Annotated in this window: 197 protein-coding genes, 2 tRNA genes and 2 riboswitches (2 of these 201 only partly in view); of the genes, 90 read left to right on the forward strand and 109 right to left on the reverse strand. The window is 56.2% G+C overall.

Annotated elements, in window-relative coordinates:
- Positions 1-531 carry the 3' portion of a hypothetical protein gene (locus tag NBV64_RS16385; protein WP_009458742.1) on the forward strand. It extends 108 nt beyond the left edge of the window, so the window shows 531 of its 639 coding nt (coding positions 109-639); its start codon lies off the left edge, out of view; the stop codon is at positions 529-531.
- A gap of 1 nt (position 532) precedes the next feature.
- On the opposite strand, the gene NBV64_RS16390 is transcribed toward NBV64_RS16385, so the two are convergent.
- From NBV64_RS16390 to NBV64_RS16405, 4 genes are all read right to left on the reverse strand, one after another.
- Positions 533-808: a response regulator transcription factor gene (locus NBV64_RS16390; RefSeq protein WP_035270375.1), complete on the reverse strand. Its 276-nt coding sequence runs from the start codon at positions 806-808 to the stop codon at positions 533-535.
- Between the two features lie 786 nt (positions 809-1,594).
- Positions 1,595-2,443 carry a pantoate--beta-alanine ligase gene (gene panC / locus NBV64_RS16395; RefSeq protein WP_009458740.1) on the reverse strand — a complete coding sequence of 283 codons (849 nt, stop codon included), beginning with the start codon at positions 2,441-2,443 and terminating at the stop codon, positions 1,595-1,597.
- 11 nt (positions 2,444-2,454) lie between these two features.
- Positions 2,455-3,297: a segregation and condensation protein A gene (locus NBV64_RS16400; protein WP_009458739.1), complete on the reverse strand. Its 843-nt coding sequence runs from the start codon at positions 3,295-3,297 to the stop codon at positions 2,455-2,457.
- Positions 3,298-3,342: 45 nt separating this feature from the next.
- Positions 3,343-3,534, reverse strand: coding sequence for a DUF3460 family protein (locus tag NBV64_RS16405; protein ID WP_009458738.1), 192 nt, complete (start codon positions 3,532-3,534; stop codon positions 3,343-3,345).
- A gap of 76 nt (positions 3,535-3,610) precedes the next feature.
- On the opposite strand from NBV64_RS16405, the gene NBV64_RS16410 reads away from it, so the two are divergent.
- Positions 3,611-5,044 (forward strand): DHA2 family efflux MFS transporter permease subunit, encoded by a 1,434-nt coding sequence (locus tag NBV64_RS16410; RefSeq protein ID WP_035270372.1) that lies wholly within the window; start codon positions 3,611-3,613, stop codon positions 5,042-5,044.
- Between the two features lie 63 nt (positions 5,045-5,107).
- On the opposite strand, the gene NBV64_RS16415 is transcribed toward NBV64_RS16410, so the two are convergent.
- Together NBV64_RS16415 and metH are read right to left on the reverse strand one after the other, a co-directional pair.
- Positions 5,108-5,947, reverse strand: a complete 840-nt coding sequence (locus NBV64_RS16415; protein ID WP_239054688.1) for a helix-turn-helix transcriptional regulator — start codon at positions 5,945-5,947, stop codon at positions 5,108-5,110.
- Position 5,948: 1 nt separating this feature from the next.
- Positions 5,949-9,722: a methionine synthase gene (gene metH / locus NBV64_RS16420; RefSeq protein WP_022983630.1), complete on the reverse strand. Its 3,774-nt coding sequence runs from the start codon at positions 9,720-9,722 to the stop codon at positions 5,949-5,951.
- A 142-nt stretch (positions 9,723-9,864) separates the two neighbouring features.
- Positions 9,865-10,029: riboswitch (cobalamin riboswitch) on the forward strand.
- 70 nt (positions 10,030-10,099) lie between these two features.
- On the opposite strand from metH, the gene NBV64_RS16425 reads away from it, so the two are divergent.
- Together NBV64_RS16425 and NBV64_RS16430 are read left to right on the forward strand one after the other, a co-directional pair.
- The gene (locus tag NBV64_RS16425) at positions 10,100-11,965 is read left to right on the forward strand and encodes a TonB-dependent receptor domain-containing protein (RefSeq protein ID WP_239054690.1); all 1,866 of its coding nucleotides are present in this window, start codon (positions 10,100-10,102) and stop codon (positions 11,963-11,965) included.
- 187 nt (positions 11,966-12,152) lie between these two features.
- A complete protein-coding gene (locus NBV64_RS16430) occupies positions 12,153-13,124 on the forward strand; it encodes an ABC transporter substrate-binding protein (RefSeq protein WP_250756157.1) in 972 nt (323 codons plus the stop codon).
- Positions 13,125-13,142: 18 nt separating this feature from the next.
- Here NBV64_RS16430 and NBV64_RS16435 read toward each other — a convergent pair whose 3' ends face one another.
- The 11 genes from NBV64_RS16435 to NBV64_RS16485 form a co-directional block, all read right to left on the reverse strand.
- Entirely contained in the window at positions 13,143-15,566 is a 2,424-nt protein-coding gene (locus NBV64_RS16435; RefSeq protein ID WP_250756158.1) for a TonB-dependent siderophore receptor, read from the reverse strand.
- Positions 15,567-15,629: 63 nt separating this feature from the next.
- The gene (locus NBV64_RS16440; protein ID WP_250756159.1) at positions 15,630-16,607 is read right to left on the reverse strand and encodes a FecR family protein; all 978 of its coding nucleotides are present in this window, start codon (positions 16,605-16,607) and stop codon (positions 15,630-15,632) included.
- 5 nt (positions 16,608-16,612) lie between these two features.
- Positions 16,613-17,125: a sigma-70 family RNA polymerase sigma factor gene (locus NBV64_RS16445; RefSeq protein ID WP_250756160.1), complete on the reverse strand. Its 513-nt coding sequence runs from the start codon at positions 17,123-17,125 to the stop codon at positions 16,613-16,615.
- Positions 17,126-17,405: 280 nt separating this feature from the next.
- Positions 17,406-17,723, reverse strand: a complete 318-nt coding sequence (locus tag NBV64_RS16450; RefSeq protein WP_009458715.1) for a hypothetical protein — start codon at positions 17,721-17,723, stop codon at positions 17,406-17,408.
- A gap of 388 nt (positions 17,724-18,111) precedes the next feature.
- Positions 18,112-19,830 carry a porin gene (locus NBV64_RS16455; protein ID WP_250756161.1) on the reverse strand — a complete coding sequence of 573 codons (1,719 nt, stop codon included), beginning with the start codon at positions 19,828-19,830 and terminating at the stop codon, positions 18,112-18,114.
- Positions 19,831-19,975: 145 nt separating this feature from the next.
- Positions 19,976-20,878, reverse strand: a complete 903-nt coding sequence (locus tag NBV64_RS16460) for a CorA family divalent cation transporter (protein WP_250756162.1) — start codon at positions 20,876-20,878, stop codon at positions 19,976-19,978.
- On the reverse strand, positions 20,875-21,828 hold the full coding sequence (locus tag NBV64_RS16465; RefSeq protein ID WP_250756163.1) for a magnesium transporter CorA family protein: 954 nt from the start codon (positions 21,826-21,828) through the stop codon (positions 20,875-20,877). Before NBV64_RS16465 ends, NBV64_RS16460 begins: the two co-directional genes overlap by 4 nt.
- 3 nt (positions 21,829-21,831) lie before the next feature.
- On the reverse strand, positions 21,832-22,131 hold the full coding sequence (locus NBV64_RS16470; protein WP_009458709.1) for a hypothetical protein: 300 nt from the start codon (positions 22,129-22,131) through the stop codon (positions 21,832-21,834).
- Between the two features lie 43 nt (positions 22,132-22,174).
- A complete protein-coding gene (locus NBV64_RS16475) occupies positions 22,175-23,113 on the reverse strand; it encodes a CorA family divalent cation transporter (protein ID WP_009458707.1) in 939 nt (312 codons plus the stop codon).
- Positions 23,110-23,448: a hypothetical protein gene (locus tag NBV64_RS16480; RefSeq protein ID WP_179136473.1), complete on the reverse strand. Its 339-nt coding sequence runs from the start codon at positions 23,446-23,448 to the stop codon at positions 23,110-23,112. Before NBV64_RS16480 ends, NBV64_RS16475 begins: the two co-directional genes overlap by 4 nt.
- A 110-nt stretch (positions 23,449-23,558) precedes the next feature.
- Entirely contained in the window at positions 23,559-23,900 is a 342-nt protein-coding gene (locus NBV64_RS16485; protein ID WP_009458705.1) for a hypothetical protein, read from the reverse strand.
- Between the two features lie 595 nt (positions 23,901-24,495).
- Here NBV64_RS16485 and NBV64_RS16490 point away from each other — a divergent pair.
- From NBV64_RS16490 to NBV64_RS16510, 5 genes are all read left to right on the forward strand, one after another.
- Positions 24,496-25,302, forward strand: a complete 807-nt coding sequence (locus NBV64_RS16490; RefSeq protein ID WP_009458704.1) for a thiazole synthase — start codon at positions 24,496-24,498, stop codon at positions 25,300-25,302.
- A gap of 7 nt (positions 25,303-25,309) precedes the next feature.
- Complete coding sequence (gene thiD / locus NBV64_RS16495) at positions 25,310-26,128, forward strand: bifunctional hydroxymethylpyrimidine kinase/phosphomethylpyrimidine kinase (protein WP_022983636.1); 819 nt, start codon at positions 25,310-25,312, stop codon at positions 26,126-26,128.
- Between the two features lie 40 nt (positions 26,129-26,168).
- Entirely contained in the window at positions 26,169-26,864 is a 696-nt protein-coding gene (locus NBV64_RS16500; protein ID WP_250756164.1) for a 5'-methylthioadenosine/adenosylhomocysteine nucleosidase, read from the forward strand.
- A 74-nt stretch (positions 26,865-26,938) separates the two neighbouring features.
- Positions 26,939-27,619, forward strand: coding sequence for a protein-L-isoaspartate O-methyltransferase family protein (locus NBV64_RS16505; RefSeq protein WP_009458702.1), 681 nt, complete (start codon positions 26,939-26,941; stop codon positions 27,617-27,619).
- A 15-nt stretch (positions 27,620-27,634) separates the two neighbouring features.
- A complete protein-coding gene (locus tag NBV64_RS16510; protein ID WP_088452020.1) occupies positions 27,635-28,957 on the forward strand; it encodes a TolC family outer membrane protein in 1,323 nt (440 codons plus the stop codon).
- Positions 28,958-29,090: 133 nt separating this feature from the next.
- Here the strand turns inward: NBV64_RS16510 and rfaE2 are convergent, their stop codons facing one another.
- From rfaE2 to ubiE, 6 genes are all read right to left on the reverse strand, one after another.
- Positions 29,091-29,573, reverse strand: a complete 483-nt coding sequence (gene rfaE2 / locus NBV64_RS16515) for a D-glycero-beta-D-manno-heptose 1-phosphate adenylyltransferase (RefSeq protein WP_250756165.1) — start codon at positions 29,571-29,573, stop codon at positions 29,091-29,093.
- A 1-nt stretch (position 29,574) separates the two neighbouring features.
- A complete protein-coding gene (locus NBV64_RS16520) occupies positions 29,575-30,444 on the reverse strand; it encodes a ferritin (RefSeq protein ID WP_026484472.1) in 870 nt (289 codons plus the stop codon).
- Positions 30,445-30,618: 174 nt separating this feature from the next.
- Complete coding sequence (gene ubiB / locus NBV64_RS16525; protein ID WP_022983639.1) at positions 30,619-32,175, reverse strand: ubiquinone biosynthesis regulatory protein kinase UbiB; 1,557 nt, start codon at positions 32,173-32,175, stop codon at positions 30,619-30,621.
- A 2-nt stretch (positions 32,176-32,177) separates the two neighbouring features.
- Positions 32,178-32,807 (reverse strand): ubiquinone biosynthesis accessory factor UbiJ, encoded by a 630-nt coding sequence (locus NBV64_RS16530; RefSeq protein WP_009458697.1) that lies wholly within the window; start codon positions 32,805-32,807, stop codon positions 32,178-32,180.
- Between the two features lie 180 nt (positions 32,808-32,987).
- Entirely contained in the window at positions 32,988-33,980 is a 993-nt protein-coding gene (locus tag NBV64_RS16535) for a Tim44 domain-containing protein (RefSeq protein ID WP_009458696.1), read from the reverse strand.
- 213 nt (positions 33,981-34,193) lie between these two features.
- Positions 34,194-34,964 carry a bifunctional demethylmenaquinone methyltransferase/2-methoxy-6-polyprenyl-1,4-benzoquinol methylase UbiE gene (gene ubiE / locus NBV64_RS16540; protein WP_026484476.1) on the reverse strand — a complete coding sequence of 257 codons (771 nt, stop codon included), beginning with the start codon at positions 34,962-34,964 and terminating at the stop codon, positions 34,194-34,196.
- Between the two features lie 257 nt (positions 34,965-35,221).
- On the opposite strand from ubiE, the gene phoB reads away from it, so the two are divergent.
- From phoB to NBV64_RS16565, 5 genes are all read left to right on the forward strand, one after another.
- On the forward strand, positions 35,222-35,932 hold the full coding sequence (phoB, locus tag NBV64_RS16545; RefSeq protein ID WP_250756166.1) for a phosphate regulon transcriptional regulator PhoB: 711 nt from the start codon (positions 35,222-35,224) through the stop codon (positions 35,930-35,932).
- A gap of 4 nt (positions 35,933-35,936) precedes the next feature.
- Positions 35,937-37,235, forward strand: a complete 1,299-nt coding sequence (phoR, locus tag NBV64_RS16550; protein ID WP_009458690.1) for a phosphate regulon sensor histidine kinase PhoR — start codon at positions 35,937-35,939, stop codon at positions 37,233-37,235.
- 80 nt (positions 37,236-37,315) lie between these two features.
- Complete coding sequence (locus NBV64_RS16555) at positions 37,316-37,747, forward strand: VOC family protein (protein WP_022983640.1); 432 nt, start codon at positions 37,316-37,318, stop codon at positions 37,745-37,747.
- A gap of 2 nt (positions 37,748-37,749) precedes the next feature.
- Positions 37,750-38,448 (forward strand): 5-oxoprolinase subunit PxpB, encoded by a 699-nt coding sequence (gene pxpB, locus NBV64_RS16560; protein ID WP_250756167.1) that lies wholly within the window; start codon positions 37,750-37,752, stop codon positions 38,446-38,448.
- A complete protein-coding gene (locus NBV64_RS16565) occupies positions 38,445-39,458 on the forward strand; it encodes a 5-oxoprolinase subunit C family protein (protein ID WP_009458684.1) in 1,014 nt (337 codons plus the stop codon). The genes pxpB and NBV64_RS16565 overlap by 4 nt, the downstream gene beginning before the upstream one ends.
- A gap of 280 nt (positions 39,459-39,738) precedes the next feature.
- Here the strand turns inward: NBV64_RS16565 and ilvA are convergent, their stop codons facing one another.
- Complete coding sequence (gene ilvA / locus NBV64_RS16570; RefSeq protein ID WP_009458682.1) at positions 39,739-41,247, reverse strand: threonine ammonia-lyase, biosynthetic; 1,509 nt, start codon at positions 41,245-41,247, stop codon at positions 39,739-39,741.
- Positions 41,248-41,397: 150 nt separating this feature from the next.
- Between ilvA and NBV64_RS16575 the strand changes: the two genes are divergently transcribed.
- From NBV64_RS16575 to NBV64_RS16595, 5 genes are all read left to right on the forward strand, one after another.
- Positions 41,398-41,940: a YqaA family protein gene (locus NBV64_RS16575; protein ID WP_022983641.1), complete on the forward strand. Its 543-nt coding sequence runs from the start codon at positions 41,398-41,400 to the stop codon at positions 41,938-41,940.
- Between the two features lie 146 nt (positions 41,941-42,086).
- Positions 42,087-46,028: a DUF3683 domain-containing protein gene (locus NBV64_RS16580; RefSeq protein WP_250756168.1), complete on the forward strand. Its 3,942-nt coding sequence runs from the start codon at positions 42,087-42,089 to the stop codon at positions 46,026-46,028.
- 294 nt (positions 46,029-46,322) lie between these two features.
- The gene (locus tag NBV64_RS16585; protein WP_238441735.1) at positions 46,323-46,817 is read left to right on the forward strand and encodes a HugZ family pyridoxamine 5'-phosphate oxidase; all 495 of its coding nucleotides are present in this window, start codon (positions 46,323-46,325) and stop codon (positions 46,815-46,817) included.
- A gap of 419 nt (positions 46,818-47,236) precedes the next feature.
- Positions 47,237-50,041, forward strand: coding sequence for an autotransporter domain-containing protein (locus tag NBV64_RS16590; protein ID WP_250756169.1), 2,805 nt, complete (start codon positions 47,237-47,239; stop codon positions 50,039-50,041).
- Positions 50,042-50,286: 245 nt separating this feature from the next.
- On the forward strand, positions 50,287-53,097 hold the full coding sequence (locus NBV64_RS16595; protein ID WP_250756170.1) for an autotransporter domain-containing protein: 2,811 nt from the start codon (positions 50,287-50,289) through the stop codon (positions 53,095-53,097).
- 138 nt (positions 53,098-53,235) lie between these two features.
- Here the strand turns inward: NBV64_RS16595 and NBV64_RS16600 are convergent, their stop codons facing one another.
- From NBV64_RS16600 to NBV64_RS16630, 7 genes are all read right to left on the reverse strand, one after another.
- On the reverse strand, positions 53,236-53,787 hold the full coding sequence (locus NBV64_RS16600) for an adenine phosphoribosyltransferase (protein ID WP_009458676.1): 552 nt from the start codon (positions 53,785-53,787) through the stop codon (positions 53,236-53,238).
- A gap of 170 nt (positions 53,788-53,957) precedes the next feature.
- Positions 53,958-55,652, reverse strand: a complete 1,695-nt coding sequence (gene cydC / locus NBV64_RS16605; RefSeq protein WP_250756171.1) for a thiol reductant ABC exporter subunit CydC — start codon at positions 55,650-55,652, stop codon at positions 53,958-53,960.
- Positions 55,649-57,349 carry a thiol reductant ABC exporter subunit CydD gene (gene cydD, locus NBV64_RS16610; protein ID WP_021447170.1) on the reverse strand — a complete coding sequence of 567 codons (1,701 nt, stop codon included), beginning with the start codon at positions 57,347-57,349 and terminating at the stop codon, positions 55,649-55,651. The genes cydC and cydD overlap by 4 nt, the downstream gene beginning before the upstream one ends.
- The gene (cydX, locus tag NBV64_RS16615; RefSeq protein ID WP_009458674.1) at positions 57,350-57,490 is read right to left on the reverse strand and encodes a cytochrome bd-I oxidase subunit CydX; all 141 of its coding nucleotides are present in this window, start codon (positions 57,488-57,490) and stop codon (positions 57,350-57,352) included. It lies immediately after the preceding gene.
- 14 nt (positions 57,491-57,504) lie between these two features.
- Complete coding sequence (cydB, locus tag NBV64_RS16620) at positions 57,505-58,656, reverse strand: cytochrome d ubiquinol oxidase subunit II (RefSeq protein WP_021447171.1); 1,152 nt, start codon at positions 58,654-58,656, stop codon at positions 57,505-57,507.
- A 15-nt stretch (positions 58,657-58,671) separates the two neighbouring features.
- Positions 58,672-60,255 carry a cytochrome ubiquinol oxidase subunit I gene (locus NBV64_RS16625; protein ID WP_250756172.1) on the reverse strand — a complete coding sequence of 528 codons (1,584 nt, stop codon included), beginning with the start codon at positions 60,253-60,255 and terminating at the stop codon, positions 58,672-58,674.
- Positions 60,248-60,814, reverse strand: a complete 567-nt coding sequence (locus NBV64_RS16630; protein ID WP_026483763.1) for a GbsR/MarR family transcriptional regulator — start codon at positions 60,812-60,814, stop codon at positions 60,248-60,250. Before NBV64_RS16630 ends, NBV64_RS16625 begins: the two co-directional genes overlap by 8 nt.
- A 157-nt stretch (positions 60,815-60,971) precedes the next feature.
- Between NBV64_RS16630 and NBV64_RS16635 the strand changes: the two genes are divergently transcribed.
- The 10 genes from NBV64_RS16635 (at position 60,972) to NBV64_RS16680 (ending at position 68,777) form a co-directional block, all read left to right on the forward strand.
- On the forward strand, positions 60,972-61,961 hold the full coding sequence (locus NBV64_RS16635) for a KpsF/GutQ family sugar-phosphate isomerase (RefSeq protein WP_250756173.1): 990 nt from the start codon (positions 60,972-60,974) through the stop codon (positions 61,959-61,961).
- Between the two features lie 2 nt (positions 61,962-61,963).
- Positions 61,964-62,569, forward strand: coding sequence for a KdsC family phosphatase (locus NBV64_RS16640; protein ID WP_250756174.1), 606 nt, complete (start codon positions 61,964-61,966; stop codon positions 62,567-62,569).
- A 2-nt stretch (positions 62,570-62,571) separates the two neighbouring features.
- Positions 62,572-63,192: an LPS export ABC transporter periplasmic protein LptC gene (lptC, locus tag NBV64_RS16645; protein ID WP_009458655.1), complete on the forward strand. Its 621-nt coding sequence runs from the start codon at positions 62,572-62,574 to the stop codon at positions 63,190-63,192.
- Positions 63,189-63,839: a lipopolysaccharide transport periplasmic protein LptA gene (gene lptA / locus NBV64_RS16650; RefSeq protein WP_021447173.1), complete on the forward strand. Its 651-nt coding sequence runs from the start codon at positions 63,189-63,191 to the stop codon at positions 63,837-63,839. The genes lptC and lptA overlap by 4 nt, the downstream gene beginning before the upstream one ends.
- An 18-nt stretch (positions 63,840-63,857) precedes the next feature.
- Positions 63,858-64,649, forward strand: a complete 792-nt coding sequence (lptB, locus tag NBV64_RS16655; protein ID WP_009458653.1) for an LPS export ABC transporter ATP-binding protein — start codon at positions 63,858-63,860, stop codon at positions 64,647-64,649.
- Positions 64,650-64,838: 189 nt separating this feature from the next.
- Positions 64,839-65,165, forward strand: a complete 327-nt coding sequence (gene hpf, locus NBV64_RS16660; RefSeq protein ID WP_009458652.1) for a ribosome hibernation-promoting factor, HPF/YfiA family — start codon at positions 64,839-64,841, stop codon at positions 65,163-65,165.
- Between the two features lie 154 nt (positions 65,166-65,319).
- On the forward strand, positions 65,320-65,820 hold the full coding sequence (locus tag NBV64_RS16665) for a PTS sugar transporter subunit IIA (protein ID WP_051316301.1): 501 nt from the start codon (positions 65,320-65,322) through the stop codon (positions 65,818-65,820).
- Positions 65,792-66,718 (forward strand): HPr(Ser) kinase/phosphatase, encoded by a 927-nt coding sequence (hprK, locus tag NBV64_RS16670; protein ID WP_009458650.1) that lies wholly within the window; start codon positions 65,792-65,794, stop codon positions 66,716-66,718. Before NBV64_RS16665 ends, hprK begins: the two co-directional genes overlap by 29 nt.
- A gap of 98 nt (positions 66,719-66,816) precedes the next feature.
- A complete protein-coding gene (gene rapZ / locus NBV64_RS16675; protein WP_009458649.1) occupies positions 66,817-67,692 on the forward strand; it encodes an RNase adapter RapZ in 876 nt (291 codons plus the stop codon).
- Complete coding sequence (locus tag NBV64_RS16680; protein ID WP_009458648.1) at positions 67,689-68,777, forward strand: septal ring lytic transglycosylase RlpA family protein; 1,089 nt, start codon at positions 67,689-67,691, stop codon at positions 68,775-68,777. Before rapZ ends, NBV64_RS16680 begins: the two co-directional genes overlap by 4 nt.
- A gap of 11 nt (positions 68,778-68,788) precedes the next feature.
- Here the strand turns inward: NBV64_RS16680 and rsmI are convergent, their stop codons facing one another.
- The gene (rsmI, locus tag NBV64_RS16685; protein WP_250756175.1) at positions 68,789-69,727 is read right to left on the reverse strand and encodes a 16S rRNA (cytidine(1402)-2'-O)-methyltransferase; all 939 of its coding nucleotides are present in this window, start codon (positions 69,725-69,727) and stop codon (positions 68,789-68,791) included.
- 34 nt (positions 69,728-69,761) lie between these two features.
- Here rsmI and NBV64_RS16690 point away from each other — a divergent pair, with 34 nt between their 5' ends.
- The 6 genes from NBV64_RS16690 to NBV64_RS16715 all read left to right on the forward strand — a co-directional run bounded on the left by NBV64_RS16690 (position 69,762) and on the right by NBV64_RS16715 (position 73,885).
- Positions 69,762-70,220, forward strand: coding sequence for a YraN family protein (locus NBV64_RS16690; protein ID WP_009458646.1), 459 nt, complete (start codon positions 69,762-69,764; stop codon positions 70,218-70,220).
- Positions 70,221-70,406: 186 nt separating this feature from the next.
- Positions 70,407-71,000, forward strand: a complete 594-nt coding sequence (locus NBV64_RS16695; protein WP_009458645.1) for a phosphoheptose isomerase — start codon at positions 70,407-70,409, stop codon at positions 70,998-71,000.
- Positions 70,997-71,686, forward strand: a complete 690-nt coding sequence (locus NBV64_RS16700; protein ID WP_009458644.1) for a BON domain-containing protein — start codon at positions 70,997-70,999, stop codon at positions 71,684-71,686. Before NBV64_RS16695 ends, NBV64_RS16700 begins: the two co-directional genes overlap by 4 nt.
- Complete coding sequence (locus tag NBV64_RS16705) at positions 71,683-72,183, forward strand: peroxiredoxin family protein (RefSeq protein ID WP_021447175.1); 501 nt, start codon at positions 71,683-71,685, stop codon at positions 72,181-72,183. Before NBV64_RS16700 ends, NBV64_RS16705 begins: the two co-directional genes overlap by 4 nt.
- A gap of 76 nt (positions 72,184-72,259) precedes the next feature.
- On the forward strand, positions 72,260-73,156 hold the full coding sequence (gene argB, locus NBV64_RS16710; protein ID WP_009458643.1) for an acetylglutamate kinase: 897 nt from the start codon (positions 72,260-72,262) through the stop codon (positions 73,154-73,156).
- 3 nt (positions 73,157-73,159) lie between these two features.
- A complete protein-coding gene (locus NBV64_RS16715) occupies positions 73,160-73,885 on the forward strand; it encodes a pyrimidine 5'-nucleotidase (protein WP_035270278.1) in 726 nt (241 codons plus the stop codon).
- Positions 73,886-73,891: 6 nt separating this feature from the next.
- On the opposite strand, the gene NBV64_RS16720 is transcribed toward NBV64_RS16715, so the two are convergent.
- Positions 73,892-75,346 carry an aldehyde dehydrogenase family protein gene (locus tag NBV64_RS16720; RefSeq protein WP_021447176.1) on the reverse strand — a complete coding sequence of 485 codons (1,455 nt, stop codon included), beginning with the start codon at positions 75,344-75,346 and terminating at the stop codon, positions 73,892-73,894.
- Between the two features lie 195 nt (positions 75,347-75,541).
- Between NBV64_RS16720 and NBV64_RS16725 the strand changes: the two genes are divergently transcribed.
- Positions 75,542-76,471, forward strand: a complete 930-nt coding sequence (locus NBV64_RS16725) for an AraC family transcriptional regulator (protein WP_152978324.1) — start codon at positions 75,542-75,544, stop codon at positions 76,469-76,471.
- A gap of 19 nt (positions 76,472-76,490) precedes the next feature.
- On the opposite strand, the gene NBV64_RS16730 is transcribed toward NBV64_RS16725, so the two are convergent.
- From NBV64_RS16730 to gpmA, 4 genes are all read right to left on the reverse strand, one after another.
- On the reverse strand, positions 76,491-77,261 hold the full coding sequence (locus NBV64_RS16730) for a HesA/MoeB/ThiF family protein (protein ID WP_009458628.1): 771 nt from the start codon (positions 77,259-77,261) through the stop codon (positions 76,491-76,493).
- Between the two features lie 15 nt (positions 77,262-77,276).
- On the reverse strand, positions 77,277-78,788 hold the full coding sequence (locus NBV64_RS16735; protein ID WP_021447177.1) for a S41 family peptidase: 1,512 nt from the start codon (positions 78,786-78,788) through the stop codon (positions 77,277-77,279).
- 164 nt (positions 78,789-78,952) lie between these two features.
- Entirely contained in the window at positions 78,953-80,527 is a 1,575-nt protein-coding gene (locus tag NBV64_RS16740) for a murein hydrolase activator EnvC family protein (RefSeq protein ID WP_250756176.1), read from the reverse strand.
- 3 nt (positions 80,528-80,530) lie between these two features.
- Complete coding sequence (gene gpmA / locus NBV64_RS16745) at positions 80,531-81,277, reverse strand: 2,3-diphosphoglycerate-dependent phosphoglycerate mutase (RefSeq protein ID WP_009458620.1); 747 nt, start codon at positions 81,275-81,277, stop codon at positions 80,531-80,533.
- A gap of 161 nt (positions 81,278-81,438) precedes the next feature.
- On the opposite strand from gpmA, the gene NBV64_RS16750 reads away from it, so the two are divergent.
- The 5 genes from NBV64_RS16750 (at position 81,439) to NBV64_RS16770 (ending at position 84,724) form a co-directional block, all read left to right on the forward strand.
- Positions 81,439-81,786, forward strand: coding sequence for a rhodanese-like domain-containing protein (locus NBV64_RS16750; RefSeq protein WP_226349166.1), 348 nt, complete (start codon positions 81,439-81,441; stop codon positions 81,784-81,786).
- Positions 81,787-81,809: 23 nt separating this feature from the next.
- The gene (gene grxC, locus NBV64_RS16755; protein ID WP_009458616.1) at positions 81,810-82,067 is read left to right on the forward strand and encodes a glutaredoxin 3; all 258 of its coding nucleotides are present in this window, start codon (positions 81,810-81,812) and stop codon (positions 82,065-82,067) included.
- A gap of 39 nt (positions 82,068-82,106) precedes the next feature.
- Entirely contained in the window at positions 82,107-82,595 is a 489-nt protein-coding gene (gene secB / locus NBV64_RS16760; RefSeq protein WP_009458614.1) for a protein-export chaperone SecB, read from the forward strand.
- Positions 82,595-83,647: an NAD(P)H-dependent glycerol-3-phosphate dehydrogenase gene (locus NBV64_RS16765; protein WP_021447182.1), complete on the forward strand. Its 1,053-nt coding sequence runs from the start codon at positions 82,595-82,597 to the stop codon at positions 83,645-83,647. Before secB ends, NBV64_RS16765 begins: the two co-directional genes overlap by 1 nt.
- Before the next feature lie 78 nt (positions 83,648-83,725).
- Positions 83,726-84,724: a Bug family tripartite tricarboxylate transporter substrate binding protein gene (locus NBV64_RS16770; RefSeq protein ID WP_250756177.1), complete on the forward strand. Its 999-nt coding sequence runs from the start codon at positions 83,726-83,728 to the stop codon at positions 84,722-84,724.
- Between the two features lie 149 nt (positions 84,725-84,873).
- Here NBV64_RS16770 and NBV64_RS16775 read toward each other — a convergent pair whose 3' ends face one another.
- Together NBV64_RS16775 and NBV64_RS16780 are read right to left on the reverse strand one after the other, a co-directional pair.
- A complete protein-coding gene (locus NBV64_RS16775) occupies positions 84,874-85,344 on the reverse strand; it encodes a tRNA (cytidine(34)-2'-O)-methyltransferase (protein ID WP_009458610.1) in 471 nt (156 codons plus the stop codon).
- A gap of 54 nt (positions 85,345-85,398) precedes the next feature.
- On the reverse strand, positions 85,399-86,148 hold the full coding sequence (locus NBV64_RS16780) for a ComF family protein (protein ID WP_250756178.1): 750 nt from the start codon (positions 86,146-86,148) through the stop codon (positions 85,399-85,401).
- 81 nt (positions 86,149-86,229) lie between these two features.
- On the opposite strand from NBV64_RS16780, the gene NBV64_RS16785 reads away from it, so the two are divergent.
- The gene (locus NBV64_RS16785; RefSeq protein WP_031232879.1) at positions 86,230-87,144 is read left to right on the forward strand and encodes a methyltransferase domain-containing protein; all 915 of its coding nucleotides are present in this window, start codon (positions 86,230-86,232) and stop codon (positions 87,142-87,144) included.
- Positions 87,145-87,151: 7 nt separating this feature from the next.
- On the opposite strand, the gene NBV64_RS16790 is transcribed toward NBV64_RS16785, so the two are convergent.
- Positions 87,152-89,173, reverse strand: a complete 2,022-nt coding sequence (locus NBV64_RS16790) for a TonB-dependent receptor domain-containing protein (RefSeq protein WP_250756179.1) — start codon at positions 89,171-89,173, stop codon at positions 87,152-87,154.
- Positions 89,174-89,256: 83 nt separating this feature from the next.
- Here NBV64_RS16790 and NBV64_RS16795 point away from each other — a divergent pair, with 83 nt between their 5' ends.
- The 3 genes from NBV64_RS16795 (at position 89,257) to NBV64_RS16805 (ending at position 92,042) form a co-directional block, all read left to right on the forward strand.
- The gene (locus NBV64_RS16795; RefSeq protein WP_250756180.1) at positions 89,257-89,937 is read left to right on the forward strand and encodes a response regulator transcription factor; all 681 of its coding nucleotides are present in this window, start codon (positions 89,257-89,259) and stop codon (positions 89,935-89,937) included.
- Entirely contained in the window at positions 89,934-91,274 is a 1,341-nt protein-coding gene (locus tag NBV64_RS16800) for a HAMP domain-containing sensor histidine kinase (protein ID WP_250756181.1), read from the forward strand. Before NBV64_RS16795 ends, NBV64_RS16800 begins: the two co-directional genes overlap by 4 nt.
- Before the next feature lie 33 nt (positions 91,275-91,307).
- Positions 91,308-91,450: riboswitch (FMN riboswitch) on the forward strand.
- A gap of 97 nt (positions 91,451-91,547) precedes the next feature.
- Complete coding sequence (locus NBV64_RS16805) at positions 91,548-92,042, forward strand: 6,7-dimethyl-8-ribityllumazine synthase (RefSeq protein ID WP_009458595.1); 495 nt, start codon at positions 91,548-91,550, stop codon at positions 92,040-92,042.
- Between the two features lie 112 nt (positions 92,043-92,154).
- On the opposite strand, the gene NBV64_RS16810 is transcribed toward NBV64_RS16805, so the two are convergent.
- The 4 genes from NBV64_RS16810 to rsmB are packed head-to-tail and all read right to left on the reverse strand — an operon-like array spanning position 92,155 to position 97,145.
- The gene (locus NBV64_RS16810) at positions 92,155-92,850 is read right to left on the reverse strand and encodes a response regulator (RefSeq protein ID WP_009458594.1); all 696 of its coding nucleotides are present in this window, start codon (positions 92,848-92,850) and stop codon (positions 92,155-92,157) included.
- A 21-nt stretch (positions 92,851-92,871) separates the two neighbouring features.
- Positions 92,872-95,208, reverse strand: a complete 2,337-nt coding sequence (locus tag NBV64_RS16815) for a sensor histidine kinase (RefSeq protein ID WP_250757259.1) — start codon at positions 95,206-95,208, stop codon at positions 92,872-92,874.
- On the reverse strand, positions 95,208-95,792 hold the full coding sequence (locus NBV64_RS16820) for a DUF4390 domain-containing protein (RefSeq protein ID WP_026483737.1): 585 nt from the start codon (positions 95,790-95,792) through the stop codon (positions 95,208-95,210). The genes NBV64_RS16815 and NBV64_RS16820 overlap by 1 nt, the downstream gene beginning before the upstream one ends.
- Positions 95,793-95,840: 48 nt before the next feature.
- On the reverse strand, positions 95,841-97,145 hold the full coding sequence (gene rsmB / locus NBV64_RS16825) for a 16S rRNA (cytosine(967)-C(5))-methyltransferase RsmB (RefSeq protein ID WP_250757260.1): 1,305 nt from the start codon (positions 97,143-97,145) through the stop codon (positions 95,841-95,843).
- A 204-nt stretch (positions 97,146-97,349) separates the two neighbouring features.
- On the opposite strand from rsmB, the gene rimO reads away from it, so the two are divergent.
- The 5 genes from rimO to NBV64_RS16850 all read left to right on the forward strand — a co-directional run bounded on the left by rimO (position 97,350) and on the right by NBV64_RS16850 (position 103,138).
- Positions 97,350-98,669 carry a 30S ribosomal protein S12 methylthiotransferase RimO gene (gene rimO / locus NBV64_RS16830; protein ID WP_250756182.1) on the forward strand — a complete coding sequence of 440 codons (1,320 nt, stop codon included), beginning with the start codon at positions 97,350-97,352 and terminating at the stop codon, positions 98,667-98,669.
- Positions 98,670-98,734: 65 nt separating this feature from the next.
- Positions 98,735-100,408, forward strand: a complete 1,674-nt coding sequence (locus NBV64_RS16835; RefSeq protein WP_250756183.1) for a sulfatase-like hydrolase/transferase — start codon at positions 98,735-98,737, stop codon at positions 100,406-100,408.
- A 15-nt stretch (positions 100,409-100,423) separates the two neighbouring features.
- Positions 100,424-100,948, forward strand: a complete 525-nt coding sequence (locus NBV64_RS16840) for a gamma carbonic anhydrase family protein (protein ID WP_250756184.1) — start codon at positions 100,424-100,426, stop codon at positions 100,946-100,948.
- A 240-nt stretch (positions 100,949-101,188) separates the two neighbouring features.
- Positions 101,189-101,950: a maleate cis-trans isomerase family protein gene (locus tag NBV64_RS16845; protein ID WP_042486802.1), complete on the forward strand. Its 762-nt coding sequence runs from the start codon at positions 101,189-101,191 to the stop codon at positions 101,948-101,950.
- 300 nt (positions 101,951-102,250) lie between these two features.
- Positions 102,251-103,138, forward strand: a complete 888-nt coding sequence (locus tag NBV64_RS16850; protein ID WP_250756185.1) for a LysR family transcriptional regulator — start codon at positions 102,251-102,253, stop codon at positions 103,136-103,138.
- 120 nt (positions 103,139-103,258) lie between these two features.
- Here the strand turns inward: NBV64_RS16850 and hpaI are convergent, their stop codons facing one another.
- From hpaI to wecB (NBV64_RS16895), 9 genes are all read right to left on the reverse strand, one after another.
- Positions 103,259-104,065: a 4-hydroxy-2-oxoheptanedioate aldolase gene (hpaI, locus tag NBV64_RS16855; protein WP_250756186.1), complete on the reverse strand. Its 807-nt coding sequence runs from the start codon at positions 104,063-104,065 to the stop codon at positions 103,259-103,261.
- A gap of 181 nt (positions 104,066-104,246) precedes the next feature.
- Entirely contained in the window at positions 104,247-104,990 is a 744-nt protein-coding gene (locus NBV64_RS16860) for an ABC transporter ATP-binding protein (protein WP_250756187.1), read from the reverse strand.
- Positions 104,966-105,793, reverse strand: coding sequence for an ABC transporter permease (locus NBV64_RS16865; protein WP_238441731.1), 828 nt, complete (start codon positions 105,791-105,793; stop codon positions 104,966-104,968). The genes NBV64_RS16860 and NBV64_RS16865 overlap by 25 nt, the downstream gene beginning before the upstream one ends.
- Positions 105,793-106,806 carry an ABC transporter substrate-binding protein gene (locus tag NBV64_RS16870; RefSeq protein WP_250756188.1) on the reverse strand — a complete coding sequence of 338 codons (1,014 nt, stop codon included), beginning with the start codon at positions 106,804-106,806 and terminating at the stop codon, positions 105,793-105,795. The genes NBV64_RS16865 and NBV64_RS16870 overlap by 1 nt, the downstream gene beginning before the upstream one ends.
- A gap of 175 nt (positions 106,807-106,981) precedes the next feature.
- Positions 106,982-109,177: a methyltransferase domain-containing protein gene (locus NBV64_RS16875; RefSeq protein ID WP_250756189.1), complete on the reverse strand. Its 2,196-nt coding sequence runs from the start codon at positions 109,175-109,177 to the stop codon at positions 106,982-106,984.
- Positions 109,167-110,420 (reverse strand): ABC transporter ATP-binding protein, encoded by a 1,254-nt coding sequence (locus NBV64_RS16880; RefSeq protein WP_250756190.1) that lies wholly within the window; start codon positions 110,418-110,420, stop codon positions 109,167-109,169. The genes NBV64_RS16875 and NBV64_RS16880 overlap by 11 nt, the downstream gene beginning before the upstream one ends.
- Before the next feature lies 1 nt (position 110,421).
- Entirely contained in the window at positions 110,422-111,213 is a 792-nt protein-coding gene (locus NBV64_RS16885; protein ID WP_250756191.1) for an ABC transporter permease, read from the reverse strand.
- A gap of 122 nt (positions 111,214-111,335) precedes the next feature.
- Complete coding sequence (locus NBV64_RS16890; RefSeq protein ID WP_250756192.1) at positions 111,336-112,574, reverse strand: glycosyltransferase; 1,239 nt, start codon at positions 112,572-112,574, stop codon at positions 111,336-111,338.
- A gap of 37 nt (positions 112,575-112,611) precedes the next feature.
- Entirely contained in the window at positions 112,612-113,733 is a 1,122-nt protein-coding gene (wecB, locus tag NBV64_RS16895) for a non-hydrolyzing UDP-N-acetylglucosamine 2-epimerase (protein WP_250756193.1), read from the reverse strand.
- Between the two features lie 453 nt (positions 113,734-114,186).
- Here wecB (NBV64_RS16895) and NBV64_RS16900 point away from each other — a divergent pair, with 453 nt between their 5' ends.
- Both NBV64_RS16900 and NBV64_RS16905 read left to right on the forward strand, forming a co-directional pair.
- Complete coding sequence (locus NBV64_RS16900; RefSeq protein ID WP_250756194.1) at positions 114,187-114,942, forward strand: glycosyltransferase family 2 protein; 756 nt, start codon at positions 114,187-114,189, stop codon at positions 114,940-114,942.
- A 6-nt stretch (positions 114,943-114,948) separates the two neighbouring features.
- Positions 114,949-115,830 carry a glycosyltransferase family 2 protein gene (locus NBV64_RS16905; protein WP_250756195.1) on the forward strand — a complete coding sequence of 294 codons (882 nt, stop codon included), beginning with the start codon at positions 114,949-114,951 and terminating at the stop codon, positions 115,828-115,830.
- Here the strand turns inward: NBV64_RS16905 and NBV64_RS16910 are convergent.
- A complete protein-coding gene (locus tag NBV64_RS16910) occupies positions 115,808-117,031 on the reverse strand; it encodes an exopolysaccharide biosynthesis polyprenyl glycosylphosphotransferase (protein ID WP_250756196.1) in 1,224 nt (407 codons plus the stop codon). The two genes, NBV64_RS16905 and NBV64_RS16910, sit on opposite strands and share 23 nt — an antisense overlap.
- A 226-nt stretch (positions 117,032-117,257) precedes the next feature.
- On the opposite strand from NBV64_RS16910, the gene NBV64_RS16915 reads away from it, so the two are divergent.
- Genes NBV64_RS16915 through rfbA form a run of 4 tightly spaced genes read left to right on the forward strand, consistent with a single transcriptional unit; the run spans position 117,258 to position 121,752 of the window.
- Entirely contained in the window at positions 117,258-118,523 is a 1,266-nt protein-coding gene (locus tag NBV64_RS16915; protein ID WP_250756197.1) for an O-antigen ligase family protein, read from the forward strand.
- 3 nt (positions 118,524-118,526) lie between these two features.
- Positions 118,527-119,771, forward strand: coding sequence for a flippase (locus tag NBV64_RS16920; RefSeq protein WP_250756198.1), 1,245 nt, complete (start codon positions 118,527-118,529; stop codon positions 119,769-119,771).
- Positions 119,772-119,797: 26 nt separating this feature from the next.
- Positions 119,798-120,862, forward strand: coding sequence for a dTDP-glucose 4,6-dehydratase (gene rfbB, locus NBV64_RS16925; protein ID WP_250756199.1), 1,065 nt, complete (start codon positions 119,798-119,800; stop codon positions 120,860-120,862).
- Complete coding sequence (rfbA, locus tag NBV64_RS16930) at positions 120,862-121,752, forward strand: glucose-1-phosphate thymidylyltransferase RfbA (RefSeq protein ID WP_250756200.1); 891 nt, start codon at positions 120,862-120,864, stop codon at positions 121,750-121,752. The genes rfbB and rfbA overlap by 1 nt, the downstream gene beginning before the upstream one ends.
- Here rfbA and NBV64_RS16935 read toward each other — a convergent pair.
- Positions 121,749-122,858, reverse strand: coding sequence for a glycosyltransferase family protein (locus NBV64_RS16935; RefSeq protein ID WP_250756201.1), 1,110 nt, complete (start codon positions 122,856-122,858; stop codon positions 121,749-121,751). The genes rfbA and NBV64_RS16935 overlap by 4 nt on opposite strands.
- Positions 122,859-123,045: 187 nt before the next feature.
- On the opposite strand from NBV64_RS16935, the gene rfbC reads away from it, so the two are divergent.
- Together rfbC and rfbD are read left to right on the forward strand one after the other, a co-directional pair.
- The gene (gene rfbC / locus NBV64_RS16940) at positions 123,046-123,594 is read left to right on the forward strand and encodes a dTDP-4-dehydrorhamnose 3,5-epimerase (protein WP_250756202.1); all 549 of its coding nucleotides are present in this window, start codon (positions 123,046-123,048) and stop codon (positions 123,592-123,594) included.
- A gap of 4 nt (positions 123,595-123,598) precedes the next feature.
- The gene (gene rfbD, locus NBV64_RS16945; protein WP_250756203.1) at positions 123,599-124,531 is read left to right on the forward strand and encodes a dTDP-4-dehydrorhamnose reductase; all 933 of its coding nucleotides are present in this window, start codon (positions 123,599-123,601) and stop codon (positions 124,529-124,531) included.
- Between the two features lie 302 nt (positions 124,532-124,833).
- Here the strand turns inward: rfbD and NBV64_RS16950 are convergent, their stop codons facing one another.
- The 10 genes from NBV64_RS16950 to NBV64_RS16995 all read right to left on the reverse strand — a co-directional run bounded on the left by NBV64_RS16950 (position 124,834) and on the right by NBV64_RS16995 (position 133,323).
- The gene (locus tag NBV64_RS16950) at positions 124,834-125,256 is read right to left on the reverse strand and encodes a F0F1 ATP synthase subunit epsilon (protein WP_009464130.1); all 423 of its coding nucleotides are present in this window, start codon (positions 125,254-125,256) and stop codon (positions 124,834-124,836) included.
- A gap of 12 nt (positions 125,257-125,268) precedes the next feature.
- Entirely contained in the window at positions 125,269-126,690 is a 1,422-nt protein-coding gene (gene atpD, locus NBV64_RS16955) for a F0F1 ATP synthase subunit beta (protein WP_003805012.1), read from the reverse strand.
- 44 nt (positions 126,691-126,734) lie between these two features.
- Complete coding sequence (atpG, locus tag NBV64_RS16960; protein ID WP_003805009.1) at positions 126,735-127,643, reverse strand: F0F1 ATP synthase subunit gamma; 909 nt, start codon at positions 127,641-127,643, stop codon at positions 126,735-126,737.
- A gap of 94 nt (positions 127,644-127,737) precedes the next feature.
- Complete coding sequence (gene atpA, locus NBV64_RS16965) at positions 127,738-129,279, reverse strand: F0F1 ATP synthase subunit alpha (RefSeq protein WP_003805007.1); 1,542 nt, start codon at positions 129,277-129,279, stop codon at positions 127,738-127,740.
- Positions 129,280-129,314: 35 nt separating this feature from the next.
- The gene (locus NBV64_RS16970; RefSeq protein ID WP_003805005.1) at positions 129,315-129,854 is read right to left on the reverse strand and encodes a F0F1 ATP synthase subunit delta; all 540 of its coding nucleotides are present in this window, start codon (positions 129,852-129,854) and stop codon (positions 129,315-129,317) included.
- A 14-nt stretch (positions 129,855-129,868) separates the two neighbouring features.
- A complete protein-coding gene (locus NBV64_RS16975; RefSeq protein WP_009464119.1) occupies positions 129,869-130,339 on the reverse strand; it encodes a F0F1 ATP synthase subunit B in 471 nt (156 codons plus the stop codon).
- A 154-nt stretch (positions 130,340-130,493) separates the two neighbouring features.
- The gene (gene atpE / locus NBV64_RS16980) at positions 130,494-130,736 is read right to left on the reverse strand and encodes a F0F1 ATP synthase subunit C (protein WP_009464117.1); all 243 of its coding nucleotides are present in this window, start codon (positions 130,734-130,736) and stop codon (positions 130,494-130,496) included.
- 104 nt (positions 130,737-130,840) lie between these two features.
- Positions 130,841-131,722, reverse strand: a complete 882-nt coding sequence (atpB, locus tag NBV64_RS16985) for a F0F1 ATP synthase subunit A (RefSeq protein ID WP_009464115.1) — start codon at positions 131,720-131,722, stop codon at positions 130,841-130,843.
- A gap of 56 nt (positions 131,723-131,778) precedes the next feature.
- Entirely contained in the window at positions 131,779-132,264 is a 486-nt protein-coding gene (locus NBV64_RS16990; protein WP_250756204.1) for an ATP synthase subunit I, read from the reverse strand.
- A gap of 282 nt (positions 132,265-132,546) precedes the next feature.
- Positions 132,547-133,323: an enoyl-CoA hydratase gene (locus NBV64_RS16995; RefSeq protein WP_009464111.1), complete on the reverse strand. Its 777-nt coding sequence runs from the start codon at positions 133,321-133,323 to the stop codon at positions 132,547-132,549.
- 34 nt (positions 133,324-133,357) lie between these two features.
- Here NBV64_RS16995 and NBV64_RS17000 point away from each other — a divergent pair, with 34 nt between their 5' ends.
- The 3 genes from NBV64_RS17000 to ttcA are packed head-to-tail and all read left to right on the forward strand — an operon-like array spanning position 133,358 to position 136,657.
- Complete coding sequence (locus tag NBV64_RS17000) at positions 133,358-135,133, forward strand: M61 family metallopeptidase (RefSeq protein ID WP_250756205.1); 1,776 nt, start codon at positions 133,358-133,360, stop codon at positions 135,131-135,133.
- A 51-nt stretch (positions 135,134-135,184) separates the two neighbouring features.
- Positions 135,185-135,544 carry a dihydroneopterin aldolase gene (gene folB, locus NBV64_RS17005; RefSeq protein ID WP_009464109.1) on the forward strand — a complete coding sequence of 120 codons (360 nt, stop codon included), beginning with the start codon at positions 135,185-135,187 and terminating at the stop codon, positions 135,542-135,544.
- 57 nt (positions 135,545-135,601) lie between these two features.
- Positions 135,602-136,657: a tRNA 2-thiocytidine(32) synthetase TtcA gene (gene ttcA, locus NBV64_RS17010; RefSeq protein WP_009464107.1), complete on the forward strand. Its 1,056-nt coding sequence runs from the start codon at positions 135,602-135,604 to the stop codon at positions 136,655-136,657.
- Positions 136,658-136,815: 158 nt separating this feature from the next.
- Here ttcA and NBV64_RS17015 read toward each other — a convergent pair whose 3' ends face one another.
- The 5 genes from NBV64_RS17015 to hemA all read right to left on the reverse strand — a co-directional run bounded on the left by NBV64_RS17015 (position 136,816) and on the right by hemA (position 141,063).
- Positions 136,816-137,397 (reverse strand): UbiX family flavin prenyltransferase, encoded by a 582-nt coding sequence (locus NBV64_RS17015; RefSeq protein ID WP_009464105.1) that lies wholly within the window; start codon positions 137,395-137,397, stop codon positions 136,816-136,818.
- Positions 137,394-137,720: a Grx4 family monothiol glutaredoxin gene (gene grxD, locus NBV64_RS17020; protein ID WP_003804985.1), complete on the reverse strand. Its 327-nt coding sequence runs from the start codon at positions 137,718-137,720 to the stop codon at positions 137,394-137,396. The genes NBV64_RS17015 and grxD overlap by 4 nt, the downstream gene beginning before the upstream one ends.
- A 21-nt stretch (positions 137,721-137,741) precedes the next feature.
- Positions 137,742-138,575, reverse strand: coding sequence for a peptide chain release factor N(5)-glutamine methyltransferase (gene prmC, locus NBV64_RS17025; RefSeq protein WP_031232905.1), 834 nt, complete (start codon positions 138,573-138,575; stop codon positions 137,742-137,744).
- A gap of 35 nt (positions 138,576-138,610) precedes the next feature.
- On the reverse strand, positions 138,611-139,690 hold the full coding sequence (prfA, locus tag NBV64_RS17030) for a peptide chain release factor 1 (RefSeq protein WP_009464100.1): 1,080 nt from the start codon (positions 139,688-139,690) through the stop codon (positions 138,611-138,613).
- A 98-nt stretch (positions 139,691-139,788) separates the two neighbouring features.
- Positions 139,789-141,063 (reverse strand): glutamyl-tRNA reductase, encoded by a 1,275-nt coding sequence (gene hemA, locus NBV64_RS17035; protein ID WP_021447198.1) that lies wholly within the window; start codon positions 141,061-141,063, stop codon positions 139,789-139,791.
- A 295-nt stretch (positions 141,064-141,358) separates the two neighbouring features.
- Between hemA and NBV64_RS17040 the strand changes: the two genes are divergently transcribed.
- Positions 141,359-141,434, forward strand: a tRNA-Phe gene (locus NBV64_RS17040).
- A gap of 202 nt (positions 141,435-141,636) precedes the next feature.
- Here NBV64_RS17040 and NBV64_RS17045 read toward each other — a convergent pair.
- From NBV64_RS17045 to NBV64_RS17110, 14 genes are all read right to left on the reverse strand, one after another.
- Positions 141,637-142,287 carry an RNA polymerase sigma factor gene (locus NBV64_RS17045; protein WP_143241239.1) on the reverse strand — a complete coding sequence of 217 codons (651 nt, stop codon included), beginning with the start codon at positions 142,285-142,287 and terminating at the stop codon, positions 141,637-141,639.
- Between the two features lie 22 nt (positions 142,288-142,309).
- Entirely contained in the window at positions 142,310-155,917 is a 13,608-nt protein-coding gene (locus NBV64_RS17050) for a filamentous hemagglutinin family protein (protein ID WP_250756206.1), read from the reverse strand.
- 102 nt (positions 155,918-156,019) lie between these two features.
- On the reverse strand, positions 156,020-156,997 hold the full coding sequence (locus NBV64_RS17055) for a FecR family protein (RefSeq protein ID WP_250756207.1): 978 nt from the start codon (positions 156,995-156,997) through the stop codon (positions 156,020-156,022).
- A gap of 10 nt (positions 156,998-157,007) precedes the next feature.
- On the reverse strand, positions 157,008-157,562 hold the full coding sequence (locus NBV64_RS17060) for an RNA polymerase sigma factor (protein WP_009461859.1): 555 nt from the start codon (positions 157,560-157,562) through the stop codon (positions 157,008-157,010).
- A gap of 3 nt (positions 157,563-157,565) precedes the next feature.
- Positions 157,566-158,297 (reverse strand): STN domain-containing protein, encoded by a 732-nt coding sequence (locus tag NBV64_RS17065; RefSeq protein WP_250756208.1) that lies wholly within the window; start codon positions 158,295-158,297, stop codon positions 157,566-157,568.
- Between the two features lie 126 nt (positions 158,298-158,423).
- Positions 158,424-158,894 (reverse strand): hypothetical protein, encoded by a 471-nt coding sequence (locus NBV64_RS17070; protein WP_250756209.1) that lies wholly within the window; start codon positions 158,892-158,894, stop codon positions 158,424-158,426.
- Positions 158,895-158,985: 91 nt separating this feature from the next.
- Positions 158,986-159,966 carry a peptidylprolyl isomerase gene (locus NBV64_RS17075; RefSeq protein WP_137430600.1) on the reverse strand — a complete coding sequence of 327 codons (981 nt, stop codon included), beginning with the start codon at positions 159,964-159,966 and terminating at the stop codon, positions 158,986-158,988.
- A 14-nt stretch (positions 159,967-159,980) separates the two neighbouring features.
- The gene (locus tag NBV64_RS17080; RefSeq protein ID WP_115634478.1) at positions 159,981-160,514 is read right to left on the reverse strand and encodes a YbjN domain-containing protein; all 534 of its coding nucleotides are present in this window, start codon (positions 160,512-160,514) and stop codon (positions 159,981-159,983) included.
- A 32-nt stretch (positions 160,515-160,546) separates the two neighbouring features.
- Positions 160,547-161,197 (reverse strand): hypothetical protein, encoded by a 651-nt coding sequence (locus tag NBV64_RS17085; protein ID WP_021447203.1) that lies wholly within the window; start codon positions 161,195-161,197, stop codon positions 160,547-160,549.
- A 66-nt stretch (positions 161,198-161,263) separates the two neighbouring features.
- Positions 161,264-162,982 (reverse strand): putative porin, encoded by a 1,719-nt coding sequence (locus NBV64_RS17090; protein WP_009461847.1) that lies wholly within the window; start codon positions 162,980-162,982, stop codon positions 161,264-161,266.
- A 42-nt stretch (positions 162,983-163,024) separates the two neighbouring features.
- Complete coding sequence (locus tag NBV64_RS17095) at positions 163,025-163,744, reverse strand: TonB family protein (protein ID WP_035270206.1); 720 nt, start codon at positions 163,742-163,744, stop codon at positions 163,025-163,027.
- A 19-nt stretch (positions 163,745-163,763) separates the two neighbouring features.
- Positions 163,764-164,177 (reverse strand): ExbD/TolR family protein, encoded by a 414-nt coding sequence (locus tag NBV64_RS17100; protein WP_009461843.1) that lies wholly within the window; start codon positions 164,175-164,177, stop codon positions 163,764-163,766.
- Positions 164,178-164,186: 9 nt separating this feature from the next.
- Positions 164,187-166,139 (reverse strand): DUF2341 domain-containing protein, encoded by a 1,953-nt coding sequence (locus NBV64_RS17105; protein WP_250756210.1) that lies wholly within the window; start codon positions 166,137-166,139, stop codon positions 164,187-164,189.
- 51 nt (positions 166,140-166,190) lie between these two features.
- Positions 166,191-167,717, reverse strand: coding sequence for a ShlB/FhaC/HecB family hemolysin secretion/activation protein (locus tag NBV64_RS17110; RefSeq protein ID WP_250756211.1), 1,527 nt, complete (start codon positions 167,715-167,717; stop codon positions 166,191-166,193).
- A 457-nt stretch (positions 167,718-168,174) separates the two neighbouring features.
- On the opposite strand from NBV64_RS17110, the gene NBV64_RS17115 reads away from it, so the two are divergent.
- Complete coding sequence (locus tag NBV64_RS17115; protein ID WP_250756212.1) at positions 168,175-168,498, forward strand: hypothetical protein; 324 nt, start codon at positions 168,175-168,177, stop codon at positions 168,496-168,498.
- A gap of 144 nt (positions 168,499-168,642) precedes the next feature.
- On the opposite strand, the gene NBV64_RS17120 is transcribed toward NBV64_RS17115, so the two are convergent.
- Positions 168,643-169,272, reverse strand: a complete 630-nt coding sequence (locus tag NBV64_RS17120) for a class I SAM-dependent methyltransferase (protein ID WP_021447206.1) — start codon at positions 169,270-169,272, stop codon at positions 168,643-168,645.
- A 234-nt stretch (positions 169,273-169,506) separates the two neighbouring features.
- Between NBV64_RS17120 and NBV64_RS17125 the strand changes: the two genes are divergently transcribed.
- From NBV64_RS17125 to NBV64_RS17135, 3 genes are all read left to right on the forward strand, one after another.
- Positions 169,507-170,271 (forward strand): class I SAM-dependent methyltransferase, encoded by a 765-nt coding sequence (locus tag NBV64_RS17125; protein WP_250756213.1) that lies wholly within the window; start codon positions 169,507-169,509, stop codon positions 170,269-170,271.
- Positions 170,272-170,546: 275 nt separating this feature from the next.
- Positions 170,547-171,095, forward strand: a complete 549-nt coding sequence (gene sodC, locus NBV64_RS17130) for a superoxide dismutase family protein (protein WP_009463437.1) — start codon at positions 170,547-170,549, stop codon at positions 171,093-171,095.
- A 36-nt stretch (positions 171,096-171,131) separates the two neighbouring features.
- Positions 171,132-171,659: a pyridoxamine 5'-phosphate oxidase family protein gene (locus tag NBV64_RS17135; RefSeq protein WP_026483698.1), complete on the forward strand. Its 528-nt coding sequence runs from the start codon at positions 171,132-171,134 to the stop codon at positions 171,657-171,659.
- Positions 171,660-171,746: 87 nt separating this feature from the next.
- Here NBV64_RS17135 and NBV64_RS17140 read toward each other — a convergent pair whose 3' ends face one another.
- The 7 genes from NBV64_RS17140 to NBV64_RS17170 form a co-directional block, all read right to left on the reverse strand.
- Positions 171,747-172,787 (reverse strand): AbrB family transcriptional regulator, encoded by a 1,041-nt coding sequence (locus NBV64_RS17140; RefSeq protein ID WP_021447207.1) that lies wholly within the window; start codon positions 172,785-172,787, stop codon positions 171,747-171,749.
- Between the two features lie 79 nt (positions 172,788-172,866).
- Positions 172,867-174,390 (reverse strand): tripartite tricarboxylate transporter permease, encoded by a 1,524-nt coding sequence (locus tag NBV64_RS17145; protein ID WP_009463441.1) that lies wholly within the window; start codon positions 174,388-174,390, stop codon positions 172,867-172,869.
- Positions 174,387-174,824: a tripartite tricarboxylate transporter TctB family protein gene (locus NBV64_RS17150; RefSeq protein WP_031232925.1), complete on the reverse strand. Its 438-nt coding sequence runs from the start codon at positions 174,822-174,824 to the stop codon at positions 174,387-174,389. The genes NBV64_RS17145 and NBV64_RS17150 overlap by 4 nt, the downstream gene beginning before the upstream one ends.
- 94 nt (positions 174,825-174,918) lie before the next feature.
- Positions 174,919-175,911 (reverse strand): Bug family tripartite tricarboxylate transporter substrate binding protein, encoded by a 993-nt coding sequence (locus NBV64_RS17155; RefSeq protein ID WP_021447208.1) that lies wholly within the window; start codon positions 175,909-175,911, stop codon positions 174,919-174,921.
- A gap of 123 nt (positions 175,912-176,034) precedes the next feature.
- Positions 176,035-177,441: a sensor histidine kinase gene (locus tag NBV64_RS17160; RefSeq protein WP_250756214.1), complete on the reverse strand. Its 1,407-nt coding sequence runs from the start codon at positions 177,439-177,441 to the stop codon at positions 176,035-176,037.
- Between the two features lie 24 nt (positions 177,442-177,465).
- Positions 177,466-178,149, reverse strand: a complete 684-nt coding sequence (locus tag NBV64_RS17165) for a response regulator (protein WP_031232927.1) — start codon at positions 178,147-178,149, stop codon at positions 177,466-177,468.
- 66 nt (positions 178,150-178,215) lie between these two features.
- Positions 178,216-179,115, reverse strand: coding sequence for a LysR family transcriptional regulator (locus tag NBV64_RS17170; RefSeq protein WP_230940563.1), 900 nt, complete (start codon positions 179,113-179,115; stop codon positions 178,216-178,218).
- A gap of 136 nt (positions 179,116-179,251) precedes the next feature.
- Between NBV64_RS17170 and NBV64_RS17175 the strand changes: the two genes are divergently transcribed.
- Positions 179,252-180,574, forward strand: coding sequence for an MFS transporter (locus NBV64_RS17175; protein ID WP_009463449.1), 1,323 nt, complete (start codon positions 179,252-179,254; stop codon positions 180,572-180,574).
- A 20-nt stretch (positions 180,575-180,594) separates the two neighbouring features.
- Positions 180,595-181,545, forward strand: coding sequence for a carbon-nitrogen hydrolase family protein (locus tag NBV64_RS17180; protein WP_021447211.1), 951 nt, complete (start codon positions 180,595-180,597; stop codon positions 181,543-181,545).
- A gap of 140 nt (positions 181,546-181,685) precedes the next feature.
- Here NBV64_RS17180 and NBV64_RS17185 read toward each other — a convergent pair whose 3' ends face one another.
- Positions 181,686-182,105: a helix-turn-helix domain-containing protein gene (locus NBV64_RS17185; protein WP_009463451.1), complete on the reverse strand. Its 420-nt coding sequence runs from the start codon at positions 182,103-182,105 to the stop codon at positions 181,686-181,688.
- Positions 182,106-182,665: 560 nt separating this feature from the next.
- Here NBV64_RS17185 and fdnG point away from each other — a divergent pair.
- The 7 genes from fdnG to NBV64_RS17220 all read left to right on the forward strand — a co-directional run bounded on the left by fdnG (position 182,666) and on the right by NBV64_RS17220 (position 191,916).
- Positions 182,666-185,740, forward strand: coding sequence for a formate dehydrogenase-N subunit alpha (fdnG, locus tag NBV64_RS17190; protein ID WP_250756215.1), 3,075 nt, complete (start codon positions 182,666-182,668; stop codon positions 185,738-185,740).
- A 3-nt stretch (positions 185,741-185,743) separates the two neighbouring features.
- Positions 185,744-186,661 carry a formate dehydrogenase subunit beta gene (gene fdxH / locus NBV64_RS17195; protein ID WP_021447214.1) on the forward strand — a complete coding sequence of 306 codons (918 nt, stop codon included), beginning with the start codon at positions 185,744-185,746 and terminating at the stop codon, positions 186,659-186,661.
- Positions 186,654-187,307 (forward strand): formate dehydrogenase subunit gamma, encoded by a 654-nt coding sequence (locus tag NBV64_RS17200; RefSeq protein ID WP_009463457.1) that lies wholly within the window; start codon positions 186,654-186,656, stop codon positions 187,305-187,307. The genes fdxH and NBV64_RS17200 overlap by 8 nt, the downstream gene beginning before the upstream one ends.
- A gap of 77 nt (positions 187,308-187,384) precedes the next feature.
- Entirely contained in the window at positions 187,385-188,311 is a 927-nt protein-coding gene (fdhE, locus tag NBV64_RS17205) for a formate dehydrogenase accessory protein FdhE (RefSeq protein WP_250756216.1), read from the forward strand.
- 87 nt (positions 188,312-188,398) lie between these two features.
- Complete coding sequence (selA, locus tag NBV64_RS17210; RefSeq protein WP_250757262.1) at positions 188,399-189,817, forward strand: L-seryl-tRNA(Sec) selenium transferase; 1,419 nt, start codon at positions 188,399-188,401, stop codon at positions 189,815-189,817.
- Positions 189,814-191,733, forward strand: coding sequence for a selenocysteine-specific translation elongation factor (gene selB / locus NBV64_RS17215; protein ID WP_250756217.1), 1,920 nt, complete (start codon positions 189,814-189,816; stop codon positions 191,731-191,733). Before selA ends, selB begins: the two co-directional genes overlap by 4 nt.
- A gap of 87 nt (positions 191,734-191,820) precedes the next feature.
- A tRNA-Sec gene (locus NBV64_RS17220) sits at positions 191,821-191,916 on the forward strand.
- A gap of 53 nt (positions 191,917-191,969) precedes the next feature.
- Here the strand turns inward: NBV64_RS17220 and NBV64_RS17225 are convergent.
- The 4 genes from NBV64_RS17225 to NBV64_RS17240 form a co-directional block, all read right to left on the reverse strand.
- Positions 191,970-192,569 carry a helix-turn-helix domain-containing protein gene (locus NBV64_RS17225; protein ID WP_009463463.1) on the reverse strand — a complete coding sequence of 200 codons (600 nt, stop codon included), beginning with the start codon at positions 192,567-192,569 and terminating at the stop codon, positions 191,970-191,972.
- A gap of 67 nt (positions 192,570-192,636) precedes the next feature.
- On the reverse strand, positions 192,637-193,419 hold the full coding sequence (locus NBV64_RS17230; RefSeq protein WP_045929518.1) for an aldolase: 783 nt from the start codon (positions 193,417-193,419) through the stop codon (positions 192,637-192,639).
- A gap of 30 nt (positions 193,420-193,449) precedes the next feature.
- Positions 193,450-194,061 carry a glutathione S-transferase family protein gene (locus NBV64_RS17235; RefSeq protein ID WP_009463467.1) on the reverse strand — a complete coding sequence of 204 codons (612 nt, stop codon included), beginning with the start codon at positions 194,059-194,061 and terminating at the stop codon, positions 193,450-193,452.
- A gap of 10 nt (positions 194,062-194,071) precedes the next feature.
- Entirely contained in the window at positions 194,072-195,043 is a 972-nt protein-coding gene (locus NBV64_RS17240; protein ID WP_342467175.1) for a Bug family tripartite tricarboxylate transporter substrate binding protein, read from the reverse strand.
- Positions 195,044-195,402: 359 nt separating this feature from the next.
- Between NBV64_RS17240 and NBV64_RS17245 the strand changes: the two genes are divergently transcribed.
- The 15 genes from NBV64_RS17245 (at position 195,403) to NBV64_RS17315 (ending at position 214,846) form a co-directional block, all read left to right on the forward strand.
- Positions 195,403-197,661 (forward strand): FepA family TonB-dependent siderophore receptor, encoded by a 2,259-nt coding sequence (locus tag NBV64_RS17245; RefSeq protein ID WP_250756218.1) that lies wholly within the window; start codon positions 195,403-195,405, stop codon positions 197,659-197,661.
- A gap of 234 nt (positions 197,662-197,895) precedes the next feature.
- The gene (locus NBV64_RS17250; protein ID WP_009463473.1) at positions 197,896-199,878 is read left to right on the forward strand and encodes a ligand-gated channel protein; all 1,983 of its coding nucleotides are present in this window, start codon (positions 197,896-197,898) and stop codon (positions 199,876-199,878) included.
- Positions 199,879-200,053: 175 nt separating this feature from the next.
- Positions 200,054-201,142 carry a hypothetical protein gene (locus NBV64_RS17255; protein ID WP_250756219.1) on the forward strand — a complete coding sequence of 363 codons (1,089 nt, stop codon included), beginning with the start codon at positions 200,054-200,056 and terminating at the stop codon, positions 201,140-201,142.
- A gap of 69 nt (positions 201,143-201,211) precedes the next feature.
- Positions 201,212-202,246 (forward strand): selenide, water dikinase SelD, encoded by a 1,035-nt coding sequence (selD, locus tag NBV64_RS17260; protein ID WP_009463477.1) that lies wholly within the window; start codon positions 201,212-201,214, stop codon positions 202,244-202,246.
- Entirely contained in the window at positions 202,246-203,340 is a 1,095-nt protein-coding gene (gene mnmH / locus NBV64_RS17265) for a tRNA 2-selenouridine(34) synthase MnmH (protein WP_250756220.1), read from the forward strand. The genes selD and mnmH overlap by 1 nt, the downstream gene beginning before the upstream one ends.
- Positions 203,341-203,511: 171 nt before the next feature.
- A complete protein-coding gene (locus NBV64_RS17270) occupies positions 203,512-205,773 on the forward strand; it encodes a NosR/NirI family protein (RefSeq protein WP_250756221.1) in 2,262 nt (753 codons plus the stop codon).
- Between the two features lie 62 nt (positions 205,774-205,835).
- On the forward strand, positions 205,836-207,740 hold the full coding sequence (gene nosZ / locus NBV64_RS17275) for a TAT-dependent nitrous-oxide reductase (RefSeq protein ID WP_021447219.1): 1,905 nt from the start codon (positions 205,836-205,838) through the stop codon (positions 207,738-207,740).
- Positions 207,741-207,747: 7 nt separating this feature from the next.
- Positions 207,748-209,088, forward strand: a complete 1,341-nt coding sequence (locus NBV64_RS17280) for a nitrous oxide reductase family maturation protein NosD (RefSeq protein WP_250756222.1) — start codon at positions 207,748-207,750, stop codon at positions 209,086-209,088.
- Complete coding sequence (locus NBV64_RS17285) at positions 209,072-209,983, forward strand: ABC transporter ATP-binding protein (protein ID WP_250756223.1); 912 nt, start codon at positions 209,072-209,074, stop codon at positions 209,981-209,983. The genes NBV64_RS17280 and NBV64_RS17285 overlap by 17 nt, the downstream gene beginning before the upstream one ends.
- A gap of 3 nt (positions 209,984-209,986) precedes the next feature.
- The gene (locus tag NBV64_RS17290; RefSeq protein ID WP_009463485.1) at positions 209,987-210,817 is read left to right on the forward strand and encodes an ABC transporter permease; all 831 of its coding nucleotides are present in this window, start codon (positions 209,987-209,989) and stop codon (positions 210,815-210,817) included.
- Complete coding sequence (locus NBV64_RS17295; RefSeq protein WP_250756224.1) at positions 210,814-211,329, forward strand: nitrous oxide reductase accessory protein NosL; 516 nt, start codon at positions 210,814-210,816, stop codon at positions 211,327-211,329. The genes NBV64_RS17290 and NBV64_RS17295 overlap by 4 nt, the downstream gene beginning before the upstream one ends.
- Positions 211,330-211,361: 32 nt before the next feature.
- A complete protein-coding gene (locus NBV64_RS17300) occupies positions 211,362-212,369 on the forward strand; it encodes an FAD:protein FMN transferase (protein WP_250756225.1) in 1,008 nt (335 codons plus the stop codon).
- Between the two features lie 89 nt (positions 212,370-212,458).
- Positions 212,459-214,030: a glucose-6-phosphate isomerase gene (gene pgi / locus NBV64_RS17305; RefSeq protein ID WP_250756226.1), complete on the forward strand. Its 1,572-nt coding sequence runs from the start codon at positions 212,459-212,461 to the stop codon at positions 214,028-214,030.
- 118 nt (positions 214,031-214,148) lie between these two features.
- Positions 214,149-214,460, forward strand: coding sequence for an antitoxin (locus NBV64_RS17310; protein WP_060185429.1), 312 nt, complete (start codon positions 214,149-214,151; stop codon positions 214,458-214,460).
- A gap of 5 nt (positions 214,461-214,465) precedes the next feature.
- Positions 214,466-214,846 (forward strand): PIN domain-containing protein, encoded by a 381-nt coding sequence (locus NBV64_RS17315; protein WP_181900204.1) that lies wholly within the window; start codon positions 214,466-214,468, stop codon positions 214,844-214,846.
- A 20-nt stretch (positions 214,847-214,866) separates the two neighbouring features.
- Here NBV64_RS17315 and NBV64_RS17320 read toward each other — a convergent pair whose 3' ends face one another.
- The 12 genes from NBV64_RS17320 to NBV64_RS17375 all read right to left on the reverse strand — a co-directional run.
- The gene (locus tag NBV64_RS17320; RefSeq protein WP_250756227.1) at positions 214,867-216,414 is read right to left on the reverse strand and encodes an LTA synthase family protein; all 1,548 of its coding nucleotides are present in this window, start codon (positions 216,412-216,414) and stop codon (positions 214,867-214,869) included.
- A complete protein-coding gene (locus NBV64_RS17325) occupies positions 216,404-217,177 on the reverse strand; it encodes an SDR family NAD(P)-dependent oxidoreductase (RefSeq protein WP_250756228.1) in 774 nt (257 codons plus the stop codon). The genes NBV64_RS17320 and NBV64_RS17325 overlap by 11 nt, the downstream gene beginning before the upstream one ends.
- Complete coding sequence (locus NBV64_RS17330; protein ID WP_250756229.1) at positions 217,164-218,642, reverse strand: glycosyltransferase; 1,479 nt, start codon at positions 218,640-218,642, stop codon at positions 217,164-217,166. Before NBV64_RS17330 ends, NBV64_RS17325 begins: the two co-directional genes overlap by 14 nt.
- A 15-nt stretch (positions 218,643-218,657) precedes the next feature.
- The gene (locus NBV64_RS17335) at positions 218,658-219,743 is read right to left on the reverse strand and encodes a CgeB family protein (protein ID WP_021447224.1); all 1,086 of its coding nucleotides are present in this window, start codon (positions 219,741-219,743) and stop codon (positions 218,658-218,660) included.
- Complete coding sequence (locus NBV64_RS17340; protein ID WP_250756230.1) at positions 219,740-221,056, reverse strand: glycosyltransferase; 1,317 nt, start codon at positions 221,054-221,056, stop codon at positions 219,740-219,742. Before NBV64_RS17340 ends, NBV64_RS17335 begins: the two co-directional genes overlap by 4 nt.
- Positions 221,057-221,061: 5 nt before the next feature.
- Positions 221,062-221,919 (reverse strand): polysaccharide deacetylase family protein, encoded by an 858-nt coding sequence (locus tag NBV64_RS17345; RefSeq protein ID WP_250756231.1) that lies wholly within the window; start codon positions 221,917-221,919, stop codon positions 221,062-221,064.
- Positions 221,920-222,038: 119 nt separating this feature from the next.
- Positions 222,039-222,935: a polysaccharide deacetylase family protein gene (locus NBV64_RS17350; RefSeq protein ID WP_342467182.1), complete on the reverse strand. Its 897-nt coding sequence runs from the start codon at positions 222,933-222,935 to the stop codon at positions 222,039-222,041.
- A 146-nt stretch (positions 222,936-223,081) separates the two neighbouring features.
- Positions 223,082-224,794 carry an asparagine synthetase B family protein gene (locus NBV64_RS17355; RefSeq protein WP_250756232.1) on the reverse strand — a complete coding sequence of 571 codons (1,713 nt, stop codon included), beginning with the start codon at positions 224,792-224,794 and terminating at the stop codon, positions 223,082-223,084.
- 32 nt (positions 224,795-224,826) lie between these two features.
- The gene (locus NBV64_RS17360) at positions 224,827-228,180 is read right to left on the reverse strand and encodes a glycosyltransferase family protein (protein ID WP_250756233.1); all 3,354 of its coding nucleotides are present in this window, start codon (positions 228,178-228,180) and stop codon (positions 224,827-224,829) included.
- A 26-nt stretch (positions 228,181-228,206) separates the two neighbouring features.
- Positions 228,207-229,472, reverse strand: a complete 1,266-nt coding sequence (gene wecC, locus NBV64_RS17365) for a UDP-N-acetyl-D-mannosamine dehydrogenase (protein WP_250756234.1) — start codon at positions 229,470-229,472, stop codon at positions 228,207-228,209.
- A gap of 14 nt (positions 229,473-229,486) precedes the next feature.
- Entirely contained in the window at positions 229,487-230,608 is a 1,122-nt protein-coding gene (wecB, locus tag NBV64_RS17370) for a non-hydrolyzing UDP-N-acetylglucosamine 2-epimerase (protein ID WP_137430565.1), read from the reverse strand.
- 4 nt (positions 230,609-230,612) lie between these two features.
- Positions 230,613-230,686, reverse strand: partial view of a coiled-coil domain-containing protein gene (locus NBV64_RS17375; protein WP_250756235.1) — the end only. 2,644 nt of this gene lie beyond the right edge of the window; the window shows 74 of its 2,718 coding nt (coding positions 2,645-2,718); the start codon falls outside the window, past its right edge; the stop codon is at positions 230,613-230,615.

Genomic DNA, 230,686 nt, shown 5'->3' on the forward strand with positions numbered 1-230,686 from the left:
GACTCCACCCAGAAAGACGCCCTGCGCCAAGCGCAAGGTAGCGGCACCGCCCGTGCCCCCTCGCAAATCAATTTAGGCTTCGGTAACCAGGAAGGCCTGCACGCCATCACACCGGCCCGCGCCCAGCAGCCTGCCGCCATGGTCGACCGTAGCGTTCCAGAGCTGGCCGAGCCCAAAACCTTTCTGGGCACCCTGTCCTGCCCACCACAAGGCGGCGCATGTGAGCCCTACAAAATCAGCGTAACCCTGGCTCCTGCTGGCCAATGGCGCTTGCGTGCCACCCCGCTGGGTGCTGGCGAAGAACACCGCATGAGCGGCTGCTGGGTACCTATCGGCACACAGCCTACCCGCATCGCTTTGCTGGCCAACAACGACTCGACCTTGGCCGATCTGAGCTTTGTGAACAACAACGTACTGCGCATTCACACCTTTAACCAGCAACGCCCTACGCTGGAGAGCCACCTGACTCGCCAAGCCGACATCGACCCGATCAGCGAGCTGGACGGCCAGGCCACTCCCGCCTGCCGCTAATCTAAGGCATAGACAGGCTGCCCACCAGGCTGGGCGGCAGCACATCGCGCAAGCCCGGCTCGCTAAATACAAAGCGGGTCAATTCAACCGCATTGCGCACGCGTAACTTCTGAAAAACGCGTGCCCGATGCGCCTCCACCGTACGCTGGGAAATCGCCAATTCAGCCGCAATCACCTTGTTCGCCTTGCCGATGGCGATATAAGACAGCACGTCGCGCTCGCGCGGAGTCAGACTTTCAAACAGCACAGAGGCGGGCAAATGACTATTCAATACCATGTCAGTCTCGTATATCTGTACCAGGCGAACAGGCCGCCTGCGATGTGAAAAATCAACCATAGACAGAGTTTGTCATTTTAGGCAGGGACTACGCGACTGTTAACTTGTACGGGATGTTTTTGTCACAGGACTAATATAGATACACAGTTTTCAATGCGTCGGAAAACAATCTTTTTACGCCTCAAATTGGGGATAAACGCAGACAAAGCTACAGCCTCATCCCCCCCAAGAAACACAACAATCACCTGGGTCCCCCCCCCGGATCGGTCAAACACCCCACCTCACCACAGCACAACACAACGCAACACAACAAACCCGGCCCCATAAACTGCCAGCAGAGATGAGCATTCACGGCCATGAGCCACTCTGACGCGCAGCTCTGGGGGGCGGCGATTCAGACTGCTTGCCGCCGGCGGGAGATAGCGCAGGGATGCAAGCACCCTGCTGTTTGAACCCGACGCTTGTACTTGGTCCGGGGGACCAAGTACCGGGTGAGTTCAGGGTGCGCCCGTAGCTATCTCTCGACAAGGGCACCGGTGCGCAGCACCGGCAAGTAGTCAGCCGCCCCCCAGAGCTGCGCGCCAGAGTGGCGTCTTACTGAGTCCCTCCCTGGCATGAGGGGGCCTGAACTGCCACCACCCCAACCAAAGCACCAGACAAAGACAAAGACAAAGACAAAGACAAAGACAAAGACAAAGACAAAGACAAAGACTGCAAAAATAAACCACGCAGATATAAAAAAAGCACAGTAAAAACTGTGCTTTTCTCACCAAACAACACAAGAAATCAGGCTTTAACCATTTCCAGGTTGTCGATCAAACGCGTCGCGCCCAATTTGGCAGCGGCCAATGCCACCAACGGTTCGCCAGCTGCAATTTGCTCTGGCGTCGGTTCCAGCAAATCCGACTGACGACGCAAGGCCATATAGTCCACCTTCCAGCCCAGATCCGTCATCTTCTTGGTCGCATAAGCCTCAATCTCCTCGCGGCTTTGACCTTGCTGCAAACGCTCATTCATTTCCTGCAGTGCGTAATAAATCTGCGGAGCCTGAGCGCGTTCCTCGGGACTCAAATAGCGATTACGCGAAGACATGGCCAAACCATCCTCTTCCCGCACCGTCTCGTGAGCCAGAATCTCTACCGGCAGCTGGAACTGGCGTACCATCTGACGCACCACCATCAACTGCTGATAATCCTTCTTCCCAAACACAGCCACACGCGGCTGCACACAGGAAAACAGCTTCAACACAACCGTACACACGCCTTCAAAGAAGTCAGGACGGAAATGACCTTCCAGGATACGGCCCAAATGATCAGGCGGGCTGACGCGAAAACTCTGTGGCTCGGGGTACATCTCGCGCTCCGAAGGAGCAAACAAGACATACACATCGCGCTCCTGCTCCATCTTGGCCGCATCTTCCTGCAAAGTGCGCGGGTAACGATCAAAATCCTCGTTAGGGCCAAACTGCAGGCGGTTCACAAAAATACTGGCCACCACCGGATCGCCATGCTGACGAGCCAACTTCATCAAGTCCAGGTGAGCTCGATGCAGATTCCCCATGGTTGGAACAAATGCCACGCGTGTCTGGCCCTGGAGCTGATCGCGCAGTTCTTGGATGTTATGGACGACTTTCAAAAAATTCTCCGCTACGGAATAAGATCAGGCCCATCGGCCTGCGCTCGAATATAAGTCAGGCGCAAATAAATAGGAGCGTAGGGCTCGGCCTGTGTAATTTCAAGCAGTGACTCTCGTGCCAATTCCAGCATCGCCAGAAAATGCACGACAAGCACCGCCGCCGGATCACCCTGATCCAGGCGTTCATTAAACAGCTCTGTAAACTCCATGAAGCGCACATGCTGCAAACGTCGCAGAATCTGGCTCATGTGATCGCGCACCGACAACTGCTCACGCGTAATCTTGTGACTGGCATTGAGCTTGGCACGCTTCAAGATGCCCAGCCAGGCCTCGCGCAAATCATCCGCATTCACTTCCGGTGGAATGGCCTCAATAACCAGTTCGGCCTGGGCATTGGCCAGCAGATAGTCGCGCCCCATCAAGGGTAGCTCGTCCAGACGACGCGCGCCTTCCTTCATGCGCTCGTATTCCAGCAGCCGGCGTACCAGCTCGGCACGCGGATCATCCACCTCTTCTCCCGTGTCAGCGCGCCGCACTGGCAGCAACATGCGGGATTTAATCTCGATCAGCAGCGCGGCCATCAAGAGATACTCCCCCGCCAGCTCCAGATTGGTGGCGCGGATCTGCTCCACATAGGCCAGATACTGCCCGGTGACCTGGGCCATCGGAATATCCAGCACATTGAAGTTTTGCTTGCGGATCAGATACAGCAACAGATCCAGCGGCCCTTCAAAGGCGTCCAGAAATACTTCCAGCGCATCAGGCGGAATATACAGATCCTGAGGGATCGCAAACAGCGGCTCACCATAAAGACGCGCCAGCACATCCTCGGGCTGAGGAGCTGGCGTATCCACAACAGTCTGCTGTGCGATCTCAGTCACAGGCGCAGGTGTACAGATTTAGTTGTTTTCGTAGTACACGTAAGGTTTCTGAGGCGTGCGAGCAGCCTTGTAACCGTCTTGCAGTTCCTGGTCAATCTGCTTGTCCCACAGACGATAACGGCCTTCACGCTGCCGTGCTTCGGTATCCGCGTTCTGCTCTTTATACTGTTTAAGAAACTGGGTAATTTCGGATTCGAAATTCTTTGCCATAATACCTGTACGCCTAAATAAATTGGATAACAGAAAAGTTTGAGTTTACTGCACCGCACACCAGAGAGTTCGCCGCATGGCATCTGAACAGACCGAAGCCGCCAAACCGGCGACCATGTCCCCTCAAGAGCGTCGAGCCATACGCATTATTCCCTACATTGTGGGATGTGCATTATTCATGCAAATGCTGGACTCTACGGTTGTAGCCACTGCCCTGCCCACGATGGCCTTGTCGCTGGATACCAGCGTCATCCGCATGAATACCATCATTACCAGCTACCTGCTGGCCGTGGCGGTATTCGTTCCAATCAGTGGATGGGCTGCAGACCGCTTTGGTGCTCGCAAGGTGTTCCTGGCCGCCATTCTACTCTTTACCGCCAGTTCTGTTGCATGTGCCCTGTCCCAGACCCTGTCACAACTGATCATTTCCCGCGTGATACAAGGCATGGCCGGAGCCATGATGGTGCCGGTGGGACGCATTATCTTACTGCGGCGCGTCCCTAAAGATGAGCTTTTAAGCGCCATGGCGGTGCTGACCTTGCCTGCCTTGCTGGGCCCCATCATCGGCCCGCCCGTGGGTGGTTTTTTAGTCACGTACGCCAGCTGGCACTGGATTTTCCTGATCAACATCCCCGTTGGCATACTGGGCATTGCCCTGGTGCTGCGCTATATCCGCGAAGACTACCCCACAGAGCGCCCGCCCCTGGACTGGCTGGGCTTTATCTTGAGCGCCATCTGTCTGGCCACTCTGGTAACCAGCTTCGAGAACGTAGGCCATGGCACCCTGGGCTGGGATACCTTGGGCTGGCTGACACTGGCCGGTCTGGTCGCTGGCGCATGGTACGTCTGGCACTCCCGGCAAGTTGCCTACCCAATCATTGATTTGTCACTGCTGCGCACCAAAACCTTTGCCATTTCCGTGCTGGGCGGCAATCTGTGTCGTTTCTCACTAGGCGCTGCGCCCTTCCTTTTGGCCATCATGCTGCAAACCAACTTTGGCATGAGCGCATTATCAGCAGGCCTGATTACCTTCACCGGTGCCATTGGTGCCTTGGGCATGAAACTGGTGGCCCCACCCATCATCCGGCGTTACGGTTTTCGCAAAGTCCTGATCGTCAACGCCTGGCTGACGGGCCTGTTCATCGCCCTGTGCGCCATGTTCCAGGCCACCACGCCCATGTGGCTCATGATTGCCGTCCTGACCGCAGGCGGTTTTTTCCGCTCCCTGCAGTTCACCGCAGTCAACACCCTGACCTACGCCGACCTGGATTCTGAGGCCATGAGCCAGGCCAGCAGTTTTGCTGCCATGGCGCAGCAACTGGCTATCAGTCTGGGCGTAGCATGTGCGGCGGTAACGCTGAATGTCAGCATGGCATTGCGCGGAGCCAGCAGCGTGGAGACCCAGGATACGATCTGGGCCTTTCTGATTCTGGGTGCTATTACGGCCATCTCCAGCCTGTCTTTTGCCCGACTGTCAGCCAGCGATGGTGAGTCTTTGCAGAAGAAGTAGGCCAGCAAGACTGAAGGAGCAAGGCACGCAGCGGCTCAAGCTGCTGTCTTGCTCAAGCTGCGCTTACGCCGGCTTATCCTCATCCTCCAGCAACATCACCAGCTTGCAATCCGGCCGTATCGCCAGGCGAAAGGTAAATTGCTGAAAGCGGCGCACTCCCTGGCTGGGGTGCCGGAAATCCCGCAAGCCGCCCTCCCGCTCCACCACGGTCTGGCGTCCCCACCAGAAAGCGAATACCTGGCTTTGCTGCGCCAACTCCTGGATCAAAGCCTGTATATCGGCCTCGTCCGCATGGGCGCCTACGTCAGCGCGGAACTCGGCCACGACGCGGCTAGCGCGCTGCTCCCAGTCCACCACCAGCTCACGCGCTGCCGGGTCCAGGAAGATATAACGCAGCAGATTGGGCTGCTCGCTACGGTCGGGCCAGCCATCGAACAAACCCAACAAGGCTTCGTTTCGAGCCAGTACGTTCCAGCTGCGGTCCAGAATGTAGGCCGGGGCGGAGATGCTATCGACACATGCGCTCAAGCCTTGCGGCAAGGGTTGAATATCACCCTGCCAATGCTCGGGATCGGCGCAGTCAGCCAGTTCAAACAGATAGTGGCGCTCGGCCCGGGCCAGTTTCAGGACCGTTGCCAGGCGGGCGCAGACCGTGGGGGACACGGTAACGTCGCGACCCTGCTCGATCCAGGTGTACCAGGTGGTGCTGATATCGCACAGCTGCGCCACTTCTTCGCGACGCAAACCAGGAGTGCGACGGCGCACACCGGGGGCCAGCCCCAGGTCTACAGGCTGGATACGCTCGCGTGCATTACGCAAAAATCGTCCCAAAGCCTGACGCCGGGTTTGAGAGGCGCTCTCGGCGCCGCCCGGATTAGCCCCTGCTGGCCCCGTCGTTCCCATATCAGCCTAATACGCCCGACAAGCTGCGGCGTACGTCTTCTTCCGTACGACCACTGCGCTGGATATAGTCTTGCAACTGGTCTTCACCAATATTGCCCACGTTGAAGTACTTGGACTGCGGATGGCTGAAGTAGAAGCCCGACACACTGGAAGCCGGAATCATGGCGTAGCTGTCGGTGATGAACATCTCGATGTCTTCACACTGCAGGACACGGAACATATCGTGCTTGACCACGTGTTCCGGGCAGGCCGGATAGCCGGGTGCAGGACGAATGCCCTGGTATTTCTCGTCGATCAGCTCTTCGTTGGACAGGCGCTCGTCGGTGACATAGCCCCACAAGTCGGTACGTACGCGAGCATGCAGACATTCGGCAAAGCCCTCGGCAAAACGGTCGCCCAGTGCCTTGATCATCAAGTCCGAGTAATCGTCGCCGGCAGCCTGGAAGCGCTCGGACAGTTTGTCTACGCCAATCCCGCCAGTAACCGCAAACATGCCGATGTAATCGGCCACGCCGCTTTCTTTCGGAGCAATGTAGTCAGCCAGACACTTGCTATCCACGCCTTCACGCTTGACGCCTTGCTGGCGCAGGTTGCGCCAGGTGAACAGGACTTCGCTGCGTGATTCGTCCGAGTAGACCTCGATATCTTCGCCGTTGACGGTATTGGCAGGGTAGAACGCAATCACACCGTTTGCCGTCAACCAGCGTCCTTCAATGACTTTCTTCAACATGGCCTGCCCTTCGGCAAACAGCGTCTTGGCCTGCTCGCCCACCACCTTGTCTTCCAGAATGGCCGGATACTTGCCGAACAAGCTCCAAGTCTGGAAAAACGGCGTCCAATCGATGAACTGGGCAATATCGGCCAAGTCGTAGTTTTTGAAGGTGCGGCGGCCAATGAATTTAGGGCGTGGCGGCACGTAGGTGGACCAGTCGATGGCAGGCTTGTCTTCGCGCGCTTTTTCCAGCGAGATCAAAGGCGTGGCTTTACGATTGGCATGGCGCTGGCGCACTTGCTCGTATTCCTCGCGCACTTCAGCCAAAAACTCTTCCACATTGTCCGACACCAGTTGGGTAGCCACACCCACGCAGCGGCTGGCGTCCGGAGTATAGATAACCGGGCCGTCGTAATGCGGGGCGATCTTCACCGCCGTATGCACGCGGCTGGTGGTTGCGCCGCCAATCATCAGAGGAATATTGCGCTCACGGAAGTACGGGTCGCGCTGCATCTCGGAAGCGACATAGGCCATTTCCTCCAGGCTGGGAGTGATCAGGCCGGACAAACCCACAATATCGGCCTCCACTTCTTTGGCCTTGGCGAGGATCTCGGCACAAGGCACCATCACGCCCATATTGACCACTTCAAAGTTATTGCACTGCATCACCACGGACACAATGTTCTTGCCAATGTCATGGACGTCGCCCTTCACCGTGGCAATCACCATGCGGCCTTTGGAGCGCACATCACCACCTGCGGCCTCGATCTGGCGCTTTTCTTCTTCGATAAAGGGAATCAGGTGGGCCACGGCCTGTTTCATTACACGCGCGGATTTCACCACCTGCGGCAGGAACATCTTGCCCTGACCGAACAGGTCGCCCACCACGTTCATGCCGTCCATCAAAGGACCTTCAATCACGCTGATGGGGCGACCACCCTGGGCATCAATCTTCTGACGAACTTCTTCCGTATCTTCCACGATGAAGCTGGTAATGCCATGCACCAAAGAGTGGATCAGACGCTGCTCAACCGTAGTTTCGCGCCAGCTCAGGTCTTCCTCTTTCTTGGCGCCGGAGCCTTTGACGCTCTCGGCCATTTCCACCAGGCGTTCAGTGGGGGTGCGTTCGTCCGCCGGATCGGTTTTCCCTTTGGGCTCGGCCCGATTCAGGATCACGTCTTCGATCAAGTCGCGCAGATGCGGTTCAATATCGGCGTACACACCCAACTGACCGGCATTCACAATACCCATGGTCAGACCTTCCTGAATAGCGTAGTACAGGAAGACGGTGTGGATGGCCTCGCGCATGGCTTCGTTGCCACGGAAGGAGAAACTGACGTTGGAAATACCACCGGACAAACGTGCATGCGGCAGATTCTTGTGAATCCAGCCTACCCCGCGGATAAAGTCCAGACCGTAAGTCGCATGTTCGTCCATGCCGGTTGCAACAGCAAAGACGTTGGGGTCGAAAATAATATCCTCTGGCGGGAAGCCAACCTCATCAACCAGCAAGCGGTAGGCGCGTTCGCAAATTTCTACCCGACGCTCGTAACTATCGGCCTGACCTTGCTCGTCAAACGCCATCACAACAATGGCGGCACCGTATTTACGACACAGACGGGCATGTTCCAGGAAAGGCTCAATGCCCTCTTTCATGGAAATGGAGTTCACGATGGCCTTGCCTTGAACGCAACGCAAACCGGTTTCGATCACATCCCACTTGGAGCTGTCGATCATGATGGGCACGCGGGCAATATCCGGCTCGGAGGCAATCATGTTCAGGAAACGATGCATACAGGCTGCCGAGTCCAGCATGCCTTCGTCCATATTGATGTCGATAATCTGTGCACCGTTTTCCACCTGCTGACGGGCCACCGACAAGGCTTCTTCGTAGTTTTCTTGCTGAATCAGGCGCAAGAAAGCCTTGCTGCCCGTGACGTTGGTACGTTCACCCACGTTCACAAACAGGGTTTCTTCGTCAATATTCAGTGGTTCCAGACCCGACAAACGGGTTTTGACAGGAACTTCAGGAACAATGCGGGGAGGCAGCTTGCGGCACAGCTCGGCAATGGCGGCAATGTGCTCTGGCGTCGTGCCACAGCAGCCCCCCACCATATTCACCAAACCGGCTTGCGTGAACTCTTGCAGCAGGCTGGACGTATCGGCAGGTGTTTCATCAAAGCCGGTCTCCGCCATGGGGTTGGGCAAACCGGCGTTGGGGTAGACACACACATAGGTGTCACAAATCTTGGACAGCTCGGCCACGTAAGGGCGCATCAAGGCAGCGCCCAAGGCACAGTTCAGGCCAATCGTAATAGGACGGGCATGACGCATGGAGTTCCAGAAGGCCTCCACGGTCTGGCCAGACAAGATACGGCCCGAGGCATCCGTGACCGTGCCCGACACCATCACCGGAACGCGTTCACCGCGTTCATCAAAGACCGTTTCCAGAGCAAAAACAGCCGCCTTGGCATTCAACGTGTCAAAGACGGTTTCAATCAACAGAATATCGACGCCACCATCCAGCAAGGCTCGAACCTGCTCCGTATACGCTACACGCAGCTGCTCAAAGGTGACGTTACGAGCGGCCGGGTCATTCACATCCGGCGAAATAGAAGCCGTCTTGGGCTGCGGGCCCAAGGCACCAGCCACAAAACGCGGCCATTCAGGTGTACTGAAGGCATCGCGCGCCTGACAGGCCAGTTGGGCAGAAGCCAGGTTCAGGTCATAGCTGATGCCCTGCAAATCGTAGTCACCCTGGGCAATATCCGTCGCACCAAACGTGTTGGTGCTGATGACGTCGGCGCCGGCGGACAGATATTTCTCGTGAATTTCACGAATGATGTCAGGGCGTACCAGCGACAGCAATTCGTTATTGCCTTTGACGTCCTTATGGTGATTCGCGAAGCGCTCGCCCCGGAAATCGGCCTCGCCCAATTTGTAACGCTGAATCATGGTGCCCATTGCACCATCCAGAATCAGAATTTGCTGCCCCAAACGGCGCGCAAACTCGGTACCACGCGTATAGGCAGAGATCGGATAAGGCAAAGCAGGATAGGACACTAAAAGCTCCGTAACACGAAACGGGACGTTGACGGCATCTGACAGCAAGAGCCGCGAGAATGGTGGATTGGCGCCACAATTGTAGCGCTTTGTACAGCGAATCCACCCTAAACACTTAACCTTTGCCCCAGCGGCATGTAACATTTTCCGCTCGGAAAGAGGTGCTTTCCGGCCCATGTAGCCCTGGGCCTGGGAAAGTCAAATGGGAAACGTGAGCGGTTCCGCCCTGGAACTGCCAAACGTGCTGCCCCCGCAACGGTACCTGCTACGCGCAAAGCCCGACACCAGCCTGCTTCTCGACCCTGAATTCATGGCCGTCCCACGGTGGGCGGCTTCGCTTACTGATGTGCGGGGACGCACATCTCACAGGAATCTCCATGACACTACTGTCCATCAGACCTTTGATGGTCGCCCTGGCGGGCGCCCTGCCTTTGATCGCCACGGCCCAAACTGCCCCTGTCGCCAAACTGGATCAAATTGTTGTTACCCCTAGCCGCATGGCTCAGCCACTGAAAAACGTGGTGGGTGACGTGACGGTGATTGATCAGGAAACCTTGCAGAAAGCAGGTCAAAGCAGTGTGGCTGAAATTTTGCAGCGTCAGCCTGGGGTGGAGATTTACACCGAGGGCGGCCCTCAAACCGTTAGTGGGGTCTATTTACGCGGCACCAACCCACAACATACGCGCGTCATGATAGACGGTATGCGCATCAATAGTTCCACCAGTGGTTCGGTGAACTGGCAAGCCTTGGACCCAGCGTTAATCGAACGTATTGAAATTGTGCGTGGAGCAGGTAGCAGCCTGTATGGCGCAGATGCTATTGGTGGTGTCATTAACATCATCACCAAAAAAGGTGGCGGTGACCGTGCCTTGAGCGCCTGGGGGAATGTTGGCATTGGGTCGCAAGACACCTTCAAAGCGAGCGCCGGGTTTTCGGGTGCGTCTCAAGGTTGGGACTACAGCCTGGCCTCCAGCTACGGCACAAGCGATGGCTTTAATGCTACTAACCCACTTGCAGGTATTTACACCTACAACCCAGACAAAAACGGCTACACCCAACACGGGCTCAGCGGTTCCTTGGGTTACGAGTGGGCACAAGGCCAGCATCTGGGCCTAACCGCTATCAACAGCTACATGGACGGCCAGTTTGACAACGGGACGTTCACTTCCCGCACCCCTAGCACCCAAACACGTCAGCAAGCCTACGGCCTGACTAGCACGAACAAATTGACTGAACTGTGGACCAGCCGTCTAAGCGCCTCACTGAGCAAAGAGACGGTAGAAAACCGCGCCTATGCTGCTCGCTACTCCACACTGCAACGCCAATACAGCTGGCAGAATGACCTAATGTTTGCGCAAGGTCACACTGTCTCCTTGCTGGCCGAGCGTCTGGAAGAGCGCATGACACACACCTCCGTACACAATAATGACCAGCGCAACACCAACGCGTTTGCTCTGATTTACCGTGGAGATATTAATCAACACCACCTGCAAGCTAGCGTACGTAATGACAATATCAGCGGATATGGCCATAAAGTAACAGGTGGTCTGGGCTACGACCTGGATGTCACCAACAACTGGACAGTGGGTCTGGCCGCTAACACAGGTTTTCGTGCACCAACTTTTGCAGACCTCTACACCCCTTACGCGGCATATACGGTCGGTAGTTTTTCGGGCAACCCCAACCTCAAACCGGAAAAATCCCGCAACGTGGAAGGTCATATCCGCTACACGGATGACACCACTGAACTGGGTTTGGTGGTCTACCAAAACCGCATCAACGACCTGATCAATACCTATGCCTGTGATGCCAATTTCGACTGCACGACGACAAACACTGAAAAAGCACGTATCACTGGCCTGACCTTAACGGCTATGACACAACTGGGCGATACCACACTGAGCGCCAGTGCTGACTTCACTAACCCAAAAGATAGAAACACCGACAAGCAATTGGTGCGCCGTGCCAAGCAAAACTACAAAGTGGCCGTGGAGCAAAAGTTTGGAGCGCTGAAAACTGGGGCGGAATATTTATTCGCCTCACACCGCTTTGCAAACAGCGACAACACTGAACGCTTGGGCAGTTACGGCCTGTTGAACCTGACCGCCAGCTACCCGCTGACCTCCAGCTTGGAAGCCCAACTGCGTTGGAACAACGTGCTGGACAAGGACTACACCCTGGCTCGTCTGGGCTATAACAACGCCGGCTCCAGCGTGTTCCTGAACTTTGCCTGGCGCATGTAATCAGTAAAATCAGCTTTGCTTGATTTTGGCGCGGATCTGCACAAGAGCCGCGCCATTTACTTAAAGGCGCACGATGCCCTCTTTGCCTGCGACTTGTCGTCTTCAGCACTCAAAGCGCTCTGTCTGGAGCGGATTGGGGCTATGGGGTTTGCTTTGCCTGTTCGCCCTGCTTTTGGGATTGCCCATCTTGACGCAAGCGCAAGAGCAAGACCCGCTGCTGTCACAGGCGCAGTCTCAAGCACAGCCCGAGACACAGACACAGACACAGACACAGACACGCACAGAGCAAAGAACAAAGCAAAGCACTCAAGAAGTACAGAGCAAGCAGCAAGATAAAACGGTACAAAAAGCCGCGACAGGGCAAGCAGTCCAACCCCCACAAACTGTCGCTCCAGCCCGCGCGATTAGTCTGGCCCCTCACATCACTGAAATTCTGTTTGCCGCCGGTGCCCAAGAGCACTTGATCGCCGTAGACAGTTCCAGTGACTACCCGCCTGCCGCCAAGGATTTGCCCCGCATTGGGGACGCCTTGCGCGTAAACCCGGAACGGCTGCTGGAGCTAAAGCCTGATCAGGTCTGGGCCTGGCAAGCCAACCAGATCGGCCCTGAATTACAGCGCCAGCTACAGCAAACCCATATCAGCCTGATCTTTGCCGCCCCTGAAAAACTGGACGATATTCCCGCCTTTGTCCGTCTGGCTGGAGACAGCCTGGACACGGCGGAGGTCGCCGTGCCGATGGCTGCTTTGCTGGACAATCAGATTGCCGCCCTGCGCCAGAACAGCCGCTTGGGCGAGACGGTCAGCGTGTTTCTGGAAATCGGCTCCGAGCCGTTGTACACCTTGGCGCGCGATCCCTTGATTCAAGATGTGCTGACCACCTGCAAAGCGCAAAACATCTACGCTCGCCATGCTGCCGTCGCCCCCACCATCAGCCTGGAAGACGTGCTGCACAAGCGCCCGCAAGTGGTCATCATGGCCTACCGTGATCCGGCCCAACTACGCGCCCGCCACCTGTTCTGGGAAAAGCATCTGGGGCTAAGTCCCCACGCCTTGCTGAACCTGAACCCGGATGCGCTGTACCGCCCCGGCCCCAGGCTGATAGAGGCGACTCGCGAACTGTGCGAGCAACTGGATCGCTATCGAGCCCAGGTATCCTGAGCGGTTTTCTACTTCGGCTTAGAACTGATACTTCACCGCCAGCATCATGTTGCGCGGTTCGCCCCAGGTATAGGTGCTGTACCAGGAGAACATGGAGTAATAGCGCTTGTCGAACAAGTTATTGACGGTAAAAGTGGCCGACAAATTTTTGTTGAAGCGATAGCGCGCCATCGCATCTACCAGCCAGTACCCCGAGACAGTATGCCGCACCTTACCCGGCGATCCGGGTCGACTGACATCGCCCCAGGTCTTGCTTTGCCAACGTGCACCGCCGCCCAAGGTCAGGCCATTCAAGTCGCCCTCGAAATCGTAGGTGGTATAGATGTTGAACTGGTGTTCAGGCGATAGGGTCGACACCTTTTCACCATCGCGGCGCGACAGCTTGTAGGCATAGCCTGCATGCATCTGCCATTGCGGCGTTAGCTGACCGGCCACTTCCAGCTCTACGCCATGAGTACGCACACCTTGAGTGGCCTCATAAGCGATACCCCCCGACGGTGTGCGCCCCCCCGTTTCCTTGCCAAAGTTATCCTGACGCAGCTGGAAGTAAGCCAGGCTGGACGTCAAACGGCCGCCCATGAATTCGCCTTTGACACCGACCTCGTAGTTATCGCCTCGCAAGGGATCCAGAGTACGACCGCCCTCGTCTTGCAAATCTTGGGGCTGAAAGATATTGGTGTAGCTGGCATACACCGAGAAGTTGTCGTTCAGGTCATACACAGCGCCAAAGTAAGGCACCCATACACCCGTTTCACGCATATCCAGCTTGTTGTAGTTGGCATAGCGTGTACCCAGCAGCAGCTTCAAGTCATCGCGCAGGTTCAGGCGCGTGCTGACGTACAAACCATTTTCTCGTGTCACTTCACGATCATCGCCCAGATGCTTCCAGTTCATGCGCGGCCAGCGACCGTCCCATTCGTAGTAATTCGAGACATCGGTATTACTGTTTTCACCGTAAGACGCATTGGTCCAGCGACGGCGCGATACGCCGCCCCCAACCACCAACTCGTGCTCGCGTCCGAACAGTTCAAAGGGGCCGGTCGCATAGAAGTCAGCCGTGTTCGAGACCGTCTTGCCCACGTAGCGCCCGGACCATAGCGACACACCTTTTCCGGTCAAAGGATCAGGGTTACCAGCGGCCGCAGCCGCCAGCTCAGAGTCATAACCATTGACCAAGCGATTGAGCTGCACCTTGGCCATCCAGCCACTGTCGAACTCATGCTCCAAAGTGGCAAAGGCCGAACGGGTGTACTGGTTCCAGCGACTCCAGCGCGTACCGTTATTAAAGGAACGGTCCATCTCGTTGAAGTGGCCCTGCGCGTCATAAATCGGGATGCCCCCCCAGGTTGATCCTTTGGGATCGTTGTCCTGCAAATCTGCACCCAGGGTCAAGCGGGTATCCGGTGTCAGGTCTGCTTCAACGATGCCGTATAACACCAAAGTCTGACGCTGGTAGTGGTCCAAATGGCTCTTTTTGTCCTGATAGGCACCAACCAGACGGCCACGTAGCGAACCTGACTCGTTCAAAGGGCCGGAGAAATCCGCTTCACTGCGGTAATTGTTCCAGGAGCCCAAGCCCGCACTGGCATATCCCTGAAACTCGTGCGTCGGCTTTTTACGAATCATATTAATAGTCGCGCCTGGGGTCCCACTGCCAGTGAGCAAACCGGAGGCGCCTTTCAATACCTCGACACGATCGTAAATCGCTGTGTCCGTGAGCGAATGGCCTGCCGAGTATGGTGAATCGCGCAAGGTAGGGATGCCATCATATTGGAAGTTCTGGACACCAAAACCGCGTGCTTCGTAAACGGTACGCTCGCTGTCATAAGTAATGATGCTCAGGCCGGGTGTATGGCGCACAACGTCATCAATACTGGTCAGGTTGAAGTCGTCCATCTTCTTGCGTGTAGTCACGCTGATGGCCTGCGGCGTCTGACGCGGAGTCAGACGCAAACGGGTTGCCGTGGCAATCGTGCCCGCTGCATACGTGCCTGAACCTTCGGTAATGTCGCCCAGCGCATTGCGACGTACTTCAATACTGGCCAAAGACTGCACACTGGCGTCATCCGCCAAGGTGTCGCCATCGGGCAAGGCAATCAAGACATAGCCATGATCCCGGCTTTGCACCTGAAACGGCTGCCCAGCCAGCAAGGCGGCAAAGCCATCCTGCACGGAATACTGTCCCTGCAAGCGCGGAGCGCGCAAACCCTGCAATCGGGAGGAATCCATCACCAGCGCTACCCCGGCCTGTTGAGCGAACTGGCTCAAGCGGCTGGCCAGATCCCCGGCTTCCAGCGCGTAGGCTTGGGTTGTCTGGGCCGAGGCCGGCGCCACGCTCAGCATCAAGGCCCCTACAAAGGCTAAGCCCAGCAGGCGGCGGCAGGTATTGGGCATGAACGGCGTCTTCACAAGCGCCAAAGGCGGCGCATTCTTCGGGACCATGAAATCTCTCCTTCTTTGGCAAGGTCTATCTGTTAAAGACGCACGAGCTCAAAAAAGCGGCAATCAAGGCCTGAAATTAATCATCAATCCTTGGTCTGACATGTTCTGCACCTGCAATCGGGGATACAAGTCCTTTAGCAAAGCCAGAGCCGACAAGGGCTTGTCTGCAGGCAAGACAGCGCTGACCGTCAAACCTTCCATACCTTGCGGATTGATCTGTGTTTTGCCGGAGTACTGGCGGGTGATCTGCTCCAGAGCCTGCGTCAAAGGCACATGTTCCAGAAGCAACTGCCGCTGATCCCAAGTGCGCATGACACGGCTTACATCGGTCTGGCGGTTCGCCCCCAGGCCTTGCGCATTAATTTGTACCTGATCGCCGGGCCCCAACTCGCGAGCGGCTTGCGGGCCCTGGGGGCGCGGATAAGCCAGCACCCGAGACGACAGTACCGTCAACAGCGTGCCTTGCGGCTGTTCCTGCACAATAAATTCAGTTCCCAAGGCTTGCGATACCGCCTGGCTGCTCAAGACCCGCAAGGGTCGATCCGGCTGCTTGATCACCACCACCCGGACCTGCCCTTCCAGCAGCTCAATATCCCGGTACTGCTTGCTATACAAAATCTTGACCTGTGATGCTCCGGCCAACTCCAAACGAGTGCCATCCTCCAGCACCACAATGCGCCATTCTCCGGCAGCGGTCTGTACGGACTGATTGGACCAGGGCAATACAAAGACCAGAATCGGCAAAATAAACACCACAGCCCAGAGCAGCAGCATCATGCCCTGACGCCAATCACGCAACAGCTTGGGACGCGCCGACAATCCTGCATCCAGCGCACTACGGCCAGGGGTGGTATTGGCCTGTACCGCCAGTTTTCTGACTCTGCCCAAGACCGCTTCCATACCTGCGGCCGCCGCTTCGTGACGCGGGTCCTGCGCACGCCAGGCCATGAATTCGGCTTGGGCCTGTTCGGTGAATTGTTCGGGATCAGACAAGAGCACAACCCATTGGGCGGCCTGTCGCTCTATCTCCTCGTTGGACATGGGGCTCAAGCTGGAATCAAGGTCTGAACATGGAGCAAAGCCTGCACCAGATCATTACGCACAGTGCGTTCGCTAACCCCCAAGCTCTTGGCCACGCTTGATTGCGTTTCCCCATCCAGATAGCAGCTCAGGAACACCATGCGAGCCCGCGCGGGCAACTCGTCCAAAGCCTGAGCCAACAAGGCCAGCGCCTCCAGGGTTTGGGCGCACTGCTCTGCCGAGGGTGCTTGCGCCCCTTCGGCCAAGGTCGCCTCCAAGGCTTCCAGATAGGCTTGCTCAACCGCCATGCGTCGGCTGCGATCAATTAACAGCCTTCTGGCCGTGGCAGCCAAAAACGCACGAGGATGACGTAAATGATGAACGGTAGAGGGGGCCAACAGCAGACGCACAAAGGTGTCCTGAACCAGATCTTCCGCCGTAAAGCTGCAATGCAGACGCGCGCGCAACCACCGCAACAACCAGCTACGGTGATCTTGATAGAAATCTCCCATCCCTATGGGCGCTGACGGATAGTCCATAGACCCTGATTAAACTAATCAATAATCATTCTCATTCCAAAATTATGACATGAAAAGACGGGGATTCTGATTGCGAGCGTCGCAAGCGTCGTCTGCTCACGACAGATCATCGATGAAAACAACTGTTCGCCCTGCAGGGCCGTAAAAAAAAGAAGTGCGTTCAGGCTGCAATCAAAAAGGCGGGCATAGCTATAAAGCCATGCCCGCCCAACGATCTCTGCACAGATCATTGCCGCGGCGCCGGGTTACGCCCCGAATGTCAGGGGCATCTGCCAAGCTCTTACATCACAAAAGAAGGCAGTGTCAGCACGGCATGAGTGGGTTGGTAGCGAAAGCCTTCTACATCGTTCAGACGGGCTTTGGCACGACGGGACAGATGCTTGAGGACTTGGCTGCGCTCCACGGTAGGCAGTGTGGACAGTGCATTTTCAATGGTGCGACCGGACAGGTCATTAAGTGCGTAAGCAAACTCGCGAGCGCCGTGGGTTTGCAGCAGCTCCAGCAGGTAGCCTTGACGCTGGCGGGATGCGGCCAGGCGCAGAGCGTCTTGCAGAGCGTTGTTGTGTGGGGCGGAACGAAACAGGTTGAGGCGGAACATAGCATTCTCCTTCGGACACAGGGGTCCAGAAAGAGTGCTCACCTCATCAGAGGGAGCCGCTTTGTGGTCCAGTGTCCAATTGACTGGTCATTAAGGAGGCTTGTCCTTTACAGGAACAAAGCCATAAAGAAGGATCAGGGTCCATTTACTTTTAAACGTGAGTAGTTAAAAAAGAAGGTGCAACGGTTTTTGCACCAACAGTATTTTCGCATCTGAGTGTGGGCTTGTCTGCCAGGCATTGGCACACTTTCCATCGCCTTGCAGACATCAAATTTATACTTAGGGATATGTCTCCTGAGCCGTCCTCACAAGCACTCAGCCCTGCCCGACCTTCCTGCGCCAGGGCCAGTAAGAACACGGACTCAGGTGCAGGAAACCGGCCATTTCATTAGAAGTGATGCGTCACACCCAAAGCCACACGGCTGCTACGCGGTTCGCTGGCACTGGCTGCCGTTTCCATATCAAAGCGACGTCCTTGAGCCGCAAAGGCATAGACGCTGGTGCGGGGCGACAAGGCATGCACGTAGCCCACAGACATCACCTGAATGCGACGTGCGCGCTCATCGGTATCCTCCCAGGTCCAGTTCGGACGGCCCAAAGACCATTGCAGCTGGAACTCGCCCTTGCCTACAGGAATCGCCGTGCCCACATACCAGGTGTCCAGTCGGCCACCGTTGATGAACTCCGCCGGGCCCAAGCCTTCCAAGCCCTTGTCTTGCAGATGGGCAGGACCATCATCACCATTCAGGCCCACAAAGCCATTGCTCTGACGGCTCCAGCCAGCTGCAAGACGGGCTACCTCAAAGTCATAGCTCGCACCCAATTGCCAGGCCGTAGGACGATGGGACTCGACACGACTCAAGCTCTCGTAACTGGCCCCCAACAGCCAGGGGCCGTCCTCGTAGCGCAAAGCGAGGCTATAGAGTTTGCTGCGAGACCCTCCCAGGCCCTGCTCGCCCACATCCGCGCTATAGCTGGCGCCTAACTGCATACCCGCCCATTCCGGGCTGCGCCAGCTGAACTGATTGGAGATCTGGTAGTTGTCCGAGGCACGCATCAAAGCGCCCATACCAAAGTCTTTCCAGGAACCCACTTCAATGGCAGAGACAAATTCCTGGCCCACGGTGTACTGGCGCCCAAAACGCAGCTCACCCCAGTTATCACTGCCCAGACCCAGCCAGGCCTGATAGTTGAACAGACGCTCGGAATCCTCGGCCCGGCCTGTAGCCAGATCAATACCGCTTTCCAGATTGAAGGTGGCACGCAGCCCATCGCCCAGATCCTCATGGCCGCGAATCCCCCACAGCGAGTCCGTCTGCCCACCGCTTAACACGTCGCGCTGCGAGCCTTCGCCGCTCACGCGAGTCCAACCCAAACCGGCATCCAAAGTGCCATAGAGCTGCACCGAGGTTTCAGCATGGCTGTGGCTGGGCATCATCAGCGCTCCTGCAAGACCAAACAGGGCCACGCCAGCTGCCAAAGAAGCGGCTTTGCCCAATTGAAAAGGACTGCACTCCAGCACACGACGCCAGCCGCAGGCCACAGGAACAGGTTCACGCATCAGAACTCCTAACAAGGTTTGATTACCCGTCGCCACCACCACACCTTGTGCGGTCCCGGCCACAACCCGGTCGCCCATGGCGCAAGTATCGGGTGCGGCCTGCAAAATGGCGCGGTTCAGAATCAGGTGATCCTGATGGATCAAGCGCAGATCCGCCGGCACGTAATCACCGGCAGACAACAGCACGATATCGCCAGTCACGAGCATACGAGCCGGCACGCGGGACTGGTGATCCCGTGCCAGATCGTACATGGTCAAATCGCGGCGCACCTGACAGGTTTGTTTTTTCATGGTCTGGACCACTTGGGTCAGATCAGCGGGGCTGGAACGCAGTACCCGTACTTGATTGGGGCCGTTCTGTATCAGACGGCGCAACACTTCATCAAAGGCCAGGCCATGGCGCTGGGTATTCAAGGCTTGCAGCACCTGTGGCACGCTGCGGGTGGCGTAGTAGCTCAGCGCACAGTGGGCGCGGCGTACCAGACGCACCGGGCTCTGGTGTACGACGGCGCTGTGATCGGGATGGAAAAACCGGCTTGCATTCATGGGTACCTCTACACATTGGTGCAGGGACGGCCACCCCGCTCTGAAAGGTTAGGGATGTGTTTACCGTCGCAGTGGAAAGACAAAAATCGCGAATTGATTCGGGTAGGAGTTAGCGCCTAACCGGGCCAGCACACAGCACTCCCCCTTAACGCAACGCGCCCGATTTCTTGATTGTCCAGATCGGTACCGCCGTCAACACCAACACGGTCACCAACTGCACCCACATGGTGCCCTCCCAAGATAACTCGGGCATGACATGGAAGTTCTGACCGTACCAGTTGATCAGGGCTGTACCGGGCACCAGCAAGGCCCACAGCACCGTAAAGACCTTGGTCACGTTCAGGTCGCTCATGGCCACGGACTCTCCGGCGGCACGCCAATGAAAACGCTGGCGTTCAATGGCGAAATGAGCACGGCGCTGCATGCCTTCAATGGCGGCAATCAGCTCGTCCACTCGGCTCAACTCCAGGCTTTTTTCCTGATACACCCAGCGGCGCAAGCGTTGTGCGGCCTGCTCCAGATCGTCAATGGAATGCATCACATGAGACAGCGGTTTGTGCAGGGTTGCCATATGACTGTCCAGAGCAATCATGTCCTCGGCACCGCGCGAATAGTCCGTGCCGACATTGGACAGAAAGCCGCGCAAGGACAGGGTCGAGACACTCAGGCCCTGATCAATACGGTCCAGCACTTGCGAGGTCTGCGCCAGCAATTGATACAGCAAAGTCAAAGCCAGGGCATGGGAGCTGGCCAAGGACATTTCCTGGGCACTCAAGCGCTCCAGAGCCTGGCCGGGACGCAGCAGACGATGGCCAGTTTCCACGGTATACAAAGGCTGATCGTCCTGCCCCAAACACCAGATCAGGTCAGACACCTGCATCTGTTCGTCACTCACACGCACACAGCGTATGCGTGTGGCCATCCCCAGGCTAGCCTGGGCTTGTGGCAGCAAATCCACGCGATACAACTTGCCCAGATCTTCCAGCGCCTGACGGTCAGGGGCCTGCAAGCGCCGCCAGGAAGCCATATCCTTGAAACGGGCCGTCATCGCATCCACCCTTTACGCTTTACATAGGCCAAGGGAGCCAAGGCAAATACGGCGGTCATGCCCATGACCAGCCACTCGCCACCGATAATTTCCAGCTCGGGCATATTGGCAAAGTTCTGGCCGTAAAACGCCGCGATCAGCGTAGGCGGCAAGAACACTGCAGTAACCACTGTAAAGACCTTGATCACCTGGTTCTGCTTCAAATCCAGCGTGGTCATCAAGGACTGCTGCAAGTTGCGGATCTTGTTGTGCTGAAAGCGGGCATAACGACGCAAGCTTTGAATGTCGGAGAGCAACATGGACAGGTTCTCTGCGCTTTCGCCACCGGGCGTACGACGCAGCCAACGGCCTGCGCGAGCCAGCATCAATTGCCCTTCCACGGTTTTGGCGACCAACTCCTCGGCCTCTCCCAGACCGATGGCGGTACTGGCAATATCCGCCACCCCGGCCTGACGGCCGGAGGTATCAAAGCCGCCACTGGCTGCCGCCACCGTATCGCTGCGTTCGTCCAGACGCCCGGCAATATCGGAAATCGTGGCACGAGCCTGGTCGTTCAGAGCCTGCAGGATCATGAACAGAATTGAAGCGGGACTGGGCACGGCGTGCCCGGCCTCTACCCTGGCGTTCAACTGCTGGCTGACACGCTCCAAGGTATCAACCCGCACGTCCTGCTCCACGCTGATCAGGCGGTCCTTGCTCAAGACGAACAGCAGGCTGGTTTCGCGGTACTGCTGGCCCTGACGTATCACCATCTCCACGGGAATCAGAATAAAGCCCGCTTCTTCCGCGGCAGCACGGCCCCGTTTGACGCTCAGGTCCAGGCCCAGTTTGGCTTGCGCCTCGGCCAGTTCATCGTGCCGGCTGGCCGACAGCTGCAACCATGCCGTTTTTTGCCCGCGCTTGTCGCTCAGGCTGGACACCACCGCGCCCCCCTGTTTTTTTTCAGTCATGGCTTAGTCCTCGCTTTGTACCTGTTCCGCTTCCGGGGAAACCATGTAGTGGCCATACAAATGCAGACCGGCAAAACTGCCCAGAATCAGGATGTACAGCACCACCACCGCAATCATGATTTCGCGCTCGATATGCGCGGTGCGTGGGCGGTTGGCACGCGCCCGGTCAATGGCCTGACGGCGCTGCTGGACGGCCGCGTTGGAGTCCGACTGCAGGCTCAAGTCTTCATTCCAGACCAGTCCGCGTAATTTATCCGAGCCTGCCGTTGCCACCTCGGTACTGCTTTTCAGTGTGTTCAACATACGAAATTCTTCCCATTCATTTAAGTATCAAAGGCAGCGCGCTCTAGCGCAGCCAGCCCCGGTGTTTCACATAGATCAGCGGCAACATGGAGAACAAGGCGGTGGAAATAATCCCCACTATCTCGGCGTGCTCCCATTGCAGAATCGGCATATAGGCAAAGTTCATGCTGTAGTAGGTTGAAATCAGCATGGCGGGCAGGAACACGGCGGTCACCACCGAGAACACTTTCACAATCTGGTTCTGCTTCACGTTCAGCGCCATATTGTTGGTGGTCTGCAAAAGGCGGACGCGGTCGTGCACAAAGTTCACCTGCTTTTCCACGGCCTCGATGTCGTCGATCAGGGTATGAAAAACAGGCTTCAGTTTTTCCTGATCTGCGGGTAAACGCGCCAGGGCATGACGAGCAGCCATGGCCAGCTGCAATTGGCTTTCCAGGCAGTCGGACAAGAGTTCTTCTACTTCGCTCAAATCCATCTGGGTGGAGACCACATCACTGACGCCAAAGTCCCGGTCCTTGGTTTCCAGGCTGTTGAGCACGGCGTTGGTCTGAGTCAGCACCTTGCCCAGATCGTGGCTCAGGGAGTCCAGCAGTTCATCGGTGGCATCGTTAATGGATTGCAAAATCACCGCAAAGCTTTCAAAGGCGTCGTTCTCCCGACCATCACGCTGCAAGCGCTGCAGGGCCTGGGCCAGTGGCTTGGGGCTGGGATCAGGTTCAATGGACACCAAGGCTTCGCGGCTCAGGATGAACACCACACGGCTGGCTTTCTTCTGACCCTTGTCCACGTTCAGAAACGTCACAGGCACAAAGCTGAAGGGGCCTTCCTGTGTGGGACTGTTCTGCAAGGTCTGTGGAATTTCCACGCCCAGCTTTTTACGAAGGCCACTGATCTGCTCGGTGGCATGGATGCTGATGCGCATCCAGTTATTGGGCTGGCCGTCGTTGCCAAAGAGCGGCGGCGTTTTACCTTGGTCCGTCATTGTTGATCTCCATCAGAACGGGTCTCTTGGGTGCTGGACGCATCGGGCGACGGCGTCGTGGTACCCATGTAAAAGCTGGAATGCGAGCCGGAGGTAGAACTGGTCCGGGTTTCCAGGTGCGAGTTGCTGAAAAACAGCCAGCTCACCACCACAATCAAAATGCCCCACGAAGACAGCAGCATGGAAAAGGACAGACGCTCGTAGCGCGACCAACGCTTGCGACCCTTGAGCGGTGCAACACTGGGGCGACGCGCCGAGCGGGTCCAGACCTGGGCGGCCAGCGAGTTGTCCTGATACGGTTTGCTGCTCAAGGAAGAGGGAATGGTTTGCGGCATAGCACTCTTTTGGGTTGATGAAAGCCACAGCAGCCGTCCATGACGGTGCGAACCCCGCATGGGCTGGTCTGCTGTGACAGGTTGAACAGAAAAAGGGTAGGGTCCAGTGCTCAAGAGCGCTGGGGCTGGCGATACTCACGCAGCCAGTCCTGCGTGCCGTAGCGGTGCGGGAACAGGGTGAACAGGCTGGGCGACGGGCCATGAGTGCGGCGGCGACCCAAATGCCCTACTCGCACGCCGGTATGCATGGCGTTGTAGACCTGACTGCGATCAAACTCGGGAAGCATGGCCAGAACATCGGCGCGGACACGAGCCGAAAGCTCGGGCAAGGCCTGGGCAAAAGCCAGGGTGCCGTGCGAGGCCAGCAAGTCGCACACGGCGACAGGGCGGTAAGTGGCGACAGCCATACGCAAAGCGCGCTGCAAGCTATCGTGAGGGCGGGAAAACAGCATGAGATTCTCCTGGGCACACGGCCACAGAAGCGCCCCACACGTCTTAGACCGTGAAGAACCTGGAGCCGGTGCTCAATTCGCAATGGGGTTTCATGCGGACATGAAACGCGGGGCGCAACGCAAATGTGCGTCTTTCAGATTCAGGGTCAGGGCCCAAGAACGTGCTCCTTTAACAATCAAACAATGCCAATCGAACTCAAGCCCCAGGTACATCAGCACCTGAGGCTTGTGTCCGAGCGATAAAACAGAAAGAACGGATGAAATCTACGGATCCCTCAATAAAAATCCCGTTCTTGAGGAACAACAGAATTTTCGCATCGCAACCCTGGCAGGGCCAGCCTGCATTGGGGCCTTGCGCATGGCCTTAAACATAAGGCGAATATGCCAAGGTATATATTTGCCACAGCCACAGGCCAATCGCGCTCGCATCCGTGGCCAGCCCCCTGCCCGAGCCAAATCCCTATCGCACACCAGCAAGCCGGCATACGGGTTTTCCTGCGGGCACCGGCCAAATGGATTATTCTTGCAGTGTTTGCCCTGCAAAAAACCAATTCTTTATCCGTCAACAAAGACGGATGCGCAACAAAGCACCACCATGACCCAAACAGTGAACAACGATCCCTTTATCCTGGCCGGAACCAGCTACCAATCCCGGCTATTGGTAGGCACCGGTAAATACAAAGATTTTGATGAAACTCGTCAGGCTATTGAAGCCAGCGGCGCTGAAATTGTGACGGTGGCCATTCGCCGCACCAATATCGGCCAGAACGCCAACGAGCCCAATCTGCTCGATTACCTGCCCCCCTCCAAATACACCCTGCTGCCCAACACCGCGGGTTGCTATACCGCCGAGGACGCCGTGCGTACCTTGCGTCTGGCCCGCGAACTGCTGGACGGCCACAAACTGGTCAAACTGGAAGTGCTGGGCGACTCCGGCAATCTGTTCCCCAATATGCCCGAAACCTTGAAAGCCGCCAAAACCCTGGTGGATGAAGGCTTTGATGTGATGGTGTATTGCGCCGACGACCCTATCCAGGCTCGTATGCTGGAAGACATTGGCTGTGTCGCCATCATGCCCCTGGCCTCCCTGATCGGTTCGGGCATGGGCATCATCAACCCCTGGAACCTGCGCCTGATCATCGATCAGAGCAAGGTGCCTGTGCTGGTCGATGCCGGTGTCGGTACAGCCTCGGATGCGGCCATTGCCATGGAACTGGGCTGTGATGGTGTCCTGATGAACACCGCCATTGCCGGTGCCCGCCAGCCTGTGATGATGGCCAGCGCCATGAACCTGGCTGTACAAGCCGGTCGTCAGGCTTATCTGGCTGGCCGTGTGCCCCGCAAATACTACGATGCCGACCCCAGCTCCCCCACCGAAGGGCTGATTCACTCCCGTACCTGATTGAGACATGATTCCCAACACGCTGACCATTGCCGGGGTTGACCCCTCCGGCGGCGCCGGTATTCTGGCTGATGTCAAAGCCATGAGCGCCCTGGGTGCTTATGCCACCGCTGTGATTGCCGCTTTGACGGCACAAAATACTCAAGGGGTAACCGGTATCAGCCCGGTTCCTGCCGACTTTGTGCGCCAGCAGATTGATACGCTGTTTGCCGATGTGCGCATTGATGGTGTCAAGATCGGCATGTTGGGCCAGGAGGCCGTCACCACCGTGGTGGCCGAGCGCATGGCTCACTTCAAACCCAGGCATCTGGTGCTGGACCCGGTAATGATCGCCAAAAGCGGCGATCATCTGCTGGAAAAATCGGCCGTCCATGCCCTGCGTGAACAGTTAGTGCCCCAGTGCACCATGATCACGCCCAATCTGCCCGAAGCCGGTGTCCTGCTGGACGCCCGCCCGGTAGAAACCGTCAAGGAAATGCGTCAGGCTGCCGAGCGTCTGCGTCGCCTGATGAATCACAGCGATCAACGCTGGGTCTTCCTGAAAGGCGGTCACCTGCCCGGTTCGGACTGCATAGACCTGCTGCACGATGGCGACAAGATGATCGAAATGCCCGCCAAACGTATTGATACTGCCAATACGCACGGCACCGGCTGCACCTTGTCGGCTGCGCTGGCCGCCCTGCTACCCCAATACAGCAATGTGCCTGACGCTGCTCTGGCTGCCAAAAAGTACTTGTACGAAGCCATTGCCCGTTCGGGTGAACTGACAGTGGGCAGCGGACATGGTCCGGTGCATCACTTCCATAAACTGTGGCCATCGTCCTGATACGTGCCGTTTGATCGGGCCGCTTGGAGGCCCTTGTCTTATGTCTACACTTGGAATTATTGTCGCCATGCGCGAAGAGCTGGAGATTGTGCTGGAGCGCTTGCAAGAGCCCCAGACCATCCAGCGCGCCGGCATGGATTTTCATCGCGGCAGCTATCTGGGCAAGCCCGTTGTGGCCGTGGTTTGCGGCGTGGGCAAGGTCAACGCCGCCGCCTGCACCCAGATGCTGATCTCGGAATTTGCCGTGGGCAGCATTATCAATATCGGCATTGCGGGTGCGGTTGAGCCCAGCATCCGGCCGGGCGATATCGTCATTGCCGATACCCTGGTCCAGCACGATGTGGAACTGAAAGCCCTGGGTCTGGCGCCGGGACAGGTTTTCCGTCTGGATGCCTTCGATTTCCCCGCCGATCCCGCCCTGCTGACCGTGGCTCAAACCGCCGCCCAGCAGATCGAAGGCCATCAGGTCCACACGGGCCGAATTGTTACCGGCGACCAATTTATCGCATGTAACGATAAAATACAGTGGTTAAGCGCCACCTTCAACGCTTTAGCCTGCGAAATGGAAAGTGGCGCCATTGCCCAGGTGTGCTATCTGAACAAGGTACCTTTTGTCTGCATACGCAGTATTTCAGACAATGCCAACAGTGAAGCGCACATGGATTTTGATACCTTCTTGCCCATTGCCGTCAACAACGCCAGCACCTTGCTCCATGCAATGGTGCCGTCCTGCTAAGCCCAACTGCGCATCTTTATCGATGTGCTGGCTTATAATCGGCTCTTTGCCAAGCCTTTAGTTTTCTGGAAGCTATGAACCATTTTGCGCTGTCTGAACTCGAACGTGCCCGTTACTACATGGTGGAACAACAAATCCGTCCCTGGAACGTATCCGACGAAAAAGTGCTGCAAGCATTGGTCGAGGTCCAGCGCGAACGCTTTGTTCCCTCGTCCTTGCGCCCTTCGGCCTTTTCGGACACCGAGCTGCCACTGATCATCAATGCCGTGGACACGCATGAGACCATGCTCTCGCCCAAAGTCGAAGCCCGTCTGACTCAAGAGCTGCTGCTGCAGCCTAGCGACGGTGTGCTCGAAATTGGTACCGGCTCGGGCTACCAGGCTGCTTTGCTGGCTCACCTGTCCCAACAAGTTACCTCCATCGAAATTGACAGCAAACTGGCCGCTTTCGCCCAGGAAAACCTGCAGCGCAACAATGTGCGCAACGTCAAGGTTGAAGTGGGTGACGCGCACGCAGGCTGGGGCACCACCGAGTACGACGCCATTCTGGTCACCGGCTCCGTGCCCACCATTCCTGATGCTTTGAAGTACCAGCTCTGTATCGGCGGTCGTCTGGTTGTAGTGGTCGGTCAAAACCCGGTCATGACGGCTGTACGTATTACTCGCACCAGCGCGGCCAGCTTCGAGACTACACCCCTGTTCGACACCTGGATCAAACCGTTGCGCGGCACCGCCGTTTCGCAATTCCGCTTTTAAGCACATATGCGGTTCATGACTCCCTTGCGCCTGGCATTGCTTTCGCTGCTTGCCTTAAGTAGCACCGCCCAGTCGCAAGATCTGCTGCAGGCCTGGAACCAGGCCCTGGCACATGAACCGCAGTTTGGCGCTGCGCAAGCTGCGCATCAAGCCGATCAGGAACAAGTACCCCAAAGCCGGGCACAACTGTTGCCGCAGATAAGCGCCATCGGCACAGCCGAACTACAAGAGCGGCGTCAAACCAGCAAGCTGTCCAATCAGCATTCCAGTGACCGAGCTGCCTGGACCTTGACGCTGAGCCAACCCGTGTACAACCGTAATGCCTGGGCCCGTTACGAACGTGCCCAATTACTGGCGCAGGGTGCGGATATTCAGCTGACGCTGGATCGGCAAGATTTGATGCTGCGCGTCAGCCAAAGCTATTTTGATGTGCTGGCTGCGCAAGATACGCTGTCTACCCTGAAAGCCCAGCAAGCCGCCATTGACGAGCAATTACGTGCTGCTGATCAGAACTTTCAGCTGGGTGGCACCACGATTACCGATACCTACGAAGCCAAATCGCGCCTGGACCTGACCCGGGCTGGCGTCTTGCAGGCTGAAAATGCCCTGCAAGTGGCTCAGGACAAGCTGGCTGCGCTGACGCTGGAGCGTTATGACACGCTGGCGCGCCTGCGCGAGCCTTTGCGTCTTCCCGCCCCGCAGCCTGCGAATTTGCAAGACTGGCTGGATCAGTCCAGCCAATCCGGCTTGACCGTGGCACTGGCTGATATCAAGGCCCGTGCTGCCGAAGAGCAGTTGAAAAGCACCCAGGCCCTGCACGAGCCCACCCTGGCCCTGAAAGCCCAAACCGGCAGCGGTAGCGACCAGACTCTGTTTGGCCAAGCGGGCGGTGGCCCACGTTCGCTGAACAGCGCTTTAGGTCTGGAGTTAAGCATCCCGATTTTCCGTGGTGGTGAAACCAGCTCGCAAGTACGCGAACAAAGCTCGCGCCTGCAACAGGCCCGCTACGATCATCAGTTCGCTATTCAGCAATCCATCCAGCAGACGCGCCAGTACTTCTCTGGCGTCACCACAGGTCTGGTCCGTGTGCAGGCACTGGAAGCAGCCACCAAATCCAGTCAGGACGCCCTGGAGGCCAACAAGCTGGCTTACGAGGTCGGTGTACGTGTAAACATCGATGTACTCAATGCCCAACAGCAGTTGTATGAAGCGCAACGCAGCTTGGCCCAAGCGCGTTACGAAGTTCTGATGAACAGCCTGCGCCTGAAAGCAGCCAGCGGCACCTTGAACGAAAACGATCTGCGTGCTGTCAACGATCTGCTTGAACCGGCGTCCTGAAGCCTGCGCTGGCAAAAAATACAGGCTAGGCACCGCAATCTGGCCTTTAAAAGCAGAACCTCGAGCTCACTACTTAGAAGCAAAAAAATCCCGGACCAAGCCGGGATTCAACACATCAATTTGTCCTGCGCTTTTAGTCGCGCAGCTTCTTGACCAGTGCTGTCGTGGAACGCTGGAACTCGAAGGGAATCGCGACTGCATCGCCACCCCAGCTACGCACTAAAGCCGTTTCAGGCAAGGCTTCCATATCGTAGTCGCCGCCCTTCACGATCAAGTCCGGACGCAGCGCCGCGATCAAGGCTTCGGGCGTGTCCTCGTCAAACAAGACCACCGCATCCACGCAGGCCAGCGCAGCCAGCAAGGCAGCGCGATCCTGCTCGGGATTGATGGGGCGCTCCGGCCCCTTGTTCAGACGGCGCACCGAGGCATCGGTATTCACACCGACAATCAGCGAGGCACCCAATTGGGCAGCCTCGTCCAGGTAGCTGACATGCCCACGATGCAAAATATCAAACACACCGTTAGTAAAGACCAGCGGGCGCTCCAGGCGCCCCTGCTCCACCGCTTCACGCAAGGCATCCAGACCCATCACCTTGGCCTCGAAACGTGCGCTCATATCAAGCCTGCACCAGCGTCGAATCAGAGCCGACCTGACGTGCCAGATCCTTGCGGTAGCGGTTCAATTCCTGCACGGTCTCGAACGAGCTACCCATCAGCAGCGACATATTGTGCAAGATGCGCGAGCTGACCTTGTGCTCCCATTCCTTGTCGAAACGAATCTGCGTATCCAGCCAGTTTTCCAACCAGCCAGGCGATGGCAGCTTGGACTGCACGGTGTCTTCCGGGAACATGGCTTTGTTCACGTGCAAGTTGGTGGGGTGCAACGCCTGTGCTGTGCGATGAGCAGAAGCCATCAGAACACCAATCTTGGAGAAAGCCAGACGGGCTTGCAGGCCAAATTCCTGGCCCTTGTGCACCAGGGCACGCTTCATGTAGCGCAAGTAAGCACCGGCGTGACGGGCTTCATCCTGAGCCACGATCTTGTAGATGGCCTTGATCACAGGCTCGGTGTGCCAGTCGGCAGCACGGCGATACCAGTGGTTCAGGCGCACTTCACCGCAAAAGTGCAGCATCAACGTTTCCATGGCCGGGGCCGGATCGAAGTCAAAACGCACTTTGTGCAGTTCTTCCTCGGTAGGCATCAGCTCGGGGCGGAAACGGCGCAGGTATTCGATCAGAACCAGCGAGTGCTTTTGTTCTTCAAAGAACCACACGGACATAAAGGCGCAAAAATCGCTGTCATCTTTATTGTCACGCAGGAACATTTCGGTAGCAGGCAAGGCTGCCCACTCGGTAATGGCGTTCATTTTGATGGTGTAGGCTTGCTCGTCTGTGAGCTTGCTGCCATCAAAGTCATCCCACGGTATGTCATGCGCAAAATTCCAGCGCACCGCTTCCATGGATTTAAATAAGTCATGGTAAAGCATAACGATTCCTAAAAAGAATCAAGCGGTTCCTTGAGGGCGGCCATTCACCGTCCGGAAGGCGCCGGAAAGCGCCAGCTTAGCAATCAGCTGGCGGACCTGCGTCTATCGTAGAACCTGCAGTTATCAGAAATATGTCAGCCACAAAAAAACTGACGCGTTGCGGGGTCGTCACACTTATCGCCCCACCAAAGCCCAGATGGCCACCCCGACCGCAACCGCCAATACAGCGCATAAGGCAGTCAATAATCGGTTGGTCTGCTGCTGCGACTGGCGCAGCAGCTTGAGTTCCTGGTTCAACGCCTGCCCTGTCTCTGGCCTATTCAAAGCGGAATACACCAGACGCGGAAGCTGCGGCATGATCTGGGCCCACTGCCCTGCTTCCTGTTTCAAACGCGAATAAAAGCCCGATGGACCAATACGCTGGTACATCCACTTTTCCAGATAAGGTTTGGCGGTATCCCACAGATCCAGCTCCGGATCCAGATCCCGCCCCATCCCTTCCACATTCAGAAGGGTTTTCTGCAGCAGCACCAGCTGCGGCTGAATTTCTACATTGAACCGGCGCGAGGTCTGGAACAGGCGCAACAGCACTTGCCCCAGGGAGATCTCGGACAAGGGCCGATCAAAATACGGTTCACATACCGCGCGTACCGAGCCTTCCAGCTCCTCTTCACGGGTTTCAGGTGGCACCCAGCCGGACTCGATGTGCAATTGAGCCACCCGGCGGTAATCGCGCCGGAAAAAAGCCAGGAAGTTTTGCGCCAGATAGTTTTTGTCGAACTCGGACAGCGAACCCACAATGCCAAAGTCCAGGGCAATATAACGGCCCAAGCTCTCCGGTGCATCCGAGACATAAATATTGCCGGGGTGCATGTCGGCATGGAAAAAACCGTCGGTAAACACCTGGGTGAAGAAAATTTCTACCCCTTTGCGGGCCAGATCCTTCAAATCCACATTGGCGGCGCGCAGGCGATCAATCTGGTTGACCGGGATGCCCTTCATGCGGTCCATGGTGAACACGGTCGAGGCGCAATAGTCCCAATGCACTTCAGGCACGATCAAAAGCTGGGTACGCTCTACATCTTTGGTGAAGTTGCGGCGTAGCTGACTGCAGTTGGAGGCTTCGCGTATCAGGTCCAGCTCGTCGTTCAGGTACTTGTCGAACTCGGCCACCACTTCGCGCGGTTTCAGACGACGGGCATCCGGGCCCAGCCGTTCCATGAACGCAGCCAGCACGCGCATCAGACGCAAGTCTTTATGGATGACTTCACGCATACCGGGACGCAATACCTTCACCGCCACTTCGCGGCCATTATGCAGCTCGGCAAAGTGAACCTGCGCAATCGACGCCGAAGCGATGGGTTCGCGATCAAACTTCTGGAACAGTTCGTAAGGCGAAGCACCCAGGGCCTTCTGAATTGTGGCTTCCGCCACCTCCGAAGGGAATGGCGGCACCCGGTCCTGCAGCAAAGCCAGTTGCTCGGCAATATCCAGCGGGATCAAATCCCGGCGAGTGGAGAGCACCTGGCCGAATTTAACGAAGATGGGCCCCAGACTTTCCAGGGCCAGCCGTAAACGTACGCCACGTGGCAGCTTGGGTTTGCGACCCAGGCGCACAATGCGCAACATACGTGATGCCCAAGGGTGGCGGATGCTCGATAGCACCAGCTCGTCCAGGCGATAACGGAATACAACCAGCAAAATGGTCAGCAGACGACACAAGGAGAACATGCTCAGGACTCCCGCCGACGCGCGTCAAGACGCTTCAAACGCTGGTCCAGTTCGTCCAGACGTTGGACCAAACCAGCCGATTGCTCGCGCATCCGTTCCAGTTCGGGGCGGGTAACCAGTAAAGCACTTTCTTCAGTCAAGTATTCGCTGGCATTGCCTGCCAAACGCTGGCCCAGATCCCGCAAACCGGAAACGGCCCGGCGCGCCCCGCTGAACAGACGCACCGCCATGACATCACCCACAATTTTGGCCAGATCATGCTCGGCATCCCAGCGCAGATTGGCCGCCAGGTCCGACACCAGATTGGCCAGCCCAGCCTCGCCTTGCACATGCATTAACTGGGCGACACGGCTGAAATCACCGTCTTGAAGAATTTGTGGCAGTTCAGGTAGCTTGTCCTGAGGCAGTGTCAACGTGACATCCGGCACGACGGCAGGATGGCCCTGCTCCAGCTTTCCTTGAGAGCTGATGGTGTAGACCAGTTGCAAACGGCCCACAATCAGCGACACGGTTTTACCTGCATGGCTGCGCAAACGCTCACGCGCCCAATCCTCGCGATCAAGCAAGGCATTGAGCAAACGCACGCCCACGGCGCCAGGTTCTAGGAATGAAGGGATACCAAGCATGTCCATGCAAGTCTACTGCCGGGGCAAGTAAACCAGTCCAATTAAAACAGCCAGTTTAACCCGACACAGACACGGCCGGATGTACAGGGCGACAGGAACACGGGCAGATGGGATCACAGCGAAACGGGAGCGCTCATAACAGAACAGCCGCCTGGGTAAGAAGGCGGCTGTCTGTATAGGTAAAGATCAAGCGTTGGGGTCAACCGGGATCTGCTGAATACCAGCCAGCAGCCAGCCTGCGCCGTCGGCCTTGAACAGATTCCAGACTTCCTCAAAGCGGAAAGCCTCTGCACCCACTTCTTCACGCAGCATACCGGAGTAGCGCACGCTGGCCAGGTGGCCGTCGGCTACTTTTTCAATACCCAGCAGCTCTGCATTGAGCAGTACCACTTGAGTCACGTTCTCGCCTTGGCGCTGAGCGATTTGAGGAGCGGCTTCCTTGAGCAGGTCGTCGGTCAGGAAGGTACGCAGTTGCTCCACGTCGCCCTTGTCCCACAGCTTCTGGATTTCCACGAACTGGGTCTTGGCATTGGCCAGGAACGTAGGCGTGTCGAAATCACCGGGGATGAACCAGCTCTCGTCTACTGGCGGCGCTGGAACAGCGGCGGCAGCAGCGGGCTGAGCAGCTGGAGCGGCAGCAGGCATAGGTGCTGGCGCAGCTTGGGGCTGCTTCCATGGGCTGGGAGCAGGATCAGCATTGCGCATCATGGACTGACCACCGGCTTGTTGCATGGCAGGACGAGCAGCCGAGCCACGCAGACGACGCACGATGAACAGAACGGCGAAGACCACCAGACCGATCAACAAGAGGCTGGACATCATTTCCAGGAAAGCACCGCCCAGACCCATGCTGGACAGCAAGGCGGCAATACCCAGACCAGCGGCGATACCGGCGATCGGGCCCAGGAAGCGGGACATGCCCGACTTGGCAGCGGTACCAGCCGCAGCCGTACCGGCAGCAGCGGCACCCGCAGCAGGCGTAGCCGAGCGAGTCGCGTTATTCGCTGCAGCAGGAGGCGTCGCTGCCGAGCGGTTGCTGGTAATGTTGGAGGATTGGCGGCCAAAACTGGAGCCACCACCCATGCGTCGTGCTTCCGCATCATAAGAAACGGTCAGCAAGGCGCCGGTGCTAAAAGCCAATACAGCGGCCATGAAATAACGAGAAAGCCGTCCAGACATAGTCACAAACTCCTGACCAGAACAAGCGCTTAACACACAGGGTTTTGACGCCCCCGGCCATGCCATCCCAGTCGATTATTCAAGAAAACTTACGATAAGCTGAACATTAACATGACAAGTTCTCATGCACCATGTTTTTTTTACCGTTCATTACAGACAAAAAACGAACGGCACCAGAAGGTGCCGCTGTATATAGAGAGGGAACGCCTGGCATCAATCCAGGCGGATGCCTTCGTGCAGCGCGGCTACGCCGGCTGTCAGATTGAAATACTGCACGCGCTCCAGACCCACTTCGCGCATCATGTCGGCCAGAGTTTCCTGATCGGGGTGCATGCGAATGGATTCAGCCAGATAGCGGTAGCTTTCCTCGTCCTTGGCAACAAACTTGCCAATACGGGGCAGGATATTGAAGGAATACCAGTCATACGGGGCCTGCAAAGGCTTGGCCACGCGGGAAAACTCCAGCACCAGCAATTTGCCGCCCGGACGCAACACCCGCTTCATTTCAGCCAGTGCGCGATCCTTGTGCGTCATGTTGCGCAAGCCAAAGGCCACCGAGACGCGATCAAAATAGCCGTCAGGGAAAGGCAGGTGCTCGGCATCACAGACCGTAACGGGCGTGATGATGCCCTTGTCCTGCAAGCGATCACGACCCACGCGCAGCATGGAGCTATTGATATCGGTATGCCAGACCTCGCCGTCCGCACCGGCCTGACGCGCAAAAGTCTTGGTCAAATCACCCGTACCCGCGGCAATATCCAGCACTTTCATGCCGGGACGCACTGCTGCGCGACCAATCGTGAAGGCTTTCCAGATACGGTGCAGGCCGCCCGACATCAGATCGTTCATAATGTCGTAGTTGTTAGCCACCGAATGAAAAACCTGGGCTACTTTGCCCGCTTTTTCGTTTTCGGCCACGGTTTGAAAACCGAAGTGCGTATCGGCGTTCTGGGCGGAGGAGGTTTGAGGACGCTGTTTTTCCATAGTGCATAATCGTAACGCAGATTTCCCGGTACAGAAACGAAAATCCGGCTCGCTGAGTGCTCCCCTTTTTTACACGTTCACAAACCTGAAACATTAACGCCATATGATGGCGCTATTACGTGCAGTCAGGGATTTGAAGCGCCTGCCGTATTGCCCTTGAGCCGCCTGATGGCAACAGCAGGCCCCGCGCCCAAGCACAATACAGACAGCCAGCCTGACCCTCTATTATTTTTTATCGGACCAGTCTGAAGCTAACAATGAGTACAAGCATATTAGTCGTGGAAGATGAGCCTGCGATCCAGGAACTGATCTCTGTCAATCTGTCTTTTGCCGGCCATAAAGTGCTGCGCGCCTTCGATGCCGAACAAGCCCAGATCCTCATTCGCGCGGAACTGCCTGATTTGATTCTGGTGGACTGGATGCTGCCCGGCTCCTCGGGCATCAATCTGGCCCGCAAACTGCGCTCGGACGAACGTACCCGTCATATTCCGGTCATCATGCTGACCGCCAAAGGCTCGGAACAGGACAAGGTCGATGGCCTGGAAGCCGGTGCGGACGATTACATCACCAAGCCTTTCTCGCCCAAAGAACTGATTGCCCGCATCAAGGCCGTATTGCGCCGCCGCGCTCCCCAGCTAACTGACGATGTGATCTCCATCGGCACCCTGCAGCTGGACCCCAGCACGCACCGTCTGTCCAGCCAGGGCATGGCGCTGACCATCGGGCCTACCGAGTTCCGTCTGCTGCATTTTTTCATGACACACACCGAGCGCGTATTCACCCGCTCCCAGTTGCTGGACCAGGTGTGGGGCGACCATGTATTTGTAGAAGAACGTACGGTAGACGTGCACATTCGTCGCTTGCGCAAGGCGCTGGAGCCTAGCGGACACGACAAACATATTGAAACGATTCGTGGCTCGGGCTATCGTTTTGCCCTTTCCCCACTGGAAAAGGCGCCGACCGCCTGATCCCATGTTCAGCATATTTACGTCTATTGTTATCTGGGCCCTGTTGGGCAGCTTGATCGGCTGGTGGCTAGGGCCATTCACCGGTCTGGCCTTGTTTTGTGGTGGCCTGTTATTGCTGGTTGTCATCAGCACCCTGCAGCTTTCCCGCGTTGAACGCTGGACCCGCAACCTGAATGATCCTCCGCCCCCCGCAGTTGGCCCCTGGGACGCCATTCTGGCTCCCATCTACCGCCAACTGCGCCGTGATCGCCAGGAAATTCAGGATCTGAATCGTTACGTAGACGGCATCATGATGGCCGCCGAGGCCCTGCCCGACGGTGCCATTACCCTGAATGGGGAGATGGAACTGCAATGGTGCAACCAGACCGCCTGTGAGCACATAGGCCTGAATCTGGCCACGGACCGCCATCACAGCATCTTCAATATCCTGCGCGAACCCGAGTTTTCTCGTTACGCCCGTCAGCCTCAATGGGATGGCCCTTTGCTGCTGCATCTGAGCAAAGACGGACGTGAGCGCTCCTTGCTGCTGCAATTAACCCCTTATGGCCTGGGCCAGTTCCTGATCGTGACGCGTGATGTCACCCAGGTGGAAATGCTGGAGACTACCCGCAAGGACTTTGTGGCCAATGTCTCCCATGAACTGCGCACACCGCTTACCGTCTTGCTGGGTTTTCTGGAAACCCTGCAGGACATGCCGCCCGAAAGCTTGCCTTTGGAACAGCGTCAACGCTACGAGCAGATGATGCTGGAGCAGACTCGCCACATGCAGTCGATTGTGTCCGACTTGCTGACCTTATCCACGCTGGAATCCTCACCCACAGTGGAAGGGGAGACGGTACAGGTCAGCCAGTTGATTGAAAGCGCGCTGAAACAAGGCGAGGCTATTTCTGGCGGCCAGCACAGCTTTGTCACAGATCTGGACCCTCGCATTGCCATTCAGGGCATGGAAACCGAACTGAGCTCGGCTGTCTCCAACCTGATTACCAACGCGGTGCGCTATACCCCCAAGGATGGCACCATCACCGTGCGCTGGTATCTGAATGACAATGGCGAGGCCTGTTATTCGGTGCAAGACACGGGCATCGGTATTGCCGCCCAGGATATTCCCCGCCTGACCGAACGCTTTTACCGCGTAGACAAGGGCCGTTCCCGCTCCACCGGCGGTACGGGTCTGGGCCTGGCCATCACCAAACACATCATCGTGCGACATAACGCCGACCTGCAAATCCAGAGCCGTCTGGGTGTGGGCAGCGTATTTATGTTGCGTTTCCCCAAGAGCCGGGTTCGACTCCAGGACAGCTAGAACATGTGGGGCCATATTGGCCCTACAATAAACGGCTCTGAAGACCACGTTGGCGGCCTTATGCCGCACAGGAGCCAAGCATGTCCCATACCAACGAGCTGCGCCCTTTCCACCTGGCTTTTCCGGTCCATGATCTGGCCGTTGCACGCCAGTTCTACGGACAGACACTGGGCTGTCCCGAAGGCCGATCCTCGGACCAGTGGATTGACTTCAACTTCTACGGCCACCAGATCGTGGCTCATCTGGCCCCTTCAGAGTGTGGCAGCAACGCCACCAGCGCGGTGGATGCCCATAATGTGCCCGTGCGCCACTTTGGCGTCGTGCTGGACATGCCCACCTGGCAGACCCTGGCTGACAAGCTGGTGGCCGCTGGCACCAAATTCGTTATCGAACCTTATATCCGTTTCAAGGGCGAGCCCGGCGAACAGGCCACCATGTTCTTCATGGACCCTTCGGGCAACGCCCTGGAGTTCAAGGCCTTCAACAGCCTGGATTCGCTTTTCGCCAAATAAAGATGCACAAATCCTGGCAACTTAACGAGCAAGGCGACCGCTGTTTGCTAGTACAGTTCAGCGGCCCGCTTTCTCTGGACACCGGCTTGCGCTGTACCCGCGCCGCCCGCTTGCTGCGCGATCAGGCGCCCGCCTGTGTCCGTGATCTAGTCCCCAGCTTTACCGCAGTCGCCATCCACTTTTACCCGGATGGCAGCAGCGACCAGCTTGCTCGTTTGCACGACTATGTTCACCAAGCCCTGGTCGAGCTGGATGCCAGCCAGGACCAGGCCGCTCCCGGCGCACTGGTAGATGTTCCCGTGTGCTACGGCGGCCTCTTCGGTCCGGACCTGCCTGCCATTGCCGAGCAATTGGGGCTAAGCCAGGAACAAGTCATCGAACTGCACAGCAGCCAGGTGCAACTGGTATTCATGGTGGGCTTTGCCCCCGGCGCTCCCTATATGGGCATCTTGCCCGAGCAACTGAATGTGCCGCGCCGCGCCACACCACGCACTGTGCTGCCCAAAGGCTCGGTCGCCATTGCGAACCAGCAAACCATTATTTACCCCAACGAATCCCCCGGCGGTTGGCATCTTATTGGCCGCTCGCCAGTTAATTTGTTTGATGCCCGGCGCTCGCCCGCCGCCCTGCTCGCCCCCGGCGACCAAGTGCGCTTTGTGCCTCTGCCTCACGAGCAGTTTGATCACTGGACACCCGCATGACGGTGCATATCCTCAAACCAGGCATGATGAGCAGCCTGCAAGACCGAGGCCGTTATGGACACCAGCACCTGGGGGTTTCGCCCAGCGGTGCCATGGATGAACGCGCCCACAGACTGGCCCATTTGCTAGCAGGCAATACCACCGACCAGGATCTGGCCAGCCTGGAAATTACCGTACAAGGCCCCAGCCTGCGCTTTGACGAAGCTGCCCTGTTTGTCCTGACCGGCGCAGATATGAATGCCAGCCTGGACGGCCAACCCGTAGCAGTCCTGCGCCCTACTCTGGCACGTGCCGGACAAGCCCTGACGATGCAGTCCGCCAAACCCGGCCAAGGTGCCCGTAGCTACCTGTCTGTTTACGGCGGTTTTCAGGTCGAATCCCTGCTGGGCAGTCAAAGCACCCACATGCGCGTTGGCCTGGGTGGTTTTGAAGGCCGCGCCTTGAAGAAAGGCGACCAGATCGCATTGGCTCGACCACTACCCAATGACGAAACGACCTTGAACAGTCTGCAAGCCGAGCTGGATGAGCTGCGCATTTACATGCCCGCCGCCCTGGCCCTGGCTCCACGGGAACGCCTGCGCGTCATGCTGGATCAGGCCGATTTGTTTACCGACGAATCGCTGGAATTGTTCCAAGGCCAAAGCTACCGCATCAGCCCGGCCTCAGAGCGCATGGGCTATCGCCTGGAAGGCCAGCCCTTGCAGCGCAAGTCGCCAAAAGAACTGCTGTCCGCCCCCACCTGCTTTGGCACGATTCAAGTCCCCAACGATGGCCAGCCCATTGTGTTGATGGCAGACCGGCAAACTACAGGCGGCTATCCACGCATCGGACAAGTCATCAGCGTGGATCTGGCTCAAGTTGCCCAGCGTTTGCCCGGTCAGAATCTGGGCTTTGAAGTGGTGACGGTAGAACAGGCCCATGCACTGGCTGCCCGTCAGGAACAGGCTTTCGCACGTCTGAATGACAGCCTGGAGCCGTTGCGGCAGGCTCTAAAACAGTGTGTGACATAGAGCTTGTTAAGTCGCCACCGTACTAACGGGCATCTGGCCTTATCGCACATTCGTATGGCCAAACGGCCCATCAGGCCGCAAAGGCAGTAAGGCGGCTTGAACCAATCCCCCATGACGAACTCAGGAGCAGACACCCACTGCTCCTGGCTCCCAGGCTCAATACGGCTCCAACGACAGCCACCACATTCAAGCCCCAATAAAAAAACACCTCGCTTTTCCAAGCGAGGTGTTTTCATTTGGTCTGAGGCAAGACAGCGAATGCCGTGCGCCCTCCATAGACTTACAAAAACAGCTTGTAAGCCGGGTTATCCGTTTCGTCCCAGTGCGGGTAGCCCAGATTGCCCAGGAAAGCCTTGAATTCCTTTTTATCGGAAGACGGGACCTGGATACCGATCAGAATGCGACCGTAGTCATCACCCTGATTACGGTAATGGAACAAGCTGATATTCCAGTCCTGATTCATGCTGGACAGGAATTTACGCAAAGCACCAGGACGCTCTGGAAACTCGAACCGCAGCAGGACTTCGTCCGTAGCCTGACTGGACACCCCACCCACCATATGACGCACATGGGTCTTGGCCAGCTCGTTACCCGTCAGATTCAAAGTGCCAAAGCCTTTCTTTACGAAACGCTCTTCCAGCTTTTCGATCTCCGCTTCGGAGGAAATCGACATACCCACAAAGACGTGCGCCTTTTCAGGATTGGACATGCGGTAGTTGAACTCCGTCACCGAGCGGGTGCCCAGGGCATCGCACAGGCGGCGGAAGCTGCCTTTTGCCTCGGGGATCGTCAAGGCAAACAAAGCTTCACGAGCCTGGCCCACATCTGCACGGTCCGCCACCATGCGCATACGGTCAAAGTTCATGTTCGCGCCGGACGTGACCGCAATCAGGGTCTTGTTCTTGAGCTTGTTTTGAGCAGCGTAGCGCTTGGCACCCGCCAAAGCCAAGGCACCAGCCGGTTCCAGCACGCTACGCGAGTCCTGAAACACATCTTTGATAGCCGCACAAATCGCATCCGTATCCACGATGACAAAATCATCCACATACTGACGCACCAGACGGAAAGTTTCGGAGCCCACCTGCTTGACGGCAGTCCCGTCAGAGAACAGGCCCACGTCCGACAAATTCACACGACGACCGGCCTTGATACTGCGCACCATGGCACAGGAGTCTTCGGTCTGCACGCCGATTACTTTGATTTCAGGACGCAAGGACTTGATGTAAGTGGCGACGCCCGCCGCCAGACCGCCGCCGCCAATCGCGACAAAGACCGCTTCAATCGGGCCGGGGTGCTGTTGCAGAATTTCCATGGCCACCGTGCCCTGCCCGGCGATCACATCAGGATCGTCAAAAGGGTGCACAAAGGTCAGGCCTTCGTTCTTTTGCAGTTCCAGAGCGTGCTGGTAGGAATCCGAATAGCTCTCGCCCACCAGGACCACTTCGCCGCCCAGATTACGTACACCATCAATTTTTACTTGCGGGGTGGTGGTTGGCATGACGATAACGGCACGGCAACCCAGCTTGCGCGCTGCCATGGCCACGCCTTGCGCGTGGTTACCCGCCGAAGCGGCCAATACACCCCGTTTTAATTCTGCGGCCGACAGATTGGCCATCTTGTTATAGGCACCGCGCAGCTTGAAGCTAAAAACAGGCTGATAGTCTTCGCGCTTGAGCAGGACCGTGTTACTAATTCGTGCCGATACCTGGGGAGCGGGTTCAAGTGGTGTTTCGATGGCAACATCGTACACTTTCGAGGTCAGAATGCGCTTTAGGTAATCGTTCGACATGACTCAGCTTTTAGTAACAACCGGTTTTGCCACCAAGGCCAGCCGCAGGCCCCTGCCTGAGACCGCTCACCGGAAAAGAAAAACAGAATACCATAGGCGGATGCCCTAACTGGCGTCCATTACTCCCTACAAAACCCGTCCACATTACTTATGCAAGCCTGGATCTCTGATCTTATTTCGTGGCTCTTGGCCGCCCTATCTCTGCCCGAAGTGGGCTTGAGCGCCATTTTCATCATCAGCCTGGTCTCGGCTACCCTGCTCCCCCTGGGTTCGGAACCCGCCGTATTCGCCTATATCAATCTGGCTCCACATATGTTCTGGCCCGCCGTGCTGGTTGCCACTGTGGGTAATACGGCAGGTGGGGCCATCAGCTATGCCATGGGTCTGGGCGCCGAGAAAGCCTACGAAGCCTGGCGCGAGAAGCACCCGCAACACACAGAAGACGGCGCAACTCCCAAGAACAAGGCCGCAGGCCGCTGGCACGAGCTGGGGCGGCGCTGGCTGACCCGCATGGGACCGCCCGCCCTGCTCTTGTCCTGGCTACCCGTGGTAGGCGACCCCCTGTGTGCCGTAGCCGGTTGGCTACGCCTGCCATTTTGGCCCAGCGTGTTTTACATGGCGGTGGGAAAACTGGCGCGCTATACCACCATGACCGCTGGTCTGCTGTGGATTTTCCCCAAATTGGGTTGGTAATTTGCAGCAAACTGGCCGCAAACACCCCCTTAACCCTGACTTGGCCCTGTAGTAAGGGGGCAGCCCGGCTACGATTCGTATACACTTGTCTTTTGCCTATCTGCTCCTCGCTGAGCCGCCCTTGACGGGCCTTGCCAACTATCGCCATGAACGCCCCCATTGCAAGCAAGCACCTGGCTGCCCAGGCACGCAACAACGACACGCCGCGCCTGCGTGAAATCCCCTACAACTACACTTCGTACTCAGACCGGGAAATTATCCTGCGACTGCTGGGTGAAGAGGCCTGGGAAAAGCTGTCCGAGCTCCGCTCCGAACGCCGCACCGGCCGCTCCGCACGCATGTTGTTTGAAGTGCTGGGTGATATCTGGGTCGTCAAGCGCAACCCCTATCTGCAGGACGATCTGCTGGACAATCCCAAGCGCCAGCATCAACTGATCGAGGCCCTGAACCATCGCTTGAACGAGATTGACCAGCGCCGCGACAGCGCCGTGCCCGATCGCGATGCCAAGGTTCTGCGCCTGTTGCACGCTGCTCGGGGTGCAGTAGCCGCGTTTGAACAAGAATTTACCGATACCCGCGAGCTGCGCCAGAAAATTGTGCGCTCCCTGTCGCGCCTGACCGCCAAGGACAACATCAAGTTTGATGGCCTGTCGCGCGTCTCGCACGTCACTGACGCCACCGACTGGCGTGTGGAATATCCCTTTGTCGTGCTCACCCCCGATCACGAAAACGAGATGGCCGCCCTGGTGCGCGCCTGTATCGAACTGAAGCTGACCATCATCCCGCGTGGGGGTGGTACCGGTTACACCGGCGGTGCCATTCCACTTAGCTGGCGCTCGGTTGTCATCAACACCGAAAAGCTGGATGCCATTGGCAAGCCTGAACAAACCACGTTGCCCGGCATGTCCGAGCCCGTCACCACCATTCTGACCGGTGCTGGCGTGGTGACCCGTCGTGTGGCTGACGCTGCCGAAGCCGCCGGTGCCGTGTTTGCGGTAGACCCGACCTCGGCCGATGCCTCCTGTGTGGGCGGCAATATCGCCATGAACGCGGGCGGCAAGAAAGCCGTGCTGTGGGGTACTGCGCTGGATAACCTCGCCTGGTGGCGCATGGTCGATGCCCAGGGAAACTGGCTGGAAGTGACCCGTCTTGAACACAATATGGGCAAGATCCACGACGTGGAAATGGCCCACTTTGAAGTCAAATGGTTTGATGGCCGTTACGCCCCTGGTGCCCAGTTGCTGCGCAGCGAAACCCTGCACATTGAGGGTCGGCGCTTTCGCAAGGAAGGCCTGGGTAAAGACGTTACCGACAAATTCCTTGCAGGTTTGCCCGGTATCCAGAAAGAAGGCTGTGACGGCCTGATCACGCAGGCCCGCTGGGTGCTGCACCGCATGCCGGCGCATACACGCACCGTCTGTATGGAGTTTTTCGGCCAGGCCAAGCAGGCCGTGCCCTCCATTGTGGAAGTCATTGACTACCTGAACGGCGAAGGCAAGCGCATCGGCGCCATTCTGGCCGGTCTGGAACACTTGGACGAACGCTATCTGCGCGCGGTGGGCTATGCCACCAAGAGCAAGCGCGATGGTCTGCCCAAGATGGTCCTGATTGGCGACATCGTGGGCGACGACCCCGATGCCGTGGCAACGGCCGCTTCAGAAGTCGTACGTCTGGCCAATGGCCGCTCCGGTGAAGGCTTTGTAGCCGTCAGCGCCGAAGCCCGCAAGAAGTTCTGGGCCGACCGTGCCCGTACCGCTGCCATTGCCCGCCATACCAACGCCTTCAAGATCAACGAAGACGTGGTGATCCCCCTGCGCCGCATGGGTGAGTACACCGAAGAAATCGAACGCATCAATATTGAACTGTCCACGGACAACAAGCTGCGCTTGACCCGTGAACTGGAAAACTTCCTGCAAGGCGATCTGCCCGTGGGCAAGATCGAAGATCACAACGACGCCGAGCACACCCGCGAAGAGATTCTGGACGAGCGCCGTCACGACGCCCTGCAAATCGTGCGCGATGTGCGCCAGCGCTGGCAGTGGCTGCAGGACAATCTGGACAAGCCGCTGAAAGACTCGCAGGCTGAGCTGGCCGAGATTGGTGTGCCGCTGGACAGCGCCGCGATCGAGGCCCGTCTGCAAGAAGACCCGAACACCTCGATTTTCCAGCTGCTGCAAGATCACACGATCCGCACCTCCTGGAAGAGCGAGATCCGCGAAAACCTGGAACATATTTTCCCCGGCGCCGACTGCGCGGCCGTACTGACCGAACTGCAAGCCATTCACGACCGCGTGCTGAAAAGCCGTGTGTTTGTGGCGCTGCACATGCACGCCGGTGATGGTAACGTACACACCAACATCCCCGTGAACTCGGACGACTACGGCATGCTGCAGCAAGCCAATGTCACCGTGGCCCGCATCATGCAAATTGCGCGCGGTCTGGACGGCGTGATTTCCGGTGAGCACGGAATTGGTTTGACCAAGTACGAGTTCCTGACTCAAGAAGAGCTGGAGCCTTTCCAGAACTACAAGCGCGAAGTGGACCCGAACAACCACTTCAACGCTGGCAAGCTGATGCCCGGTGCGGACTTGAGCCGCGCCTGGACCCCCAGCTTCAACCTGCTGGGTCACGAATCGCTGATCATGCAACGCAGCGAAATCGGCTCCATCTCCCATGCCATCAAGGATTGCTTGCGTTGCGGCAAGTGCAAACCGGTCTGTGCCACCCACGTGCCACGCGCCAACCTGCTGTACTCGCCCCGCAACAAGATTCTGGCTACTTCCCTGCTGATCGAAGCCTTCCTGTACGAAGAGCAAACACGTCGCGGGATCAGCCTGAAGCATTGGGAAGAGTTTGAAGACGTAGGCGACCACTGCACCCTGTGCCACAAGTGCTACAACCCCTGTCCGGTGGACATCGACTTTGGCGATGTGTCCATGGAAATGCGCTCCTTACTGAACCGCATGGGCAAGAAGTCCTTCAATCCGGGCTCGGCTGCGGCCATGTTCTTCCTGAACGCCAAGGACCCGCGCGTCATCAAGGCCACTCGTACCGCCATGATTGAAGTGGGCTATAAGGCCCAGCGTGCGGTGCACAATCTGCTGGCTGCCCCTGCTCGCAAACAGGTCAGCGCTCCCCCTGCCACCATCGGCAAGGCACCAATCCGCGAACAGGTCATCCACTTCATCAACCGCAAGATGCCCGGCGGCCTGCCCAAGCAGACTGCCCGTAAATTGCTGGATATCGAGAACTCGGATTACGTACCTATCATCCGTAACCCTGAAGCCACCTCCGTGGATTCGGAAGCCGTGTTCTACTTCCCCGGCTGTGGTTCGGAGCGTCTGTTCTCGCAAGTGGGTCTGGCTACTCAAGCCATGCTCTGGCATGTCGGCGTGCAGACGGTTCTGCCTCCTGGCTACCTGTGCTGTGGCTACCCGCAGCGCGGCAGCGGTCAAAGCGACAAGGCCGAGAAGATCATCACCGACAACCGCGTGCTTTTCCACCGCATGGCCACCACCTTGAACTACCTGGATATCAAAACCGTGGTGGTCAGCTGTGGTACCTGTTACGACCAGCTGGCAGGCTATGAATTCGACAAGATCTTCCCTGGCTGCCGCCTGATCGACATCCACGAATACCTGCTGGAAAAAGGCTTGAAGCTGGAAGACGTGCAAGGCGTGCGCTACATGTACCACGACCCTTGCCACAGCCCCATGAAGCTGCAAGACCCCATGAAAACGGTCAAATCCCTGGTGGGCGACAGCACCATCAAGGCCGACCGCTGCTGTGGCGAGTCGGGCACGCTGGCGGTGTCGCGTCCGGATATTTCCACGCAAATCCGTTTCCGCAAGCACGAAGAACTGCAAAAGAACCAGGACACCGTCCGTGCCGATGGTTTCCAGGGCGAAGTCAAAGTGCTGACCTCCTGTCCGTCCTGCCTGCAAGGTTTGTCCCGCTACGAGGACGAAACCAAGATGGATGCGGATTACATCGTGGTGGAAATGGCCAAGCACATGCTGGGCGAGAACTGGATGGCGGACTACGTACGCCGTGCCAACGACGGTGGTATTGAGCGCGTTCTGGTGTAAACCAAACGCATCACTCCCCCTGAACAGGCCGGCTTTATGTCGGCCTGTTTTGTAAGGGGTGAGCAAGTATCTTTTACCGCTGGACTGCTCCAGGATAAAAATGCCCCTTGGTGGGGAGAAAGCTCAGCGTGATCGCTATTCATCGCCAGGCCCTCCCCCAGAAGCGCCACTCGGATAGCAATAAAGCAAAGGGGCTGCGCGGAGATTTTTCTGCGGAGCAGCCCAAGGAAACTCCCTTAGGGACGAATGAAGTCCCAACCGCAGTATGGAAGCTTTTTCAGAATAGGTGTCTTTATGTCTGTTGATGATCCATTGCTAAACAGCCTGCAGGCCCTGCTCCGCAGCGAACGCACTGCGTCTTTGGGCACACTCAGCAATCAGGGCTTGCCGGTGGTCTCTCGCGTCCCTTTTGCGATCTGCCCCGAACAAGCCAGCATCATCATCCACATCAGCGAAATGGCGGCTCACACCCGTTATTTGCTGCAACGTCCCGATGCCAGCCTGATGGTCAGCCAAAGCGAGCATGGCCAGGATGCTGTCCATGACTTGCCCCGCGTCACCTTCCAAATGAAGGCCCGCAAACTGGAGCGCGAGCAGCCCGACTGGGAACAGGCCAAACGAGCCTATACCGCCCGTTTTCCCGATATGGAATTTCTAAGCAGCTTTACGGACTTTCATTTCTTCGCTCTGGATCTGGTCAGGGTGCGCCATATTGCCGGGTTTGCGGCGGCACGAACCTTGAAACCTGAGCTAGTGCGTGCCTTGCTGGCAGAGCCTGTGGCCGGTTGAAGTCCCCGAGTTCGCAATCGCAGCAAGCCTTGGAAGCGCTGGATCTGTGCTCCAGCCTTCACCACGTCAAAGCACCTTAATACCACGACAAACAGGTAAGCCTTCGCCCCTTACAAGCCCCGGCCTGCACCCAAAATGTTGCAGACTCTGCAACAAAGGCGTCACCAACTGATTTCCAGACAAAGAAAACAGATCACTCATTAAACGCCTTTCTGACCAGAGAAATCGCCACTCCTTCTCCTTGCCCTTCCGGTGCACTCGTCCGTTTTCGTGTGTTTCAAACGCCAAGCATGACAAAACGTAAATTTGGCCGCTATAAGATTCAACAGCTACGACGTTAAATGGCACGCAAGGACTCGACAACACGACCTCGCAACACGTTGCCGCCACACAGAGAAAAACACCCAGGAGAGGAAGAGATGTCGAACAAGAAACGCAGCACCTATGTGCTGGTGCAGATGGCCTTGCTAAGTCTGACTTTGCCTGGCCTTACCCATGCGCAAGCAGACAGCTCATTGGAGCAATGGCGTACTAAAGAATACAAACGCCAGCCTGGCCTGGACATGATCAATGCGGCCAAAGCCTACTCACTGGGCTTTACAGGCAAAGGCGTGACGGTCGGCTATCTGGATTCGGGAATTGAAGCCAAACACCCGGAGTTTGCGGGTGCCATTGCGGGTGGCTTTGACTTCAACACGGATACCCCCTATGCCAACGGCCAAGGCATAGATGCCGATCCTCCAGCAGGTCATGGCAGCCACGTTGCGGGCATTATTGGCGCACGTCGCGACGGCAAAGGCATGCACGGTGTCGCCTTCAACAGTCAGCTCTTTGCGGTCGCCTACGATGCGAGAGAAGACGATGATGATGACATGCTTGGCAACGATCCTTATGAACCGGACCCACGCGAACAAGCCGCCGCATTTGACCGCGTTGCCTCCCGAGGCTGGAACTATCTGGCACAGTTCAAACTGCCCATCATCAACAGCAGCCTGGGCGTCAATGGTTGCAACGATGCCAGTTCCCCACCACCTTGCAATGTCTTGGACTATGGCTCGCCTGAAGGCGTACTGGATTGGCAGCCACTGGCGATCGAGGCTTTCCATAACAGCGTAGACGCAGGCTCCCTGATGGTCTTTGCCACCGGCAATGAATCACAGGACCACCCTGACCTGCTGGCAGGCTCCCCCTACTGGTTTCCTGAACTGAAAGATAACTGGCTGGCCGTGACGGCTCTGGGCGAGGATGGATCTTTAGCCTCCTATGCGAACAAGTGCGGCGTAGCAGCCGAGTGGTGTCTGGCCGCCCCCGGTGGTGACGACAATCCAGGGATTAATTCGGTCCAATCCTCTGGCGGCTATGTCGCCTTTAGCGGCACCTCCATGGCCTCCCCCCACGTCGCGGGCGGTGCGGCGCTAGTAAAGGAAGCGTTCCCCTACTTCACGGCATATCACCTGCAACAAACCCTGCTGACCACCGCCACCCCTCTGGGAGACCCCAGCATTTACGGCTGGGGTCTGATGAATGTAGGCAAGGCCGTACAAGGACCCGGGCAATTCACCCGCCTGTTCGATGTAGACACGCTAGGCTACAACTCCACCTTCGCCAATGACATCAGTGGCACCGGCGGCCTGCACAAGCGCGGTTCCGGCTCCCTGGAGCTGACGGGCAATAACAGCTATACCGGTGACACCACCGTCAGCGGGGGCCGTCTGGCCGTCAATGGCACGCTGGCGTCTGCGGTCACAGTGGAACGCGAAGGCACCTTGGGGGGGGCCGGTACAGTCGCTCAAGTCGATAACTACGGCACCCTGGCTCCAGGTAATTCGGTTGGCACCTTGACCGTCAGCGGCGACTACACCGCCCATGCCGGTTCGGTGCATGAACTGGAAGTGGGCCCCGCAGGCGCAACAGATCGTCTGGTGGTTGGCGGTGCAGCCCATATCGACGGCACGCTGAAACTGGCCGGTGGCCCCTACCGCCAGAATGTGGCTTATTCCTTTCTGGATGCAGCTAATGGTGTGACAGGTCAGTACAGTCACATCACTTACGAGATGGCCTTCCTGTCGCCAACGCTGCTCTACGGCCCCAGCCTGTCCTTGATGATCAAGCGCAATGACACGCCGTTTGCCACCTTTGCCAATACGGGGAACCAGAAAGCCGTGGCCAACGCGCTGGATACCGGCTCGGATCAACCGCCGGTCACCATGGCCGAACTGTACGACACGGTCCTCAATGCTCAGTCCGGACAGGTCGCAGGCTACATGGAGCAATTGCAAGGCCAAATCCATGCGGGTACGACCTCCGCCCTGCTAAGCAACGGGGATCTTTTGCCCCGCACTTTAGGCAAACAAGCCTCAAGCGCTCGCAATGCAACGGGTAAAGACACTGTATTGTGGGCCGAAGTGATTCACCAACAACGCGATCTGGACGGTGACGACAACAGCCAGGATGTTCGTCATAAAGTGGGCGGCCTGTTCCTGGGTGGCGATACCGCCATCGGCGAACAAGGCTGGCGCATGGGTGCCTCTCTGGGCTACCTGGAAAACCGCATCAAGCTGGATGACCGCCGTCAGACCTCACGCAGCAACAGCTACAGCGCCGCCCTGTACGGAACGCAAGCTTGGGAAATGGGTTCGGGTAGTCTGAGTCTGCTGGCAGGTGGTGCTTATACCCGCCACAGCCTGGACAGCGAGCGTTCCATCTCTGTTCACCAATACGAAACACTGAAGGCTGATTACAAAGCGCACAGCATCCAGGCCTTTGCCCAACTGGGTTACCGCATGCCCGTCAGCCCCCGCTCCAGCGTAGAACCATACGCCAGCGTGAACTGGCACCAGTTGCGTCACGGCTCCTTTAGCGAATCGGGTGGTCAGGCAGCCTTGCGCGGAGACTCGCAACGCCAGAACCTGAGCACCGTGACGCTGGGTCTGCGTGGCACCACGGAACTGGACTTGTCCAAAACCACGCTGTCCTTGAGCGCCGGTTTAGGCTGGCGTCATGCCCTGGGTGACACCACACCCGAGCGTGAACTGGCCTTTGCCGCCTTGCCCGGTAGCAACTTCCGCATCAGCGGCGCGCCGATTGCCAAGAACGCCGCTGTGGCCGAATTGGGCGCTGAACTGAAAGCCGGCAAGAGCACATCCTTCGGTCTGAACTACCAGGGTCAGTTTGGCCGCAATCAGGACCATGCTGGCTCGCTATTCATGAAGGTACGTTTCTGATTTAAGGCCCCGAGGCGGGCTTGGCGTTCCGCCAATCCCGCGGCAGGCATAACAGACGGCCATCAAAAATCCCTGCGATGCGCGTGCATGGCAGGGGCCCACAAGAACACGACCTCAACAATACAGCAGCCCATAACTGCCGGTTTAAACGGCTATGCCGTTAAATTAAAGATGCCTTGAGAACCTCCAAGGCAGGTTTTCACAACGAGTGGCCACCCTCCTTAGAAGATCCAAGTAGATAAGACATGTCGAACAAGAAACGCAACACCTCTATGCTGGTGCAGATGGCTTTGTTAAGCCTGACTTTACCTGGCATCGTCCATGCCGATTCCGAGAGCTCACTGGAGCAATGGCACACCAAAGAATATAAGCGTCAACCCGGCCTGGACATGATCAATGCAGCCAAAGCCTATTCGCTGGGCTTTACCGGCAAAGGCGTCACGGTCGGTTATCTGGACTCGGGCATTCAGGCAAATCACCCTGAGTTTGCCGGCGCCATTGCTGGGGGCTTTGACTTTGCCAACAATACCCCCTACGCCAATGGCCAAGGAGTCGATACTCAGCCCCCTGCCGGACACGGGAGCCATGTTGCCGGAATCATTGGTGCGAGACGCGACGAAGCAGGCATGCACGGCGTCGCCTTCAATAGCCAGCTTTTTGCGGTTGCCTACGGCATCAATACTGATGACGATGACGATGACGACGATGATGATGGTGGTGACGACACTACCCCGACTCCAGACGATATAAGGGCCTTTCAAGATCGAATGCTTTCTAATGGCTGGAACTATCTCGCCCAGTTCAAGCTGCCCATTATCAATAGCAGTCTGGGGCTCAATGACTGCTCAAGGTCCTATAACCCACCCTGCCATATTGTGGACTATGGCTCAGCTCAAAGCGCCCTAGAGGCTCAACCTCTGATCATTGAGTCCTTCAAGAACAGTGCGCAGGCTGGCTCCCTGATGGTATTTGCTACCGGCAATGAGTCTCAAGACCACCCTGATTTTCTGGCCGGCTCTCCCTACTGGTTTCCCGAACTGAAAGACAACTGGCTGGCCGTGACGGCAGTCGGGGAAGATGGTTCCTTGGCCGTCTACGCCAATAAATGTGGTGTTTCCGCCGAGTGGTGTTTGACCGCACCAGGGGGGCAGTGGGCCCCTGGCATTAACTCCGTCAACTCGGATGGAGGCTATATTTATAAAAGTGGCACCTCCATGGCATCGCCACACGTCGCGGGCGGTGCGGCGCTGGTGAAGGAAGCGTTCCCCTACTTCACCGCCTATCATCTGCAACAAACCCTGCTGACCACCGCCACCCCTCTGGGAGACCCCAGCATTTACGGCTGGGGTCTGATGAATGTAGGCAAGGCCGTACAAGGACCCGGGCAATTCACCCGCCTGTTCGATGTAGACACGCTAGGCTACAACTCCACCTTCGCCAATGACATCAGTGGCACCGGCGGCCTGCACAAGCGCGGTTCCGGCTCCCTGGAGCTGACGGGCAATAACAGCTATACCGGTGACACCACCATCAGCGGCGGTCGCCTGGCCGTTAATGGCACGCTGGCTTCTGCGGTCACAGTGGAACGCGAAGGCACCTTGGGGGGGGCCGGTACAGTCGCTCAAGTCGATAACTACGGCACCCTGGCTCCAGGCAACTCGGTTGGCACCTTGACCGTCAGCGGCGACTACACCGCCCATGCCGGTTCGGTGCATGAACTGGAAGTGGGCCCCGCAGGCGCAACAGATCGTCTGGTGGTTGGCGGTGCAGCCCATATCGACGGCACGCTGAAACTGGCCGGTGGCCCCTACCGCCAGAATGTGGCTTATTCCTTTCTGGGTGCAGCTAATGGTGTGACAGGTCAGTACAGTCACATCACTTACGAGATGGCCTTCCTGTCGCCAACGCTGCTCTACGGCCCCAGCCTGTCCTTGATGATCAAGCGCAATGACACGCCGTTTGCCACCTTTGCCAATACGGGGAACCAGAAAGCCGTGGCCAACGCGCTGGATACCGGCTCGGATCAACCGCCGGTCACCATGGCCGAACTGTACGACACGGTCCTCAATGCTCAGTCCGGACAGGTCGCAGGCTACATGGAGCAATTGCAAGGCCAAATCCATGCGGGTACGACCTCCGCCCTGCTAAGCAACGGGGATCTTTTGCCCCGCACTTTAGGCAAACAAGCCTCAAGCGCTCGCAATGCAACGGGTAAAGACACTGTATTGTGGGCCGAAGTGATTCACCAACAACGCGATCTGGACGGTGACGACAACAGCCAGGATGTTCGTCATAAAGTGGGCGGCCTGTTCCTGGGTGGCGATACCGCCATCGGCGAACAAGGCTGGCGCATGGGTGCCTCTCTGGGCTATCTGGAAAACCGTATCAAGCTGGACGACCGCCGTCAGACCTCACGCAGCAACAGCTACAGCGCCGCCCTGTACGGAACGCAAGCTTGGGAAATGGGTTCGGGTAGTCTGAGTCTGCTGGCAGGTGGTGCTTATACCCGCCACAGCCTGGACAGCGAGCGTTCCATCTCTGTTCACCAATACGAAACACTGAAGGCTGATTACAAAGCGCACAGCATCCAGGCCTTTGCCCAACTGGGTTACCGCATGCCCGTCAGCCCCCGCTCCAGCGTAGAACCATACGCCAGCGTGAACTGGCACCAGTTGCGTCACGGCTCCTTTAGCGAATCGGGTGGTCAGGCAGCCTTGCGCGGAGACTCGCAACGCCAGAACCTGAGCACCGTGACGCTGGGTCTGCGTGGCACCACGGAACTGGATCTGTCCAAAACCACGCTGTCCTTGAGTGCCGGTTTAGGCTGGCGTCATGCCCTGGGCGACACCACCCCCGAACGTGAACTGGCCTTTGCCGCACTGCCCGGCAACAACTTCCGCATCAGCGGCGCGCCTATCGCCAAAAATGCTGCTGTCGCCGAATTGGGCGCTGAACTGAAAGCCGGCAAAAGCACCTCCTTTGGCTTGAACTACCAGGGTCAGTTTGGTCGTAATCAGGACCATGCTGGCTCCCTGTTCATGAAGGTCCGTTTCTAAGCACTACGACCACGCGCGGGGCTGGCAGTACCCCAGTCCCGCTCTCCAGCAGACAGACATGAAAAATCCCTGCGATGCTCCGGGCATGGCAGGGATTCAGGCTACAAAGCCGAACCGGCAATACGCCGGTTCTGGCAATTAGCGGTCAGATTCGTTAAAGCTACATACGGTGTAAACCGACAAGCCGGAATCTGTCACGGCCTTGGATCCACCCAGTTCAGGCAGATCAATAATCGCGGCGGCTTCCACCACGTTGGCACCCAGGCGCTGCAGCAAACGAGCCGCCGCCAGCAAAGTACCGCCAGTAGCGATCAGGTCGTCAATCAGCAGGACACGCTGGCCGGGGCGCACGGAGTCCGTGTGCATCTCGACGCTGGCATTGCCATATTCCAGGGAGTACTCTTCGGCCACGGTATTGAAAGGCAGCTTGCCTTTCTTGCGCACAGGCACAAAACCCAGGTTCAGCTCGTAAGCCAGAACCGAGCCCACGATAAAGCCACGCGCATCCACACCCGCCACCAGATCCAGCTTTTGTCCCATGTAACGGTAGACAAAAAGGTCAATCAGAACGCGGAAGGAGCGTGGGTCCTGCAAAACGGTGGTGATATCGCGGAAAGTCACCCCTGGCTTGGGCCAGTCCGGCACATTGCGAATGATTTGACGGATGTACTGGGTGGGATCAATTTGCATGTCAAAGCTTCTACAACAGAAAATCCGGGCGCGAAGGGCGCACTTGGATACGTTGCAAGTGTACACAATTGGGCAGCAGCAACAAGGGCTCGTCCGGCTTGTGCCCGTAAGTTGTACTAATACGACGCGGCTGGGTAAAAAACGCTACAGACTTGACCCGAAGTGTCCTTTTAGTTTGGTCCTAAAGTATCTATTGCTGCGCCGGATTTACACTGCAAACGCCCCGCCTCAAACTGATAAACGCTATCGACCAAAGGCAGCAAACGGGTATCGTGGGTCGCCATAATCACAGTTTTCCCCCGCGCTGCGGCCAGAATATCCTGCATCAAGGCCTGACTGGTCGGGCCATCCAGACTGGCCGTAGGTTCGTCCAGAAACCAGATATGGGCAGACGACAACAGTACACGCGCCAGACACAGGCGACGCTGCTGCCCCAGGGACAATTGCTGCCCGCCCTCGCCCAGCCAGGTATCCAGCCCTTGGGGCAAATCGCGTACCACACTGTCCAGCTGGGCATCGTGAAGAGCCTGCCAGATTTGTTGCTCTGAAGCTGTCGGTTCTGCCAGCAAAAGGTTATCTCGCACCGAACCCAGAAACAGCGGCGAGTCCTGTGCCAGCAAGGCGCAATGATCAAACCAGCTGGCGCGGCTCCAATGCTGGGCTGCTTTACCCTCAACCAGATACTGCTTTCCCGAAACAGGCAACAAGCGCATCAGCACACCCAGCAAGGTGGACTTGCCGGAACCACTGGGGCCAAAAATAGCAATGTGCTCGCCAGCTTGGACTTGCAGCGACAACTGCTCCAATACGGGCTGTGAACCGTAGGAAAAATTCAGATCTTTGATTTCCAGGCAGGCTGGCTTGTCCAACGCAATCGCCTGCCCTTGCGCCTGAGCGGTTTCCTCGGGCTCGTCCAGAATGGTCAGCAAACGATTACTGGCGGCCTGAACCTCTCCCAGGCGGGACGCACCGCGCATCATGGGTGCCATGATCTCGAACAAGCCCAGCAAAGCCAACACCAGCCCCACCCACAAGGGGCCGCTCATGGCTTGCAGATTGACCTGTTGCGCTCCAACCAGCAGGCAGGTCATCAAGGCCACGCCCATCAAGACCTGCTGGGAAAACTGCCCGACAATGCCCCAGCCATTACTGCGCAAACGGGCTTTCCCCAGTTCCAGACCCAGCTTGTCCACTTGTTCCTGCACGGCATCCGCAGCGGCAAACACCTGAATATCAGCATAGGCGCGGATGGCCTGATGCACCAGAACACGCTGGCGGTTTTCCAGTTGATGGACTTGCTGGGCTGCACGGCTGGCGCCACGGGCGCAAATATACGGAATCAGACAAGCGGCAATCAGCAAACAAGCCAGAATCAGCCAGGCCCACCAGGACAGCCAGGTTTGCAGCACAGCGCTAAACACCAGACCAGCCACCACAGCCGTAGTCAGCGGCACCAAAATCAGCAAAAGCACCAAATCCAGCACAGCCACGTCAGAGGTCAGACTGGAAGCCAGCTCCCCATCTCGGAACTGGGCCAAGCGAGACTGACTGAATCGGCTCAAGCGTCCGAAAACCAGGCTGCGAATACGTACTTGCAGATCCAGCGTCAGGGCATGGCCGACGACGCGTTCCAGATACCGGGAGGCGATACGCCAAAAAGACAGGCCACGAATCATGGCCGAAGGGCCAAACAGATTGAACACGATGCCCAAAGTAGCCAGGAAAGCACTACTTAGAAACCAACCAGCCACACCCAAAAGGCCGACACCGGCGGCCACCGTGCTGATCGCCAGCAGAACCGTAAACAATACGGCCCCACGTCGTGCGCGCAGGCTGGAACCTAAAAGACGAAACCACGCTTTCATGCCGTCAGAACTCCTTGGGCAATGTGCAGTTGGTTCGAGCACATGGCCGCCAGCTCCTGGTCATGCGTGGCCACGACCAGACAACGCCCCTGACAGAAGCGAAGAATATTGCGCATGACACGATTCCGGGTCGCCGCATCCAGGCGGGAGCTGGGTTCGTCCAGCAAGACCACATGCGGGTCTGTCAAAAACAGGCGGGCCAGTGCCAAACGCTGAATCTGGCCACCGGAAAGCCCAAAACCACCCTCGCCCAGCGCCGTTTGCAAACCATCGGGCAAGGCCCGTACAAATTCGGCTGCACAGGCTTGTTCCAAGGCTTGCCACAGCTGTTCATCACTGGCTTGTGGGGCTGCCAGACGCAAGCCATCGGCAATGGTCCCCATGGCTAAAAAGGCCTGCTGGGAAATCAGTACGACGCCATCATGGCGCGTCAGCAAACGCCCGGCAGTATCGCTGTTGCGCAGCAAAATTTCACCCTGCGCCAAGGGGCGCAAACCAATCAGGCTTTCCAGCAGACTGGTCTTGCCGGAGCCGCTGGCCCCCAGCAAGGCGTATGACTGATCTATATAAAGTTGCAGGCCGGGCACTTCCAGCAAGGTCCCCTGCCCGCCCAACTGCGGCAAATGCAGATGACGCAATACCAGTACCGGTAAGTTGGGAAAAACCGCTTCATTGTCGGCGCTGGTGGGAGCCGCAGGAATCAAATCCTGGCCCAAGTTTGCCCACAGTCTGTCGACTTCCACCGCAGCCGCACGCGCCGCTGCCCGATCATGATAATTAGCGGCCAATTGGCGCAAGGGCTGGTAGGCCTCGGGGGCCAGGAGCAAACAGAACAAGCCTTGTTGCAGGCTAATGCCCGAGAAGGACTCGCCCAGATAGCCCAGGTAACCCAAGCCAATGTAGACGGCTATCCCGGCCACACCCAATGCCGCGAAGAACTCCAGCACAGCCGACGATAAAAATGCGATTCGCAGCACTTTCATGGTACGTGTGCGCAGCTCCTGACTGGCCAATTCCACACGCTGCAACTCGTCCTGCCCACGCCCCATCAGGCTCAGGGTAAAAATGCCGCGCAGCCGGTCGGCGAAAAAGCCGGACAGTCGCAGCGTTGTTTGTTGTTGTTCACGGCTGGCCGCTTCCGCCCCCCAGCCCACCAAGGCCATAAACAGGGGAATCAAAGGTGTGCTCAACAAGAGAATCAAGGAAACAATGCCATCCACCGGCAAGACCGCCAGCACTAGCGCCAAAGGAACCAGGGCTGCCGCTGCCATGCAAGGGATATAGCGAGTCACAAAGCCATCCAGGGCTTCAATTTGCGTGATCAAGCTGGTGGACAGTTCGCCGCTATTGCTGGCCCGCAAACGCGGCATCGTACTGCGGAAGAGTCGGGCAAACAGCTCGGAGCGCAGTCCTTGTTTCAGATGTTCTGAAACCTTTTGCGCACGGCGCTCGCCAAAAGCGGAAATAGCGGCACGCAGCAACAAAAGTGCGGCCACCATCAGGATAGAGAAAAGCTGCCCTGTCCAGGGCAAGCCATCGACCACAATTGCTTGCACAATCTTTGCCAGCAACCAGGCCTGGGGAATCAGTAAAGCGCCGGCCAGCACGGGGGCCAGCATGGAAGCCCGCAAAGCCGTGCGGGCGCGGCTGGAGAATTGCCCCAGCCATTGTTGCGCCGTTGGACTTTGCGGTGTCAATCAGACCTCGATATCTGCTTTAGCCTTGGAGGCGGCTGCGCTCTGCAAAGCGGTGTTTTCACGAAGCTCGAACCACATCGCATTCAGGATGGAGAATGCGCAGGCCAGACCCAAACCTAGAACCCAAGAGAAGTACCACATATGCGCTGGCCTCCTTAGTAAGAATGAGAAGAATCTTTCATGCTGGCAACCGACACCTTGCCACGCATTACGCTATATACCCAGGAGGTATAGAGCACGATGATGGGCAAGAACACCAGTGTCACCAAAAGCATGATCCACAAGGTCAGATGACTGGCTGAGGCATCAAACAGGGTCAGGCTGGAACCGGGGTTCAAGGACGAAGGCAGCAGGAATGGGAAGACGGCAAAACCAAAAGTCAGGATGATGCCAGCCAGTGCCAAGGACGAGAACAGCAGAGCCAACAAGCCGCGACCACGACCAGCCAGCAAGGCACCGAACAGCAAGCCCGCAAAACCGACAATGGGGGCTGCCCACAAGGCAGGCCAGGTACGATAGTTAGCCAACCAGGCACCTTCAACCATATCGACCGTCTTGCCAATCGGGTTGGACATGGCGTGGGCCGCCTCGGGCCAAGGCATGCTATAGCCATTCATGGCACTGATCCACCAGCCGCCGGCAGCAAAAGCCACAATGGACAGCAGGCCCAACGGCAGGGCCCAGGCACGCGCACGACGAGCCACATGATCACTGCCCTTCCAGGCAACCACCACCGCACCTTGGAAAGCCAGCATCAGGACGCTGAGCAAGCCACACAGAACGGCAAAGGGCTGGAATAGACCGAAGAAGTTGCCTTGGTACATGGGGCGCAGCGTTGTCTCGTCAAAGCCGAAAGGTACGCCCAGCATGACGTTCCCAATGGCCACACCAAACACCAGAGCACAAACCAGGCCGGAGGCGGTCCAGATCGCGTCCCAGTTACGACGCCAGCGCGACGAGCTGAGCTTGCTGCGATACTTGATGGCCACCGGGCGAACAATCAAGGCGACCAAAAGCAGCATCATGGCCAGGTAAAAGCCCGAGAAAGCCATGGCATACAGCAAAGGCCAGGCTGCAAAGGCCACACCACCGGCCACGATCAACCAAACCTGGTTACCTTCCCAGACCGGGCCAATCACGTTGTACAACGTACGCCGCTCATCATCAGTGCGAGCAACCAGCGGCAACACCATAGCCACACCCAGGTCGGCCCCGTCCATGATGGCAAATGCCGCCAACAAAACGCCCAGCAGCAACCACCAGATGATGCGCAAGGTGTCGTAATCGAGAAGAATCAAATTTTCCATGATGGTTCCCCCTCCTTAACCGCGCAGCAACGGAGCGTTGCGCGAACCATAAGACAAAGCGGAAGGTGTGGCGGTCTCGCCAGCCTCGTCCGGACCTTTACGCACCGAGTGCAGCATGACCTTGATGCCAATCACCGCCAAAGTGGTATAGAGCAACAGGAAAATGGTCATACTGATCATCAAGTCCACAAAGGACAGACCAGAGGCCGCATAGTAGGTAGGCAAGACACCTTCAATCGCCCAGGGCTGACGTCCGAACTCGGCCACAAACCAGCCACATTCGATCGCAATCCAAGGCAGGGGAATGCTCCAGACCGCTACTTTAAGCAAGCGCGGGTGACGTTGCAGACGGTCACGCGATGCCAGCACAAAAGCCACGCCAAAGAACAGGATGAAGTACAGCCCCAGCGCCACCATCACACGGAAGCTCCAGAACAGGGGCGCAACCTGTGGCACCGTATCCCAGGCAGCCTGGGCGATGGTCTCGGTATCGGCTTTGGTAATGTCGTCCGTATAACGCTTGAGCAGCAAGGCATAGCCCAGGTCTTTCCAGTTATTGTCAAAGACGCGGCGGGCCTCGATATTGCTGTCATCAGCGCGCACCAGCTGCAGTGCCTCGTAAGCACGCAAGCCATTGGCAATACGAATCTTGGCATGTTCGACCAGTTCATTAATGCCCAGCATGGGGGTACTGACTGAGCGTGTACCGATCAAACCCATCACCCATGGAATTTCCACGGCAAAGCGGTTTTCACGGGCCTCCTGATCAGGCCAGGCCAAGAGATTGAAACTGGCAGGGGCTTCCTCGGTTTCCCACATGGATTCCATGGCTGCGATCTTCATTTGCTGGTGTTCAGTAGTCAGGTAACCACTTTCATCACCCAGCACCACCACGGACAGGGACGCTGCCAAGCCGAAACTGGCCGCTACCGTCATCGAGCGCTTGGCCAGATCGATATGGCGACCACGCAGCAAGTACCAGGCACTGATACCCATCACGAACATGGCACCCAGGACATAGCCGGCACTGACGGTATGAACAACTTTGGCTTGCGCAACGGGATTGAGAATGACCTCGGCAAAATCGGTCATTTCCATACGCATGGTGTGGGGGTTGAAGATGGCACCGACCGGATTCTGCATCCAGCCGTTAGCGACCAGAATCCACAGAGCCGACAGGTTGGTACCGATGGCAACCAGCCAGGTAACAATCAGGTGTCCCAGTTTGGAGAGGCGATCCCAGCCGAAAAAGAACAGGCCGACAAAGGTTGCTTCCAGGAAAAAAGCCATCAAACCTTCAATGGCTAGCGGTGCTCCGAAAATATCGCCTACATAGTGACTGTAATAGGCCCAGTTCATGCCGAACTGAAACTCCATCACAATCCCGGTTGCGACACCCAGGGCAAAGTTAATGCCAAAGAGTACGCCCCAGAACTTGGTCATGCGGCGCCAGATGGCCTTGCCCGTCATGACATAGACGCTTTCCATAATGGCCAGCAAAAAAGACAGGCCCAGCGTCAAGGGAACAAATAAAAAGTGGAACATCGCGGTGGAAGCAAATTGCAACCGCGACAAGGTAACAACATCCAGATCAATCATGACGATCCCCAGTTTGATCAGCTTTGCGAATCTTCCCGGCGAACCCCAGCACTTTCTGAACTTTGCTACCTAAACGCATCAGATTTTGCAGGGTCTCGGGCGGTAAGTGATGAACCTCGTCAAACCAACCACAAGCCAACTCGATCAATTCCAGCATTTCATTAATGCGCTGCTGCCCATATGCCTCTTCGTCATTGACGGGCGCTTCCATTAGGATACTTCGCAATAAGGTCAATGTGGGATCAATCTCGCGCTTACGCTTTTCCTCCACCAAAGTACGGAAAATATCCCATACATCCTTGGGAGATTCAAAGTATTCGCGGCGCTCGCCAATCTTGTGCGTCATGTTGACCAGTCTCCAGGACTGCAACTCGCGCAAGCTCATACTGACATTGGAGCGGGAGATGCCTAGCGTTTCAGCGATCTCGTCGGCGTGGAGGGCTTCGGGGGCAATGAACAGCAGCGCATAGATCTGGCCCACCGTCCGGTTGACCCCCCAGCGCCCGCCCATCTCCCCAAAATGCAGAATAAAACGCTCTGCCTGTGGTCCTAGATTCATGGCTTCCTGAATTTTCAGTAATTACTGAAATTACAAAACAAGACGTATCTTAACCCTAAACTATTCGGCTTGCCACTGGTCCAAGGCCATCTGTCCTTACAATTTGCCTCCTGCAAATCTACATGCCAAGCAGACACTTCACGTTTACAATTTCGCCATGAATACACCGGCACTTTTAGACCCCGCACATATCCTGTCCTCGGCACAACGCACCTTCGCCATTGAAGTTGACGCGTTACAAGCGCTGGGCGGGCGTCTGGACCAAAGTTTTGTAGAAGCCACCAAGCTGCTCGTGCACTGTCAGGGCCGTGTGGTGGTGACCGGCATAGGCAAGTCCGGCCACGTGGCGCGCAAGATCGCGGCTACCTTGGCCTCGACCGGCACTCCCGCTTTTTTCATGCACGCTGCTGAAGCCTTGCACGGCGACCTGGGCATGATTACCAAGCAGGACGTGGTCATTGCCATTTCCTACTCTGGACAGGCCCAGGAACTGGTCACGGTGCTGACTGTGCTGCGCCGCATGGGTGCCAAACTGATTGCGATCACCGGCAATGCCCAGTCCGAACTGGCCCAAAATGCCGACCTGCATCTGGATGCCCATGTAGAGCATGAGGCCTGCCCACTCAACCTGGCTCCCACGGCCAGCACCACGGCCGCCTTGGTATTAGGTGATGCGCTGGCCGTTGCCTGCCTGGAAGCTCGAGGCTTTAGCCGCGAAGACTTCGCCCGCTCCCACCCCGGTGGTGCACTGGGCCGTCAACTACTGACGTTTGTGCGCGACATCATGCGCAGCGGCGAACAACTGCCTATCGTCTCCCCCGAGACCCTGATTCCCGATGCACTGATGGAAATGTCCAGCAAAGGCATGGGCATGACTATTGTCACGGACGCACAAGGCCACCCCGTTGGAATGTTCACCGACGGCGACCTGCGCCGCCTGATCGCTCGTGCCGGCGATATACGCAATCTGCCAGTATCTGAGGGCATGTCGCGCGAACCACGCAGCATTGCCGCCGAAGCCCTGGCCATCGAAGCAGCCGAGCAAATGGATGCCCTGCGTATCAGCCAAATACTGGTATTGGACACAAACGGGCTACTATTGGGAGCTCTGCACATGCACGACCTGTTGGCTGCAAAGGTAATCTGATCATGATGAATACGCCCACCATCCCGCTCCATCCCGCTGAAGCTCAAATTCTGGCCAAGCTGCCCGAGAACGTGCGCACCCAATTACGTCAGTTGCGCATGATGGTGTTTGACGTGGACGGCGTGCTGACCGACGGACGCCTGTGGTACAGCGCGAACGGCGAGGAGTTCAAGAGCTTTCACGCTCTGGACGGCCACGGTTTACGCATGCTGGGCGAAAGCGGCATTCATGTCGCCCTGATTACCGGACGCGAAAGCGGCATCGTATCGCGTCGCGCTGCCGAACTGGGCATTCCTTTTGTTTACCAGGGCGTACGCGACAAAATTGCCATCCTGACCCACCTGGCTCAGGAAAACGGCCTGTCCCTAAGTGAAGTTGGTTATATGGGCGACGATCTGATCGACCTGCCCGCCATGCAGCGCGTCGGTTTTTCCGCCAGCGTGCCTGGTGCCCCCTTCTATATCAGTCAAATTGCCAGCTGGGTAGCCACACAGCCGGCCGGCCACGGCGCAGTGCGCGAATGCTGTGATGCCATCCTGGCCTCCCAGGGTCGCCTTGCGCCCTTTATTACAGGTGGTCCTTTGAAGACCACGGGAGTCATTCAGTAATCATGCGTGACCGTCTACCCACCGTCATTTCCCTGTTGTTGCTGACCTTGCTGGTGCTGGCAACGCTGTGGGCGGTCGATTACACCCAAAGCTCGGTCGCCATTGACCCGCCACGCCGCATTACCCACGAACCCGACTCCTGGGCGCGCGACTTCACCATGATCAGCTCCGACCAGACCGGGATGGCCATCAGCCGCCTGGATGGCAAGATTGCCTATCACTACCCGGATGACGACTCGCACGACATTACTTCCCCACGCGCGGTCAGCAACAGGGCCGATTCGCCCCTGACCATTGCCACTTCCGATACGGCACACATGAATGCAGGCGGGGACACCATCACCATGAAAGGCAATGCCCATATTCACCGCCAGGCCACACCTGATGACGAGGCGATGGACGTGCGCAGCGAAGTGCTGATCATCCTGCCCGAAGAGGACGTGGTGTACACCAACGAACCGGCCCTGGTCGTCAACGGCCAATCCACCATGCGCGGTACCGGGATGCGTTACGATAATCGCGTTCGCCAATTGAACGTCATGTCGGAATCCGACGTTAAAATCTCCGGCCAACAAACACAAAAAGCGCGTTCTTCCAATAGCTCTAAGGATTCCCCTCCATGACCACGCCTGACAGCGCCCGCCTGGGCCACAAGCCCAAGCTCTCTCTTAGCCTTTTGCGTGGTGCCCTGGCCCTGTGCCTGAGCACTGCCAGCCTGGCTTTGCTGCCTACGGCCCCTGCTCTGGCCCAAGCGGCTGCCTCTGCTGCCGCCGAACCGGACACCTCCGTGCTGTCCGATACCCTGACTTACGACGATATTGCCAAGCAGACCATTTACAAAGGCAACATCATCCTGACCCGTGGCGCCATGACCTTGATGGCTGACCAACTGGCCATCGAGCAGGACGCGGAAGGTTTCCAGCATGGCACCGCAACGGTGACCGAGCGCGCCCGTGTCACTATTCGTCAGGAAGACCCGGCCAAGTTTGAACTGATGGTCGCCGAAGGCGTCCGAGCCATCTACAACGGCAAAACCGAAGAGGTCGAGCTGATTGGCAAGGCAGTCGTCAATCGTTATGTTTGCGGCAAGCTGCAGGACTCTGTCCAGGGCCAGCGCATTATCTACCGCCAAAAAGATGGCACGTACCAGGCCTTTGGTGGTTCGGACTCCGCCACACGTGATGGCCGGGTCCGCTCTGTGGCCCGCCCACGCGCCAATGCCGATGCTGCTCTGGCCGAATGCCAACGCAAGTCCTCCCCCCGCAAATAGCCCGGACCCCCTTGAATCATGGTTGCTTCTAACAACCCGTCTACCCCTACTCGCGCCAGCCACTCGACCAAAGGCAGTCTGATTGCCCAGGGACTGCGCAAGACCTACGGCAAACGTACGGTCGTGCAGGATGTTTCTTTGAATGTGGAAAGCGGCGAAGTGGTGGGCCTGCTAGGCCCGAACGGGGCTGGTAAAACCACCAGCTTCTATATGATTGTGGGCATTGTGCCCGCCGATGCAGGCCGTATTGAAATTGATGGCACGCCCATTACCGCCATGCCCATGCACAAGCGGGCACGGCTGGGCCTGTCCTATCTGCCCCAGGATGCTTCCGTCTTTCGCCGCCTGACGGTCGAAGAAAACATCCGCGCCGTATTGGAGCTGCAGCTGGACGATAACGGCCGCAGCATCAGCAAGAACGACATCAACGAGCGCCTGGAAACCTTGATCAGCGAGCTGCAAATTGCGCACATTCGTCAAAATACCGCCCTATCCCTGTCTGGTGGCGAGCGCCGCCGCGTAGAAATTGCCCGCGCGCTCGCCAGCAACCCCCGTTTCATTCTGCTTGACGAGCCCTTTGCCGGGGTGGACCCGATCGCCGTGATTGAAATCCAGCGCATCGTACAGTTTCTGAAAGGCCGCAATATTGGTGTGCTGATTACCGACCACAACGTGCGCGAAACCCTGGGCATCTGTGACCGCGCCTACATCATCAGCGAAGGCACGGTACTGACCAGCGGGCACCCGTCCGAGATCATCGATAACGAAGCCGTGCGCAAGGTTTACCTGGGCTCGAACTTCCGAATGTAAGCCGACTTGTGGCCCTGTAACGGGGCCTGTCGGAGCAAGGGTTTTCCTGCACACCGCAGATTGATCCAGGTCATGTTATCTGACCAACATATAGGTATACTGGAATATCCAAGATCAGTAGTAAGGAGGCTAAACACGAAGATATTCCCCCCTCTGAAACATGTTGTTTGACTACTACGGAGAGCCTATATGAGCCTTAACATCACTGGCCGTAATCTTGACATAACTCCTGCCATTCGCGACTACGTCAAAAGCAAAATTGGTCGAATTGAAAAGCACTTCGACAACGTGGTTGACTCGCAGGTTATGCTTTCCATTGAACGCCTGAAGCACAATGCCGAAGTGACCGTCCGTGTCCCCGGCAAAGATATACACTGCGCCTCTTCAGACGAAAACTTGTATGCCGCCATCGATCTGCTAGCCGACAAGATCGACCGCCAGATTCTGAAATACAAGGAAAAGGCAAACAGCCATGCGCATGAGCCCGCCAAGCGGCTCGAAGTTCCGGCAGCCTGATCACGCCGAACTGTTACAGCAGGCATAGCCGCCTGCCGACAAACCCCGTTCTTTCAGAAGTTCGGGGTTTTGTGTTTCTTGGCACAGTGTCCGCCTGTTGTTAGCCATCCAAAAAATGTTTAGCTAAAAAACATTCCCCCCTATAATGGCCGTCATGAATCTCTTGTCGCGTATTTTGCCTTTGTCCAACGTGGTTCTGGATCTTGCTGTTACCAGCAAGAAGCGCGCTTTTGAACAAGCCGGACTGATTTTCGAGAACCATCACGGCATTGCCCGGACAGCCGTTTTCCATAGCCTGATCGCTCGCGAGCGTCTGGGCTCCACTGCTCTTGGCCACGACGTAGCCGTCCCGCATGGCCGCATCAAGGACTTGAAGGAGCCTTGTGCCGTTTTCATGCGTTTGGCCGAACCGGTGCGTTTTGATGCCAGCGACGGTCGTACCGCCAGCTTGCTGTTCTTTTTGCTGGTTCCCGAAACGGCTACTCAAATTCACCTGGACTTGTTGGCCGAGATCGCCCGTTTGATGGCCGATCAGGACATCCGCCAGGCGCTGGCCCAGGAAACGGACCCTGTTCAAATCCACCAACTCCTGACCCAGACCCCTGATCTCAACGCGGAACATCCCGATGCTGACAGTTCAAGAACTGGTCAATGATAATCATGACAAGCTCGAGGTAAGCTGGGCAGCCGGAAAACAAGCTGCCCAACGCCCCATCCCCGATCTTGGCGCCTCTGCCGCGGATTTGGTCGGCCACCTGAACCTGATCCACCCTGGCCGCATTCAGGTTTTCGGCCCTGAAGAACTCTCTTTTTACAACCGCTTTGACGTCAAACGTCGCCTGCATCATCTGGATGATCTCAGGCAAGGCGGTGTTCCTGCCCTGTTCATTGCCAACGACGCCGTTGCGCCCGACGATCTGATCCAGTTTTGCGAAACCCAAGGGGTGCCGCTGCTCTACACCCCTATCGATGCGGCCCAGCTTATCGATTTGCTGCGCATCTACCTGGGCAAACGTCTGGCCCCCAAAACCACCATGCATGGCGTGTTCATGGATGTGCTGGGTCTGGGCGTGTTAATTACCGGCGAATCTGGTCTGGGTAAAAGTGAACTGGCGCTGGAGCTGATCTCCCGTGGACACGGGCTGGTTGCAGACGATGCGGTTGAGCTGTCCCGCACGGCTCCCAACATGATTGACGGCCAATGCCCGCCTCTGCTGCAGAACCTGCTGGAAGTACGCGGGCTGGGACTGCTGGACATTCGCACCATTTTCGGCGAAACCTCCGTTCGTCGTAGAATGAAGCTTAAACTAATTGTGCACCTGGTTCGTTCCAACCCCGACAGCTTCGAGCGTCTGCCCACGCAGGATCAGACCCAGGAAGTGCTGGGGGTGGACATCAAACGCGTGATGCTTCAAGTGGCCGCAGGCCGGAACTTGGCCGTGCTGGTGGAAGCCGCCGTGCGCAACACCATTCTGGCCTTTCGCGGCATTGATACCATGGGCGACTTCATCGAGCGCCAGGCATTGGCTATCATGAATAGTCGCGACGACTAGGCGCTCAAGGGCCGGTTGGCACTTAACGGCCCTGACAGCTTTGTCCTGTTTCACCTAAACGCTGCCCGCCGGGCGGCGACTCGGAGCCCTTTGCCACGATGCTGAAAGTTGTATTGATTACCGGCATATCCGGTTCGGGAAAATCAGTTGCCTTGCGCTTGCTGGAAGATACCGGCTACCTGTGCATCGACAACCTGCCACCCCGATTTCTGGCCGAATTTGTCGAGCGCTCTGCCGAACAAGGACTGGAGCGGCTGGCCGTTGCCATTGACGTGCGCGGCGCCGGTGATCTGGACATCCTTCCCGGTGTCATCAGCAAACTGAATGAAGAAGGCTACTCCCTGCGTGTCCTGTTCCTGAACGCCAGCGATCACACGCTGATGCAGCGTTACTCGGAATCACGCCGTCGTCATCCGTTGACAGACCGCTTGCGTCAGGATGGCCGCTCGCCTTCCCTGGAAGAATGTATTGCCGTTGAGCGTGAAATGACGGCCCCCTTGCGCGAGCTGGGTCACATTATCGACACTACCGACTTGACCCCTGGCCAATTGCGTGCCTGGATTAGAGATCTGGTGCAAGCCGACCGCGCCAGCGTGGTGCTGACTTTCGAATCCTTTGCCTACAAGCGTGGCGTGCCCGGCGATGCAGATCTGGTGTTCGACGTTCGCTGCCTGCCCAACCCCCACTACGACCCGGAGCTGCGCCCCATGACAGGCCGCGACGAACCAGTAGCCAAATGGCTGGCCCAGTTCGGTTCCGTCGAGACCATGGTAGATGACATCGCCGGCTTTGTACGTCGCTGGTTACCTTTGTATATGCAGGACACCCGCAACTACCTGACGGTCGCCATTGGTTGCACCGGCGGCCAGCACCGTTCTGTGTACGTTACCGAACAACTGGCGCTGCGCTTTGCCGATTACGCCCCCTTGCTGGTGCGCCATCGCAATCAACCGCCCATTAATCCCGTCCCATGAGCCCAACTGTACGCAAACTAGGCGCCATCCTGAGCATCCTGGCCTTATTGGCCGGATGCGCATCCAGCCCCAAACGCGCCAAGCCCAAAGCCAAATCAGGGGCCACCGTTTCAGCGCCCCGAGGCGGGGGCTACTACAAGGACGATGGCCCCGACGCCCGCATCCCCGCCAATCTTCAAGCCACCCCCGACGCAGTTCCCCGAATAGAACCCATCGCCCGCAGCAATACCCGCCCCTATACCGTGCTCGGCAAAAGCTTTGTTCCCCACACTTCACACAAAGCCTTTACCCAGACCGGCACCGCCTCCTGGTACGGACGCAAGTTTCACGGCAAGAAAACAGCCAATGGCGAAACCTACGATATGTACGCCATGACGGCGGCACATCCCACCTTGCCTATTCCCAGCTATGCTCGCGTGACCCGGCCCAAAACAGGCAAATCCGTCATTGTGCGCATTAACGATCGTGGACCATTTCATAGCTCACGCATCATCGACTTGTCCTACGTTGCCGCCGCCAAGCTGGACTTGATTGCACCCGGCAGCGGCACCGTGATAGTTGAATCCATCACACAGGAAGAAATACGCAGTGGCAGTTTTGGCCGGGGCGACATTGAACTTGCCGAGGCTCCGGCTCCCAAGCCGACTCCCGCCGCTCCGGCTCCCAAATCCAGCCTGGTGATTACCGAAAAACTGGAGCCCACGCCGGACGCCCTGGCCGCCTTGTCTGAGCAAGACATAGAGATAGAGCTGGACGATTCGCCTAGCTGGAGCAGCGACGCCAGCGATCAGCAGTTGATTGTGCAGTCCTCGCCCGCCGCCACCAGCAAGCCGCAGGCCCCGTCCGGCCAGAGCCGGGTCTACCTGCAATTTGGCGCTTTTTCTGCCCGTGAAAATGCGGCTGCCCTGGCACAGCAGTTGAATCGCCAGATTGCGCAGATAGAGTATCGCGATGCCCAAGTACAGATGCACAACGATCTGTACCGGGTACAAATTGGCCCGTATCAGAATCGGACCGAAGCAATTAACGCGGCTTACCGTATCCAGCAGCAAACTGGCTTGAGCCCTTCGGTTGCCGTTCGCTAAACCCAGGCGCCCTAGTCCTTGGGCGAGTTCGCCAGACCCCAGGCATACAGAACATCGCGAGAAATTCCGGTCGCCTGGCTGGCAATCCGGGCTGCATCACGCAGCGAGACCTGCTCCAGCAAGGCTTTCATCCAGCGCGCTGTCGTGGCATCCAGCGCCGGCGCATCCTCGTCCACTTCGCGCACAGCGTCATGCAGAATCAGGACAAATTCACCCTGCTCGCGGTGGCTGTCTTCATCCAGCCAGGCCAAGGCCTGCCCCAAAGGTACGGTATGAATCTGCTCGAAACGCTTGCTCAACTCACGTGCAAAAGTCAGTTCGCGCTCCGGGCCACACACCTCTTCCATATCGCGCAAGGCCGCACGCAAACGGTGAGGAGACTCAAACATCAATACCGGCATACCCAGGCTGGACCAATGCTGCAGCCACTTACGGCGCGCCACAGTTTTGGGCGGCATGAAACCGGCAAAAGCAAAAGCGGGGTTCTCGTCACTGGTTGCACCACTACCCATCAGGGCGGTAATGACTGCCGAGGCACCGGGCAAAGGAATCACCTGAAAGCCCGCCTCCCGCACTGAACGTACGACACGAGCACCGGGGTCACTGACAGCAGGTGCACCCGCATCCGATACCAAGGCCACTCGCTGTCCCTGCTCCAGACGCTCGATAATTGCCTGAGCGGCTTGGGCCTCGTTATGGCGATGCGCCGCCATCAAAGGCGTTTGTATGCCCCAAGCCTGCAGAAAAGGGCGGGTTGCCCGCGTATCCTCTGCCGCAATAATGTCGCACAGTTCCAGCGCCTGCCAGCCGCGCAGGCTAAGGTCTCCCATATTGCCAATGGGCGTGGCCACCACATACAGGCAAGACTGTGGCCAGACCTGGCCTTGCACCTTGTCCATCATGTTTTGCCAGACGCCGGCATTCCCTGTTCGGTTTTCGGTATCGCTCATGCTTGATCCTGCTTATTGATCATCGTGTATCCCTATGAATCCCTTTGAATACGCTCGCCAGGCTCAAAACCGGCAACTGCGGCGCAAACAACGTAGTCGTCCTGCAGCCAGAAAGGACAGGCCACGGCGCTCTCCCAGCCAGCAATGCGGCGACCAGGCTGAACAGCGCGCCTGCGATCATGTCACCGCGCAGGGTGCCCGTATTCTGGCCCGTCAACTGGGTACTCGCTTTGGGGAGATTGACCTGGTTCTGTGGCATCAAGATTATCTTGTCTTTCTGGAAGTGCGCCAGCGCAATCACAAGGGCTACGGCGGGGCGCTTGCCAGTGTAAACCGGGACAAGCAACGGCGCTTGATCCTGACAGCCCAACAATGGCTGCCGACGCTATGCCAGCGCCATTTCCAGGGCAGGCTGCCCGCCTGCCGATTTGACGTTATCGCCATTGAAGACGACACCCTGATCTGGATCCAGAACGCCTTCGAGCAGCGCTGAAAAATAAAAAGCAGCAAAGCTACCCTGGGAATTTTCAGACAAGAACGCTGTCCTATACAAAAATCTCAACCGCCGCGCCGTATTTCGGCCCTGTTACAGCATCTGGTTTCAATACCGTGGCGTTTTTTTCAACATGACACGATCTGCCTGCCCCACGGGGAAATTCTCCGTGCGATAATGCGCGCTATGGACCTTATCGCCTTAATGACTTCGCATTTCGACGATTCCGTCGATACTCTCAAAGCCAGCACACGCGAACTGGCCGAACCTTTGGCCGCCGCTGTCGAGCTGTTGTTTGCCACCCTGGCCAACGACGGCAAGATTCTGGCCTGCGGAAACGGCGGATCAGCAGCCGACGCTCAGCACTTTATTGCTGAGCTGGTGGGCCGCTTTGAGCGCGACCGTTTGCCCCTGGCTGGCATTGCCTTGAATACCGACACCTCCATCATGACGGCGGTGGGTAATGACTATGGCTTTGACAGCATCTTTGAACGCCAGGTCAGTGCCTTGGGCCAGACTGGCGATATTCTGGTGGCCATCTCCACCAGCGGCAATTCGCCAAACGTGATCCGCGCCATCGAAGCGGCTCGCGAGCGCGATATGGTCATTATTGCCCTGACCGGCAAGGGCGGCGGACAAATCGCCGACCTGCTCTCGGATACCGACATCCATCTGTGCGTCCCGCACGATCGAACCATGCGTATTCAGGAAGTACACATTGTTCTGTTGCACGCCATGTGCGATGGCATTGATGCGCTGCTGCTCGGAGATCCACTATGAAACACCGTTTGATTCTGGCCGCCTTGCTGGCCAGCACTACGCTGACCGGTTGCGGTCTGCTGGTAGTTGGCGGCGCTGCAGCCACAACCGCCGTTGTCGCTACCGACCGCCGCACTACGGGCGAGCAGGTCGAGGACAAAACCATTGTCATGAAAGCCGGTGCGGAAACACGTCGCCTGCTGGAAAACAAGGAAGGCCGCATCAATACCACGTCTTACGCCGGGGTTGCCCTGCTGACGGGTGATGTGCCTACCCAGGCCGACAAGGAGGAAGCTGCTCGCCTGGTTTCCAAGGTTGATAAGGTAACTCGCGTGGTCAACGAACTGCGTGTGGGTGAACCTACCCCCTTGAGCGTACGCTCGAACGACTCCTGGATCACCACCCGCGTCAGCACCGCCTTGCTGAACGCCAAAGACGTTCCCAGCCGCACGATCTCCACCACCACCGAGCGTGGCGTGGTCTATCTGCTGGGCCGCGTTACCCGTGAAGAAGGCGAACGCGCAGCGATTGCTGCCTCCAGCGTCCCTGGCGTGAACAAGGTGGCCAAGCTCTTTGAATACGTCAGCGCCGAAAGCCTGGCACAGCCTTTGAGCACCAATAATCAGCCAAGCAATAGTTCTGGCACAGCGGCCCCTGCAACTGAGCCTGCGCCCGCCTCCTCTGTAGAAGTTATGCCCGTCCAATGAAAAAAGTAGTCATCATTGCCCTTGCTGTTGCCATTGCCGTGGGTCTGGGCGTCTGGACCATGTCCGGCAGCACCAAGGCCAGCGCCCCCGATGTCGCCTTTACCGATCTGAATGGCAAGCACTTTGAAACCAAAGACTTGCAAGGCAAGGTCGTCCTGGTGAAATTCTGGGCCACGGACTGCACCACTTGCGTGGCGCAAATGCCTGACAACATTGAGAACTTCAATGCCATGTCCGGCAAAGGGTTTGATATTGTGGCCGTGGCCATGAAGCACGACCCCATCAACTACGTGCGCAACTTCACCCAATCCCGCCAACTGCCGTTCACGGTTGTCCATGACGACAAGGGCGAAATCGCCAAGGCTTTTGGGGACGTCCGTTTGACGCCCACTGCCTTTTTACTCGACAAACAGGGCCACATCATCAAGCGCTACCTGGGTAATTACGACAAGCAGGAATTCATTGCCACCGTCGAAAAAGCCCTGGCCAGCAGCTAAAAGCCTGTTTCTGCCCCCAGCCACATAACCCCGGGTACCAGCAGTGGACCCGGGTTTTCTTCAAGTGAGCGCATCAATGAGCACCACAGATTCGCAGAATTACTCCTCGACCGTCAAAGCAGAAGTTTTGTCCGAGGCCCTGCCCTATATTCGCCGTTTCCACGGCAAGACCGTCGTCATCAAATACGGTGGCAACGCCATGACTGAAGAAGCGTTGCAGCGCAGCTTTGCCCATGACGTCGTCTTGCTCAAGCTGGTTGGCCTGAACCCCGTTGTGGTGCACGGTGGCGGCCCCCAGATCAATGACGCGCTCAAGCGAGTGGGCAAAGAAGGCACCTTTATTCAGGGCATGCGTGTCACCGATGCAGAAACCATGGAAGTGGTGGAGTGGGTGCTGGGCGGGCAGGTGCAGCAAGACATCGTGATGATGATTAATGAAGCCGGTGGCAAGGCAGTGGGCCTGACCGGTAAAGACGGTGGCATGATTCGCGTCACCAAGAAAATGCTGCCGGATGCCGAGCATCCTGGCGAGCTGCTGGATATTGGTTTTGTGGGTGATATTGAAAGCATCCAGCCTGAAGTGGTCAAAGCCCTGCAGGACGATCAGTTCATCCCCGTGATCTCCTCAATTGGATACGGTGAAGACGGTCAGGCCTACAACATCAATGCCGACGTGGTTGCCGGCAAGATGGCCGAAGTGCTTAGCGCTGAAAAACTGGTCATGCTGACCAACACTCCCGGTGTGCTGGACAAGGCAGGTCAACTGTTGCGTCGCCTGTCAGCTCAGACCATCGACGAACTGTTCGCTGATGGCACCATCTCCGGCGGTATGCTGCCCAAGATCTCTTCGGCCCTAGATGCAGCGCGCAATGGCGTCAACTCCGTACATGTCATTGATGGCCGTGTCCCTCACTGCCTGTTGCTGGAAATCCTGACTGACCGTGGTGTGGGCACCATGATCAGCTCGCACTAATCCGTGCGCGCTCCTATCCGTGCCCATGCCTGGGCACGGCCTTTGTCAGCCTGTCAGCCAGATGAAACCATCTGGCTGTTTGATCTGGATAACACCCTGCACAATGCCTCCAAAGGCATTTTCCAGGCGATTGATGGACGCATGCGCATCGGCGTGGCGCAAACGCTGGGCGTGGATATGGACGAGGCCGACCGGCTGCGTCTGGAATACTGGAAACGTTACGGCGCCACCATGATCGGCCTGCAACGCCACCATGGAGCAGACCCGGCGACATTCCTGAGACACGCTCACGACTTTGACGTGCCTTCCCTGATCAGCGCCGAACCAGGCCTGGCCTACCAATTGCGCCGTCTGCCTGGCTACAAACTGCTGCTGACCAATGCACCGCTGGAGTACGCACAGCGCGTCTTGAAAGCCCTGAATCTGCTGCCTGTCTTTGACGGGCTATGGGCCATCGAGCATATGCAGCTGCAAGGCCGTTATCGCCCCAAGCCCTCTCAGGCATTGATGAAGCAGGCTCTGGCCGTGCTGAAATCTCAGGCCCGCGACATTGTTCTGGTCGAAGACACCCTGCGCAATTTGAAAAGTGCCCGCCAGTTAGGGATGCAAACCATCCATATCTATAACGCAGGCACCCCGTTCAGCGCTCTGTATCATGGACGCAGCCCGTATGTTGACCATCGCATCAACCGCATCGCACAACTGGTCAAGAACTGGCCACGTCCCTAGGCCTGCTTAGAACGCCAGCTGGCGCTCCCCTTGCTGAATGGTGACCCACTTCAATTCGGTCATGTCCGCAATCGAATAACGGCCATTTTCCTTGCCGTAGCCACTGTCCTTGAAGCCACCGAAAGGCGCGTTCGGATCATCATCAAAGGAGTTGTCGTTGATGTGAACCGAACCTGCCTCGATACGCTCGGCAAAATCCATGGCCTTTTGCAGATCGTTGGTTAGAATGGCAGAGGATAAGCCGTAGGAAGTGTCATTAGCCATTTCCAGGGCGTGCTCGTAGTCACGTGCCTTATAGATGGCAGCCACAGGTCCAAAAGTCTCCTCGTGGTACAGATGCATGTCCGGGGTTACATCACACAAGGCCGTAGGCTGAATCACATTGCCTTCGCGGCCGCCACCTGCCAGCAAGGTGGCCCCCTTGGAGACGGCATCCTGAATGTGGGCCTGCACAAAATCAGCCTGTTCGGAACTGATCAGCGGACCAACCGCGGTTTGTGGCAAAGCAGGATCACCAGTAGGAATACGAGCCACTTGCTTGGCAAAGGCTTCGCAGAACGCATCGTAAATGCCCTGCTCCACAATGATGCGCGAGTTGGCCATGCACACTTGGCCCTGATTGAAATAGATGCCGAAAGCGGCGGAGCGCACAGCGTAATCCAGCGTGGCATCATCCAGCACCACGACCGGGCTTTTACCACCCAACTCCAGCACAATGCGCTTTTGATGGCGACCAGCCAGATCCGCCAGGATACGACCCACTCGAGCCGAGCCCGTGAAAGTCACCAGTTTGACGCGCGGATCAGAGAACAAGGTATCGCCCAGAGCTTCGTCGGTGGTCAGCAGAACGGTCAACACACCGGGAGGCAGACCGGCTTCTTCCAGAATCTCGGCAAACATCAAGGCAGCCATAGGCGTATGCGGCGAAGGCTTCAGGATGAAACTGTTACCCGCCGCCAGTGCCGGGGCCAACTTCTTGCCATTGAGCAGCAAAGGTGCATTGAAAGGCCCGATCCCAGCCACCACGCCCAAAGGACGACGAATGCTCATGGAAATACGCCCTGGCAGGTCCGACGGCATGGTTTCACCCCGAATATCGCGGGTCTGACCGGCGGCAATACGGAAGGTGCTGACGATGTAATCGCACTCGAACATGGCCTTGCCAAAGACGTTACCGCCCTCTTCAACCAGCACACGCACGATGTCGTCGCGACGGCGTTCCACAATGTCAGCCGCACGGCACAAAATCGCTTCACGCTCACGGGCCAGCATCTTGCCCCAGATGCGCTGTGCACGTTCTGCACTGGCTAGCGCTTCTTCAATGTCCTGTTTGGTCGCCAGAAAAACGCGAGCCAGCGGTTTGCCCGTATAGGGATTGACCAGGTCCTTATGCAACTGACCTTCTGATTTCCAGGCCTGTCCGTTGATGTAGGGGTAGACCTGCTTTAGCTGCTCTGTCATGACTGCTCCTTTCCTGTGTTGTCTCCAGGTGCGCTTTGGGCACCCTTCATGGTTAAACCCGATAGCCACCGAGGTGCGCCATAGCTCACCATGCAGTACTGTCTTAGATACTATTCTTGAGCCGAATGCCTCTCTGTGTCGTGGACTGGGGCGCAGCCCAATCTGGACAATGGCGCAGAAGACGGAAAAAAACGCATGAGCACGAACTACCACTGGGATACGCAGGCTTTGCCACCCGGACAAGGCGCCAAGCTCTGGACTCAAGCCATTTCACTGTCCTTTCAGCATGTGCAAACGCAGTGCCACGGACAAAACTTTCATGGCACCTTGCGCTCGCAACGTCTGGGGGAGGTAGCGATCAACCGGCTGACCGCTCAGCCCTATCGGGTCAGCACAAGCAGGCCGCAAACGGATCAGCCCTGGTTGTTCTTGAATGTGCATCAACAAGGCCACTGCCGCCTGATTCAGAACGGGCGTGAGCAATGGCTCCCCGCCGGGAGCCTGAGCCTGAATATAGGCACCAGCCCCTTCACACTGGATTTTGTGGACGAGGTCATCATGACCACGCTGCGCTTGCCGCTGGAGGGGCTGCTACCCTATACCGGCCCTTTGAATGACGTGGTCGCCCAGCCTCTGGCGCAAGGTGCCAGCCTGCACTTGCTGGAACACTATCTACAAGGCTTGCTGCTGTCTGCCGATGGCCTGCGGGCCAATCAGCACGATCAGGCCTGGCGTTGTCTGCGCGACCTGTTGGCCATGAGCATTAACGAGCGGCGCTCTGCCTCGCCTGCTCCAAGCGCGGCTCGGTACGAAGATGCACTGGGCTATCTGTCTGATCGACTAGGTGATCCCGCCTTGAATATTGCAGCCCTGTCCGAGCACCTGGGTATGGCACCGCGTACCGTCCAGGAACTGTTCAAAGCACAGGGAAGTACTTTTACAGCCCAGTTAATGCAGCTGCGGCTTGATGCAGCCGCACAGCTGCTGCGCCAGACATCGTCCAACACGGTGGCGCAAATAGCCTATTCAGTGGGATTTTCAGATCTGTCCTACTTTCACCGCCAATTTAGACGGCGCTTTGGCATCACGCCAGGCCATTTTCATGCTCATGGCCTGAAGTCGTGAAGCAGAGATCAGAAACAGATCAAGTGTGATCGGCATGTTCAGCCGCTGAACCGCATACCGGGCAAGCGAGATCTTTGCGGAAACGTACGGTATGCCAATTCATATTGAAGGCATCCACACTTAGCAAACGGCCCACCAAAGGCTCTCCGAAGCCGCCTAACAGCTTCAAGGCTTCAACCGCCTGTGCGCTACCCACCATACCCAACAAAGGCGACAGAACGCCTGTGGTGGCGCAACGCAGCTCCTCGACGTCGTCCGCTTCAGGGAACAGACAGTGATAGCAAGGAGCTTCGGGCTGACGCAAGTCGTAAGTACTGACCTGACCCGAAAAGCGAATCGCTGCACCGGACACCAACGGTTTGCGTAGTGCCACGCAGACACGGTTGATAGCATGGCGGGTTGCGAAGTTGTCGCAGCAATCCAGAACCAGATCCACTTGCTGAACCCAATGCATCAAGCCCGCTTCGTCCAGACGCTGAACGACGGGTGTCACCTTCACTTCGGGATTGAGCTGCTCGATGTGCAGCTTGGCAGATTCAACCTTGTCCCAGCCCAGACGATCGGTGGTGTGAGCAATCTGACGCTGCAGATTGCTCAATTCCACCTGGTCATCATCCACCAGAATGATGGAGCCCACACCCGAGGCCGCCAGATAAGCCACCACGGGGGAACCCAGTCCCCCGGCTCCAACGACCAGGATGCGGGAAGCCAGAATCCGCTCCTGCGCTTCTACCCCGAATTCATCGAGCAGAATATGCCGCGCATAGCGCAGTAATTGCTGATCTTCCACGTCAGGAACCTGTGTTTACGGCTTTACCGGTTCGAGCCCCTTGGGGGTGATTCGGAACCGCTCAACGCTGGGTTGCTGACTCAGGGGACTTTTTTTTTCCGGCGACTCGGACTCCACTTCCTTTTCGCGCTTGGCAGCCGCTTCCTTGGCCGCAGCTACTTTGGCTGGATCATTCTTGATCACAGGACGGCCAGCCAGATGGTTCAGCGCTTGCTGCAACTGGAAGTCGTCGTCACCACCGAATTCAAACATCTTGAATTCCGGGCTCATGCCCAGATCAGGCTGTTCTTCTTCGGTAGTTTCATCCACCTTGCTGTTGACCAGGTGGCGCTTCAAGTCCACTTCACGCGGCAGGCGGAACAGATTGCCCTGGGCGGTGTCATCCACGACCACGTCCGGCTGTACGCCCGTCACCTGAATGGAAGTACCGTTAGGTGTGTAGTACAAGGCAGTCGTCAGTTTCAGGCCCGATTCCTCGGACAGAGGGACCACACTTTGCACCGAGCCCTTGCCGAAGGTGCGGTTACCGATAATGGTGGCGCGTTTGTGGTCTTGCAAAGCACCGGCCACAATTTCCGACGCCGAGGCCGAACCCACGTTTACCAGCACCACGATAGGCACGTTCTTGAGCCAATCCAGTTTCTTCAGAACATCCGCGTCCGTATCCAGCTCGCCCAGAACGGACTGCATGGATTTGACGTAGTACTCGCGGTTGGAGGAAGGAATACGGCCCTTGGTGGAAACCACCAGATCACCCGAATCCAGGAAGGCGGAAGTCACGCCGATAGCGCTTTCCAGCAAGCCACCAGGGTCGTTACGCAGGTCAATCACCAAGCCTTTTGGTGCGCCTGGGCCTTTATGAACTTCGGACAACTGCTTGACCAGATCAGCAGCGGTGCGTTCCTGGAACTGGGCAATGCGTACATAGGCCACATCGTCAGCCAGCATCTTGGAGCGCACACTGCGTACCTTGATGACATCACGCACCAGGTTGAACTCCAGCGGCTTGTCGCGGCCAGCACGACGGATCGTCAGCTTGATGGAGGTTTTGGGCTCGCCACGCATTTGCTTGACGGCATCATTCAGGCTCAAATCCTTGGTGGGTTTGCCATTGATGTGCGTGATGATGTCGCCCGCCAGAATACCGGCGCGCGCCGCAGGCGTATCCTCGATAGGCGAGATAACTTTAGGCATCCCGTCTTCGCTACCAATCTCTATGCCCAGACCGCCGAACCCACCTTGGGTCATGGCTTCCATTTCCTTGAAAGCGTCGGCATCCAGATAGGCCGAGTGCGGATCCAGATCGGTAAACAAACCCTTGATCGCGTTATTGACCAGGGCCTGATCCGTCAGGGGCTCCACATACGTGTTCTTGATGGCAGCGAACACATTGGCGAACTGCTGCAGTTCGCGCAAAGGCAATGGCTCGCCGCGTTGAGCGACCGCAGTAATGCCCAGGCTGATCAAGATACCGCCCACAGCACCTGCTGCCACTAGACCAATGCTGCCAATCCTTCGAGTGCTCATGCACATTCCCATTATTTTCAGATTCAAGACGGGGCCACCTCCCGGAGCTGACCCGACCATGCATTATAAGAGTAGCGTAAAGCGTCGACCAGCGTGAACTGGGCTGGAGTCGCTACCCCGCGCAACAAATGCGAGCAAACGTAAGCACCGCAGGCAAAAGTGGCTTAGGAACCTAACCAGACCTGCGGATTGATTGGCTTGCCTTGATGGCGCAACTCAAAGTACAGGCCGGGTTCCACCTGGCCCCCGGTGGCTCCCACCCGCGCAACCGCATCCCCACGCCCAACAATATCGCCTACTTGCTTGAGGGTGCTCTGGTTATAGGCATAGACACTCAAGTAGTCGCGGCCATGATCAATAATCAGCAAATTGCCAAAACCGGTCATCCAGCTGGCAAAAACCACTCGGCCTGGAGCTACCGCGCGAACCGTGGTGCCGGCCTGTGCTCGCAACACAATACCGCGCCAAATGCCGCCATCAGGACGTTCAGCCCCGAACTTGCCTTGCATTTCGCCGCGTACCGGATAAGGCAAGCCACGTTTCAGACCCTGGAAACCACCTTCTGGTTCCAAGGCGGGAGCAGATGCCTGCTCAACGGGCTCCTCAACGACCTGAACCTCGCGCACTTTGGGAGTGGCCGGTTTGCTGATCGGCTCGCTAGGCTCGGACGACGCTTCCAGGCTGTCTGACAAGAGACGCTCGTTCGCGGTCGGCGGCGTGTAGGTCAGCGGTGGACGCGGAATCATGGGTTCCGGATCTGGCTTCTGTGGCGCAGCAGGTTCCGGCTTGCCAGGTGGCAAGGCCGCAGGCAAAGGCGGTTGCGTGGCACGAGCCCGCTCCAGCAACTCCCGCTCGCGCTCCAGACGTGCCTGTTCACGGGCGGCCTGCTCTTGTTTGGCTTTACGCTGCAACTCTTGCTGACGAGCCAGCTCGGCTTTGCGCGCTTCCTCTGCACGGCGCGCCGCTTCCCGTCGGCGTTGTTCTTCGGCGCGACGGGCCAGCTCGGCCTGTCGGGCAATTTCAGTTTCCAGGCCGGAGATCAAATCTCCCAGCCGTTTGTCATTACTTTGCAGGTTGGCAGCCTGACCGCGCTGGCGTTCCAGCTCGGCGCTGATGTCAGCCACCACCTTGGCTCGTTTTTCTTTTTGTTCTTCCAGAGCTTCCTTCTGAGCCGCGGCCTCCTTGGCCAGTTGCTCCTGCTCTTTCTCACGCGCGGCAACCTGGGTCTGCAAGCGATCCAGACGCTCTACGGTGCGACGTACTTTATGAACCTGCTCGGTCTGCTGACGCGAGACATAGCCCAGGTAATGCAATTCGCGGTTAATGGCGTTGGGATCATCACCCGACAAGAGGGCAGACCAGGGCGACACACCATTGGCGTATTGCGCTCGTAATTGCTCGGCCAGCTCCTGCTGACGTTGCTCTTTAATCACTTGCTGTTCGCTGATCTGTTTGCCCAGCGTACCTAGCTGCTGGTGCAATTGTTCCTGCCGCTGCTCAATCTGAGCCAGCGTGCGATCGATATCGGAAATAGCCTGCTCGGATTCGCGCAAGGCATTGGCGGCGTCACGACGCGAGCTTTCGCTAGTGTCGATGGTTTTGCGCAGCGATTCGATCTTCTGGCGCAGCTCTGCCTGCTGCTTTTGAGCCTGGGCCTGGCGGGCGGCCAAGTCCGGATCAGCAGCCAGGGCCGGTAAGGTCCAGGCTGCCAGCAACAGGCAAACGCTGTAGCGCCACATTATTTACTGCGCCTTGCCCTGATTGGCCACGGCTTGCATCTGAGCCGCAATCGCTTCCTGGTCGCCCAGGTAGTAATGACGGATAGGACGCAGGTTTTCGTCCAGCTCGTACACCAAAGGCTGGCCGGTAGGAATATTCAGGTGAACGATGTCCTCGTCAGAGATGCCGTCCAGGTGCTTGATCAGCGCGCGCAAGCTGTTGCCGTGAGCCGTCACCAGAACGCGACGGCCGGAGCGGATTGCAGGAGCAATAGACTCGTCCCAGAAAGGAACCACGCGGGCTACGGTGTCTTGCAAGCACTCAGTGCGAGGCAGCTGATCAGCTGGCACACGCGCGTAGCGAGCATCAAAACGCGGATTGCGTGGATCGTCTTCAGCGACGGGCTCGGGAGCGATTGCGTAGGCACGACGCCAGACCAGGACTTGATCCTCACCGTACTTTTGTGCGGTTTCGGCTTTATTTAAGCCCTGTAAAGCACCATAATGGCGTTCGTTCAGGCGCCAGCTCAAACCTATGGGGGTGTGCATGGCGTCCATCGAATCCAGGGCGATCCACAAGGTACGGATAGCGCGCTTGAGGACCGACGCGAAAGCCAGGTCGAACTCAAAACCGTTTTCTTTAAGCAGATCACCGGCCTGCTTTGCCTGTTGACGCCCGGTTTCGGTAAGATCGACATCGGTCCAGCCAGTAAACCGGTTCTCCAGGTTCCACTGGCTTTCGCCGTGCCGCATCAGTACAAGTTTATACATGGTAAAAACAGCCTCGAGGTTGAAAAATTGGCGCCACTCTATAATCGTGTGATCTTGCCCTTTTTTCTTGCTTTTCTTGGTAATCAACAGGATTTAACGTGGACTTCATCTTAAGTCAGAACAATCTTCTAATTTTAGCAATTGCGGTGCTTGCCGGCATTATGCTGTTAATACCCAGCTTTTTCAAAGGCCGTGCGGGACGCGCAGTTTCAAGCTCGGAAGCGGTACAGATGGTAAACCAGAAAGACGCTATTTTGATTGATCTGCGCAGCGCCGATCAGTTCAAGGCCGGGGCAATTGCACAATCTCGCAACATTCCTGCTGCCGACCTTGACGCCAAGGCCAGCACACTGCCCAAAGACAAGCCTGTCATTCTGGTGTGCGATACCGGTCGCAGCGCTCCGCGCAGCGTGGCCGTCCTGCGCAAGCACGGCATCAACGAAGCCTACACATTGCAAGGCGGTATTCAAGGCTGGCTGCAGTCCAGTCTGCCCGTCAAAAAATCGTAAGCTCCCCCTTCTACGAGGCTCTCATGGCAAAAGTCACGATGTACTCCACAATGGTGTGCCCTTATTGTGTGCGCGCTGAAATGCTGCTCAAGCAACGCGGCGTAACTGAAATCAATAAAATCATGATTGATCGCGAACCCGAACAGCGCGCTCTCATGATGGAGCGCACCGGTCGGCGTACCGTTCCCCAAATCTACATTGGCGACACCCATGTAGGTGGCTACGATGATCTGGCCGCTTTGGACCGCGAAGGTGGCCTGCTGCCGCTGCTGGCTGCCTGATTTTTTTTCTAACAATTTTTTTATCCCATAGGATCACCCATGGCCGACCAGAACACCCCAGCCGCTGACCAAGAAGCTCAACAACCCAGCTTCAGCCTGCAGCGCACCTACATCAAAGACCTGTCCATCGAAATGCCCAACGCTCCCCAGATCTTTCTGGAGCAAGAGGCCCCTTCCGTGGAAGTGTCGATCAATGTGGGCGGCCAACGCTTGGCTGACACCGTCTACGAAAGCACCGTCACCGCTACTGTGACCACACGCATTGGCGACAAGGTCATGTACCTGGTGGAAGCTACCCAAGCCGGTATCTTTGAAGCTGCCAACATTCCTGAAGAGCAGCTCGAACCCCTGCTGGGCATTGTGTGCCCCACCATGCTGTACCCCTACTTGCGCGCTGCCGTGGCCGACGCCATCAACCGCACGTCCCTGCCTGCCCTGCACCTGACTGAAGTGAACTTCCAGTCCCTGTACGAGCAGCGTCTGGCCCAGCAAGCCGCCCCCGCTGACGGCCAGCCCTTGCAGGCCTGATGATGTCAAACGCGCACACTCCTGTTCGTGTTGCAGTCCTGGGCGCAGGCAGCTGGGGAACGGCCTTGGCCGCTCTGGCCAGCACCCAGGCTCCCACGATGGTATGGGCGCGCAAAGCATCAACCGCACAAGCCATCGGGCAGGATCATCGCAATCCAGCCTACCTGCCCGATGTCGTGCTGCCCGACTCGCTACAGGCCAGCGACAGCCTGCAGCAAGTCATGGAGTTTGCCCTGGCTGATGACACCGGCCCTGCCCTGCTGATTCTGGGCGTGCCTGTGCGTGGCCTGGCGCAAACCTGTGTGGATCTGGCGCAGTACCTGCCTGCCACACGCCGCCATCCCGTCCTGCTGGTCTGGACCTGTAAAGGCTTCCATCAGGAAAGCGGCTTGTTACCCCACCAGATTGTGCGTGAAAGCCTGCCCGACCATCCCTGGTTAGGCCGTGCCGTGCTCTCTGGTCCCTCGTTCGCCCTGGAAGTGGCTAAAGGCCTGCCTGTTGCGCTGACACTGGCCTGCGAACCTGCTGATATGGCCGGCATTGCCCTGGAGGCTTTGCATGGCAAGCAAGCGCGCCTGTACACCAGCACCGACATGATCGGCGTGGAAGTGGGCGGCGCTGTCAAAAACATCATGGCCATTGCCTGTGGCATTGCCGACGCTCTGGGCCTGGGCCATAACGCCCGTGCCGCCCTGATTACCCGAGGCCTGGCTGAAATGCAGCGCCTGGGTGTTGCGCTGGGTGGTCAATCCGAAACCTTCTACGGCCTGGCGGGCCTGGGGGATCTGGTCCTGACGGCTACGGGCGAATTGTCCCGCAATCGCCAAGTAGGCCTGGCGCTGGGTGCTGGTGAAAGCCTGGACAGCATCCTGGCCACCGGCATTACCGCTGAAGGTGTACGCTGTGCCCGTTCGGTTCTGGAAATGGGCCGAGCACACCAGATTGAATTACCGATTACCGCCGCGGTCTGCCAAATCCTGTTTGAACAACTGGCCCCGCGCGAAGCTGTCCACGCCTTGCTTACCCGCGAGGCAAAGCAGGAAGGCCACTAATACCTTCGTCTGCCCGATCTGGCACTTCACCCGCGCTGCCAGAACTGCAGTCAACCGTCTCTTACTCAGAATAAAACAATGTCATTGCTTGCTCGTTCTCATGATCTTCTGATCCGCTCCGTCCTGGGGCTGGCCTGCACTGGTTTGCTGGCTCAATCGGCTCTGGCCCAATCCAGCTGGCCAGAGCGCCCGATTCAAATGGTCGTGCCGTTCCCGGCAGGCTCCTCGCCTGACGCCCTGGCCCGTGCCATTTCCGAGCCCCTGTCCCAAGCTTTGGGCCAGACTATCATTGTTGATAACCGCCCCGGTGCTGGTGGCAATATCGGCACCCGCTTCGTAGCGCATGCCAAACCCGACGGCTACACCCTGCTGCTGACCATCAATGGTCCCATGGTGACCGCCCCCACCCTGTACAAGACCTCGCTGGGCTATGACCCGCTGAAAGACTTGCAGGCCATCTCCATGATTGGCACCAGCCCCAACGTGCTGGTCGTGCCGGCCAACTCGCCCGCCAACACGGTAGAAGAGTTCATTGCCCTGGCGAAATCTCGTCCTGGCGAATTGAACTACGGCTCAGTTGGCCCCGGCAGCTCAGCCCACCTGGCCATGGCCATGCTGGAACATGCGGTTGATATCAAACTGGAACAAATCCCCTACTCGGGCTTTCCACAAATCCTGACCGCCATTATTGGTGGCGACATTGACGCCGCCTTCATGGTGCCCGGCATTGCCATGCCCCAGGTTGAAGCGGGCAAGGTGAAAGCTCTGGCCGTAACCTCCCTGCAGCCCAGCGAATTGCTGCCCGGTCTGGACACCATGGCACAGGCCGGTCTGGAAAACTTCGAGGCGATTTCCTGGGACGCCTTCTTTGTGCCCCACAATACCTCGGACGATGTGGTCAAACGCCTGAACCAGGAAATCACCACCATCCTGCAACGCGACGACATCAAGGCCAAGCTCAACGCCTTTTACTTCTCGTCCGAGCCTTCCACCCCGCAGGAGATGACGGACAAGATCATTGCCGACAAGGCTCGTTGGGATGAAGTGATTGAACGCCTGAATCTGTCGCTGGAGTAAGGACAAGATCGAAAAAAACGGCCCTGCAAATTCAAGATTTGCGGGGCCTTTTTCTTTGCAGCCATTACCAAAAAAATAAATAAGCGCCGTTCAATGACAAATGTGGCGTTGCCCACGACTACGCCCTTGCGGCCTGCCTCTGCACGAGCTTAAACACCACCTTCGTAACCCGCTTGCCGCCAGGCATCAAAAACACAAATCGCCACGGCATTAGACAGGTTCAAGCTGCGTTGCCCCGCCAACATGGGTAGACGAATCCGCTGCTCATTGGGAAACAAGGCCAGTTGTTCTGCAGACAAGCCTGCGGTTTCGCGGCCAAATACAAATACATCACCCGGCTGAAAGCCTTGCTCAGCCAGCAAATGGCTGCCACGTGTAGTCAGGGCAAACGCGCGATCAGGCGCGGAGCCCGTGGCCTGGAGGGCTTCTTCCAGACTGTCGTGCACCTTCACTTGCGCCCACTCGTGATAATCCAGCCCGGCACGACGCAGCTTGCTGTCTTCAAGCTCAAAGCCCAGGGGCCGCACCAAGTGCAAGACACAGCCTGTATTGGCCGCCAGTCGAATGACGTTACCCGTGTTGGGGGGGATCTCGGGCGAAACCAGGACGATATGAAACATGAAAAACCTAAAAAGTGCAGAAAAAGCCGCGAACAAGCGACGAAGTATACAGGGCTAGGATGCCTTCAATTTCCAGGGAGCTCGTGCAGCGACCAAGGCATAAACAGACTGTGCACCCTCCAAACGGCAGGCCCGGGCCAAGGCGTCCAAAGTGGCCCCTGTGGTCAGCACATCATCGACCAACAGCACATCACACCCTTGTAGCGACTCCCGTAGGTTAAAAGCACCCCGCATGGCCTGCCTGCGAGCCTGACGCCCCAAGTTCTTCTGTGCCTGCTCATGCCGTACTTGCGCCACGACGATATGCAAACGAGCTGACAATCCCAATGAATGCGCCACGCGCCTGGCCAGTACCGCTGCCGGATTGAAGCCCCGCCGGTGCAAGGCTTTACGCTGCGAAGGCACTGGAATGACCCGGCAAGCGGCGTTCAGCACAGGCCCATGCCTACGCCATTGCTGCACCATCAGTTCCGCCAACACCGCTGCCATTTCCAGCCGACGGGAAATTTTAAACGCATGTATCAACATATCGCCAGGATGTTCATAATCGAATCCGGCAACCGTCGCTTGCAGGGACAATTGCCCTGCTCCGCAATCCGGGCAGGCCAGTAAAGCCAAGGGCGGCAAGGCCAGAGCACAACGAGGACAGCGCAAATCCTGGGCCGGTGTTGCCAGCGCGTGTCGGCAAAAGCGGCACAGTGCGCCACTTTGCGAACGCAATCCGCACAGCACACAAGGCCGTGCCAGCAGTGGAATCCCTACAAGACGGTGGGTCGGCTCGCGCCGAAACAGGGGATGCGCCATAATAGATCATTACCTTTCAGAGCCAGGCTGATTCGATCACAGCACATGCCACTGATCCAGGCCAGCAACGTCCGCGCAACTATGTCCCAGTTACCTTCTTTACCAATCAACTCCGCCCACGTCGAGCAGCAATTCAATCGCCGCGCTCCCCTGGATCACGCTCAGTTTCTTTATGGTGAAGTCGCGCAACGGATGTTGTCCCGGCTGGCTTTGGTGCGCTTGCAACCCACTCATATTCTGGATGCCGGCTGTGGTGCCAGCCACGCGCTGGAACCTTTGCGTTCCCGCTACCCGGATATGAACTACACCGGCCTGGACCGCAGCGCCAAGCTGTTGGAGGTTGCCCGCGAGCGCTACCAATCCAAACCCAGCCTGTGGCAAAAACTACGCAACCAACCTACCCCTGCTGCCAACTGGGTTCAGGCCGATATGGCCAATAGCGGCCTGCCCGCAGAAAGCCAGGAGCTGGTCTGGTCGAACATGGCCCTGCACTGGCACCCGGAACCGCATCGAGTCCTGGCTGAATGGAACCGCCTGCTGAAACCCGAGACGCTGGTCATGTTCTCCTGCTTGGGTCCCGGCTCTTTTGCCGAGCTGCGCAGTGCCATGGAGCAAGCGGATCTGGGCACCCAAACGCTGGAATTCGTGGACATGCACGACTTTGGCGATCTGTTGCTGGAAAACGGTTTTGCTGATCCCGTGATGGATCAGGAGGTCGTGACGCTAACCTACCGCAGCGCTGAAAAACTGCTGGATGATTTGCGTCTACTGGGCGGCAATCCGCACCCACAACGCAAGGCCAGCCTGAGCACCCTGCCCTGGCGTCAACGCCTGCTCAATGCGCTGGAGAAACAGCGCCATATGGACGGCACCTTGCATCTGAGCCTGGAAATTGCGTACGGGCACGCCTGGCGCGCTCGTAGCCGTCGCAGCACCCAGGGCGAGGTCAGCGTGCCGATCTCCACAATCAGCCGCCGCCCCAAACCCCAGGAATAAACCGCATTTAGAAGCGGTATTCGGCCTGCAACCAGAAGCGGCGGCCATCTTCCGCATAGGAATAGGCTCCGCTGGTACCCGAGTCGCGACGACGATCGGTCAGGTTATAGACGGCCGCGCTCAAGCTCAGATCTTTTCTGGCACGCCAGCTAGCTCCCAGATCCACCGTAGCAATCGTCCCCATGCTTTCGCTGACAGCACCGCCCTGTCCCCAGGAAATATTGGTTTCCCGACCACGCACGTTCAAGGTCGAGAAGGCTGACACGGCTTCATTCGGCGTCCAGTCCACGGTCAGGCTGCCCATATTGCGTGGGGTCGCCACCAAGGGCTGTCCTTCAAACTGCGGGTAGCCAAAGCCCAGGATAGTGGCGCTGCCATTACGCACCTTGGAGTCCTTAAAGGTATAGCTGCCGCGCACTTTCCATTGCTCGTTAAAGCGATAGGCCAAGCCCAGTTCCAGACCCTGAACCCGTGCTTCAGTGATATTGAAGTAGGTGCTATACATGCTGTTGGTATACGGGTCCGGTGGCACAGGACGGCCATCGGGGTAGTACAGCTGACGCGAGCCGGTATTGGCGATCTTGTTTTTGTAGCGGGTGTGGAACAAAGTAGCGTTGGCGCTCAACGGTCCGCCATCGTCAAAGTACAAGCCCAGTTCTACGTTGGTGCTGACCTCAGGTTCCAGATCCGGATTGCCCCAGGTATAAGCACCGCCACGCTGCGGCAAACCGATTTGCGGATTGCTTTGCATGATGGTCGGAGACTTGAAACCCTTGGCGATCCCGCCTTTCAGCGTCCAGGCATCCGTCGCACTCCAGACACCGTACAAACGGGGAGTCCAGTGACGGCCATAGAACTCGTTGTCGTCCATGCGCACGCCGCCGGTCAGGGCGAAGGATGGGCTCAAGCTCCATTCATCTTCCAGGAACAGGGAGTATTCACGCACGGAAGTATCCACACCTGCGCCATTCGGATTGGCGTAGTAGCCATCGGCCTTCAACTCGCTTTTGCGCCACTGAAAACCACCCACCAGCATGTGATCGGCCAAAGGCAAAGTGAGCTTGCCATCAATCACGGTATTGCGAAGATCAGGGCGGGCGCTTTGAGTGGGGCCATCGCGATAGGCTTGTTCACGGTTCAGGCTTAGCTCCGTATCAAAGCGGCTCCAACGCCCCGTATGGGCCAGCGTATAGCTGTCGCGCACGTACTCGTTTTCATTGGCCTTGCCCGTCAAAGCCAATGACTTGCCGGGGGTGGTCCAGAAATGCTGGGTCGTGCGGCCAGCTTCAAACATGAACTCATGATTGTTATTGGGGGTTGCCCACAAACGCACCGTACCGTTTTGACGTTTGGCACGCGCAAAGCCATTCAACACCTGATCTTCCTGACGTTGCTTGTGGTAGCCCCAGAACTGCAAGCCCAAGCGCCCCGGCACGATGGGGCCAGACAAGTACAAATCAGCCGAGCCGCTATTTCCAGCCGAACCACTGTCCTGCAAGGTATAGCCACCGGTCAAGGAGCCGTGCCATTTGTCGGCCACTTTGCGCGTCACAATATTGATGACTCCGCCCAAAGCCTCAGAGCCGTACAAGGTCGACATGGGGCCACGCACCACTTCGATACGCTCAATGGCTTCCAGCGGGGGAATCCAGTTCATGTCCAGAGCCTCAGACACCCCACCCTTCATAGTGATCTGACGCATGTCCTGGCGACGACCATCAATCAAGACCAGCACATGCTCGGACTCCATGCCGCGAATCGAGATAGCCCCTTTGTCGCCACCTAAAATGCTGACGCCCGGCACCTGACGCACGGCATCGGCCAAAGACTCGAAGCGTTTCCCCTCCAGCTCCTCGCGCGGAATCACGGTGATAGAGGCTGGTGCGCTCACCACTTCCTGAGCGAATCCCGAGGCGGTCACCGAGATTGCACTTAACTGCTCAACTTCATTGCGTTCCTGAGCCCAGGCGGACATGCACGCCAGGGATAAGGCGGCCAAGGGCCAACGCAAGCCCGTTCTCATTTTCATCAGACTTCTTCCATTATTTATAATACGAACCAAACTCATTTCTATTTGCTACTATCATGAGCCCGGTTTCTGACCGTAGTCTGATGAAAACTATTCTGATTATTGAAGACCACCGGCCTTTGTTGAGCCTGTTGGCAAGCCATCTGCAAGGGCAGGGATATGCAATTCGCACCGCTACGACGGGGCGGATTGGTCTTGCCCTGCTGCAAGAACATAGCTTTGATGCCCTGATTCTGGATCTGGGATTGCCCGATATGGACGGCATGGAAGTTCTGGCGCAGCTGCATCGCCCAGATCGCAGCCAGCGCCTGCCCTGCCTGATCTTGAGTGCGCGCGATGCCGTCCACAATCGCATTCAAGGGCTGCGTGGCGGTGCGGACGACTATCTGCTCAAACCCTTTGATCTGCTTGAGCTGGAGGCCCGCCTTAGCGCAATCCTGCGGCGGGCTGCGCCCCATCGTTACCAGCAACTGGTGATCACGAATCTACGATTCGAGCCTGAAGTGCGACAAGCCTGGGTCAATGACCAAGCCTTGATGTTGCCACGGCGGGAAAGCCTGCTCTTGCTGGAGCTGATGCAGGCCAGCCCCCGTTTGCTGGTCAAGGATTATTTGCTGGAGCAGCTCTATCAAAACCAGACCGACATCAGTCTGAATGCCATCGAAGCGTTGATCTCCAAACTACGCCGCAAGCTGCGCGAGCAAAATGCCCTGGTTTGCATCGACACGGTGCGCGGTGTGGGCTACCGCTTGCGCGCTCTGTGAGCAGGCGCGCCTTCAGTCTGCGCGGGCGATTACTGATCAGCCTTTTGCTGATGCTGGCCTTGGGCTTTTGCACTTTGGCCCTGTCCTTGTTCGATACACGAGACGAGCTGCGCCGCATCAGCCTGTTTTTGCAGGCCGAAGAAATCGCCCGCGACTTTAAACCCTCGGAATCATTGGACAGCTTGCCGCGTCAGTACGCCGGTGGCGAAATGTCCTATTCGCTGTACAGCGCCGAGGGTGAGCTGCTCCAGGCCTCATCCAATCTGGCAAGTCCACGACGCCTGCGCCCTGCTCAGCCTGAAGACGAGCTGGCCTTGTTCAGACTGAAGCATCGCAGTGGCTATGTAGTTTCGGTTTCGGTCACGCTACCCAGTGGCGAAATCCTGATGGTCGCCAAACGAGACCAGCGCGAAAGAGAGCTGATCGGAGCCTTGCTGCAAACCCGCATGTGGCGCTCACTGCTTTTGTGGCTGCCAGTGTGTGCGGTGGGTCTGTTGTTGATCACCTGGCTGATCCATTGGACCTTGCGCCCGGTACGACAAGCGGCAAATCTGGCTGCGACGCTGGGTCCCGCACAACCCGAGCTGCGCTTGCCGGTCACTGAACTGCCCAAAGAAATTCGCCCCTTGGCACAGGCCGTCAATCAAAGTCTGGACCGCCTGATGCAGGCCTATCACCATGAACAACAACTGGTCGCAGATGCCGCGCACCAACTGCGCACCCCATTAGCTGTGATGTCCTTGCGTCTGCAAACGGCTGAACACCATAGCGAGCAGGACTGGGATTTGCTGCGCGAGGATATTACCCACTTGCAGCGTCTGGTCAGCCAATGGCTCAGCCTGGCCCGCAAGCAGGAGCAGGCTACGGAGCTAACAGACCACACAGCCTTGGCACCGTTGTGCCGCCGTGTGATGGGAGACTTATGGCCGCTTTTCGAGCAGACCAATCGGGAGATCCAATTTCACGATGATAGTTCGCTCGATACTGTTCAAGCCTGCGAGGCCGATCTGTCCGAAGCCATTGTCAACGCACTGGACAATGCCCTGACGCATGGCAAAGGCACGGTCAGCTTGCATTTGCATAACCCACAGCCAGACCAATGCGCGATCGATATCAGCGATCAAGGTGCAGCCTTGGACGCGCAAACAGCTCATCTGGCCTTTGAGCGTTTTCACAAGCAAGACAGCGCCAGCAAAGGAGCGGGCCTGGGGCTGACGATTGTGCGCCAGATTATGCTGCGCCACAGTGGCCAGGCCCTGTTCCTGCCCGGCGCACCCTGCACTCTGAGGCTCTTGCTGCCACTAGCGGCTCCCGCCTCTGACAAAAAAACGGTTTAGCGGTAAACTCGTCCGGTTGGCCTCCCCGGCCAACTACGTTCTCAGGGCGGGGTGCAAGTCCCCACCGGCGGTAATGGCACTAGCCTAGCCCGCGAGCGCCTGACCTGTGGTCAGGGACAGCAGACCCGGTGTGATTCCGGGGCCGACGGTATAGTCCGGATAAAGAGAGAACGGGATACCCTCATAACCTGTACAGGAGTCATCCTGCTATGGGCTTGAGCTATCCTGCTTCCTGCATGCCCTGTTTTTGTTGTCATAAAACAGGAAATCAACATGAACAGTATTACCTCAGCCAATCTTCTGGCTCCCCGTATCGCCTTTATTCAAGCTTGCTGGCACAAGGACATTGTGGATCAGGCCCGACTGGGTTTTATCGACGAAGTCAAAGCTCTGGGCCACGACAGCAGCCTGATCGACTTCTTTGAAGTGGGCGGCGCCTTTGAAATCCCACTGCATGCTCAACGTCTGGCCCAATCGGGTCAATATGCCGCTGTTGTGGCTGCCGGTCTGGTGGTTGATGGCGGTATTTATCGCCACGACTTTGTGGCTACCGCAGTGATTCAAGGCTTGATGCAAGTCCAGCTCAGCACCAACGTGCCGGTGTTTTCAGTCGTGCTGACTCCTCACCATTTCCATGATGGCAAAGAGCACCACGATTACTTCCACCGTCACTTTGTGATCAAGGGCCAGGAAGCGGCCCGTACATGCCTGGATACCGTGAGCAAATTGCAGGCACTGCCTGTTGCGGCAACCGTCGCCGCTCTTTAAACGACTAGGCGGCCTGAAAAGGCCGCCATACTCTCGACTCCTGGAGCGGCTTTTACCCGCAGCTACAGGGCTAGCCGGAACTTTACCGGCCATGCATTTGGTAACTACTGTATCAAGACTGGTTACGCTTGCGCGACGAGTCTATACCCAGCTGTTTAAGCTTGCGGTACAAGTGGGTGCGTTCCAGACCAGTACGCTCCGACACACGCGTCATGCTGTGATTTTCGCGGCGCAGATGATATTCAAAATAAATGCGCTCGAACTCGTCACGCGCTTCGCGCAAAGGCAGATCCAAAGAAATGCTGCCCAGCTGGGACTCATCCTGCTCGACTTCAGGGACGGCCATGGCAGGTGCCATACCGGGAGCCATGGTGGCGGTTTCAGGGCGGCGATCACCACCTTGAACCACCGGGCGGGCAGCGGCTGACAGCGCCTTGGGTGCAACAGTACGCTCCAGACCTGAAGCAACAGTCTTGAGCAGGCGCTGCATGGTAATGGGTTTTTCCAGGAAGTCCACCGCACCAATACGGGTTGCTTCCACCGCGGTATCCACCGTGGCGTGACCACTCATCATGACCACTGGCATATCCAGCAAACCTTGAGAAGCCCACTCCTTGAGCAGGCTGACACCGTCAGTGTCTGGCATCCAGATATCCAGCAAGACCAGATCGGGGCGGCCCCGCAAGCGTGCCTCGCGAGCCTGGGCGGCATTCTCTGCCAATTGCACGGTGTGCCCTTCGTCGTAAAGAATTTCCGACAAAAGTTCCCGAATGCCGATTTCGTCATCAACTACCAGAATTCTGGCCATAAAACGTCACCTACGTGATTTTTACGCATTATCGTTTGCTCGCCGCCCAGAGTCCAGACGAATATGCTGGCCAGCAAGCCGGGTAAAGAGGATGGAAATGCGAGCCCCCCCCTCACGACGATTGGAAACATCGATTCTGCCGCCGTGCTCCTCGATGATTTTCTTAACTATAGCAAGTCCCAGACCCGTGCCGGTGGGCTTGGTGGTTACGTAAGGTTCAAAAACGCGCACCAGCATCTGGGGATCAAAACCAGGCCCGTTATCTGACACCACAAAACTGACCGCATCAGAAGAGTCGGAACCTTCTACGCCCGCAATCATGGTTTTAACAAATACATGCGCCTGGTCAAGTGATTGATCCTGGGCAGCCGCTTCGCGAGCATTGGCCAGCAGATTATGGATAACCTGCCGCAGCTGCGTGGGGTCGCCTTGAACCATGGGCAAATCAGGGTCCAGCTCCACATCAATTGCCACACTATAACCATCGTCCCGGACCATGCCTTCTTCCGGGTCCCAACCATATAAAGTCAGCACTTCGGTAATCAGCTCGTTCAGATTCAGAGCTTGCATCTGAGTCGCCGGTTTACGAGCATACTCTCGGAAATCTTCCACCATCTTCTTGAGCGAACTGACCTGATTGACGATGGTATTGGTATAGCGCAGCAACATGGCAGCATGGACTTCATCCAGCTGCGACTCCAGTTTCATGGCCAGTCGTTCGGCCGACAACTGAATAGGCGTTAACGGGTTCTTGATCTCGTGTGCCAGGCGTCGAGCCACCTCGCTCCAGGCCACCAGACGGCTGGCGGAAATCACGTCAGTAATATCGTCAAACACCACCAGATACCCGGTTGGCTGACCATCTACACGCAGCAAGGTACCACGGGCCAAAACGGTGACGATAGTATCACGCGCTTCATTACCTTCTTGCATTTCCAATTCAAACTGCTGCTGCCAGTAAGGATGATCCGAGCCCATGGCCTGATGCGTGGAAAAGGCTTCACGTATCATCGAGGCAAAGGTCATGGCCCCTTCCAGCGTTTCCAGCGGACGACCTTTAATGGAGCGCAAGTCCACCTGCAAGATACGCTGCGCCCCCTGGTTGAACATGGTGACGCGGAACATCTCGTCAAACGCCAGTACACCACTGGACAGATTACTGAGCACTGACTCCAGGTACATATTGGAGCGTTCCAGCTGCAGACGATTTTTCTCGACCATGCGGCGCGCTTCATCCAGTTGCCGAGTCATGGCATTGAAAGAGCGGGTCAGCTGGCCCACTTCATCTTTGGCAGGTGGCTCAGGCAAAGCCCGGTAATCCCCTACCCCTACCGCCTGCGTCCCGGCAGCCAATGTCAGCAAAGGACGCGTCAGGCGGCGCGACAAGGCCAAGGCAGCCGCCACAGCCGTAAACACCGCCAGAATCAAGGCCAGCGTCAACGTTATGCCGTAGAGCTTGCGCAAGCCCTGACGAGATAAAGCCAGCTCCTGATAATCCCGGAAACCTTGCTGCACCTGGTTGGCGTTGCGTGCAATCTTGTCCGGCACAGGCTGAATGACCTGTAGCCAGCGCGAGTCTGCCGTGCCACTCAAGGTTGCCGCAAAGCGATTGGGATCGGCCAATGGTAGAACCGTGCGCAGACGCAAGCCCGTGGACTCTGCGGGAACCCCGCCTTCGTCCAGGCCGTTGTCGTGAACAGGCGCATCATCATCCACCTCGGCAGCCGAATAGCGGCCTGCAATACGCAGCTGATTCATCACGCTGGAGGGCGGCATATCCGGCAGCAAGGTGTCATACCGTGCTGAGGAAAAGGCAATCAAACGGCCATTGCCGGAGAACACCATTGCCTCCGTCACCCCGCTGTTCTCACGCAAGGAGATCAGCAAGCTGCTGTACTGCGCACTATCCGCCTTGTTCAGTGCCGACACCATTTCATTGGCACGACCTTCCAGCTCATTGAGCTGCGAATCCAGGGCGGCACGTCCCAGACTCAAGCCTGATTCCAGCGCCGTATCTACCCGCACGTTGAACCAGGACTCGATCGATCGTGACATGAACTGCACCGAAAGCAGATAAATCAATGCCCCCGGAATAATGCCGATCAGGGTGAAGTAAAAGGCAAAGCGCGCCGTCATGCGGGCACCAAACTGACGCCGGCGTATTTGTCTGAACAGGCGAATCGTCAGCAACAGCACCCAGGAAATCAGCGTGGCGGCCAGTACACCGTTAAGCACCAGCAGCAAGTCATACTGCTGCGCATAGCGCGAAGCATTACCCGTAGACCAGACAAGAAGAGAAAACAGCGCCAACGCGCTGACACCCGCTCCGAACAGAGCGGTGCGCAAGATCCAACGTATCAAGGTTGGGGCTCGTCGACGGAGACGGAAAAGGAAAAGGTTTTCCATGGAGTAGCCAATGTCCAGGCAGAACTATTGATGGCGTCCACTTGAAACGGACGGGCCAGCAAAGAGGTATCCAGGCGCAAACGTACACGACCCTGGTATTCCTGGTCGCGATCCAGATCAGCCACATAGGCCACGGCCCAGCCGCGAATATGCCGCAGCATGGCCAATGCGTCGTTCATGGAGGATTCGGGCAGAGAAAGGTCCCCGGTGCCCACGCGCCACTGTCGGGTCAGGGCGTTATACACGACCCGCCAAGTTTGTTGTTCTTTAACAACATTTTTGTCAAACCAGTACCAGCGGGGTTTGGCCAATTCCACTTCAACCGTGAAATACAGCGGCACCCCTTTCTCGGCAGCGGTACGCAATTCCGGGCTTAACTCGAATTCGACATCCGCGTCGATATACAGTTTTTCGTCCCGAATATGGGGCTCGACCTTGACGACCCGCTCTCCCGACGTAGCGACCGGCACAATGGTATTGGCCGAGCTTAGCGCGCAGTTGAAAATCAGCAGAAAAGACAGAAAAACGCGCCACATCGTGATTAACCGCAAAAAGGACAAAGTCAGAGCCCTAATTGTGACAAGTCAAACCGGGCGCGTAAATAAGGCGTAGAAAAAACCGTCGCCATCTGCCAGCGATCGTCCCGCAACGCCGGGCAAAATCTGGCCAGGAGAGTCCAAAAGCTGCGCCTCGGGGTGACGGGCCAGAAATGCCTCGACCTGTTGCTCCCCTTCAGCCGGGAAAATCGAGCAGGTCGAATACAGGAAATGCCCGCCGGGCTGCAATGTGGACCACAAGGCATCCAGTATAGAGCTTTGCAAACGCGCGGTATCGGCAATGTCCGACTCGCGGCGCAACCAGCGAATATCGGGGTGACGACGCACAATACCCGAAGCGGTACAAGGCACATCAGCCAGGATGGCATCAAAGGGCTGACCATCCCACCACTGGGCAGGACGAGCCGCATCGCCCCGTTTCAATTGAACTTTGTCGCTGGCCAGGCCCAGACGACGCAGGTTATGACCTACGCGCTCCAGACGCTCGCCGTCCGAGTCCAGGGCCAACAAGGAAACATCCGCCTGCTCCAGCAAATGAGCGGTCTTGCCACCCGGGGCCGCGCAAGCATCCAGCACGCGCATGCCATCCTTGACCGGCAAAAGCAGACCGGCTTGCTGAGCCGACCAGTCCTGCACCGACCACCAGCCCAGATCAAACCCAGGAATCGCCTGAACCGGCATGGCCTTGTCCAAGGTAACGGCACCCGTGCCGGGGCTGCTGGACGCAATCCCGGCTGCCGTCAGCACCGCCTGCAAGCGCTCCACCGAGCAACGACGCTGATTCACACGCAAGGTCAAAGGACCGGGGCGATTAGCCGCTTGCAACAACGCTTCCCAATCACGTGGGTAAGCACGACGCAATTCCTTGACCCACCAGCCAGGATGATTCCAGCGTGCTTCGGGACGGCTCTCTACCTGAGACAGGATCATCTTGCGCTCGCGTGTAAAGCGACGCAGCACCCCGTTCACCAAGCCCTTGGACAGACGCAGCGCAGCCTGGCTATCAGCCGCACGCACAGCCTGATCCACCACCGTATGCACGGCATAGACCGGCACATCCGGGCGATCCTCAAAAGTCCTGGCATCCTCTTGCACGCGCATGGCTGTATCCAGCAAGGCCAGCGACACCATCAGCAAGGCATCCAGCCAGGTATTGCTGGGCTGGCGCGGCACCAGCGTGATACGAATCTGACGGGCATGGCCCAGACGGCGCAAAACATGGAAGCTGACAGACTGCACTGCCGCACGGGCTGGCGCTGGCGTTGCAGCCAGGCTTTCAGTCAGGGACTTGCCTGCCAGCACGCCTTCAATATTGCGCGCGCTCAGCAGCATGACTTCGGACAGGGGCAAAGAGGGGGAAAGATGGGTGTCGGACACAGAACAACCGCTAGAAAAGAAAAATATGACTGCGACTGTAGCACTATTTGCCGCATAAACCGGGCTCAAACGCACAAGATCCGCACGCATCCGGGCATGGGACGGTAAAATCAAGCCTATTTCCCAATTTCGAGCCCTCAAGCTCCAGAAGGACCCTCTATGAGCGCCCCCAAAGTCGGATTCGTGAGCCTGGGTTGTCCCAAGGCCCTGGTCGATTCCGAACGAATTCTTACCCAGCTGCGTACCGACGGCTACCAGATCACCCCCAGCTACGACAATGCAGATGTGGTGGTGGTCAATACCTGTGGCTTTATCGACAGCGCCAAGGCTGAATCGCTGGAAGCGATCGGCGAGGCACTAGCTGAGAACGGCCGTGTCATTGTCACCGGTTGTATGGGTGTGGACGAAGGATTGATTCGCGACGTACACCCCTCGGTGCTGTCCGTCAGCGGCCCCCAGCAATATGAACAAGTCCTGCGTGCCGTGCGTGAAGCCGCCCCGCCCTCGCTGGACCACAATCCCTACATTGATCTGGTACCGCCACAAGGCATCAAGCTGACCCCGCGTCACTACGCCTACCTGAAGATTTCCGAAGGCTGTAACCACAGCTGCAGCTTCTGTATTATCCCGTCCATGCGCGGCAAGCTCGTCAGCCGTCCTGTCGGCGAGGTGCTGGGCGAAGCCGAGCGTCTGGTCAAGGCAGGTGTCAAAGAGCTGCTGGTGATCTCGCAGGACACCAGCGCCTACGGCGTGGACATCCGCCAGCGCACCGGCTTCTGGAATGGCCGCCCCGTCAAGAGCAGCATGCTGGACTTGAGCGCCGCCCTGTCCGAGCTGGGTGCGTGGGTGCGTCTGCACTACGTCTACCCCTACCCGCATGTGGACAATATCATTCCCCTGATGGCCGAGGGCAAAGTGCTGCCGTACTTGGATATCCCCTTCCAGCACGCCAGCCCTTCCGTGCTGCGCGCCATGAAGCGCCCTGCGTTTGAGGACCGCACCCTGTCTCGCATCAAGCAATGGCGTCAGGACTGCCCGGATCTGACCATCCGCTCCACTTTCATCGTGGGCTTCCCCGGCGAAACCGAGGAAGACTTCCAGTACCTGCTGGACTGGATGACCGAAGCCCAGCTGGATCGCGTCGGCTGCTTCCAGTATTCGCCTGTTGAAGGCGCCCCCGCCAACAAGCTTGACGGCATCGTCCCTGATGAAGTCAAGCAAGAGCGTTGGGAACGCTTCATGGAACATCAGCAAGCCATCTCCACCGCTCGCCTGGCTGCCAAAGTAGGCCGCGAAATGGACGTGCTGATTGATGAGATCGACGAAGACGGCGATGCCGTTGGCCGCTCCAGCGCCGACGCCCCCGAAATTGACGGCAACGTTTTCATCACCAGCGAACAAAAACTGGAACCCGGCCAAATGGTGCGCGTGCGCATTACGGATTCCAGTGAATATGACTTGTTTGGAGAAACAAGCTAAGCTCGAACGTCCCTACGTTCATTTGACAATAGCCCGGCCCTCGAGCCGGGCTATTCGCTTACGACATGATAAGAACACGACTCATTGATCTGGTTGTTGTTATCGCGCTGGGGTACTTCCAGCACTATCTTTTGCAAGACCATCTGGATTTTCTCTTTCTGGATGAGGCAGGCCAATATCGATGGCTTGCGCTGGCGCTCTCTATGGCCCCGCTATTTGCGCTCTACTTTCTACTGCGAGTGGTTCTGCCCTGTACAGTAGCCGGGGCCCTGACTGCGGGGGCCTCCTTGTTACTGACAGAAGTCAGTAACACCAAGCAAGCGCTGACTACTGAACCGCTTAGCTGGACAGATGTCACTCGCACTGACAATCTGTCAGTTGTGCCGCACTACATAAACCAATCCCACATCATCTATGCCTTACTAGTGGTCGCCGGGATTGTGCTGCTGATGCGCCTTGATCAAACAGCACGCTTAAAAAAGACCGGAATTGTGCTGGCAGCCCTTTTCTCCCTGCTGTCCCTCCATCCTTACTTAAACCGTATCGACACCTCATTAAGTCACGTAGCGCAGTTTGAGCTGACGCGGCAAGACATCAACTATGTCGTCTGGGACTGGCCCAGAAATATCAGAAAAAATGGCCTGCTCACCCATTTAGTTCAAACAAGTCAGCGCCGTATGCCCCCGAAGCCTTCAACCACAGAACGGGAGCAATTTGATATTTTGACAGAGTCCAGCACTGATACGTCAGGTCAGCCTTCAAACATCATTGTGATTCTTTGTGAAGCATGCTGGCATGATGAACAGCATTTCAAAGAAGCGTTCAGTCCTTTAGAAAAAATCGGCTTTCAAGCCTTCCGCGCTATTGCCCCTGTGTATGGGGGAGGGACTGTCAACTCAGCATTTGAACTCCTGACAGGATTACCTGCAAATGGTGCCTTAAATGGCATCATTTACCAGGAGTACACGAAGCTGCTCTCCCCACAAGCTTGGAGTTGGCCCCGTAGCCTTGAAAACAGCGGCTATGCCAGCGTCTCACTACACAATCACAATGCGGTCTTCTGGAACCGACACATTATTAATCCAAAGCTTGGGTTTCGACGGTTTCTTGCTCTTGAAGACATGAACTACGACGGCCCGATATGGGCCAACGATGAGATTCTTTTCAAGGCGGCAACTCAAGAGCGGCAAAACAGTGACAGACCAAACTTTCAGTTCATCACAACCGTCTATACACACGGGGCCTACTACCCACGCGACGGTGACCATGGCGAGCAACACTACCAAGAAAAACTCACTCAAAGCCTGCGTGATGCAGCTGATTTTGCCGACCGACTCCTTGCCGACCATCCAGACTCCCTGATCCTGCTTGTTGGAGACCACAAACCAGCCTTGACCCGCTTTTTCCATCAAGAAAATATCTTTTCAGATGACTTTTTCATACGAACAGGGGAAATGAACGACGACTATATGTTCTCTCCCTCCGCCTCAAAAGAGATACTGGGTGACGTACCGGGCTATATTTATTATCGTGATCAGGATCTGGCAGCCCGCTTGAACCATCAACCCTTTTTCTGCCTTGGCCAGATCATTAACGAGGCTTCTGCAGGCGCTATCTTGCCGGCATTCCAGTATGCCCGGCATTATGATCTTTGCTCATCTGCCCCAAAGCTCACCTATACCCAGCGCAGCGAATCCTATCCAGGCTGGTTGTACTCCGCCTCCCTCTTCGACTTCTGATTTTTGTACATTGTTATGCCTATTTATCAACTAGACGAACACAGCCCACAAATCCACGACAGCAGCTTCGTTGCCGCAGAGGCGACCCTGATTGGCAAGGTCATTTTGAAGGAGCAAAGCAGTGTCTGGCCCGGTGCCGTTATCCGTGGCGACAACGAAACCATTACTGTGGGTGTAGGCTCCAACGTGCAAGAAGGCGCAGTACTGCACACCGACCCTGGCTACCCGCTGGATATTGGCGATCATGTCACCATCGGCCACCAGGCCATGCTGCACGGCTGTACCATCGGTGAAGGCGCCTTGATCGGCATCCAGGCGGTCGTACTGAACGGTGCCGTCATCGGTCGCGATAGCCTGGTTGGTGCTGGCGCATTGGTCACTGAAGGCAAAGTGTTCCCGGAGCGCAGCCTGATCATCGGATCGCCCGCCAAAGCCGTACGTACCCTGAGCGATGAGGACATTGCCAAGCTACGTCAAAACGCCAGTGTTTACGCCCAACGCGGTGGCCACTACAAAACGGCCTTGAAACGCATAGGCTAAGAAAAACAGGCGTACACCGGGTTCCTCTTTGTCACACACCATACAGTCAGCTGTCGCTTAAAAAGCCTCCGGAAAATATGCGAGGCCACTCAACGCTGGCAATCCGGACTGTCCTGGTCCCTACCCCTCCTGCCATCGCCGTTGGCGATGGCACGTTGACAGATGATTGATTTGCAAGGAAGAAAACGGGTCCTAGAATGAAGGCGTCAATCTAAAAACCACCTTCAGAGACAGATCCCTATGAAAACCTACCGCATCGGTCAGATCGTCCCCAGCTCCAACACCACCATGGAAACCGAGATTCCTGCCATGTTGCAGGCTCGTTACGCCGAGTTTCCTGAAGAGCGCTTCACATTCCACTCCTCGCGCATGCGCATGATGCACGTGAATCCCGAAGAGCTGAAAGCCATGGACATCGCCAGCGATCGCTGTGCTGTTGAGCTGAGCGACGCCCGCATGAGCGTGATGGCCTACGCTTGCCTGGTCGCCATCATGGCCCAAGGCGACGGCTACCACCGCGTGTCGCAAGCCCGTCTGCAAAACACCGTTAAAGAAAACGGCGTGGAAATTCCTGTGCTGAGCTCGGCCGGCGCCCTGGTCGATACGCTGAAAGAATTCGGCTACAAGAAAGTCTCCATCATCACCCCTTACATGAAACCGCTGACCAAGCGTGTGGCTGACTACATCGAAGCTGAAGGCATCGAAGTTCAAGACTCCATCAGCCTGGAAGTGTCGGACAACCTGGAAGTGGGCCTGTTGAATCCAGAGAACCTGCTGGAGCACGTCAAGCGCCTGAACCACGACGGCGTGGACGCAGTTATTCTGTCCGCTTGCGTGCAGATGCCTTCCCTGCCTGCTATCCAGCGCGCTCAAGACCAGATCGGCAAGCCCGTTCTGTCCGCCGCTGTTTGCACCGTGTACCAAATGCTCAAGACCCTGGGTCTGGAAACCCGCGTGCCTAACGCTGGCCACATCCTGTCTGGCGCCAAGCCACAAGCCTGATCGAACAGGCTTAGCGGTACAAAGCCCTGCCGACATACAGTCGGCGGGGCTTTTTTTATGCTTAGACGTCCTCAATGCGTACCGTAAAAACCGCAGTTGTAGCGACTCATAAACAAACGCCAAGCCATGGCCGGTCGTTCGCCCTCGATACAGGCTGATAACACCCTCTGCTACTACATCCTTATGGACATATGACGTAGACGCGCCGCGAAATAGCCCTATAGCTTGGAGCGATGACTCTCTCCGCTGCCACCGTCAGCCCAGATGCAGATAATCAGAAAAAAGCGATATGATGCCTGCATGAAACTGGACCTTCTAACCCTCAAACTGTTTGTCCGCATCCTGGAAGAAGGCACGATCAGCCAAGCGGCAGAGCGTGAGCATATTGCTGCCGCCGCGGTCAGCCGCCGGATTGCGGATCTGGAACAGTCTCTGAACACCACCTTGCTGCTGCGTACGAACAAAGGTGTCAGCCCAACTGCGGCGGGCCTGGAGCTGCTGTACCGCTCACGTGCCTTGCTCAACAGTGCGCAAGAGATCGAAACGCGCCTTCAAGCGTTTTCGCAAGGCCAGCAAGGGCTGGTACATATCCTGGCCAATACATCGGCTATCTCCCAGTTTCTGGCCGAGCCTCTGGGCGAATTTGGACGTCTGCACCCCGCTATTCCCCTGCAACTGGAAGAACAAACCAGCCTGGACATTATTCGGGCTCTGGCAGAGGGCAAAGCCGACCTGGGTGTCTTTACCCGCCTGCCTTATGCAGCCGATATCGAAGCTTACCCATTTCGCAGTGACAAGCTAGTCGTGCTGGTGCCTATCAATCACCCCTTGGCTCAGCATGAAAGAATCCGTTTCGAGCAGACGCTGGAACATGAGCAGATTACGCTACTGACCGGCACGCAGCTGCATTACCAGATCACCAAAACCGCCATGGAAGCCAACCGCTCCGTGCGCATCCGCACCGAAGTGTCGGGCTACGACGCCATGTGCTTATTGATCAATGCGGGCATGGGTATTGGCATCTTGCCGCGCAAGAGTGCCAGCATTTATCAGATCCCCAATACTCGTGTGATTGAGCTGGACGAAGAATGGAGTCAGCGAGAAATCCTGATCGGGCTGCGCCGCCGTAGCGATTTACAGCCCAGCGCCGAAACCTTGCTGAGCTTCCTGCTCGAGAGCGGCGCTTAAGAAAGCCGACCTTAGCCGGTGCTACGGCCAAGGTCATATCGTCTAATAAGCAGGCCCGGCCTTTACAACATAACTGAGGCGGAGCAGCTATCCGCAAGACGCCTGGCAATCAAACCAGCTTTAGTAAGCGGCGCCGGGCTGAGCAACGAGCACATCAACCTCGTCCTTGAATTGACCCAACAAAGCCGTTGCCGCCTGCCGCAATAACACCGCGTCCACGCCTACGGCCACAAACAAGGCCCCCAAGGACAAATAGTGATGCGCTGCCTCGACATTAGCCTGCAAGATTCCGGGAGCCTTGCCCGCCTTGCTGATACGCACGATCGCGTCCTCAATTGCTGACAGAACATCCGGGTGCCCCGGCTCGGTTAAATACCCCATGCTGGCCGCTAAGTCCGCCGGACCGATGAAAATACCGTCCACGCCCTCTACCGCCAGAATCTCGTCCAGATTATCCAGCGCCTCGCGAGTTTCCACCTGACAAATTACACACATTTCCTGATTGGCCCACGCTACATAGTCCGTGGTCGCCCCCCAGCGAGCAGCACGCGCCAAGGCTGCCCCCACCCCGCGAATACCGTGCGGAGGATAACGTGTTGCGGCAACAGCCGCTTTGGCCTGTTCAGCGTTTTGCACCATGGGGATTAAAAGATTCTGAGCCCCCATATCCAGCAGCAGCTTGATCTGCACAGGGTCATTCCAGCTGGGACGCACAATCGGCGCAATAGGATGGGCCGATACGGCCTGCAACTGCGCCAACAAAGTCTGTACCGTATTGGGAACATGCTCGCCATCCAGCAAGATCCAGTCATAGCCCAGGCCTGCACAGAGGTCCGCCACATACGGGCTGGCCAAGCCATGCCACAAACCAATCTGGGACTGACCCTGCCGCAAAGCCTGCTTGAATGCATTTACCGGGTGCTTCATGTCCTCTCCTTGTCATGTGTTTAGGCGTCAAACAAGTAGTGTAAAGCGCACAAGGTAGAAGTGAGCACAGGGCCTGATTGTTTTGTCTCTGAGCATACCCATGCAGAACCAGCAGACAAGAGTAGGCAACAGAAACGGCCCACTCAATGGGCCGTTCTTCTTGATGCAATGGCAGACGTAATTACAAGGCCTGACCAACCTCTTTCACCAACTCCCCAAAGCGGAGTGTAGTGCGATCTCGCGGACGTGGCAGGTCTACCTCTATCCGGACACTGACACCAGCCGGGCTGCCACCCAGAACGATAATGGTATCGGCCAAAAAGACCGCTTCGTCAATGTCGTGCGTCACAAACAGAACCGCTGCCGAACTACGCTGCCACACTTGAACCAGCTCATCCTGCAAGGCCTGACGAGTCAAGGCATCCACGGCAGAAAAAGGTTCATCCATCAACAACAAATCCGGCTGCACAGCCAAGGCACGGGCAATGCCAACACGCTGTACCTGACCACCCGACAGTTGATGCGGCCAGCGGTCTTTCAGATGCGCCAAACCCACCTGATTCAAGGCGGCATCCACACGCTGATCGCGCTCTTCACGCGACAGGCCCAACCCTTCCAGACCATAAGCCACGTTGGAAGCAATACGTCGCCAAGGCAACAGACGACTGTCCTGAAACACGAAGGCATTGGCACGACGGCCAGGACTATCTTGCAGGTTGGAACGCAGATGTCCGAAGCTAGGCTGGCTCAAACCGGCTGCCGCACGCAACAAGGTGCTCTTGCCTACACCCGAACCACCTACAATCGCCACAAAATGCCCTGCCTGAACTTCCAGATTCACATCGCGGATCACTGGTGCAGGCGCACCGGGGTACTGAAAACCAAACCCCTGGAACTGAATCAAGGCTGCCACTGAAGTACCCATTTGTTGAAAGCCAGAAAAAGCATATCGCACAAGGTGTAGACCACCGAGATGATCAACATATAGACCACCACCGCATCGTAAGCACCCACACCCGCAGCGGCATTCATTTCCTGACCCATGCCAGGCACACCCAGCAACTCGGCTGCAATCAGCGTCATCCAGGCTTGACCGATACCAGCACGCACACCACTCAACAAGCCGGGGCTGATCGCTGGCAACACTACCGTCCAGGCGCGAGCGAAATAGGAGTTATGCCCGAAAGCCGCAGCCAATTCGTAATAGCGGGGATCGACCGAGCGCACCGCACTGTAAGTAGCAAAGTAATTCAGCCAGAACACACCGATTGCAATCACAAAGGCTGCGCCAGTATGGCTGACCTTGAACCAGGCAATGGCAAACACCACCCACGCCAAGGGCGGGATAGGACGCAGCAAGCGAACCAAGTAAGCTTGCAGCAAATCAAAGCGATGGATCGTTGCCGCCGCCAGACCAAAAGCAATACCCAGGAAAGTGCCGATGCCCAAGCCCCAGAAATAATGCACCAGACTGGACTGAGCAGCCGGCCAAAGACGACCGGCTTCAATCTCCTGGAACAAAGCCGAGGGCAAGCTCAATGGATCAGGCAAGGTACCCCGCGGAGCCCAGCCATAGACATAAGCCAGGCGCCACACCAGGATAAACAAGGCCAGACCGGCTACGCCGTAAACAATCCGCTCCAGACCGCGACGCCACAAGGCATCAACCAGGGCACCCGCAGTTGCGGGTGCTGCAGCGGGCAAACTTGCTTGTTTCGCAACGCTCATTACGGTGCTGCCTTTTCATAAAAGCGAACGTCAAACAGGCTTTGAACATCATCCAGCTTGGTAGCCAGCGTGCCTAAAGAAACCTGGAAATCCTGCAGTTGAACCGTGCCATCAATAATCTTGTGAGGGTCAGGCTGGAACTGATCACGCGAGCGCTCGATAGCGGCTTGCACAATCTCTTTAGGCAAGCGACCACCGCCTACATACTTCTGCACATAAGGAGTGGCTTTGGCAGGCTCATCACGCAACAAAGCCGTAGCACGCAGGTGTGCATTCACCAGATGTTGAACCAATTCAGGATTGGACTTGATCAAGCCTTCGCGTACCAGCAGCACCGAACCTGGCTCATTGGGGAACAACTCCCCACCGTGAGCCACAATCTTGGCATCGGGCTGGCGCTGCAGAATTTGGCTAACCGTAGGTTCCAGAATGGCGGCGGCATCAACAGCGTGATTGCTCAAGGCCTGTTGAATCTGGGCCTCGCCCTGGTAGATCACCTCGACCACATTCGGGTCTACTTTCAGCATATTGCGCAGCCAGTACTGCAAGGCAGCCTCTGGCACAGCGCCTTTGGGGTAGCTGGCAACCTTGGGCTTGTGACCCTTCTCTTGGGTGAACTTGGCGACAGCCGCTGCGAAATCAGGCTTGTCCGCATCCAGATAAGCGGCCAGATCGCCAATCGCCACCACACTGACCTGTTCCACGATATTGGACGCGACAACCTTGACGTCAGCCTCCTTGGCCTTGGCCACCAAAGCGGGCCCAATACCCACATAAGCCACGTCCAGCTGACCGGCGATCAAAGCCTGAGTCAGTGCAGGCCCACTCTGAAACTGCACCAGCTTGGGATCTGGCTGCCCCTTGGGCAGTAAGTCGCCCGACCCTAAGCCTACGAACAATTGAGCGGCAGGCATGATGGGCAAATAGCCGATCTCCAGCGCTTGCTCGGCAGCCTGTGCAGAGAAGGAGATAGAAAGAGCTAGAACACTGGGGGCTAAATAACGGAAAAACATAAAGATCTCGTGAAACAGGCGAAAACTGAAGCTTAAACCTGTTGGAGAGACGCATCTTTATTTGCTAATAACTGCAAAGCATAAAAACCACTTTCTTTACGCATCCTCAAACTCCCATGGAAGGAAAAAGCCCATCAACCCTCAAAAGATGGGCTTTCTTTTCTCCCTTCTCTACTTATACATCGCCCTCTTTTGGAAAAAGTTTAATCATTTCCTCAGCTCTGGCCGACCATGCATTCTCATCAGCCAACTGACGCATCCGAGCCCGATAAGCAGGATCGTCCTTAACCGCAAAGGCTCGCCCAATCTGCTCAACATACTCTTCCAGAGAGCCGGCTGAGAACACCTCGGGGTAACACGTGCACTCATCCATGGCAGAGGTCACCACCACAGGAACCTCCAAAGCAAAATACTCAAACAGCTTCAACGGAGACGTCGTCCGGGCGATCTCACCTGGCTCAAACGGAATGATGGCAATATTAAAATGCTGCGCATAAGCAGGAAGCACAGCATAATCAATGGCCCCAAGCCACAACACATTGTCTCGTTGTGACAGCTTTTCACTCCCGCCGTAGTAATCAGGCCCCATGTACACAAAACCATGATCAGGAAAGCGTTCAGCCAGCTCATTGATCACCTCATACCACAGCCAAGGCGCCAACGCCCCAAAGTAGCCCACAATGCGCTGATACTTGCCCAAGAACTGCTTGTAGCGTTCAGGTAAGGCAACGTGACTCCAATCACGGCGGTAGTGATCACAGTCCACACCGTTAGGCACAAACACCACCTTCTCCACCCCGACAGCCTGGATCGCTTCATCACGCAAAGCCTTGGACGATGCAACAATATAGTCAGCATCTCCCCCAAACGCCATCTCTTTAAATCGGCTCAACGCATGCACGTTGTCACCCGAAATAGCCGAGTCAATATGATCGATGTACTCATACACCATCACGTTGCCATCAAGCATGTGAGGACCGTACTCATTATGCGCCGTACTATAGAAGGAGCGTAGTACACCCTTCAAACTGTGAGACTCCCGAGCATTGACCAGCCACACGTTGTCACCAAGATAGCGCGCACCATTGACCGTATCACTAGTCCAGCATACCGTCTCATAAATCACCAGATACCCTAGTCGCCCCAAAGCCTTGGCCATGTGCTGCGGGCGCTGATAAAGAGGGACATTCCAATCAATCACAATCGACTGGATAAAAACCCCGCGATATTCATTACGGAATGCCAGCACGTTTGCATCAAACTGTGCCCAACTAAGATCTGCACTCTGGCCTCCCATTGTCTGCGATGGAGCAACTACCGCTGTTGGCGTAACTCCCCCACCTCGCCTCCATGCGAAATAGCTTTTCACATTACGTTGAAAATTAATGGGGTCCTTTAAAAACCTCGCCAAAACTCGCAACGGTCTAGTTAGTTTCCAAGAAGTGGAGCTTCGAAGAAAATTAACTTCTGCCTCCTTATTAGTTAAACGAGAATTTAAACTGGAAATCTCCTTATTTAACCCATCAGCAATCTCTTTACTATTTTCATGAGCCAATTTCAAATTCTCAATCTCAGATCTTAAATCGTTAGATCGATCCAAAAGAGCATGAATTTCAAGCAAATTTTCTTTTAGAATTTTTGAAAACTCATATTCCCTTTTCCAGCCCTCAGAGTCATAGCCCAACAATGGCTTATTAAAACAATCAGAGTCAATATGAACATCAACCAGCCTGGATACCTTACTCCTGGACCATTCATCCTTGGCATAAACAAGAATAATTTGATCGCCAGGCCACATATTATTAGGAACAATACTGCAATCAACAACCTTTGACCATAAGAGCTTAAATCCCCCCAACCTTACCGGAATATTCTCCTCGGTAAATGTAAAGAAATGCTCATCAATTCTTTCATACTCTCTGTATGGCAAAGCAAAAATCAATCCCAAATTGGCTTTGGAAGATATTTTAGAAATCACAGAGAATGGATCATGAAAATGCTCTAATGTATTGGAAGAAAATATAAAATCATATTTCTTTTCACTAACATTACTTTCAAGCCAATCTTCCGTCAAAAAATCAATGGCCTCATAACGCTCCTTAGCAACTTTTATAGAGGCAGCCGAGAAATCAACCCCACTAAGCCTATGGGGCGGAAAAAAGTTAGCAAGAACATTCGTTCCATCACCTTGAGCACAACCCCAGTCAGCAATACTAAGGCTTTCGTCATTCACCGCCTTGATAAACCATGGTGGCAAATTATTCATGGCTGTTCTAGCAAAAAAACGGGACTGTTCAGGACCAGAATTCGTATCCCAATCCTCCTGAAATCGTGCTTCCCAATAAGTTCTGGAATTAATATTATTTTTCATACTGAGCAGTCGCCTGAACAATCACTTCCGGACTAAAAATCCCGAACATTTTCTCTTCGGTAATCCCAACAAAATAATGCGCACCTTCATAATATTCATAATAATGAACATCCGTATCATTTCGTTTTTCCACCGTAGCCACCAAAAGATACCTACCTGACGCTAAATAATTTCTAAAAGAAAACTGAATACTCCTTTCCTGCCCTTGCGTCCGTTCCGTCAGCTGGTCTTGGAATGTCGAAACAAGAATATCGTTGCCTTTCAAATCCTTGATTGAAAATGCAATCACAAGATCCTCAATAGAAATCCCTGGTGTTAGTTGATATCTAACTTCGACTCTTATATCTTGTCCCCAAGAAATAAGATCAACCTTTTTCCCATTTTTATCCTGAACAGCCGCATATTTAATAATGCCGATATTCGAACCCCAATGGGATGAGGGCCGGTCATCAAGGCCTTCTTCATCATCCCTTGGCGCATCTTCCAAAAGCTCCGGCGCAGATACAGTCTCTATGTCCTCATCCTCTTTGAACATATACTCCATATATCTGCTGGTAATTGGAAAAACCTCACCTATATCAATCAATCTTCCTTTATCCAGCCACAAAACCCTATCACAAAGGGAGCGAATACTGGAGATATCATGACTTACAAATATAATAGTAGTTCCAGCATCTCTAATTTCATTTATTCGTCGCATGCACTTTGCAACAAAGCGGGCATCCCCAACTGCCAAGGCCTCATCTACAATAAGAATCTCTGGCTCGACGTGAATAGCAACAGAAAACGCTAGGCGAGCATACATGCCACTTGAATAGGTTTTAACAGGCTGATCTATAAAGTCTTCTAACTCAGAAAACCCTATAACCTGACTCATCTTGTGTTCAATCTTCTCTTTGGGATACCCCAAGATTGCAGCGTTCAGCAGAATATTATCCCTGCCCGTAAACTCAGGGTTAAAACCAGCCCCTAGCTCCAGCAGTGCAGCAATTCGACCTTGGATAGAAATCTGTCCCGTAGTCGGAGCAACAGTGCCACAAATCATCTGTAACAAAGTTGATTTCCCGCTGCCATTTCTGCCTATTATCCCGAACGTTTCACCACGCCTGATAGAAAAACTGAGCTTTGACAGGGCCGCAAACTCTCTATAGTACTGACAACTTCGTTTAAACATTTGTCGAAGTCTATCGGAAGGTTTTTCATATATTTTATAAACCTTGGAGACGTCTTGAATAACGACCATATCAGAGCACATCTGCAAATCCCTTTTTCATTTTTTTAAAAAAAACAAAGGACATTAACAAAAACAAAATAGAGAACAGCAAAGCAAAAGCACTCAAAAACAGACTAGGAATTTCTCCCCAATAAACGATATCCCGAAAAGCCTCAATATAATAAGACAATGGATTTATATAGATAAATTTTTGAAATCTATCAGGTAAAGCCTCAACAGGATAAAATATAGGAGACAAAAACATGAAAACCGTCGTCATGATCCCTACAAACTGACTGACATCTCGCAGGTAAACACCCACAGCCGAAAGAATCCAGACGCACCCCAAAATAAAGAAGCACAGTGGAACTACGTAAAAAGGAACTAAAAAAACAGTAAGGTGAGGAAGACCAAAAAACACCGAATAAACCAACAGCCAAACAAGAAAACCAATAAAAAAATTGAAGAGTGCAGAGCCAACAGCAACAACACCCAGAGCCTCAATGGGGAAAACAACTTTTTTTACATAGTTAACATTACCTAGAACTATGCCAGGAGCTCTATTAACGCATTCTGAAAAAAAATTGAATACAATCAGGCCTGCAAAGAGTATTAAAGCGAACTCCAACCTACTCCCCCCGGAGGTTCCCCAACGGGCTTGAAAAACGACACTAAAAACAAAGGTATAAACAAGAAGCAAAACCAGAGGAATCAACAAAGCCCAAAACAAGCCAAGAACAGATCCTTTATATTTTGTCTGTATATCTCTATAAATAAGAACCTTAATTAAATATCGATTTTTTATCAGATCAGAAAAAATCATAAAATTAGAAATTAACTTTAACTTAAAACAAAAAGACCCGAGAACAGAAAACTATTCCACTGGAACAATACCCCTATCCTCAAGGCCACTAGGTTGCTTATTCTGATCACCAAAGGCTAACGTTATGGTGTTGGAAAAAGTTTAATCATTTCCTCAGCTCTGGCCGACCATGCATTCTCATCAGCCAACTGACGCATCCGAGCCCGATAAGCAGGATCGTCCTTAACCGCAAAGGCTCGCCCAATCTGCTCAACATACTCTTCCAGAGAGCCGGCTGAGAACACCTCGGGGTAACACGTGCACTCATCCATGGCAGAGGTCACCACCACAGGAACCTCCAAAGCAAAATACTCAAACAGCTTCAACGGAGACGTCGTCCGGGCGATCTCACCTGGCTCAAACGGAATGATGGCAATATTAAAATGCTGCGCATAAGCAGGAAGCACAGCATAATCAATGGCCCCAAGCCACAACACATTGTCTCGTTGTGACAGCTTTTCACTCCCGCCGTAGTAATCAGGCCCCATGTACACAAAACCATGATCAGGAAAGCGTTCAGCCAGCTCATTGATCACCTCATACCACAGCCAAGGCGCCAACGCCCCAAAGTAGCCCACAATGCGCTGATACTTGCCCAAGAACTGCTTGTAGCGTTCAGGTAAGGCAACGTGACTCCAATCACGGCGGTAGTGATCACAGTCCACACCGTTAGGCACAAACACCACCTTCTCCACCCCGACAGCCTGGATCGCTTCATCACGCAAAGCCTTGGACGATGCAACAATATAGTCAGCATCTCCCCCAAACGCCATCTCTTTAAATCGGCTCAACGCATGCACGTTGTCACCCGAAATAGCCGAGTCAATATGATCGATGTACTCATACACCATCACGTTGCCATCAAGCATGTGAGGACCGTACTCATTATGCGCCGTACTATAGAAGGAGCGTAGTACACCCTTCAAACTGTGAGACTCCCGAGCATTGACCAGCCACACGTTGTCACCAAGATAGCGCGCACCATTGACCGTATCACTAGTCCAGCATACCGTCTCATAAATCACCAGATACCCTAGTCGCCCCAAAGCCTTGGCCATGTGCTGCGGGCGCTGATAAAGAGGGACATTCCAATCAATCACAATCGACTGGATAAAAACCCCGCGATATTCATTACGGAATGCCAGCACGTTTGTTTCGAACTGAAACCAGCTCATGTCGTTGGGCATCGAAACAATATCTTCGTTACTCCGACAAGGCCCTTGTTTTAATACAAGGCGCTTCAATGGCAGCAACTTTTGTTGCAACCGCCACGGCAGCTTACGATACACAACACCCAATACAGGTTTGATTTTATTAAGCATATTACAACCCACCGCCCATTACAAAGTTACATGATCTCTAAAGACGTTCGCACAAGTAATCGACAATGCGTCTACAGGAGTCTCCATCCCCATATGGGTTATGCGCATAACTCATAGCCTGATAAGCTGCCGGATCATTAAGCAAGTTTGCTAACTCCCCACAAATCAACTCAGGCGAAGTTCCAACTAATTTAACAGTCCCAGCACTTACTGCCTCTGGCCGTTCTGTTGTTTCTCGCATGACTAAAACAGGCTTCCCTAAAGAAGGAGCCTCCTCCTGAATACCGCCGGAGTCCGTCAAAATAATACAGGAACGACTCATTAGATAAACAAAAGGTAAATAATCTTGCGGCTCCAACAAATGAACATTAGAAACATCACTTAACAGTCTCGCCACTGGTTCCTGTACGTTGGGATTCAAATGAACGGGATAAACAAAATCCACATCCGGAAATGCCTCTGCACTGCTACGTATGCTCTGACAAATACGCTCAAACCCCAGACCAAAGCTCTCACGTCGATGCCCCGTGATCAGAACCATCCGACGCTCTTCATCAAGAAATGGGAATCGCTGCACCATCTCCTTTGACAACGAGTCATCAGCTCGAATTTTCTCCACAACAGACAATAAGGCGTCAATAACTGTATTACCAGTAACAACGATAGTGTCCTCGGGTACCCCCTCCCTTAACAGATTCTGTCGAGACTGCTCAGTAGGAGCAAAATGCATACATGTCAGTACGCCTGTCAAACGACGATTTCCCTCCTCTGGCCACGGAGAGTAAATGTCTCCTGTACGCAAACCTGCCTCTACGTGACCCACTGGAATCTGATGATAGTAAGCAGCCAGGGCAGCAGCAAAGGTGGTGGCAGTATCCCCATGCACCAACAGGACATCAGGCTTGAAGTGTGTAAACACATCCTTCAACCCTGCCAAAATAGCTCCCGTGATGTCTCCCAGGCCTTGCCCCGGTTTCATGATATTCAAATCAAAATCTGGCGTTAGGTCAAAAAGCTCCAACACTTGATCCAGCATTTGTCTATGCTGTGCAGTTACACAGACCCTGGCGTCGATACCTGCCCGGCTGGCTAACTCTTTAACCAAGGGTGCCATTTTTATTGCTTCTGGTCGTGTACCGAAAACTGTCAAAACCTTCATGAAATTCCCTTAAAACATCAAAATTGAGGCTAATTTTATTAGTAATTGCTTTAAAAATTACAGTAGTCCTCAATACATATCACTTTATACGTTGAATAGATCTATCTTACGACTGCTAACAACAAGAGGTATCCACTTCTTATAAATTTCGCTTATTTAAATACGTGACTCTTGCAAAACAGCATGCTAAGGAACTTTAGGCCACACCATACCCGAGCCTAAGCTCTCGATGTTAAAATTACAGCATGCATTACAACATCGCAGGGCGTTTACACAGGGCTACCCTCCAGGCATTCCCACCTCTTATCTCTCTGCATTAAACGCCACTCGGGCCCAACGCGGAACAAAACACGGCTCCTCCCCCGGCACGCAACTTCTCCTTACACTGCGTCAGCCAGTGTAAAATCTTATAAATGGTATGTTCTACAGACTACCTAGTGTCTGTGTCTCCCTATGAGTACCTCTCCCCCTATATTAGTCAGCGTTGTAATGCCTGCATTTAACGCAGCCCGCACAATCCTGGACTCTCTTGCGTCGATGTCACAACAAGACTACCCATATTGGGAGTTACTTGTCGTCAACGATGGCTCCAGTGATAACACCGTTGACCTAGTTACGGAGTACATGCGGAACGACCCACGTATCAAACTTATAGAGCAACCCAGCAACCAGGGGGTAGCAGCAGCTCGCAATGCCGGTATCGCTGCAGCACAGGGCCAATACCTTGCGTTTCTGGACTCTGATGACTTATGGCTACCTCATAAGCTCAGCACCCAGCTAGCAGCCATGCAAAAACACCAGGCTACTGTCTCCATGACAGCCTACTATCGTTTCCAGCAGCTCTCACAATGGCAAAGCATGAGCACTCCCCCACTCTGGGTGGATTACAAAACCCTGCTCAAAGGAAACGCGATTGGCAACCTAACCGGGATGTACGACTGCCAGGCATTAGGCAAGGTCTATCAAACAGCAGTTCACCATGAAGACTATTTAATGTGGCTGGAAGTTGTACGTAGAGCAGGAAAGGCCTATGGCTTGCAAGAGGTCCTTGCCGCCTATCGTGTTAGCGCAGGCAGCTTGTCCGGCAACAAGTTCAAGTCCTTACAGTGGACATGGCAAATCTATAGACATCATCTGAAACTGTCCGTTGTACAATCCAGCTATCTAATGTTTCACTACATCGTGAAAGCAATTCTGAAGCGGACTTAGCTAACCATGGGAACTGTCGTTCAGTCTGCACCTTGGGTCGACTTCATCCTGGTTAACTACAATGGTGGCAAGAAAATTGTTGATACCATCAACAGCATCAAGCAATTCAGCACTAGACATGCCTACACCATTACCGTTGTCGACAATGGCTCTACTGACCAAAGTTGCAGTCTGATTGCCCAGCAGTATCCTGACATCCAAATCATTCAAACGCATGCCAATCTGGGCTTTGGTCGGGCTTGCAACATCGGGGTTGCCCATACTCAGGCCCCGAACATCCTCCTGATCAATCCCGATGCCAAACTGCAAACTGATGTTCTGAGTATTTTCGAGCAGTTTCTGAGCATATATCCGGATTCTCCCAGGCCGATCCTGGGTGGCTCTGCCTTGGGGATCAAAGGGCAACCTGATTTTGCCTTCGAACGCTTCCCGAACTGTTTCACCTTATTGTTGAAATCCGTAGGACTAGGGCGTCTGCTGCGCAGCAGACAGCCGCTAACAACTCCCACACAAGTTGACCATGTTTCGGGTAGCTTGCTGTTTATCAGCCGCGAGCAGTATATAGCCTTGGAAGGTTTTGACGAACAGTTCTTTCTGTACTTTGAAGAGACAGATCTACAGTTCCGCGCCCGTGAAATGGGAATCCCTTCTTTCCATATCCCTGCCGCTCAATACTTCCACGAAGCTGGTGGTACCTTTACAGACAAGTCTTTCCGAGGCCAGTGCTACAGCGCGGGCATGAAAGTCTATTTGAAGAAGCGCTATGGTGCGGCCGGCAAGTTGATTTTTACGGTTTACGATGTACTGGACAGGCTGACTCGCCCCGCACGTCACTTGGTCAAATGTCTGCTACGCGAGCACAAACCTAACGCGCCCCAAAGCCAGTAAGCATCGTTTTTACCGTCAGGAATACGATATACACATCGAGCATTACTGAACAATGCTTGATGTAGTAAAAGTCGTGCTCGATCTTGACTCGAGTATCGTCCGCATTGGCGACATACCCTTGGCGTACCTGTGCCCATCCCGTAATACCGGGCTTCACGACGTGGCGGTAGCTATAGAAGGGAATTTTCTCGTCGAACTCCCGCACAAAAGAAGGCTGCTCCGGCCTCGGACCGATCAGGCTCATTTCACCGCGTAAGACGTTATAGAACTGCGGCAGTTCATCGATACGTAATTTGCGGATAATTCTGCCAACCCGAGTAATGCGCGGATCATCCTCTCCTGCAAACTGTTCAACCGCGCACTCCTGATCAAAGCGCATGCTGCGCAGCTTATAAATAGTGAACTCGCGGTTTCCCAAACCTATTCGCTGTTGGGAGTAAATCACTTTACCGGGACTTTCCAAACGGATGGCCAACATCGCCACCAGACAAATGGGAACCACTACCACGGAGCTGAGAATGACCATGGAGTAATCGAAAATCAGTTTTAGAATCTCGTAACCTCGAGATGGCAGCAAGGATCCAATCGTGTTCTCCGACATGCGATCAATCTTGACTCGCCCTGTCAAAGACTCAAAAACTTGTCGAGAGTTGTACACCGCCACCCGATCCAGCGCACAGCGTGTCAGGAAACGCTCCGTTTCAGGCTGTATACAAGAAAAATCCGCTACAACTCCATCATAGCGATACCCGGCAAGGTCAAGGCTATTCAGCAAACGGCCATCCAAACCGGGTAGCTCCAGCAGGGTCTGGGCCTCCCCTCCAGGCACAATGGCCAGTTTCAGGACTCGATAACGAGTGGTGAACAGGTTCTCCAGTAAAAACCAAATCAAGGCCAGGAAACTGCTGCTCAACAGGAGCGCCCGTGAAGCGTCATAACGAAAGACGAAGCTGGTGATGTAGATAGCAGCGTAGGTCACCCCTACCGTAGGAATAATCAGCCACGCACTACGGGCTCCAGGATACCCTTGCTGGCTCTTGTCAATCAGCAGCTTGCAACTGACAAACGCGACTATGGCCAGGAGCAACGCTGTGCGTTGACCGCCATCCAGGCTCCATAATCTATCCCAACCCCACAACAACAAAACCGGGGCCAGCACCACGACGACAAACCCGATCAACCACGAGCTGGGCCCGGACAATAGGAGTATCTCGTGCAAACGCTTAAACCGCCTGATTTTTATTTGATTCATCGAAGCACTAATAACCTAAAATAGCCCATTCACGCGCCAATTATACGTCGCTCCCGAGTAACGCTAACTAGCCTAATCTGATTTACGTGATACGTTTAACGGGTCAACACCACAGCGCCTAGCTTGTCTGTTCACCTGCCTCTGCCCCAGCAAATTTTTTGCATCCTCCCTTTTTATGTCCGAGCCCGTATCCAAGTCTACTTTTTCATTCAATGCGGCCGCTCATTTGGGCGTAAGCCTGTTTTTCATTAGCCTGATTTCCACACGCACTATCTATTCAGTCGGTGTTGTTCTTCTGCTGTTGACTACGCTCTCCTGGTATCTGGCAGGCTCTCAAACTCGTCTGTCCGTGCAAAGCTTGGGCGTCAGTCGGGGCTTGTATACGATACTGACCCTGATCTTTGCCAATGGGCTACTGATTTGGTTCCTGCATCAGAACCCGGGCGATCAGCTGGACCTGCTCAGCCGCTATCTATTGCTTATCCCCATTTTGTACATGCTCAGCTCCATGCGCATTCATAGCAGCGTGATTTGGGCTTGTTTTGCATTGGGTACCCTGTCGGCCTTGTGGATCATCCCGGCTCAATACGGTGGCCCATTACATGACGGTCGCATCTACGGTTATACCGGTGCCATCCAGTTTGGCAATATCGCGTTAAGCCTAGCCTGCTTCTGCCTGACAGCCATCCTGAGCCAGCTCAACCAGCAGCAGCGCTCTACCCCGGCTCTTCTCTTATCTGTGCTGGGCACTCTGGCAGGCTTTCTACTATCGCTTCTATCTGGCAGCCGCGGCGGCTGGATTGCCCTTCCCGTCGTCTTGCTGATACTTGCCTACGCTTATTTACCAAAGCAACACTTTAAGCGAGGCGCAATCATCCTGTCCCTGGCGGCAGTCCTGAGCGCCAGTATCCTGTGGCACACTGATGCGATTCAGTCCCGGCTGGCCCTGGCTCAGCACGATATCGAACAGTTTGAGGCAGGCAACGCCAACACCTCCATTGGTGCCCGCTTTGCAATCTGGCAGGCAAACTGGGCCTTGATAAAGAAACAGCCTTTTTCTGGCTGGTCCTACGCGGCACACCAACAAGCCCTTGAGGATCTGGTTAAAGACGGACAGGCAGATCCCGTGGTTTTGAAGTTGGCCAACTCGCATAACAATTACATAGAGACCTGGGTGGACTGGGGCCTGGCAGGTTTGCTATTGCAATGTTCACTCTTGCTTTACTGCTTTTATGGCTTTATTCGCCGTGTTCACTCCTCAGACATACGCACTCGCGCTTACGCTACCTGTGGGAGTATTGTGGTTGCCGTGTACATACTGGCCAACCTGACCCAGAACATGATGGAACGCAATAACACGCTCCTGTTTTTCCTGATTAGTGTGGCGTTGTTCTGGAGCCAGATTTACCCCAACCAAGCCAAGCGGCAATCTATGCCTTAGCTCATGCCTGCCAAGAAATTACTCGGCAATTCTTTCTGGAACCTGAGCTCCTATATGGTGCTCATGTTCGCTTTCCTGCCCTCCATGGGCTTGATGGCACGGCTGTTAGGCCTGGAGCCTTTTGGCATCTATACGCTGCTCTTTGCTCTGATCGGCTATGCCAGCCTGTTTGACCTGGGGATCAGCCGAGCCTTGATCCGAGCCATCGCCATGGCCAGCAAGCACCCTGGGCAAATCCAGTCAATTCTAGGCACAGCCAGCTTACTGATCTTGCTCAGCAGCAGTATTGCCGCTGTGCTGGTTTATCTGCTCAGCCCCTTCTTGGTGCAATGGCTTAATATCAGCACGGAGTTACGCCCAGACAGCCTGTTTGCCTTTCGTCTTCTGGCACTGACTCTGCCCTTGTTGCTGTTGCAAGCAGTCTGGTTGTCCTATCTGGAAGGACTCTCGGACTTCAAACAGGTCAACATACAACGCACCATCAGTGGCTTGCTGCTCGCCGTCTTGCCCTTGCTGAGCATTCTTTATCAAGCCAGTCTCAGCTATGCCGTTCTCGGTCTCTTTGCCGGACGTTTAATCAGTTGCTTGCTCGCCTACTTCTGGGCACTGCCTGCCCATGTCCGTCAAGGAATGTGGCGCTGGGACAAACAACAAGCGCAGGCATTGTTGCGCTTTGGGGGCTGGCTGACAGTCAGCAATCTGATCAGCCCTTTGATGGTGTATTTTGATCGCTTTTTGCTATCTAACCTGAATGGGGCAAGCACAGTCAGTTTTTACACAGCACCATCAGAAGCTATTACTCGCTTACTAAACATTCCAGGGGCAGTTGTACGAGTGATTTTTCCTTTGCTCAGCACCCAGAAAGACGCACGCCAGGAAACCCGGCTGACATACCTGTTGCTACTGGCAGTATGCGGGCTGATCAGCCTGATCGGCATTGTGGGCGCCAAGTGGATCATCTTGCTCTGGCTGGGTGAGGCGTATGTAGAGCAGTCCGTACTGATTCTGCAGATTCTGTTGCTGGGCTTCTTTTTCAACGCCATTGCCCAGATCCCCTACACCGTGATTCAGGCCAGGGGACACGCTCACATTACCGCCTATGTACATTTGGCTGAGATCCTGCCCTATGTCGCCCTACTGTACGTGCTGATCTCTCAGTTCGGGCTGCCTGGTGCCGCAATTGCCTGGACCACCCGGGTTATCGTAGACTGCCTTGCCCTATTAATTCTGGCTAAACGCTATCGCTAAGCCTTTCGGAACGCTACTTAATCGTCATGCATATTCTCGTTACCGGTGGTGCCGGCTTCATCGGTTCAGCCCTGATCCGCCATCTGATCCAGGAGACAGAGCACTTCGTCCTGAACGTGGACAAATTGACGTATGCGGGCAATCTGGAGTCGCTGGCTTCAATCCAGGAACACCCTCGATATCAGTTTGCGCAAAACGATATCCAGGATGGACCAGCCATACAGGCTCTGCTGGAAAAATTCCAACCCGATGCCATCATGCATCTGGCAGCCGAATCACATGTGGATCGATCTCTGGATGGCCCGGCAGCATTTATTCAGACCAATATTGTAGGTACCTGCACCTTGCTGGAGTGTGCTCGCCATTACTGGAACACACTGCCTGAGCCTAAAAAATCCAGTTTCCGCTTCCATCACATCTCAACGGACGAGGTGTATGGCGACCTGCACAACACCACAGAGCTCTTTGTAGAAACGACACCTTACGCACCGAGCTCCCCGTACTCGGCCAGCAAGGCCAGTTCAGACCACTTGGTCCGGGCCTGGCACCGCAGCTATGGCCTGCCCACCTTGCTCAGCAATTGTTCCAACAACTACGGCCCCTACCATTTCCCTGAAAAACTTATCCCTCACATGATCTTGAATGCCCTCAAAGGGCAGGCATTACCGGTCTATGGAGAAGGCAAGCAAATCCGTGACTGGCTGTACGTGGAAGATCATGTACGCGCTTTGCTGACGGTGCTGGAGAAAGGCCAGGTAGGTCAAACCTACAATATTGGTGGCCATAACGAGCAGCAGAACATTCATGTCGTTCAAGAAATTTGTGCTCTGCTTGAGGAACTGGTCCCAACAAAACCCGCTGGTCTCCAGCACTACGCAGACCTGATCACCTACGTGCGGGACAGGCCTGGACACGATCAGCGCTACGCTATTGATGCTAGCAAGATTGAACGTGAATTGGGCTGGAGGCCCCAGGAAACCTTCGAGACGGGCTTGCGCAAAACTGTACAGTGGTATTTAGAAAACTCGGGCTGGTGGGAGCGTATCCTTAACGGTCAATATCAGCTACATCGCTTAGGCAAGACAGAATAATGAAAGGCATCATCCTCGCCGGTGGATCCGGTACCCGCTTGCACCCTATTACCTTGGGGGTATCCAAGCAACTCCTGCCTATCTACGACAAACCCATGATTTATTACCCCTTGTCAGTGCTGATGCTGGCAGGGATACGTGAAATCCTGATCATCTCAACCCCTACCGATCTACCCAGCTTCCGTACTCTGCTAGGCGATGGCAGCAACTTTGGCGTTGAGCTGAGCTATGCCGAGCAAGCCTCCCCTGATGGATTAGCACAGGCTTTTCTGATCGGGGCCGATTTCATAGGCTCTGATCGGGTCAGCCTGATCCTGGGGGATAATATTTTTTATGGCTATGGTTTTAGCCAGATGCTGAAAGAGGCGGCACAACGCGAACAAGGAGCCACTATTTTTGGCTATCAAGTCAGCGATCCAGAGCGTTTTGGCGTGGTGGAGTTCGATGCTCAGGGCAAAGTTGCCTCGATCGAAGAGAAACCCCAACAGCCCAAATCCAATTTTGCCGTAACTGGCCTGTACTTCTACGACAATCACGTCGTAGATATCGCCCGCCAGGTACGCCCTTCTGCTCGTGGTGAGCTGGAAATTACCGACGTAAACAATGCCTACCTACAGCAAAATAATTTACATGTCAGCCTGTTAGGCCGAGGCTTTGCATGGCTGGATACCGGCACGCACGAAAGCCTGCAAGAAGCCGGCAGCTTTGTACGCACGATTGAACATCGCCAAGGGCTTAAAATCGCCTGCCTGGAAGAAATTGGCTTCAAGCAAGGCTGGCTTGAACGTACCACCCTGGAACGGCAGGCGCAGGCTTTGGAAAAAACAGAATACGGCCAGTATTTACACAAGCTTCTCCAGGAGCCAGTCCAGCTTGGGAAAACCGCTTAACTTTTGCGTAAGGCCTGCACTTTTTGCAGGTACTGCCCAGCATAATGCTGGTCAAAATAATCCGAATACTGAGCCTGCCATACTTCCCGCGCACGAGCGGCCGCTTGTTGAACCTGCAGCATATCCAGGCCTTGCAACCAGGCTTCAATCGCTTGCTGGCCTTCTTCCACGGCCCAGCCTGTTTGATGTTCAAGCACCTTCGCTGCAGTCGGGATACCAGTTGTCGTCAACATGGCACGCCCAAGCATCAAGTGCTCGTAATATTTATTAGGCGCAGCAAATAAGTGATTGGGGACTGTCTTGTAATACATCCCCACCACAATCTGGCATGACTGCATCAACTGAAGCCCTTGAACCGAGCTTTGTGCACCGTAGTAATGAATATGAGCGTGTTCTTGTGCCGAACGCGTAAACAAATCCGCCAATGGGCCGTATCCCGCCACGTGCAGCTCGCAATCAGGAAACTGCTCACAAGCAGCCAACAGGTCTTCCAGACCACGATTCTTTGCTTCCAGCACACCAAAATAAGCAATCTTTACGGGCTGCTCATCAGAGACCGGCACATAGTTCTGAACCTCGGATTTCTGTGGCACATTTTCCAGCACCATCAAAGATGGTGTTGCTGGATCCATTCCTTGCTGCGCTATACGGCAGGGATCAGCCAGAATCCCTACATCGGCGGTCCTCAACAGATAGTTTTCCAGCTTGTCTACCCACCTGCCTAAAACGCCGGGAAAATAGCGCAAGGAACTGTACTTGTCGTAAACATCAAAAATCCATGGCTTGCGACATAGCACTGCGTACACCTTCACCGCCATAGCGGTATCCAGGTCGACGGCATGCACCAGCTCGATCTTGCGGTTATTTTTCAGCAACCAGCGCAGGACAAACACATTCCAAAAAGCAATACCAATCAGGCTGCGCCACCCGGCGCCCAGTGCAGCTGCTCGCGTGTAGTAGGTATCATTGCTGGACTTCTGTGCGGGGACTGTCCCTCGCTCCCATCCTACAAAGTGGTAAGGAATCTGGGCTTCGTCCAACACCTTGAGGTACTTGGCCAGCTTGCCGTCCACATGGCGCAGGTATGAGCGTATAAAAACAAGCATTCGCACTTAATCCAGTGTTTTACTAAAGCCATCCACGATAGCTAAAAAAAGGTCAAATAGATACAATTTCAGGCTAACTATCGTGTCAGCCTTATACTGATTCAACGGCCTTACCGGGCTTGTGAATGTCGCGATCTGCGCCCATCTTCCTGCCTGACGTGGCAACACCCCAAACCCAATCTTTGCAATGACCATTTACCCCACCCGCCTGCCAGGCGTTCTGATTATTGAACCTGCTGTTTTTGGTGATGAGCGTGGTTTCTTCAAGGAAACCTTCCACCAGCAACGCTATCAAGAACAGGCCGGGATCAATCTGCCCTTTGTACAGGACAACTTTTCCCGCTCCGAGAAAGGAGTCTTACGTGGTCTGCATTTTCAAAAAACTCGACCCCAAGGAAAACTGGTTAGTGTCAGCCGGGGAGCAGTATACGATGTGGCCGTAGATATACGGCCAGGCTCGCCTACTTTGGGCCAGTATGTAGGCGTGGAACTCAGCGAATCAAACCATAAGCAGCTGTGGATCCCACCAGGCTATGCCCACGGTTTTTGTGTTCTGTCTGACTTTGCTGACTTCAACTACAAATGCACCGACTTTTACTTTCCTCAAGATGAAAGCGGATTGGCGTGGAACTGCCCTGAAGTCGCCATTGCCTGGCCAATCCAGAACCCGCAGTTGTCCGAGAAAGACAAGCACTACCCCGTGCTGAGCCAGCTCATCGCACAAAACAAAGCCTGAAGCCATGCCACGCCCATCTTTCCTGATTACTGGCGCCCACGGTCAACTAGGCCAGTCTTTTGGATGGCTCGTTAGCAATACAACAATCGTGGCCAACCTGATCCTGCTTGGCCACGCCGAGCTGGATATCACACAAGCAAACTCCATTGCTCAGGCCCTGGATCAGCATCGCCCTGATGTCGTCATCAATGCCGCAGCCTATACCGCGGTCGACAAGGCCGAGTCCGAACCAGAGAAAGCACGGCTAATCAACAGCACAGCCCCTGGCCTGCTCGCCCAGGCATGTGCGGAGCGGGGCATAAGCATGGTGCAGGTCTCTACTGACTATGTCTTTGATGGCTCAGCGACACAGCCTTACGCAGAGGACGCCCCTGGCAATCCTGTTAGCGTCTACGGGCAAAGCAAGCTGGACGGGGAACAAGTAGTCCTGGCGGCCTTGCCCTCTGCCCTCATTCTGCGCACAAGCTGGGTGTTCAGCCAATTCGGCACTAACTTTCTGAAAACCATGCTCCGATTGGGGCAGGAGCGCCGTGAGTTGAACATTGTGGCGGATCAGATCGGCGGCCCTAGCTACGCCCCGCATATTGCCCAGGTGCTGTTGGCAATGGCAGAAAGACTGTTTAAGTCCAAGCAGAACCCAGACGAGCACCGGCCACCTTCAGGCATCTACCATTTCGCCGGGCAACCCAATGTCAGCTGGTATGAGTTCGCCCAGGAGATATTCAGCCAGGCGGTCAAACTGGGATTATTGACTCAAGCCCCCAGCCTGACACCTATCCCCACCAGCGACTACCCCACACCGGCAAAGCGACCAGCGCAATCGCGCCTGCTGCAAACCAGGCTGGACGCCTTATTAAGCCCACAGAATATGGAGCGGGACTGGCGTCTGGGTGTAGAGAAAAGCCTGCTATCGCTTAGAAGCACACACCAAGGCTGATCCTCTTCACGCTTGGTGAGTACTCCTGGGCAATTCAACTCACAGTAATGTGGCATCGACCCATTCTGCGCAAGCGATGGCCGCTAGCACGATACCCTGCCCCCACCTGCTTTCTGCTTTCTGCTTTCTGCTTTCTGCTTTCTGCTTTCTGCTTTCTGCTTCTAACAGGATCATTGCCCCTAGCTTGAAGTGCAAACCCCACTCAACAGCCCCGTTCTCCCTTTTCCTTTTCCCCGGCGAGCCAAACGCAAAAAAGCCACCCCTAAGGGTGGCTTTTTCACGGATGCTACCGACTCTTGAGCTTAGTGCTTGCGCGCGTTGCTCAAGCGACGTGCTGCGGCAGCTTGAGCGGCCAGCATGGCCAGCTCGGCTTCCACAACAGCGATATCGGCCTTGTCCTTGGTGTTACGCAGGGCTTCTTCCGCATGCTTGCGGGCTTCCAGCGCCTTTGCTTCATCCAGGTCTTGTGCGCGAATCGCGGTATCCGACAATACAGTGACTTTCCCAGGCTGAACCTCGAGTATGCCGCCAGCGACAAAGATATGCTCTTCGCTGCCATCGTCCATAACGATCTTCAGCGTGCCGGGACGAATCCGCGAGATCAGTGGAGTGTGACCGGGCAAAATACCCAGCTCCCCAGCCTCGCCGGGCAGTGCCACGAACTTTGCTTCACCAGCAAAGATCGATTCTTCAGCACTAACCACGTCAACATGAAGCTTAGCCATGAGTAATCCTTATTACTGAATAGTCTTGGCTTTTTCGAAAGCCTCGTCGATCGAACCGACCATGTAGAACGCCTGTTCTGGCAGTGCATCACACTCGCCGTCGACGATCATCTTGAAGCCGCGCAGGGTTTCAGCCAGTGGAACGTACTTACCAGGCGAGCCGGTAAACACTTCTGCCACGTGGAAAGGCTGAGACAGGAAGCGCTGGATCTTACGAGCACGGGCAACAGCCTGCTTGTCTTCTGGAGACAGCTCGTCCATACCCAGAATCGCGATAATGTCACGCAATTCCTTGTAGCGCTGCAGCGTTTGTTGAACACCGCGAGCCACTGCGTAGTGCTCTTCGCCCACAATTTGTGGATCCAGCTGACGGCTGGTGGAGTCCAGAGGGTCCACAGCGGGGTAAATACCCAGAGCAGCAATGTCACGCGACAACACAACAGTGGAGTCCAAGTGCAAGAAGGTCGTAGCAGGCGATGGGTCAGTCAAGTCATCGGCTGGAACGTAAACGGCCTGGATGGACGTAATCGAACCGGTCTTGGTGGAGGTAATGCGCTCTTGCAGCTTACCCATTTCCTCGGCCAGCGTAGGCTGGTAACCCACTGCGGAAGGCATACGACCCAGCAAAGCGGACACTTCGGTACCAGCCAGCGTGTAGCGGTAGATGTTGTCCACAAAGAACAGGATGTCACGGCCTTCGTCACGGAACTTCTCGGCCATGGTCAGGCCGGACAGTGCCACACGCAGACGGTTGCCTGGAGGTTCGTTCATCTGACCGAACACCATGGCCACTTTGGACTCGCTCAGGTTATCCATCTGGATAACGCCAGCATCGGCCATTTCGTGGTAGAAGTCGTTACCTTCACGGGTACGCTCACCCACACCGGCAAACACGGACAGACCGCTGTGTGCCTTGGCGATGTTGTTGATCAGCTCCAGCATGTTCACGGTCTTGCCCACACCGGCACCACCGAACAGACCAACCTTACCACCCTTGGCGAACGGGCAAACCAGGTCAATCACTTTAATGCCGGTTTCCAGCAGCTCTACGGAAGGCGACAGTTCGTCGAAAGTAGGCGCAGGCTGGTGAATGGCGCGACGCTCGTCAGACTGAATAGGACCGACTTCGTCAATGGGGCGACCTAGAACGTCCATAATGCGACCCAGGGTGCCAACACCCACAGGTACGGAGATGGGAGCGCCCGAACCGGCCACTTCCATACCGCGGCGCAGGCCGTCGCTGGAACCCATGGCGATGGTGCGAACTACACCGTCACCCAATTGTTGCTGTACTTCAAAAGTCAGGCCTTTTTCTGCGAAAGCCGAACTTTCGTCAACGAGCGTCAATGCTTCGTAGACTTTAGGGATGCTGTCGCGGGGGAACTGAATATCCACCACGGCGCCGATGCACTGAACGATGGTACCGTTGCTCATGTTGAGTCCTTGCAATATAACTTTGATGGTGTGCCTTGCCGTGATTACACAGCGGCGGCACCCCCCACGATTTCAGAGATTTCTTTCGTAATCGCTGCCTGGCGGGTCTTGTTATAGACCAGCTGAAGATCGGCAATAACGGTCTTGGCGTTGTCCGAAGCGGCTTTCATCGCCACCATACGAGCAGACTGCTCGGAGGCCATGTTCTCGGCAACGGCCTGATACACCAGACCCTCTACGTAACGCAGCAACAAGTCATCAATAACCGACTTGGCATCGGGTTCGTAGATGTAATCCCAACCGTATTCGGAAGAGTTGACGCTTTCTTGCGCGACTACCTGATCACCAGCCTGGAAAGGATCTTTCAGACCGGAAGGCAGAGGCAGCAAGCGAATAAATGTTGGGTCCTGCTTCATCGTATTGACAAAGCGGCTGGTCGCCAGATAAACAGCATCAATGCGGCCTTCCACGAAGTCGTCGATCTGCACCTTGATGGCGCCAATCAGACGTTCCAGGTTAGGCGCGTCGCCCAAACCCACTTCCTGAGAAACCAGATTGGCACCAACACGCGCCAATGTTCCAGCAGCTTTACCACCCAGAGCCGTCGTCTGAACCTTAATACCCTTGTCCTCAAACTCGCGAACACGCGCAAGTACCAGACGCAGAATATTGGTGTTCAGGCCGCCACACAGACCTTTGTCCGTGCTGACAACCACGATGCCTACCGATTTGACTTCGGCAGGCTCAACCATGTAGGGGTGAGTGTAGTCGGGGTGCGCCTGCATCAGATGCGAAGCAATCTCGCGCACCTTGTCTGCATAGGGACGGCCAGCACGCATCCGCTCTTGCGCCTTGCGCATCTTGGATGCCGCCACCATCTCCATGGCTTTGGTGATCTTGGACGTGTTTTGCACGCTCTTGATCTTAGTACGAATTTCCTTGATTCCGGCCATCACACTTTCCTGTAAGGGCATTATCGGGAGCCAGACTAGGCTGTCGACTCCCGCTAATCATGACGCCGGGGTTTCCGGCGCCTGCCAACAATGATTAGAAAGCGCCGTGCTTTTTGAAGTCCTGGATGGCTGTAACCAACTCAGCCTCGTCTTCTTTAACCAGTTCCTTCTTGCTTTCGATACGCTCAACCAGGGCAGCGAACTTGCTGCGCAGGTGATCTTTCAGGCCTTTCTCGAAAGGCAGAACCTGAGCGACTTCCAGATCGTCGAAGTAACCGTTGTTCACAGCGTACAGGCTCACGGCCAGTTCCCACACAGCCAGAGGCTGGTACTGGGGCTGCTTGAGCAGTTCGACCACGCGCTTACCACGTTCCAGCTGGCGACGGGTTGCGTCATCCAGGTCGGAAGCGAACTGAGCAAACGCAGCCAATTCACGGTACTGAGCCAAGTCGGTACGAATACCGCCGGACAGTTTCTTGATGACCTTGGTTTGAGCAGCGCCACCCACGCGGGACACCGAAATACCGGCGTTAATAGCGGGACGAACACCAGCGTTGAACAGGTCGGACTCCAGGAAGATCTGACCGTCAGTAATCGAAATCACGTTGGTTGGAACGAAAGCGGAAACGTCACCGGCTTGCGTTTCAATGATAGGCAGTGCGGTCAACGAACCGGTCTTGCCTTTCACTTCACCGTTAGTGAATTTTTCTACGTACTCGGCGTTCACACGAGCAGCGCGCTCGAGCAGACGGGAGTGCAGGTAGAACACGTCACCGGGGTAGGCTTCACGGCCTGGTGGGCGACGCAGCAACAGGGATACTTGACGGTAGGCCCAAGCTTGCTTGGTCAAGTCGTCATAAATGATCAGGGCGTCTTCGCCACGATCACGGAAGTATTCACCCATGGTGCAACCGGAGTAAGGAGCCAGGTATTGCATGGCGGCGGACTCGGAAGCCGAGGCGGCCACAACAATCGTGTACTCCAGAGCACCGTGCTCTTCGAGCTTGCGCACCACGTTGTTGATCGTGGAAGCTTTTTGGCCCACGGCAACGTAGATACATTTAACGCCATTGCCCTTTTGAGCAATGATGGTGTCCACAGCCACGGCAGTTTTACCGGTCTGACGGTCACCAATGATCAGTTCGCGCTGACCACGGCCGATTGGCACCATGGAGTCCACGGCTTTCGTGCCGGTCTGCATGGGCTGGGAGACGGACTCACGGGCGATAACGCCAGGAGCCACTTTCTCGATGACGTCAGTCATCTTGGCGTTGATCGGGCCCTTGCCGTCGATAGGCATGCCCAGAGTATCAACCACACGACCCAGCAGTTCGGGGCCAACGGGTACTTCCAGAATACGGCCAGTTGTTTTAACTGCGTCGCCTTCGGAAACACCGGTGTATTCACCCAGAATCACGGCGCCGACAGAGTCGCGCTCGAGGTTAAGGGCCAGACCGAACGTGTTGTTCGGAAATTCGAGCATTTCGCCCTGCATCACATCGGACAAACCGTGGATGCGCGTAATACCGTCGGTCACGGATACGACCGTGCCTTGTGTACGAACGTCAGTCGACGCACCCAGGCCTTCGATGCGGCTCTTGAGCAGTTCGCTGATCTCGGACGGATTAAGTTGCATGTTCAGACTCCTGAAATCCTGTTTACTGACTCGCGCTATGCGGTCAGCGTATCGCGCATGCTGGCCAGCCGGGCCTGCACGGAAGTGTCGAGCACCTGGTCACCAACAATCACCCGAATACCGCCGATAAGGTCAGCGTCGACGGTCACAGTCGGTTTTAGCTTCAGGCCAAACTTTTTCTCCAGCCCAGCGGTCAGCTCAGCAACCTGAGCCTCAGCCATCGGGAAAGCACTGATAATCTGTGCCTGCGCCGTGCCTTCGAGTTGGTGTTTCAATAGATCAAACTGTTCTGCAATTTGTGGCAACAGCAAGATGCGCTGGTTATCCACCAACAATTGAAGAAAGTTGCGAGCCTTTTCGGTGACCTGTGACTTAACCAGGCCCGTAAAGAGTTCGAGTCGCTGCCCGTTATTCAGGCGCGGATCGTTCAGTGCCTCGCGCACATCGTGGAGACCGGCCACCTGAGCCATTTCGGACAACAGGGCCGACCACGATTCGAGGCCCTGGCTGTCGTCGCGTACGGCGGCGAACAGGGCTTCGGCGTAAGGTCTGGCAATAGTCGATAGTTCAGCCATGGCCTGCCTTGATGTTAAAGTTCTGCCTTGAGCTGCTCGAGCAGCTGGGCGTGCGCATTCGCGTCAACTTCGCGTCGCAAGATTTGCTCGGCACCCTTGACAGCCAAGGCAGCCACTTCGCTACGCAGACCTTCACGTACGCGTTGCACTTCCTGGTTAGCGTCTTGCTGGGCCTGCGCAATAATGCGGGCTTTTTCGGCTTCGGCTTCACGACGAGCTTGCTCCAAAAGAGCAGTCGCTTGTTTTTCAGCGTCGACAATGCGTTGATGGTTTTCGGACTTGGCCGAAGCGTCCATCAGGCTGATACGCGCTTGGGCCTGTGCCAGATCGGCCTTGCCTTTATCGGCAGCAGCCAAACCATCAGCGATTTTCTGACGACGATCATCGATTGCTTTCGTCAGTGGCGGCCATACGAATTTCATCGTAAACCAGGCCAAAACGAAAAACACGATCATCTGAAAAAAGAGAGTCGCGTTTAAATTCACGGTCGTATCCCTTCAATACCACGTGTGTAGGAAGCGGTATGCGTCCTGACACATGTATGTTCAAGTCGACAAGCGGTGCATGATCAAACCGAGCAACACACCGCTAACGACGACTGCCTGCCCGTCTGCCAAAAGCGGCAACGGACTCGCCTTATTACCCAACGAATGGGTTGGCGAATGCAAACAACATGGCGATACCGACACCGATCAGGAAAGCAGCATCGATCAGACCGGCCAACAGGAACATCTTGGTTTGCAGAGCGTTCATCAGTTCAGGCTGACGAGCCGATGCTTCCAGATATTTACCACCCATCAGGGCGATACCAATGCAAGCGCCAAAAGCGCCCAGACCGATGATGATACCGCAAGCAAGAGCAACGAGAGCTACGTTGGTCATGACAACTCCTTGGTTAAAAATCAGGTGTAATTCAAAAAAATCAAAGCGTTAGCAGGCCAGGCCTGCTCCCCCCAACCAGACACCATTGTCCAGTCGGAATCGGATTAATGGCCTTCGTGTGCTTGTCCAATATAGACAAGGGTGAGCATCATGAAGATGAACGCCTGGAGCAACACAATCAGAATGTGGAAGATTGCCCACACAGAACCGGCCAGAATGTGACCGATACCCAGTCCCAGGCTGGCGCCATTAAACCCTGTCCATGCGCCACCCAGCAGAGCGATCAACATGAAAACCAGTTCACCGGCAAACATATTGCCGAACAACCGCATGCCCAAGGACACGGACTTGGCCGCGTATTCGATGCAGTTCAGCAAGAAGTTGAAAGGTGCCAGCACAACAGCCATCAGGCCTGTGGCAGTGAACGGTGCAGTAAACAGCTCTTTGACGAAGCCGCCGGGGTGCTTGATCTTGATGCCGTAGTAGAACATCAGCAGCAGCACGCCCATGGACATGCCCATAGGCACGTTCAAGTCAGCGGTTGGCAAAATACGGTGGTAGTACAGAGGGTCGCCATGTTCGGCGGCCAGACCGGTCTGGATGAAGATCCAGCCCAGACCATCAACGGGCAGCAAGTCCAGCACGTTCATCATGACGATCCACAGGAACACGGTCAGCGCCAGGGGCGAGACGAACTTCCGGGACTCAGCGTTAGGAACGATGGATTTGGCCTGGTCTTCAACCCAATCGACCAGCATTTCTACAAAAGACTGCAAGCGGCCTGGTACGCCGGCTGTTGCGGCCGAAGCGGCGCGCCACAGAAAGAAAACCACAACCAGACCCATCAGCAGGGACCAGAACATGGAGTCGTAGTTAATGACACCGAAGTTGGCCAGAACATCCTGTTTTTCACCCAAGTTGTTCAAGTGAACCAAGTGATGCTGGATGTACCCTGACTGAGGCGAAATATCACTAGCAGCAGCCATCTGTATTTACCCTGTGATGTATACGTTATGGGACGAGCCCGTGAAACAAAAATTCGTTATGGCAGCTTGCGGAAAAACAGCAGCAGCACATATCCCTTCAAGACACACAGCAGGCCAAAGAGCAAGGCAGGCCAAACTAACCAGCCCGTGTTTGCCATGGCAGCCGTTGCCAGTGTCAATACCGCAAAACCGAGTTTGAACGCCTCCCCCCAGAAGAAGGAAAGCGCCCCGGCGTTGCCGCCGCCCATCAAACCCAGCAAAATACGCAATGCGAACAATGCGTTAGGCACAAAATAAGCAGCCGCACCAATCAGTGCTGAGGCTGCTGCATATGCGCCGGAAATCCATGCCGACAGGCCAATTGCCACCAGACCCATAAAAGCCTGGGCAACAAGTGCGCGCACAATTCCTTGCCCTGCCCGGCGAGCCATGCGGCTACGTTGCTCGGGCGTAAGTACTACGGGTTCCGGAAATGGTGGCTTGTCCCCTGCTGCCTGCACCGTGGCTGTGGTGCCTGTCTGCTGATAAATCGGCTGATTCATAGTAGGAAACAATCAGATAACGTTGTGTGGGTGGATGTACTGCAAAGGCCTTGGCCAATCCATCCGCGCAATATTATCGGCCCCTTTCAAAAGCCGGTGTCGTCAAACCCATAAAGTATAGCGTCTTTTTTTTGTTGTAAGCAAATTCAGCCTTGCTTGTTTGATACTTAATGCAAGGCTGATTTACGCAATCTCAATGGCATCAAGGGGTAAGCTTATTTTGTAACATTGCAGTGCAGCAATTTTACAACACACCCCTTGTTTTATCAGCGATTGAGAAACTTAGCGGTGCTTGAACTCGGGCTTGCGCTTCTCGACAAAGGCACGCATGCCTTCCTTCTGATCCTCTGTGGCAAACAAGCCATGGAAGTTGCGGCGCTCGAACAGCAGACCTTCTTCCAGCGACGATTCAAAAGCACGGTTCACGCACTCCTTGGCCATCAGGACAGACGGCAGGGACATGCTGGAAATAACCGTGGCGGCGTCCAATGCCTCTTCAATCAGCTTGTCGGCAGGCACCACGCGCGACACCAGACCAGAGCGCTCGGCCTCTTCGGCATTCATCATGCGCGAAGTCAGGATCAGATCCATGGCCTTGGCCTTGCCCACGGCGCGGGGCAGACGCTGCGTACCACCGAAACCGGGGATGACGCCCAGCTTGATTTCTGGCTGACCGAAACGAGCCGAATCAGCGGCAATGATGAAGTCGCACAGCATGGCCAGTTCGCAGCCACCGCCCAAGGCATAGCCAGCGACGGCGGCAATAATGGGCTTGCGGAAACGGCGCAGTTCTTCCCACTGGCCACCCAGATAGTCCTGGGAGCTGACATCGTGGTAATTCCAGTCTTTCATGGCGCCGATATCGGCACCGGCGGCAAAGGCTTTTTCGTTACCGGTCAGCACGATACAACCGATTTCGTTGTCGGCATCGTATTTCTTTAACAGGGCATACAACTCGGCGATCAGCTCGTTATTGAGCGCATTCAAAGCCTTGGGCCGATTTAATGTCAATAAAGCAACACGACCATGCACCTCTGCTTTGACTAAGGGTTCGTTCATGCTGACTCCCAGAAAAATTAAATAGAATAGGGGAATGGAACCTACACCCGTACTTTACCGTGCCGAGCCGACAGATCTCGCCGGCCACCGCCTGACTGTCCAGATACAGATCACTTCCCCCCAAACAGATGGCCAGATCTTGAGCCTTCCGGCCTGGATCCCTGGCAGCTACCTGATCCGCGACTTCTCGCGTCAGATCGAAAGCATAGCCGCCTTCTCCGGCGAAAAGCCGGTTTCCATCCGCAAGCTGGACAACCATCGCTGGCAGTGCGAACCCTGCGAGGGACCCTTGAGCATTCAGTACCAGGTCTATGCCTGGGACCTGTCCGTACGAGGCGCGCATATTGATCAGACCCATGCTTTCTTTAATGGCACCAGCGCCCTGCTGGCCGTTGAGGGCCAGACTGAACAGCCTTGCCTGCTGGAACTGGTGTCCAACGAGGACATGGAAGACTGGCAGGTTTACACCAGCCTGCCCGAGGCCACCGGCATTCCAGGCGCGGCAGAGCGCTATGGTTTTGGCCTGTACCGCGCCAGCAATTACGACGAGCTGATCGACCACCCCATTGAAATGGGCACTCCCCAGGTCATCAGCTTCTTTGCCCACGGCGCTGAACACGAACTGGTCTTTACTGGCGTCATCCCGAACCTGGACCTGCCCCGCATTGCCCGTGACGTAGAGAAAATCTGTGCCGAGCAAATCGCCTTTTTCGAACCTGAAACCCGTCGCGCGCCCTTCCTGGATTGCAGCTCGCGCTACGTGTTCATGACCATGGTGACCGATGATGGTTACGGCGGACTGGAGCATCGCGCCTCGACCGCCCTGATGGCTTCGCGTCGAGACCTGCCTACCCAGGGCCAGGACAAATCGGTGAAAAGCGCGGGCTACCAGACCTTTTTGGGCCTGGTCAGCCATGAGTACTTCCATACCTGGAACGTCAAACGCATCAAGCCCGCCGTCTTCGCACCCTATGACCTGAGCCGTGAAAACCACACCCGCTTGCTATGGGTGTTTGAAGGCTTCACCTCGTACTACGACGATTTGATGCTGCTGCGCTCGGGCGTGCTGAGCGAAGCCGACTACCTGAAGCTGCTGGCCAAGAACATCAATGCCGTTGAGCGTGGCCCCGGGCGCTTCAAGCAGTCCGCCGCACAAAGCTCTTTTGACGCCTGGACGCGCTATTACAAGCAGGACGAGAACTCCCCCAACGCACTGGTCAGCTATTACAGCAAGGGCGCACTGATCGCCCTGGGCCTGGACCTGTGCATTCGCAGCCATACCCAGCAGGCCAAGGGGCTGGACGATGTGATGCTCTTGATGTGGGCACGCTATGGGCGCGACTTCTATCAAGGCAAGCCTCGCGGCATCCCAGAGGACGCCATGCCAGCGCTGATTCTGGAGGCAACTGGCTATGACGCCACAGACTTCATTGCCCGCTATGTGGAAGGCTGCGAGGACCTGCCCCTGAAGCCCTGGCTGGCCGAACAAGGCCTGAAGCTGGAATGGCAAGCCTCCTCCAAGCTGCCCAGTCTGAACGCCCGCTTGCGCCAAAGCGCAGGCCAATGCCAACTGGCCACGGTATTTACTGATGGTGCAGCGCATCAAGCCGGGCTGTCTGCCGGTGATGCCCTGGTCGCTATTGACGGCTTGCGTGTCAGTGACACCGCCAGCCTGGAGCGCCTGCTGGCAGCCTATGAGCCCGGCCAGACCGTACAAGTTCACGCCTTCCGCCGCGATGAACTACACTGCTTCACGCTACAACTGGCACGCCCTGCTCTGGACGAATGCGTCCTGAGCCGCCTGCCCTAATCTTCTTTCCAGGCCCGCCAACCATGGCGGGCCTGCTACTTTGTTTTTGCCATGACTACACGCCGTATATTCATCAACAATCTGGTGGTGCAAGCCTCTATCGGCATGCTGGACCACGAACTGGTTCACCGCCAGCCCCTGCATATTGATGCCGAATTCGACACCACCATTACGCAGGACGTTCAGGACGAGGACATCGGGACCGTGTTGGACTACCGTCAGCTGCGCGAGGCACTGATCGACGTCAGCACCACGGAACACACGAATCTGCTGGAAACACTGGTAGAGCGCTTGGCTGAGCGCATCCAGAATGATTTCCCGACCGTGGAACGCGTTAAAATCCGCGCCAGCAAACCCGAGGCCTTTGCCGACTGTGATGCCGTCGGCATCGAGATTGAACGCAGCCGCTAAAGCCCCCTGCCCCGCCTCTGGCTGGGGCTACGACGACACTTCTTTCCGCTTTTCCTTATGTCCCAAGACACCAGCACCCTCCCTCCTTCCGAAACCGAGACTCCCGTGTTTGCCAGCAAAGCTGAACGCAAGCAGCGCGTCAATGACAACAAGCTGAGCAAACGCATCATGCGTGAGGTGGGCCGCGCCATCGGTGACTTCAACATGATCGAGGAAGGCGACAAGATCATGGTCTGCCTGTCTGGCGGCAAGGATTCCTACGGCCTGCTGGACGTGCTGATGACTTTGCAAAAGCGCGCTCCGATCAAGTTCGACATCGTGGCCGTGAACCTGGACCAGAAACAGCCCGGTTTCCCTGACCACATCCTGCCCGAGTATCTGGAAAAGCTGGGCGTGCCCTATCACATCGAAACTCAGGACACGTACTCGGTGGTGACGCGCGTGATTGCCGAAGGCAAGACCATGTGCTCGCTGTGCTCGCGTTTGCGTCGCGGCATCTTGTACCGTGTCGCCAAGGAACTGGGTGCCACCAAGATCGCCCTGGGCCATCATCGAGATGACATTCTGGCTACCTTCTTCCTGAACCTGTTTTACGGTGGCCGCATGAAAGGCATGCCACCCAAGCTGATGTCGGACAATGGCGAACACATCGTGATCCGCCCTCTGGCCTATGTACCCGAGAAGGACCTGATCGCCTACGCCAAGCTGAAAGAATTCCCCATCATCCCCTGTAACTTGTGCGGTTCGCAGGAAAACCTGAAGCGCCAGGAGATCAACCGCATGATTGCGGAATGGGACAAGAAATTCCCGCACCGTTCCTGGAACGTGTTTGGAGCTCTGACACGCGTGGTGCCTTCGCACCTGATGGACCCCAAGCTGCATAACTTTGCAGACCTGAAGGTCACAGGCCAGGCCGATCCGGAAGGCGATAAAGGCTTTGATCAGGATTATTTTGACGATCACCTGCCCGAGAGCTTGCTGGCCGCAGGCTTTGAGGAAGATAACGACGACGCTACTCCGGGCGTGCGTCAGGATGCCTTCACACCTGCTCAGCCTGCCGCTTCCGGTGAACAGCAGATTGTGTTCATGAGCAAGCGTCGTTCCGGCCAATAAACATGACACGCGGCTTAGCGTAGCGCTTGCCGCCTGCAAATACACAAGCGACAGACAATAAAAAGCCCCGATATAAACCGCTAGTGTCTGGAATGATATCCAGATTGTGGAGGTTTATATCGGGGCTTTTTTTGCGCCCGCTGAACGACTATCAGGCCTTAGCTCGGTTTTTGCGAACCATCCCAGCGTTCACCGGACACCTGAATATCGAACAATTCCAACACCCGCATCACCGTGTGATCGACAATATCATCGATGTTTTTGGGTCGCAGGTAAAACGCGGGCATAGGCGGGAAGATGATCCCGCCCATCTCCGTCACGGCCGTCATATTGCGCAAATGCGCCAGATTGAATGGCGTTTCACGCACCATCATCACCAAACGACGACGCTCTTTCAAGGTAACGTCGGCAGCCCGGGTAATCAGGTTGTCAGACAAACCATGCGCCACGGCGGCCAGCGTACGCATCGAGCACGGCACAATCACCATGCCCGCCGTAGGAAAACTGCCACTGGCCAAGGTTGCACCCACATCGCGGAAGCTGTGCACCTGATCGGCCAGAGCCTGAATCTCGTGCCTGCCGATATCCAGCTCATATTTGATGTTCAGCACCCCGGAGGGCGAGATCACCAAATGAGTTTCCACATCCGGACAGGACTGCAGCACTTGCAGCAGGCGCACGGTGTAGACCGCCCCGGTGGCCCCGGTCATGCCGATGACCAGGCGTCGCTTGGTGCTCACTCCAGAGCCCCAGCCTCGCGCAGCATGGTTTCCAGTTCGCCGTTTTCGTACATTTCAGACACGATGTCCGAACCGCCGACGAATTCGCCCTTGATGTACAGCTGGGGGATGGTGGGCCAGTTGGAGAAGTCCTTGATGCCCTGACGCACTTCGGCGTCGTCCAGCACGTTGACCACAACCACCTGGCTCAGGCCAACAGCGCGCAGAATCTGCACGGTGCGTGCGGAGAAACCACACTGAGGAGCTTGAGCTGTGCCCTTCATAAACAGCACAACGGGGTTTTCCGTTACGGTTTCGCGGATGAAATCTTGAACTTCACTCATGATGTTCTCTTAAGAAAAGAATTAACACTGTCCACCTGTGACCCGCCGGATTCCTGCCAGATCCTCATAACTGATGACCTGTTTGAACCCTGCCTGCCGCAGCATATTTTGCACATGGTCGGCCTGATCCCAGCCGTGCTCCATGAGAAGACTAGCACCAGGACGCAGATACGGCCCGGCTCCCTGAACTATTGTACGCAAATCCGTCAAGCCGTCAGAGCCATCGGTCAGTGCCTGACGCGGCTCGAACCGCACATCGCCCTGCGCCAGATGTTCATCATCCACTGCAATGTATGGAGGGTTGGACACGATCAGGTCAAAAGGTTCCTGGCCTGCCACGGCATCGTACCAACTCCCCAGGCAAAACTCGACTTTCCCACACAAACGCTGAGCATTTAAGCCCGCCTGCGCCAATACCAGTGTGCTGATGTCACTGGCGACCACATGGGCATCAGGACGTGCCAGCGCCAGAGAAACCGCAATGGCGCCGCTGCCACAGCCCATATCCAGAATGCGGGGAGATTGGATGTTCTGCACACGCTCCAAGGCACGCTCAACCAGGGTTTCGGTATCCGGGCGAGGAATCAGCACCGAGGGCGACACCAGAAACTCATGGCCCATGAATTCCCGCACACCGACGATATACGCCATGGGCTCGCCCGCCACACGGCGGGCTTCCAGAGCTTGATAGGCTTGGATCTTGTCCAGCGGCAACTCGTCCGTGTCGTGCGCAATCAGCCAGGAACGACCGACGCCCAGCACCTGCATCCACAGCATGTCGCGCTCCAGGCGCGGCAAGGGACTTAACGGCTGCAAGGCTCGCAAGGTACGGGGATAGTCGGCAGGCGTGGCCATTGAGGACACGGCCTGCTCACCGGATAGGCTCTTGCTCACGCCTGCGCCAGATCAGCCAGCAAACCGGCCTGATGCTCGGACAGCAAGGCCTTGATCAGCTCGTCCAGATCGCCGTCCATGATGTAGCCCAGCTTGTACAAGGTCAGATTGATACGGTGATCCGTCATGCGGCCTTGCGGGAAGTTGTAGGTACGGATGCGCTCGGAGCGGTCTCCCGTACCGACCAGGCTTTTACGCTCGGCGGCTTCTTTGTCAGATTGCTCACGCTGCTGCTTGTCTTTCAGACGAGCGGCCAGCACCTGCAAGGCCTTTTCGCGGTTACGGTGCTGGGAACGGTCGTCCTGACACTCCACCACCAAACCTGTAGGCAAGTGAGTCAGACGAACGGCAGAGTCCGTCTTGTTCACGTGCTGACCCCCGGCACCACTGGCGCGGAAGGTGTCCACACGCAAATCAGCAGGATTGATGGTGATTTCAGCCAGGCCTTCGGCTTCGGGCAACACGGCCACGGTACACGTAGAGGTATGGATGCGACCCTGGGCTTCAGTCTCAGGCACACGCTGCACACGGTGCGCACCGGACTCGAACTTCAGACGCCCGTACACATCCTGGCCTTCAATTCGAACGATCACTTCCTTGTAACCACCCACTTCCGAATCGCTGGCAGACATGATCTCCGTACGCCAGCCGCAGTTTTCAGCATAGCGCATGTACATGCGCAGCAAATCCCCGGCAAACAAAGCGCTTTCGTCCCCACCGGCACCGGCGCGGATTTCAATGAACACGTTACGGGTGTCGTCCGGGTCGCGCGGCAGGAGCAGGATTTGCAGTTCATCCTCCAGTTGAGCGATACGTTCCTTGCCCAACTTGTATTCTTCTTCGCCCATTTCCTTCAATTCAGGGTCGGACATCATGTCCTGGGCCGCTTGCAGATCCCCTTCGGCAGCCTCATAGCTTTTGAAGGCTGCTACAACAGGGTCCAGCTCGGAGCGCTCGCGCGACAGTTTGCGAAACTCGTCCATATTGCTGGCAATTTCAGGCTCGGCAAGCATGGCATCAACTTCATGCAGACGGCGAGCCAATTGCTCAAGCCGACTGCGCATAGAGTCTTTCATAGGGAACAGCCTAAAGGGAAAATCAGAGGGTCTGGGCGCAGTTCAAAGCTATCGGGCTGCACCGCAGGAGAGTCGGTGAACAGACAACAGCCCAAACGCTAACGTCGACGGGTGGTCGAGGGCAACAGACGAGGCAGCAAATTCAACAATTGCTCGCGCTCGGAACCTTCACTGCGCGTCAATTCAGCCATCGGGCCGTGCATGTACTTTTGAGTCAGGCCATGCGCCAGCATTTCAATGACTTCTGCTGGATCATCGCCACGGGCCAACATGCGGCGCGCGCGCTCCAGCTCGTGTTGACGTACTTTTTCGACCGACTGCTGCACATCCAGAATGGCCGGCACAATCGCACGGGTACTCAGCCAGTGCATGTAATGCTGCACCTGGGTGTCAATAATGGCTTCAGCCTGCACCACAGCGGCCTGACGGGCATCGGCACCCCGTTGTACAAAGCGGCCCAGATCATCGACGGTATACAGGTACACGTCGTCCAGGCGACCTACTTCGGTTTCAATATCGCGTGGCACGGCCAGATCAACCATGACCACAGGGCGGTGACGACGCGAACGCACAGCTCGTTCCACCATACCCAGACCCAGAATGGGCAAGGTACTGGCCGTACAGGACACCACCACGTCAAAATCTGCCAGACGATCAGGCACATCAGCCAGCTTCATGGTGCTGGCCATGAAGCGCGAGGCCAGGCTTTCAGCCCGTTCCTGAGTACGGTTGGCGACCACGATGCTACAGGGGTTCACTGCCGCAAAGTGCGTGGCACACAGCTCGATCATTTCCCCAGCACCAATAAACAGCACTTTGGCCTGGCTCAGGTCACCAAACACACGCTCGGCCAAACGGACAGCCGCGGCAGCCATGGACACCGAATGGGCGCCAATAGCGGTTTGCGTACGGACTTCCTTGGCCACCGAGAAGGTGCGCTGGAACAATTGATGCAACAAGGTGCCCAGCGAGCCGGCCTCGTTGGCGGCACGCACGGCATCTTTCATCTGACCCAGAATCTGGGGCTCACCCAAGACCATGGAGTCCAGACCGCTGGCAACACGGAACGCATGGCGCACGGCCTCGTTCTGGTTGTAGCGGTACAGATGGGGGGTCAGCTCGGCAGAGCGCAGACTGTTGAAGTCTGCCATCCATTCGGGCAGACGCTCAGCCACATGGGGCTCGGCCGCACAGTAGATCTCGGTACGATTACAGGTAGACAGAATGGCTGCTTCACGGACACCGGTGCCGAACGTGGCACGCAAGGTATCAAGCGCAGGCTTTAACACATCGATCGGAAACGCAACGCGCTCGCGCACGGCAACGGGCGCGGACACATGATTCAGACCGAAGGTTAGAACATCTACAGACATGAGCAGTACAGGCTATAGCCCTGAAAAGACCAAGACTGGCAATTTTGCAAAGGCAAAACGCATGAAATTTAAGTGATTTTACGCCGCAAGCCGCAATTTTGCCAAAAATGTTACTTGAATTGCCCTTTTGTGATTACAATTGCACTCCTTTATGCAGCCCTCTTTTCGCTGAAAAGGGCCTCCCCCTAGGGGTACGGCAAATTTGAAGTCGAAAAGATGCATAAATTTTTTGTTGTACTATGCGCACAAATTAAAAAACGTGGTATAGTTCTATTTTTACCGAGCAGTACACGTTGGCCTGGTAGCTCAGTCGGTAGAGCAGAGGATTGAAAATCCTTGTGTCGGTGGTTCGATTCCGCCCCAGGCCACCAAGAATTCAAGCAAAAAGCCCAGTCAAACGACTGGGCTTTTTTTTTTCTACTTGCCAGATGCGCATCAAACAGCCAGAGCAACTGGATTACCCATATGCGCATGGCTCAAGCGAACACCTCTTTGCTGGGCCAATATCGAGATTCTCGATATAACGGAAGTATCGATAATCTCGATACTTGCTGTTCCAGCCCCCCGTCGCCCTCAAAACCCCACCGGCTCCGCCATCCAGCCAAACCCGGCCGTCATGGTCGGTGGTGGTGTTACACAGGCCTTGCGCCCCTGCCGTAGCTCCGTCCAGTTTCCGAGCAAGGCCTGTTCGCAATGCGCCTCAGCCCGGCGCAGTTCGTTGCGTGCTTTGCTGGTGGTGACGCCGAAGCGCTCAGCCACCACGCTAAGGCTTTGTTCCTCAAGGCGAGCCGCCAGAAAGATGGCGCGACGTTGGCGGGGCAGCAGCTCGATGGCGTAGATCAGGACGGACAGCAAAGATCGGCCGATCAGGCTGGACTCTGGCCCCGGCATGGGGGAAATCTGCTGATGCTCTTCCAGTTCCTCCAGGGGCACCAGCGTCCCTCTGCCGGACTCGGCTCGCCATTCATCGATCGCCAGATTGCTGGCCATACGCAGTAAATACAGGCGGGGGTTGGCGACCGGCCCGATCTCCCGGCTGCCATGCAGACGCAGCCAGGTGTCGTGCAAGGCATCCGCTGCGCGGTCGCGGCAGCGCAGGCGGATGGTCAATTGACGCAGCAGCTCTTCGTAGTGCACCTTCAGATACAAGCACAGTGAATACTGCGGCGTCACACACTCTTCATTACGCTTGCGTGTAGGCAAGGGCAGGCAAGTGGACAGCATGATCAGATCTCCCAGGCTCAAGCTACAGTGTCATCCGCCGCCGCTCCTCGGGCGTCAACCGATCCAGAGCGGATTGCGGATTGGCGCCCAGTCCCAGGACCTGCACCGTACTGTCTTGGCGATACGCAGAGGCATCTATCCTGGAAGTCGCTGGGCCTGCTCCTGATGATGTGGCCCCGCCCCCTGACTGCCCTGCATCCCCAAATCCCAGAATCTGCACAGTAATGACCGAAGGCAGATTCTGACGAGCCTGTGCACGAGCGCGGTTGACCGTATCCTGCGCCGCCGATGCGGCCGACGATGCTGTCGCGCTGGCGTTACTCAAGGCGCCTGTGTTGACGGTCGCCACCACCGGAATTCCCTTGGACTCGCCCTGTACCTGAATATTGTCTGCATTGACCACACGCAAGGCGGCGATATTGATGTCGCCCGACACGCGAATCCCTGCCTCGCCCGCGTCCACCGTTCCCAATGGCGCAATCAGATCGATATAACCTGGCGGGACCTCGGGAACCGGGTTCAAGGTAGCGATACCCGCACCGGTATTCGGTGTTGATGGTGACAAGGCCACATTGCCAAACAGATCGTAAACACGACGTTGCGGCGTGTAGACCACCGTGGTCTTGCTACCCCGACCCGCGTTAATGTCCCCTGCTGCCGACCAGGCCAGAATATTGCCGCCAAAGGTCGTAAAGACCCGGCTCTGTCCCATCAGAATGTCGCTTTGCGAGAAGAAGTTGATGTCCCCTTCCCCTTGCGTGATCACACCCGATCCCGGACCAGGGTTAAAGCCACCATCAATCCCCACCAGGGCACGCCCGCCGGGAGTCAGGATGCTGATGTCACCACCAAAGTTGGTGTGAATACCCGCATCCAGCACGTCGTAGAACGACACGTTGTAACCCGGACTGCCCAAGGCCTCCCACTCGGCCTTGGTGATGTAATCCAGCTTGGGAGTGGGTCGACTCTTGCCCGTCGTGTTGTTCACGTAATCCGCGTCGTAATACAGCGCACTGCTGTACATCGTCAAATCACCCGTGTAGCTCAAGGCCTTGCCTTGAGCATCCTGTTCGGGGAACAAGGTGGCAATCGCTTCACGACCACGCAAATAGCTGCCTGCGCGCTTGCTGTCACTATCGTTGTACTCACGGCCCGATGCCTTCAGCTCTGCGTAGTACACATTACGCAGATAGCTGCGTTGCTGCTCGGGCGGCAAGGCCTCGAAGAAGCTGCGGGCGTCCATACTGGCCGCATCAAAATGCAGGCCCAGGCCGTTCTTGTCGCCAAAGCGGGTGCTCAACCAATTGACCAGGTGCAGCTGGCTCTCCAGCTTGTACTCTCGCGCCAAGGGACGACTGGAGGCATTGCGGCCTTCAGCCCTGGCCTGATCGCGTACTTGGTCCAGCTCTCCCTGCTTCTCCTGCAGGAAGGCTTGTGCGCCGGCTTCATCGCCTGTGTAGCCAAACTCGCGTTGCAGCCATTGCCCCAGCGTCAGGCCACCGCTATAGATGTACAGCGCCTTGCCCTGTTGATCTGCAAACGGCAGCTCCAGATCAGCCTGATTCTCGGGGTTCAGATAGCGCGCCGCAAAGTCGTTCCAATGCGCTCCTTCGCCCATTCCGGCCGAGACCGAAATACTGGCGCCGCCACCACGACTATCGGACAAGGCACTGCTCAAGGGCCCCAGACTCTTGATCTCGCCCTTGTCAGCCAGATACACATGACGCCCAGCCGACACGTCCAGCAAACCTGGCCCCAAGATGTAGAAGCTGCTGTTACGCACGTCCCGACCCGCTTCAACAATGGAAATATCGTCTGCCCAGGCATGGGTAATCAAATTACCGCGTGTCGTCGCAGTGGCACTCTTGGCCCCTGCCACGGCATCTTTCTGCCCCAGGCGTGTGCCCGAGTCGGTAATGTCACGCCCGGCCCGAATCGCCACAGGAACCGAGCCTTCCATACGTGAGCCCTGCGAGCCCGGTGGGTATCCCAACAACACTTCCTGACCGACGCGCAAGCCAACAATGTCGCCGTTGACGGCGTAGTAACGAGCGGGCTGACGTTGAGCTGCGGCAGTACCGATATTGACCGGCGTACCAAACACAAACAAGGAACCTGTATTTTGACGGCCTCCGTACAGCGAAGTGATCGTCTTGCTGCTGACGGTGAACCAGTCGTTGAGCTTGACGGCCTCGCCATCCACGTTATGAATTATGCGAGGGTTATAGCCGTACTCGCCGCCCCCTGTCTGCGATAGCAAGCCTACAAAGGCAGGACGGAAGGGGCTGGACATGGCCGCTGCGTCTGCCGCCGAGGCCGAGAAAACGTAGCCGGCCGCCTGAATGGAGCCCCCCGCCAGGAACTGCAGTTCACCACGCCCTGTTGCGTTGACAAACTGCTCGCCCATTGGCGAAGGGGCCAGTACCGTACCAAAGCCATAACGCAATATTGAATTGCTGGGTACAGTGGCATCGCTGGCACTGGCTCCATACTGAATATTGCCGTTAGCGGCCGCCGCACGCAGGATAGAAGGATAGAAATGACCATCTGCGTTATGGGACTGGTTGCGGCCTGGGTCGCCCCAACGCGTATCCTCATACGCATTGCGCTCATCCCAGGACGTGGTGGGCGTCAGGTTGCCCCCCACACTCAACAAATCAATCGCCGTCGCCGGTGTCCACAAGGAGAACCAGGACCAACCATTGCCGTCATAGTGCTGGCCATCTACGGAGAAAGGCGTTGAGCTTAAGGACAAGGTACGCCCTGGGTCTACCGTACTGCCCAGCACCAGATCGCCCCGCGTTTGCATGCGTACTGCGGAGTCACCCAAGACCAGAATCGGACCACCTGTTGCGGTCCCTCCGCCGCTGGCATAAATATTGCCAGGACGCGTATCCATGTGATCTGTTCCACCAAAGCCCAGCTTTACCCCACCAACCGCGCCGGCATCCAGAGCAATCGCTCCTCGCAAATTCACCAAAGTGCTGTTCAGGTCATGCTCGTTCAAGCGCACATCGGGGTTCGGGTTCAGTGTGCCACCCAGGCGCAGGACCAGGTCCCCGCCACCTGTCTGTACCAGTTCGCCCCCCGAGGTGATTCGGCCTGTGCTGCCCACCACCAGATGCAAGCCCTGGCTGCGCGGCGTATGCGTCTGCTGATTCCAGCTGCTGCGAATACCGCGCTGGTTCAACATGCCGGCATCCGCTCCGGCCTCCACGGTCAAGTTGCCACCACCCAAAGTACCCACACCGGTAAAGCCGGCCAGGAAAGGATCGTTGGCAAACAACCAGGTGTCGTACTCGCTATACCCGCCATTTGCGGTACCCGCCACATATGTCCCGAAGTTGACCCACCAGGCACTGGGAGTCCCTTCCGAGGCTGACACTGCACTACCCGTTCCCTGGCGCCACAACCAGTTACCCACTGCCGTAGAAGCAATCTGCTGACGCGTGTTGTAGAAGGTGTAGCTCTGATCATTCTTGCCGTCGTTATTGCCGACCAGATCCCCCTTCACACTGCCTTGAGCACGCAGCAACACATTGCCGCCCTTTTCGGGATACCAGGCCTGATACAGGCTGTCCGCACCACCGTCGACCAGCGACTCGAAACGCTTGCCTTCCGCGCGCAAGATCGTGCCATCGAACAACTTGCCACGCGCCTGGTTATAGGCCGCCCCCATCGATGCCGACGGCGTGCCTGCGGTGTAGACCCCATACAGCGAATTCATCTCGATGTCGCCACCAGACACCAGATCCAGATCACCCACGCCCGTACGCAGGACACTGAACAGTTGTTCACGGGCGGGCTGTTTCACGTCTTGCATCTCGGGCGGTGTAGCGGGCGAGAGCTCGGCGGCCATATCGCCCATGCCAAAAATATTCAGTTCAGTGATATCGGTGCCGATAATGCCGTACGCTTGCAGCTCTTCGATCTGCGCCTGTGTCACCTGCTCACCAGAGACAGGCACAAAGCTCAACCAATAGCCCCCCGCCAGCAACTCAATCAGCTCTTCAAAGCGGCTGACCTCTCCCCAGCCATACACCGCTGGTTTACCCGTTCCTGGAATTTCGGTTGATTTCACGCCAAGGCCAAAGTGCGTATCCGCCAGCATCAAGCGACGCTCGGTATCAATCAACGTCAAGCGATTATCCGCTGCCGAGGTATCCGCCCCGGCAACCAGACGCAAATCCCAGGACTGCGAGCCAGCGGCCAACATGGGGGCCAGAGCCAGCATACGACCTTGCGCGTCATCCCCATCTCGAGGACGAAGATCGACCATCACGGCCCCGCCCGGCAATACCACGTCCGTCTCGGAAGGCACCAACGCCCCTTTCTTCAAGGCGACCTGCTGGTTCAATTTCATGAGCACCGGCAAGGGCACGCCTTTGGGCCACAGAGTAGCCGCCATTTGCGCATCCTCCGGCAAACGGAAGCCCGCGGCCAACTGCATATTGGCTTGTAGTGTCACTGCCTCTTTCAAGACCGTGCCAGCGGCATAAACCACTTGCCCGGACGCATCCAGCACGGCCGCTGACAGCACCGTTCCTGCCTGCAAGGACAGGCCTTGCGCCAGACTCATCAGGCTGGGGATTACGGTGCCGCGTGGCAAGCTCATGCCCTCCACGGGCAGGTCATAGTTAACGGTACGACCGGCCGCGAACTGGGTCCCCACGTCCAGCGTGGCCATGCCGCCATGGGGGATGATGAGATCACCGCCAAAAGGCATACGACCTGCGGGCAGAACCCAGCCACCATCATCAGCCGTGACACCCAGCACGGAGGTATTGAAGCCATCCGTCAAACTGCCAAAAATCGTCAGATCTCCAGCGGCGCGCAATACCAGGGCCCCGGCCTCGCCCGAGCCATATACCGAGCTTTTCTGAGCATGAGGATTTACGCTGGCATAGCGGTAGCCCGACAGATCAATATCCCCATCTACATGCAGATCACCATCTGGATTCGTGGCGGCATTGCTGACAATCTCCACACCAGGGCGCAGGTGGAATTGATCACCATAAGCACGCAGCCCGGCCAGCTTGCCTTGCATCAAGGCCTGATTCGCCAGAGCCTTGTTGATGAAGGTTTCACTATCCAGATGCTTCTGACGCAAGTAGTCCTGATCGATACGCTGGTAGCTGCGACCATCTACCGTTTCATCGAGGCCAAGCTGCGCATCGTCGTATTGCTGGAAAGCATTGACGGCAATCGACCTCGCCCCGGTAATGTTGAGTGCACCGCGTGCATCAATATCGACATCGTTGCCCGTCGCGCCACCCAGGCGCGGTGCGTTCAGAGCGACAGTGCCGTAATTCGCATGGGAACCAGCCACACTCAGATTCATGCGCATGCCATCGGCCAGAACCAGACGACCCTGGCCCGAATCAATTTCAATGATGGCCCGGTTAGGTGCTTCAATCACTTGGCCGTAACTGTCCCGACGCAGCACACTGGCACTGGCATCCAGCACGGCGCTGCCAGTCAGGGTCACCCCTCGCTTGGCAGCCAGGCGAATGCTGCCCGCCTGCTCACCGCTGGCATCAATGGTGCCGTTGACCGTCAGGCTGCCATTGTCCACGGAGACATTGATTTCACGCGCTTTAAGCTCGTTGCCAATGAGCAGATCCCCCTGGCGCAGTTGGAAGCTGCGACCACCCCACACCGATCCTTCATTCAGACGGGCGTTAAGTCCCGCAAAGTCCGCAATCTGCTGTCCACGCAGCTCAATAAAGCCGGAGGCAAAAGGCACCAAGGTACCGCCCGCATCGTAATGCCCTGTTCCAGCTCCCGACATACGGCCACGCAAGTCCACCAAGCCGTTCAAGGCCAGGGCCGTCAGTTTGCCTGCACGATTGTGCTGGGCCGATACATCAATCAGGGACTCCGCCGCTTGGATCACATTGCCGCCGCGACTCTCCAGCACAACCTCGCCACCCCAGCTGTACTTGTTCACATCAAAGAAGCTGATCGGACGCCCTGCCAGATCCAGTTGCGCACCCTCTTGCAGAACCACATCGTCCTGAGCAGACAGCTTCAGCTTGCCGCTAGGCAGCAAGGCCGCACTGTCCCAGACCAGGGACCTGGCAGCATCCAGGCTCAACTCGGCTCCCAAGGCGTGCACCGCTGTGGCCAGATCAGGCTGCACCGTGCTGCTCCCCTGCGGACGAGTCACCGCAATGTTGCCACCTGCACGGATGTTGTTGACCGAACCGGCCTGTCCGGTAAACAAGGGGGTGCTGATGTTCAGATTGCCGCCCTGATAGGTCCAGCCATTGCTGGCTGCATCCCAGGCACCACGACTGTGGTACACGGACAAGCTGCCCTTGTGATTGGCTGTGATGCGCTCGGAAGCATTCAGGTTCACGCTGCTAAAGCCCAAGGCCAGACGGTCGTGCATACCCACGGTATCGGGCTGGCTTTTCGGGCCGTAACCAAACTCAATCTGCTGAGCATCAAATACCAGACGGCCATTCCCCGTGCCCGCGCCGCCTTCCACGATGTTGCCCGCCGGTGTCGTGGCTCCGTTCCAGACCAGAATTCCGGTTTCGATACGTGCTTCACTATTTGCGTCACCATAGCCATAAATGGCAGCTGCGCTTAACACCAGGCGCTCCAGTGCCGACTTGCCTGTCACCGGGTCCAGCGTGCTCAAATTGACATCACCATAGAAGTTGACGGAGTCACGCGCCGTCAACACCAGGTTCTCCAATGCAGGCGCCCCCATCTGGGTATCGCCGCGCAGCAAGCGCTCCAGCACACTTTGATTCAGCGTCAGACCGGAGGGCAAGATACCCGCAGCAGACGCGTCGGACAGGGCCTGCGCTCCGCCCACATTGATGCCACCCATGGCCAGCACCAGATTGCGTGTGCCATAGCGCACCGACTCATCCAGCTCAAAGGTTTTATTGGTGGCAGCAGTAATCGTGCCTTCAGAATACAAGCGGGTTTCACCCGAACAACTGCTACCGACGGCACAAGTCCCTATATGCAGAAAGCCCGCCCCTACCGTGCCCCAACTATCGTCGTTGCTGGGTGCAGTGACATCCAGCCAGCCATTGCTCAAGGCCAGAACCCCTTTCTGACCGGGCTGCAGCACATAGCCTTCGCTGGAGTCCCAGGGCGCGGCGCCTTTGCCCAAGGTGTTGATCGTGGCGCCCTGCTCAACTGTCAGGCCCTTTTCACGATTACCCACCACCAGAAATACCTGCGCAGCTTCCAGCACGGCGCCGCCGCGAATATAGATTTCATCTGTGCGCGTGTTGCCCAGACTGACACGCCAGGCATCGCGGGTCGAACCATAACCTTGCAAGGCAAACGTAGAGGTAGGTGAACCCCCGATACTGATGCCTGCCGCCCCCAGGCGATTGAGCACACCGGACTCTACCGACATACCATCAAAGCCTGCGGTCGGCGCTGCCCCATCAGCCAGCACTTCAATGCGCTGACCAGTCAGCACCACATTGCCCCCACGGCCATTCTGGGCCGGTTCAAACTTGGCAACACCGGACGCCACCTGCAAACGGTTCGCCTCCAGCTGCAGTTGGCGGGCATCTCGCTCCAGTTGAGGGCGCGGGACGCTATCACGCATGGCCCAGTCCAGCCCAAACTGCGAGTAAGACGTTTCGTTGTACTGGGAATACTGGCGCAGGGTGTCTGCCGAGGTCAGCACCACGCGCGAGGGCATGGCATCCATGACATGGGTATTGGCGATCCCCAAACGGGCGGCCACATTGTAGGAACCATTACGCATGGCAATGGTGCCACCCATAGCCGCACTGGCACTGCCCGAACCACTGATTTCAACGCGGTAAGCACCAGGCAACAAGGCGTAGGTAGAGGGCAGCAAGGTATACGTACCTGCGGCCAGGCCCGGCACGCCCTCTCCGATATGAATCTGGCGTCCCACCATAGGATCGCCTGCACCATTGTCGGCCGCCAATGGCGCCACCACTTGCTGTACACCTGGCACGACGGCATAGACCGGGTTGCCAGAAAGCTCGGGCAGCATGAAGCCGTTATTGGTGCTCTGAATCAGGGGGTGCAGACGGGCATCCGTAGAACCACCCCGCCCAGGCAGGAAACCTGCTCCTGTCAGTTCTCCACCACCCGACAGATCCAGCAAGGCACCTTCTTGCACGTCCACGCTGGTGGCTTTCAGGCTGAGATTACCCAGCAGACCGCCCAGGCCCACATAAGGCGCATCGCTACCTGCATAGTTATAGGTCAGCCCATCCACCGTCCCGCCGTAGGGCATGATCAAACCCGCGGCACTGACCGAGGTAATGCTGCCAGGGCGCATCACCATGGAGGTTGGGGCTTGCGAGGCACCACCTACACCCACACCCAACTCCAACTGCCCCAAGGGAGCCAGCAACACACCGCCCTGATCAATATTGCCCGACATCAGGCGCAAGACACCCAAGGCAGAATAAGGCTGGGCGACAGGGCCACTGCCAATGCGCTCGATACGCAAGCTGCGCTGCGGGTCATACTGTGTCAGCGGGTTATTCCACTGATCGCGCTGGATATAACGGCCGGAAATCACCTCCGCCGTCACGCCAGTTCCCGGATAGATGCGGCCAGCCGCCAGCACCAGATCCCCTTCGGTCAGCAGCTGTGTACGATCACCGACCGCATGCTTCAAGAAACGAAGGTCGTGCTGCGCGCGCAGATCCACCGTATCAAAACCGGCACGCGATACCTCGGCCTTGCCACTTTGCAAGGACCGGCCCAATGCACCGAAGGCGATCTGGTTGGCTATGTCCAGCACATTGGCGTCGATACGCAGATAGGAGTCTGGCAGCAGCTCGGGCAATCGGCCTTCATTACTGTTCAGAGCCTGAATCAGCGGAGTCACATACTTGTCGCGGGTGGGATGCGTTGCCCCTGCCAAACGGACATGAGGCGCGGCCAGCTTGACCGTAGCACCGGGCATTGAGCCAGGGGCCAAGGCAATCTTGGGGGTGGCCAGATGCAGGCTTTGGCCCATCTGCAAATCCACACCGTTTTCAATCGACAAAATGCCGTTGGACAGCAGGGCCAGATTATCAAAGCCCCCCGCCTGAATGCGGTCCACACCCAAACGAGCATGGCCGTAGACCAAACCCGCATCAGCACGACCAGCTTGCAGATCAAGCGGCAGATTCTCCAGTTGCTGCTCTTGCACCAAGGTCATTTCACGGTGTGCCAGCACGCGATCACCCGGCCCACCTGACATTTCATAGTTCGGCGACTCCAGGGCGACCGACAAGGTTCCGCCTGCCGCATTGGCACCACCGGCCCAGGCCTGCATATCGCCATCCAGATACAGTCCGTTGAAGCTGGCCAGATGAATGACACCGCCATTGGAAGCGATGGTTTGCGCGCCCTGACCAGGCATGTCCAAAGTCGCTGCGGCTCCGGATGCCAGCAGGCGCGCGCCTTCGCGCACAATGACAAAGCTGTCGATAGCCTTGACCTGCGTCGCAGCCTGCTGGTACTTGCTACCAATTTCGATACGGCCACCATTGAGCACCTTGCCGTAGCGTTGACCCTGGGTATCGACAGCCGTCATGGCCTTGCCCGACACATCCAGCACGGCATTGCTGCCCAACCAGATTGAACCGTCGTGTCCTTTGAGGTGGCGCACGTCCTCGCTGCCAGCACTCAGGCCATAGATACCGATCTTGCCACCCGAGGCTCGCAAGGAGCCATCCACCGTAATCTGACCGCTGCCTTGCAAGATAATGTTGCGACCATCATCTACGCTAATATGCGCCGCCTTGCCCACGGACAGGGTGGGGCCACTGGGGTCCACATCTTGCTGCTTGTACTCAAAACCTGCCGTCAAGCTCAGATCGGCACCGCCGCGCTGGCTGATCGAGCCTTTTTCGGGCGATTCGCTGAACTCGGGTGGCAACCACAGGGAGGCAACCTGGCTCAGATCCCCACCATTGGCCAGTTGACGTGCAGCGGGCAGATCCAGCTGCATGACGGGCATGTTCAGCGCCAGATTGGCCCCTTCTGCCACGGCCACGCCGTAACCGCCTATCACGTCGTAATTCGCAAACCCTTTCTGGAACAGGCTGCTGTCCAGATGCAGCATGGTCCCCACGGCCACATCCTGCGTCAAGCGCGTTCCGGCACGCAGCAAGGTGCCTGCGCTATAGCTCAAATCGGCATGAGCGACCGTGCCAGCCTTGTAAACACCGGGGGATGGCGCAATGGCAATGCCATCAGGCAGGATATCTGCCGGCACCACATAGTTGGTCGGGAAGCCGGCGGGATTCATGATCTCCATGATCACCGTTCCCGCTGGCAAGGTTGGCGCCACGCTCCAGCTATAACCGTCTACCCGCAACTGCTGGCCATTGGACAGCCAAACCGAATAACTGGAGTTCTCGTTGCTTGGCTTGGGCAAGGTCCAGGGGGTCGTCAAATGAATCCAGCTGGACTGATTGGCCTGCTCAACCTTGGGCGCCCCGCCAATAACCTCGCCAGCGGCGGCATGGGTACGCATGTAGTGGAAATCCACCGGCAAAATCGCACCAGCAGCAATGGTAAAGGCCTCGGTCGTCAGCAAATCGGCCAGAGAGCTTTGACCCGCCTGCAGGACGCCATCACTGCCCTGCACCGTGCCACCCAACACGACAGTCTCCCCGGTCTGCAAGCGCAAGGTGCCACCACCAGCCACACCATGACCACGGATTTCACCTTCGAAGACCAGTCGTCCACCTATGCCGGATACGCTGGATATATACGCATCAGCGGCCAGAGTGATATTGCCACCCTTGCCACCTAGCACCGAGCCATCGGCCATATAGGCCGCCGCCGAAGAGACGTCCAGCAGCGCGTGTTCGGCCACAGTCACATCACCGCTGCTGCGCAAAATGATTTCACCACCATTACGCCACGGCAGATAGCGCATCGCGCGGCTATCCATCTCCTGATTGCTCCAGAAGCCTCTGGTATCCAGGGTGACACCTGAGTCAATTCGTGTGGCAGCAATAGCGCCGGCTGCCACATCGGCAATCTTGCTGGATTGCCAGCCCAAACTGGCGCTGGTCCATTTATCCACCATATCACCCAGCAAAATACGGCCACCGCGCGCCGTCAGGTCAGCCTTCACATCGACCTGATTGGCATGCAGCGCGATCTCGCCACCCAGAGCAAGCTCCAGCGCGTCGTTGACTTCCACACTTTGGCTGGCATAGGCACGTAGAGCCCCCAGACCCATTTGCGTCAACCAATCGGAATCCAGGCTGATGCGAGAAGGGCCGGACGTCGCGTCGGACTGCTCCCCCCCCTCTTGCGCCTGAGCCTTGCCAATCACAATCTGCTCAACCACTGCACTGGGGCTATAGCTCAGATTCTGCGTGTCCTTGTCATAAACCGGCGTCCAGCCACCCAGAATCAGCTCGGCCCGACGCGCTACAGCCGTTTGTGACTGCTGATAGCCATCCAGCTTGGGAGCCGGTGCCTGAATCTGGCGCGGGCCCTGGTAAACCTCGGATTCGATATGCCCTTGCAGGTCCGCCGCCTTGGTCGAAATAACCAGGCGGCCCGCATCACGTCCTACCGTATAGCCTTCTTCGTAACGCTGGGTAGGAGCCAGAATCGGGTTATAGAAGCTGCGGGTTTGACCCCAGCGCGCACTGGTCTGCTCGTAACCCTTGTACAAGCCGGTGTAGAGCAAATCGCCCGGTGCACTATCGACCGTGTATAGACGGCCATCCACACCCCGCAGCCAGCTTTGACGCAGATAACCGCTTTGTACATCCAGCGTGCCGCCCGACAAGTTGATCAAGGAACCGGGGCGCGTCACCACGCTGGCACCGCTGAACTGCACGGTGCCGCCCTGGGCGGCCCACTCGCCGATACCGTGGCTGGCGACCCCCAGATAACCACCCACTTCCAGTAGCCCGCCCGCGGTGTACCAACGGTCCTTTTCATAGCCATTGGTGCCAGCAGGAACAAACACCAGGTTGCGGCGATCCAGCCAGACATCGCTGCTGCGCAGATTGTCGCCCTCGCGGTTGACCGGAGCATCGCGTTGCTCATTACCCTGAATGTTGATCATCAGGTTGTTGGCTTCCATCGCCACGCGAACACCCACATGGCCGGACACATCAATCACGGCGTCCTGACGTACCTCGCTGTTCCTGGCCGCGTCCACAAAGACCTGACCACCCGTCGCCAGCGTAAGGCTGTCGGCGTCGAAAACCACATCGCCACCGCTGGCAATCTGTACCAGCGACTGATCACGGCGGTGACGCAGGCCATCGCCTTCCTTGTCCGATTCCTTGATCAGAGCTTCGCGTTGCACATCCAGGGCGGTAGCAGCGCTTTCGTCCAGCACAATGGCTGTGACGCTATCCTTGCCCAAGGTCACGCTGGATTGAGCATCCGTCTTGTTGTTCTGCAGATGAATCGTGCCTCGGTTGTGAACCGAGGTGCTGGCCACCAGCACGCCGTCCTGGCTGATCGTGCGCCCGGCCAAGGTGATGTCGCCCGTTGCGGCTTGAATCACGCCCGTATTGCGAACCAGGCCCGCCTTGTCGGATGCCCCTGCCTGAGCTACCACCGTGTTGCCACGGGTGGTGGAATTGACGTTTTCCTCTGTCCCCATCCCCTTGCGGATGATGAAGTTCTCGCCAGCGGCCAAGGCAGCCTGCCCGCCCGGGGTCGAGATACTGCCTGCATTGTGCACTTCCTGCCCCAGCAAGAGCACATAGCCCCCGCCCTGGTTCACGGTCTCGGATGCGTGTGTGCCGATACGTGCACCGGCGTGTATCTCGATCTTGCCTTGCGCATTAGTGAAGGACGCCGTGTTGGCATCCTTGCCATACAAACCTTCCTTGAATTGCTGGTCCGTGATCTTGGCGGCGGCTGTCACCAGATTGCGCACGTTCACTTGAGACGTGCCACTGAACACCACCCCGTTCTGGTTCACCACCATCACGGTGCCATCACCCTTGATGGCGCCTTGAATCTGGCTCGGGGCGGTATCCGCTCCCACAACACGGTTCAACACCGCATCGGACGCTTTTTGCTGGAACTGCACCGTGGTGTTGCGGCCCACGTTAAAGCTTTCCCAATTCAGTACGGCTTTGCTTTCGGTCTGCTTGATGGCAACGATGTGCTGACCATTGTCTTGTGTGTACACCGGACGCTCTGAGCCGGTCCAGACGTGCAGATTGCCTGCAGCATCACGATCCCACACCCCGCCTTGCACATAACCGTCCGGCACACCGGCTTCTTTGGCAGCAGCCTCGCGCGCGGCTTTTTGTGCAGCTTGCTGAGCAGCAATCGCACTGGCGGTACGACCCAGGTTCTCGACCGAACGGGCCAATTGCTGACGTGCTTCGGCATGTTGGCGTGCCGCCGAGTTCAAAAGGCCATTGCCCGGATCAACCATTCCACCTTGTGCGCCGGAGACATTGCGCTCTACCGCTCCCCGCGACGCGAACCACGCGCCTGATACGGGCTGGGTTTGCGCATAAGCCTGCGCACTTACCCCCCCTGTAAGCAGCAAGGTCGCTATGGCTCGGGCCACCGGCGTCAGGCGATTTCGGGTCTTGTCGCGATAAGCTCTATCGACAGGGTTTCTAGGATCAGATGACTTGGAAGACAAACTGCGTAGGCGTGGCGACATTGCTTGAGTTTCCCGGCTTAAGACTGGAGGGATTTCGTATCCATATCTACAAGACTGGTTCTGGCGAGAAATCAATCATGCCTATTTTGTTACTTTATGTAACTACGCCTGCCTTACCAGAGCAATACCACCCGCCAACTCCTGCACCCGTATGCCGGACATGGCGCGCAGCATATCCAGGGCCAAATCCATATCGCTGATGGACAAGCTCAAGTACACCGGGCGGCTCTTCAAACTATCGCTGTAAACCACGATTTTTCCGGGCCGATAGCGGTTCAATTCTTCCACTACATCGGCCAGGGGCTGACCTTCAAAAGCCAGATAACCACGTCGCCAGGAACTGACCTGATCCAGGTTAGGGCGCTGCACCGCGTGGATGCGCTCATAGTCGTAAACCGTTTGCTGGCCCGCCTGCAAAGTGATGATTTGACTCGCCTGTACCTGGACCTGCCCTTGCAGGCAGGTCACCGTTACGTTCTTCCCCGTGTAACGCACGTTGAACTGCGCCTGTTGCGCTTGCATGCGCCCTGGCCCAGCCTGAACGTGGAGGTGGCTGGCCGCTCCATCCAGTACCCGGATTTCGACTTCGCCTTCAACAAGCTCAATGCCTGCCCCCTGGGCGGTGTCACGACGGTTGATGCAAGTTTGCGTGTTCATCTGAATGGCAACGGCCTGCCCCAGTTGAATCTCACGCTGCTCGCCCACCCCTGTTCGAAAATCCGCTGTCAGTTCCGTGAACGATGGCCACAAGCCCCAGGGCGGATGTACCACTCCCACCACCGCCAGGGCCGAGGCTGCAAAAGCTCCCCCCAAGAAGGCGCGCCGGGCCGTAAATACGGGTGGGGCAGCGGGAGCTTTCCATTCCGGCAACAAGTCTCTGGCGGCCTGCAAACCCGGCGTTACCGTGTCCATCGTTACCGTCAGCTCCTGCCAGGCCACACGATGTTCGGGACTTTGCTCCAGCCATTGCTGAAAGCTCTGCGCATCGGACTGCCGGGCACTGCCCGAATGCAGCCGCACCCACCATTGATTGGCTTGGGTACGCACGGCGTCAGACGGGAAGGAGGAAGAAGGACTCATGGGGCAAAACTTAAGCGTCGGTAAGACTGTCGGAGACGCTGACACCCACAGCATCATTGAATTGTTCCGCGCAACGCAGTCGCAAATAGTCCAGCGCGCGCATCATTTCCTTGTTCACCAGGGAAACCGAAATATTGTACTGTTTGGCGATCTGGGCATAGGTCAGACCATCCACCCGCGAAGCCATCAAAATCGTGCGCTGACGAATCGGCATGTCCTGCAGCACAGCAAGCAATTGCGCCGTCGTGATGCGCGCCCAGGCACAACGCTGGGTATCGTAGGTGTCATCGGCAATATGGCTCAAGGCGTCCAGATCCATGGCAGTCAACAAGCTGTTGCGCTGTTTGTAGGAATCAATGGCGATATGGGTGGCCATGCGCAGCAAGTAGGCTTCGTCATTGTTCACCGATACTCCGTTGCCTACCCCCCCTATCCGTATCCAGGTTTCCTGCAAGGCATCCGCCGCATCTTCACGCGAACCTATCGTGCGCTCCAGCCGCCGACGCAAATGCGTGTAACGGGCGATCAGACTTTGGCGCAAACGACTACGCAGAGCTTCGGACATGATCTACTTCCCGGCCTGCACAGGGCAGTCGTCACGCACATGGCCCGAAACGGGGGCCAGCAACAGGACCAAGGGTTGCGGCAGACTGGCATCCGGGGCCACGCCCATTGCCAGTGAGTCCAGCACCTGACTGATCGCCTGATCGCGGCTGGCCTGCCCGGTCGAGCCCAACAGGTGCACGCGTTCCACCTGCCCCTGCGGGTTCAGCCACAGCTGCATGGCCAGCCGGTACACGCCGGGACGGGTCTGGGGCGATCGGCACAAGGCATTACGCACAGTCTGCTGGACTCGGGTGACATAGGCACTGTAATCATGGGCGCCATCACGCACGCCCGAGATGTGATTCAGATTCAAGGGGCGCTGGCCGGTGGCCACTTTGCCCGGCCTGCTATCGGGCAAGCGGATCACAATAGAGCGGTTATCCACGTAATAGGCTTGCAAACCCGAACCATGCAGCAAGGAGGACAAGGCTTGCTTGCGCGTCATTTCGCCGCGCACGGCTGGCATGGGTCGCTGCGGATCGGCACCGTCCAGCAGCACAGAGAGATCAGAACGTTGACCATACGCTTTCAGGGCCTGAGCCAAAGGCTGAGCCGCAATGTCGAAAGACAAACGTTCGGAAGAATTTAGCAGGGTGTCAGCATCAGACCGGGCAACTGCGAGACTTGCACAGGCAAATAACAAGAAAGCGCCGAGTAACACCGCCACACTGATCGCCACCTGAGTCATGGTCATGCGCACGTTAATAGGTCTAGCCGCGGCGTCGGACAGTGAAACGAAAAGGGGTGAGGCGAGGCGATTGTAGAAGTCCCCAATGACAACATAGTGACAGTTCCCGCCCGCTTTACGTGCCAAGCCACCTTAGCGCAGCACCAGCCAGGGCGTAGCGCCCTGCAGGTGTTCACGCATCTGTTCCAGGCTGCGCTCCAGCGCCTGAGCATCCTGGCGATAAAGATGAATCAAGGAAATCAGCGGCGAGCGGGTATCAATCAAATATTGATTCGCCCCGTTCAAGGCAGGCACACACAGCACAGGCCGATCAGCCAGCAAGCGCCAGCGCAAGGTCAGGTCGCGCGTTTCTTTCAGGTTGAAATGCCAGTGGCGCGAGACCTGCGCACGGCGTATCAAATTCTGGCTGACACCGACTGAGTGCAGGGCCTGGTGGCTGGGGATCAGGTCTGGATGAGGCAGGCAGTGGCGCAATAAATACGCGCACACTGCCGCCAGAGGGGAGGCATGGTAGATGGCGATGGAAGAAGTTTTGGCACTGAACCACGGCGTGGCTTCATGCTGCTTTTCCCAATGCGTACTGCTGATCCGCCACAATCGCATGCCGTCCTCCTTCACCCGCCCTGCCCCTGAGCTTGCTGCCTGCAACATTCTGCATGGCACAAGCGGCCAGCATCCCCCCCAGGGTTCAAGACTATGGGGTCTGCTGCAACAACTGACTCAACACCTTGCCATCCACGCTTACCGTATCGGCATCCAGCATGCCGGCCACATAGGCCTGCGTTGCTTCCTGCTGTCGCTGACGACGCAAGGCATCACGTAGCGCCGGCTTCACTTCCTCCAGCGAACGCACGCTAGCCGGGCGCAGATCAGTCAATTGCAGAATATGCACACCATCGGCCTGCACAATCGGATCACTCAGCTGGCCCGGTTCCAGCTTGGCAACCGTGGCACGCATGGCTGGCACCAACTGGCTAATCGGTAAAAAGCCATTGTCGCCACCCCGCTCGGCACTGATTTTCTCGTCCGAATGCTCTTTGGCCAGCGCCGCAAAATCCGCCTTGCCTTCGCGCATTTGCTTGACCCAGGCATCGGCCCGTTTCTTCGCTTGCGCCAAAGCCTGTTCGTCCTTGTCCGGCACGCTTAAAAAGATCTGGCTCAAGCGATACATGGCCGGCAACTGGAACTGATCCTGATTGGCCTGATAAGCCGTTTGCAGATCCTGCTCGGACGGGTAATCCGCTGCAGGTTCAGACACGGATTGCAGATAGCTGCGCAGGATCACCTGATTCTGCGCTTCTTCAATGGCACTGCGTATCTCGGGCTTCTTGTCCCATTCCTGAGCCTTGGCCTGCTCTACCACGGCTTTCTCGGCCAGGCGGCTGCGCAGCCACTGCTCCAGCACCACGCGATCATTACGCATGGCTTCACGCTGTGCTGCGGGCAAAACCTGCAGGAACTGCTGTAACTCGTCCTGGCTGACCACCACCTGTCCCAGCGTGGCGACCGCAGGCGTCGCAGCACTGCTTTTTGCCGTCGATGCCGGAGCGCTGCTTTGTTGCCCGGCAGCTTGCGGCTGCTGGGCTTGAGCATCGCCATTTTTCCCACAACCCACCAAGAGGGCCGACAGGCTCAGAGCCAGCACACTTTGCAGCAGAAATTTGGGGTGTGTCATCGTGCTCACCTGATTCAAGCTTGTGCCGCTTCAGTTTGTTCAGCGTCGACAGGCGCAGTAGTCTCTTGGGCTACTTCTGGCTGAACAGCAACCGCTTCACCCTTGTCGGCACTCTGGGCTTCATTATTCGCCGCCGCATGCTGACGCAAAAACAGCAGGAATTCCTGCAACAAGCGGTCCCACAATTCAGCGGTAGCTTGCAGGTAGCTTGGTGCAACGCCACCGGCCACGATAACGTCCATTTCCAGCACCAGAAACTCGCCTTGTACCGCTAGGCGAGCAAAACGCTTGCCAATATTCCAGGCCGATTCGATACCGGCAGGCATCTCGCCTTGAACGCGCAAAGCGCAGCTCAAGGTGTAATCCAGTGCCTGGTCCGCCTCATGCGCAGGATTACCCAGGCGCAGCGCAAAACCAATGCCTTGCGAAGCCGACAAGAGCTGGCGATTCCCAGCCTGCTCGGACTCGGTCACGCGATAGCCCATCTGTTGCAACAACTCCTGCAATTGCTTCAAGGAGACGGATTGGATGGTTTGGGAGTCAGTCATACATATTCCTTGTGGGTATCAATCAATAAGGCTCAGGGCGCGACAGGCGGCTGTTCCGACGACGTGGCACCGGGCGTGTACAAGCCGTCATAAAGCTTGTCGCCCAGCGCCTGCGCGTGCTCGTCGAACTTCACGCGTGCCGAGCCGGCCAGCGGTTGTCGGATCTTGAGCAAGTCGCCCGTGCTGAACTGCTCATACGCCGCCAGGATTTCTTTCCCGGCTGCATACAATTCCTTGTTTTTTGCCGTGCACAGTCCCAGTTCCTCTTCGCGCTGGGCCAGACTGGACGCCAGGCTGGCACGCTGCGTTTCAGTGGCACGAGCTTGCACCTGCAAGGTTTCAAACTCGTTACGCGCACGGCCTAATTGCGATTGCGCTGCCGCCACTTGCTGACGCGCAGAGGTCTTGATGCCCTCCTGCTCGTCTTGCAAGCTTTGCGCCTGCTTGCTGGCCTTGTCCAAACGGGCCTTCAGTTGCTCGACCTCCTTGCGGGCCGCATCACGTTCGGTTTCTGCAGCCGTCTTAGCGGCCGTCAACTGCGCTTGCTGGCTTTGCAACTGCTGCAATTGCTGCGTGCTGGAGCGCAACTGCGTGCGCAGCCGCTCCTCCATATCCGATTTTTGTGCCATGGCTGGGCCAGCCCATTGGCCCAGGCCCGCCAGCAGCAGCGCGCCCAGCGTCATGAGAAAAGGCTTGCGCCCACTTGGCTGCACACACGGCTTCCAGGATGAGTTCAATATCTTCATGGCTTAGAACCTGGCGTTAAGTTCAAGCTGGATGATGTCGATAGACAGCGGTGCGCCATAGACTTCCTTGGAGCTGCTCCAGCGCAGATGGCCGGTTACGTTCTTCTCGAAGGCATAACCTGCACCCAGGAAGTAGCCACGTGCATTGGTGCCACCCAAGTGGAAGGAAGAATCGTTATAGCCATCGGGCATGGCATCCGGTTCGATGTACTTGTAGCCCGCAAAAGCCAGCCAATCACCCTTGTCCTTCAAGCCCAGGCTGCTGCCCAAGGTCGCTTGAACCATCCAGGCATTGCCGCCGCTTTCGATACCGGTCGGGTTACCGGAGGCATCGTAAGTACCGTTGGAGGCGATGTTGTACAGACCACCAGCACGATCCGCCATCTTGTTGCTGTCGTAAGCCAGGTTACGCACGTAATTACCGGCCAAACGCAGGTTCAAGCCATTCATGACTTCGGTATCCCAGCGCATGTTCACGTCCAGCAAGTTGAACTTGGAGGCCAGGCCCACGTATTGCCATTCGTTCCAGTTCTTGGGATCTGCCGACCACTGACGGATGTCACGCAAGAGGAAGACGGTATTGCCCTTTTGCATGAAGGCCGGACGCGACCAGTCTGTGTCACACACATCGCTGGACGAGTACAAAGTACACGCGCTGGAGCGCTGGCCGGCGATATTGTCAAAGTGGTAGTACGCTACGCTGCCGCGCAGATTGTTGCGCTGGTTGATCTTCCATTCAGCACCGATCTGCGCACCCAGCAGCCACTTGTTTTCGCTGGAGCCTTCGGACAGGCTGTTGCGATCCCATGGCGTGTTGGCGTACTCCAGCGCGTAAGCACCCAGATTGCCAAAGACGGTCACTGGACGATCCGACATCGCGTGCTTGAAGGCAGCAGAAATCCCATCGACATTCAAGTCAGACGACCACAGCAGATCCGTGGAATCAAAGGGACTGGAGGCACGACCCGCCACAATGGTGGCCCAATCGGCAGGACGGTAAGACAAGTAGGCCTGATCCAGCCACAGGTGCTTCTTGCCCATGCCGTTGCCCAACGTATCGGAAGTGGACACCGGATTGTCATCGCTGCCCGTAGCCAGGCGGATACCGGCCTCCCAACGCTCGGACAGCGTCGCTTTCACACCCAGACGAGCACGGATACGCCACAGGTTGCGGCGGTCCTGGCGACTGTTCAGATAAGGAATCTTCAAACCATAGGGCTTGTTTTCGACCACGGTAGGAATGGGGCCGTTGTCGTTCCACTTCGCAAAGTTGATCAACTCGTTACTGTTCGCGCCATCCATCAGGCGCGACTCGTTACGCACGCGTACATCGCCTTCAACCGTGATGCGCGACACCCAGTCCGGGAAGGTGTTGGGCTGGGCCCAGTTCTCGGCCTTGGCTTGCGACATCACTTCATTCTTCACTTCTTCGCGGATCTGCTCACGCACAGTCTCCGGGATGTACGTGACACGCACATCACCTGGCCGGGCCTGGGCGGCACCTGCTGCACCAATATCGGCTTTACGAGCCTGGGCCGCTTCCGCCTCGGCCTGAGCCACCAGGGCATCGGCCTGAGCCTGGGGCAAGACGCCTTGCTGCACCAGCAGACGAATCAGGTTAACGGTGGCGTTCTGGGATGGCGCCTGAGCCAGCACAGGGCCAGCGGTGCAGGTCAAGGCCAGCGCCACCGCGCAAGCCAGCCGACTAGGATGGGTTTTCATGAAAAGCGCACTCCAAATCATTCGGTCAAAAAAGGCAGACAATCAACTGGGCCTACGACCCGTTACCTGGGCTCGGATAGGCATGCTTACCGACGCCGGTGGCCGCTCGCTCAAGCGCCCGACTTCACGCAAGGCAGCTACCAAGGCCTCATCAATCTCGGTATCGCCCGAGGACTGCGCCAAGGCGACACGGGTAATGGACCCGTCTTCGGTCAACCACAACTGCACCTGAACGCGGTAGACCAAGTTGCGGGTGCGGCTGTCCTCACGCAGGATTTTTTGCAGCGCATAGGCCAGGTACTGGCTATAGGTGGCATTGCCTGCACGGCCACCGCCACTGCCGCCCATGCCTCGTCCCTGTCCGGCACTGATGTTGAAACTGTCAGTACCGGCCTGGGCGTCGCTGTCCATCTGCATCGGGTCTGACAAATCGTCCGATGGCGTAGGTGGCGCTTCATCCTGCGGTTGGGGCTCTTCAACCGGCGTAGGCTCAGGTTCAGGCTCCGGCTCGACCACTTCCTCTTCTTTGGGCTCTTCAGGCTCCGGTGGCGGCTCGGGTTCGGGCGGCGGAGGAGGCGGTGGCGGCAAAGGAATCAACATGGGCTCTTTGGGCACCTGGCGCTTGATCCCTGCCATGTCGTTGGCCCATTTCCAGACCCACCAGCCCAGCAGCGCCACCAGCACCACAACCAGCACCCTGATGGCCAGCCGACGCCAGCGTGCGCGTTGGTTGGCTTGCGGTTTGGATGAGTTTGGCAACATCGTTAAAACACCAATTAACTTACTGAGGTTTGCCGGTCACCAGACCGACCTGGGACAGTTCCAAGCGCCGCAACACATCCAGCACTTCCACCACTTTCTGGTACTGCACAATGCTGTCGCCGCGCACAATGACCGGGAAATCCGGGTTCAGGGCTTTCTCGGTACGCAAGCGGTCTTCCAGCTCGGGCAGGGTCACCGGATAGGCATCCAGAAACACCTGGCCCGCTTCGTTCACGGAGATGGCTTTGGTTTTGGGTTGAACCAGGGACACGGTGGAACTGGCCTTGGGCAAATTCACCTGAATGCCGGAAATTTGTGCGGTGGCGGTCAGGATGAACATGACCAGCACCACCATCAGCACATCAACCAGCGGGGTAATGTTGATGCCGTCAACAGCTGCGCCGTCATCATCGTCGTCTCGTAGGGCTGCCATGTCCGTTCCTTATGCCGAGCCAGCAGCCTGGGTATTGGCCAGATCAAGGTCAGCGCCTTGAGCCAATGCCGCCTCATGCTTGTCGTGTTTGGTTTTGCCAGGTGCGCTGTTCTGGCCATGAATTTCAGCCAGGCGAGTCACAAACTCGTCCACAAACACACGCATATCCGCGCTGACGTCTTTATTGCGGCCAATCAGGCGGTTGTAGCCAAACAGGGCCGGAATCGCGACGAACAGACCCATTGCAGTCGCCAGCAAGGCAGCAGCCATACCGGGAGCAATTGCATTGATGTTCACATCACCTGCCATCGCGGTTCCCAGGAACACCACCATGATCCCCAGCACCGTGCCAAGCAGACCGATATAAGGGCCACCGGCAATCGCGTTGGACAAAATGCCCAGACGTGCACCCAGTGCCTGATTTTCCTGTGTACGAACACCGTCCATGGAAGCGCGGATGGCTTCGATGGTGTTGGGAGACAAGGCCTTCATGCCTTGGGCCTGACGGTTGTGCAGCTCTTTCACCCCCATGCGGTACAGGCGCCACAAAGAGGAATGAGCAAAGTTCTGTTCGGCCTTGGCGTCGGTCTGTACCGCATCCAGCTTGCCGCCGGACTCACCAAATGCAGCACGGAACTGACGGTTGGCTTCTTGCACACGGCCCACCTGACGGCTCTTGCGGTACATGATGACCCAGGACTGGAACATCATGAATACCAGCACGGCGATCACAATCCAGGCGTCCATCGGGACGGCTTTCAGCAGAAAGCCCAGAGCACCGAAACCGAAGCCGGACTGCTCTTCATCCGCACCGTACGCAATCAGGCGAGACTCGGCTCCTTGTGCCAATGCATCGGCGTAAATCAGGGCAGCAGGTCGTGCAATCTTGGACAAGCGCAGCTCGTCAATCGCACCAACAAAGGGCGCATAGTTAGCGACTGGAGCGGCGACAGGCGCTGTGGCCTCGGCACCGGCAGAGGCGGCGGCACCGGGCGTGGCACCGTCAGCGCCAGCTACTTCAGCCGCCACAGGAGCAGGCGCGGCCAGCAAAGTGCCGGGGACATCACCACCCAAAGCGGCAACCGTGCTCAGCGGTGGCAGGCTGGCATTCAGGGAAGCCGTGGCGCGGCCCTGGACGTACAGAATCACTTGGCTGCCATCGGCTGTCACGGCCAGGTGCTGCCAGGTGCTGGGCGACAAGGGGGCACCGGCAGGACTGCGTTGGCCATTGATCTCAACAAAGGGCACGCCCTGGTCCAGACCGATCAGAAAGCTGTTGGCACCATCACGACGGGCATAGACCAATTGCTGGCCTTGGGGCTGATCTGCTCGCACCCAGGCGCTGAAAGAAAAAGCACCGGCTGCTGGCACGGCCAGGGAAGGACTGGCAGGCAGCATCAAGGGCGCTGTACCCACAAACTGGGCGGCACGTCCGGACACGCCGTCAATCACGCCCGCTGGGGCTGTTTGAGCGTGGTTGGTGTACGCCGTACTGTCACGCGAAGGTGCACCAGCGGCGCCATCAAAGTGGTAGACCAGGGTGTAGTTGGGATCGAAGGTAATCTGGCCGTTGGAAGCCACCGGGGCTTTCTCGTTGCCGTAGTACATCCAGATATCCTGCTTCTGGCTGGCCATCACCTCAGGAATATCCACCCAGATCAGCGCCATGCCCATCAAGGGGTCAAAGCTCTCGATCTGGTGGTTCAGCACGGTCTGATCATCACCGGACACAAAGCGCAGGTCCGAGCCATTTTCATTGGTGCCATCAAAGGAAAAATTGCCAGTATGCAGACGCACCAGCAAGGGGGTGCGGCCTACGTTTTCGCTGATGGCCGCGCCTTCAGGCGTAGTATCAACAGAGATTTGCTTGCGGTACTGCCAGTCAGGCTGCCACCAGGCCTGCGCCACGGCGGGTAGCCAGCCCACCATCATGGCAAGCATCAAAAGAAGAAGGCGTTTCATGATCGAATTACTCCGGGAACAAAATCAGGCAGATTGTTCTGGCTAAGGGGGTCAGAAGGAGGCGCGCAGGCTGAAGTGCACACGCGGATCGTGTCGTTCGGTGTTGACGCCTTGCGTCAGGGGATAAGCCCAGTCGGCATGCAGGGACAGCCAGTCAAACATTTGCAGACGCGTACCGATGCCCACACTGGCCAGATGAAAGCTGGACTCCTGCTCAGGCAAGGGGTCACGCAAGCGCAAACGTGCAACGTCGCTGAAGGCGTAGAAGCGCCACTCGTTAACCGAGGGGCCAAGCCAGCGGGCCAGCGAGGGGGTGCGCAGCTCGACACTGGCCATCCAGCCATCGTCTGCACTGCGCTCAGCGGCCAGATAACCGCGCACGCTGGTCGCGCCACCGGCCGAAAACTGTTCGTTGGAAACCAGAGCGCCTGAACCAATCTGAAAGCCCACTCGGCCATAGGCCTGCCAGTCTTTGGCAAAAGTTTCGGTGTGGTTCAGATCGCCCTTGAACACCATGAAACTGGGGCTGGCCATCCAGCGCTTGTAGTCGAACTCTTCCCATTCGCTGTTCAGGCCAAACAGGCTACGGCTGGCGCCCGTCAAGGTCAGACCGACACTGGTTTGCGAGTCTTCGGTATAGCGGTAGCCGTTGTAGGCCAACGTGAAGGGCAGATACGTCAGCGGTACGCGGTCACTGGTCTCACCAAAACGGGTTTGCTCTTCAAAATCCTTGTAGTCCATGCCAATCGAGGCGGTGTGATACCAGGAGCCGGACTGCGGAAAGGTATAGGTGGCATGAATGCCGTAGGACTGGCCCTTGCCCAGCACATTGGTGCCGCCAACAGTCGAGACATCGCTGTCAGACTTGTAGCCAGAGAACGCCAGGCTCCAGCGCGGGGACAAAGGCATGGTGTAGGCCGCCGACCAGACCTTGGCATCCTGCATATCACGCGGAGCCGTGAAGTAGGTCAGGGAGAAGGTATGGCCGCTTTGCCAAAGATTGTCGTGACCAAGGGTGACCATGCCGCGCAGCTTGCTGGTGTCAGCGCTGTAATCATTGTTCAAGCCCACACTGGCACTCCAGGGGCTTTTGTCGTCAACGCGCAAATCCACGTCCATGGTGCCGGGCACACGCCCCTCTTTCACCATCGGCATGACCTGACGACTGGCGCCGCGATTGAGCTCCGCCAGTTCCGCCTGCGCCTTGCTGAAATCCGGCACCTGACCTTCTTGCAAGGACGGCACGCCGTCACGAATGGCCAGCGGCGAATAGTGTTCAGCACCGACCACGCGCACACGGCCTACCTTGGTTTCCGTGACCTGGAAAAACACCACGCCATCGGCCACGGCCTGCTCGGGCAGATCCACGTAAACCGACTGATAGCCCTGCGTGTTATAGACTTCCTGCAAGGCGTCGCGCGCTTTTTCAATATCCTCAAGGCTGCGCTCGGGGCCTAAAAAGGGGTAGACCGCTTTTTCAATGCTGCGGGCATCCAGCACGGTATTGCCACGCACAATGTATTCATTGATGTTGACCTTGCCCTGAGCCTGCGCAAAGGCACTCTGAGGCAGCAACAAAGCCAGCGCCATCACTGGCGCAGCACAAAAGGGGTGGCCCCTCCACCCGGACAAACGGACGTTGCGCCCTGAAAATTCTGCTGGCATCACGATGCTTCCGATCCTCAATCTGATGAGCGCTGTGTCGGTGTGCCCCTGCTGGGACGACACGCCGCGCGACTCGTTGACATCTAGACGCAGCAGAAATCGAAAACTTTCGTTTGTAACAAAAACTTCATAATTCTTTCTGGACGGCGGGGGTCAAACAGGAAGACTCGTCCCCAACGGCACGATGTGCCTGCCCCCATGACAGCGGCAAAATACGCCGCCTTTGTCATGAAAACTTCACCCAGAAAAGTGAAGGCTTGCGCTAGGGTGTGTGGAACCTGAACGCCGTTATGGTGTGACTTCTTTTTATTGGCACCACCCTATGCGCCCTCTCCTTTTCTTCTTATTGTTTTTGGTTCAGGCAGGCAGCATGGCCCAGGAAAACACGCAGACTGAAGGCGCAAAAAGGCCCCCGTCCGATGTGTCTCCCGGCTGTGTCAGTGTAGTAGTGGATGGACAGGCGGCCCTGTCCTACGATTGCTTGAGCCAGCAAATGCAGCCCAAATCAGGCCCAACACCCGGCGCGCCAGGACTAGGGTCTGAAGCCATCATCCAGAAAGGCCCGAATGCAATGGGTTTGGTCAATCCGGCAACAAGCAGCAATCGCATGGGCTCGAACTTCGGGACCTCGGCTTATCCGCAACGACCGCCACGGCCATCAGCGCCCTCGCCTTTTGCGCCGCCGAATCCCTGAGAAAGCAGCCGGCCTCAAGCAAACCTGTTTGAATATAGAAAAGCCCCACACAAATCGGTCCCGTGTCCGATTTGTGTGGGGCTTTTGCCAGCGCTTACCGACTCCAGCCCCTCAGGTAAAAACACCTGGGGTGATGTGTTTTTTCTAACTGCGCTGATACTGCAAGCAGCGCCCCTTGTAAGACACCTCCTTGCCTTCGGGCATCAAAATGGGACGATCGCGCAAGCAGACCTGTCGTACCAGCTCAAAACCGTAGCGCGACATTTCCTGAGTAAATTTGTTGCGATGCCCCCGGTCCGGGTCTACCACCCAGACTTCGGCCTGTTTCTTCGCGCGCTGGTCTACCAGTTGGGCTAATTGGGCGGGCGTATTCCCTTCATACAACAGATCACTGCCCACGATCAGGTCATAACGCTGCCGGGCGGGTTTCAGCCCCAAAGAAGCCAATAAATCAGGGCAAGATTGCTCCCCCCACTGGGCATGGACATACGGCAGATCGGACAAGCCATTCAATGCCTGATTCAGCTTCAGGAAATGCGGCACCATGGGATGGCAATCGCTGGCGTGGATTTGCGCGCCACGTTTATGCATCACCAGACTGGTCAGGCCCAATCCGCAGCCCAGTTCCAGAATGCTTTCATCCGCCCGAATGGGACGATTTTTCAATTTGCGCGCCAGTTGAATGCTGGACGGCCATACCAGGCCAAACAAGGGCCAGACAGCCGGGCCTATGCCCAGAGACTGTGCATGTCCCAACGGGTCAGCATATTGCATGTGATCGGCCAAGGAACGAATACGTAACGATTCTCTGGGCGAGATTCGTATATGCTGGAGACGGGTTTTTAACTTGGCGGGCGTGGATGAGGTCGAGCCATATAAGTCTGACATAGACTGATGATCGTCCATATCCACACAAAAAGCGAATTTTGGCTTAATTTGCTGTGGTTTAAACTATAGTTAGCCGAATTTAAACGAATTTTCGCCCAACACCATTGATAAGGACCGCTATTGTTCAAAGACCTGATTAAAGACCTTGACGACCATTCCATCGTGGAACCTGACATTTTTCTGGACGTACCCTTCGTCCCCAGCGACGACCGCGTCATCGATACCATGCTGCAACTGGCCCAGACCGGGCGCAAGGACGTCTTGTATGACCTGGGCTGTGGCGATGGGCGCATTGTTATTGCGGCCGCCAAAAAATACCACTGCACCAGCATAGGCGTCGAACTGGACCCGCTGCGCGTTGCCGATGCCATGGAGCAAGCCGGCCATGCTGGCGTGGAGTATCTGGTGGACTTTGTGGAAGAGGATCTGTTTACCGCAGACTTCAGCCAGGCCACCATCGTGACGCTGTACTTGATGGACACCATCAATGCCATCCTGCGCCCGCGCTTGTTGCAGGAGCTGCGACCCGGTGCGCGCATTGTGTCGCACGCCTTTGATATGGGAGACTGGGAAGCCGACGAAATCCTGCATGTAGGCGGCATCAAAATCTACAAATGGATTGTGCCCGCGCAGGTGGCAGGCGAATGGGAATGGGAAGGTCTGGACGGGACGGACTATCGCTTGCAGCTCAAGCAGCGGTATCAGGGTGTCAGCGGGAAAATCTGGATGAATGGCAAGCCCGCTCGGCTGACTGATCTTTATCTGTCCGGCGATTGCCTGGAACTAAGTGCGCAGGCCGACGAATCCTCGCCCGTAATCAGCTCCCATCTGTACTTCGACCACCAGGAACTGCTGTCCGTGGAAGAGGTGGAAGCAGAGTACTGATTCCGGCTGGCCTTTTTCTTCATACTGTATCGCTTTGGCACGAAGTCAGGGCAACGGCTTGGAACTGGCATCTAATCGTCAAAATATTTTTCAGCATGACGGAATCCAAGACACAGCTTGTCGACACGTTCGGAACCACCAGCGTACCGCCCACGGTTGATCTCTTTTCCGAGCCGACTTTACTGACAAAGAGAAACGTCTCTTAACTGTATGGCGCGGCTGCAATGCTAGGCTGATCTAACCTTCTGTTTTATTTCAGCAAAGGAATCAGCCTTATGCGTTTTTCTTCCTTCAAAGCGCGATGCGCAATGGTCTTGGCCACCGCAGGCGCCACCCTTGCTTTATCCGCCCCCTCGCTGGCCGATGTCATCATTCCCATGAATATGGCTACCGAAAGCGGTGCTGGCGAACAGATCGGCCAGGTTAGCGTCCGTCAGACAGAGCATGGTTTGGTTTTCACGCCAGACCTGAAAAACCTGAAACCCGGTGTACATGGCTTCCATGTGCATGAGAACGCCAGCTGCGCCCCCAGCGAAAAAGACGGCAAGGTAACGCCTGCCGGAGCAGCGGGCGGCCACCTGGATCCTGCAAAAACCGGCAAGCACGGCTTCCCATGGGGCAACGGCCACTTGGGCGACCTGCCCGCCCTGTATGTACAGGCTGACGGTACCGCCAGCACACCCGTTCTGGCCCCACGCCTGAAGTCCTTGGATCAGATCAAGGGCCGCTCCCTGATGATTCACGAAGGCGGTGACAACCACTCCGACCACCCCGCGCCCCTGGGCGGCGGTGGCGGACGCTTTGCTTGCGGGGTGATTAAGTAAGCAGTCTTAACTCTTCAACCTTCTCAAGGAGATGCCATGAACGAAACAATTGAATCTTCCTTTGAACATCTGCAAGAGATTATCAAGGACATCCGCTTTGCGATGTTCGTCACCCATGCGGCCAATGGCGAACTTCATGCCTGGCCCATGACAACCCAGAAGGCAAAAATGGGGTCGACCCAAGAGGACTATGAGCATGACAAGCTATGGTTCTTCATGTCGCGCAGCAGTGACCCGGTCAGTAATCTGACCGCCAATCCGCATGTGAACGTCAGCTATGCCGATCCTAAAAGCGACACCTATGTGTCGGTGTCCGGTATGGCCCGCGTGGTCGACTCCATGAACCAGAAAGAACGCTTCTGGAACACCATGACTGAAGCCTGGTTTGCCGAGGGTATTACCGACCCCGATCTGGCGCTGGTGTGCGTGCATATTGATAGTGCGGAGTACTGGAGCGTGCGCGAAGGCAAGCTGGCACAAGCCGGAAAAATGCTGAAAGCCACCCTGATGGGCGAGCGCCTGACCGAGATCGGCGAGCATGGCAAAGTCACGCCAGGCCGCTAACCCTCTGCCGCAAGCCACCCTTTCTTGATGCCAAAAAAAGCCCGGTCAGACACCGGGCTTTTTTCATCAGGCTGATACGAACAGCCCTCAACTCAGTTTCAAGTGGCGGGCAAGACGGGTATATAAAGGTCCGGTCAACACCAACACGCAAACCATGCGCGCCACCTGAAAGGAGGTCACCATCGGCGCTCCCAGTTGCAGCACTTTGGCGGTAATCGCCATCTCTGCAATGCCGCCTGGGCTGACGCCAAGCACCAACGTGGGATAGGCAATATCGGAAAGCCGATACAGGCCATAGGCGAAGGCAAACGCCAAGCACAGATTGATCAGGTTACTGATGGCAGCTACCCCCAAATACCTGGGAGCACGACGGAAAAAGTCCGGCCCGAACTTGTCGCCCAGAGCCCAGCCAATGCACAGCTGCCCCAAGTTGGAAATTTGTATCGGCAGGCCCGACAAAATAATGTCGTTATACGTAAGAATGGCCACCACCAACAAAGGGCCTAGCACCCAAGGGTTGGGCAAACGCAAGATTTGAAAGAGGAAGCCGGCCACACTGCTTAACAGCACCAGCAGAGCCAGGCCAGGAAGGTTCAAAAAATCAGGCCGTACGACAGCTCCCGCCTGCTCCCCCGAAAAGCCCAAAGCCTCGAACGCGAAGGGAATAATCACTACGACCATCAGCACCCGCAAACCATGTGCAGAGGCGACCAGATCCGGACGTGCGCCATAACGCTCCGCCAGCCCCGTCATCTCGCTGGCTCCTCCTACTGCACTGGCAAACCAGGCAGTACGCAGATCCGTACCGGCATAACGAGTCAGCATGAATGTACCTATGCAGCACAAAACCAGCGCAAACACCATGCCCATCACGATAAACAGAGCATTACTGCCAATCAGATGCACCATGGCCGGAGTGAAGTACAGCCCCAAGGATGTCCCAATAACCCATTGACCTGCGTTGCGCGCCAGCGGCATGCAGGCCCCCGGACTGCCTGCCATTTTGGTAGCTGCCGTCAAGATCAGGGCACCCAACATCCAGGGCAAAGGCATACTTAGCCAACTGGCCACCAGGGCACCAAGCAGGGCTACCCCAAAACCCAGGGCAATTCGAAACCAGATAGCCATAACAAAAACAACAAGGCCAGGCCGCAGCCTGGCGCTTTCTCCCGATAAAAGCCCCACCGAGGCGGTGGGGTCCCCCTATTTATGTCTCGTCGTGCAGTTGCTTGCGCCCTGCAATACGACGCAGCACGATCGGACCTACACTAACCAAAACGGCCGCGATCCACAAGGCAATTGAAACTTTGCTCTCGAACAGAATACCGATTTCACCATTCGTGATGGACAGCGCGCGACGCAGATTCTGCTCCATCATATTGCCCAGAACCACTCCCAGCACCATCGGTGCCATGGGCACGTTCATCTTGCGCAGGAAGTAGCCCAGAACGCCGATACCAACGACCAGCAGCAGATCAAAGCTCGTGCCATTGATGGCATAGACCCCGATATAGCTGATCGCCAAAATACCAGGCACCAACAGGCGCGGAGGAATAGCCAGCATGGAGGCAAAGACCCGCACCATGGGCACGTTCATCAAGAACAGCATGACGTTGGCGACCATCAAGGAGGCGATCAAGCCCCACACAATCTGTGGCTGCGACTCAAACAGTACCGGCCCCGGCGTGATGTTGTACAGCGTCAGGGCACCCATCATGACCGCCGTTGTTCCAGAGCCTGGCACGCCCAGTGTCAGCATGGGAATAAAGGAGCCGGTTGCAGCACTGTTATTGGCCGCCTCTGGCGCAGCCAGGCCACGCATATCGCCCTGGCCAAACATGGCATTGGGATCTTTGCCTTCGATATATTTTTTCTCATTGGCGTAGGCTACTGCAGAGGCCACACTGGCCCCGGCGCCGGGCAGGATACCGATGAAAAAACCCATCACGCCACCACGCACGGTGCTCCACCAGGTCATGCCCAGCTCTTTCAGGTTAAAGAGCTTGCGCTTGCTTTTAGGTACTTCGATCGACACGCCACCCAACAGGTTTTCCAGCATCTGCAACATCTCTGCCACAGCAAACAAACCAATCACGACAACAACAAAATCAATGCCATCAGCCAGGTTCGGAATATCAAAGCTGTACCGATATACCCCCGAGTTGGCGTCCACTCCCACCGTAGAAATGAACAGGCCCAGCATGGCGGCCAGGATACCTTTGACTGGCTCATCCCCCAACAAACTGGTCAGCGCACAAAAGGCAAACACCATCAGCACAAAATACTCGGCCGGGCCAAAGGCAACCGCCCAACCCGCCAGCATGGGAGCCAACAGCACAATGCCGCAGATGGCAATGGTGGACCCGATGAACGAGGAAAAAGCCGACAAGGACAAAGCCACGCTGGCCAAACCTTTGCGCGCCAGCGGATAACCATCCAGCGTCGTCATGACCGCTGCCGCTTCACCGGGCACATTGATCAGAATGGAGGTAATACGACCACCATACTCCGCACCCACATACACAGCGGCCAGCAGGATCAGAGCAGACTCCGGGGGCAGCTTCATGGCAAAGGCAATGGGCACAAGCATGGCTACACCATTAATCGGCCCCAGCCCAGGCAACACGCCCACAATGGTGCCGATAAAAGCGCCAATCGCGGCGACCAGCAGATTCTGGGCAGAAAAAGCAACACCAAAGCCTACGCTCAAATAATCAAGAATCGAGCTCATAACCACTCTCCCAGGATGCCGTAGGGCAGAACCACATCCAGGCCCAAATCAAATAGCAGAAACAGCCCCACTCCCATCGCCAGCCCGCCAATCAGGGCCTGCTTCCAGCTACCGCCAAACAGACGGCCTACCAAAGTAGCCATCAGCGTGGTGGCAATGATGAAACCCAGCCACTGAAACAGCCAGGCATAGGCCGCCAGATAAGCCACCATCATCAAGATGCGGCCATTGGCTCCATTGGGGTTGGCAGGCACAGTACCACCACCTTTGATAGTCAGGCGCAGCCCGCATAAAGCAATGATCAAGGCCAGCAATAAGGGAAAGGCCTTGGGCCCAACAGGTTCATAGGAAAATGGGGGCTCTAGGTCGTAGCCAAAAGCGGTGATCAAGGCAGCGAGCACCAGCGCGCCCACGCCTAGTACGCGATCATTCAGCGTCATGATTGGAATCTCCGGATTCACCCGCCATGGACGACGGGGCAGACAGGCGGCACTCCCGGCACAAACTGGCCGGGAGTAGCGTAAAAACTTACTTCTTGATCAGGCCAAACGAGTCAGCCAATTCTCGATACTGAAGTACTTGTTGTTTTACGTAAGCATCCAGTTCCTGGCCGCTCATATTGAAGGGAAACAGGCCCTGCTGAGTTTGCATGCGAGCAAACTCGGGCGTTTTCATCAGCTGCTCGAACGCCTGAACCCACCACTGATATTGCTCGTCAGAGACTTTGGGGCCCACATAAAAGCCGCGAATAATAGGCCACTCAATATCAAAGCCCTGCTCTTTGGCCGTGGGAATCTCGGCCAGTGCACCGTCCAGTCGCTTGTCGTTAAAGACAGCCAGAATACGAATAGGCGCCCCACCCTCCAGCATGGTGTGAGCTTCGGCTGCATCGCCCATATAGGCCTGAATATGACCACCGCGCAGGGCCGTCATCGCCTCGCCACCGCCCTCAAAGGCAACAAAGCGCATTTTGCGGAAATCCACATCTGCGGCACGGGCCGTCAGCGCAGCCTTCATCCAGTCCTGCCCACCCACGGAACCACCCGCGCCCAGAACAATCTTGGTCGGGTCGGCCTTGAAGGCCTCCATCAGGGATTTCAGGTCCTGATAAGGCGAGTCCGCACGCACAATGGTCACGCCATAATCACTGCCAATCGACGCCAGCCAGCGCACGTCCTCTACCGAATATTTGCCAAATTTGCCCTGTGCCAGATTCAGCAGGGAGCCACCCGAGAAAGCAGCAATCGCATTGCCGTCGCCCGGACGCTGCGCCACGATATGGTTATAGGCCACCGCCCCTACACCGCCGGGCATATAGACGGTGCGCATGGGATTTTCCAGCAGCTTGGTTTCCAGAAAACCGTTCACGGCCACACGACAGGTCAGGTCAAACCCGCCGCCTGGCTGTGCTGGAGCAATACACTCAGGCTTGGAGGGTTGCTGAGCCTGTACGCCACTCAGGCTGCTCAAGCCCAGAATACTGCTGGCCAGTAGCACCCGTAGTTTCATGTGGATAGTCATTGATTCGCCTCCAGGAGGATCTTAGTCGTTGTAATGGATGCGACCTTACCGGAGAGAAGCTTTCGCCTACCTTTCAATTTCGCCAAAAAACACGATTTTCAAGGGTATACCCTGAAAATCCAATCAGTGTTCAAGCGAATCAAACTCCAAACGCACGATCAAACCACGCTGCTGCGGTCCTGTCCGCAAGCTCATGCGGGCGCCATGAATCTGTGCAATAGCCTGTACGATCGCCAGCCCCAAACCGGAGCCCTGCAAGGCCTTCCCCGCCTCGCCGCGCCTGAAACGATGGCCTGCCTTGGCCATATCATCAGCACTCATACCCGGACCATCGTCTTCAACCTGAATGCTGCACACCGGCCCTTCCTTGCGCACCGTTACCGTAATGCATGCAGCACGTGGGCAGTACTTGATGGCATTGCTGACCATATTGCTTAAAGCCTGTTGCAAGAGCCAAGCCTCCCCGGCTACCCGAACAGGGATGGAGGGCGCGTCCAGGCCCAGATCCTGACGCTTGGACCTCGCCAGGCTCCATAGCTCATCCACCACCAGCCCGGCCTGCTGGCACAAGTCGACTGTGCCCAAGGCCGCGCGGGTGCGTAGCTGGTCAGCAGCATCGCGAACCCTGGACAAGGCCACCATTTGATGCGTCATCTGGGCCGTGTTGTTCAAGCGTAATTGAATTGCCTCCAGCACCTCCTTCATCTCATCGGTCTTGGCCAGAGACAGGGCAAAATCCACCTGGGTCAGCAAAACAGCCAAGGGGGTTTTCAACTGGTGCGAGGCATCGTCCAGAAACTGCTGTTGCTCGCGTGATTTGCGTGCATAACGATCCATATGCAAATTGATGGTCTGTACCAAAGGCCGGACCTCTCGCGGCAGGCTGGCCTCGCTGATCGGCTCCAGGTTGTCGGGGGAACGATGCCGTACCTCGGCGCTCAACTTGCGCAAAGGGCGTAGCGCCAACAAGGTGCCAGCCAGAATCAGAACAATGAAAAGGCTGAGCACCGCCACGTCCTGAATCAAATTCTGGATAATGACTTTGCGTATGAAAGCATGGCGCTCGCTCAGGTTTTCACCAGCCTGAATCAGAATTCGGCTGTCTTGATAAGTCTGCAGGCGCCCATCCGATTCCAGCGCCACTGCTGCGATGCGCAAGGGCTCTCCCAGATATTCAGCGTCATAGAAAACGGGCTGATTACTGAGCAGACGCCGCACTGGCAGCGGCATACCGGTAAAGCCAATTTCCGACAAACCGTCTTCAGTGGCCACTCTGAAATACACCTGACTGCTGATGGTGTACTCCATGAACTCCATCATGTAGTAAGACTGCTCCATCGCCAGCCCGCCACTGATGGTCAAGACATTGGACGACATGGATTTCAAGGCACCGGCCAAAGCCCGGTCAAACGCGGCGTTGACCTGATCTTTCAAGGTCATGCTGGAAACAAACAGGGACACGCCCGAGGTCAGCAAGGCCGCAGGAATCAGCATGAACAACAAAGTACGACGCAAACTGCTTAAGGCCATATTTGCCCCCAATAAGGCAATACGCTAAGGCTCATCATCGCCCACAGGCTCCAGGCAATAACCTACGCCGCGCAAAGTGACGATATGGACATCCGAGGACTGCAGTTTCTTGCGCAAGCGATGCACCAATACTTCGATAGCTTCGATATTGATTTCATCGTCATCCTTGTCATTGAGCCGATCCAGGATGAACTGCTTGTTTACTGGCTCTCCGCTACGCTGCACCAGAATGCGCAGTACCTCAGCCTCACGCGGTGACACGGACAGAAGCGCCGAATCCAGCGTAAAGCGCTGTGTGGCCAAGTCATAGATCAGGCTGCCACACGCCATACGCGGTTTGTCCTTGCCCCGGCTACGACGAATCAGGGCATTAACGCGCGCCACCAGCTCTTCAATACGAAAAGGTTTGGGCAAAAAATCGTCCGCCCCACACTCCAGGGCTTCCACTCGCTCCTGCAAGGAGTCGCGAGCCGTCAAGATCAACACGGGAGTCCGGTTATCCTCCGAACGCAGACGTGCCAGCAAGGCACGTCCGTCCATACCCGGCAAGCCCAGGTCCAGGACCAGCGCATCAAATTCCTCGATCTGCAAACGATGGTAGGCCACCATCCCGTCGTTGGACCACTCGACTGCAAACCCTTTCTTTTGCATGCTGCGTGTCAGCCACAGGGCCAAATCAGGCTCGTCTTCAATCAATAAAATTCGCATGGCGGATAGTAGAAAAGAAAACAGAACAGGGGCAATAGTACGCCGCCGGATCGTATCAGCAGCACGTCACTGGCTGACAGACTCGGTCAGCTCCAGCACAAAACGCCGCAACCAGCGGCTTTCTTCATCATGTTCCTTGTTGATGTCCCAAATCATGGACACCACAAAAGACGGCACCCGCAATGGCACCGGCGAGACGGCTAATCGACTATTGCATTCCACAAAGGAGCGGGCGGCGTAATCGGGCATGGTCAGCACCAAAGGGCTGCCAATAATGGCGTTGATTGCCCCGGAAAAATGCGTGAATGAGGCCTTGACCTTGCGCTGCAGTCGCTCGGCATCAAAGAGTTCATCGACAAAGCCGCGCAAGCCGTCAAAGGACACCCGCCCATGATGAGCATGCAGATACTCCTGCTTGCTGATGGGGGTTGAAAACGCAATGGACTGCTTATCGTAAATGCAGATATAGGAAGCGGAAAACAGCACTTGCGACTTGTGCATGGTGCTCAGAAATTTAGGGCTGGAGCAAATCGCCAGATCCGCCCCATGCTCCACCATGCTTTGCGGCCACAAATAGCTATTGGTTTGGTAGAAGGAAAAACTGATCGTCCAGCCCTGCTCGTCAGCCATGCGAATCATGCGTTTGGCCAGCATATTTTCCAGATCGTCGGACAAAGCGATGCGAAAAACCCGGTTGGAGCGAGCTGGATCGAACTCCTGCTCGGATGTAACCAGCGCCGAGATGCTTTTCAGGGCCTCGGATATCTGCGGGGCAATCTCCAAGGCCCGATGCGTAGGCGTCATTCCGTGCGAACCACGGGTAAACAGCTCGTCATTGAATACCACCCGCAACTTGCGCAAGGACGCGCTGACCGCGCCCTGGGTCAGAAATAGGGCATTGGCGGCCTTGGTCACGCTGCGCTCGTTCATCAAGCACTGGAACACCAGCAGCAAGTTCAGATCCATCCGCCTGATATTAGCAATATTAATGGAAGCCATTTTTCTAATTAGTTTGAATAATTATTTGGCTTGATTAGACTAAAAATCAGCCACAACCACAATAAGGGTCAGGTATTCACCTGCCCTGCTCGAGGAGATCTTTATGGGCACTGCTACCGTCGCCCCTTCGCATGCCAAATCGGCCCCCCCAGGCCAGCCGGGCTTAAGTAAAAAACAAGTTGTTGCCGTTGGTATTGGCAACTTTATGGAATGGTTTGACTTCGCGATTTATGGCTACTTTGCAGCCATTATCGGCAGCATCTACTTTCCATCCGACGCCGCTGGCGTTTCCCTGCTCTCGTCCCTGGCCGTGTTTGCCGTGGGCTTTGTTTCGCGCCCCTTTGGCGCCCTGATTCTGGGCCCCATTGGCGACCGCTTTGGCCGCAAGACCGTGCTGATGATTACCGTCTTTGGCATGGGTGTGTTCACTACTCTGATTGGCCTGCTGCCTGGCTATGACACCATCGGCATTACGGCTCCTATCTTGCTGGTTGTGCTGCGCTTCCTGCAAGGCATGATGGTGGGTGGCGAGTGGTCCGCTGCCGGTATTTTCCTGGTGGAAAGCGCCCCCTCCAACCGTCGTGCCTCGGCCGCCAGCGTGGTGACCTTTACCGCCGGTATCGCTTTCCTGATGGGTACGGCCACGGCTGCCGCCATCAACGCCACGCTGACCGAAGCCCAGGTCTACAGCTGGGGCTGGCGTGTGCCCTTCGTGCTGTCGATTGTGATGACCTTCATTGCGGTCTTTATCCGCCGCAAACTGAACGACACCCCCGTCTACCACGAGCTGCAGGAAAAGAAAGCCAACAACACGCTGGAGCGCGTCTCGTCCAAGGACAAGTTCAACGCCTTTGTTCTGTCCTTTGCGTTCTCCGCCCTGTTCCTGGTGTCGCTGTACTACTTCATCACCTACGCCAATAACCACCTGGTTTCCATCCTGGGCATGAGCAAGACCTCGGCCCTGTGGCTGTGCAGTGCCTCGTTGGTGGTGTATTGCATCTTGCACCCGCTGGTTGGCCGCTTCTCGGACCACTACGGTCGTCGCAAACTGGCGCTGTTTGCCGCTGCGGGTCTGACCATCATGGCCTACCCGATCTTCATCATGATGAACTCCGGCAAACCCGCGCTGATCCTGCTGGGCCTGATCATCATGGCTTTCCTGGTGGCCATCTCTGCCGTCATGAACGTGGTGCTGCTGGTGGAAGTGTTCCCCGCCTCGATTCGCTCGACCGGCGCCGCACTGGGCCACAACGTCTCGTCAGCACTGCTGGCTGGCCCTGGCCCCTTCATTGCTGCTGCCCTGATCCAGTACACAGGTAACCCCAACGTACCGGCCTGGTACCTGGCTGCGGTATCCCTGGTGTGCTTCCTGATCCTGTATACCCGCCTGCCTGAAACCAAAAACGTGGACTTGTCCGCAGGCTGACCTTTAAAGGAGACCTAGTTATGAGCAAAGTTGCAGTTATACAAGCGGCATCCATCCCGTTTGACTCTGCCAGCAGTGTAGAAAAAGCCGCCGCCATCTTGCAGCGTGTGGCTGCCAATGGCGCCACCCTGGCTGTCTTTCCCGAAGCCTTTCTGGGCGGGTATCCCAAAGGCATCAGCTTTGGCAGCGTCATCGGCAACCGCCGCCCCGAAGGCCGTGCCCTGTACCAGATGTATGTGGAAGGCGCTGTCACCCTGGGTGGCCCTGAACTGGAAGCACTGGCCGATGCAGTCACCCAAACCGGTGTGTACACCGTCATGGGCGTAATCGAAAAAATGGGTCGCACCCTGTACTGCACTGCTCTGACACTGGCTCCCGGCAAAGGCGTGGTGGGCATCCACCGCAAGCTGATGCCTACCGGCCAGGAACGTCTGGTCTGGGGCTTTGGCGATGGCTCCACCATGGGCACTGTCGATACTCCCATGGGTCGTATCGGCAACGTGATCTGCTGGGAAAACTACATGCCCACCCTGCGTCAGACCATGTATGCCCAAGGCACCGAACTGTACTGCGCCCCCACGGCAGACGACCGCCCCACCTGGGCCTCGTCCATGATTCACATCGCCGTTGAAGGCCGTGTGTTCGTGCTGTCCGCCTGCCAGGCCATCCGCCTGAACAATTACCCCGAGTCCTTCCAGAAAGAATTTGCTCTGCCCGGCGAATTTGCTCCGGACAGCTACGTGATGCACGGCGGCAGCATGATCGTCAGCCCCACCGGCGAAGTGCTGGCCGGCCCGGTGTTTGATGAAGAAACCGAGCTGTACGCCGAACTGGATATGGACCTGCTCAAACAGGCCAATCTGGACTTTGACGTCTACGGCCACTACTCGCGCCCCGACATCTTCTCTCTGCATGTCGACACCCGAGCCAAGCAGGTAGTGAAACTGCAAACCGAAGACTCGGCCGAGTAAAACCAGCCAAATCCTGCACTTAAAAAACCAGCCCCATCACGCGATAAACGTGATGGGGCCGGAACTGCTTTCGAGCCTGGCACAAGCTGCTGCCTGCACCTGCTCTTTCCTGTCGTAGCTTTGTTTTTGATCCCTTGGCACTAGCTCAAAGCCAAAGGTTCCAGCACGGGCTGATACGGAGACATCTGCAACTGCGTCTCGTCCAGACCCATTCCCTGCGCCAACAGAGCCAACATCGTCAGGCTCAATGGAACAAGACCTTTCTCAATCACGTTGTATTCCGCCACACTGATTCCCAAGCGACTGGCCAAACGCTCGCGCTTGATTTCCAGATACTCGCGCCAGGCACGAATCAGGGTCCAACGATGCGTTCGCATATCCTTGAGCACCACATACGGAATCCCCTTGTCCGAACGCACAAAACGCGGTGCGGCCATCAACTTGCGCACGCACTCATCATTCATGGCATCTCGTGTCAACAGATGGGCATACAGCACGGCCTGCTCGGGCAAGGTACGAGGATCAGTATCTTCAGTGGTCAACAAGTATGTATTCATCATGGCTGACAAACCTAAGGATGTAAGAGAACGGAGAACCCTGAACTTACCGTCCCGTTCCATCCCGGTCTGTCAGATAATTCTGAAAGTGCTCCCTGACCGCCCTATCGGCTGATCCTGATCAAGACACACATCCAAACAGACCATAAAAAAAGCCCCTGAACACGTCAGAGGCGCGCTTTCAAAACACAGCATTGGGCATATTTACATTCGTATCTGCGACTACAACTCACGCATGAATACTTTGTGAACCCCAAATTTTGCATCACGTGGAGTTCGAACTGCCCGGCAGCTTTCAGATCGAATACTTCAAACAAGCCCGCTAAATTGAAAAAATCCCTTGCAAATAGTAGGTGAATACCCGCATCACCGACTACACTTGCGGCTCCGGCGTGAAAACCTCAATAGAATCAAGATTGTCCTTGATCAATTAGACACGCCCTCTTGGCAGTAGCCCATAAGTTCAACGCTTATACTGTTCAACTATAAAACAGGGGCAGAGCTCACAAGGCGCCTCCCCTGACGATTTCAAACACGAAAACACAATCCTATTGGAGAGCCGCATGGTGAACATGAATCGGCGTCAGTTCTTCAAAGTGACGGGGGCCTCGCTGGCCAGTTCCAGCATGGTCTTGCTGGGCGCTGCGCCCACCCCCGCCATGGCGGAAGTCAGGCAGTACAAACTGACCCGCATGACAGAGACGCGCAATACCTGTCCTTACTGTTCCGTAGCCTGTGGGGTGCTGCTGTACTCCCGTGGTGACGGCGCCATGAATGCCGAGCCCAGCGTGGTTCACATTGAAGGCGATGCCGACCACCCCGTGAACCGCGGCACACTCTGTCCCAAGGGCGCAGGCTTGGTGGATTTCATCAAGAGCCCCAACCGACTCAAATACCCTGAATACCGTGCCGCTGGCTCGGACAAGTGGGAACGCATCTCCTGGGAAGACGCTTTCACGCGTATTGCCAAGCTGATGAAAGAAGACCGCGACGCCAACTTCCAGACCACTGCTGAAGACGGCACCGTCGTCAACCGTTGGCTGACCACCGGCATGCTGGCTGCTTCGGCAAGTAGTAACGAAGTGGGCTATGTCACCCATAAAGTCATCCGCAGCATGGGTGTACTGGCGTTCGATAACCAAGCACGTGTCTGACACGGCCCGACGGTGGCAGGTCTTGCCCCGACGTTTGGCCGTGGAGCGATGACGAACCATTGGGTCGACATCAAGAACGCGGATATTGTGCTGATTATGGGCGGCAACGCAGCCGAGGCGCACCCCTGTGGTTTCAAATGGGTGACCGAGGCCAAAGCACACAACAATGCAAAACTGATCGTTGTGGATCCACGCTTTACGCGTTCGGCATCCGTAGCGGACTTTTACGCGCCTATACGTACCGGTAGTGACATCACCTTCCTGGGTGGCGTCATCAAATACCTGCTGGATAACGACAAGATCCAGCACGAATACGTGCGCAACTACACCGATATGCCCTTTATCGTGCGCGAAGACTTTGACTTCGAGCAGGGGCTGTATTCGGGCTACAACGAAGAAAAACGCAGCTACGACAAGTCCTCCTGGGACTACGAGCTGGGCGAGGACGGCTACGTCAAGACGGACCCCACCTTGCAACACCCACGCTCGGTCTACCAACTGCTGCGCAAGCACTACGAGCGCTACACGCCCGAGATGGTGGAACGCGTCTGTGGCACGCCCAAGGACAAGTTCCTGAAAGTCTGTGAAATGCTGGCCTCGACCGCTGAACCGGGTCGCGCGGGTACCATCCTGTATGCGCTGGGCTGGACGCAACACAGTATTGGTTCGCAGATCATCCGTACCGGCGCCATGGTCCAGCTGCTGCTGGGCAATATTGGTATTGCCGGCGGTGGCATGAACGCGCTGCGCGGACACTCCAACATTCAGGGTCTGACTGACCTGGGTTTGATGTCCAACCTGCTGCCCGGCTATCTGACTTTGCCCAACCAGGCGGAGAAAGAGTTTGACGGCTACATCGGCGCACGTGCCCAACAGCCGCTACGCCCCAACCAGCTCAGCTACTGGCGCAACTACAAGAAGTTCCACGTCAGCCTGATGAAAGCCTGGTTTGGTGATGCCGCCCAGGCCGAGAACAACTGGGCCTACGACTATCTGCCCAAGCTGGACAAGCTCTACGACATGCTGCAAGTGTTCGAGCTGATGGACGAAGGCAAGATGACGGGCTACATCTGTCAGGGCTTCAACCCCCTGGCGGCGGCACCGTACAAGGCCAAGCTGCTGCGTGGTTTCTCCAAGCTCAAGTACATGGTCATCATGGACCCGCTGGTTACGGAAACGTCAGAGTTCTGGAAGAACTATGGCGAGCACAATGATGTCGATTCCGCTTCCATCCAGACTGAAGTCTTCCGTCTGCCCACCACCTGTTTCGCCGAGGAAGAAGGCGCATTGGTGAACTCGGGTCGCTGGTTGCAATGGCACTGGAAGGCCGCCAATCCTCCGGGCGAGGCCAAGAGCGACATTGAGATCATGAGTACGCTGTTCACGCGTATTCGCTCGCTGTACCAGAAAGAAGGCGGTGCCTTCCCTGATCCAATCCTGAACCTGTCCTGGCCCTACTCCAACCCGGATGATCCAACCGCCGCTGAACTGGCCAAGGAATATTCGGGCCGCGCACTGGTGGATCTGCATGATCCCAAAGATCCAAGCAAGATCACGCGTAAGGCAGGCGAGCAGCTGGATGGCTTTGCCGAATTGCGCGACGACGGCACCACGCTAAGCGGTTGCTGGATCTATGCCGGTGCCTGGACGCAGCAAGGCAACCTGATGGCTCGCCGCGACAATAGCGATCCAACCGGAATCGGCCAGACGCTGAACTGGGCCTGGGCCTGGCCAGCAAACCGCCGCGTGCTCTACAACCGTGCTTCCTGTGACCTGACCGGCAAACCCTTTGACCCACGTCGCAGCCTGGTTCACTGGGATGGCAAGCGCTGGGGTGGTGCGGACGTCCCTGACTACAAGGCCGATGAAAATCCGGCTGATGGCATGGGCCCGTTCATCATGAACCCTGAAGGTGTCGCCCGCTTCTTTGCCCGTAAAGGCATGGCAGAAGGCCCCTTCCCCGAGCACTACGAGCCTTTTGAAAGCCCTCTGAGCTACAACCCGCTCAGTCCTGACGAACCACGTGCCATGACCAACCCGGCAGCCCGTATCTTCAAGGACGACCTGGCAGCCATGGGTACGGTAGACAAGTTCCCCTATGTGGGCACCACCTACCGCCTGACCGAGCACTTCCACTACTGGACCAAGCACGTGAAGTTGAACGCCATCGTGCAGCCCGAACAGTTTGTGGAAATTGGCGAGGAGCTGGCCAAGGAAGTGGGCATTGTGCAAGGTGACCGCGTCAAGGTGTCCTCCAACCGTGGCTATATCAAGGCCGTGGCGGTGGTGACCAAGCGCATCAAAGCCCTGAACGTGGATGGCAAAGTTGTCCACCAAGTGGGTATCCCGCTGCACTGGGGATTTGTGGGTCTGGCCCGACCTGGTTTCCTGATCAATGCGCTGACCCCGCCGGTAGGCGATGGCAACTCGCAAACGCCGGAGACCAAGGCCTTCCTGGTTCAACTTGAAAAGGTTAAGGAGTAAGCCATGGCCTTGCAATCACTTGATATCAAACGGCGCTCCGCAACCACCACCCCATCGCCCAGCGTGCGCGAGCCCGTGGGCGGGGAAGTGGCCAAGCTGATCGACACCAGTAAGTGCATTGGCTGTAAGGCCTGTCAGGTCGCCTGCATGGAATGGAACGATACGCGCGACGAAATCGGTCACAACGTCGGGGTGTATGACAACCCGGCCGACCTGACCGACAAGTCCTGGACCATCATGCGTTTTGCAGAGTATGAAAACCCCGCTGGCGATCTGGAATGGCTGATTCGCAAAGACGGCTGCATGCACTGCGAGGACCCGGGCTGCCTGAAGGCCTGTCCCTCGCCAGGCGCCATCGTGCAGTACACCAACGGCATTGTGGATTTTCACGAGGAAAACTGCATTGGCTGCGGCTACTGCGTTACCGGCTGTCCTTTCGATGTGCCCCGCATTTCGGAAAAGGACAAGAAAGCCTACAAGTGCACCTTGTGTTCGGACCGTGTGGCGGTCGGACAGGAACCGGCCTGTGCCAAGACCTGTCCTACCGGCGCGATTGTGTTCGGTACCAAAGAAGACATGCAGCACCACGCTGCAGAGCGTATCGAAGACCTGAAATCGCGCGGCTTTGAAAACGCAGGTTTGTACGACCCGGCTGGAGTGGGTGGCACCCACGTCATGTACGTGCTGCATCACGCCGACAAGCCCGAGCTGTACAGCGATCTGCCCAAGGACCCGCAAATCAGTCCGATGGTCTCGCTCTGGAAGGGAGTGGCCAAGCCGCTGGGGGTTGCTGCCATGGCACTGACCGCCCTGATTGGTTTCTTCCACTACATCCGAACCGGTCCTAACGAGACCGACGAGGAAGACGAGCGCCGCGCCGACGAGGACGCACGCAAGATCCAGGAGGCTCACCATGACTGATCACAACCGCAAGGGCTTGATTCAGCGCTACACCACCAGTCAGCGCATTAATCACTGGATCATTGCCATGAGCTTTGTGCTCCTGGCCTTGTCCGGGCTGGCGCTGTTTCATCCGTCAATGTTCTGGCTGACCAATCTGTTTGGCGGCGGTCCGTGGACACGCATTCTGCACCCGTTCATTGGTGTGGTGATGTTTGTGTGCTTTTTCCTGTTTGCGGCTCGCATGGTACGGCACAATATGTTCTCCAAGGGTGACGCGGCCTGGCTGCGTCACTTCAAGGACGTGCTCAATGCCAAGGACGAGCGCATTCCCGAAGTAGGCCGCTATAACGCCGGGCAAAAAATCCTGTTTTTTGCTTTGGTGATCTTCATGATCGGCCTGCTGGCAACCGGTGTGGTGATGTGGCGCGAATACTTTTCCGCCTTCTTCCCCATCTGGGCTATCCGTCTGGCCTCCGTGCTGCACGCGGTCTGCGCCCTGCTGATGATTTGCGCGATTATCGTGCACATCTACGCCGGTATCTGGGTAAAAGGTTCAGTCAAAGCCATGACCCGCGGTACGGTTACCCGTGCCTGGGCCTGGAAGCACCACCGCGCCTGGTTCCGTGAAGAAATGGAAAAAGGTCCCAGCCGTCCTGCCGAATAAGCGGGGCTCTGGTACATAAGCAACCCGGCTGCCATGCACCATTTCGGGCATGGCAGCCTTGTTTTCAGGAGTCTGTCTTGCAACGCATCCTTCCGCGCGGCGAAATCGAAAGTCTGGACCACACCTCCATCCCCCGACTGCGCCTGCCTGTGCGAGCCAGCGTCTTTGCTGACCGGGCAGCACGTCTGCGTCAATTGGCTGACGGCAATCCCGTTGGTGCCTACCTGCTCTTGCTGGCACATCTGGTAGATGGGCAGCACAAACAACTCAATGCCCTGCCCCCGACCGAACTGCCCACCGAGGTGCTGGAAACAGCGCAAAGACACGGTATGCCGCCCCTGCTGGCATCGGGCTGGAAGCGCGATCCACAGTGGCTCAGCATTTTGAGCAGCCTGCTCAATCACATGATCAACACTTCGGACGTGCCTGCAGCCGCCCAAGAAGTCTGTCAGGACCTGCTCAAGAAAGCCGAGTCTGACCCACAAAAACTGGAAGATCTGGCTGACGCGATTCTGGCCGAGCAATTGCCTGAGCAAGACGGTGCCGCGGCACCTTTTGTCATGGCCGCCTTGCAGGTTTACTGGACGCATCTGGCCTGCTCGCTGACCGAGGGCCAACTGTCTGTAACCAGCCCCTTTGGCGTATGCCCGTCCTGCGGCAGCCTTCCCGTATCCAGTGTGGTGCGTGTGGGTGGTCGTGAAGATGGTTGCCGCTACATGTGCTGCCCGCGTTGCAGCGTGGAATGGCATCTGGTGCGCGTGACCTGCTCGCACTGCGAGAGTACCAAAAGCGTGGCGTATCACGCCATTGAAGATGGCCCGGAAGGGATCAAGGCCGAGTCCTGCGACAACTGCCACACCTACCGCAAAATCTTCTATCAGGAAAAGCAGCTGGGTCTTGATCCAGTTGCAGACGACCTGGCCAGTCTGGCTCTGGACGTTCTGATGGGCGAAGAAGGCTATTCCCGCGCCAGCGGCAATCCGCTTCTTTGGCACCAGTCTTAAGCTAAGATTCCCCTACGCCTTGTTGCCCCGAGCACAAGGCGTAGCTGACGGACCTTGCCCATAGACTCAAACGCCTGCCTTTGAATGATGAGCCCAACGCCTGAACTCTCCCCCGCCCACATCCCTTCCCTGGATCGCTTGCTGCGCTCGCCAGAGTTCCAGCCCTTGCTAAGCCAGTTCGGCCACACGCGCCTGAGTCAACGCACTCGTGCCCATTTGCAGGCACTGCGGGAGGCCGTGCTGAAGGGAGCACTAAGCCCTCAGGATCTGGAGCCCGCTCAGCTTGCCAAAGCACTGCAAGCACAACTGCAGGAAGAATCCCGCTTGCAGCTACGCCCGGTCTTTAACCTGACCGGCACCGTACTGCACACCAATCTTGGGCGAGCAATGCTACCGGATGAAGCCATACAGGCTGTCGTCCAGGCCATGCGCTCGCCCGCCAATCTGGAGTTTGACCTGGAAACCGGCGGCCGAGGCGACCGCGATGACTTGATCAACCCCTTACTCTGCGAACTGACCGGCGCTGAAGCCGCCACAGTCGTCAACAATAATGCCGCCGCCGTGCTGCTGATGCTCAGCACCCTGAGCCCCCGCCGTGAGACCGTGGTGTCACGCGGCGAGCTGGTTGAAATTGGCGGAGCCTTTCGTATTCCCGACATCATGAAGCGTGCCGGTGCTCGTCTGCATGAGGTAGGCACCACCAACCGTACCCACGCGGCTGACTACGAAAACGCCATCAACGAGCGCAGCGCCATGTTGATGAAGGTGCATTGCAGCAATTACGCCGTCAAAGGCTTCACCAAAAGCGTTTCAATCGAAGAAGTTGCACAGACTGCCCGGAAACACGGCCTGCCCACCAGTGTAGACCTGGGCAGCGGCACCCTGGTGGACCTGAGCCAATGGGGCCTGCCTCCCGAGCCCACCGTGCGCCAAACCATCGAAGCCGGTGCCGATATCGTGACTTTCAGCGGCGACAAGCTGCTGGGTGGCCCCCAGGCCGGTCTGATCGTTGGCCGTGCAGACCTGATCGCCAAGATCAAGAAAAACCCGCTCAAACGTGCTCTGCGCGTGGGTAAAATCACCTTGGCCGCACTGGAGCCTGTGCTGGCCTTGTACCGTTCGCCAGAGCGCCTGCCCGAGCACCTGACCACCCTGCGTCTGCTGACTCGACCTTCGGCTGAAATGCGTGCCCAAGCACTACGTTTGGCCCATGTCTTGCAGCAATGGGTGGGGACACAATTTGCTGTAGAACCCACTGCCATGCTGAGCCAGATCGGCAGCGGTGCGTTGCCCGAAGACGTACTGCCCAGCTTTGGACTGCGCTTTGCCTACCAAGGCACAGGCCGTCCGGGCCGCCATCTGACTCAACTGGAAAAACGCCTGCGCACTTTGCCTCAGCCCGTCATCGGGCGCATTGCGCAAGATGCCTTTTGGCTGGACTTGCGCTGCCTGGAAGAGCCCTTTGAGGCCGCCTTCAGCGCACAACTGATTCCCGAGCAAGCATGATTGTTGGCACCGCAGGACATATCGATCACGGCAAAACCACCTTGATCCGCGCCTTGACTGGCGTGGATACCGATCGTCTGGAAGAGGAAAAAAAGCGCGGCATCTCCATCCAGTTGGGCTATGCCTATACACCTTTGCCCGACGGACAGATCCTGGGCTTTATTGATGTGCCCGGTCACGAACGTCTGGTGCACACCATGGTCGCAGGTGCGACCGGCATCGATTTTGGCCTGCTGATCGTGGCCGCAGATGACGGCGTCATGCCGCAAACCCGCGAGCATCTGGCCGTACTGCAATTGCTGGGTTTGCAGGCGGGAGCCATCGTCCTGAGCAAGGCGGATCGCGCTGATGCTGCCAGAATTGAATCCGTCAAAGCCGAGCTGCAAGCACTTGTCCAAGGAAGCTTTCTGGACAATGCCCCCATCTTCGTTGTTGATGCCCTGTCCGACGACAAACCCGGCCTGGAAGCACTGCGCCAGCATCTGCATGCACAGGCCATGCAATCCACCAAACAGGATGGCAACGGCTATTTCCGCCTGGCCATTGACCGTGTCTTCACCTTGCAAGGTCACGGCACCCTCGTGACCGGCACCGTGCACGATGGCGTGTTGGATCTTGATGGCCCGGCGATGGACTTGCGCCTGATGCCACGCGGTACACCCGTACGAGTGCGCAGCATTCACGCCCAGAATCAGGCATCACGCCAGGCCCGCGCCGGGCAGCGTTGTGCCCTGAACCTGGGCGGGATTGATGTGCAGGATATAGAGCGTGGCGACTGGCTGGCCGATGCCCGCTGCTTCATCCCCTCCACTCGTATCGATGTGGAACTGAGCCTGCTGGACAAAGATATTCCCGCCCTACGCACCTGGTCGCCCTGGCATATCCACATGGGTGCCGCGCACCTGACGGCCCATGCCGTACCTTTGGATGGCGAGTCCTTGCAGCCCGGCCAGACCGGCAAGGTCCAGTTGGTCTTTGACCGCCCGATCTGCTCCATGACGGGCGAGCGCTTTATCTTGCGCAACGCCCAGGCCAGCGAGACCGTCGGCGGCGGGATTGTTCTGGACCCAAATGCGCCGGACCGCAAACGACGCTCTACGACACGCCTTGCCTGGCTGGATGCCTTGGCACAATGGACGCGCGGCGGACCGTTGGAGGGCCTGCTGGCCCAAGCACCTTACGGTCTGGACGAAGCAACACTGCTGCGTCTGTCAGGAGGATCTCAACAAGGCTTGAGCGCCCCCGCCAATGCCCGCTGGCACACCGGATCTCGCCCACAAAGTCAGCCTATCTTGTTGAGCGATGCACGCCTGGAAGCGCTGTGTCAGCACATAGAAAGCGTGATGCTGCAGTTCCACGAGCGCAATCCGGACGAGCCGGGCCTGTCCATCAGCCGCTTGCGACGCATGGCCGCCCCCACCATGCCCGACGCAATCTGGCAGCTCCTGACCGAATATCTGCTGTCAGAACAGCGCCTGGCCCAACAAGGAGCCTGGCTGCATACGCCAGGCCACCGCGTTACCCTGAGCCCCGAAGACCAAGCTCTGGCCACCGCCCTTCTGCCCCTGATCGAGGCAGGCCGCTTCGATCCTCCATGGACACGTGATCTGGCCAAAGAAACCGAAGCCCCGGAAGAGCAGACCCGCAACGTACTGCGCAGACTGGTGCGCCAGGGCGAGCTGTTTCAGATCGTGCATGACCTGTTCTATCACCGCCGCCAAATCGCGGTGCTAGCCAATATCGTCAAGGAGCTGCACAGCGGCCAAGGCGTCAGCGCCGCGCAGTTCCGGGACGCAACGGGACTGGGCCGCAAACGGGCCATTCAGATTCTGGAGTTCTTTGATCGCGTCGGCTATACACGACGTGTGCGTGATCGCCATGTATTACGAGGTGAAGCCTGGGCAGCGGCGGATTGAACCCGGAGCTTCATGCGGGAACCAGAACAGGCAACGCCCTGATCGTTGAAGCGTCACCGGCCCTAACGTATGATAGGGCCTCTTGAAGGAAAGCATCCGTGCCCGGTGGCACGGCCGGGCTTCAAACCCGGTTGGGGGCGTCAGACGTTCCCAGGTAGGTTCGACTCCTGCTGCTTTCCGCCACTTTGCTGGCAGAAAATCTCCCCACACACATGCCAGAGGCACGTATTCACTGACTAAACCGGCGTATCGGACGTTGGACGCCCTGCTGTTGGCCCCGAGTCAGAGCAAGTCACCGCCAATACCTGCGCCTGTTGATCCCCCAGGCTAAGCACGCTGTGGGGTAGCTCCGAATCAAAATACACGGAATCACCCGTCTCCAAGGTCATGCTGTGCTCTGCAATGGTGACTTGCACTTGCCCTTGGATCACAAACAAGAACTCTTCTCCCCCATGCGGGAAAGTTGGCGCTGGCTGCTGTTGTTCGTGTGGAGGGTAGATAACAAAGGGGTCCATCAAACGAAAGCGCCGCCGCCCGGCCATGCTCTCGTAACGGTAGGCGCTATGACCTGCCACACTGGGCAAGGGCATGCGTTCGTGTCGACGCACGACACACACACTTTCGTCTTGATCCAGTTCCCCCTCTCCAATCAACTGCGACACCCCCATGCCATAAGCCTGGGCCAGCTTGACCACGGTAGAGATGGACGGCGCACTGACTGCCCGCTCCAGCTTGGACAGATAACTTTTAGTCAGACCGGTGCGCTGGGCCAACTGCTCCAGCGACAAGCCATGTTGGCGACGCAGGGCGCGCAAGCGAAAGGGAAGATGGGTCATGGGTTAAACAAGAGGTGTAGCGCCCGAGGTCAGCCTCGGAGCGCATATAAAAAAGCGGCCTCTTATTCTACTCAAAAACATCCGTATGGCGTTTCAGCGCTTTGCGGGCATAGTATTCAAAGCCGATCTGGGAGCGGCGAGGTCTCAGAATCCAGTCATGTGCCTCCCGGCCCAGTTCCGGCGCAATAGGCTTGATCGTTCCGGCTGACATCGCCAACAATTGCATGCGCGCTGTGCGCTCAAATTGCAACGCCAATACGCAGGCTTCTTCTACTGAGGCCGCCGCCACCAACATTCCATGGTGCGATAAAAGAATAGCGCGCTTGTCACCCAAGGCCTCAGAAATGATCTGTCCCTCTTCATTGCCCACAGGGACACCCGGCCAATCTTTCAGGAACGCGCAGTCCTCATACAAGGGGCAGTTGTCCATATGGGATACGATCAAGGGCACCTCCAGCATGGACAGGGCGGCCACGTGCAAGGGATGTGTATGAATGATGCAGTTCACATCCGGCCGGGCACGATACACCCAGGAATGAAAACGGTTTGCTGGATTAGGCATCCCATATCCCTTCAAAACCGTTAAATCTTCATCTACCAGCAAGACGTTGGTCGACGTAATTTCATCAAACCCAAGCCCCAGCTGCTGCGTAAAATACGTGCCTTCCTGTTCGCCGCGTGCTGTGATCTGGCCAGCCAAACCAGAGTCATGGCCGCCATCAAAAAGAATACGGCAAGTCAGTGCGAGCTTCTCGGGAACACTGCGCTCAGGGATTTCGAAGAGGGCCTGCATCTGGCTTTGCGCCTGTTCAATCAGCACGGACTTGGACAAGCTCATGGTGTCACTCATAACAACTCCTTTTGTAAATTAATATCCTGCTCACAACAGCGGGACATAGCCCGCCAGGGCCTGCATACACTCGAGCCAATGTCGTACTGATGGATAGGGGCGCAGGTCGTACCCTCCCTGCTCTGCCATGCAGGTATAGGGAAACAAGGCCACATCGGCGATGCTGGGTCTGCCCCCAACGAAATAGCGATGCAACTGCAAATGCACCTCCATCTGGGCCAGAGCTTTATCGCCCTGTTCGCGCCACGCCAGCACCGCAGGATCATCCACCGTCATCGTCCCCCGCAACGCCACCCACAGTCTGGGCTGCGCAAGATTGGTCATATGCTGAGTCTGCTCAAAAGACAGCCACTGCAGCACTTGAGCCTGCGCAAGCGGGTCCGCGGGCAGAAAGTCTGTGCCCTGCGCCAGGTACCACAAAATAGCGGCCGACTCTGCCAGCCAGGGCCCTTCCCGGGTTCGCAATACCGGAACCTGTCCCCAGGGGTTGATTTGCCGGAACACCTCGGTATCCAGATCCCCCTCCACAATAGACAGGCTGCGCCGCTGTAGCGCTATACCCAAATAACCGCACAACAATCGTACCTTCCAGCCATTGCCGGTATGCACCGTGTCGATAAGCTCCAGAGCGGCGTGGTTCATTATCGTTACCTCACTCAAGGCTGATTTCTGCGGTCTGAACAATACGCTGCCACTTGCTGCGCTCAGCCGCGATGAAGGTTTGATATTCATCTTGGGTGCCGGTGTAGACCTGGCTGCCCTGCTGCTCCAGATGGGTTTTGAACTCCGGGTTGGCCAGTGTCTTTTGCAATGCCGTCTCCAATACCGCAGTCACCACCTGTGGAGTGCCCGGCGGGGCCAACAGCACGTTCCAGGAACTGATGCGTAGCTCAGCAGCCCCCAGCTCTGCGCTGGAAGGCACGTCGGGAGCAGCTGGGGAGCGTTGGCTATCAGCCAGAACCAGGGCCTGAAGCTTGCCTGCCTTCACCTGCGGCATGATCACGGGAATGGCATCCATCACCATGTCGGCATGACGGCCCACAACGGCACTGACAGCCTCCCCTCCACTCTTGAAAGGGATATGTCGCACATCAAGTTTCTCGGTCAACTTGAAAAGCTCTACCCCCAAGTGCGGAGCACTCCCTATCCCTGCCGATCCGAAGTTAAGGAGCCCTGGCTCCTGACGGGCATGGGCAACCAGTTGGGCATAGTTCTCCGTACCCAAATCCGAACGAACCGCCAGAACATACGGAGACCCCGTCACCATGCCGATAGGCACAAAAGCCTGCGGGTCGTAGTTGATTTTGGAAAGAATCAACGGGTTGACCACCTGTGTGCCTACTGTCCCCATGAACACGGTGTAACCGTCCGCTTTCGCATTTTGTGCAGCCTGAGCGGCGATCATGCCCCCGGCTCCTGCCTTGTTTTCAACAATGACAGTCTGGCCCAACTCCTTGCCCAACTGCTGGGCAAGGAGGCGCGCCACCAGATCGGTAATCCCCCCTGCACCAAAGGGCACGATCAAACGTACGGGCTGTGCCGGGAACGTTGTTGCCTGTACCGGACCCGCCATCATCGTCAAGGCCGCCCACCCGGCCATCATCAAACCAAGCGTCTTTTTCACTGGATGTCTCCTGAACTTTTTAAGTTTGAATTGTTCAGGACACATTCTCATCAAAAATGACCCATCGTGTCAAATAAAGAAATTATTGTCCTAAAAGTTTTATTTGCGGCGCTGAATGAATACATCAAGACGACCATCTACAAGGTTCAGACTATTTTTCTCCTCTGATTTTCATAGGAGAACTCAATAACTTTTCCTATAGAACAAATCCTGTCCAGATCATTTTCAATGCCCCTCTTCTCTGCCCGTGTTTCAAAAACCACACATTCGTCAGCTTTCTCGACAGGCGTCACATTTTTAAACACAATCCTGACTGCGAACAATTCTCATTATGTTTATCGTTTATTAGGAAAGTGATTATGAACTTATTGGCGCCTCCGGCTCGCCGCCCGCTCTTTGCATTGGGCCTGCTCGCCACGGCTTTGGCAGCCAGTTTCAGTGCTCAGGCACAAACTTCCAACGTCCGTGGTGGGGTCACCTCGCTGGAAGAAATTCGTGTCTTGCCTTCGGCAGAAGAAGCCGTCAAACAGGCTCCAGGCGTGTCCACGATTACTGCCGAGGATATTGAAAAACGCCCTCCCGCCAACGATCTGTCCGAACTGATCCGCACCATGCCCGGCGTGAACCTGACAGGTAACAGCCCGTCCGGTTCCTACGGCAATAGCCGCCAGATCGACTTGCGCGGCATGGGCCCTGAAAACACCTTGATCCTGATTGACGGCAAACCTGTCAGCTCGCGCGACTCCATTCGCATGGGGCGCGACGGTGAACGTAATACCCGTGGTGACAGCAACTGGGTGCCCGTCAACGCCATCGAACGCATTGAAGTGCTGCGTGGCCCGGCTGCTGCGCGCTATGGCTCCGGTGCTGCCGGTGGTGTCGTGAACATCATCACAAAAGCGCCTACCGATACTTTCTCCGGCTCGGTAACCGCCTACGGTCTGATTCCTGAGGACAGCGACTACGGCTCCACACGTCGTACCGGCTTTAACCTGTCCGGCCCCATTGCCGACAAGCTGTCTTTCCGCGTCTACGGCAATATCGCCAAGACAGATGCCGACAAACCCGCGTTGAACGCCAAGGCTTCCGGCATGGAGGTGAACGAGACCACCGTGCCACCCGCGGGCCGCGAGGGGGTACGCAATAAAGACGTTAACGGCTTGCTGCGCCTGGATATCAACCGGGACCACCGTCTGGAGCTGGAAGGCTCATTCAGCCGCCAAGGCAATATCTACTCAGGAGAGCGTCTGTTTAGCCGCAGCACGCAAACCATTGCATCACTTGCCGAAGATGGGGCTGAAACGAACATCATGTATCGTCGCGCCGGCTCGCTCAGCCACTATGGAGATTATGGCCAGGGCCGCCGCTCCCGCCTGACCTTTGCATATGAAGGCACGACCAACTCACGTTTGAATGAGGGCCTGGCCGGTGCCGTTGAGGGCAGCATCTCCAACCCCGGTGCTGGCTCGGTTTCCGAACTGCGTTCCCTGAACATCTCGGGCGAATACAACACACCCCTGCAGATCGCCAGCAAGCACGTCTTGATGACGGTCGGGTTCGAGCACCGCGATCAAAGCCTGGATGATGACTACGCCACTCGCTCTGGCCAAACCATCAACAAAAACACGGATTCCAAAAGCAAGGCCCGTACAACAGCCGCCTATGTGGAAGGCAATATCGAGCTGACCGACGCCTTGACCGTGACACCAGGAGTGCGGTTCGACCATCACAGCAAGTTCGGTGACAACTGGAGCCCCAGCCTGAACGCCTCCTACTTCATCACCGACAGCATCACCCTGAAAGGCGGTATCGCCCGCGCTTTCAAAGCACCTAACCTGTATCAGTCCAACCCCAACTACCTGTATCAGACACGCGGCAACGGTTGCCCGTACGACCCGGTAACTGGTCAACGCGTAAGCGGTCCTTGCTACATCTTCGGTAACGACAATCTGTCGCCCGAGCGCAGCATCAACAAGGAAATCGGTCTGGCCTACGACAATGCGGGCTGGGCAGCCGGTTTGACTTACTTCCAGAACGACTACAGCAACAAGATTGTGGCCGATATGGGCGACCAGACCATTCCGGATGCAGTAAACATTGGAGGCTCGCTGGTACGCCCATTCCAGTGGGTGAACTCCGGCAAGGCCGTGATCCGTGGTCTGGAAGGCAACCTGACTATCCCGATCCTGGGCGAGAACGGCGACACGCTGAGCCTGAGCAACAACCTGACTTACATGATCACCAACAAGTCCAAGGAAACCAATCAGCCTTTGACCGTCATCCCCCGCTACACCCTGAACAGCACGCTGGACTGGCGCGTCAACGACAAGCTGTCCTTGCTGGCTACCGCCACGCTGTATGGCAAACAAAAGCCACGCTCGCACAACCTGTCCAATAACTCGGAAGTGAAAGGTGATGGTCTGCGTGAACGTGGTTCATATGCCATCTTCGGTCTGAGCGGCGCTTACCAGGTGACCAAGTCCACCAATATCCGTCTGGGCGTGAACAACCTGTTCGACAAACGCTTGTACCGCGAAGACTCGGGTAGCGGCCAAGGTGCCAACACCTATAACGAACCTGGTCGCCAATACTACGCAACGTTGACTGCCAGCTTCTAATGCATCTTGCCGACCTCCGGGCTTGCTCCGAAGTCTGGAGGTCTGGCACGCCATAACGTCGCTTTTTCACAACCAACATAATAATTACTCTCATTTCTATTCGAGTTATAAGGTTTCACGCTTGAACCGATAATGAGAATCGGTATCATTATTTCCGCTGTAAGGAAAATACTGCCGCCAAGAGCAACGCAACCGCAGCACACGCTAAAAACAGACACAAATTGGAAGTCGTCAATGAAATCTCTATTTACCGTAAAGCGCTTGCCGCTCGTTCTGGCAGGCGCTTTTGCTGCTAGTGGTGCCGTTGCTCAAGAAAGCACACCCGTCCAACTCAGCCCAGTGGTTGTTACCGCCTCGGGCTTTGAGCAAGACATTAAAGAAGCTCCTGCGTCGATTACCGTCATTACCCGCGAAGACCTGGAAAACAAGTTCTACCGTGATGCCTACGACGCTCTGCAAGATGTGCCTGGCGTCATTGTGACTGGCGGTGGTGACCGTCGCGACATCACCATTCGCGGCATGAGCTCCAAATACACACTGATCCTGATCGACGGCAAACGCCAAAGCTCGACAGAAACCCGCACCAACTCGGACTCCTCCGGTGTGGAAGGCGGCTGGACCCCTCCCCTGTCCGAAATTGAACGTATCGAAGTGGTGCGCGGCCCCATGTCCTCGCTGTATGGCTCCGACGCCATGGGCGGTGTGATCAACATCATTACCCGCAAAGTGCCCAAGGAATGGGGCGGTTCCATTCGCCTGGATAGCACCTTGCAATCGCACAGCCGCTCGGGCGATATTTTCCAGGGCAATTTCATGCTGGGTGGCCCGATCAAGGATGGCGTGCTGGGCTTGCAAGTCTATGGACAACAAACCAATCGCAAAGAAGACGATATCTACAACGGTTATCGCAAGCGTGAGTCCTTTGAAGTCGGTGCCAAGCTGAGCCTGACCCCGTCGGAAAACCACAGCTTTGTGCTGGAAGGCAGCACAAAGCGTCAAAAATACAATTCCACCTTGGGCAAGACCGTTGAGCCAATTGCTCCCGGCACTGCTTGCGGACGCTCCGGTTGCCCTGCCAGTTCCGAGACAGATTACCGCGGTGAAAAGGTCTCTTTGACTCACAGTGGCAACTGGGGATTTGCAACCTCTGACACCTACGTGCAACAGGAAGACTTCAACAACAAGTCGCGTGACATGCGTATCAAAAATACCGATGCACGTACTGCATGGGTTGCCCCCCTGGGCGATCATCTGCTGACGCTGGGTGCCTCCTACCAGCATCAAAAACTGAACGACGAAACTGGTAACCAGCTCACAACTGGAATCAACCGTATCAAACGCACCCAATGGTCGCTATTCATGGAAGACGAGTGGAGCCTGACCAACAGCTTCGCCCTGACCGGCGGCCTGCGCTACGACCACGACGAGAACTTCGGCAAACACTTCAGTCCACGTATCTATGGCGTGTGGTCTGCCACAGACAACTGGACTATCAAAGGCGGTGTATCCACCGGCTTCCGTGCACCTGACCTGCGTCAAACCATCCCTGGTTGGGGCCAAGTCAGCCGTGGTGGCAATATGTACGGTAACCCTGACCTGAAGCCAGAAAAATCGCTGTCGCAAGAACTCGGCGTCATGTATGACAGTCTGGAGGGCTTCTCCGCTGGCGTGACTTTGTTTAATAACGACTTCAAGGACAAGATCACTCGCGTTGCATGTCCGGCCAGCAAATGTACCGACGGCCCTAACCAGTTTGGTTCCGACCCCACTACTTACGAGAACGTGGACAAGGCGGTAACCCGTGGTATTGAAACCAACTTCAGCTGGGATCTGGCTCAAGACTGGACCTTGAAGGCCAATTACACCTACACCCATTCCAAGCAAAAGAGCGGTCCTAACGAAGGTCAGCCTCTGAATCAAATGCCCAAGCACATGGCAAATGTCAGTCTGGATTGGCACCCTACAGAAAAAATCAACACATGGGCTCGCGTGAACTACCGTGGCAAAGAAAGTGAACCAGTCACCTCTGCCTCTTCCTCGACAACACGAGCTCCGTCCTACACCTTTGTAGATCTGGGTGGCACCTACAAACTGAACAAAAACGTAGACCTGTACGCGGGTATCTACAATATTTTGGATAAGCAAATCCGCTACGATGATTACGGCTACGTCGAAGATGGTCGTCGCTACTGGCTGGGTGTAGGTTTGCGTTTCTAAACACCTATAGTCCCTTCAAATGGCCGGCGCCTCTAGAGCCGGCCATTTTTATTTCTCCACTGCATTCGTCCACCTCACCCGACCGATAAGCTCTTCCTTCAGCCATAACAGCGCTAGACTAAAGCCTGGTTAGCCAGCTTTCTGGCTACAGAATCACCACATTCGGGAGCTGATCTTGTCGTCCACCGAGTCTGATCTCGCGATCTACGCCGGGCCTCGTGCTTATCGTCATATTCAAAGCAATGGCTTGCATGCCAAGGACATCAGCACACTGATTGGCAGCGCGGGTGGGCCCAAGGCTTTGGCGCTAACCGGGCTGGATCAGTATTTGTTTGGCGACTGGCTCAACACGCATGATGAGCCGCTATGGTTGTTTGGCAGCTCCATCGCTTCCTGGCGCTTTGCCTGTGCGGCCCAGAGCGATCCGCACAAAGCCTTTGCGGACTTTGCGCAGCTTTATATACACAGCCCCTTTCTTCCCAAATCCACGGTAGCTGACATTACCCGGTCTACCCAGACCATGCTGAAAACCTTGCTGGGGGACGCCGACTCACAGGCTGCGATCCTGAACCATCCACGCTATCGCTTCGCCATTACCGTGGCACGCAGCAAGGGCTGGGCGGGTTCCCGCAACCCCAAACAGCTTGGTGCAGCCCTGCTCAGCTGCATGGTCGGCAATTATGTGCACCCTGCTATCCCGCATTGGTTCTTCGAACGGGTTATTGTGCACGACACCCGCAGCCCCTTGCCCATTCACGGCAGACATCAAGACCTGGCTCGCTACGCCGCACTGGATCAGCACAATCTGTTCGAGACCCTGGCCGCCAGCACCGCTATTCCACTCGTGATTGACGGTGTGAATGCCGCCCATAACTGGCCTGCCGGTCTATACCGGGATGGAGGCCTAGTCGACTACAACTTCTGCGCTCTGGATCTGGATAGCCCAGGCTTGACCTTGTTTCCGCATTTCACTCAAAAGATCAGCGCCAGCTGGTTCGACAAATACCTGCCCCGTTGGCAAAAGGCTCGCCGCCGTCACAGCCTGGACAATCTGATTTTGCTGTGCCCGACCGAACGTTTTTATCAGCGGCTAAAAGACCGCAAAATCCCCGATCGCTCCGACTACAAGCGTCTACCTGACGCAGACCGGCGTATTGCCTGGCAAAACTCCGTCGAACAAAGCCAGCGACTGGGCGAGCAATTTGCACAGTGGGTGGCCACCGACCAGTTGGCCCAGCGTGTTCAACCCCTGCCCTTTCCGTAGCAAAAGCCTGCAGGGCATAGGGGCAATTTAGTATCATTTCATCTTCAACCTCTTTCTTGGTACGCGCTCATGGATACTCCCATTCGTCTGACCCAATACAGTCATGGAGCCGGTTGCGGCTGCAAGATTTCCCCCAAAGTATTGGACATTATCTTGGCGGGAAGCGGAGCCCAGAACGTGGACCCGAACCTGTGGGTAGGCAATACATCACGTGATGATGCGGCTGTGTACGGTTTGAATGAGGAAACAGGCGTCGTCTCGACCACCGACTTTTTCATGCCCATCGTGGACGATCCGTATGACTTTGGGCGCATTGCTGCGACCAACGCCATCAGCGACATCTACGCCATGGGTGGTAAACCGATCATGGCCATCGCCATTTTGGGCTGGCCCATCAATGTCCTGTCCCCTGAAGTTGCCCGCGAGGTCGTGCGTGGTGGGCGTGCTGCTTGCGATGCTGCTGGCATCACCCTGGCCGGTGGTCACTCCATTGATGCCCCCGAGCCTATTTTTGGTCTGGCTGTAACTGGCGTAGTTGATAAAGGCCAGTTAAAACGCAACGACACCGCAACTGAAGGCTGCCAGCTCTATCTGACCAAACCTCTGGGTATTGGCGTGCTGACCACGGCCGAGAAAAAAGCCAAGCTTCGTCCTGAAGATCAAAACCTGGCCCGCGACTGGATGTGCACGCTCAACAAGCCCGGCAACCGCTTTGCACAGCTGCCCGGTGTTAAAGCCATGACCGATGTGACCGGCTTTGGTCTGCTGGGACACCTGATCGAAATGGCTGATGGCAGCGGCCTGACCGCCCGTCTGAATCTGGACCGTGTGCCCCTGCTGCCCGGCATTGAATACTACCTGCAAGAAGGCTGTGTACCCGGCGGCACGCAACGTAACTTCGACAGCTATGGCCATCGCATCGCTCCTATCAGCCAGGATCAGATCAACATTCTGTGCGACCCACAAACCAGCGGCGGTTTGCTGATCGCCGTAGAGCCTGCTGCCTCTGCCGAGTTTCTGGCAACAGCACAAGAACTGGGCCTGACCCTGGAAGCCATCGGGGAATTCATCCCCGCCAAAACCCACGCCGTCGAAATCGCTTGATGCGTCCTGATACCCACCACTACCGCGAGCTGTTCCTGAACGATGTGCCTTTGATGGACGCTCGCGCTCCCATCGAATTCAGTAAAGGCGCCTTTCCCGGCGCATTGAACCTGCCACTGATGAACGACGAGGAGCGTCACCTGGTGGGGATCTGCTACAAGCAACATGGCCAGGATGCCGCCATTGCCTTGGGTAACAAGCTGGTCAGTGGCCAGCTCAAGCAAGCTCGCCTGCAGGCCTGGGCACAATTTACGCAAGACCATCCCGACGGCTACCTGTATTGCTTTCGAGGTGGCCTGCGCAGCCAGATCACACAAACCTGGCTGCGCGAAGAGGCAGGCATTCCCTATCCCCGCGTAGTGGGCGGCTACAAGGCTATGCGTGGCTTTTTGCTGAATAATCTGGAACAAACCGTCGGCAGCGCCCGTTTTCAGGTTCTGGGCGGCATGACAGGCACGGGCAAAACCGATGTCCTGCAGCAGCTTGATAACAGTCTGGACCTGGAAGGCTACGCACATCATCGTGGTTCCAGCTTTGGCAAACACGCCACCAGCCAACCCAGCCAGATCGACTTCGAGCACAGGCTATCGATCGCCATGCTCAAAAAAACGGCCCAAGGGCACCAACGCTTCGTCCTGGAAGATGAAAGCCAAACCATAGGCCGTTGCAGCCTGCCACTGGGCCTGTACCGAGGGATGCAGCAGTGGTCCATCATCTGGCTGGAAGATAGCCTGGAAAACCGCATTACGCGCATCGTGCGCGATTACGTCCAGAACCTGCACGCGGAATACACAGCCCAATACGAGCCGCAAACAGGCTTTGCGCTCTTTGCCGAACAACTGCGTCAAAGCCTGGCCCGCATTACCAAGCGCCTGGGCCATCAACGCTACCAGCAGTTGGCCGCCATCATGGATGAGGCCTTGCAGGAGCAGGAGCGCAGCGGCGCGCTGGAGGGTCACCGGGACTGGATCGGTGGTTTGCTGACGCAATACTACGACCCCATGTACGCCTATCAACGCGAACAAAAAGCGGAACGGATCATTTTTCAGGGTGATGCCGACGCGGTCCTGAATTATTTGCATCAGCAAGGCTGACCCTCATCTAAAGCCCGGCCAGCAAAGCCTGCCATCGTTCCTCACAGATCAAGGGCTGACTGACGCCGACCCATATCCACTCTTGTCAGAATCTGTCCTTGCTCTGACACAAAGAGTAAACAAAGGGTAACCCCTACCATCTCGCAAGAATCTTGTTGCAGGTGGTAAGAAATGACGTCCCTCAATCGCGTTGCCCGGCATGTTCAGTTCCGTATTATCTGGCTCCTGCTTTTTGTACTGGCAGCCTGTCTGAGCAGTCCTACGGCACACTCCAGTTCGCGCATTGCCCATTTCTTGCCGGACATTGCCCTTAACGAGATCTTTCCCACCGCCACCCACACCAGCGAGCCCGCGGGCACCTTACCTGTTGCCAAGGTCTTTAAGGATCAGGAACAGCTAGGATATGTGTATGTGACGACCGACATCGTCAACACCCGTGGTTACTCCAGCTTCCCCATCGACACCCTGGTCGCCATGAGCATGGATGGCAGCATCGTCGCTGCCAAGCTGCTGGAACACCATGAACCCATTGTCTTGATCGGCATCCCCGAATCGCGGGTAGAAGCCTTCATTCAGGGCTATGTGGGCCAGAATTACATCAAGAACCGTCCCAAACCCGGCGCACCACCACCTGTCGACATTATCAGTGGTGCCACCGTGACCTTGATGGTGGTCGGTGACAGCATCATGCGCTCTTCCCAGCTGGTGGCCCGGCAAGAAGGCATAGGCCAGCCTGCCGCCCCCGCCACAGCACCGGCGGCAGTCAAACGCAGCATAGACAGCAGCAATCAAACCATTGCCAGCTGGGATGAGTTGCTCCAAAGCGGTGCCATCCAACGCCTGCACGTCAGCGTGGCCGACATCAACCAGGCTTTCATCGACAGTGGTCGCACGGAAGCCGCCGCCCATCCGCAGGAAGGCGACCCACAAGACACTTTTATTGATCTGTACGCCGCCCTGGTCAGCGTGCCCAGCATTGGAAAAAGCCTGCTGGGCGAATCTGACTACACGTACCTGCAACAAGAGCTGAAACCCGGTCAGCAAGCCATGCTGGTCGTCGGGAACGGGCTGTATTCCTTCAAAGGATCAGGCTATGTACGCGGCGGGATTTTTGACCGTATCGAGATCGTCCAGGATCTGGACAGCTTTCACTTCACCGATCTGGACCACCAGCGTCTGCCCGGCGTGAAAGCCGCCAATGCCCCTGACTTCAAAGAAGCCGCCCTGTTCAAGATTCCGGCTACCGCCACCTTTGATCCGGTCCAGCCCTGGCGGCTGCAACTGCTGGTTCAGCGCGTGCTGAGCGTCAAGGATAAAGCCTTTGTCACGCTGAACCTGAATTACCAGCTTCCTGATGCCTATTTGACAGCGCCCCCTTCAGCAGCAGTTGCAGCGGCCCCCGATACCGCAGAGCACCATGACCTGGACACCGCCGGCGAGCCTTTGTACAAGCAAATCTGGGCGGGCAAGAAAGTGCAGATTGCCGTGCTGCTGCTGTCCTTGCTGATCTTGGGTGGAGTCTTCTTCTTTCAGGACACGCTAACCAAGCACGAAGTGTTCTACCAGCGCTTTCGCATCGGCTTTCTGCTGTTCTCCCTGGTCTGGATTGGCTGGTACGCCTCGGCCCAGTTGTCCGTGGTGAACGTACTGACTTTCTCGCACGCACTGCGCACCGATTTCCGCTGGGAATACTTCCTGATGGATCCGCTGGTCTTCATTCTGTGGATCGCCACCGCCATCTCCCTGATCTTCTGGAACCGGGGTGCCTTCTGTGGCTGGCTCTGTCCCTTTGGGGCGCTGCAAGAGCTGGCCAACAAACTGGCCCGCTTCCTGCGCATTCCGCAAATCAAGGTAGCCTACAGCGCCCATAAGCGCCTGGTGTCCATCAAATACGTGATCTTCATTCTGCTGTTTGGCTTTGCCCTGTACGACATGGCCGTGGCGGAAAAGATGGCGGAAGTCGAACCCTTCAAGACCGCCATTATTCTGAAATTCATCCGCGACTGGCCCTTCACCATCTTTGCCGTCTTGCTGCTGATTGCCAGCCTGTTTATCGAGCGCTTTTACTGCCGCTACCTCTGTGCCCTGGGCGCTGCCCTGGCTATCCCCGCCCGCTTGCGCATCTTTGACTGGCTGCGTCGCTACCCCATGTGTGGCAACCCCTGTCAGCGCTGTGCAACCGACTGCCCCGTCCAAGCCATCGAGCCAGAAGGCCCGATCAACCCCAACGAGTGCATCCAGTGCCTGAACTGCCAGATGCTGTATCACCACGAGAAAAAATGCCCGCACCTGATTCAAAAGATCGCCAAGCGCAAGCGAGATAAACCGGCCCCCGTTGCCGTTGCCAGCTCGCTGCAAGACGATGCTGCTGCCCGCCCTACCGTGCGTCCACGCAGCGTAGACAGTACCGATTCCACGCCCGCCACGCCGTGAGACGGCTGGGCGCGCCCCAGCGCCAAGTCGGTCACGTCATCACACAAAAGGAAGATCACACCATGTCCGAGAACACACAGGATAAACACGGCTTGAGTCGCCGCGCCTTTCTGGGCACCGCCGCCTTGTCAGGTGCCGCAGTCGTCAGCGCCACCCATATTGGCAATGCTCTGGCCGATACGAAAAAAGCACCGGACGGGCAAAATGCCCATATCGAGCCGGGTGAACTGGACCAGTACTACGCCTTCAACTCCGGCGGTCAGTCCGGCGAAATCCGCATCATGGGCCTGCCCTCCATGCGCGAGCTGATGCGCATCCCGATTTTCAACATTTGCAGCGCGACGGGCTGGGGCATTACCAACGAAAGCCGCCAGATCATGCGCGCCAACCTGACGCCTGAAACCCTGGCCTTTGCTGACTCCTTGGGCGGCATCCTGCCTAACGGCGATGCTCACCACCCCCATATGTCCTTTACCGACGGGACTTACGACGGACGCTTCATCTACATCAACGACAAGGCTAATAACCGCGTGGCTCGCGTGCGCTGCGATGTCATGAAGTGCGACAAGATCATCGAGATCCCCAATGCCGACGGCATCCACGGCCTGCGCCCCCAACGTTACCCCCGCACCGGCTATGTGTTCTGCAACGGCGAACACATCGTTCCCCTGCCCAATAACGGCACCATCTTCGGCAACCCCAAAGAGAACTACTTCTCTGTCTTTACCGCCATTGATGGCGACACCATGGAAATTGCCTGGCAGGTGATCGTGGATGGCAACCTGGACAACTGCGACGCCGACTATCAGGGCAAGTACGCCTTCTCCACCTGCTACAACTCTGAAAAGGGGCTGGACGTCGGCGAGATGAGCGCCAACGAGCAGGACTGGGCCGTGGTGTTCAACCTGAAGGCCATTGAAGACGGCGTCAAGAAAGGCGACTTCAAAGAAATGCAGGGCGTCAAAGTGCTGGATGGCCGCAAAGGCTCGCGCTATACCCGCTACATTCCTGTGCCCAACTCCCCGCACGGTTGCAATGCCAGCCCCGATGGCATCCACGTGGTGTTTAACGGCAAGCTCTCGCCCACCGTCACCATGATTGACGTGCGCCGCCTGGACGACTTGTTCGCCGACAAGATCAAACCGCGCGACTGCGTAGTGGCAGAGCCTCAACTGGGTCTTGGCCCACTGCACACGGCCTATGACGGCCGCGGCAATGCCTACACCACGCTGTTTATCGACAGCCAGATCGTGAAGTGGAATATGGCCAAAGCCATTGAGGCTTACCAGGGCAAGGACGTAGACCCCATCATCCAGAAACTGGACGTGCACTACCAGCCCGGCCACAACCACACCACCATGGGCGAGACCAAAGAGGCCGATGGTAAATGGCTGGTCTCGCTGAACAAGTTCTCCAAAGACCGCTTCCTGAACGTAGGCCCGCTCAAGCCAGAAAACGATCAGCTGATCGACATTTCGGGCGACGTCATGAAGCTGGTTCACGATGGCCCAAGCTTTGCCGAACCACACGACATGCTGCTGGTTGCAGCTGACAAAGTGCGACCCAAGCGCGTCTGGACTCGTGACGACCCATGGTGGGACGGCGCACGGAAAATGGCTGAAAAAGACGGCGTCACCCTGGAGGGGGCGTCCAAAGTCATTCGGGATGGCAACAAGGTGCGGGTCTACATGACCGCTGTGGCACCCGTGTTCTCCGTGCCCAGCTTCGAGGTCAACCAGGGCGATGAGGTCACCGTCGTCGTCACCAATATGGAGATGATCGAGGACTTGACCCACGGCTTTACCTTGTCCGGCTACGGCGTGGCCATGGAAATTGGACCGCAGCAAACCAGCTCGGTCACCTTCACGGCTTCGCGCCCCGGTGTGCATTGGTACTACTGCCAGTGGTTCTGCCACGCCTTGCACATGGAAATGTCCGGTCAGATGAACGTGAAACCCAAAGCCTGACGGTGACATGAAGCCTTTCTGCCTGCTCCCTATCCGTGCACGATGCCTCAGCCCAACCCTGGTGCTGAGGCTGGCCTTCAAGCCGCTTACTGTCCTGGCCCTGGCGGCCAGTGGCCTGATGGCTCAAGCGGCCACCATTGAGGTGTCTGCCGATACCGCGCTACAAGCCGCTATCGATGCCGCCCAAGCCGGTGACATCCTGATGCTGGCTCCCGGCACGTATCAGGGCAATATCATCGTGAACAAGCCCTTGACACTTCAAGGCCCCAACGACCGGCAAGCCGTATTGATGGGTGAACGTGAAGGCCGCACGGTGTGGGTGCAGGCGGAAGATGTGCAGATACGTCAGATTACCGTGCGTAATTCCGGCTTGAGCCTGCCCGACATGGATGCAGGCATATTCCTGGATAAACCCGCCCATAACGCCCTGATTGAAAACAACGACATCCTCGACAATCTGGTGGGGGTATATGTCTGGGGGCCCCACAACGCGCTGGTGCAACACAACACCATCGTAGGCAATAAAGAGCTGCGTCTGAATGAGCGCGGCAATGGCGTGACCGTCTGGAACTCCCCCGGCTCACGCATCTTGTACAACGATATTTCTTGGGGTCGCGACGGCATTTTTTCCAATACCAGCCGCGACAATGTTTTCAGCCACAACCGCTTTACCCAGCTGCGCTATGCGGTGCACTACATGTACACCAATAACAGCGAGGTCAGCAGCAATGTTTCCATAGGCAATGACATTGCCTATGCCCTGATGTTTTCGCAGTTCCTGACAGTACGTGAAAACATCAGCATCAACAGCACGCATCAAGGCTTGATGCTCAATGCCGCTCAGCAATCGACCATTACTGACAACATCGTGGACGGTGCCGAAAAAGGCGTCTTTCTCTACAACGCCAACTTCAACACGATCTCCGGCAACCTGATTCAGAACACCCAGATCGGGGTGCACTACACCGCCGGTTCCGAGGGCAATGAGATCACGGAAAACGCCTTCATCCAGAACCAGAATCAGGTGAAGTATGTGGGTACCCGCTACCTGGAGTGGTCCAGCAAGGACCGGGGCAATTACTGGAGCGATCACAGCGCCTTTGACCTGAACGGTGACGGCATTGGTGACACCGCTTATCGCCCCAATGGCCTGATTGAACAACTGGTGTGGCGAGCCCCTTCGGCCCGCGTGCTCTTGAACAGCCCCGCCGTTTCCATTGTGCGCTGGGCGCAAACCCAATTTCCTGCCATTTTGCCCGGCGGCATCATCGATAGCGCACCGCTGATGCGTGCGCCCGACAATCCCGTCTGGGAGCGCTACAAGGCCAATCATGACTCCAAGCAATAACTGTACAGCCCCCGTGGCGCTGTCCAACGTCAGCAAACTGTATGGTCAGCAGCGTGCCGCCAACGCGGTGAACTTCGAACTTTACCCCGGCCAATGTACGGTGCTGGCTGGCCACAACGGGGCAGGCAAAAGCACCGTCATCAAGCTGATTCTGGGCCTGATCCGCGCCGACGAAGGCAAGGTCACGTTGCTGGATCATGACGCTGGTTCCTCCCAGGCTGCCCGACTACGGGCCCATATCGGTTACTTGCCCGAAACCGTCGCCCTGCACCCCGCCTTGACCGGCACCGAAACACTGGCCTTTTACGCTCGTCTGAAAGGGCTGCCGACCCGTGACAACCAGGCCTTGCTGGCACGTGTCGGCATTGCACAAGCGGCTCACAAGCGCGTGGGTACCTATTCCAAAGGCATGCGCCAACGCTTGGCACTGGCTCAAACCCTATTGGGCAAACCTCGTGTGCTGTTACTGGATGAGCCCACCACTGGACTGGACCCAGCCTCCCGTCTGCTGTTCTACGAGATCGTCCAAGAACTGCGCGATGCCGGGGCCACCATCCTGCTCAGTACCCACGCTCTGGCGGAGATGGAACGTCTGGCAGACCGCATCATCGTGATGCAACAAGGACGCAAGATTGCTGATGGCACTTTATCCGAACTGCGCCAACACGCTGGCTTGCCGGTACGTATTCGCCTAACCGTAGAGCAGATCCCCGATTCTGTCCCACAGCACTGGAATGTCATCGGCACCAATCGTCTGGAACGTCATTGCACCGAAGCCGAAAAAACCCAGATTCTGCGCGAAGCGCATACCATCCCCGGATTGACCGACCTGGAGCTGGAATCCCCCGGTCTGGACGAGTTGTATGCGCATTTTTTGAAGCGCGAGGATTACTAAGCCATGAACCCTGTCCTGATCATCATCCAAAAGGAAGTGCGCGACGGATTGCGCAATCGTTGGGTACTGGCCGTCACCCTCTTGCTGGCCGCACTGGCTTTGTCCTTGGGTTTTCTGGGCAGCGCCCCCACCGGCAGCGTCAAGGTAGATCCTTTGACAGTCACGGTTGTCAGCCTGTCCAGCCTGTCTATTTTCCTGATCCCGCTAATAGCCATGCTGCTGTCCTACGACGCCATTGTGGGTGAAATAGAACGCGGCACCATGTCCTTGCTGCTCAGTTACCCCGTCCATCGCTGGCAAGTTCTGGTTGGTAAGTTCCTGGGCCATGCCCTGATCCTGAGCTTATCTACCGTAGTGGGCTACGGTTTGGCAGGCGTTACCTTGCAAGTAGCACATGGCGGCCTGGACTTCAGCGTCTGGACGCCCTTTCTGGCCATGATGGGTGCCAGCGTTTTGCTCGGTGCCAGCTTCCTGTCCATGGGCTATTTCATCAGCACCCTGGTCAGAGAACGTGCCACGGCAGCTGGGCTAGCCATCGGTATCTGGCTGTTTTTCGTGGTGATTTATGACATGGCTCTGCTGGGTATTCTGGTCGCTGACCAAGGTGCCATGATCACCGCTTCCTGGCTGAACATCATCCTGCTGTTCAACCCCACCGACGTGTACCGCCTGCTGAATCTGACCGGCTACGAGAATGTCGCCATGTTTGCTGGTATGGCCGGTTTAAGCGAACAGGCTCGTCTGCCTGCCAGTGTGTTGATGAGCGTTCTGCTGCTGTGGATCGCCGTGCCTTTTGGTCTGGCAAGCCTGGTATTCAAAAGAAAAGCACTATGAAAAAACTGCGCACTCTTCTGTTGCTGTGCCTGGGTCTGATACTGGCTGCCTGCGGCCAACCGGAACAGGTGCAAGCCCCGCCGCCTCCCGTCGTCCAGATCCCGCAAACGGCTGTAGGCCACTACTGCGGCATGTACCTGTTCGAGCATCAAGGCCCCAAAGGGCAAATCCTTCTGCGCGAACGCGAAGCGCCGCTCTGGTTCACCACCATACGCGAGGTCTTTGCCTACACCATGCTGCCTGAAGAATCCAAGGCCATTGCCGCCACCTATGTGCAAGACATGGCCCAACGCAATCAGGACGGCCAGTTCCCCGAACAAGCCTGGATACCAGCACAAGATGCCTGGTATCTGATCTATAGCCGCTATACCGGCGGTATGGGCACCATCGATGCCCTGCCCTTTAGCCAGGAGCAGGCCGCCAAGGACTTCCAGCAACAACATGGCGGCCAAGTAGTTCGTTTTGCCGAGATGCCGGAGAACTACATCTTTGGTGCGGTCGCGCTGCCTTGAAACGCTTATCTTCCTGATCCCAGGTATTCGCCATGACTTCTACTCCTGTTTCCCGCCGTCGTTTTATCGGTATCGTGGCCGCGACCAGCGCCCTGACTTGCGTGCCCTGGGCCGTCAAAGCGATGCAAGCAGCCACTACCCCGCTCAGCTCCTGGCAAGGGGTGGCTTTAGGTGCGGACGCACAACTGCATATCCACCATCCCGACCCGGTTTTCGCACAAACCCTGATCGATCAGGCCCTGTCCGAAGTGCGACGGCTGGAGCGAATATTCAGTCTGTATGAACAAGACAGCGCCTTGCGCCGCCTGAATCGCGATGGCTATCTGAAGCAAGCCCCCGGCGATCTGACGCGGCTGCTGCTGGAATCACAGCGCCTGAGTGAATTAACGAACGGGGCCTTTGATCCAACCGTGCAGGTACTCTGGGATCTGTATAGCCAAGCGGCTCAACGCAACACTCAAACATCCATTCCTGATGCCGCCGAGATTAGCCAAACGCTGCAGCAAGTCGGCTATCAAGCCATCCACATTCAAGGTGACACAGTCCTGCTACAACACCCCGGCATGGCCCTGACCCTGAACGGGATTGCTCAGGGCTACATCACCGATCGCATCACTGAACAGCTGAAACAGGCAGGCCTGGAGCACGCTTTGGTCGATATGGGCGAGATACGCAGCCTGGGCACGGCTCCGGGAAATCGTCCCTGGCGCGTCGGTCTGGCAGGCGATCAAGCAGAACCAGCCATCTTGTTGAATCTGGATGTACACAATCAGGCAGTCAGCACCTCGTCAGGAGCAGGCACAGCACTTAGCCGGGATGGCTCCGTCACCCATCTGTTCAACCCCGCCAATGGTCAGGCCCGTCCTTTGTATCGCAGTGTCTCTGTCGTGGCCGGAAATGCCACCATTGCCGACGCCCTGTCCACAGCCTTTTCCTGGATGTCGCCACCAGAGATAGCTCGGGTACTGGCTGGCGATCCTGGTTTGCAGGCATGGGTGCTGCCCTACGATGGTGATCAGCTAGTACGGATGCACTCGTAAACACCAAGACAAACCCGCTTACCGGCAGACGCTCAAGCCCGATAAAGCCTCGTACAATGGCGGTTTCGTCTACTGCAGGCCAAAACCCCATGCCCCTGAACGCTGAAACCCTTCCCTCTGCCGCCCCTTTACCCGGTCTGCCAGAATGGACCGGGTTTTGCGAGGCAGCACACCAGTCCGACCGATATGCGTTGGACCTGCATTGCTTGAAGGCAGCAGGCTTGCAAGTGGACTTGAGTGGACAGCGGCATTCGCCGGAACTTCAAGCAGCCGGAGCCGCTCTTTTAGCAGCCCGCCATTTCAACACGGCACGCAAGCAGTTGCTAAACGGCGGCATCGTCAACGGCACCGAACAACGCGCCGCCTGGCACAGCGCCCTGCGCGCCCCCGCCCCCATGGCGGAAGTCGCCAAGGAACGCGAGCGCATGAACGAATTCGTGCGCGTAGCCGACTCCGAGCGCCGCTGGCGCAACATAATCCATATTGGTATTGGTGGCAGCGACTGGGGCGTGCGCCTGTCCCTGGCGGCCTTTGGCTATCGCCACAGCTGGCGCAACGTACGCTTTCTGGCCAATATCGACGGCCATGCGCTGGAGCATGCACTGTCGGGTATGGACCCTCACGACACCCTGATCGTGATCGCCTCCAAATCCTTCACCACGACCGAGACTCTCAAGAACGGACAGCGGGCCCTGGAATGGCTGCAAGCCGCTGGCGTTGCCAACCCCTACGAACAAATCGTTGCGGTCACCGCGCGCCCTGAAACGGCCTCCAACTGGGGGATTCCACAAAAAAATGTCTTCCAGTTCTGGGATTGGGTAGGTGGCCGCTTCTCCCTGTGGTCGGCAGTCAGCTTAACCACGGCTTTAGCGGTTAGCAGTGACGTGGTGGCCGGGATGTTGTCAGGCGCTGCAGCCATGGACCAGCATTTTCAGGAAGCCCCCATCGCCTCCAACGTGCCCGTGCAAATGGCACTGGCTGGCGTGGTCAACCGCAGTGTGCTGGGTTATGGCTCACTGAACATTTCCCCCTACGACTTCCGCCTGGGCAATCTGGTGCCCTACATTCAGCAACTGGATATGGAGTCGCTGGGCAAGTCGGTCACCACTAGCGGTGAACCGGTTGGAATCGCTACCGGCGCAGCTGTCTGGGGACTGGCCGGAACAGACGCACAACACACCTTCTATCAGTGGCTACACCAGGGCAGCGATGGCGCTCCTGTGGACTTTATTGTGTGCCAGCAGGCAGATCACAATCAGGCCGAGCACCATAATCTGCTGCTGGCGAACTGCCTGGCACAGCGCGAAGCCTTGATGCGCGGCAAAACCTACGAGCAGGCCCTGGCCGAGTGCGAACAACAAGGTCTGGGCGAGCAGGCTGCCGAACTGGCCCACCATCGCGTGCACTCGGGCGGCCGCCCTAACACCCTGATTGTGTTACCTCGCCTGAACCCCTTCTCGCTAGGCGCCTTGCTGGCCTTGTACGAGCACAAGATATTTGTACAGGCCTTGATCTGGGGGATCAACCCCTTTGACCAATGGGGTGTGGAGTACGGGAAAGTATTGGCGAACGGGATTTTGCAGGAGCTGTCGGGAGAGAAAAAAGCCTCTGCTGAGCATGATGCGTCTACTCGGCATTGGATAGAGGCTTTCAAGAACTAAGGCTGTCCACTTAGCTGCCCCTGCCCAATCTCATTATCTATCAAAGACCTAGGGCACTATTTTCTCATCAGCCTCCACGTGTATACTATCCGTATATACCAAACCCATGGAGGTAACTATGCGTACAAACGTAAAACTACCCGCCAAGAAAGTTCACCCCACCAGCAAGACAACAAGCGTGTTCATGAGTGGAAATAGTCAAGCGGTTCGTCTACCTGAAGGTTTTCGATTCGAAGGGAAAAGAGTCTTCATACGACGAGACCAAGAGTCTGGTGATGTCATTCTGTCCTCAAAGCCAAGAGGCTGGGATCACTTCCTTAATGTTGCCGCTAATAATGACCCTGCTGAATTCGAAGGTTTCCTGGAAGATCTGAACAGAGATCAAGACCCCGCCCCCGAGAAAGATCATTTCGCAGGGTGGGAAGAATGATCTACATGCTAGATACCAATGCTGTTTCCAATGCTGCCATGAACAGGGGCAAAGTAAGAGAAACTATGCTGGGACACAGTCCCAGCAATATTTTTGTATCTAATATTGTGCTCGCTGAGCTGATGTATGGGTTTGCCAAAAAGTCCAGACCTACCTTGCAGGCGACAACAGAAGCCCTGCTAAGCACGATGACTGTGCTGGATTGGGATGATTCCGTTTCCGATGTTTATCCGGCTTTCCGTGTAGCCATAGAAGCCAAAGGTCGCTCGCTCTCGTATATGGACATGTTGATTGCAGCCCATGCCCATTCAATAGGGGCCATCTTGGTGTCCAGCGATGCGGGAATGCATAACGCCCTGGCAAGCAATGTTGTTGATTGGTACTAGGACTACAGTAGACAAAGCGTCTACTGGCTCATCAATCCACTCGCGCCCATCCACTCCCGTGCCAGATCATGAATCGCAGCATCCCGACGCGGCGCTCTTGCCTGCCCCTGAGTAGAGTTCCAGATAAAGTAATCCACATCCCCACAAGGAGTACCTAGCGCCGCGTAGACCGAGGGCATGATGGGAACGTGGTCGCCATACCAGCACAGGCTGGCAGGCCTGTCCGACGAGATCAAAGCTCCGCGCAGACGTGTCAGCATGGCATCGGCATTGCGGATGTGACGCAAGTAGATCGTCAGATCCTCGCAGCCTTGCGGAGGAGGCTGATGGTACAAGGCCTCGATATCCCCCGCTGCAACCTTTTCCAGGTGCAAAGGCCCGTGATTCTCCATCGTAATCACATGAATGAATACCGGCCCTGTAGCCTGCTCCAGCACACTGGCGACTTTATCCGCCACCGCCAGATCGCCAATATAAGGGCCTGTACGTTCCACACCCGCAAAGGCCTTGATGTCCAGAAACTCGTCAAACCCAAACAGCGGAAATACACGGTTGCGCTGGTAAAAACTGGCGGGATAAGGGTGGATACAAATCGTGTGGTAACCCTGCTGCTTCAACCAGGAAGCCAAAGTCGCCACAGACCATCCCGCACATACTGCACGATAGGGGTTGAAGCGGTGCACGCCCAAAGTGCTGTTTTCAATACCGCTTAAGAAGGAAAACTCCGAGCGCACGGTATTCGCGCCCCAAGCGGGGACCTGCAAGTATCCGCTGGCAACCGCTTCGGCTTTGAAGCGGTCAAACTCCGCCAGAATTTCTGGTCGAATCCCGTCAGAAATTCGCCGGGCATCAAAGAAAGACTCGCTTTGTATGGAAACCAGATGCGGCAGCCCCCCCAAGGAATCCGCACCGGACAAAACAGACGCAGACGTTGGGGCAGCATTTTCAAAAGGAGAGGACAAGCTGGGGCGCTCTCGCCCTTGCTGCCAGTAACGCCAGAAGCTGGCTAACAGCCCCAAGGCCTGCACGTCCTGCTCAGGTGCAATCTGCACCATCAAACGCGCACTATTGCCCCAAAGCAGCAAGCCCAGACTCAGCACAGCCAGCAGCGCCAAGGCTCCCCATTGCGCTGTCCAGGCAGCCCGCAAGGCAGGCACGGCTTCCAGCCACAAGCCAATCGTCAACGCGGCAATAAAACCCGCTGCTGCCAGAAAGAACTTCCCCCACCCCAGAAAAGGAATGTAGAGCCGAGGGTGACGAATCGCATCCGTGAAATACTCGTAGTCCTGAAATACAAAAGCTTCACGCAAGGCCTTGAACTTGGCATTGCTGACCACGACCAGCAGCAGGAAAAAAGCGCACAGCAAGGCCGTGGCAAAGATAGGCCGTCCCAGCACAAGAACCAGCACGACATATGCCAAACCGTACAGGCCTATATGCAAAGCCCAGGCCGCTGCAGGACGACGCAAGCTGGCTGCTGTTTGCAGAAAACGCTCCAGACCGACTGTCAGGGCCAGTCCCGACACGGCAGCCAGGATTGCAGTCCAGAATCCGGGCTCAAGCGCCATAACCGATCTTGCTCAGAATAAAGACAGACACCCGGGCGGGCAGCACGGCGAGAAACCAGCAACCCAGGTTCAAAGGGAACGGAAAACTGATACGCGCTTTATTGGCTTTCAGGCCACGGGCAATACGCTTGGCTGCTCTTTGCGGGGTCCACAGGAATGGTTTGGGGCCTGGCATGGCATCACACATGGGCGAGCTAACGTAGCCTGGCATCACCACATTGACCTTGATCCCCTCCGGGGCCAACCAGCCGCGCAAACCTTCACCATAAGCTTTGACCGCCGCCTTGCTGGCGCTATAGGACGGCGTAGTGGGCAGACCAAAGTAAGCGGCCAAGGAGCTCATCAAGGCGATCTGACCGCGCCCTTTCGCCCGCATGGCAGGCAGCACAGATTGCACAACTCGCAGCGAGGCCTTCACGTTGATATCCAGCAGCAGCTCGGTATCTTCCCAAACCTCGGGCTCGCCATTGGGGCCAACATGGATATTCATGCCTGCATTCACAATGACCAGATCAAACGCAGCGCATCGCGACAACCAGTCATGCAAGGCATCCAGATCACGCAAATCCAGCTGATACGTCTGTACCTGCGCACCCGCCTGTCGGCAGCGCTCGGCCAAAGGCTCCAGAATCGCAGCATTGCGACCATGCAAAGTCAGCTCTGTACCGGGCTTGGCGTAGTAAAGCGCCAGCTCGCCACCAATGGCACTGGTGGCACCGGTAATCAGAATCCGTTCCTGCTCTGCTGGTTCAGCGACGCCCACGCGCTCTCCTTTCTTGGAAGGACCAGTACAAAACCATGCCAAAGCCTACACAAACCGTCGCATTCAAAGGAATCAACAAGTAATTGCCCATGCGTATGGCCACATACAAGGCCAATGCCGAATACAGGAAAGTGAACACTTCACCAATCAGCAAATAAAGATTGATGCGGGGCTGTCTTGCCACCTTCTCGCCCTCCCCTTTGGGGGTACGATTAAATTCCCCGTAGACCTTGAAGGCGGCTCGCACACCACCGACAAAATAATACCAAGCCATGGGCGGGAACATGGCGACATACAAGTAGGTATGCCACAAGGTGCCCAACACCCCCGGCCTGTCATCAAAACGTGCTCCCTTGCGAGCGCCGAAAGCATTATTCAACGCCCAGACAGCGACCAGCAAAAAGAATAGCGGCGCGCCCCACTGCAAGACGACATGATCAAAATTCAGCAAATAATTCAGCGGCAGGCTTAGCAAGATCAGGGCATAAATCGACGCCAGCATGACCGATGAAAACATCATGGAAAACGCATGCATGCGCTTCATCAAGGGCATGTCCTGCTGCCACATCTGCCCCAGGTGCTTGAAGGCACTATGAATCAGCCCCCGCCCCCAGCGTTCCCGCTGCACACGGAAGGCGCTGATGTTCTCGGGCAAGGTGGACATGGACACCACATCGCGCAAATAAGCGTACTTCCAGTCACCAAACTGGGCCCGATAACCCAGGTCCACGTCCTCGGTAATGGTAGAGGCATTCCAGCCACCCAGGGCTTCCACGCAAGCGCGTCGCCAGACACAGGAACTGCCACTTAGCGACGCCATGTCCCCATCTTCACTCAGCCCCACCGTCACATACTGCTGGTGGCCCATCTCCATGGCCTGAAAACGGGTCAGGAACGAATGATCGCGGTTCTCATAGCCAATACCCGTTTGCAAAAACCCCAGCTTCTCGTCCTTGAAGGGGGGGATGGTTTTCTGCAGAAAATCGGCAGGCGGCAAGAAGTCCGCATCGAAGATCGCAAAAAACTCGCCCTGGGAATGCTGAATGCCATGCACCAGATTCCCGGCCTTGTAGCCTGCACGATCAGCACGCTGAATGCGGCGAATGGGCACACCTTGCCGAGCACACTGATCCACCTTGTTCTGGGCCAACAGCGCAGTCTTGTCTGTTGAGTCGTCCAGCACCAGAATTTCCAGCGCGGACACCGGATAATCCAGACGACAAGCCGCATCGATCAAACGCTCGACAACAGCGGCCTCGTTATAAATCGGTAATAAAACGCTGACCTTGGGATACCAATCCTGCTGCAAGGAGGCGGACGTCTGCACCAGCTCGCTTAGCTTACGACGCTCCACCCGTCGCGAGATCAGCAGTACCCGCAGTTCCAGAACCACGTATAGGGCAAAGGCCCCCACAACCAACAAGAACAGCGCCTGAATCAGGTACGCAAAAATGCTCACAATCATGGAAACAAGCGCACCCTAGAAGCCGACCACATCAGCCAGCTCCTGGAGGCGATGCTCCCAGGTGTGGAACTGACGCACATACGCCGCCCCCGCCGCCGCACGCTCGCAATCCTGCGCGGTGGGGCCCTGGCGCAGACGTGCAAACAACTCAGTGGCCTGCTCACGGGAATGCACCACGTGGCAGAAATCGCGGAAATAACGATCCACCGCACGACCGGGATTAGTCACCGCAATGCCCCCACTGGCCAGAATCTCCAGCAAGCGGCGCGAGCACATGGTGTCAGAATCCGTGACCGAGTTCACGTTCAGGCACATCACATGTTCTTTGTAGATACGCCCCGTCTCGCGGTGCGGAACCTGACCATGAACCTGCACATGCGTCGAGCGCGGAAAGCGGAATTCGATATGCCGGGACAATCTGTCGTGATTTCTGTCGTAGGCATTAAGCTGCATCTGCGCATCCTCACAGGCCCCGAAAATCATGTCCAGAAAACGCCTACGTTCACTCAGGATGCGACGGTAATAACTGCCCGTAAAGCACCCTTCCTTGCGTGTGAAATCAAAGCCCGTGAAATTATGAAATGCAGGCTGATACGGCATGCTCAGGGTGTTCACAGGTACATCAGGATTCAAGCGAGCGCGATAGCGCGGCAAGCAATCACTGTCCGTGGTGAACACATAATCAAAGGCCTTGGCCACATCAATGAAGTGCTCGAAATACGCCCCATCGTCCTTGTTCCAGAACACCGTGGGCACACCCTGATCCTTAGCGAACTGCACCAGCTTGTAAATCGTGCGAGGCGTACGCAAACGGATCAGTCGCGACTGCTTGGCCAGCTCGTAACGCCACGCGCCACCCAGCCCATGGAACACGGACTCCACAAAAAGCAGATCAGGCTTCCAGGAGGAGATGACCTCCTCGTAATTGCGCGGGTTAAGAATACGGATAGAGCATTCGGCTGACAGGCAGTCTGCGGTGAAGTAGTCCGAGACCAAGGCTACTTTCAATTGCCCAAACTGCCCCGCGGGCTTGCCGTCTTCACTGACGGTTGGGTGCGTGTAGATGCGCGCCCCCAAAGCCCGGATTGCGCGACCAATCATGAATTAGCCCCGGCCGGCAAAGCATGCACCACAAAGTCAGCCCAACTACGACGCTGCGTGGCCTCTTCACGTGCCAAGGCACCATCCTGGGCCAACACTTCCGGACCAGCCTGAAACGTTTCCTCCAGCACACGAGCCAAGTCCTGCACATCCCCTGCTTTAAAAAAACGCACCGAACGACATGGCCCAACTTCGTCTTGAAACACCGGCAAATCCGGCACCAGAACAGGCTTGCCCATCGCCATCGCCTCAACCAGCTTGATGGGGGGCACAATACGGCACACCTCAAAGGGACGGCGAGGAATACATACCAGCGCGGCCTTGGCCTGCAAGGCGCGAGCCTCCTCAGGCGAGACCCGACCAGCAAACAGCACATGCTTTTCCATACCCAGGCTTTGCACCTGAGCCTGCAACTGAGCGCGCGCCTCCCCATCCCCAATAATGGTCAGGGTGACATCCTTGCCACGGCCAACCAGATCCGCCACGGCGTCGATCAAGACATCCAGCCCTTCATAAACAATCAGGGAGCCAGCATAAACAATCGTGTTGGGCTGCACATCCTGGGCAGCGCCAGGGGTAAAGCGCGAGGGGTCGACACAATTGGGCATCAGGCCCATGCGTGCAGGATCTACATTCCAGTGCTCGCGAGCGTACTGCCCCAACTGCTCGGAAATCACAAACAGCCGGTCTGCCTGACTGGCAACCAGACCTTCCAGCTCCAGACCCTGCTTGAAGCCCTGCGAGTCACGGAACTCCGGCATGCGGGAGGCTCGGCTCAGCTCCCACAAACCACGCATTTCATATTGGAACGGAATACCTAACTGGCGCGCGGCGATCAAGGCTGGCAAGGCATTGACGTGGTTGGAGGCAGCATGAATGACAGCAACGCGCTGCTTGATGGCTTCCTGAGCAATGGAGGCGGCAGCTTCTATGGCGAACTGCATGACGGGGCGCTTGTTGGAAGGATTGCGAGCATGTGCGTAACGCACCCCATCCACCAAGGTTTCATCCTGCTGGGCATCCACCAATCTGTCTTTACGATCCCATGGATAGCCGGGGCGGGTCAGCACGCAGATATCCCCGCCTGCTGCTTGCATGGCACGGATAATCTCATGGGTTCGGGTGGTGTAGCCACTGATGTGATACGGCAAGGCACTAGCCGGCACATACAGCAAGCGTCCTGGCACGGGTTCGTAAGGTGTCTGGCGGTGCTGACCGCGTCGGGTTTGCCGACGCACAGTAAACAAGGTCAAACGCCGGCTCAAAGCCATCCAAGGCTCGCGCACCAGCCCACGCCATAACTTAAAGAACATGTTCCTCAGGCCTTTTTCTGAATTTTATTGTCCGGTTCTGCCTTCAGCTCTGCCAATGACAAGTCCACCGTATCAGGCACAACAATTTTTCCGCGAGCCTTCAAATCCAGAAACTCTGCCGTCGTAATCACGTCATAGTCCTTAGTCAGACGGGCCAGCAATTTGCGATACCCCTCCATACGGCTATCGTCACGATACTCGCCCAGACCGTTCTCGTCCCAGAACAACAAGGACCAGGAATGCAGCAAGAAAACCGCAAATGAAGGGTTGCCGCTAAGCGTATTCAACAACAACTGCCCCCACCAGGGGCGGAAGCGGAAATAGCTGGACTCTGGGTAAGTAAGGCGAGCCCACCACTCTGGCTTGCCTACCTTACCTAAAATCCGCTTCTCGGTCGTAGGCACTTCGATCACGCCGTTGGACCAAACAAAAGGATTATTTGTGGGTTTGCTGTAAACGCACTGATTATTGTGGACAGCGCATACAGAATTATTGAAGGACAGAGGAATACCCACTGCCTTCAAAGCACGAATCGTATCCGCATTCCAGCGGAATGAACCCGCCCGATGAGCCAGAACCGGCTTGCCTGTTACCCCGGACATCACGCCTGCAAAGTGCCTGAACACAAACTCCGCACGGGACTGCTCGGTGTACTGGTTCATGTACTGCGGACGGTTCGACAAACCATGCTCTTTCCAGAAGCTGTCGGGCAAGTACTCCGGGTGGGTATGCAGTTGTACATCTTGACCTTGCTCATCCAGCCAACGCACCACTTCTTTCAGCTCGTCAAGGCGGGAGTAAGCCCCGCACAAGTCCGTAAAAAACACATGCTTGACACCGAACTCGTCACCGATCTTGCACATTTCGGCCACCCCGGCCGTACCCTTTGGAAATCGCCCCCAGATCAGACGATTAACATGGTCGTCTGAGGCTCGCTTTGGCAGCGCCTCTGTGTCGACCGTAATCATTGCGTAGCGATCCCTCATACCTGTGTTTCTACCTGCTCTAAGTTAACTGTTCGCGAAAGACGGATTTTACCCCGCGCCTGCAGATCTAAAAAATCCGCTGTGGTGATCACGTCGTAATCCTTAACAACACGTTGCAAGAACAGTCGGTAACCCTCCAGCAAGCGGTCGTTCGTGTACTGGAAATGACCGTTTTCATCCAGATCCAACAAGGACCAGGAGTGCATCAACACCACTGAGACCTTGGGCAAGGACCACAAGGGGTCCTTCCAGAATGTCGTAGGCCGCGAACCATATTGAAAATAAGAAGATTCCGGATAAGTCAGGCTGGACCAGCGATCTGGTTTACCCCCCGGTCCACCGGGCTTAAAACGCTCTGTGACCGGTACTTCAATCGTTCCGTTCGACCAGGCGTAAGGCAAGCAATCAGGCTGGCCTGTTGGGCAACGCTTTAACAAGGCGGCCCGCATGGACTGGTTGAAGGACAAAGGAATGCCAACGGCCTGCAAAGCACGGATTGTGAGAGCATTCCAGCGGAACGAGCCTGCACGGTGGGCGAGGATGGGTTTACCTGTGACGTCGGAGATCAGCTTGCCGAAGTGTCGAAAGACGAACTCGGCACGAGCTTGGTCCTTGTATTGGTTCATCAAACCGGGACTGGGAGGCAAACAGTGTTTGGCCCAGAAAGACTTGGGTAAAGTTTCAGGATGGGCATGTAGTTGCACATCCTGACCTTGCTGATCCAACCAGCGAACCGCTTCCAACATCTGAGGCTGCTGCGCAATCGTGGCACACAGGTCTACAAAGAACACATGCTTGGCACCGAACTCGTCACCAATGGAGCTCATTTCACGGATACCAGCAGTTCCGGTGGGGTGCTCACCCCAGACCAGGCGTTGGACGTGATTGTCCACAGCACGCCTGGGCAAAGCCTCGGTATCTACTGTAAAGAGTGCATAACGGTTCCAACCCAATATCAGAACTTCCTTAGCAAAAAAACCATTTGCTCAAAACCAGCAATGTACCGAAAACGCTCAAAAAACCAATAAAAATCTTAGCGTTAAAAACTGATCAACGAGTAATTAACAGAACAACCACCAACCAATAGAGCGAGAGAATCTATTTTGGTAAAAAGCTTAATATCTTTAGCCGACCAAGAATCAGGCTGGAAATTAAATATATTATTTTCAAAAAAAGAATTCAAAACATCATTAGACCTACAAACATCAATGTTATTGCTAAATTTTTTTGACAAATTTTTCTTTAAATCGAAAGAACTAATTCTATAAATATCTTTATTTATAGATTTTTTTAATTGGAAATCATCTAGAAAATCTTTTTTCTTTTTTTTAGAGACATCATGAGGAACCCTTATGAAACCACCACCAGGAATGTCATAAGAAAAACCAAAAGGAGACTCATAAGGAAATCTATGAAGCTCGGCCTTGTTGCTTTTTATAATATCAAAAACCACCTGACCTTTAGATTTTAATTTTGAATCTATCATCTTGGATGCCTGAAAAAACTCCTTTTTACCCAAAGGATAATAAAGCAGCTTACCAGACCTCCATGCATCCCTATAATTTCCAAAATGATACCTATTTCTATGTAAGAAATAATGATTATCTATAGCCTCATAAAAATCCTCACCATCTATTTTAGAAATATTATCCATAAACCAACTCATAGAATCATCGTAATAAGACTTTAATTTTGAGTTCCTCCCAACCAATGCAGAAAAAACATAATAGCCGCACTTTCTTTTATTTAACCTATCTGATTCGATTCTTGAGGAATAGCTTATTTTTTTAAAATAATCCGACCAAAACCCCCTCAGCACCTCTCCACACCCACCCACTAGCTCAACATAACTCCCGTTTGGATACAATGAAGTATAAAACCTACTCAAATTAGTACGAAAATAATTAGAAGATCTGAAAAATCGATAATGACTTAATGCTTGATCGAAACCTACTGGATCAGCGAAAACAGGGCGAGACCGTGACCATTGAAGGTTGTAATGAGAAACCATATCCAAGGCAATATCAAAGTCACGATCTATTACATCCGACTTTAGGCTACCCCCATCCTCAAATTTCGGATTCGTTCTGATTGATAGATCTGAAATAGAATCGATTCCTAAAGCTAAAATAGCTCTAGAATCTTTCCCTCCCGACAGAGATAGCTCTGTATTTTGAAAACCAATTTCTTGCAACTGCCTGAGATCAGACCTTACAACCGAAGACCCTTGCTCAATTAAATCCTGATAAGATAAAGAAGATGAATTACTTTTCTTCTTTACCTCCCAAGACCCACCAGAAATTTCTATAATTTCATCAGGCAATAAACGTTTTACTTGCTCGCAACCAGTATGTGATGAAAATGCCTGATCAAAAAAAGAATAGGATGAAGCAAGCATAGGAAATATAGATAAAAAATCTAGCTTCGGATAAAAATTAATTTTCTTAATATGAGTCAGAAGAGAATCATAAGAATTAGAAAAGAAAAACAATTTACCAAAAGAACAATAAAAAATTGGATAGAACCCAAAAAAATCAGTACAAATTATTTTTTTCCCTAACGACTGACAAACCCCGACCCATTCACCATCAATTTCCCCAGCCAACAAACCAGCCAGATCTTTTGGATAATAATCTCTAGAAAAAACCCTTCCTTCTTTATAACCAATACCGTCAAACAACAAAACGGCATCATCAAAACCGTGATCAGTTACACAGTTAAGATCAAAAGAAACAACAAATCTGTTAAACATAAAGGGCCAATATATTTAATTATGCCAATAAATCAATTAAAAATCCGAATCTCAGCTCTTGATATCACGCTCGAAGCACATTGTTTTCTAACGCGTTTTGAGGCTTCCATAGATTTTTCGCGAAACTCATCAGGGTTTTCATATAAGCGCGAAATTGCAGCAGCTAACTCAACTGCACTTTCAGGCTTTACGAGAAAGCCGCTACGATCGTCAACAAACTCCGGGATAGCAGTTACTGCCGTTGTCACAGGAACCAAGCCGGACGCCATTGCCTCATCTCTAGATACGCCTTGGGAGTCCATGCGAGTAGGCGTTAAGAACACCCCATACTCCTTATGTATCTGAGCAATTTCATGGTGTGTCATAAACTTACGCTCAATATCTACGTTGGAAAATCGACGAAGTGGTGCGACGGTTTCTTCAAACAAAACACCATCCCCAATCAACTTAAACTCAAGATCAGTAAAGATAGGTTTCTTTGATAGTTCCAATATCGCCTGAACACTCAAATCATTTGCATATTTTTTTGAAGCATAAGGGCGAATAGAAAGAACCTTCTTCCTTTGTTCTACATCTTTTTCTTTATAATCAAATAATTCAACATCAATTGGATTATGAACAATACTGTATTTCTCTTTTGGAAGCCTTACCTTCAAATCCTCAAATACCTCTTCAGCAAAATAAGAAGACACAAAAACCACGTGAAGATTATCAGGTGGGTTACTGAACAGCCTCTTCCAAAAACCAACCCTATTATCACTAAGCTTTTTCTGACGAGTTATTTCAGAATCATCCATTAACTCAAACTCAAACTCTCGCCGCCACCAAGCCTGAATTTCTGACCCATGCGCCCACACAGTAACTTGAATTTTATCTACGTACTTCTCTAAAACCTTCCACATGTTCTGATCCATGATATGGACTAAAACATGCTTCACCTGTCCGGTAGCAAGTGTTGCCTCCAACAAACGCGCATCACCTGTTGCAACATCAACATTCGCGAACTCTCTGTATTCCGCCGGCCCGTTGTGAATCTTATACATATCCACCAACTGCCCTGCCTCTTTATAAGCACGGATGCGGCTATGCACAAATCCATAACGATATAGATCGTCATATGCTGGGTACTGTTTAGCAAGCACTAAATAAGGTGATTTCGTAATAACTGCGGCAGGTCTTTCCGCTGTACTACCAAGAACCAACTTTTCTATTGTTATTTCACCAGGCCCCTCAATGCGAAGACCAAAGCGAACCTTTGTACAATGCGCAGGTATCGCAAGTGCATGTTTATCTCCCGCCGGATTCATTTGGTAGGAGATTTTTTTTCCTCGTTTGTCCTGAAACTCAAAGACGGTTTTTATATTTATTAATTGCTCACAATGCAGATGAAACTGGCTATTAAGCACCAAATTCAGGTCCTGACGAACTCGTGCATTTCTGGAGTACAGATAAAGGTGCTGACCGGGTTCAAGTGTAGACACTAACCGTATCTGTCCATCAACAATAGAAAGCGTCACGCCCTCCTTCGACGGGATCCACTCCAGTAGCTCTTTCGCACCCAACTGAGGCAGGCTACTGCTATCGTCTGCATCCTCCTGCGAAAATGCTGGCAACCCCTCCGCAACAGCTGCCAGATGATTGCAGAAAGACACACCTTGATCTATTAGCATTAGATCCATGGCTACTGCCCTGCTTTGATCAGACAGGTCTGCCCCATGAGCGATGTAATTGAACTCGTCAATCGCCAGCATGCCAGGAACCTGAATATTGGCCTGCCCTGGATTCAGCCAGGAACGTGCCACTTGGTGGTGTTTCCACGCTGAGCCTCGCACCAGTGCAGCACGTAAAGGCAATATCTCTACTTCTCGATACTGATGCGAATCCCCTAACAAGACGGGGACACCATTACGGGCACAATAATGAGCTGATTTCCCGAAAGCCGAGGCTGTAGTATAGGTACTTGCCAAGGCTAAATCCGTCAGATAGTGCTCTCCATAATAGTCATCAGCATGCATTGCACCTATCAAATCATCTTTCGACAATGACATAGTGGCCTGCAAGGCATCCTCGAGAACGGAGTAACAAGTAACACCCTCAACATTCGCCACACCCTCTGGTGTAACGAGGTACAACTGCTTGTTCTTATAATTTTGGCGCTGAAAAGAATCCAGAATCTGCTGCTGTTCCGACCCATTTTTTACTTCAGCAAGTAGAACAACTAAAGGCTGATGAACAGCAAATTTTTTTCCCGTCAGTTTAGCTTGGATATAGGCTAAACGCTGAGCATAAGTATGCTCAGTCATCACCTTGCGTAAACCTAGAAGACGCAGCTTACGATAATGCAGTTCATCACTAATGATTGGCCGCATACGTTCAGCAATCTGCTCTTGATTATCTGAAGATACAACGAGATCCCCAAAAAGCAGGCGAGTGCCACGAGAGAAATTTGAAACAACAACAGTATTGGAAGCCAACAACTCAAATACCCGTCGAGCAAACATCGTCTGTGACTGCTTGATGGTATTCATGTTTATGCCATATCGGTAGCCTTTATACGCCCGATCAATCTCAGAAAATGGCAATTTACCCAAAATCATGGGCTTGTATTCGTCAGGGAAAGTGTAATGCGGGTGAGGGTTGTCAGCATTGCGATCATATATATCAACCGACCTCAAACCCTTGACAGCACCGATCAGAGCCGCAAAGTCGCGCTGACGCTCCGGATAACGGAGATAGTACGAACCCGCAAAATTAAAAGCATCTTTTCGATCAAAAATCTCCAGAGGGTTATGCGTTTTTGGTTGGGCGGCAAAAGGCAGGAAGTAGACATGATCGTGACCAACACGGGCTTTATATTTAGGCACGCAATCAATATCTGTAGTAAAGACGTAGTCCACTTGCTTAGCCAAAGGGATAAATGTGCCAAAGTGCACAGGATCCTCTTTATTCCAAAACAAGGTAGGCACGCCATTACGCTTGCACCAATCGATGCAAGCGTTAATTTCAGGCCCATTTGTACTAATCTTCAGTTTCCAGAGCTGTTCAAATCCCTGCCAGGCTGACTCAATAAAAAGTATATGGGGTTTGAACTTTTCTAACTGCTCAATGCAGTGCTCGGGGTGCAACTGCAACAGCTCACACTCCGGGTCGTAAGAGTGAAAAGTAAACTCATCCATCACCCCCGCCACACGTAGCTGCCTAGCTGGCAGGCTGGCCAATTCGCCTTGGCCTACCGAAGCACCTAAGCGTGACTGACATAAAGCCAAATTCGCAGCAAAGAACTGGTGTCCCAACTGCTCCCCCAGCTCTTTATAAAGGGTCATCGCCTTCGCGTAATCCTTATCGCGGAATGCACGCGCAGCACTACTTACTTTTGATTGCAACATATCAGCCTTTTCTGCTTTCCTAGCGCTTATTCCGCAAACAAACCTACAACGTCGATGCACTGAGCATGCTTGCGAATCTCAGCAACTTGCTCGATGAATGGACGGTGTTTAACAAGAACGCAGACAACATCGGCATCAGCCATGGCGCTACCCAAAGCAGACAACTCAATACCCGTACCTTGTAGCTTGGCTGGCAATTCGCTGATATTGGGTTCTACGGCTTGCACCTTGCAACCCAGGCTGGCAATCTTCTTGGAAACGCCAACAGCCGGACTTTCACGCAAGTCATCGATATCGGGTTTGAACGCCAGACCCAGGCAAGCCACTTTGATATCAGCCATACGCGCATCAGGACGCAGCGACAATACACCAGCAATAGCAGCTTTAACTTTCTCTACAACCCACTCAGGCTTGTAGTCGTTAATCTCACGAGCCAAACGAACAATGCGAGCTTCTTCAGGAGTCTTGTCTACGATGAACCATGGATCCACTGCGATGCAGTGACCACCTACCCCGGCACCAGGCTGCAAAATATTAACGCGTGGGTGACGGTTAGCCAGGCTGATCAGTTCCCACACATTAATATTCAAGCGATCGCAAATCAGGGACAGTTCATTGGCAAATGCGATATTGACGTCGCGGAAGCTGTTTTCTGTCAGTTTGCACATCTCGGCGGTACGTGCATTCGTCGGGACCAAGGCGCCTTCCACAAAAATCCGGTACAGCGCGGTAGCCATTTCAGTAGCCTTCTGAGTCATGCCACCGATCACGCGGTCATTGCTAACCAGTTCATGCACGACACGACCAGGCAAAACACGCTCTGGGCAGTAGGCCACCTGAATATCAGCCTCCTCGCCTGCTTGCTGAGGAAAGCTCAGATCAGGACGAGCTTCAGCCAGCCACTGCGCCAATTGCTCGGTCGTACCAACAGGAGACGTCGACTCCAGAATAACCAGATTGCCTTTGGCCAGCACTGGCGCAATGGCTTTAGCGGCGTCGGCGATATAGCTCAGATCAGGCTTGTTGCCTTCCAGAAAGGGGGTCGGGACGGCGATCAGAAACGCGTCAGCAGGTTCCGGGGTCAGCGTAGCGCGCAAGTAGCCACCGTGCACGGCGGCCTGCACCAGCATATCCAGTTCAGGTTCAACAATATGAATCCGGCCTTGATTGATCGTGTCGACCGCGTAAGCGTTCACATCAACGCCAATGACCTTCTTGCGGCGTGAGGCAAATAATGTTGCAGTAGGCAGGCCAATATAGCCCAAGCCGATCATGGAGAGAGTTTCAAACATGCTGGTCTTCCGAATCAAGAGATCAAGGTTTTTAAAATTTCACTAATGCGGGTAGCGGCCTTGCCGTCCCCATAAGGGTTGTGCGCCCGTGCCATACGCTCATATTCAGCAGCGTCATCCAGCAGTTGCGTGGCAGCGCTGACAATGGCTTGTGTTTCTGTTCCCACCAAACGCACAGTTCCTGCATCCACGGCTTCAGGGCGCTCGGTCGTGTCACGCATCACCAATACCGGTTTGCCCAAAGAAGGCGCTTCTTCCTGAATGCCCCCGGAGTCGGTGACCAAAAGGTCACAACGATCCATCAGGTAAACAAAGGGCAAATAATCCAGTGGTTCGATCAAATGAACATCGGAAACGTCGGATAAGATACGACGTACTGGTTCCTGAACATTTGGATTCAAGTGCACTGGATACACCACCTGCACATCGCCACGGGAGGCAATCTGGCGCAAGGCCAGGCAGATGTTTTCAAAGCCGGAACCAAAGTTTTCGCGACGATGCCCCGTCACTAAAACCAAGCGCTTGGCTGGATTGATAAAAGAGAACTGAGCCTCAAAACGGCTGCGCAGTTCCGAGTCCTGACGTACGCGTGCTGCCACATCCAGCAGCGCATCGATGACGGTATTGCCCGTAATGTGTACCGTCTTGGGATCTACACCTTCACGCAACAAATGCGACTGTGATTGCTCGGTTGGAGCAAAGTGCACATCGGCCAATACGCCTGCTTGGCGGCGGTTCATTTCCTCTGGCCAAGGCGAGTACTTATTATGAGTACGCAAGCCAGCCTCTACGTGCCCAACCTTGATCTTGGCGTAATAGGCCGATAAAGCTGCGGCCATGGTGGTGGTCGTATCACCATGCACCAGGATCATGTCTGGTTGCCATTGTTTGTACACATCACGCATACCCAACAGCACGTTGCTGGTGATGTCATACAGGTCCTGGCCTGGCTTCATCAGGTTCAAGTCAAAATCAGGTTTGATAGAAAAAATATCCAGAACCTGATCCAGCATCTGGCGGTGCTGACCAGTGACGCAAACGCGCGCTTCAAATGCAGAGTCAGCAGCCAAAGCCTTAACCACCGGAGCCATTTTGATAGCTTCCGGTCGTGTGCCAAATACGGTCAAAATCTTCATAAAATTACTTTGTGTCTTTAGGGTGAACAGTTATTAAACAGGCGTCTTTTTCAAGCTTGTATTCAGTAGATGTACCCG

Origin of the sequence: Alcaligenes sp. DN25, assembly GCF_023674485.1 — a bacterium.
GTDB classification, from domain to species: domain Bacteria; phylum Pseudomonadota; class Gammaproteobacteria; order Burkholderiales; family Burkholderiaceae_B; genus Alcaligenes; species Alcaligenes phenolicus.

Coding starts and splice junctions, on each gene's coding strand:
- NBV64_RS16700 (WP_009458644.1), top strand. CDS start 70,997: ATGAAACACCGTTTGATTCTGGCCGCCTTGCTGGCCAGCACTACGCTG.
- NBV64_RS16915 (WP_250756197.1), top strand. CDS start 117,258: ATGTCCGAGCCCGTATCCAAGTCTACTTTTTCATTCAATGCGGCCGCT.
- NBV64_RS16565 (WP_009458684.1), top strand. CDS start 38,445: ATGACGGTGCATATCCTCAAACCAGGCATGATGAGCAGCCTGCAAGAC.
- NBV64_RS17340 (WP_250756230.1), bottom strand. CDS start 221,056: ATGTTCTTTAAGTTATGGCGTGGGCTGGTGCGCGAGCCTTGGATGGCT.
- hpf (WP_009458652.1), top strand. CDS start 64,839: ATGAGCCTTAACATCACTGGCCGTAATCTTGACATAACTCCTGCCATT.
- rsmI (WP_250756175.1), bottom strand. CDS start 69,727: ATGAGCGATACCGAAAACCGAACAGGGAATGCCGGCGTCTGGCAAAAC.
- wecC (WP_250756234.1), bottom strand. CDS start 229,472: ATGTTTGAAACTCTCTCCATGATCGGCTTGGGCTATATTGGCCTGCCT.
- NBV64_RS17070 (WP_250756209.1), bottom strand. CDS start 158,894: ATGCGATTGTGGCGGATCAGCAGTACGCATTGGGAAAAGCAGCATGAA.
- NBV64_RS16995 (WP_009464111.1), bottom strand. CDS start 133,323: ATGAACGAACCCTTAGTCAAAGCAGAGGTGCATGGTCGTGTTGCTTTA.
- lptB (WP_009458653.1), top strand. CDS start 63,858: ATGGTTGCTTCTAACAACCCGTCTACCCCTACTCGCGCCAGCCACTCG.
- NBV64_RS16785 (WP_031232879.1), top strand. CDS start 86,230: ATGTCCCAGTTACCTTCTTTACCAATCAACTCCGCCCACGTCGAGCAG.
- NBV64_RS17225 (WP_009463463.1), bottom strand. CDS start 192,569: ATGACCCATCTTCCCTTTCGCTTGCGCGCCCTGCGTCGCCAACATGGC.
- NBV64_RS17115 (WP_250756212.1), top strand. CDS start 168,175: ATGGCCCAGGAAAACACGCAGACTGAAGGCGCAAAAAGGCCCCCGTCC.
- NBV64_RS16720 (WP_021447176.1), bottom strand. CDS start 75,346: ATGACAGAGCAGCTAAAGCAGGTCTACCCCTACATCAACGGACAGGCC.
- NBV64_RS17245 (WP_250756218.1), top strand. CDS start 195,403: ATGAACTTATTGGCGCCTCCGGCTCGCCGCCCGCTCTTTGCATTGGGC.
- NBV64_RS16725 (WP_152978324.1), top strand. CDS start 75,542: ATGAGCACGAACTACCACTGGGATACGCAGGCTTTGCCACCCGGACAA.
- NBV64_RS16835 (WP_250756183.1), top strand. CDS start 98,735: ATGATAAGAACACGACTCATTGATCTGGTTGTTGTTATCGCGCTGGGG.
- NBV64_RS17055 (WP_250756207.1), bottom strand. CDS start 156,997: ATGAGTCCTTCTTCCTCCTTCCCGTCTGACGCCGTGCGTACCCAAGCC.
- argB (WP_009458643.1), top strand. CDS start 72,260: ATGAGCACCACAGATTCGCAGAATTACTCCTCGACCGTCAAAGCAGAA.
- atpB (WP_009464115.1), bottom strand. CDS start 131,722: ATGGCTGCTGCTAGTGATATTTCGCCTCAGTCAGGGTACATCCAGCAT.
- NBV64_RS17320 (WP_250756227.1), bottom strand. CDS start 216,414: ATGGCGCTTGAGCCCGGATTCTGGACTGCAATCCTGGCTGCCGTGTCG.
- NBV64_RS17000 (WP_250756205.1), top strand. CDS start 133,358: ATGGAACCTACACCCGTACTTTACCGTGCCGAGCCGACAGATCTCGCC.
- phoB (WP_250756166.1), top strand. CDS start 35,222: ATGAGTACAAGCATATTAGTCGTGGAAGATGAGCCTGCGATCCAGGAA.
- rfbB (WP_250756199.1), top strand. CDS start 119,798: ATGCATATTCTCGTTACCGGTGGTGCCGGCTTCATCGGTTCAGCCCTG.
- NBV64_RS16575 (WP_022983641.1), top strand. CDS start 41,398: ATGCAAGCCTGGATCTCTGATCTTATTTCGTGGCTCTTGGCCGCCCTA.
- NBV64_RS17065 (WP_250756208.1), bottom strand. CDS start 158,297: ATGACCATGACTCAGGTGGCGATCAGTGTGGCGGTGTTACTCGGCGCT.
- rfbC (WP_250756202.1), top strand. CDS start 123,046: ATGACCATTTACCCCACCCGCCTGCCAGGCGTTCTGATTATTGAACCT.
- mnmH (WP_250756220.1), top strand. CDS start 202,246: ATGCGTCCTGATACCCACCACTACCGCGAGCTGTTCCTGAACGATGTG.
- NBV64_RS16390 (WP_035270375.1), bottom strand. CDS start 808: ATGGTATTGAATAGTCATTTGCCCGCCTCTGTGCTGTTTGAAAGTCTG.
- NBV64_RS16440 (WP_250756159.1), bottom strand. CDS start 16,607: ATGTCCAACGAGGAGATAGAGCGACAGGCCGCCCAATGGGTTGTGCTC.
- ilvA (WP_009458682.1), bottom strand. CDS start 41,247: ATGTCGAACGATTACCTAAAGCGCATTCTGACCTCGAAAGTGTACGAT.
- rfbA (WP_250756200.1), top strand. CDS start 120,862: ATGAAAGGCATCATCCTCGCCGGTGGATCCGGTACCCGCTTGCACCCT.
- thiD (WP_022983636.1), top strand. CDS start 25,310: ATGATTCCCAACACGCTGACCATTGCCGGGGTTGACCCCTCCGGCGGC.
- NBV64_RS16520 (WP_026484472.1), bottom strand. CDS start 30,444: ATGCTTTACCATGACTTATTTAAATCCATGGAAGCGGTGCGCTGGAAT.
- NBV64_RS16500 (WP_250756164.1), top strand. CDS start 26,169: ATGTCTACACTTGGAATTATTGTCGCCATGCGCGAAGAGCTGGAGATT.
- wecB (WP_250756193.1), bottom strand. CDS start 113,733: ATGAAGGTTTTGACAGTTTTCGGTACACGACCAGAAGCAATAAAAATG.
- NBV64_RS16695 (WP_009458645.1), top strand. CDS start 70,407: ATGGACCTTATCGCCTTAATGACTTCGCATTTCGACGATTCCGTCGAT.
- NBV64_RS17080 (WP_115634478.1), bottom strand. CDS start 160,514: ATGACTGACTCCCAAACCATCCAATCCGTCTCCTTGAAGCAATTGCAG.
- NBV64_RS16990 (WP_250756204.1), bottom strand. CDS start 132,264: ATGAATCAGCCGATTTATCAGCAGACAGGCACCACAGCCACGGTGCAG.
- NBV64_RS17145 (WP_009463441.1), bottom strand. CDS start 174,390: ATGAGCTCGATTCTTGATTATTTGAGCGTAGGCTTTGGTGTTGCTTTT.
- NBV64_RS16555 (WP_022983640.1), top strand. CDS start 37,316: ATGTCCCATACCAACGAGCTGCGCCCTTTCCACCTGGCTTTTCCGGTC.
- folB (WP_009464109.1), top strand. CDS start 135,185: ATGACTACACGCCGTATATTCATCAACAATCTGGTGGTGCAAGCCTCT.
- NBV64_RS17355 (WP_250756232.1), bottom strand. CDS start 224,794: ATGTTTAACAGATTTGTTGTTTCTTTTGATCTTAACTGTGTAACTGAT.
- NBV64_RS16505 (WP_009458702.1), top strand. CDS start 26,939: ATGAACCATTTTGCGCTGTCTGAACTCGAACGTGCCCGTTACTACATG.
- atpE (WP_009464117.1), bottom strand. CDS start 130,736: ATGACCAACGTAGCTCTCGTTGCTCTTGCTTGCGGTATCATCATCGGT.
- wecB (WP_137430565.1), bottom strand. CDS start 230,608: ATGAAGATTTTGACCGTATTTGGCACACGACCGGAAGCTATCAAAATG.
- NBV64_RS17075 (WP_137430600.1), bottom strand. CDS start 159,966: ATGACACACCCCAAATTTCTGCTGCAAAGTGTGCTGGCTCTGAGCCTG.
- rimO (WP_250756182.1), top strand. CDS start 97,350: ATGAGCGCCCCCAAAGTCGGATTCGTGAGCCTGGGTTGTCCCAAGGCC.
- gpmA (WP_009458620.1), bottom strand. CDS start 81,277: ATGTATAAACTTGTACTGATGCGGCACGGCGAAAGCCAGTGGAACCTG.
- NBV64_RS17270 (WP_250756221.1), top strand. CDS start 203,512: ATGACGTCCCTCAATCGCGTTGCCCGGCATGTTCAGTTCCGTATTATC.
- NBV64_RS16950 (WP_009464130.1), bottom strand. CDS start 125,256: ATGGCTAAGCTTCATGTTGACGTGGTTAGTGCTGAAGAATCGATCTTT.
- NBV64_RS17105 (WP_250756210.1), bottom strand. CDS start 166,139: ATGAAACGCCTTCTTCTTTTGATGCTTGCCATGATGGTGGGCTGGCTA.
- ttcA (WP_009464107.1), top strand. CDS start 135,602: ATGTCCCAAGACACCAGCACCCTCCCTCCTTCCGAAACCGAGACTCCC.
- NBV64_RS16475 (WP_009458707.1), bottom strand. CDS start 23,113: ATGACGGACCAAGGTAAAACGCCGCCGCTCTTTGGCAACGACGGCCAG.
- NBV64_RS16705 (WP_021447175.1), top strand. CDS start 71,683: ATGAAAAAAGTAGTCATCATTGCCCTTGCTGTTGCCATTGCCGTGGGT.
- grxD (WP_003804985.1), bottom strand. CDS start 137,720: ATGAGTGAAGTTCAAGATTTCATCCGCGAAACCGTAACGGAAAACCCC.
- NBV64_RS17315 (WP_181900204.1), top strand. CDS start 214,466: ATGCTAGATACCAATGCTGTTTCCAATGCTGCCATGAACAGGGGCAAA.
- NBV64_RS16775 (WP_009458610.1), bottom strand. CDS start 85,344: ATGTTTCATATCGTCCTGGTTTCGCCCGAGATCCCCCCCAACACGGGT.
- prfA (WP_009464100.1), bottom strand. CDS start 139,690: ATGAAAGACTCTATGCGCAGTCGGCTTGAGCAATTGGCTCGCCGTCTG.
- hpaI (WP_250756186.1), bottom strand. CDS start 104,065: ATGAAGCACCCGGTAAATGCATTCAAGCAGGCTTTGCGGCAGGGTCAG.
- NBV64_RS16810 (WP_009458594.1), bottom strand. CDS start 92,850: ATGGCCAGAATTCTGGTAGTTGATGACGAAATCGGCATTCGGGAACTT.
- NBV64_RS16445 (WP_250756160.1), bottom strand. CDS start 17,125: ATGGACTATCCGTCAGCGCCCATAGGGATGGGAGATTTCTATCAAGAT.
- NBV64_RS16405 (WP_009458738.1), bottom strand. CDS start 3,534: ATGGCAAAGAATTTCGAATCCGAAATTACCCAGTTTCTTAAACAGTAT.
- cydX (WP_009458674.1), bottom strand. CDS start 57,490: ATGTGGTACTTCTCTTGGGTTCTAGGTTTGGGTCTGGCCTGCGCATTC.
- NBV64_RS16845 (WP_042486802.1), top strand. CDS start 101,189: ATGAAAACCTACCGCATCGGTCAGATCGTCCCCAGCTCCAACACCACC.
- NBV64_RS17120 (WP_021447206.1), bottom strand. CDS start 169,272: ATGCAATATGCTGACCCGTTGGGACATGCACAGTCTCTGGGCATAGGC.
- NBV64_RS17360 (WP_250756233.1), bottom strand. CDS start 228,180: ATGTTGCAATCAAAAGTAAGTAGTGCTGCGCGTGCATTCCGCGATAAG.
- NBV64_RS16600 (WP_009458676.1), bottom strand. CDS start 53,787: ATGCAAATTGATCCCACCCAGTACATCCGTCAAATCATTCGCAATGTG.
- NBV64_RS17335 (WP_021447224.1), bottom strand. CDS start 219,743: ATGATTGGTCGCGCAATCCGGGCTTTGGGGGCGCGCATCTACACGCAC.
- NBV64_RS17060 (WP_009461859.1), bottom strand. CDS start 157,562: ATGTCCGAAGCTCTGCGTAGTCGTTTGCGCCAAAGTCTGATCGCCCGT.
- NBV64_RS16690 (WP_009458646.1), top strand. CDS start 69,762: ATGAATCCCTTTGAATACGCTCGCCAGGCTCAAAACCGGCAACTGCGG.
- NBV64_RS17180 (WP_021447211.1), top strand. CDS start 180,595: ATGAGCAAAGTTGCAGTTATACAAGCGGCATCCATCCCGTTTGACTCT.
- NBV64_RS16625 (WP_250756172.1), bottom strand. CDS start 60,255: ATGATTGATCTGGATGTTGTTACCTTGTCGCGGTTGCAATTTGCTTCC.
- NBV64_RS16880 (WP_250756190.1), bottom strand. CDS start 110,420: ATGGTCGTTATTCAAGACGTCTCCAAGGTTTATAAAATATATGAAAAA.
- nosZ (WP_021447219.1), top strand. CDS start 205,836: ATGTCCGAGAACACACAGGATAAACACGGCTTGAGTCGCCGCGCCTTT.
- NBV64_RS16435 (WP_250756158.1), bottom strand. CDS start 15,566: ATGGTCCCGAAGAATGCGCCGCCTTTGGCGCTTGTGAAGACGCCGTTC.
- NBV64_RS16905 (WP_250756195.1), top strand. CDS start 114,949: ATGGGAACTGTCGTTCAGTCTGCACCTTGGGTCGACTTCATCCTGGTT.
- pxpB (WP_250756167.1), top strand. CDS start 37,750: ATGCACAAATCCTGGCAACTTAACGAGCAAGGCGACCGCTGTTTGCTA.
- NBV64_RS16860 (WP_250756187.1), bottom strand. CDS start 104,990: ATGGGTACTTCAGTGGCAGCCTTGATTCAGTTCCAGGGGTTTGGTTTT.
- NBV64_RS16485 (WP_009458705.1), bottom strand. CDS start 23,900: ATGCTGTTTTCCCGCCCTCACGATAGCTTGCAGCGCGCTTTGCGTATG.
- NBV64_RS16590 (WP_250756169.1), top strand. CDS start 47,237: ATGTCGAACAAGAAACGCAGCACCTATGTGCTGGTGCAGATGGCCTTG.
- NBV64_RS16750 (WP_226349166.1), top strand. CDS start 81,439: ATGCTGTTAATACCCAGCTTTTTCAAAGGCCGTGCGGGACGCGCAGTT.
- NBV64_RS16425 (WP_239054690.1), top strand. CDS start 10,100: ATGACACTACTGTCCATCAGACCTTTGATGGTCGCCCTGGCGGGCGCC.
- NBV64_RS17280 (WP_250756222.1), top strand. CDS start 207,748: ATGAAGCCTTTCTGCCTGCTCCCTATCCGTGCACGATGCCTCAGCCCA.
- NBV64_RS17160 (WP_250756214.1), bottom strand. CDS start 177,441: ATGGCCTTAAGCAGTTTGCGTCGTACTTTGTTGTTCATGCTGATTCCT.
- sodC (WP_009463437.1), top strand. CDS start 170,547: ATGCGTTTTTCTTCCTTCAAAGCGCGATGCGCAATGGTCTTGGCCACC.
- NBV64_RS17185 (WP_009463451.1), bottom strand. CDS start 182,105: ATGATGAATACATACTTGTTGACCACTGAAGATACTGATCCTCGTACC.
- NBV64_RS16970 (WP_003805005.1), bottom strand. CDS start 129,854: ATGGCTGAACTATCGACTATTGCCAGACCTTACGCCGAAGCCCTGTTC.
- NBV64_RS17165 (WP_031232927.1), bottom strand. CDS start 178,149: ATGCGAATTTTATTGATTGAAGACGAGCCTGATTTGGCCCTGTGGCTG.
- selB (WP_250756217.1), top strand. CDS start 189,814: ATGATTGTTGGCACCGCAGGACATATCGATCACGGCAAAACCACCTTG.
- NBV64_RS16415 (WP_239054688.1), bottom strand. CDS start 5,947: ATGGGAACGACGGGGCCAGCAGGGGCTAATCCGGGCGGCGCCGAGAGC.
- NBV64_RS16490 (WP_009458704.1), top strand. CDS start 24,496: ATGACCCAAACAGTGAACAACGATCCCTTTATCCTGGCCGGAACCAGC.
- NBV64_RS17290 (WP_009463485.1), top strand. CDS start 209,987: ATGAACCCTGTCCTGATCATCATCCAAAAGGAAGTGCGCGACGGATTG.
- NBV64_RS16510 (WP_088452020.1), top strand. CDS start 27,635: ATGACTCCCTTGCGCCTGGCATTGCTTTCGCTGCTTGCCTTAAGTAGC.
- pgi (WP_250756226.1), top strand. CDS start 212,459: ATGCCCCTGAACGCTGAAACCCTTCCCTCTGCCGCCCCTTTACCCGGT.
- NBV64_RS16885 (WP_250756191.1), bottom strand. CDS start 111,213: ATGATTTTTTCTGATCTGATAAAAAATCGATATTTAATTAAGGTTCTT.
- NBV64_RS17100 (WP_009461843.1), bottom strand. CDS start 164,177: ATGGCAGCCCTACGAGACGACGATGATGACGGCGCAGCTGTTGACGGC.
- NBV64_RS17200 (WP_009463457.1), top strand. CDS start 186,654: ATGACTGATCACAACCGCAAGGGCTTGATTCAGCGCTACACCACCAGT.
- NBV64_RS17300 (WP_250756225.1), top strand. CDS start 211,362: ATGACTTCTACTCCTGTTTCCCGCCGTCGTTTTATCGGTATCGTGGCC.
- NBV64_RS17045 (WP_143241239.1), bottom strand. CDS start 142,287: ATGCTGTCCACTTGCCTGCCCTTGCCTACACGCAAGCGTAATGAAGAG.
- NBV64_RS16780 (WP_250756178.1), bottom strand. CDS start 86,148: ATGGCGCATCCCCTGTTTCGGCGCGAGCCGACCCACCGTCTTGTAGGG.
- NBV64_RS17155 (WP_021447208.1), bottom strand. CDS start 175,911: ATGACTATCCACATGAAACTACGGGTGCTACTGGCCAGCAGTATTCTG.
- NBV64_RS16790 (WP_250756179.1), bottom strand. CDS start 89,173: ATGAAAATGAGAACGGGCTTGCGTTGGCCCTTGGCCGCCTTATCCCTG.
- NBV64_RS17050 (WP_250756206.1), bottom strand. CDS start 155,917: ATGTCGCCACGCCTACGCAGTTTGTCTTCCAAGTCATCTGATCCTAGA.
- rfbD (WP_250756203.1), top strand. CDS start 123,599: ATGCCACGCCCATCTTTCCTGATTACTGGCGCCCACGGTCAACTAGGC.
- rfaE2 (WP_250756165.1), bottom strand. CDS start 29,573: ATGAGCGCACGTTTCGAGGCCAAGGTGATGGGTCTGGATGCCTTGCGT.
- NBV64_RS16480 (WP_179136473.1), bottom strand. CDS start 23,448: ATGCCGCAAACCATTCCCTCTTCCTTGAGCAGCAAACCGTATCAGGAC.
- NBV64_RS16535 (WP_009458696.1), bottom strand. CDS start 33,980: ATGTCTGGACGGCTTTCTCGTTATTTCATGGCCGCTGTATTGGCTTTT.
- NBV64_RS17170 (WP_230940563.1), bottom strand. CDS start 179,115: ATGGATCTGAACTTGCTGCTGGTGTTCCAGTGCTTGATGAACGAGCGC.
- cydC (WP_250756171.1), bottom strand. CDS start 55,652: ATGAAAGCGTGGTTTCGTCTTTTAGGTTCCAGCCTGCGCGCACGACGT.
- NBV64_RS16875 (WP_250756189.1), bottom strand. CDS start 109,177: ATGAAAAATAATATTAATTCCAGAACTTATTGGGAAGCACGATTTCAG.
- NBV64_RS16665 (WP_051316301.1), top strand. CDS start 65,320: ATGAATCTCTTGTCGCGTATTTTGCCTTTGTCCAACGTGGTTCTGGAT.
- NBV64_RS16870 (WP_250756188.1), bottom strand. CDS start 106,806: ATGTTTTTCCGTTATTTAGCCCCCAGTGTTCTAGCTCTTTCTATCTCC.
- secB (WP_009458614.1), top strand. CDS start 82,107: ATGGCCGACCAGAACACCCCAGCCGCTGACCAAGAAGCTCAACAACCC.
- NBV64_RS17230 (WP_045929518.1), bottom strand. CDS start 193,419: ATGAGTGACACCATGAGCTTGTCCAAGTCCGTGCTGATTGAACAGGCG.
- NBV64_RS16635 (WP_250756173.1), top strand. CDS start 60,972: ATGAATACACCGGCACTTTTAGACCCCGCACATATCCTGTCCTCGGCA.
- NBV64_RS16410 (WP_035270372.1), top strand. CDS start 3,611: ATGGCATCTGAACAGACCGAAGCCGCCAAACCGGCGACCATGTCCCCT.
- NBV64_RS16580 (WP_250756168.1), top strand. CDS start 42,087: ATGAACGCCCCCATTGCAAGCAAGCACCTGGCTGCCCAGGCACGCAAC.
- NBV64_RS17285 (WP_250756223.1), top strand. CDS start 209,072: ATGACTCCAAGCAATAACTGTACAGCCCCCGTGGCGCTGTCCAACGTC.
- cydB (WP_021447171.1), bottom strand. CDS start 58,656: ATGGAAAATTTGATTCTTCTCGATTACGACACCTTGCGCATCATCTGG.
- NBV64_RS16455 (WP_250756161.1), bottom strand. CDS start 19,830: ATGAATGCAAGCCGGTTTTTCCATCCCGATCACAGCGCCGTCGTACAC.
- NBV64_RS17095 (WP_035270206.1), bottom strand. CDS start 163,744: ATGTTGCCAAACTCATCCAAACCGCAAGCCAACCAACGCGCACGCTGG.
- ubiB (WP_022983639.1), bottom strand. CDS start 32,175: ATGTTCTCCTTGTGTCGTCTGCTGACCATTTTGCTGGTTGTATTCCGT.
- NBV64_RS16460 (WP_250756162.1), bottom strand. CDS start 20,878: ATGACGGCCCGTTTCAAGGATATGGCTTCCTGGCGGCGCTTGCAGGCC.
- NBV64_RS16795 (WP_250756180.1), top strand. CDS start 89,257: ATGAAAACTATTCTGATTATTGAAGACCACCGGCCTTTGTTGAGCCTG.
- NBV64_RS16805 (WP_009458595.1), top strand. CDS start 91,548: ATGAACAGTATTACCTCAGCCAATCTTCTGGCTCCCCGTATCGCCTTT.
- NBV64_RS16850 (WP_250756185.1), top strand. CDS start 102,251: ATGAAACTGGACCTTCTAACCCTCAAACTGTTTGTCCGCATCCTGGAA.
- NBV64_RS17135 (WP_026483698.1), top strand. CDS start 171,132: ATGAACGAAACAATTGAATCTTCCTTTGAACATCTGCAAGAGATTATC.
- NBV64_RS16865 (WP_238441731.1), bottom strand. CDS start 105,793: ATGAGCGTTGCGAAACAAGCAAGTTTGCCCGCTGCAGCACCCGCAACT.
- NBV64_RS17310 (WP_060185429.1), top strand. CDS start 214,149: ATGCGTACAAACGTAAAACTACCCGCCAAGAAAGTTCACCCCACCAGC.
- NBV64_RS17345 (WP_250756231.1), bottom strand. CDS start 221,919: ATGTGCAAGATCGGTGACGAGTTCGGTGTCAAGCATGTGTTTTTTACG.
- selD (WP_009463477.1), top strand. CDS start 201,212: ATGGATACTCCCATTCGTCTGACCCAATACAGTCATGGAGCCGGTTGC.
- hprK (WP_009458650.1), top strand. CDS start 65,792: ATGCTGACAGTTCAAGAACTGGTCAATGATAATCATGACAAGCTCGAG.
- NBV64_RS17140 (WP_021447207.1), bottom strand. CDS start 172,787: ATGGCTATCTGGTTTCGAATTGCCCTGGGTTTTGGGGTAGCCCTGCTT.
- NBV64_RS16630 (WP_026483763.1), bottom strand. CDS start 60,814: ATGAATCTAGGACCACAGGCAGAGCGTTTTATTCTGCATTTTGGGGAG.
- fdxH (WP_021447214.1), top strand. CDS start 185,744: ATGGCCTTGCAATCACTTGATATCAAACGGCGCTCCGCAACCACCACC.
- rsmB (WP_250757260.1), bottom strand. CDS start 97,145: ATGCTGCTGAGCGCGCGCAATATTGAAGGCGTGCTGGCAGGCAAGTCC.
- NBV64_RS16770 (WP_250756177.1), top strand. CDS start 83,726: ATGTCATTGCTTGCTCGTTCTCATGATCTTCTGATCCGCTCCGTCCTG.
- NBV64_RS16465 (WP_250756163.1), bottom strand. CDS start 21,828: ATGACTGAAAAAAAACAGGGGGGCGCGGTGGTGTCCAGCCTGAGCGAC.
- NBV64_RS17250 (WP_009463473.1), top strand. CDS start 197,896: ATGAAATCTCTATTTACCGTAAAGCGCTTGCCGCTCGTTCTGGCAGGC.
- NBV64_RS16890 (WP_250756192.1), bottom strand. CDS start 112,574: ATGCTTAATAAAATCAAACCTGTATTGGGTGTTGTGTATCGTAAGCTG.
- phoR (WP_009458690.1), top strand. CDS start 35,937: ATGTTCAGCATATTTACGTCTATTGTTATCTGGGCCCTGTTGGGCAGC.
- NBV64_RS16585 (WP_238441735.1), top strand. CDS start 46,323: ATGTCTGTTGATGATCCATTGCTAAACAGCCTGCAGGCCCTGCTCCGC.
- atpD (WP_003805012.1), bottom strand. CDS start 126,690: ATGAGCAACGGTACCATCGTTCAGTGCATCGGCGCCGTGGTGGATATT.
- NBV64_RS16470 (WP_009458709.1), bottom strand. CDS start 22,131: ATGTTGAACACACTGAAAAGCAGTACCGAGGTGGCAACGGCAGGCTCG.
- NBV64_RS17235 (WP_009463467.1), bottom strand. CDS start 194,061: ATGAACCACGCCGCTCTGGAGCTTATCGACACGGTGCATACCGGCAAT.
- NBV64_RS17330 (WP_250756229.1), bottom strand. CDS start 218,642: ATGATTGTGAGCATTTTTGCGTACCTGATTCAGGCGCTGTTCTTGTTG.
- NBV64_RS16840 (WP_250756184.1), top strand. CDS start 100,424: ATGCCTATTTATCAACTAGACGAACACAGCCCACAAATCCACGACAGC.
- NBV64_RS16935 (WP_250756201.1), bottom strand. CDS start 122,858: ATGCTTGTTTTTATACGCTCATACCTGCGCCATGTGGACGGCAAGCTG.
- lptC (WP_009458655.1), top strand. CDS start 62,572: ATGCGTGACCGTCTACCCACCGTCATTTCCCTGTTGTTGCTGACCTTG.
- atpG (WP_003805009.1), bottom strand. CDS start 127,643: ATGGCCGGAATCAAGGAAATTCGTACTAAGATCAAGAGCGTGCAAAAC.
- NBV64_RS16640 (WP_250756174.1), top strand. CDS start 61,964: ATGATGAATACGCCCACCATCCCGCTCCATCCCGCTGAAGCTCAAATT.
- NBV64_RS16740 (WP_250756176.1), bottom strand. CDS start 80,527: ATGTGGCGCTACAGCGTTTGCCTGTTGCTGGCAGCCTGGACCTTACCG.
- NBV64_RS16450 (WP_009458715.1), bottom strand. CDS start 17,723: ATGTTCCGCCTCAACCTGTTTCGTTCCGCCCCACACAACAACGCTCTG.
- selA (WP_250757262.1), top strand. CDS start 188,399: ATGAGCCCAACGCCTGAACTCTCCCCCGCCCACATCCCTTCCCTGGAT.
- NBV64_RS17295 (WP_250756224.1), top strand. CDS start 210,814: ATGAAAAAACTGCGCACTCTTCTGTTGCTGTGCCTGGGTCTGATACTG.
- NBV64_RS16900 (WP_250756194.1), top strand. CDS start 114,187: ATGAGTACCTCTCCCCCTATATTAGTCAGCGTTGTAATGCCTGCATTT.
- NBV64_RS16920 (WP_250756198.1), top strand. CDS start 118,527: ATGCCTGCCAAGAAATTACTCGGCAATTCTTTCTGGAACCTGAGCTCC.
- NBV64_RS17090 (WP_009461847.1), bottom strand. CDS start 162,982: ATGAAAACCCATCCTAGTCGGCTGGCTTGCGCGGTGGCGCTGGCCTTG.
- NBV64_RS16680 (WP_009458648.1), top strand. CDS start 67,689: ATGAGCCCAACTGTACGCAAACTAGGCGCCATCCTGAGCATCCTGGCC.
- grxC (WP_009458616.1), top strand. CDS start 81,810: ATGGCAAAAGTCACGATGTACTCCACAATGGTGTGCCCTTATTGTGTG.
- rapZ (WP_009458649.1), top strand. CDS start 66,817: ATGCTGAAAGTTGTATTGATTACCGGCATATCCGGTTCGGGAAAATCA.
- NBV64_RS16595 (WP_250756170.1), top strand. CDS start 50,287: ATGTCGAACAAGAAACGCAACACCTCTATGCTGGTGCAGATGGCTTTG.
- NBV64_RS16765 (WP_021447182.1), top strand. CDS start 82,595: ATGATGTCAAACGCGCACACTCCTGTTCGTGTTGCAGTCCTGGGCGCA.
- atpA (WP_003805007.1), bottom strand. CDS start 129,279: ATGCAACTTAATCCGTCCGAGATCAGCGAACTGCTCAAGAGCCGCATC.
- NBV64_RS17085 (WP_021447203.1), bottom strand. CDS start 161,197: ATGACGCTGGGCGCGCTGCTGCTGGCGGGCCTGGGCCAATGGGCTGGC.
- NBV64_RS17175 (WP_009463449.1), top strand. CDS start 179,252: ATGGGCACTGCTACCGTCGCCCCTTCGCATGCCAAATCGGCCCCCCCA.
- prmC (WP_031232905.1), bottom strand. CDS start 138,575: ATGGCCACGCCTGCCGACTATCCCCGTACCTTGCGAGCCTTGCAGCCG.
- NBV64_RS16530 (WP_009458697.1), bottom strand. CDS start 32,807: ATGGACATGCTTGGTATCCCTTCATTCCTAGAACCTGGCGCCGTGGGC.
- ubiE (WP_026484476.1), bottom strand. CDS start 34,964: ATGGAAAAACAGCGTCCTCAAACCTCCTCCGCCCAGAACGCCGATACG.
- lptA (WP_021447173.1), top strand. CDS start 63,189: ATGACCACGCCTGACAGCGCCCGCCTGGGCCACAAGCCCAAGCTCTCT.
- NBV64_RS16820 (WP_026483737.1), bottom strand. CDS start 95,792: ATGTGGCGCGTTTTTCTGTCTTTTCTGCTGATTTTCAACTGCGCGCTA.
- NBV64_RS16735 (WP_021447177.1), bottom strand. CDS start 78,788: ATGAGCACTCGAAGGATTGGCAGCATTGGTCTAGTGGCAGCAGGTGCT.
- hemA (WP_021447198.1), bottom strand. CDS start 141,063: ATGTCTGTAGATGTTCTAACCTTCGGTCTGAATCATGTGTCCGCGCCC.